The organism is Nonomuraea sp. NPDC048901 (assembly GCF_040649695.1).
Classification (GTDB): domain Bacteria; phylum Actinomycetota; class Actinomycetes; order Streptosporangiales; family Streptosporangiaceae; genus Nonomuraea.
In genome coordinates, this window is record NZ_JBEZFW010000017.1 from 1 (window position 1) to 225103 (window position 225103).

Annotated in this window: 222 protein-coding genes and 13 pseudogenes (1 of these 235 cut by a window edge); 126 read left to right on the forward strand and 109 right to left on the reverse strand. The window is 69.0% G+C overall.

Annotation, left to right across the window (positions count from 1 at the left end; translation table 11 throughout):
- Both AB0C30_RS43025 and AB0C30_RS43030 read left to right on the forward strand, forming a co-directional pair.
- The coding region (locus AB0C30_RS43025) for a TCP-1/cpn60 chaperonin family protein (protein ID WP_357955020.1) at positions 1–418 on the forward strand (418 nt) is incomplete at its 5' end.
- Between the two features lie 160 nt (positions 419–578).
- The gene (locus AB0C30_RS43030) at positions 579–1376 is read left to right on the forward strand and encodes an SDR family oxidoreductase (RefSeq protein ID WP_357955022.1); all 798 of its coding nucleotides are present in this window, start codon (positions 579–581) and stop codon (positions 1374–1376) included.
- A 15-nt stretch (positions 1377–1391) separates the two neighbouring features.
- On the opposite strand, the gene AB0C30_RS43035 is transcribed toward AB0C30_RS43030, so the two are convergent.
- Positions 1392–1991 (reverse strand): TetR/AcrR family transcriptional regulator, encoded by a 600-nt coding sequence (locus AB0C30_RS43035; RefSeq protein ID WP_357955024.1) that lies wholly within the window; start codon positions 1989–1991, stop codon positions 1392–1394.
- A gap of 277 nt (positions 1992–2268) precedes the next feature.
- On the opposite strand from AB0C30_RS43035, the gene AB0C30_RS43040 reads away from it, so the two are divergent.
- Positions 2269–2667, forward strand: coding sequence for a hypothetical protein (locus tag AB0C30_RS43040; protein WP_357955026.1), 399 nt, complete (start codon positions 2269–2271; stop codon positions 2665–2667).
- Between the two features lie 22 nt (positions 2668–2689).
- Positions 2690–3631, forward strand: a complete 942-nt coding sequence (locus AB0C30_RS43045; RefSeq protein ID WP_357955028.1) for an MBL fold metallo-hydrolase — start codon at positions 2690–2692, stop codon at positions 3629–3631.
- Here the strand turns inward: AB0C30_RS43045 and AB0C30_RS43050 are convergent.
- On the reverse strand, positions 3597–4169 hold the full coding sequence (locus tag AB0C30_RS43050) for a TetR/AcrR family transcriptional regulator (protein WP_357955030.1): 573 nt from the start codon (positions 4167–4169) through the stop codon (positions 3597–3599). The two genes, AB0C30_RS43045 and AB0C30_RS43050, sit on opposite strands and share 35 nt — an antisense overlap.
- Positions 4170–4261: 92 nt before the next feature.
- Here AB0C30_RS43050 and AB0C30_RS43055 point away from each other — a divergent pair, with 92 nt between their 5' ends.
- From AB0C30_RS43055 to AB0C30_RS43085, 7 genes are all read left to right on the forward strand, one after another.
- On the forward strand, positions 4262–4657 hold the full coding sequence (locus AB0C30_RS43055; RefSeq protein WP_357955032.1) for a hypothetical protein: 396 nt from the start codon (positions 4262–4264) through the stop codon (positions 4655–4657).
- A complete protein-coding gene (locus tag AB0C30_RS43060) occupies positions 4651–5127 on the forward strand; it encodes an alpha/beta fold hydrolase (RefSeq protein WP_357955034.1) in 477 nt (158 codons plus the stop codon). The genes AB0C30_RS43055 and AB0C30_RS43060 overlap by 7 nt, the downstream gene beginning before the upstream one ends.
- Before the next feature lie 27 nt (positions 5128–5154).
- Positions 5155–5727: a TIGR03086 family metal-binding protein gene (locus tag AB0C30_RS43065; protein ID WP_357955036.1), complete on the forward strand. Its 573-nt coding sequence runs from the start codon at positions 5155–5157 to the stop codon at positions 5725–5727.
- A 103-nt stretch (positions 5728–5830) separates the two neighbouring features.
- Positions 5831–6253 (forward strand): hypothetical protein, encoded by a 423-nt coding sequence (locus tag AB0C30_RS43070; RefSeq protein ID WP_357955038.1) that lies wholly within the window; start codon positions 5831–5833, stop codon positions 6251–6253.
- A gap of 359 nt (positions 6254–6612) precedes the next feature.
- The gene (locus tag AB0C30_RS43075) at positions 6613–8295 is read left to right on the forward strand and encodes an FAD-binding protein (RefSeq protein ID WP_357955041.1); all 1683 of its coding nucleotides are present in this window, start codon (positions 6613–6615) and stop codon (positions 8293–8295) included.
- Positions 8296–8547: 252 nt separating this feature from the next.
- Positions 8548–9834 carry a sensor histidine kinase gene (locus tag AB0C30_RS43080; protein WP_357955043.1) on the forward strand — a complete coding sequence of 429 codons (1287 nt, stop codon included), beginning with the start codon at positions 8548–8550 and terminating at the stop codon, positions 9832–9834.
- Complete coding sequence (locus AB0C30_RS43085; RefSeq protein WP_357955045.1) at positions 9831–10490, forward strand: response regulator transcription factor; 660 nt, start codon at positions 9831–9833, stop codon at positions 10488–10490. The genes AB0C30_RS43080 and AB0C30_RS43085 overlap by 4 nt, the downstream gene beginning before the upstream one ends.
- Positions 10491–10654: 164 nt before the next feature.
- Here AB0C30_RS43085 and AB0C30_RS43090 read toward each other — a convergent pair whose 3' ends face one another.
- From AB0C30_RS43090 to AB0C30_RS43100, 3 genes are read right to left on the reverse strand one after another with little or no spacing between them, the layout of a single operon-like run.
- Positions 10655–11005, reverse strand: coding sequence for a hypothetical protein (locus AB0C30_RS43090; RefSeq protein ID WP_357955047.1), 351 nt, complete (start codon positions 11003–11005; stop codon positions 10655–10657).
- Entirely contained in the window at positions 11005–14961 is a 3957-nt protein-coding gene (locus tag AB0C30_RS43095) for a hypothetical protein (protein ID WP_357955049.1), read from the reverse strand. The genes AB0C30_RS43090 and AB0C30_RS43095 overlap by 1 nt, the downstream gene beginning before the upstream one ends.
- Positions 14962–14998: 37 nt before the next feature.
- Positions 14999–15856 (reverse strand): FG-GAP-like repeat-containing protein, encoded by an 858-nt coding sequence (locus AB0C30_RS43100; RefSeq protein ID WP_357955051.1) that lies wholly within the window; start codon positions 15854–15856, stop codon positions 14999–15001.
- Between the two features lie 152 nt (positions 15857–16008).
- On the opposite strand from AB0C30_RS43100, the gene AB0C30_RS43105 reads away from it, so the two are divergent.
- Positions 16009–16620 (forward strand): helix-turn-helix domain-containing protein, encoded by a 612-nt coding sequence (locus AB0C30_RS43105; RefSeq protein WP_357955052.1) that lies wholly within the window; start codon positions 16009–16011, stop codon positions 16618–16620.
- A gap of 92 nt (positions 16621–16712) precedes the next feature.
- Here the strand turns inward: AB0C30_RS43105 and AB0C30_RS43110 are convergent, their stop codons facing one another.
- Entirely contained in the window at positions 16713–18128 is a 1416-nt protein-coding gene (locus AB0C30_RS43110; protein WP_357955054.1) for a PLP-dependent aminotransferase family protein, read from the reverse strand.
- Positions 18129–18202: 74 nt separating this feature from the next.
- Here AB0C30_RS43110 and AB0C30_RS43115 point away from each other — a divergent pair, with 74 nt between their 5' ends.
- Positions 18203–19492: an FAD-binding oxidoreductase gene (locus tag AB0C30_RS43115; protein WP_357955055.1), complete on the forward strand. Its 1290-nt coding sequence runs from the start codon at positions 18203–18205 to the stop codon at positions 19490–19492.
- A gap of 197 nt (positions 19493–19689) precedes the next feature.
- Positions 19690–20472 (forward strand): DUF4158 domain-containing protein, encoded by a 783-nt coding sequence (locus AB0C30_RS43120; RefSeq protein ID WP_357955057.1) that lies wholly within the window; start codon positions 19690–19692, stop codon positions 20470–20472.
- Position 20473: 1 nt separating this feature from the next.
- Here the strand turns inward: AB0C30_RS43120 and AB0C30_RS43125 are convergent.
- The 4 genes and pseudogenes from AB0C30_RS43125 to AB0C30_RS43140 form a co-directional block, all read right to left on the reverse strand.
- Positions 20474–20677, reverse strand: a pseudogene (locus tag AB0C30_RS43125) (SDR family NAD(P)-dependent oxidoreductase); the annotation flags it as partial.
- A gap of 36 nt (positions 20678–20713) precedes the next feature.
- The gene (locus tag AB0C30_RS43130) at positions 20714–21637 is read right to left on the reverse strand and encodes an alpha/beta hydrolase (RefSeq protein ID WP_357955059.1); all 924 of its coding nucleotides are present in this window, start codon (positions 21635–21637) and stop codon (positions 20714–20716) included.
- Positions 21638–21682: 45 nt separating this feature from the next.
- Positions 21683–22540 carry an SDR family NAD(P)-dependent oxidoreductase gene (locus tag AB0C30_RS43135; RefSeq protein ID WP_357955062.1) on the reverse strand — a complete coding sequence of 286 codons (858 nt, stop codon included), beginning with the start codon at positions 22538–22540 and terminating at the stop codon, positions 21683–21685.
- Positions 22537–23481 (reverse strand): helix-turn-helix transcriptional regulator, encoded by a 945-nt coding sequence (locus AB0C30_RS43140; RefSeq protein ID WP_357955064.1) that lies wholly within the window; start codon positions 23479–23481, stop codon positions 22537–22539. Before AB0C30_RS43140 ends, AB0C30_RS43135 begins: the two co-directional genes overlap by 4 nt.
- Positions 23482–23746: 265 nt before the next feature.
- On the opposite strand from AB0C30_RS43140, the gene AB0C30_RS43145 reads away from it, so the two are divergent.
- The 4 genes from AB0C30_RS43145 (at position 23747) to AB0C30_RS43160 (ending at position 26616) form a co-directional block, all read left to right on the forward strand.
- On the forward strand, positions 23747–24184 hold the full coding sequence (locus tag AB0C30_RS43145) for an SDR family NAD(P)-dependent oxidoreductase (protein WP_357955065.1): 438 nt from the start codon (positions 23747–23749) through the stop codon (positions 24182–24184).
- Positions 24177–25118, forward strand: coding sequence for a site-specific integrase (locus AB0C30_RS43150; protein ID WP_357955068.1), 942 nt, complete (start codon positions 24177–24179; stop codon positions 25116–25118). The genes AB0C30_RS43145 and AB0C30_RS43150 overlap by 8 nt, the downstream gene beginning before the upstream one ends.
- Before the next feature lie 560 nt (positions 25119–25678).
- Positions 25679–26170 carry a hypothetical protein gene (locus AB0C30_RS43155; RefSeq protein WP_357955071.1) on the forward strand — a complete coding sequence of 164 codons (492 nt, stop codon included), beginning with the start codon at positions 25679–25681 and terminating at the stop codon, positions 26168–26170.
- Positions 26171–26280: 110 nt separating this feature from the next.
- Entirely contained in the window at positions 26281–26616 is a 336-nt protein-coding gene (locus tag AB0C30_RS43160) for a hypothetical protein (protein WP_357955072.1), read from the forward strand.
- 74 nt (positions 26617–26690) lie between these two features.
- On the opposite strand, the gene AB0C30_RS43165 is transcribed toward AB0C30_RS43160, so the two are convergent.
- Positions 26691–27437 carry an NAD(P)-binding domain-containing protein gene (locus tag AB0C30_RS43165; RefSeq protein WP_357955074.1) on the reverse strand — a complete coding sequence of 249 codons (747 nt, stop codon included), beginning with the start codon at positions 27435–27437 and terminating at the stop codon, positions 26691–26693.
- 153 nt (positions 27438–27590) lie between these two features.
- On the opposite strand from AB0C30_RS43165, the gene AB0C30_RS43170 reads away from it, so the two are divergent.
- The 4 genes from AB0C30_RS43170 (at position 27591) to AB0C30_RS43185 (ending at position 30395) form a co-directional block, all read left to right on the forward strand.
- Positions 27591–28421 (forward strand): helix-turn-helix transcriptional regulator, encoded by an 831-nt coding sequence (locus AB0C30_RS43170; protein WP_357955076.1) that lies wholly within the window; start codon positions 27591–27593, stop codon positions 28419–28421.
- Positions 28422–28508: 87 nt separating this feature from the next.
- Positions 28509–28991: a MarR family transcriptional regulator gene (locus AB0C30_RS43175; RefSeq protein ID WP_357955078.1), complete on the forward strand. Its 483-nt coding sequence runs from the start codon at positions 28509–28511 to the stop codon at positions 28989–28991.
- A gap of 23 nt (positions 28992–29014) precedes the next feature.
- The gene (locus AB0C30_RS43180; protein WP_357955080.1) at positions 29015–29809 is read left to right on the forward strand and encodes a class I SAM-dependent methyltransferase; all 795 of its coding nucleotides are present in this window, start codon (positions 29015–29017) and stop codon (positions 29807–29809) included.
- Between the two features lie 43 nt (positions 29810–29852).
- The gene (locus AB0C30_RS43185) at positions 29853–30395 is read left to right on the forward strand and encodes an SMI1/KNR4 family protein (protein WP_357955082.1); all 543 of its coding nucleotides are present in this window, start codon (positions 29853–29855) and stop codon (positions 30393–30395) included.
- A gap of 29 nt (positions 30396–30424) precedes the next feature.
- On the opposite strand, the gene AB0C30_RS43190 is transcribed toward AB0C30_RS43185, so the two are convergent.
- Together AB0C30_RS43190 and AB0C30_RS43195 are read right to left on the reverse strand one after the other, a co-directional pair.
- Positions 30425–31738, reverse strand: coding sequence for an ABC transporter permease (locus AB0C30_RS43190; RefSeq protein WP_357955084.1), 1314 nt, complete (start codon positions 31736–31738; stop codon positions 30425–30427).
- A complete protein-coding gene (locus AB0C30_RS43195; protein WP_357955086.1) occupies positions 31735–32460 on the reverse strand; it encodes an ABC transporter ATP-binding protein in 726 nt (241 codons plus the stop codon). Before AB0C30_RS43195 ends, AB0C30_RS43190 begins: the two co-directional genes overlap by 4 nt.
- Before the next feature lie 290 nt (positions 32461–32750).
- Here AB0C30_RS43195 and AB0C30_RS43200 point away from each other — a divergent pair, with 290 nt between their 5' ends.
- From AB0C30_RS43200 to AB0C30_RS43210, 3 genes are all read left to right on the forward strand, one after another.
- Complete coding sequence (locus AB0C30_RS43200; RefSeq protein WP_357955088.1) at positions 32751–33149, forward strand: DUF4253 domain-containing protein; 399 nt, start codon at positions 32751–32753, stop codon at positions 33147–33149.
- A gap of 111 nt (positions 33150–33260) precedes the next feature.
- Positions 33261–33671, forward strand: coding sequence for a VOC family protein (locus AB0C30_RS43205; RefSeq protein ID WP_357955090.1), 411 nt, complete (start codon positions 33261–33263; stop codon positions 33669–33671).
- A gap of 134 nt (positions 33672–33805) precedes the next feature.
- Entirely contained in the window at positions 33806–35077 is a 1272-nt protein-coding gene (locus AB0C30_RS43210; RefSeq protein WP_357955092.1) for an MFS transporter, read from the forward strand.
- Between the two features lie 26 nt (positions 35078–35103).
- Here the strand turns inward: AB0C30_RS43210 and AB0C30_RS43215 are convergent, their stop codons facing one another.
- Positions 35104–36075 carry an SDR family NAD(P)-dependent oxidoreductase gene (locus tag AB0C30_RS43215; RefSeq protein ID WP_357955094.1) on the reverse strand — a complete coding sequence of 324 codons (972 nt, stop codon included), beginning with the start codon at positions 36073–36075 and terminating at the stop codon, positions 35104–35106.
- Positions 36076–36138: 63 nt separating this feature from the next.
- Here AB0C30_RS43215 and AB0C30_RS43220 point away from each other — a divergent pair, with 63 nt between their 5' ends.
- On the forward strand, positions 36139–36714 hold the full coding sequence (locus tag AB0C30_RS43220) for a TetR/AcrR family transcriptional regulator (RefSeq protein WP_357955096.1): 576 nt from the start codon (positions 36139–36141) through the stop codon (positions 36712–36714).
- Positions 36715–36849: 135 nt separating this feature from the next.
- Here the strand turns inward: AB0C30_RS43220 and sigJ are convergent, their stop codons facing one another.
- The 3 genes from sigJ to AB0C30_RS43235 form a co-directional block, all read right to left on the reverse strand.
- Entirely contained in the window at positions 36850–37740 is an 891-nt protein-coding gene (sigJ, locus tag AB0C30_RS43225) for an RNA polymerase sigma factor SigJ (protein ID WP_357955098.1), read from the reverse strand.
- Entirely contained in the window at positions 37737–38927 is a 1191-nt protein-coding gene (locus tag AB0C30_RS43230) for an FAD-dependent oxidoreductase (protein ID WP_357955100.1), read from the reverse strand. The genes sigJ and AB0C30_RS43230 overlap by 4 nt, the downstream gene beginning before the upstream one ends.
- A gap of 148 nt (positions 38928–39075) precedes the next feature.
- The gene (locus AB0C30_RS43235) at positions 39076–39615 is read right to left on the reverse strand and encodes a DUF1062 domain-containing protein (RefSeq protein ID WP_357955102.1); all 540 of its coding nucleotides are present in this window, start codon (positions 39613–39615) and stop codon (positions 39076–39078) included.
- Between the two features lie 522 nt (positions 39616–40137).
- Here AB0C30_RS43235 and AB0C30_RS43240 point away from each other — a divergent pair.
- Together AB0C30_RS43240 and AB0C30_RS43245 are read left to right on the forward strand one after the other, a co-directional pair.
- Positions 40138–41769 carry a phospholipase A2 gene (locus tag AB0C30_RS43240; protein ID WP_357955104.1) on the forward strand — a complete coding sequence of 544 codons (1632 nt, stop codon included), beginning with the start codon at positions 40138–40140 and terminating at the stop codon, positions 41767–41769.
- Positions 41770–41914: 145 nt separating this feature from the next.
- Entirely contained in the window at positions 41915–43996 is a 2082-nt protein-coding gene (locus tag AB0C30_RS43245) for a S8 family serine peptidase (protein WP_357955106.1), read from the forward strand.
- Positions 43997–44065: 69 nt separating this feature from the next.
- Here AB0C30_RS43245 and AB0C30_RS43250 read toward each other — a convergent pair whose 3' ends face one another.
- The 4 genes from AB0C30_RS43250 to AB0C30_RS43265 are packed head-to-tail and all read right to left on the reverse strand — an operon-like array spanning position 44066 to position 48427.
- Positions 44066–45331: an alpha-L-fucosidase gene (locus AB0C30_RS43250; RefSeq protein ID WP_357955109.1), complete on the reverse strand. Its 1266-nt coding sequence runs from the start codon at positions 45329–45331 to the stop codon at positions 44066–44068.
- 54 nt (positions 45332–45385) lie between these two features.
- Positions 45386–46225: a carbohydrate ABC transporter permease gene (locus AB0C30_RS43255; protein WP_357955111.1), complete on the reverse strand. Its 840-nt coding sequence runs from the start codon at positions 46223–46225 to the stop codon at positions 45386–45388.
- Positions 46218–47144, reverse strand: a complete 927-nt coding sequence (locus AB0C30_RS43260) for a sugar ABC transporter permease (RefSeq protein WP_357955114.1) — start codon at positions 47142–47144, stop codon at positions 46218–46220. The genes AB0C30_RS43255 and AB0C30_RS43260 overlap by 8 nt, the downstream gene beginning before the upstream one ends.
- A gap of 8 nt (positions 47145–47152) precedes the next feature.
- Complete coding sequence (locus AB0C30_RS43265) at positions 47153–48427, reverse strand: sugar ABC transporter substrate-binding protein (protein ID WP_357955116.1); 1275 nt, start codon at positions 48425–48427, stop codon at positions 47153–47155.
- A gap of 97 nt (positions 48428–48524) precedes the next feature.
- Between AB0C30_RS43265 and AB0C30_RS43270 the strand changes: the two genes are divergently transcribed.
- The 3 genes from AB0C30_RS43270 (at position 48525) to AB0C30_RS43280 (ending at position 50476) form a co-directional block, all read left to right on the forward strand.
- Complete coding sequence (locus AB0C30_RS43270; protein ID WP_357955118.1) at positions 48525–49670, forward strand: ROK family protein; 1146 nt, start codon at positions 48525–48527, stop codon at positions 49668–49670.
- A 75-nt stretch (positions 49671–49745) separates the two neighbouring features.
- The gene (locus tag AB0C30_RS43275) at positions 49746–50081 is read left to right on the forward strand and encodes a PadR family transcriptional regulator (protein ID WP_357955120.1); all 336 of its coding nucleotides are present in this window, start codon (positions 49746–49748) and stop codon (positions 50079–50081) included.
- Positions 50078–50476: a DUF1048 domain-containing protein gene (locus AB0C30_RS43280; protein ID WP_357955122.1), complete on the forward strand. Its 399-nt coding sequence runs from the start codon at positions 50078–50080 to the stop codon at positions 50474–50476. Before AB0C30_RS43275 ends, AB0C30_RS43280 begins: the two co-directional genes overlap by 4 nt.
- A gap of 21 nt (positions 50477–50497) precedes the next feature.
- Here the strand turns inward: AB0C30_RS43280 and AB0C30_RS43285 are convergent, their stop codons facing one another.
- Entirely contained in the window at positions 50498–51001 is a 504-nt protein-coding gene (locus tag AB0C30_RS43285) for an FBP domain-containing protein (protein ID WP_357955124.1), read from the reverse strand.
- A gap of 75 nt (positions 51002–51076) precedes the next feature.
- On the opposite strand from AB0C30_RS43285, the gene AB0C30_RS43290 reads away from it, so the two are divergent.
- The 7 genes from AB0C30_RS43290 to AB0C30_RS43320 all read left to right on the forward strand — a co-directional run bounded on the left by AB0C30_RS43290 (position 51077) and on the right by AB0C30_RS43320 (position 56072).
- Complete coding sequence (locus AB0C30_RS43290; RefSeq protein ID WP_357955126.1) at positions 51077–51646, forward strand: TetR-like C-terminal domain-containing protein; 570 nt, start codon at positions 51077–51079, stop codon at positions 51644–51646.
- 45 nt (positions 51647–51691) lie between these two features.
- Positions 51692–52390 (forward strand): class I SAM-dependent methyltransferase, encoded by a 699-nt coding sequence (locus AB0C30_RS43295; RefSeq protein WP_357955128.1) that lies wholly within the window; start codon positions 51692–51694, stop codon positions 52388–52390.
- A 285-nt stretch (positions 52391–52675) separates the two neighbouring features.
- A complete protein-coding gene (trpB, locus tag AB0C30_RS43300; RefSeq protein ID WP_357955457.1) occupies positions 52676–53872 on the forward strand; it encodes a tryptophan synthase subunit beta in 1197 nt (398 codons plus the stop codon).
- Positions 53869–54666 carry a tryptophan synthase subunit alpha gene (gene trpA, locus AB0C30_RS43305; protein ID WP_357955130.1) on the forward strand — a complete coding sequence of 266 codons (798 nt, stop codon included), beginning with the start codon at positions 53869–53871 and terminating at the stop codon, positions 54664–54666. The genes trpB and trpA overlap by 4 nt, the downstream gene beginning before the upstream one ends.
- Positions 54667–54675: 9 nt before the next feature.
- Positions 54676–55431: a GntR family transcriptional regulator gene (locus tag AB0C30_RS43310; RefSeq protein ID WP_357955132.1), complete on the forward strand. Its 756-nt coding sequence runs from the start codon at positions 54676–54678 to the stop codon at positions 55429–55431.
- 81 nt (positions 55432–55512) lie between these two features.
- Positions 55513–55764 (forward strand): hypothetical protein, encoded by a 252-nt coding sequence (locus AB0C30_RS43315; protein WP_357955134.1) that lies wholly within the window; start codon positions 55513–55515, stop codon positions 55762–55764.
- Positions 55761–56072, forward strand: coding sequence for a type II toxin-antitoxin system PemK/MazF family toxin (locus AB0C30_RS43320; RefSeq protein WP_357955136.1), 312 nt, complete (start codon positions 55761–55763; stop codon positions 56070–56072). The genes AB0C30_RS43315 and AB0C30_RS43320 overlap by 4 nt, the downstream gene beginning before the upstream one ends.
- Positions 56073–56117: 45 nt before the next feature.
- Here AB0C30_RS43320 and AB0C30_RS43325 read toward each other — a convergent pair whose 3' ends face one another.
- The 4 genes from AB0C30_RS43325 to AB0C30_RS43340 are packed head-to-tail and all read right to left on the reverse strand — an operon-like array spanning position 56118 to position 62288.
- Positions 56118–57320, reverse strand: a complete 1203-nt coding sequence (locus AB0C30_RS43325; RefSeq protein WP_357955138.1) for a sialidase family protein — start codon at positions 57318–57320, stop codon at positions 56118–56120.
- Between the two features lie 40 nt (positions 57321–57360).
- Complete coding sequence (locus AB0C30_RS43330) at positions 57361–58236, reverse strand: dihydrodipicolinate synthase family protein (RefSeq protein WP_357955140.1); 876 nt, start codon at positions 58234–58236, stop codon at positions 57361–57363.
- Positions 58237–58290: 54 nt separating this feature from the next.
- Complete coding sequence (locus tag AB0C30_RS43335; protein WP_357955142.1) at positions 58291–59544, reverse strand: extracellular solute-binding protein; 1254 nt, start codon at positions 59542–59544, stop codon at positions 58291–58293.
- A gap of 32 nt (positions 59545–59576) precedes the next feature.
- Positions 59577–62288 carry a family 78 glycoside hydrolase catalytic domain gene (locus AB0C30_RS43340; RefSeq protein WP_357955145.1) on the reverse strand — a complete coding sequence of 904 codons (2712 nt, stop codon included), beginning with the start codon at positions 62286–62288 and terminating at the stop codon, positions 59577–59579.
- A 260-nt stretch (positions 62289–62548) separates the two neighbouring features.
- Between AB0C30_RS43340 and AB0C30_RS43345 the strand changes: the two genes are divergently transcribed.
- On the forward strand, positions 62549–63520 hold the full coding sequence (locus AB0C30_RS43345; protein ID WP_357955148.1) for a DUF5937 family protein: 972 nt from the start codon (positions 62549–62551) through the stop codon (positions 63518–63520).
- A 56-nt stretch (positions 63521–63576) separates the two neighbouring features.
- On the forward strand, positions 63577–64761 hold the full coding sequence (locus AB0C30_RS43350; RefSeq protein WP_357955150.1) for an MFS transporter: 1185 nt from the start codon (positions 63577–63579) through the stop codon (positions 64759–64761).
- Between the two features lie 5 nt (positions 64762–64766).
- On the opposite strand, the gene AB0C30_RS43355 is transcribed toward AB0C30_RS43350, so the two are convergent.
- Together AB0C30_RS43355 and AB0C30_RS43360 are read right to left on the reverse strand one after the other, a co-directional pair.
- Positions 64767–65369, reverse strand: coding sequence for a class I SAM-dependent methyltransferase (locus tag AB0C30_RS43355; RefSeq protein ID WP_357955152.1), 603 nt, complete (start codon positions 65367–65369; stop codon positions 64767–64769).
- Positions 65370–65405: 36 nt separating this feature from the next.
- Entirely contained in the window at positions 65406–66299 is an 894-nt protein-coding gene (locus AB0C30_RS43360) for a helix-turn-helix transcriptional regulator (RefSeq protein WP_357955154.1), read from the reverse strand.
- A gap of 237 nt (positions 66300–66536) precedes the next feature.
- Between AB0C30_RS43360 and AB0C30_RS43365 the strand changes: the two genes are divergently transcribed.
- The 7 genes from AB0C30_RS43365 (at position 66537) to AB0C30_RS43395 (ending at position 72331) form a co-directional block, all read left to right on the forward strand.
- Positions 66537–67514: an aldo/keto reductase gene (locus tag AB0C30_RS43365; protein ID WP_357955156.1), complete on the forward strand. Its 978-nt coding sequence runs from the start codon at positions 66537–66539 to the stop codon at positions 67512–67514.
- Between the two features lie 55 nt (positions 67515–67569).
- Positions 67570–68604, forward strand: coding sequence for an alcohol dehydrogenase catalytic domain-containing protein (locus tag AB0C30_RS43370; RefSeq protein ID WP_357955158.1), 1035 nt, complete (start codon positions 67570–67572; stop codon positions 68602–68604).
- Positions 68605–68668: 64 nt separating this feature from the next.
- Positions 68669–69634, forward strand: coding sequence for an FAD:protein FMN transferase (locus AB0C30_RS43375; RefSeq protein ID WP_357955160.1), 966 nt, complete (start codon positions 68669–68671; stop codon positions 69632–69634).
- On the forward strand, positions 69631–70107 hold the full coding sequence (locus AB0C30_RS43380) for a hypothetical protein (protein WP_357955162.1): 477 nt from the start codon (positions 69631–69633) through the stop codon (positions 70105–70107). The genes AB0C30_RS43375 and AB0C30_RS43380 overlap by 4 nt, the downstream gene beginning before the upstream one ends.
- A gap of 251 nt (positions 70108–70358) precedes the next feature.
- A complete protein-coding gene (locus tag AB0C30_RS43385; protein WP_357955164.1) occupies positions 70359–70655 on the forward strand; it encodes a hypothetical protein in 297 nt (98 codons plus the stop codon).
- Between the two features lie 16 nt (positions 70656–70671).
- Complete coding sequence (locus tag AB0C30_RS43390) at positions 70672–71382, forward strand: hypothetical protein (RefSeq protein WP_357955166.1); 711 nt, start codon at positions 70672–70674, stop codon at positions 71380–71382.
- Positions 71383–71434: 52 nt separating this feature from the next.
- Entirely contained in the window at positions 71435–72331 is an 897-nt protein-coding gene (locus AB0C30_RS43395) for a helix-turn-helix domain-containing protein (RefSeq protein WP_357955168.1), read from the forward strand.
- Positions 72332–72444: 113 nt separating this feature from the next.
- Here the strand turns inward: AB0C30_RS43395 and AB0C30_RS43400 are convergent, their stop codons facing one another.
- Complete coding sequence (locus tag AB0C30_RS43400) at positions 72445–74868, reverse strand: M28 family peptidase (protein WP_357955170.1); 2424 nt, start codon at positions 74866–74868, stop codon at positions 72445–72447.
- 132 nt (positions 74869–75000) lie between these two features.
- Here AB0C30_RS43400 and AB0C30_RS43405 point away from each other — a divergent pair, with 132 nt between their 5' ends.
- On the forward strand, positions 75001–75753 hold the full coding sequence (locus AB0C30_RS43405) for an alpha/beta hydrolase (protein WP_357955172.1): 753 nt from the start codon (positions 75001–75003) through the stop codon (positions 75751–75753).
- Positions 75754–76034: 281 nt separating this feature from the next.
- Here AB0C30_RS43405 and AB0C30_RS43410 read toward each other — a convergent pair whose 3' ends face one another.
- Positions 76035–76481: a hypothetical protein gene (locus AB0C30_RS43410; protein ID WP_357955174.1), complete on the reverse strand. Its 447-nt coding sequence runs from the start codon at positions 76479–76481 to the stop codon at positions 76035–76037.
- Positions 76441–77217 (reverse strand): HAMP domain-containing sensor histidine kinase, encoded by a 777-nt coding sequence (locus AB0C30_RS43415; RefSeq protein WP_357955176.1) that lies wholly within the window; start codon positions 77215–77217, stop codon positions 76441–76443. Before AB0C30_RS43415 ends, AB0C30_RS43410 begins: the two co-directional genes overlap by 41 nt.
- Before the next feature lie 82 nt (positions 77218–77299).
- Between AB0C30_RS43415 and AB0C30_RS43420 the strand changes: the two genes are divergently transcribed.
- Positions 77300–77494 (forward strand): hypothetical protein, encoded by a 195-nt coding sequence (locus AB0C30_RS43420; protein WP_357955178.1) that lies wholly within the window; start codon positions 77300–77302, stop codon positions 77492–77494.
- A gap of 51 nt (positions 77495–77545) precedes the next feature.
- On the opposite strand, the gene AB0C30_RS43425 is transcribed toward AB0C30_RS43420, so the two are convergent.
- Positions 77546–78595 carry a zinc-binding dehydrogenase gene (locus AB0C30_RS43425; RefSeq protein ID WP_357955180.1) on the reverse strand — a complete coding sequence of 350 codons (1050 nt, stop codon included), beginning with the start codon at positions 78593–78595 and terminating at the stop codon, positions 77546–77548.
- A gap of 67 nt (positions 78596–78662) precedes the next feature.
- Complete coding sequence (locus tag AB0C30_RS43430; RefSeq protein ID WP_357955182.1) at positions 78663–81884, reverse strand: cytochrome P450; 3222 nt, start codon at positions 81882–81884, stop codon at positions 78663–78665.
- Between the two features lie 145 nt (positions 81885–82029).
- On the opposite strand from AB0C30_RS43430, the gene AB0C30_RS43435 reads away from it, so the two are divergent.
- On the forward strand, positions 82030–82680 hold the full coding sequence (locus tag AB0C30_RS43435; protein ID WP_357955185.1) for a TetR/AcrR family transcriptional regulator: 651 nt from the start codon (positions 82030–82032) through the stop codon (positions 82678–82680).
- A 128-nt stretch (positions 82681–82808) separates the two neighbouring features.
- On the opposite strand, the pseudogene AB0C30_RS43440 reads toward AB0C30_RS43435, so the two are convergent.
- Positions 82809–83396, reverse strand: a pseudogene (locus tag AB0C30_RS43440) (Tn3 family transposase); the annotation flags it as partial.
- Between AB0C30_RS43440 and AB0C30_RS43445 the strand changes: the two are divergent.
- Entirely contained in the window at positions 83322–83612 is a 291-nt protein-coding gene (locus AB0C30_RS43445; RefSeq protein WP_357955187.1) for a hypothetical protein, read from the forward strand. The pseudogene AB0C30_RS43440 and the gene AB0C30_RS43445 overlap by 75 nt on opposite strands.
- Here AB0C30_RS43445 and AB0C30_RS43450 read toward each other — a convergent pair.
- The 5 genes and pseudogenes from AB0C30_RS43450 to AB0C30_RS43470 form a co-directional block, all read right to left on the reverse strand.
- The gene (locus tag AB0C30_RS43450; protein ID WP_357955189.1) at positions 83594–83845 is read right to left on the reverse strand and encodes a hypothetical protein; all 252 of its coding nucleotides are present in this window, start codon (positions 83843–83845) and stop codon (positions 83594–83596) included. The genes AB0C30_RS43445 and AB0C30_RS43450 overlap by 19 nt on opposite strands.
- A 51-nt stretch (positions 83846–83896) precedes the next feature.
- Positions 83897–84733: pseudogene (locus AB0C30_RS43455) on the reverse strand (DUF4158 domain-containing protein); the annotation flags it as partial.
- A 27-nt stretch (positions 84734–84760) separates the two neighbouring features.
- Positions 84761–85288 carry an N-acetyltransferase family protein gene (locus AB0C30_RS43460; RefSeq protein ID WP_357955191.1) on the reverse strand — a complete coding sequence of 176 codons (528 nt, stop codon included), beginning with the start codon at positions 85286–85288 and terminating at the stop codon, positions 84761–84763.
- Between the two features lie 626 nt (positions 85289–85914).
- A complete protein-coding gene (locus AB0C30_RS43465) occupies positions 85915–86649 on the reverse strand; it encodes a hypothetical protein (RefSeq protein WP_357955193.1) in 735 nt (244 codons plus the stop codon).
- A gap of 218 nt (positions 86650–86867) precedes the next feature.
- Positions 86868–87458, reverse strand: coding sequence for a TetR/AcrR family transcriptional regulator (locus tag AB0C30_RS43470; RefSeq protein WP_357955197.1), 591 nt, complete (start codon positions 87456–87458; stop codon positions 86868–86870).
- A 102-nt stretch (positions 87459–87560) separates the two neighbouring features.
- Between AB0C30_RS43470 and AB0C30_RS43475 the strand changes: the two genes are divergently transcribed.
- Positions 87561–88640 (forward strand): Gfo/Idh/MocA family oxidoreductase, encoded by a 1080-nt coding sequence (locus tag AB0C30_RS43475; protein ID WP_357955199.1) that lies wholly within the window; start codon positions 87561–87563, stop codon positions 88638–88640.
- Positions 88641–89132: 492 nt separating this feature from the next.
- Here the strand turns inward: AB0C30_RS43475 and AB0C30_RS43480 are convergent, their stop codons facing one another.
- Positions 89133–89969, reverse strand: coding sequence for a class I SAM-dependent methyltransferase (locus AB0C30_RS43480; protein WP_357955201.1), 837 nt, complete (start codon positions 89967–89969; stop codon positions 89133–89135).
- A 71-nt stretch (positions 89970–90040) separates the two neighbouring features.
- On the opposite strand from AB0C30_RS43480, the gene AB0C30_RS43485 reads away from it, so the two are divergent.
- On the forward strand, positions 90041–90964 hold the full coding sequence (locus AB0C30_RS43485) for a LysR family transcriptional regulator (RefSeq protein WP_357955203.1): 924 nt from the start codon (positions 90041–90043) through the stop codon (positions 90962–90964).
- 404 nt (positions 90965–91368) lie between these two features.
- On the opposite strand, the gene AB0C30_RS43490 is transcribed toward AB0C30_RS43485, so the two are convergent.
- The 4 genes from AB0C30_RS43490 to AB0C30_RS43505 all read right to left on the reverse strand — a co-directional run bounded on the left by AB0C30_RS43490 (position 91369) and on the right by AB0C30_RS43505 (position 95469).
- Complete coding sequence (locus AB0C30_RS43490; RefSeq protein WP_357955205.1) at positions 91369–91773, reverse strand: hypothetical protein; 405 nt, start codon at positions 91771–91773, stop codon at positions 91369–91371.
- Positions 91774–92451: 678 nt separating this feature from the next.
- The gene (locus tag AB0C30_RS43495; RefSeq protein ID WP_357955207.1) at positions 92452–93357 is read right to left on the reverse strand and encodes an LLM class flavin-dependent oxidoreductase; all 906 of its coding nucleotides are present in this window, start codon (positions 93355–93357) and stop codon (positions 92452–92454) included.
- A gap of 116 nt (positions 93358–93473) precedes the next feature.
- Positions 93474–93938 carry a MarR family transcriptional regulator gene (locus AB0C30_RS43500; RefSeq protein WP_357955208.1) on the reverse strand — a complete coding sequence of 155 codons (465 nt, stop codon included), beginning with the start codon at positions 93936–93938 and terminating at the stop codon, positions 93474–93476.
- Positions 93939–93975: 37 nt separating this feature from the next.
- Positions 93976–95469 carry an MFS transporter gene (locus AB0C30_RS43505; protein ID WP_357955209.1) on the reverse strand — a complete coding sequence of 498 codons (1494 nt, stop codon included), beginning with the start codon at positions 95467–95469 and terminating at the stop codon, positions 93976–93978.
- Between the two features lie 199 nt (positions 95470–95668).
- Here AB0C30_RS43505 and AB0C30_RS43510 point away from each other — a divergent pair, with 199 nt between their 5' ends.
- The 11 genes and pseudogenes from AB0C30_RS43510 (at position 95669) to AB0C30_RS43560 (ending at position 104545) form a co-directional block, all read left to right on the forward strand.
- The gene (locus AB0C30_RS43510; protein ID WP_357955210.1) at positions 95669–96040 is read left to right on the forward strand and encodes a YciI family protein; all 372 of its coding nucleotides are present in this window, start codon (positions 95669–95671) and stop codon (positions 96038–96040) included.
- Complete coding sequence (locus tag AB0C30_RS43515) at positions 96037–97251, forward strand: DUF6596 domain-containing protein (protein WP_357955212.1); 1215 nt, start codon at positions 96037–96039, stop codon at positions 97249–97251. The genes AB0C30_RS43510 and AB0C30_RS43515 overlap by 4 nt, the downstream gene beginning before the upstream one ends.
- Positions 97252–97327: 76 nt before the next feature.
- Complete coding sequence (locus AB0C30_RS43520) at positions 97328–98239, forward strand: NAD(P)-dependent oxidoreductase (RefSeq protein ID WP_357955214.1); 912 nt, start codon at positions 97328–97330, stop codon at positions 98237–98239.
- Complete coding sequence (locus AB0C30_RS43525) at positions 98236–99159, forward strand: RNA polymerase sigma-70 factor (protein ID WP_357955216.1); 924 nt, start codon at positions 98236–98238, stop codon at positions 99157–99159. The genes AB0C30_RS43520 and AB0C30_RS43525 overlap by 4 nt, the downstream gene beginning before the upstream one ends.
- Positions 99160–99207: 48 nt before the next feature.
- Positions 99208–99309: pseudogene (locus tag AB0C30_RS43530) on the forward strand (NAD(P)-dependent oxidoreductase); the annotation flags it as partial.
- 320 nt (positions 99310–99629) lie between these two features.
- Positions 99630–100466 (forward strand): SDR family NAD(P)-dependent oxidoreductase, encoded by an 837-nt coding sequence (locus AB0C30_RS43535; protein WP_357955218.1) that lies wholly within the window; start codon positions 99630–99632, stop codon positions 100464–100466.
- Between the two features lie 141 nt (positions 100467–100607).
- A complete protein-coding gene (locus AB0C30_RS43540) occupies positions 100608–101936 on the forward strand; it encodes a DUF4158 domain-containing protein (protein WP_357955220.1) in 1329 nt (442 codons plus the stop codon).
- Between the two features lies 1 nt (position 101937).
- Positions 101938–102954: a Tn3 family transposase gene (locus AB0C30_RS43545; RefSeq protein ID WP_357955222.1), complete on the forward strand. Its 1017-nt coding sequence runs from the start codon at positions 101938–101940 to the stop codon at positions 102952–102954.
- A gap of 23 nt (positions 102955–102977) precedes the next feature.
- Positions 102978–103508: a Tn3 family transposase gene (locus AB0C30_RS43550; protein ID WP_357955224.1), complete on the forward strand. Its 531-nt coding sequence runs from the start codon at positions 102978–102980 to the stop codon at positions 103506–103508.
- A gap of 14 nt (positions 103509–103522) precedes the next feature.
- Positions 103523–103998 (forward strand): annotated as a pseudogene (locus AB0C30_RS43555) (DUF4158 domain-containing protein); the annotation flags it as partial.
- A 130-nt stretch (positions 103999–104128) separates the two neighbouring features.
- Complete coding sequence (locus AB0C30_RS43560; RefSeq protein ID WP_357955473.1) at positions 104129–104545, forward strand: hypothetical protein; 417 nt, start codon at positions 104129–104131, stop codon at positions 104543–104545.
- 151 nt (positions 104546–104696) lie between these two features.
- Here the strand turns inward: AB0C30_RS43560 and AB0C30_RS43565 are convergent, their stop codons facing one another.
- Complete coding sequence (locus tag AB0C30_RS43565; RefSeq protein ID WP_357955226.1) at positions 104697–106112, reverse strand: MFS transporter; 1416 nt, start codon at positions 106110–106112, stop codon at positions 104697–104699.
- A 395-nt stretch (positions 106113–106507) separates the two neighbouring features.
- Here AB0C30_RS43565 and AB0C30_RS43570 point away from each other — a divergent pair, with 395 nt between their 5' ends.
- The 5 genes and pseudogenes from AB0C30_RS43570 to AB0C30_RS43590 all read left to right on the forward strand — a co-directional run bounded on the left by AB0C30_RS43570 (position 106508) and on the right by AB0C30_RS43590 (position 111252).
- Positions 106508–107155: a bifunctional 2-keto-4-hydroxyglutarate aldolase/2-keto-3-deoxy-6-phosphogluconate aldolase gene (locus tag AB0C30_RS43570; protein ID WP_357955228.1), complete on the forward strand. Its 648-nt coding sequence runs from the start codon at positions 106508–106510 to the stop codon at positions 107153–107155.
- Positions 107152–107766 carry an AAA family ATPase gene (locus tag AB0C30_RS43575; protein ID WP_357955230.1) on the forward strand — a complete coding sequence of 205 codons (615 nt, stop codon included), beginning with the start codon at positions 107152–107154 and terminating at the stop codon, positions 107764–107766. The genes AB0C30_RS43570 and AB0C30_RS43575 overlap by 4 nt, the downstream gene beginning before the upstream one ends.
- Entirely contained in the window at positions 107763–108584 is an 822-nt protein-coding gene (locus AB0C30_RS43580) for a hypothetical protein (RefSeq protein WP_357955232.1), read from the forward strand. The genes AB0C30_RS43575 and AB0C30_RS43580 overlap by 4 nt, the downstream gene beginning before the upstream one ends.
- 88 nt (positions 108585–108672) lie before the next feature.
- The gene (locus AB0C30_RS43585; protein ID WP_357955234.1) at positions 108673–109416 is read left to right on the forward strand and encodes a DUF4158 domain-containing protein; all 744 of its coding nucleotides are present in this window, start codon (positions 108673–108675) and stop codon (positions 109414–109416) included.
- A gap of 670 nt (positions 109417–110086) precedes the next feature.
- Positions 110087–111252 (forward strand): annotated as a pseudogene (locus AB0C30_RS43590) (transposase).
- Positions 111253–111338: 86 nt separating this feature from the next.
- Here AB0C30_RS43590 and AB0C30_RS43595 read toward each other — a convergent pair.
- The 3 genes from AB0C30_RS43595 to AB0C30_RS43605 are packed head-to-tail and all read right to left on the reverse strand — an operon-like array spanning position 111339 to position 114018.
- A complete protein-coding gene (locus tag AB0C30_RS43595) occupies positions 111339–112622 on the reverse strand; it encodes an SGNH/GDSL hydrolase family protein (protein WP_357955236.1) in 1284 nt (427 codons plus the stop codon).
- Positions 112623–112643: 21 nt separating this feature from the next.
- Positions 112644–113006, reverse strand: coding sequence for a nuclear transport factor 2 family protein (locus tag AB0C30_RS43600; protein ID WP_357955238.1), 363 nt, complete (start codon positions 113004–113006; stop codon positions 112644–112646).
- 13 nt (positions 113007–113019) lie between these two features.
- A complete protein-coding gene (locus AB0C30_RS43605; RefSeq protein ID WP_357955239.1) occupies positions 113020–114018 on the reverse strand; it encodes a zinc-dependent alcohol dehydrogenase family protein in 999 nt (332 codons plus the stop codon).
- Positions 114019–114124: 106 nt separating this feature from the next.
- Between AB0C30_RS43605 and AB0C30_RS43610 the strand changes: the two genes are divergently transcribed.
- Positions 114125–114871 (forward strand): TetR/AcrR family transcriptional regulator, encoded by a 747-nt coding sequence (locus AB0C30_RS43610; protein ID WP_225302104.1) that lies wholly within the window; start codon positions 114125–114127, stop codon positions 114869–114871.
- Between the two features lie 143 nt (positions 114872–115014).
- The gene (locus tag AB0C30_RS43615; RefSeq protein ID WP_357955241.1) at positions 115015–115986 is read left to right on the forward strand and encodes a site-specific integrase; all 972 of its coding nucleotides are present in this window, start codon (positions 115015–115017) and stop codon (positions 115984–115986) included.
- Between the two features lie 125 nt (positions 115987–116111).
- Here the strand turns inward: AB0C30_RS43615 and AB0C30_RS43620 are convergent, their stop codons facing one another.
- Genes AB0C30_RS43620 through AB0C30_RS43640 form a run of 5 tightly spaced genes read right to left on the reverse strand, consistent with a single transcriptional unit; the run spans position 116112 to position 120504 of the window.
- A complete protein-coding gene (locus AB0C30_RS43620) occupies positions 116112–117101 on the reverse strand; it encodes a Gfo/Idh/MocA family oxidoreductase (RefSeq protein WP_357955243.1) in 990 nt (329 codons plus the stop codon).
- Complete coding sequence (locus AB0C30_RS43625) at positions 117098–117988, reverse strand: sugar phosphate isomerase/epimerase family protein (protein WP_357955245.1); 891 nt, start codon at positions 117986–117988, stop codon at positions 117098–117100. The genes AB0C30_RS43620 and AB0C30_RS43625 overlap by 4 nt, the downstream gene beginning before the upstream one ends.
- On the reverse strand, positions 117985–118503 hold the full coding sequence (locus AB0C30_RS43630) for a VOC family protein (protein WP_357955247.1): 519 nt from the start codon (positions 118501–118503) through the stop codon (positions 117985–117987). Before AB0C30_RS43630 ends, AB0C30_RS43625 begins: the two co-directional genes overlap by 4 nt.
- Before the next feature lie 29 nt (positions 118504–118532).
- On the reverse strand, positions 118533–119528 hold the full coding sequence (locus AB0C30_RS43635; protein ID WP_357955249.1) for a LacI family DNA-binding transcriptional regulator: 996 nt from the start codon (positions 119526–119528) through the stop codon (positions 118533–118535).
- The gene (locus tag AB0C30_RS43640; protein WP_357955251.1) at positions 119506–120504 is read right to left on the reverse strand and encodes a Gfo/Idh/MocA family oxidoreductase; all 999 of its coding nucleotides are present in this window, start codon (positions 120502–120504) and stop codon (positions 119506–119508) included. The genes AB0C30_RS43635 and AB0C30_RS43640 overlap by 23 nt, the downstream gene beginning before the upstream one ends.
- Positions 120505–121324: 820 nt before the next feature.
- Between AB0C30_RS43640 and AB0C30_RS43645 the strand changes: the two genes are divergently transcribed.
- Entirely contained in the window at positions 121325–122206 is an 882-nt protein-coding gene (locus tag AB0C30_RS43645; RefSeq protein WP_357955253.1) for a site-specific integrase, read from the forward strand.
- Positions 122207–122297: 91 nt separating this feature from the next.
- Here AB0C30_RS43645 and AB0C30_RS43650 read toward each other — a convergent pair whose 3' ends face one another.
- Entirely contained in the window at positions 122298–123860 is a 1563-nt protein-coding gene (locus AB0C30_RS43650) for a multicopper oxidase domain-containing protein (protein WP_357955255.1), read from the reverse strand.
- Positions 123853–124272, reverse strand: a complete 420-nt coding sequence (locus AB0C30_RS43655) for a hypothetical protein (RefSeq protein WP_357955257.1) — start codon at positions 124270–124272, stop codon at positions 123853–123855. Before AB0C30_RS43655 ends, AB0C30_RS43650 begins: the two co-directional genes overlap by 8 nt.
- Before the next feature lie 104 nt (positions 124273–124376).
- Here AB0C30_RS43655 and AB0C30_RS43660 point away from each other — a divergent pair, with 104 nt between their 5' ends.
- The gene (locus AB0C30_RS43660) at positions 124377–125303 is read left to right on the forward strand and encodes a LysR substrate-binding domain-containing protein (RefSeq protein WP_357955259.1); all 927 of its coding nucleotides are present in this window, start codon (positions 124377–124379) and stop codon (positions 125301–125303) included.
- A 117-nt stretch (positions 125304–125420) separates the two neighbouring features.
- Here the strand turns inward: AB0C30_RS43660 and AB0C30_RS43665 are convergent, their stop codons facing one another.
- The 7 genes from AB0C30_RS43665 to AB0C30_RS43695 form a co-directional block, all read right to left on the reverse strand.
- Entirely contained in the window at positions 125421–125987 is a 567-nt protein-coding gene (locus tag AB0C30_RS43665; protein WP_357955261.1) for a carboxymuconolactone decarboxylase family protein, read from the reverse strand.
- Positions 125984–126583, reverse strand: a complete 600-nt coding sequence (locus tag AB0C30_RS43670) for a helix-turn-helix domain-containing protein (protein ID WP_357955263.1) — start codon at positions 126581–126583, stop codon at positions 125984–125986. Before AB0C30_RS43670 ends, AB0C30_RS43665 begins: the two co-directional genes overlap by 4 nt.
- A 197-nt stretch (positions 126584–126780) precedes the next feature.
- Complete coding sequence (locus AB0C30_RS43675) at positions 126781–127593, reverse strand: class I SAM-dependent methyltransferase (protein ID WP_357955265.1); 813 nt, start codon at positions 127591–127593, stop codon at positions 126781–126783.
- Between the two features lie 9 nt (positions 127594–127602).
- Positions 127603–128058 carry a transcriptional regulator gene (locus AB0C30_RS43680; protein ID WP_357955267.1) on the reverse strand — a complete coding sequence of 152 codons (456 nt, stop codon included), beginning with the start codon at positions 128056–128058 and terminating at the stop codon, positions 127603–127605.
- A 36-nt stretch (positions 128059–128094) separates the two neighbouring features.
- The gene (locus AB0C30_RS43685) at positions 128095–129024 is read right to left on the reverse strand and encodes an alpha/beta fold hydrolase (protein ID WP_357955269.1); all 930 of its coding nucleotides are present in this window, start codon (positions 129022–129024) and stop codon (positions 128095–128097) included.
- Positions 129025–129147: 123 nt separating this feature from the next.
- Positions 129148–129501 (reverse strand): hypothetical protein, encoded by a 354-nt coding sequence (locus AB0C30_RS43690; protein ID WP_357955271.1) that lies wholly within the window; start codon positions 129499–129501, stop codon positions 129148–129150.
- A 400-nt stretch (positions 129502–129901) separates the two neighbouring features.
- Positions 129902–130630, reverse strand: a complete 729-nt coding sequence (locus AB0C30_RS43695) for a hypothetical protein (RefSeq protein WP_357955273.1) — start codon at positions 130628–130630, stop codon at positions 129902–129904.
- Between the two features lie 199 nt (positions 130631–130829).
- Here AB0C30_RS43695 and AB0C30_RS43700 point away from each other — a divergent pair, with 199 nt between their 5' ends.
- The 10 genes from AB0C30_RS43700 to AB0C30_RS43745 all read left to right on the forward strand — a co-directional run bounded on the left by AB0C30_RS43700 (position 130830) and on the right by AB0C30_RS43745 (position 140674).
- On the forward strand, positions 130830–132035 hold the full coding sequence (locus AB0C30_RS43700) for a histidine kinase (protein WP_357955275.1): 1206 nt from the start codon (positions 130830–130832) through the stop codon (positions 132033–132035).
- Positions 132032–132709, forward strand: a complete 678-nt coding sequence (locus AB0C30_RS43705; protein WP_357955277.1) for a response regulator transcription factor — start codon at positions 132032–132034, stop codon at positions 132707–132709. Before AB0C30_RS43700 ends, AB0C30_RS43705 begins: the two co-directional genes overlap by 4 nt.
- Before the next feature lie 284 nt (positions 132710–132993).
- Positions 132994–133137 carry an MbtH family NRPS accessory protein gene (locus AB0C30_RS43710; RefSeq protein ID WP_357955459.1) on the forward strand — a complete coding sequence of 48 codons (144 nt, stop codon included), beginning with the start codon at positions 132994–132996 and terminating at the stop codon, positions 133135–133137.
- Positions 133138–133162: 25 nt separating this feature from the next.
- Entirely contained in the window at positions 133163–133378 is a 216-nt protein-coding gene (locus AB0C30_RS43715) for a hypothetical protein (RefSeq protein WP_357955279.1), read from the forward strand.
- A gap of 94 nt (positions 133379–133472) precedes the next feature.
- Positions 133473–134561 carry a MoxR family ATPase gene (locus tag AB0C30_RS43720; protein ID WP_357955281.1) on the forward strand — a complete coding sequence of 363 codons (1089 nt, stop codon included), beginning with the start codon at positions 133473–133475 and terminating at the stop codon, positions 134559–134561.
- Positions 134558–135895, forward strand: a complete 1338-nt coding sequence (locus AB0C30_RS43725) for a VWA-like domain-containing protein (protein ID WP_357955283.1) — start codon at positions 134558–134560, stop codon at positions 135893–135895. Before AB0C30_RS43720 ends, AB0C30_RS43725 begins: the two co-directional genes overlap by 4 nt.
- Positions 135892–136638: a hypothetical protein gene (locus AB0C30_RS43730; RefSeq protein WP_357955285.1), complete on the forward strand. Its 747-nt coding sequence runs from the start codon at positions 135892–135894 to the stop codon at positions 136636–136638. Before AB0C30_RS43725 ends, AB0C30_RS43730 begins: the two co-directional genes overlap by 4 nt.
- A 1085-nt stretch (positions 136639–137723) precedes the next feature.
- Positions 137724–139490 (forward strand): DUF4158 domain-containing protein, encoded by a 1767-nt coding sequence (locus AB0C30_RS43735; RefSeq protein ID WP_357955287.1) that lies wholly within the window; start codon positions 137724–137726, stop codon positions 139488–139490.
- A 29-nt stretch (positions 139491–139519) separates the two neighbouring features.
- Positions 139520–140254: a Tn3 family transposase gene (locus tag AB0C30_RS43740; protein WP_357955289.1), complete on the forward strand. Its 735-nt coding sequence runs from the start codon at positions 139520–139522 to the stop codon at positions 140252–140254.
- A gap of 144 nt (positions 140255–140398) precedes the next feature.
- Positions 140399–140674, forward strand: coding sequence for a hypothetical protein (locus tag AB0C30_RS43745; protein ID WP_357955291.1), 276 nt, complete (start codon positions 140399–140401; stop codon positions 140672–140674).
- Positions 140675–140729: 55 nt separating this feature from the next.
- Here AB0C30_RS43745 and AB0C30_RS43750 read toward each other — a convergent pair whose 3' ends face one another.
- From AB0C30_RS43750 to AB0C30_RS43765, 4 genes are all read right to left on the reverse strand, one after another.
- Positions 140730–143024, reverse strand: coding sequence for a hypothetical protein (locus tag AB0C30_RS43750; protein ID WP_357955293.1), 2295 nt, complete (start codon positions 143022–143024; stop codon positions 140730–140732).
- Positions 142997–144232 carry a hypothetical protein gene (locus tag AB0C30_RS43755; RefSeq protein WP_357955294.1) on the reverse strand — a complete coding sequence of 412 codons (1236 nt, stop codon included), beginning with the start codon at positions 144230–144232 and terminating at the stop codon, positions 142997–142999. The genes AB0C30_RS43750 and AB0C30_RS43755 overlap by 28 nt, the downstream gene beginning before the upstream one ends.
- A gap of 105 nt (positions 144233–144337) precedes the next feature.
- Positions 144338–145999 (reverse strand): hypothetical protein, encoded by a 1662-nt coding sequence (locus tag AB0C30_RS43760; protein ID WP_357955296.1) that lies wholly within the window; start codon positions 145997–145999, stop codon positions 144338–144340.
- Between the two features lie 380 nt (positions 146000–146379).
- Positions 146380–146634, reverse strand: a complete 255-nt coding sequence (locus AB0C30_RS43765) for a hypothetical protein (protein ID WP_357955298.1) — start codon at positions 146632–146634, stop codon at positions 146380–146382.
- A 120-nt stretch (positions 146635–146754) separates the two neighbouring features.
- Between AB0C30_RS43765 and AB0C30_RS43770 the strand changes: the two genes are divergently transcribed.
- The 8 genes and pseudogenes from AB0C30_RS43770 (at position 146755) to AB0C30_RS43805 (ending at position 153931) form a co-directional block, all read left to right on the forward strand.
- Positions 146755–147714, forward strand: a complete 960-nt coding sequence (locus tag AB0C30_RS43770; protein ID WP_357955300.1) for a site-specific integrase — start codon at positions 146755–146757, stop codon at positions 147712–147714.
- A gap of 353 nt (positions 147715–148067) precedes the next feature.
- Positions 148068–148961 carry a DUF6192 family protein gene (locus AB0C30_RS43775; protein WP_357955302.1) on the forward strand — a complete coding sequence of 298 codons (894 nt, stop codon included), beginning with the start codon at positions 148068–148070 and terminating at the stop codon, positions 148959–148961.
- Between the two features lie 83 nt (positions 148962–149044).
- On the forward strand, positions 149045–149383 hold the full coding sequence (locus tag AB0C30_RS43780) for a hypothetical protein (RefSeq protein ID WP_357955304.1): 339 nt from the start codon (positions 149045–149047) through the stop codon (positions 149381–149383).
- A 52-nt stretch (positions 149384–149435) separates the two neighbouring features.
- Positions 149436–149579 (forward strand): annotated as a pseudogene (locus AB0C30_RS43785) (transposase); the annotation flags it as partial.
- 11 nt (positions 149580–149590) lie between these two features.
- Positions 149591–150199, forward strand: a complete 609-nt coding sequence (locus AB0C30_RS43790; protein WP_357955306.1) for a site-specific integrase — start codon at positions 149591–149593, stop codon at positions 150197–150199.
- Positions 150196–152532, forward strand: a complete 2337-nt coding sequence (locus AB0C30_RS43795) for a tyrosine-type recombinase/integrase (protein WP_357955308.1) — start codon at positions 150196–150198, stop codon at positions 152530–152532. Before AB0C30_RS43790 ends, AB0C30_RS43795 begins: the two co-directional genes overlap by 4 nt.
- 332 nt (positions 152533–152864) lie before the next feature.
- Positions 152865–153197: a hypothetical protein gene (locus AB0C30_RS43800; RefSeq protein WP_357955310.1), complete on the forward strand. Its 333-nt coding sequence runs from the start codon at positions 152865–152867 to the stop codon at positions 153195–153197.
- A gap of 47 nt (positions 153198–153244) precedes the next feature.
- Positions 153245–153931 carry an IS5 family transposase gene (locus AB0C30_RS43805; RefSeq protein ID WP_357955312.1) on the forward strand — a complete coding sequence of 229 codons (687 nt, stop codon included), beginning with the start codon at positions 153245–153247 and terminating at the stop codon, positions 153929–153931.
- A 78-nt stretch (positions 153932–154009) separates the two neighbouring features.
- Here AB0C30_RS43805 and AB0C30_RS43810 read toward each other — a convergent pair whose 3' ends face one another.
- On the reverse strand, positions 154010–154414 hold the full coding sequence (locus AB0C30_RS43810) for a helix-turn-helix domain-containing protein (protein ID WP_357955314.1): 405 nt from the start codon (positions 154412–154414) through the stop codon (positions 154010–154012).
- Positions 154415–154514: 100 nt separating this feature from the next.
- Between AB0C30_RS43810 and AB0C30_RS43815 the strand changes: the two genes are divergently transcribed.
- Complete coding sequence (locus tag AB0C30_RS43815; protein WP_357955316.1) at positions 154515–155339, forward strand: NAD(P)H-binding protein; 825 nt, start codon at positions 154515–154517, stop codon at positions 155337–155339.
- 141 nt (positions 155340–155480) lie between these two features.
- Here AB0C30_RS43815 and AB0C30_RS43820 read toward each other — a convergent pair.
- Positions 155481–157030, reverse strand: a pseudogene (locus AB0C30_RS43820) (transposase).
- A 124-nt stretch (positions 157031–157154) separates the two neighbouring features.
- Here AB0C30_RS43820 and AB0C30_RS43825 point away from each other — a divergent pair.
- Positions 157155–157595 (forward strand): hypothetical protein, encoded by a 441-nt coding sequence (locus AB0C30_RS43825; protein WP_357955318.1) that lies wholly within the window; start codon positions 157155–157157, stop codon positions 157593–157595.
- 96 nt (positions 157596–157691) lie between these two features.
- Here AB0C30_RS43825 and AB0C30_RS43830 read toward each other — a convergent pair whose 3' ends face one another.
- A complete protein-coding gene (locus AB0C30_RS43830) occupies positions 157692–158174 on the reverse strand; it encodes a hypothetical protein (protein WP_357955320.1) in 483 nt (160 codons plus the stop codon).
- Between the two features lie 227 nt (positions 158175–158401).
- On the opposite strand from AB0C30_RS43830, the gene AB0C30_RS43835 reads away from it, so the two are divergent.
- The 3 genes and pseudogenes from AB0C30_RS43835 to AB0C30_RS43845 all read left to right on the forward strand — a co-directional run bounded on the left by AB0C30_RS43835 (position 158402) and on the right by AB0C30_RS43845 (position 159728).
- Positions 158402–158785, forward strand: a complete 384-nt coding sequence (locus AB0C30_RS43835) for a pyridoxamine 5'-phosphate oxidase family protein (RefSeq protein ID WP_357955461.1) — start codon at positions 158402–158404, stop codon at positions 158783–158785.
- Positions 158786–159254: 469 nt separating this feature from the next.
- Positions 159255–159320, forward strand: a pseudogene (locus AB0C30_RS43840) (TetR family transcriptional regulator); the annotation flags it as partial.
- Positions 159321–159365: 45 nt separating this feature from the next.
- Positions 159366–159728, forward strand: coding sequence for a TetR/AcrR family transcriptional regulator C-terminal domain-containing protein (locus tag AB0C30_RS43845; protein WP_357955464.1), 363 nt, complete (start codon positions 159366–159368; stop codon positions 159726–159728).
- On the opposite strand, the gene AB0C30_RS43850 is transcribed toward AB0C30_RS43845, so the two are convergent.
- Entirely contained in the window at positions 159688–160491 is an 804-nt protein-coding gene (locus tag AB0C30_RS43850; RefSeq protein ID WP_357955322.1) for an SDR family oxidoreductase, read from the reverse strand. The two genes, AB0C30_RS43845 and AB0C30_RS43850, sit on opposite strands and share 41 nt — an antisense overlap.
- A gap of 73 nt (positions 160492–160564) precedes the next feature.
- Between AB0C30_RS43850 and AB0C30_RS43855 the strand changes: the two genes are divergently transcribed.
- On the forward strand, positions 160565–161155 hold the full coding sequence (locus AB0C30_RS43855; RefSeq protein ID WP_357955324.1) for a TetR family transcriptional regulator: 591 nt from the start codon (positions 160565–160567) through the stop codon (positions 161153–161155).
- A gap of 486 nt (positions 161156–161641) precedes the next feature.
- On the opposite strand, the gene AB0C30_RS43860 is transcribed toward AB0C30_RS43855, so the two are convergent.
- Together AB0C30_RS43860 and AB0C30_RS43865 are read right to left on the reverse strand one after the other, a co-directional pair.
- Complete coding sequence (locus AB0C30_RS43860) at positions 161642–161824, reverse strand: hypothetical protein (RefSeq protein WP_357955326.1); 183 nt, start codon at positions 161822–161824, stop codon at positions 161642–161644.
- Positions 161817–162800 carry a zinc-binding dehydrogenase gene (locus AB0C30_RS43865; protein WP_357955328.1) on the reverse strand — a complete coding sequence of 328 codons (984 nt, stop codon included), beginning with the start codon at positions 162798–162800 and terminating at the stop codon, positions 161817–161819. The genes AB0C30_RS43860 and AB0C30_RS43865 overlap by 8 nt, the downstream gene beginning before the upstream one ends.
- Positions 162801–162885: 85 nt before the next feature.
- Here AB0C30_RS43865 and AB0C30_RS43870 point away from each other — a divergent pair, with 85 nt between their 5' ends.
- The 4 genes from AB0C30_RS43870 (at position 162886) to AB0C30_RS43885 (ending at position 166285) form a co-directional block, all read left to right on the forward strand.
- Positions 162886–163569 carry a helix-turn-helix domain-containing protein gene (locus AB0C30_RS43870; protein WP_357955330.1) on the forward strand — a complete coding sequence of 228 codons (684 nt, stop codon included), beginning with the start codon at positions 162886–162888 and terminating at the stop codon, positions 163567–163569.
- Positions 163570–163662: 93 nt separating this feature from the next.
- Positions 163663–164076 (forward strand): hypothetical protein, encoded by a 414-nt coding sequence (locus AB0C30_RS43875; RefSeq protein WP_357955332.1) that lies wholly within the window; start codon positions 163663–163665, stop codon positions 164074–164076.
- Positions 164077–164361: 285 nt separating this feature from the next.
- Complete coding sequence (locus AB0C30_RS43880; RefSeq protein WP_357955334.1) at positions 164362–165384, forward strand: TerC family protein; 1023 nt, start codon at positions 164362–164364, stop codon at positions 165382–165384.
- A 274-nt stretch (positions 165385–165658) separates the two neighbouring features.
- Complete coding sequence (locus tag AB0C30_RS43885; protein ID WP_357955336.1) at positions 165659–166285, forward strand: ester cyclase; 627 nt, start codon at positions 165659–165661, stop codon at positions 166283–166285.
- A gap of 57 nt (positions 166286–166342) precedes the next feature.
- Here AB0C30_RS43885 and AB0C30_RS43890 read toward each other — a convergent pair whose 3' ends face one another.
- Positions 166343–166606: a hypothetical protein gene (locus tag AB0C30_RS43890; protein WP_357955338.1), complete on the reverse strand. Its 264-nt coding sequence runs from the start codon at positions 166604–166606 to the stop codon at positions 166343–166345.
- Between the two features lie 229 nt (positions 166607–166835).
- Between AB0C30_RS43890 and AB0C30_RS43895 the strand changes: the two genes are divergently transcribed.
- The 9 genes from AB0C30_RS43895 to AB0C30_RS43935 all read left to right on the forward strand — a co-directional run bounded on the left by AB0C30_RS43895 (position 166836) and on the right by AB0C30_RS43935 (position 173952).
- A complete protein-coding gene (locus tag AB0C30_RS43895; protein WP_357955340.1) occupies positions 166836–167069 on the forward strand; it encodes a winged helix-turn-helix domain-containing protein in 234 nt (77 codons plus the stop codon).
- Complete coding sequence (locus tag AB0C30_RS43900) at positions 167066–167545, forward strand: Clp protease N-terminal domain-containing protein (RefSeq protein ID WP_357955342.1); 480 nt, start codon at positions 167066–167068, stop codon at positions 167543–167545. Before AB0C30_RS43895 ends, AB0C30_RS43900 begins: the two co-directional genes overlap by 4 nt.
- 204 nt (positions 167546–167749) lie before the next feature.
- A complete protein-coding gene (locus tag AB0C30_RS43905) occupies positions 167750–168652 on the forward strand; it encodes an ABC transporter ATP-binding protein (protein WP_357955344.1) in 903 nt (300 codons plus the stop codon).
- Complete coding sequence (locus tag AB0C30_RS43910) at positions 168649–169494, forward strand: ABC transporter permease (protein WP_357955346.1); 846 nt, start codon at positions 168649–168651, stop codon at positions 169492–169494. Before AB0C30_RS43905 ends, AB0C30_RS43910 begins: the two co-directional genes overlap by 4 nt.
- A gap of 235 nt (positions 169495–169729) precedes the next feature.
- Positions 169730–170485: an SDR family oxidoreductase gene (locus AB0C30_RS43915; protein ID WP_357955348.1), complete on the forward strand. Its 756-nt coding sequence runs from the start codon at positions 169730–169732 to the stop codon at positions 170483–170485.
- Between the two features lie 74 nt (positions 170486–170559).
- Complete coding sequence (locus AB0C30_RS43920; RefSeq protein WP_357955350.1) at positions 170560–171429, forward strand: ABC transporter substrate-binding protein; 870 nt, start codon at positions 170560–170562, stop codon at positions 171427–171429.
- A 329-nt stretch (positions 171430–171758) separates the two neighbouring features.
- Positions 171759–172151: a GntR family transcriptional regulator gene (locus AB0C30_RS43925; RefSeq protein WP_357955352.1), complete on the forward strand. Its 393-nt coding sequence runs from the start codon at positions 171759–171761 to the stop codon at positions 172149–172151.
- Positions 172148–172993 carry an ABC transporter ATP-binding protein gene (locus AB0C30_RS43930; protein ID WP_357955354.1) on the forward strand — a complete coding sequence of 282 codons (846 nt, stop codon included), beginning with the start codon at positions 172148–172150 and terminating at the stop codon, positions 172991–172993. The genes AB0C30_RS43925 and AB0C30_RS43930 overlap by 4 nt, the downstream gene beginning before the upstream one ends.
- A complete protein-coding gene (locus tag AB0C30_RS43935) occupies positions 172990–173952 on the forward strand; it encodes a hypothetical protein (protein WP_357955356.1) in 963 nt (320 codons plus the stop codon). Before AB0C30_RS43930 ends, AB0C30_RS43935 begins: the two co-directional genes overlap by 4 nt.
- Positions 173953–173989: 37 nt before the next feature.
- On the opposite strand, the gene AB0C30_RS43940 is transcribed toward AB0C30_RS43935, so the two are convergent.
- The gene (locus tag AB0C30_RS43940; RefSeq protein WP_357955358.1) at positions 173990–175108 is read right to left on the reverse strand and encodes an NAD(P)/FAD-dependent oxidoreductase; all 1119 of its coding nucleotides are present in this window, start codon (positions 175106–175108) and stop codon (positions 173990–173992) included.
- A 53-nt stretch (positions 175109–175161) separates the two neighbouring features.
- On the opposite strand from AB0C30_RS43940, the gene AB0C30_RS43945 reads away from it, so the two are divergent.
- Positions 175162–175854, forward strand: a complete 693-nt coding sequence (locus AB0C30_RS43945) for a TetR/AcrR family transcriptional regulator C-terminal domain-containing protein (RefSeq protein ID WP_357955360.1) — start codon at positions 175162–175164, stop codon at positions 175852–175854.
- 66 nt (positions 175855–175920) lie between these two features.
- Positions 175921–176604 (forward strand): Tn3 family transposase, encoded by a 684-nt coding sequence (locus tag AB0C30_RS43950; RefSeq protein WP_357955362.1) that lies wholly within the window; start codon positions 175921–175923, stop codon positions 176602–176604.
- Positions 176605–176818: 214 nt separating this feature from the next.
- Here AB0C30_RS43950 and AB0C30_RS43955 read toward each other — a convergent pair whose 3' ends face one another.
- Together AB0C30_RS43955 and AB0C30_RS43960 are read right to left on the reverse strand one after the other, a co-directional pair.
- Positions 176819–177052 carry a sigma-70 family RNA polymerase sigma factor gene (locus AB0C30_RS43955; RefSeq protein ID WP_357955364.1) on the reverse strand — a complete coding sequence of 78 codons (234 nt, stop codon included), beginning with the start codon at positions 177050–177052 and terminating at the stop codon, positions 176819–176821.
- An 86-nt stretch (positions 177053–177138) separates the two neighbouring features.
- Positions 177139–177474: pseudogene (locus AB0C30_RS43960) on the reverse strand (sigma-70 family RNA polymerase sigma factor); the annotation flags it as partial.
- A 59-nt stretch (positions 177475–177533) separates the two neighbouring features.
- Here AB0C30_RS43960 and AB0C30_RS43965 point away from each other — a divergent pair.
- Entirely contained in the window at positions 177534–177854 is a 321-nt protein-coding gene (locus AB0C30_RS43965; protein WP_357955466.1) for a hypothetical protein, read from the forward strand.
- A 12-nt stretch (positions 177855–177866) separates the two neighbouring features.
- On the opposite strand, the gene AB0C30_RS43970 is transcribed toward AB0C30_RS43965, so the two are convergent.
- From AB0C30_RS43970 to AB0C30_RS44000, 7 genes are all read right to left on the reverse strand, one after another.
- A complete protein-coding gene (locus AB0C30_RS43970; protein WP_357955366.1) occupies positions 177867–178031 on the reverse strand; it encodes a hypothetical protein in 165 nt (54 codons plus the stop codon).
- Between the two features lie 69 nt (positions 178032–178100).
- A complete protein-coding gene (locus AB0C30_RS43975; RefSeq protein ID WP_357955368.1) occupies positions 178101–178508 on the reverse strand; it encodes a DUF5988 family protein in 408 nt (135 codons plus the stop codon).
- A gap of 117 nt (positions 178509–178625) precedes the next feature.
- Complete coding sequence (locus AB0C30_RS43980; protein WP_357955370.1) at positions 178626–179042, reverse strand: hypothetical protein; 417 nt, start codon at positions 179040–179042, stop codon at positions 178626–178628.
- A gap of 33 nt (positions 179043–179075) precedes the next feature.
- Positions 179076–180269 (reverse strand): acyl-CoA dehydrogenase family protein, encoded by a 1194-nt coding sequence (locus AB0C30_RS43985; protein WP_357955372.1) that lies wholly within the window; start codon positions 180267–180269, stop codon positions 179076–179078.
- Between the two features lie 30 nt (positions 180270–180299).
- Positions 180300–181649, reverse strand: a complete 1350-nt coding sequence (locus tag AB0C30_RS43990) for an aspartate aminotransferase family protein (RefSeq protein WP_357955374.1) — start codon at positions 181647–181649, stop codon at positions 180300–180302.
- The gene (locus AB0C30_RS43995; protein ID WP_357955376.1) at positions 181646–182707 is read right to left on the reverse strand and encodes a beta-ketoacyl-ACP synthase III; all 1062 of its coding nucleotides are present in this window, start codon (positions 182705–182707) and stop codon (positions 181646–181648) included. The genes AB0C30_RS43990 and AB0C30_RS43995 overlap by 4 nt, the downstream gene beginning before the upstream one ends.
- A gap of 34 nt (positions 182708–182741) precedes the next feature.
- Entirely contained in the window at positions 182742–183683 is a 942-nt protein-coding gene (locus AB0C30_RS44000) for a DMT family transporter (RefSeq protein WP_357955378.1), read from the reverse strand.
- 250 nt (positions 183684–183933) lie between these two features.
- Between AB0C30_RS44000 and AB0C30_RS44005 the strand changes: the two genes are divergently transcribed.
- Positions 183934–184593, forward strand: a complete 660-nt coding sequence (locus AB0C30_RS44005; protein WP_357955381.1) for a CGNR zinc finger domain-containing protein — start codon at positions 183934–183936, stop codon at positions 184591–184593.
- A gap of 398 nt (positions 184594–184991) precedes the next feature.
- Complete coding sequence (locus AB0C30_RS44010) at positions 184992–185867, forward strand: recombinase family protein (protein ID WP_357955382.1); 876 nt, start codon at positions 184992–184994, stop codon at positions 185865–185867.
- Between the two features lie 125 nt (positions 185868–185992).
- Here AB0C30_RS44010 and AB0C30_RS44015 read toward each other — a convergent pair whose 3' ends face one another.
- The 4 genes and pseudogenes from AB0C30_RS44015 to AB0C30_RS44030 form a co-directional block, all read right to left on the reverse strand.
- Positions 185993–187516 carry a hypothetical protein gene (locus tag AB0C30_RS44015; protein WP_357955384.1) on the reverse strand — a complete coding sequence of 508 codons (1524 nt, stop codon included), beginning with the start codon at positions 187514–187516 and terminating at the stop codon, positions 185993–185995.
- 122 nt (positions 187517–187638) lie between these two features.
- Positions 187639–188466: a TniQ family protein gene (locus AB0C30_RS44020; protein WP_357955385.1), complete on the reverse strand. Its 828-nt coding sequence runs from the start codon at positions 188464–188466 to the stop codon at positions 187639–187641.
- Positions 188463–189370: pseudogene (locus tag AB0C30_RS44025) on the reverse strand (TniB family NTP-binding protein). Before AB0C30_RS44025 ends, AB0C30_RS44020 begins: the two are co-directional and overlap by 4 nt.
- 50 nt (positions 189371–189420) lie before the next feature.
- Positions 189421–191088 carry a Mu transposase C-terminal domain-containing protein gene (locus tag AB0C30_RS44030; protein ID WP_357955386.1) on the reverse strand — a complete coding sequence of 556 codons (1668 nt, stop codon included), beginning with the start codon at positions 191086–191088 and terminating at the stop codon, positions 189421–189423.
- A 356-nt stretch (positions 191089–191444) separates the two neighbouring features.
- On the opposite strand from AB0C30_RS44030, the gene AB0C30_RS44035 reads away from it, so the two are divergent.
- Both AB0C30_RS44035 and AB0C30_RS44040 read left to right on the forward strand, forming a co-directional pair.
- Positions 191445–191861 (forward strand): hypothetical protein, encoded by a 417-nt coding sequence (locus AB0C30_RS44035; protein ID WP_357955387.1) that lies wholly within the window; start codon positions 191445–191447, stop codon positions 191859–191861.
- A complete protein-coding gene (locus AB0C30_RS44040) occupies positions 191858–194539 on the forward strand; it encodes a tetratricopeptide repeat protein (protein ID WP_357955389.1) in 2682 nt (893 codons plus the stop codon). Before AB0C30_RS44035 ends, AB0C30_RS44040 begins: the two co-directional genes overlap by 4 nt.
- Here the strand turns inward: AB0C30_RS44040 and AB0C30_RS44045 are convergent.
- On the reverse strand, positions 194536–195333 hold the full coding sequence (locus AB0C30_RS44045; RefSeq protein ID WP_357955468.1) for a hypothetical protein: 798 nt from the start codon (positions 195331–195333) through the stop codon (positions 194536–194538). The genes AB0C30_RS44040 and AB0C30_RS44045 overlap by 4 nt on opposite strands.
- Positions 195227–195964, reverse strand: a complete 738-nt coding sequence (locus tag AB0C30_RS44050) for a serine hydrolase domain-containing protein (protein ID WP_357955469.1) — start codon at positions 195962–195964, stop codon at positions 195227–195229. The genes AB0C30_RS44045 and AB0C30_RS44050 overlap by 107 nt, the downstream gene beginning before the upstream one ends.
- Before the next feature lie 127 nt (positions 195965–196091).
- Here AB0C30_RS44050 and AB0C30_RS44055 point away from each other — a divergent pair, with 127 nt between their 5' ends.
- Positions 196092–197840, forward strand: coding sequence for an NAD-dependent malic enzyme (locus AB0C30_RS44055; RefSeq protein ID WP_357955390.1), 1749 nt, complete (start codon positions 196092–196094; stop codon positions 197838–197840).
- Complete coding sequence (locus AB0C30_RS44060) at positions 197837–199297, forward strand: class II fumarate hydratase (protein ID WP_357955392.1); 1461 nt, start codon at positions 197837–197839, stop codon at positions 199295–199297. The genes AB0C30_RS44055 and AB0C30_RS44060 overlap by 4 nt, the downstream gene beginning before the upstream one ends.
- 59 nt (positions 199298–199356) lie before the next feature.
- Here the strand turns inward: AB0C30_RS44060 and AB0C30_RS44065 are convergent.
- From AB0C30_RS44065 to AB0C30_RS44075, 3 genes and pseudogenes are all read right to left on the reverse strand, one after another.
- A pseudogene (locus tag AB0C30_RS44065) lies at positions 199357–199470 on the reverse strand (hypothetical protein); the annotation flags it as partial.
- Positions 199471–199575: 105 nt separating this feature from the next.
- A complete protein-coding gene (locus tag AB0C30_RS44070; RefSeq protein ID WP_357955471.1) occupies positions 199576–200271 on the reverse strand; it encodes an LLM class F420-dependent oxidoreductase in 696 nt (231 codons plus the stop codon).
- A gap of 150 nt (positions 200272–200421) precedes the next feature.
- Positions 200422–200553, reverse strand: a complete 132-nt coding sequence (locus AB0C30_RS44075) for a zinc-binding dehydrogenase (protein WP_357955394.1) — start codon at positions 200551–200553, stop codon at positions 200422–200424.
- A gap of 21 nt (positions 200554–200574) precedes the next feature.
- Between AB0C30_RS44075 and AB0C30_RS44080 the strand changes: the two genes are divergently transcribed.
- Entirely contained in the window at positions 200575–200784 is a 210-nt protein-coding gene (locus AB0C30_RS44080) for a hypothetical protein (RefSeq protein WP_357955397.1), read from the forward strand.
- 242 nt (positions 200785–201026) lie between these two features.
- On the opposite strand, the gene AB0C30_RS44085 is transcribed toward AB0C30_RS44080, so the two are convergent.
- The gene (locus tag AB0C30_RS44085) at positions 201027–201911 is read right to left on the reverse strand and encodes an NmrA/HSCARG family protein (protein WP_357955399.1); all 885 of its coding nucleotides are present in this window, start codon (positions 201909–201911) and stop codon (positions 201027–201029) included.
- A gap of 35 nt (positions 201912–201946) precedes the next feature.
- A complete protein-coding gene (locus AB0C30_RS44090; protein WP_357955401.1) occupies positions 201947–202693 on the reverse strand; it encodes an enoyl-CoA hydratase/isomerase family protein in 747 nt (248 codons plus the stop codon).
- An 87-nt stretch (positions 202694–202780) separates the two neighbouring features.
- Between AB0C30_RS44090 and AB0C30_RS44095 the strand changes: the two genes are divergently transcribed.
- Both AB0C30_RS44095 and AB0C30_RS44100 read left to right on the forward strand, forming a co-directional pair.
- Positions 202781–203332: a TetR/AcrR family transcriptional regulator gene (locus AB0C30_RS44095; RefSeq protein WP_357955404.1), complete on the forward strand. Its 552-nt coding sequence runs from the start codon at positions 202781–202783 to the stop codon at positions 203330–203332.
- 199 nt (positions 203333–203531) lie between these two features.
- Positions 203532–204177 (forward strand): annotated as a pseudogene (locus AB0C30_RS44100) (DUF4158 domain-containing protein).
- A gap of 34 nt (positions 204178–204211) precedes the next feature.
- On the opposite strand, the gene AB0C30_RS44105 reads toward AB0C30_RS44100, so the two are convergent.
- Positions 204212–205447, reverse strand: coding sequence for a hypothetical protein (locus AB0C30_RS44105; RefSeq protein ID WP_357955406.1), 1236 nt, complete (start codon positions 205445–205447; stop codon positions 204212–204214).
- 162 nt (positions 205448–205609) lie between these two features.
- Complete coding sequence (locus AB0C30_RS44110; protein WP_357955407.1) at positions 205610–206275, reverse strand: amino acid transporter; 666 nt, start codon at positions 206273–206275, stop codon at positions 205610–205612.
- A 635-nt stretch (positions 206276–206910) separates the two neighbouring features.
- Between AB0C30_RS44110 and AB0C30_RS44115 the strand changes: the two genes are divergently transcribed.
- On the forward strand, positions 206911–209967 hold the full coding sequence (locus AB0C30_RS44115; RefSeq protein ID WP_357955409.1) for a Tn3 family transposase: 3057 nt from the start codon (positions 206911–206913) through the stop codon (positions 209965–209967).
- 54 nt (positions 209968–210021) lie between these two features.
- Here AB0C30_RS44115 and AB0C30_RS44120 read toward each other — a convergent pair whose 3' ends face one another.
- Positions 210022–211650, reverse strand: coding sequence for a carboxylesterase family protein (locus AB0C30_RS44120; RefSeq protein ID WP_357955411.1), 1629 nt, complete (start codon positions 211648–211650; stop codon positions 210022–210024).
- On the reverse strand, positions 211647–211880 hold the full coding sequence (locus AB0C30_RS44125) for a hypothetical protein (protein WP_225302423.1): 234 nt from the start codon (positions 211878–211880) through the stop codon (positions 211647–211649). The genes AB0C30_RS44120 and AB0C30_RS44125 overlap by 4 nt, the downstream gene beginning before the upstream one ends.
- Positions 211881–211971: 91 nt before the next feature.
- Between AB0C30_RS44125 and AB0C30_RS44130 the strand changes: the two genes are divergently transcribed.
- The 3 genes from AB0C30_RS44130 to AB0C30_RS44140 all read left to right on the forward strand — a co-directional run bounded on the left by AB0C30_RS44130 (position 211972) and on the right by AB0C30_RS44140 (position 214650).
- Positions 211972–212613 (forward strand): TetR/AcrR family transcriptional regulator, encoded by a 642-nt coding sequence (locus AB0C30_RS44130; protein ID WP_357955414.1) that lies wholly within the window; start codon positions 211972–211974, stop codon positions 212611–212613.
- A 326-nt stretch (positions 212614–212939) separates the two neighbouring features.
- Entirely contained in the window at positions 212940–213875 is a 936-nt protein-coding gene (locus AB0C30_RS44135) for a tyrosine-type recombinase/integrase (protein WP_357955416.1), read from the forward strand.
- Between the two features lie 643 nt (positions 213876–214518).
- Positions 214519–214650, forward strand: coding sequence for a hypothetical protein (locus AB0C30_RS44140; RefSeq protein WP_357955417.1), 132 nt, complete (start codon positions 214519–214521; stop codon positions 214648–214650).
- 381 nt (positions 214651–215031) lie between these two features.
- Here AB0C30_RS44140 and AB0C30_RS44145 read toward each other — a convergent pair whose 3' ends face one another.
- The 11 genes from AB0C30_RS44145 to AB0C30_RS44195 form a co-directional block, all read right to left on the reverse strand.
- Positions 215032–215199, reverse strand: a complete 168-nt coding sequence (locus tag AB0C30_RS44145; RefSeq protein ID WP_357955420.1) for a hypothetical protein — start codon at positions 215197–215199, stop codon at positions 215032–215034.
- A 605-nt stretch (positions 215200–215804) separates the two neighbouring features.
- On the reverse strand, positions 215805–216503 hold the full coding sequence (locus tag AB0C30_RS44150; protein WP_357955421.1) for a hypothetical protein: 699 nt from the start codon (positions 216501–216503) through the stop codon (positions 215805–215807).
- Between the two features lie 2 nt (positions 216504–216505).
- Positions 216506–217009 (reverse strand): SigE family RNA polymerase sigma factor, encoded by a 504-nt coding sequence (locus AB0C30_RS44155; RefSeq protein WP_357955423.1) that lies wholly within the window; start codon positions 217007–217009, stop codon positions 216506–216508.
- A gap of 394 nt (positions 217010–217403) precedes the next feature.
- Complete coding sequence (locus AB0C30_RS44160) at positions 217404–218045, reverse strand: GNAT family N-acetyltransferase (protein ID WP_357955425.1); 642 nt, start codon at positions 218043–218045, stop codon at positions 217404–217406.
- A gap of 55 nt (positions 218046–218100) precedes the next feature.
- Positions 218101–219237: a hypothetical protein gene (locus AB0C30_RS44165; RefSeq protein WP_357955427.1), complete on the reverse strand. Its 1137-nt coding sequence runs from the start codon at positions 219235–219237 to the stop codon at positions 218101–218103.
- 248 nt (positions 219238–219485) lie between these two features.
- Positions 219486–220136, reverse strand: coding sequence for a TniQ family protein (locus tag AB0C30_RS44170; protein WP_357955429.1), 651 nt, complete (start codon positions 220134–220136; stop codon positions 219486–219488).
- Entirely contained in the window at positions 220133–221245 is a 1113-nt protein-coding gene (locus tag AB0C30_RS44175) for an ATP-binding protein (protein ID WP_357955431.1), read from the reverse strand. The genes AB0C30_RS44170 and AB0C30_RS44175 overlap by 4 nt, the downstream gene beginning before the upstream one ends.
- Positions 221242–223413: a hypothetical protein gene (locus tag AB0C30_RS44180; RefSeq protein WP_357955433.1), complete on the reverse strand. Its 2172-nt coding sequence runs from the start codon at positions 223411–223413 to the stop codon at positions 221242–221244. Before AB0C30_RS44180 ends, AB0C30_RS44175 begins: the two co-directional genes overlap by 4 nt.
- Positions 223410–223784: a hypothetical protein gene (locus tag AB0C30_RS44185; RefSeq protein WP_357955435.1), complete on the reverse strand. Its 375-nt coding sequence runs from the start codon at positions 223782–223784 to the stop codon at positions 223410–223412. The genes AB0C30_RS44180 and AB0C30_RS44185 overlap by 4 nt, the downstream gene beginning before the upstream one ends.
- A complete protein-coding gene (locus tag AB0C30_RS44190; protein WP_357955436.1) occupies positions 223774–224139 on the reverse strand; it encodes a hypothetical protein in 366 nt (121 codons plus the stop codon). The genes AB0C30_RS44185 and AB0C30_RS44190 overlap by 11 nt, the downstream gene beginning before the upstream one ends.
- 198 nt (positions 224140–224337) lie before the next feature.
- Positions 224338–225103: the 3' portion of a transposase gene (locus AB0C30_RS44195; RefSeq protein ID WP_357955438.1), read on the reverse strand. Its footprint extends 641 nt past the window's final position; the window shows 766 of its 1407 coding nt (coding positions 642–1407); its start codon lies off the right edge, out of view — the gene reads right to left on this strand; the stop codon is at positions 224338–224340.

Sequence of the window (225103 nt, forward strand, 5' to 3'; positions counted from 1 at the left end):
CAACGCGAAGGCGGCCGTCGAGGAGGGCATCGTCCCCGGCGGTGGCGTGGCGCTGCTGCAGGCGGGCGCCAAGGCGTTCGACAAGCTCGAGCTCACCGGCGACGAGGCCACCGGTGCCGCGATCGTGAAGAAGGCGCTCGAGGAGCCGCTGAAGCAGATCGCCGTCAACGCCGGCCTCGAGGGCGGCGTCGTGGTGGAGAAGGTCCGCAACCTGACCCCGGGTGAGGGCCTCAACGCCGCTACGGGCGAATACGTCAACATGTTCGAGGCGGGCATCATCGACCCGGCCAAGGTGACGCGCTCGGCGCTGCAGAACGCCGCTTCCATCGCGGCGCTCTTCCTCACCACCGAGGCGGTCATCGCCGAGAAGCCCGAGAAGACCCCTGCCGCCCCCGTCGGCGGAGACATAGAGTTCTAGGCCGGATCGTCGGGTGGGACCGCTCAGCATTACCTGGTCCCACCCAATCCGGAGCGCTGCTCACCCGGTGAGCCGTCGGTGAGCGTGCGGTGAGCCACTGCCGCCACTGTTGAGCCATCGCCGGATCCGCCGAGGGCCGGCCGCTGAACGAGGAGCAGAGATGAACAGTCTGACCGGCAAGACCGCGCTGGTGACCGGAGGATCCCGGGGAATCGGCCGGGCGGTCGCGCTGCGACTGGCCGCCGAGGGCGCCCTGGTCGCCGTCCACTACGGCGACAACGACGACGCGGCCAAGCAGACAGTGGCGCGGATCGAGCAGGCAGGCGGCCGGGCGTTCGCCGTGCAGGCCCGGTTCGGCGACGATGGCGCGGTGGACCGCCTGTTCGAGAGCCTGGCCGAGGGGCTGGCTAGCAGCGGTCTGGCCGAGGGACCGGCGGGCGGCGGCCTGGACATCCTGGTCAACAACGCGGGCATCGGCTCGGTCAACCCGATCGCGCAGGTCACACCGGAGGAGTTCGGCAGGCTGCTCACGATCAACGTCAGCACACCGTTCTTCGTGATCCAGCGCGCGCTGCCGCTGCTGAACGACGGCGGCCGCATCATCAACATGGGCTCGGTGGCCAGCCGCTTCGCGGTCTCCACGCAGATCGCCTACAACCTCAGCAAGGCGGCACTGGAGTCGATGGCCCCGTCCCTGGCCAATGAGCTCGGCAGGCGCGGCATCACGGTGAACACGGTCGCGCCCGGCGCGGTGCGTACCGACATGACCGCGGGCTACAACACCATCCCCGAGGCGGTCGCCGCGATCGAAGCGATCACCGCGCTCGGCCGGCTCGGCGAGCCCGAGGACGTCGCGGACGTCGTCGGCTTCCTGGCGGGCCCGCAGGGCCGATGGGTGACCGGCCAGACCATCGACGTCTCGGGCGGCACCTACCTCGGCCCGATCGCCACGGCATGACGCATTCCCCGGGGATCAGCTAACCGCCCGCGGAACGCGGCCGTCGCGAAGCAGTCCGTCCATGAGGACCGCCAGCATTTGCCCGATACCGGCCCGGTCGGCGGGCGCCTGCTCGTGGGCCCAGGCGACACCGGCAGCGAGGCGCAGGATCGTCGAGGCGTCGATGTCATCCCGGACAGCGCCGTCGCGCTGGGCCGTTGCCACGAGTTCGTATGCCGCGGCGCGCATGGCATGGCAGGCCGAGTCCGATGGCGGCGTCTCGTTGTGGAGCGCCGTGGTGACGGTTGCCGCCAGCCCTCGATACGTCATGAGGTGGTCGACGAAGAGCTTCAACCAGGCCGCGAGCGCTTCGTGCGGCGAGCGCTCGGCCTGTAGCTCGGTGGCCGCGGCGGCGAGGGCCTGGTAGCGGTTGTCGAGGACGGCCTCCACCAGCGCCTCGCGGGTGGGGAAGTGGCGGTAAAGAGTGCCCGAACCCACGTCGGCGTCGCGGGCGATGTCATCGAGCGAGGCCTCCACGCCCGCGCGAGCGAACGCCGCGCTCGCCGCGGCGAGCAACCGAGCCCGATTGCGCTGCGCGTCTGCCCGCATCGCACGCGGTGCCCTCGTGTCGCTCATAGCTCCCCTTTCGGCCGAAGCGATTGTACCGGGGACTATCTCCGGATAGCATCACGCTTACCGGAGACAGTCCCCGGATATCAGTCGTCGGGTGCGCGGAGGTTTCGGTGGTGATCACAGAAGTGAAGGCGAAGCTGGGACGCGTGGGAGTGTGGCTTGGCGGGCCCCACGTGCACGGCACTCCGGTCGAGAGCTGGCGCAACGCCGTGAGGCGCATTGAACTTCGGCCCCGGTCGAACACACCGCACTTGTCCGTGAGGCTCTGGGGAGCGATAAGTTGCTCATCCCCGAGCAGGCGTTCATCATCGAACCCGATCCCGAGCAAGCCCGTGCCATCGCTCGACGGTATCGAGGCAAGACCGGCCCCGATTCGCCGTACACGCGCAACTGGTTACGTCTCGGCTACAGCCGGCAGGACATCGCCGACGGGGGAAGCGATCGGCTGGTCGACGCGCTGGTCGCTTGGGGCACCCCGGAGGCCGTCGCCGCGCGCGTTCAAGCGCAACTCGACGCCGGCGCCGATCATGTGCTCGTCCATCCCATCGCCGATGACCTGACCACGGCCATTAGGCAACTCGAACAACTCGCGTCCGCCTTGCCACGTGGATTCGTATTCGCGAACAGTTGGACCTCGGGCCCTACCAGGGCCCGAGACCCCGCTCCGGCGCTTCCCTGACGAATATGGGGAAGTAACGAACATGCGGTCACCATCTACCGGCACGCCCGGCGCGATCTCCTGGACCGTGGGCGACATCACGATCCACCGGGTGGACGAGATCGCCTTGCCTCCCCAGACCGGCGCCTGGCTGCTGCCCGGCGCCACCGCGGACGTCGTCGCGCGGCACGCCTGGCTGCGGCCCGACTTCGCCGACCGGGACGGCGTCCTGCGCCTGGTCAGCCAGAGCTTCGCGATCTCGGCCGACGGGCTGCGCATCCTGGTGGACACCGGGATCGGCAACGGCAAGACGCGGGCGAACCCGGCGTGGCACGACCTCCGGACCGGCTACCTCGATCGCCTCGTGGCCGCGGGCTTCCCGCCCGAGTCCGTCGACATGGTGATCCTGACCCACCTGCACACCGATCATGTCGGTTGGAACACCCGGGCGGAGGGTGGCGAATGGGTGCCGACCTTCCCCCGCGCCCGTTACCTGACCTCTCGCGCGGAGAGGGACTTCTGGGCCGGATGCGACATGGACGAGGCACGGCGGCAGATGTTCCGCGACTCCGTGCATCCGATCGAAGAGGCGGGGCTGCTCGACCTGGTACCCGTCCCGGCCGAGGTCGCCCTCGGCGTGCACCTGGTTTCCACGCCGGGTCACACCCCGGGTCACGTCGCGGTCCGGCTGACCAGCGGCGGCGAGAGCGCGCTGATCACCGGCGACTGCGTGCACCACCCCGTCCAACTGCTGTACCCCGACATCGGCAGCTGTGTCGACATCGACCCCGAGCAGGCCACGGCCACCCGCCGCGCCCTGCTCGCCTCGCTCGCCGGCACCGGCGCCCTCGTGCTGGGCACCCACTTTCCCCCGCCGACCGCGGGCCGCCTGATCGCCGACGGCCCGGCCTACCGGCTGGTGCCCGTCCCGCCAGCAGGGGAGCGTTCACCTAGTCGGCCAGAAGGCGGTCGACCAGGGCGTTGACGTAGTCGGGGGTGAGTGGGCCCGTGCCGAACAGGACGCGGACGTACATCGGGGCCAAGAGGTGGTCGAGGATGTCCAGGCCCTCGGGTGGACGTTCGCCGCGGTCTCGGGCGCGGTCCAGCATGCCCTGCAGTTGGCGTCCGCGTTCGGCCACGAACGCGTCTCTTGCCTGTACGCCGGCCTCTCCCCCGGTGGACAAGGCGATGACCAGGCGCAGCACCGCCAGCCCGTCGGGCCCGGTCACGTCGCGCGCGACGCCGGCCGCGTACGCGCGCAGGTCGCCTTCCAAACTGCCGGTATCCGGTATGGGCGAGGTGGTGGTGAGCCAGGTGATCGCCACGTCCGTGAGCAGGGCCTCCAGGGTGCCCCAGCGGCGATAGACGCTGGTGTCGGCCACTCCGGCGCGGGTGGCGACGTCACCGACGGTGAAGTTGCCGTGGCCGCGTTCGGCGATCAGATCGGTGACCGCGTGGTGCACTGCGGCTCGTACGCGGGCGCTGCGCCCGCCGGGCCGGCGTGTCGGCTGCTGTTCCACCATGCCCGCAGCTTAACGCAGTCACGACTTGCGTTTGCGAGTGATGGCGCCCTAAAGTCCCCCTAACGCAGTCGCTTGCTGCTTTAGGAGTGGCCATGCCCCCGCTGTTCTTTCCCGACAACCCTCAGTTCTGGTACGAGACCCTGCGCACCTTCGGGCACATCGCCTACGGCGGCGCCGACTTCGGCGAGGACGTGATCACCTGTCAGCGGATCACCGCCGGTGACTACGACAGCTGGCACGACGAGTGGCCGGCCACCGCCGACCGGGCGGCCACCGAAGGGCGCCAGGCGGCGGCGCTGTTCGCCCCGGTCATCCAGCCGGTGGAGATCCCGTACGAGGGCACCGTCCTGCCCGGCTACCTGTACCGTGCCGACGACTCCGCCACGGCCAGGCCGACCGTGGTCATGCACAACGGGTTCGACGGCACGGTGGAGGAGATGCACTTCTTCGGCGCGGCCACGGCCGTCGACGCGGCTACACCGTGCTGACCTTCGACGGCCCCGGTCAGCCGGGCACCCGCCACCATCAGGGCCTGATGTTCCGTCCCGACTGGGAGAACGTGGTCGGCCCCGTACTGGACCACGCCCTGACCCGCCCCGAAGTCGACGGCACCCGCGTCGCGCTGCTCGGCTGCAGCATGGGCGGCCTGCTCGCGCCCCGAGCCGCTGCCTTCGACCAGCGCGTCGCCGCGCTCATCGCCTTGGACGGGGTCTATGACCTGGGCGACATCTCCACCGCGCCCCTCCCCTTTGCCCGCGCCGAGGCCGAGCGCCGTCTGCGTGCCGAGCACGATCCGGAGCTGGACGCCATCATGACGGCGTCCATGGCCGCCGCGCCCATGCTGCGCTGGGCCGTCGAGCACGGCATGTACGCCATGGGTAGCGAAACCCCGCGCGCGTTCGGCGCCGCCTACCTGGACTACCACCTGCGCGACGGCATCGCCGAGAAGATCGCCTGATCCCCCGCTCCCTTCCTGGAGAACGACATGACCATCGCCATGATCGACCGCGCTCTCGACATGACCGCCGCCATCGTCAAAGGCATCACCGACAGCCGGCTCCACGCTCCCACCCCCTGCGCCGGCTGGGACGTGCGTACAGAGCTCAACCACATGGTCGGCGGCATGCGCGTCTTCGCCGCCGAGCTCACCGCGACCGACGCGGGCGGCGAGCACGAGGATGACTGGCTCGGCACCGACCCGCGGGCCGCCTTCGCCACCGCGGCCGACCTCGACCGCGCCGCCTGGCATCGCCCGGCCGCCCTCGACACCACCGTACGTTTGGGGTTCGGGGCCGTACCGGGGCCGATGGCCGCCCTCATCCACCTCACCGAAGTCCTCGTCCACGGCGTCGACCTGGCGCTCGCCACCGATCAGGAGCATCTCGTCGACGAACGGTCGTGCGGCGAGCTGCTCACGATCATGCACGGCATGGACTTCGACGCCTTCCGCCGCCCTGGCATGTTCGGCCCCTCGGTCCCCGCCCCCGCCGACGCCCCCGCACACCGGCAACTACTGGCCTTCCTCGGCCGCGACGTCCCAGCCCGCCGCCGGCGATGAGTTCGCGGCACGCGTCCGGTCTACCCTTCCGACCACACGTCAACGGGAGGTAGCCGTGACAGCAGCGCGACACACAGCCAACCTGCGGTTGCAGAGCCTGGAAGTGCTCGTCGGGGAGTGGGACATGGCGGCATCGATCGACGGGCAGCCGATGGGCCGGTGCACGGCGATGTTCACCTGGCACGACAGCCGGGGATTCCTCATCATGCGCGTCGATCCCCCTCAGGCGATCGCCCCGGAATGGCAGGAGAGCTCGCCGTTTCCGATCGATGCCGCCATCGGTCTCGACGACCACAGTGGGGCCTTCGCCATGCTGTACGCCGATGCGCGGGGAGTCTGCAGGATCTACCAGATGAGCTTCGAGGACGGTCGCTGGGAGATGCGGGGACAGGCAGGGCCGGGCTTTCACCAGCGCTTCGAGGCAACGATCCGTGGCGACGGCCGCCTTGTCACCGGACGATGGGACGCCTCCAGCGACGGCGAAACCTGGAAGCCTGACTTCGAGGTCACCTACGTGAAGAGGTGAGGCGGGTTCGCAGGCCGGATCGCCCAGCGGTATCGGCAGGCCACGACCGACCTCTGGGAGGGCGCCGAGTTCTGGGAGGGCGCCGAGCTCTCTCGCCCGACCTCATGACCACAGTCGGCGCCCACCCACGGCCGCGCGCCCGACCTCCTGTCCGAAGGGCGCCCCACCCCGTGGCCGCGCGCGTCCGACCTCGTGGTCACAGGGACTGAAGCAATCCGCTGCCGGTCAGCCGATGGGTGGGGCGGATCAGCCGTTCGGAGGGGCGGAGAGTTGAGCCGCTGATTCATGCCACGGGTTGATGTGTGCCGTGCCGCCTGCTTGAGAGGCTGACGACCTCCAATCGGAAAGGGGCGAGTCACATGTCAGAAGTGGGCGACGGGCGTACGAGCCTGCCGGGCGCCGCAGCGGTGAGTCGTCGTGGACTGCTTGCCGGTGCGGGTGCCGCGGCGATCACCGCGGCGGGCACGTGGGGTGCCGAGGCGGCGTTGGCGCAATCGGGCGCGGCGGGGCCTGCTGCGGCGGAAGCGGAAGCGGCGATATTCGGGCCGGTGACAGTACGTCCGGGGGACTTTCGCTACGACAACCTGTTGCGTGGCAACAACTTCCGGTTCGTCGGCCGGCCGGAGGAGATCCGCGTGGTCGGGTCGACCGATCAGGTGGTGCGCGCGGTGTCGGAGGCGGTGCGGTCCGGCCGACGGGTCGCGGTGCGCAGCGGCGGGCACTGCTTCGAGAACTTCACCGCCGATCCGGCGGTCCGGGTGCTGCTGGACCTCTCGCCGATGGACGCGGTCGGCTATGACGCCGACCGTCGGGCGTTCGCCGTGCAACCCGGAGCCAACCTCGGTCAGGTGTACCGGACGCTGCTCAAAGGCTGGGGCGTGACGATCCCTGGGGGCAGTTGCCCGGAGGTGGGTGCCGGTGGGCACTTCGCGGGCGGCGGATACGGACCGCTGTCCAGGCGCTACGGCTCGGTGGTGGATCACCTGTACGGCGTGGAGGTCGTGGTGGTCGACCGCGACGGCACCGCCCGCGCGGTGGTCGCCACCCGCGAGCCGGACGACCCGCGCCGCGACCTGTGGTGGGCGCACACCGGTGGTGGCGGCGGCAACTTCGGCGTGGTCACCCGCTACTGGCTGCGCTCCCCCGGCGTCGCCGGCACCGACCCGTCCCAGCTGCTGCCGGCGGCGCCGCAGCGGATGCTGCAGCACGTGGTCATCTGGTCCTGGGAGCATATGACCGAAAAGGCACTTACCGGGCTGCTGCGTAACTTCGGGACCTGGCATGAGCGCAACAGCGCGCCCGGCTCTCCGCACGCCGGGCTGTACGGGATCCTCCAGCTGTCGCACCGCGCCGGCGGAACCGTCATGCTGGTCGCGCAGATCGACGCGGACCTCCCCAACGCCGACAGCATGGTGACCGGCTTCGCGTCCGCGGTGACCGCTGGCATCGACCTCACACCGGCGCTCGACATCCGGCGGACGATGCCCTGGTTACACCGGATGACCTGGCCGGGCAGCGGCGAGCCGGGTGACGTGATCATCCGGCGATACAAGATCAAGGCCGGCTACCTGCGACGATCATTCACCGAGACCCAACTCGCGGCCGTCCATCGCAACCTGACCAACTCCACCGGCGGCTCCAACGCCGGCATGCTGCTCATCGGCTACGGCGGCCAGGTCCGCGCGATAGCCCCAGGGGCCACCGCGATCGCCCAGCGAGACGTGGTCATGAAGGCGGTCTACCAGACGATCTGGGAAGACGAAAAGGACGACAAGGCCAACCTCGCCTGGGTCCGCGGCTTCTACCACGACGTGTACGCCGAGACCGGCGGTGTGCCCGTGCCCGGCGAGGTCAACGACGGTTCCTACATCAACTACCCGGACGCCGACCTGGCCGACCCGGCGTGGAACACCTCAGGTGTGCCCGCGCACACGCTCTACTACAAGGACAACTACCCACGCCTCCAACGGGTGAAGGCCCGGTGGGACCCGCGCAACGTCTTCCGGCACGCCCTGGCCATCGAGCCTCCTCAGGCGGGCTGAGCCGCGTAGGGACGTGCCGATGTGAAGGCCAGATTGCCCGTTGGAGGTCGGCACCGGATGAGCGATTCAGCGGCATCGAGCCTCCCCAGGCGGGCTGAGCCGCGTAGGGACGTGCCGATGTGGAGGTTAGATTCCCCGCTCGGGGGCCAGCGACGGATGTGGAGGCCGCGGATGTGCGATCCAGCGACACGGTGGCCCGTACCGGTGACCGTCGGCCCGTATGCCTTGCTGACGCTTCTGGCTGGTGTCACCGTGGCCATCAAGCGGTCGGCGGGCGCGTCCCCGCTCGTCGACCTAGTGCTGTGCGCGTTGCTGGCGGCGTGGATGCTAGGGGTCTTCACACTCCGTCCCGCCTGGCGCGAGCGTGTGCCGGTGATGGCCGTGTTCTTCACCGTGCTGATCCTGCTCACGGCGATTCTGGTGGTCAGGGACCCGTGGTTCGGGTTTTTCACCCCTGTCGGATACATCTACGCCTTCCGGGTGCTGCGCTGGCCGTGGCAACCGGCCGGCGTCGCGGCGGTGGCGATGGTGGCGGGCACGGCGCAGGCGTACGACGTGGACAAGACCACACCCGTGGGGCTGATCACGTATGTGGCTGTCATGGCTGCGAATGTGATCCCTATGTGTGGCTTCGCCTGGTTCGCTCGGCGTAGTGCCCAGCAGAACGACGAGCGCAAGCGGGCGCTGGAAGAGGCGCGCGAAGCGAACCGCAGGCTGGAGACGACGCTGACAGAGAACGCGGCCCTGCACGAGCAGTTACTGGCGCAGGCCAGGCAGGCCGGCGTGCACGACGAGCGGCGGCGGATGGCGCGGGAGATTCACGACACGCTGGCGCAGGGTCTCACCGGCATCATCACCCAACTGCACGCGGCCGAGCACGCCGGCGACGACCCGGCGGAATGGCGCCGGCACATCGAAGCCGCGACCAGGCTGGCCGGGGAGAGCCTGTCCGAGGCGCGGCGATCGGTGGACGCGCTGCGTCCTGAGCCGCTGCGGACCGCGCGGCTGGGCGAGGCGCTGGCGAGCGTGGCCAGACGCTGGTCGGCACTGCACGAGATCCCGGTCCAGGTCACGACGACCGGCACGGCGCGGCCGATGCGCCCGGAGGCCGAGGTCGCGCTGCTCAGAACCGCGCAGGAGGCGCTGACGAACGTGGCCAAGCACGCGCGGGCGACCCGGGCGGGGGTGACACTGTCGTACATGGAACACGAGGTCGCTCTGGACGTGCGCGACGACGGTGTCGGCTTCGATCCGGCCCACCTCAGGGACAGCGACGGCGGCGGCTCCGGACCAGCCCGGCCCGGAGATGGCGGTGGAGGCTTCGACGCGGGCCGCCTGAGGGACAGCGGTGGCGGGTTCGGTCCGGCGCGGCTCAGGGATGGCGGTGGCGATGGTCCGCGTACGGCTCACCTTGGGTTTGGGCTGATCGCGATGCGGCAGCGGATCGAGGGCCTGTCAGGCACGCTGCAGGTGGAGTCGGAGCCAGGTGCCGGCACGGGGATCTCGGCCCGCGTCCCCGCCGAGTGGGCCGAGTCATGAGCCGCCCGGATAGCGTGATCAGACTGCTGGTCGTCGACGATCATCCGGTGGTCCGAGATGGCTTGAGCAGCATGTTCGCCCGCGATCCGGACTTCGAGGTGGTCGGGGAGGCCGCCGATGGAGCCGAGGCGGTCCGGCTCGCCGAGACGCTACGGCCGGATGTGGTCCTCATGGATCTGCGGATGCCTGGCATGGACGGCGTGAGCGCGACAAGAGCGCTGGCCGGGGGCGGGACTGGGGTGCGCGTGCTGGTGCTCACCACATATGACACCGACAGCCACGTGCTGCCCGCGATCGAGGCGGGTGCCACCGGCTACCTGCTCAAGGACGCTCCCCGTGACGAGCTCCTGCGGGCGGTCCGGGCGACGGCTCGGGGTGAGGCGGTTCTCGCGCCGTCGGCGGCGGCTCTGCTCATGAGCCGGGTACGCTCCTCCGCCTCGGGGCCGCTCAGCCAGCGGGAGCTCGAAGTGCTCCAGCTGGTGGCGGCCGGTGGCACGAACCGGGAGGCGGCGGCGCAGCTGTTCATTACGGAGGCCACAGTCAAATCCCACCTGCTGAACATCTACGGCAAGCTTGGCGTCGGCGACCGCGCCGCCGCCGTCACCGAGGCGTTCAACCGAGGACTGCTCGTCCCCCGAGCACCGGAACAACCCTGACGCGGTAGCGGTGTGGCACAGCTGCCAGGAGGGCACGCCGGTGCGCGCTCCAGCGCACACCGGCGCGGCCCAGACGAGGCGGACCTGTCCGGGTGGCCCGGAAGGTTCACCTGCCCATGTGGGTGGCCGCCGGTCTCAGTTCATCCGCCCGGAGGCGGCAGAGCTCAGGTCGTTCCCTTCCTGTCGGTGGATTTCGCCACATCTTCGGCCATGAGAGCCAGGACTTTGACGTGGCCGATGAGGAAACGCCGGGCGGGCTCAGGCAGCGTGAGCCCCAGGCCCGACTCGGCCGCGGGGGCCAGTCGCTCGCGCAGGGCTCGCATGATCTGCGCGCGCCCGGCCTCCGGCAGCCTTCGCAGGTCGACGGCGCCAAGGGGGGCGCTGAGGACCAGTTCGAGCTGTTCCTTGGTGGCCGCGTCCTCGATGGATTCCAGCAGGAACGCGACCACCCATTCGAACGGCCCGGACGACGCGGTCCACGCGTACTCGTCGGAGACGAAGATGTCGCTCGCCATCAGGGACCACCCACGATGAAGACGTTGCGGCCCAGCGGTTCAATGAAGGCCTTCACCGTTTCGATCTGGGCGGGCGTGAACAGAGAGACGTCGACTGGCACGAATTGCGCCTTCCCCACGTGCGACTGAATCTGGGCCTGCAGGCCCGGCCATTGCTCCGCGAAGCGCTCTGCGGTAAGTCCGCTGCCCACCGCATCATAGGACCGCCCGTACTGGTCGAACCAGTCCTCGCTCGCGCCGCTCGACCGGGAGAGCCGCACCCCGCGCGCTTGCTCGATGCGGAGTGCAGTTTGCATCTCGGGTTTCCTGAATCTCTGTTGCGCCATGTCCCACCCCAGCGACCTGCGGCGCACCAACTCCACCAGCTGGGCTCTGAGGCTGTCGAGCGTGACCTTTGCGCCCTCGAGTGCCTCGAGATCGGCCACCGCCTGCGCTTCGAGCCCGCGCACCGTCCCCTGTTCGAGGCCCGTCTCGGCCTCCAGGCCCGCCACCGCCTCCTCGACACCGACTCCCGTGCGCACGGAGTTCCGGAAGGCGACCACGCTCTTGGCGATCTTGCCGATGACCAGCGGGCCCAGGATTTCGCCGGCGACCCAGGCGCAGCCTGAGGCCTTGAAGTTGGCGCAATCGATGACGTCGCCGAGCACGATGTGCACCAGGTTGTTGAACGACTCCTGGATCACCTTCCGCACGTCCATGTGCAGCGTGCGGTGCTCGATGAAGTCGACGTCCTTGGCGACCAGGTTGTCGCGGACGCAGTCCGCGTCGGACGCACTCGTCATCTGGCACGTGATGACGCTGTAGTACACCGTCCCGTGGATGTGCAGCGGGATGTCGATGTCGCAGGTCCCGTCACCGCCCCAGCCGGTGGTGCACGACCCGCTCCAGGAGTCGACGGTCAGGTCGGTCGCCACCTCCGTCAGCGCGAAGCCGCCCTCCCAGGTGGCGATCCGCTGCCTTTCCTTGGTCTGCTTGCGCGCCTCTGCCTCGGCCCTGATCGCCGCGGCTTGCGCCTCCTCAGCGCTCTGCCGCGCGTTCTTGGCGGCTTCCTCCGCGGCTGTCGCGTCGGCTTCCGCCTTGGAGGCGACGTCGCGGGCGGTGGCGGCGTCGCTCTCCGCCGCGCTGGCGGCAGCGCGGGCCGAGGCGGCGTCCAGTTCGGCCGCGTCGGCCGAGTCGCGGGCGTCGCTGGCGTACCCTTCGGCTGCGGTGGCCGCCGAGGCGGCGGCCGCGGCGTCGGCGGTGGCGCTGCGGTCGTACTCGACGGTGTTGGCCTCGGCCTTCACCGCTGCCTTGGCCGCGGCCGCCGCCTCCGCCGCCGAGGCCTGCGCCTGGGCGAGCGAGGCCACGGCCTTGGCCGCGGACTGCGCGGCTTCGGATGCCGCGACAGCGGCGGCCTTGGCGTCGGCGTCGGCCTGCTCGGCCAGGAGCGCGGCCTCCTTGGCGGCCTTGTTCGCCTGGGTGGACTTGGCCTGGGCGACGGCGGCCTGCTGGGCGGCGAGCGTCTTGGACGCCTGGGCGGTCAGTACGGCCAGGCCGGCCGAGGCGTCGGTCTCCTTGTATGGGGAGCCGAGCTCGATGGCGTCGTTGGCCGGCTTGATGACCTGGGCGGCCGAGTCGCGGGTGGCCACGGCCGCCTGGGCGGTGGCGTAGGCGAACCCCGCGGTGCGGACCGCGCTGACGTGCGCGGCGTCGGCCTCCTTGCGGGCGGCGAGGGCGTCGGTCCTGGCCTTGACCGCGTTCGCCACGGCGGTGTCGGCGTAGGCCTTGGCCTCGCGGGCGTTGATTCCCGCGGCCCACGAGGCCGCGATGGCGTCGGCCGCCGCGGCGTGGGCCTTCTTGACGGCCTCGTTGGTGATCGCCACGTCGCGCTGGGCCGCGTCGGAGGCGGACCGGGCGCGGGCGGCGGAGGCCTCGGCGCGCGTGGCCGCCTCGCGGGCGGCGGCCGCGGCCGCGGTGGCCTGGTCGGCGGCGGCGCGGGCGTTGGTCGCGGCGGTGGTCGCCCGGTCGGCCGCGGAACGCGCCTGCGTAGCGGCGGTTCTGGCGCCGTCAGCGGCATCGGTGCCCTCGGCGGCGGCGGCGTACGCCTCGCGGGCGGAGGCCTTGGCCTGCAGGGTGTCCCGGGTGCTCTCGGCCTCCAGGGCGGTGGTACGGGCCGCGGCCGCCGTGCGCTCGGCCTGCTCCGCCCTTTCCCTCTTCTCGGCGGCCGTGTTACCGGCACCTTGGGCGGCGCTGAGCGCGTTGGCGGCGTTGGTGCGTTCGGTTTGGGCTCTGGCCTCGGCGTTGGCGGCGTTGGTCCGCTGCTGGGCGGCGATGTTCTTCTGCCGCTCGGCGTTGTCGCGCTCGGTCTCGGCGATCTCCCGCTTGGCTTTGGCGTCGGCGGCGGCGTTCTTGGCCGTCTGCTCGGCGTCCTCGGCCCTGGCCTGGGCGTTCTTGGCCTTGGTCGCGTTCTCGGCCGCGAGTGCGGCCTGCGTGGCGGCGCCTTCGGCGGCGGCCTTGGCCTGCGCGGCGGCCTCCTGGGCGGCCATCCGCCGGAACTCCGCCCGTGAGGCGTGCGCCTGCGTCTCGGCCAGCGCCATCAGCGTCTTGCTGTCGGCGGCCGAGGCGCGGGTGGCGTTGGCGGCGGTCTCGGTGGCCTTGGCCACGGCCTGCGTGGCGGCGGCCGAAGCCCTGGTCACCTGGACGGCCTGCTGGCCGTAGAGCAGGCCGCGGCCTCGGGGCAGGCTGGCGGCGTCGGCGATGGCGTACGCGGCCTGCTGGGCGGCCACGGCCGCGGCGGCGTGCCGCTGCGCCGACTGCGCGGCCCGCGAGGCGACGAACACCCGGCCCAGCGCCATCGCCTGGGCCTTGACGATGTCGTTCTTGACCTTGGCGAACACCGCCGCGCTCGGATAGGACGGGGTTCCGGAGGGTTGCTTGAGCCAGTAGGCCTGCCAGTCGGCCAGCCGGACACCGATGATCGACTGGCCCAGCGCCTCGCCCAGGGCATGGGCGGCGACCTGGAGGTCGGCGGCGGCCTGGGCCTCCTCGGCAAGGATGCTGTCACGCTGGGCGCGCTGGCCGTCGACCTCCTGCTGCCACTCCGCCGAGGCCTTGGCGAACTCAGCGGTCAGCACCTCGTGCGGGTCCGGCGGGTTGTCGGTGGCGCAGGAGGCGTAGCGGGCCTTGAGGTTCTCGACGTCGACCCGGAACTCCATGCTGTCCGGATCGGGCGCGCTGGTCGGGAAGCCGCCGCGCTCCAGGAAAGCCCGCGCGTCGTCGGCGTACATGGGGTGCAGGAAGGACATGTCCTTCCACGCGTCCCGCCCCTTGTCGTCCTCGCCGTCTGCGGGGTAACGCTCCTTGGCGATCGCGTTGACCGCGTCCACGGACTCCTTGGCGGCCAGCGGGGTCTGGTCGGCGTAGAAGTCCTCCTCTTCCGTCCAGTACTGGCCGTCGACCCAAGAGGTCAGGCCTACCTTGCTGAACGGGTTGTCCTTCTGCTCGATCCACTGGAACGCGGCGTCCGTGTAGCCCTTCGGGGGCGGGACGTTGAGCGACTCCTCCCAGACGGTGTGCCGGTCCTGAAGCTCGTTCAGTTTGACCGAGGCCCGCTCTTCGTCCTGCTCGTAGGCGGTGTGCAGCGGGGTCGACGGGGTGGTCTCGTAGTCGGGGGCGGCGTTGCGCAGCAGGACGTCGTCCGTGCCGCCCAGCCCGGCGCGGGCGACGGCCTTCAGGTCCTGGCCGCCCTTGCGCTGTACGGCGGTGAGCAGGCACTGGGCCGCGCGGACCGACGCGGCGTGCGCGAGGTCGTACTCGGCGGCGTCGGCGAAGGCGAGCGCCGGGCCGGCGCCGGGCAGCGGCGCGAACTGCACGCCGGCGATGACGACGCCGACGGAGGTGAGGGCCGCGGCGGTGGCGCGCAGCCGTCCTAAAAGAGGGCGCCGGGTACGGCGCGATGAAGCAGTGGTGGTGTGCATGGTCAGCTTTCAGCCGCTGGTACGGGGATGGAGGTGCTCAGAAGAAGGCGTTGAAGGCGTTCCAGCCCGCGTTGCCGATCTTTTCTTTGGCGGCGAAGGGAGCCGAGGAGACGCCGGTGCCCTTGAAGAGCCACAGTGCGCCGGCGGAGTCGCGGGCGATCAGGTCGGCTTTGCCGTCCCCGTTGTTGTCGCCGGTGGAGACCAGGGCGGTGTAGGCGTCCCAGCCGGTGCCCGCGCTGATGCGGGCGCCCAGGATCTGGTCGGCGGTGATGCCGCCGGTCCCCGGATAGATGTAGAGGGTGCCGGCGGTGGTCCTGGCCAGCAGGTCGTTCTTGCCGTCGCCGGTGTAGTCGCCGTAGCCCGCCAGGGCGTCCATGCCGTTCCAGCCGGCGGTCCCGGCCTGGACGCGGGCCGCGAGACCGCCGTCGGTGCGGCCCGGGTAGAGCCACAGGGCGCCGGCCGTGTCCCGTGCGATGATCTCGGGCGCGGCGCTGCTACCCATGTTGCCCGGGGTCATGATCAGGTTGTAGCCGTCCATGTTCGAGGCGACGGGCATGGTGGAGGTGCCGCGCTCGGCGGTGTAGTAGAGCTCGCCGCCCAGACGGAAGAACAGGTCGTTCCTGGTGCCGTTCTCAGAGGTGTTGGCGCGCAGGATCGCGGTCGCCGCGGAGAAGCCGCCGCCGAGATCGACGGCGGTCTCGAGGCCGCCGGTGCTCTTGGGCTCATAGGCGAGCAGGTGGCCGTCGCTCGCCCTGCGTACGAACAGGGGCAGCATGGGCGCACCCGCCGCGGCGGACGCGGCGGGCGCGGTGAGCAACGAGCCCAGCACGGTGAACAGGACCAGCGCTGCCAGGGTTCTGGCACGGGCTAACGCCCGGTTTACGGGTTTGGACATTCGATGTGACCTCGTATGGCTAGGAGGGGTCGACCTCGCGGGTGGCGTACTCGCTCTGCCCGCGAGAATGTCTCCAAGATACACAGTTGCAGAGCACGTGCTCTGTTATTCTGGTTAGCGTGCCTCGCCCTCGGGTTCATGACCTGGATCACTTGCTGGATGTCGCCGAGCGACTGGTGGTCGACGGCGGTCCGGAGGCCTTGACGGTGCGCGGGCTGGCGGCGGCCTCCGGGGTGTCGAACGGGGCGATCTACCACGCGTTCGGGTCGCTGCCGGTGCTGCTCGGGCGGCTGTGGCTGAGGGCGGCGGAAGAACTTCTGAATCTGCAGATCGAGCTCGTCGACGCGGCGCGGGGCGACGGCCAGGAGGCGGCGGTCGAGGCGGTGGTGGCGGCGGCGAGCGCGCCCGCGGTGTTCGCCGACCGGCGGCCCATATCGGCGCGGCTGCTGATGACGACGCGACGTGACCAGCTGCTCGGTCCCCAGGTTCCGCAGGAACTGGCCGAGGCGATGTTCGCCCTGGACAAGCGGCTGATGATGTTGCTGTCCGGGCTGGCGCGGGCGCTGTGGGACCGGGCCGACAGGGCGGGCGTCGAGGTGATGACGCTGTGTGTGGTCGATATGCCGACGGCGATGTTCCGCCGGACGTTGACCGCGCCGTCCGCGGACGGCCTGCCCGAGATCGGCGCCGACAGCCGGGAACGACTGAAGGCCGCGGTCCGCGCCGCCCTAACCCTTCCGCCACCGCCCCCGCACGTCGGCTAGCACGTTCCCACGGGGACGAACTGACCACGCCGCCCGGGTCCGCGCGCTCTCCCGCGCCCCAGCACCCCCACGGCCGAGGGGAAGGCGCCCGGCTACTGACGGCGGAGGGAGCCGATGGCATCGGCGAGCAGGTCGATGCCCTCGACGACGGCCGGTTCGGTCAGGTTGCCGTACCCGAAGACCAGACCTTCCGGTCCCGCCTTCTCCACCCAGTAGGGGGCCAGGCCGTAGACCCCGAGGCCGCGTTCCAGCGCCGCATTCGTCACAGCCGCCTCGGTCAGATCGGGTGGCAGCCACGTCATCACATGGAGGCCCGCGGAGACTCCGATCGGCACGAGGTCCGGCACCCGCTCGGCCAGCCGGCCGACGAGCGTGTCCCGCAACTGCCGGTACCGCGGCCGCATCCGGCGCAGGTGCCGATCGAACTCACCCCGCGCTACGAAGTCCGCGAAGGTCAGCTGGTCGAACACCGGCGAGCCGCGATCGTCGGCCACCTTGGCCGTCGACATCGGCTCGACCAGACGGCTCGGCAGGATCAGCCAGCCGAGCCGGAGCCCTGGCGCCAGCGTCTTGCTCGCCGTACCGGCGTAGACCACGGACTCCGGCGCCAGGCCCTGGATGGCGCCGATCGGCTCGCGGTCGTACCGGTACTCCGCGTCGTAGTCGTCCTCGATGACCAGAACATCGTGCTTCGTGGCCCACGCGACCAACCCGGCCCGCGTCTGCGCCGAAGCCACCGCACCGGTCGGGAACTGGTGGGCAGCGGTCACCAGGACGACGTCGGCTCGCGACCGCTCGAGCGCCTCCACCTCCAGCCCGGTCTCCAGCACCGGTACGCCGACCGTCTCCAGCCCCGCCTTCGTCGCGACGTCGCGAACCTCATTGTCGGACGGGTCCTCGACCGCCAGCCGGCGATACCCGGCAGCCGCCAGCACCTGCAGGAGCAGCCGCGAACCTTGGGCGAAGCCGTTGCAGATCAGCATGTTCTCCGGCCGCGCCGACGTACCGCGAACCCGGTTCAGGTAGTCGGCCAGAGCCTCACGGAGTTCGGTGGTGCCGCGCCCGTCCAGGTAGGCCAGGCTCCTGTTCGGCGTCTCGTTGAGCACCTTGCGGATCGACCGCAACCAGGCAGCGCGAGGGAACTGGGAGACGTCCGGCTTGCTGTACTTGAAATCGATCCGGGGCGGCTCACCGGTTGCCGCGGCGCTCTTCTGCTCCACCTGGATCCCGGCCGCCGCCGGCGCCACCTGCGTGTAACCGCCGGTCCGGCTGACCAGATACCCCTCGGCCACCAACTGCTGGTAGGCCTCGACGACCACTCCCCTGGACAGCCCGAGATCCGTCGCGAGGGCGCGCGTCGCCGGCATCACCGCGCCGGCCCGGAGCAGCCCCTGCCGGATCCGGTCCCGGATGCCGCTTTCCAACTGCTGGTGCAGCGGCACGGACGAGTCGCGCCGGAGCTCGACGAGCAGCTCACCGGTGCCCAAATTGGTCCTGGATCGGCTCACAGAACTGGACCTTATCGAAGTACCGCTTCGCTGTCAGGGTGGTGAGCACCACCACTTGCGACAGGAGTACGACGATGACCACCACCGCTCTCACCCTTGAACTGCTGCACCCGGGAGAGGCCGGGTACGACGAGGCGCGAACGGTCTGGAACGCGATGATCGACCGGCACCCGGCCGTGATCGCCCGCTGTCACGCCACCGCGGACGTCGCGGCGGCGGTCCGCTTCGCCCAGGCCGGGGACCTGGAGATCGGGGTCCGCTGCGGCGGCCACAACATCGCCGGACTCGCTGTACCCGAGGGCGGGATGATGATCGACCTGACGCCGATGAACAAGGTCCGCGTCGACCCCGAGCGGCGGCTCGCCTGGATCCAGGGCGGCGCCCTGCTCGGCGAACTGGATCGCGCCGCGCAGGAGTACGGCCTGGCTACCACGGCCGGCAATGTGTCGCACACCGGCGTCGGCGGCCTCACCCTCGGCGGCGGGATGGGCTGGCTCGCCCGGCAGTTCGGGCTCGCCTGCGACAATGTGGCCTCGTACGAAGTCGTGACCGCCACCGGCGACATCGTGACAGCGAGTGCGACCGAGAACCCCGAGCTGTTCTGGGGACTGCGCGGTGGCGGCGGCAACTTCGGCATCGTCACCTCGTTCGAGTTCCGCTTGCACCAGGTCGGCACCCGCACCCTCGTCGCCGAGTTCACCTACGCCTGGGAAGAGGCCTTCGCCGTACTGCGAGGTTGGCGCGACCTGAACGCTACCGCACCCCGCCAGGCCACCTTCACCGCGAGTATCAGCGGCCAGGAACTGACCATCGGCTTCGTCTGGGTCGGCGACCCGGACGAGGGTGCCGAGCTGATCGCGGCCTTCCGCGAGCTCGGCACGATAGTTGCCGAGAGCGTCGAGGAGCTGTCCTACCTGACCCTGCAGAGCCGCGAAGACAGCGTGCAAGGACATCGGTTCCGCCGCTACTGGAAAGGCCACTACTTCAAGTCTCTGCCCGACGAGGCGATCCGCGCCCTGCTCCGCAACCCCGGCATCGGCGCCAGCCTGCAGGCGTACGGCGGCGCGATCGCCGAGGTCGCGGACGACGACGCCGCCTTCAGCCACCGCGACACCCAGTTCGAGTTCGTCACCGCCACCCGCTGGGAGGATCCCGCCGACGACGCCGAACGGATCGCCACGATCCGCGCGTACGCCGCCACCCTCGACCCGTACGCCGGCGGCGCCTACGTCAACACCCTCAACGGCGAAAGCGTCAACCGCGCCTTCCCCCCGGCCAAGCTGGCCCGGCTGACCGCGCTGAAGAACAGCTACGACCCGGCCAACGTCTTCCACCTCAACCAGAACATCCGGCCGACCGTCTAGCGCCTCTTGTCCAACTGCTCCAGGCCCCAACCGGGCCAGTCCTGCGACGACATCCACCCGCCGAACTCGAAGCCGCCCACTACCGTCAAGGCTTTCGAGGAGGCTGAGTGCAGGAATTGGCGCTAGGAACTTGATCTTCGTTTCGGTTCGATGACGAGGACTGTTTGCCCTGATGAATGGTCCTACGGTCCTGGCTCATGCCATTCGAATTTCTCTCCGATGAGCAGGTAGCCCGCTACGGCCGCTTCCCCGAGGAACCGTCGGCGTCCGAGCTGGAGCAGTTCTTCCGACTGGACCGGGCGGCGCTGGACGCGCTGGCTGACAAACGCCGCCCGGCCACCCGGCTGGGGTGGGCCGTGCAGCGGGCAACCGTGCGGATGCTCGGGGTCTTCCTGACCGAGGACCCGCTCGCGGTCCCGTCCGGGGCGGTCGCCTTCGTAGCCGAGCAGCTGGATCTGGATCCGGCCTGCTTCGCCGACTACGGGCAGCGGCCCAAGACCGCCTACGAGCACGCGTGGCAGATCCGCGAACTGCTCGGCTACCGCGACTTCGGTGCGTGCGAGCAGGAGGTGCGCCAGTACGTGGCGGCGCGGGTGTGGGCGTCGGTGGAGGGACCACGGGCGTTGTTCGACCGGGCGCGGGTGCACCTGCTCAAGGAGCGGATACTGCTGCCGGGCATCACGGTCCTGGTGCGGCTGGTCGGTGAGGTTCGGCGGGCGGAGAACGAGCGGCTGCACGCGCTGTTGTCGGGCCGGTTATCGCAGGAAATGCGTGCCGCGTTGGTGGGGCTGCTGGCGGTGCCGGACGGCAAGCGTCGTTCAGAGCTGGAGCGGCTGCGTACGCCGCCGAGGAGGGCCTCGGGCCGGGTGATGGCCGAGGAACTGCGCCGGGTGAGCGAGATCGCCCGGCTCGGCGCCAGGGTGGGCCGAATTCCTGGGCGGCGAACTCCACCAGGCCCTCGACGTCGTCGGGCCGGGTGACGTCGGTGACGCGGGCGGTGGCGGTGCCGCCGGCGTCCCGGATGCTGGTGACGAGGTCGTTGAGTTTGTCGGCGTTGCGGGCGGCCAGGACGACGCGGGCGCCGCAGGCGGCCAGGGCGTGGGCGCTGGCTGCGCCGATGCCGGAGGAGGCGCCGGTGATGACGCTTACGCGGTCCTGCAGGTGGTCGGTGCGGCTGTTGGGCATGGTGGGGCTCCCCCTCGTTTTCTGCCTAAGTTCCGGTCAGTGGGTGCGGGCGCCCTCGTCGAACTCCAGGAACATGGTGGTGAAGTAGCCGGGGTTCTCCTCGGCGACCCAGTGCCCACAATCGGGGACGAGGCGGCCGGTGACGTTCTCGGCGATCTGGCGGCACATCGGCTCGTATTCCTTGGACAGGATCTGCGTGCCGCCGCCGGAGGCCAGAACCGGGATGGCGAGCTTGCCGTGGCGGGAAAGGTCGGCGCGGTTGAGGTCGGCGTCATGGTCGAGTTCGCGGTAGATCTCGCACAGGGCGCGCATCGCGCCCGGCGCTTCGAACGCGCGGGCGTAGAGGTCCAGATCGTCGTTGCCGATGGCGTCGGGCTGGTAGGCCAGGTCGTCGAAGAACCGGTTGATGTACCAGCGTTCACGCCCATGGGTGAGGTAGACGGCGATGTCGGGGTTGGCGGGGAAGTCGAAATGCCAGGCGCTCTTGGCGACCTTGCGCTGCTCGTAGTAGTCGGTGCCGGGCAGCGGAGCCTCCATGAACGTCGCGCTGACCACGTCGGACCGGTAGCGCAGCGCGTAGCTGAGCGCGAGCATCGACCCCAGGTCGTGGCCAACCAGCGACACCGGCCCCGTCACCGCCAGGACGTCGTGGACCAGGCTGTGCAGGTCGCCGGCCATGGTCCATTTGTCGTAGCCGTCGCGCGGCTTGGTGGAGGCGCCCGCCCCGCGGTAGTCGGGAGCGATCACCCGGTAGCCGGCCTCGGCCAGCGGGCCGATGACCTTGCGCCAGGCGTAGCGGGTCTGCGGGGCGCCGTGCACCAGCAGCACCGTCTTGTCGGGTTCGCGGTCGACCGGCACGGCGAGGGTGTAGCCCAGGCGCACGTTGCCGTCCTGGTCGACCCACGCTTTGCCATGCCTGACGTGGACACTCTCTTCGGCCGCGTCGAAGCGCTGGTGCATGGCGCGGTGATCCTTTCCTGACATGCGAGGTCGCGTGCGGGCCGGTCAGCGGCCGGGCGCGGCGGGCTCCCGGCGCGGCGCCGCGGGGCGGCCGGTGTCACGCGGGCGGGTGATGCGGGCCTGGCGGGCGGCCTTGAGCGGTTCGGGCAGAATCCGGTTGACCAGAGCGGTGAGCTTGGTGGCCAGGTCCCCGCCGACGACATGATGCTTGCCCGCCATGAGCGCGCGGAAGCCCTGTGCGGCGACCTCGACGCGGCTGTTCTTCTTGGCGCCGGGGCCCAAAGCGGTGTTGCTCATCCCGGCGTTGGCGTGGAAGTCGCTGTCGGTCGCGCCGGGCAGCAGCGCGGTCACGGTGACGCCGGGGGCGCGCTCCTTGAGCTCCTGGCGCAGCGACTCGGCGAAGGAGTAGGTGAAGGCCCGGGTCGGCCCGTACACGGTCTCGTACGGGGTCGGGGTGAGCGCCGAGATGGAGGAGGTGATGAGGATCCGGCCTCTGCCGTGCTCGGCCATGTGCCGCACCACGGGCTTGGCCAGCGACACCACCGAGGTGGTGTTCAGGGCGATGAGGTCGAGCTCGTCGTCCAGGTCGGTGTCGAGGAACGCGCCGCCGATGCTGCGTCCGGCGTTCAGGACCGCCGCCCGCAACGGCCGTCCGGTGTCCTGCACCGCCTGCCAGACCGCGCGCACGCCCTCGCGATCGGCCAGATCGGCTTGGACGGGAAAGACGCGGGCGCCATGCCGTTCGAAGTCGGCGGCGATGCGGTGGATCTTGTCGCTGCGGCCGGTGGCCACCAGGTCGTAGCCGTCACGGGCGAACAGCAGGGCCAGCTGGTAGCCGATCCCGCCCGACGCGCCGGTGACCAGCGCCAGCGGACGTTCGGAGGTGTGGTGGGTGGTGCTCATGAGGTGCTCCTATCGGTGTGTGCGGTGTCCGTGGCGGCGTCTGCGGTGTCGGTGGCGGACCGGGCCGCCGAGCCTGACGCCTTCTGCCTGCCGGTGGCGGGGTCGGCGGCCCAGCTGGCCAGCAGCCGCCAGGCGTCCTGGTCGGCCTGGTCGTCTGCGGGCAGGTACAGGAAGAGGGTCTGGTCTTCCTCGCCTGGTATGGCGAGGGCCTGGTAGTCGATGGTGAGCGGCCCGACGATCGGGTGCCGGAACCGCTTGCGGCCGAAGGTGCGGGTGAGCACCTTGTGGTCGGCCCACCAGCGGCGGAAGTGCTCGCTCTTCATCGCCAGCTCCCCGACCAGCTCCGCGGTGCGGGTGTCGTCGGGGTGGCGTCCGGCGTCCAGTCGCAGGATCGCCGTCATCTCCGCGGCGATCCGCTCCCAGTCCAGGTAAAGGTCGCGGGCGGCCGGGTCCAGGATGATCCAGCGGGTGAGGTTGCGCTCCCGATACGGCATGGCGTCGAAGTCGGCCAGCAGGGCCCGGCACAGGTGGTTGCTGGCCAGGATGTCCCCACGCCGGCCCAGGATGAACCCGGCCTGGTCGGTGAACGACTCCAGGAACCGGTGCAGCCCCGGCCGGACCCGCTGCACCATCGGCACGCCGGACGGTTTCCCCCCGCCCGTGTGCGCCCGCATCAGGTCCGACAGGTGAGCGCGCTCAGCCTCGTCCAGGCGCAGCGCCGCGGCGATCGCCTCCAGCACGCCCGGCGACGGGCTGATCGGACGGCCCTGCTCCAGCCGCGTGTAGTAGTCGGTGCTCACCCCGGCCAACTGGGCAACCTCCTCCCGGCGCAGGCCGGGCACCCGCCGGTAGGCGCCGCGCTCAGGCAGTCCGACCGATTCCGGACTCACCCGGGCACGGCACCGGCGCAGAAACTCACTCAACTCCACATTTCTGGCCATATCTCCATGCTGCCCCCGCCCGAGAGGCCTGACCCGCCCGCAACGTAGGACGCTGCGTCCTATGTATCCGCTGACCAGGAACAACAGGGACACTCATCGCGCCCCACCACCCCGCGACCGGGTCGTGTACTGGACATCGGGCCCGCCCGGAACACCGGCCGGACCCGCCTGCCCCGGCCGCGCCAGGCCCAGGGCACGCACCCCCGTCGCGGGCGTGGCGTCCGCGCAAAGGGGGGAACCTTCGTCAACATTCGGGAGATCACACGTGAAGACCTGGCTCATCACCGGCTGCTCGACCGGGTTCGGCCGCGCCCTGGCGCTCGCCGTCCTCGACCACGGCGATCAGGCCGTCGTCACCGCCCGCCGCCCCGAACAGATCCGCGACATCATCGAACGCGGCGGCGACCGGGCCCTGGGCCTGCCGCTGGATGTCACCGACCCCGCGCAGGTGCGGGCCGCGGTCGCCGCGGCCGAGGACCGGTTCGGCGGCATCGACGTGCTGGTCAACAACGCCGGTATCGGCTACTTCGCGGCCGTGGAGGAGAGCACCGACGAGGAGATCCGCCGGATCTTCGAGATCAACGTCTTCGGGCTCTCCGACGTCATCCGCGCCGTCCTGCCGGGCATGCGCAAGCGCGGCACGTTATCCGGTACATCATCCGGGCCAGTGCGACAAGCGCCGCCGGGCGGCCGGCATGAGTAGCGCGCCGAAGGTCACCGCCCTGCGCGGCGAGCACGTCACCCTCGCCGCGGCCGCCGACGCCTTCCTCGCCACCCCGCGCACGGCCAACCCCAACACCCACCGCGCCTACGCCTCGGCCATCGACCGCGTCATCGCCCTGCTCAACCGGGACCGCCCGCTGGCAGAGGTGACCGACTCCGAGATCGGCCAGGCGCTCGCCGAGCTGTGGGGAGCGAGCGCGCCGGCGACCTGGAACCGCAACCGCGCCGCCGTCACCTCCTGGCTGACCTGGTGCCAGACCAAAAAGCACTGGACCGCCCCGTCGATCCCGGCCGACGCCGAACGCCGCAAGGAAACCGCCGACGAAACCCGCGCCATCGCCAAGACCACCATCCACCGGCTGCTGTCGCGCCGCGACATCCCCCTGCGCGAGCGGGCGCTGTGGCGGATGCTCTATGAAACGGCGGCCAGAGCTGCCGAGATCCTCGCGCTCAACGTCGAGGACCTCGACCTCGAGCACCGGCGCGCCCCCGTCCGGTCCAAGGGCGGCGCCGTCGAATGGGTGTACTGGGAAAGCGGCACCGCCCACCTGCTGCCCCGCCTGCTGCGGCTCCCCGACAGCAGCGCACGCACCCGCGGCCCGCTGTTCCTATCCGAACGGCGCCCCGTCCCGGCCCGTCGCCCGGCGGCCGCCGATATCTGCCCGCACACCGGCCGTGCCCGGCTCGGCTATGACCGCGCCCGCGTCCTGCTGGAGAAGCACGCCGGGCTCGACCTGCACCAGCTGCGCCATTCGGCGGCCACCCACCTCGGCGACGCCGAGATCCCGCTGCAGCTCATCATGGGCAAGACCCGGCACAAAAACCCCCGCACCGCCATGCGCTACGTCAAACCCGGTGCCGAGGCCATCGCCAAGGTCACCGAGGCCCTGGCGCCTCTCCGCCGTACCCACTGATCAACCGAGTGGCGGCCGGCCGTAGCTACAGGAATCCCGGGCCATCACAGACCACTAACAGGACCAAGAAGTCACAGGTCGCTACCGCCAATTCCTGCACTCAGCCTCCTCGAAGGCCTCAACAAGCCGCCCTCACCCAGGCTGGTCACGCACACCCATAGGTCTCCGGCCCAGCGGCACGGTTGCTCGCGGCGACCGGTACCGACACCCGGCCGCTGGTGGACGGCCGGCTCGCCCTGAGTTCGTCCACGATGCGGACCTGCTCGCGGCGGCCGACCGCCACGCAGCGTGTGTGCGCCGACTGCGGTGCCCAGTGTCAGCAGGGCCTCGCCGTACGCGGGCAGAGGCCGCGGTGCGTGGCCTGCAACCACATCGCCCTCCTGGTCGCCGAACAGATCAAGCTCCGCGAACGTCGCGCGGTGCTGACCACCTGGGGCGCGCGGCCTCCTGGACGCCCACGCCACGGCGGTGGTCTGGGCCCGGGTGCGGCCCCTCGACACTACAGCCGCCGCCGGGCGAAGATCAGAAGAGTTCGGTTTGCCTTTCTGCGGGAGGAAGAAGTGAGCGAGTACCCCCAGGATCGCCTGTACGCCGGTGAGCTGCACATGTGGGGCAACGGGGAGTGGTTCAAGCGCAACAGGAAGCTGGACACGCCTGGCGACCGGGTGAGGGTCGGCTTCACCACCTTCTTCATAGGTCAGATCCCCGACAGAGGGCTGCAGGTGCGGTTGCCTGAGGTAGGTAGCTACGTCGAGCTGGGTGACTACTTCGGTCGGGTCAGCTGGAGTCAGGAGGGGAATGCTGATTCTGACGAGGAGTGGGAGGACGGGGATGCTGCTCCTGACGAGGACTGGAGCGATTTCTGCGCACCAGTCGAGGCGAAAGTCGTCGCCGTCAACACCGAGCTCGCCAACACTCCGGAGCTACTCATCAGGGACCCCTACGGCGAGGGCTGGCTGTTTGAGATGGAGATCCATGACCACAATCCCAAGTCCGATTTCAATTGGGACGCGGACGGTTACGCCGAGTTCATCGCTCAGGACATCGACTAGACCGGCAATCTCCGGGAGTACCTCACGTATATGAGCCTCCATGAGGTGGCGCCTGTCCCGTGATCGCGTTCGCGCTCTCGCTGCGATAGCGCGCCGTCGCCCCGGCCTGCGTGACCGCCGCCACTGCCGCCAACAAAGGCCTGCTCGCCGGCCCGCTCCAATACGTCAGGGCGGCCGTGGTGGTCGCCGCGCTCGTCGTGCTCGGCCTGCGCCCGCGTCCCAGCGTCCCCATGGCCGAGGGGAAGGCGCCCAGCCCCTGGGCGGTGTTCGCCACGGTCGGCGCGCTGGTGGCCCGCTGGTCGCATCGCTCCGGCTGGTCGGACGCGCACCGGCTGGCGCTCGCGGCGGGGGCCATGCTCACGTACGCGTGGCACTCGTTCCCATGGGAGCCGGTCACGACCGAGCCCGTGAGCCAGGCGGTCGACCTGACCAGCAACGCATCTTGACGGTCGGCGCGATCGTCCTGCTGGTGATCGCGGCTCGCCGGGTCTCCACGTGACCAGCCGGAAGGACGGCTGACTCAGTCGTCGCTCGGGAGCCTGGCCGCCCCGGCCGGTTGGCGAATCGCGATCTCGACGAGCTTGCCGACCTGCGCTGCGGGAACGGCGACGCCGGGTGTCTGGACGGTCCAGCGGAGGAAGGCCTCAACGTTCATGGCGGGCGTCTCGCCGAGATAGGGGTGGATATATACCGGCGTGTTCGGTTCGCTGCGCCAGCTGTCGGCAAGCGGGCCGATGTCCACCCCGTCATAGCCGAGGACGTCCAGCAGCCGGATGGTCTCTGCCTTGGCCGCCGCGTCGTCGCCGGCGATGGGCAGGGCGCTGCGGTCCGGCGCTCCCGTCGGCCGGGCGAGGGAGAACAACTGGTGCGGGGTGATGGTGTTGAACACCTTGACCACCTGGGAGTCCGCGAGGTGGCGCTGGATCAGCGCGCTTGAGGTCAGTTCACCCGCGTCCAGCTCGGCCAGGTGGCCGTCCCGCTCGGGGTAGTAGTTCGCCGTGTCCAGCACCGTCTTGCCGGCCAGCGCTTCGGCGGGGAGCCGCTCGTAGGCGTTCAGCGGGATGGCCGCCACCACCAGGTCCGCGGCGCGTGCCGCTTCTGCCGGTGTGGCCGCACGTGCACCCCCGCCCAGCTCGGCGACGAGATCGGCGAGGGTCTCGGGCTCTCGCGAATTGCTGAGGACAACCTCGAGGCCGGCCGCGATGGCCAGGCGGGCAACGGAAGAACCGATCATTCCGCTGCCGATGAGTCCGAGCGTTTTGGACATGACTTGTCTCCATTCATTCGGGTGGATGCCGGGACAGGAGCTCGTGGGTGGCTCGCCTGACAGCGTGGAGCCGCCGCGATCGTCCGGCCAGGCCCGTGTCCTGCGTACTCACGGCGTGATCACCCGCCGCACGCCCAGACGTAGGGTTGTCGCGTGGACGACCGGATCGAGCTGAGCGAGTTCCTCAAGTCGCGCCGTGCCCGCCTGCGCCCGGAGGACGTCGGGCTGCGCGACTACGGCCGAGCGCGCCGGGTCGCGGGCCTGAGGCGTGAGGAGCTGGCCCGGCTGGCGGGCGTGAGCATCGCCCACTACACGCGTCTGGAACAGGGCAAAGGCGACAGCGTCTCGGACGAGATCTTGGGCGCCGTCGGCGCGGCGCTGCGCCTGGACACCGACGAACTGACGTACCTGCACCGGGTAGCACGGCGTCCCCAGCCGTGCGCGGGTGCCGGAGACCCGTCGGAGGTGCCTCTTGGCTTTCGTCACCTGTTGGCGTCGTTCGTGACGACGCCGGCGCTGGTGATCGGCCGGCACACCCAGATCGTCGGCTGGAACCAACTCGCCGTGGTGGTGTTCGGGGACTTCCCCGCGTTGGCCGAGAACCGCCGCACGCTCTCGCACCTGCTGTTCACCGAGCCCTCCGCGCGTCTGCTGCACCGCACCGGTTGGGAGCGGGCGGCGCGCGAGCACGTGGGGCATCTACGCGTTCTGCTCGGGCGCCATCGCGGGGACGCCGGACTCGCGGCGCACATCGGCGACATGCGGGAACTGAGCGCGGACTTCGCGCGGATATGGGCCGAGCATCCCGTCGCGCGCCTGCGGTCCCGGACGTACGTGCTGCACCACCCGGTCGTGGGCGAACTGACCCTGCACCGCGAGCTCATCACGCTGCCCGACGAACCGTCGTGCTGCGGGCTGGACCTGTACGCCGCCGAGCCGGGCTCGGCAACTGAGCAGGCACTGAAAGAACTCGGGAGCTTGTAGGCCGCGTGCCTGTTCTCTCCGGCGCCAAGCGCGTATAGTTCGTTAAGATTCTTCTTAACGATCGATGCTATATAGGCGGTAGATGCGGTGACCGAGATCTCCCCGGACGAGGCCGAGTTCGTTGACCGGCTCGGGCTGTTCTTCGAGATGGTGGGCGGTCCCCGCACGATGGGACGGATCTACGGCTGGCTGATGATCTGTGATCCGCCGCAGCAGTCGCTGACCGAACTGGCGGCCGCGCTCGGGGTGAGCAAGCCGTCGATCAGCACCGTCATCCGGCCCATGCAGGAAGGCGGCCTGGTGGAGCGGCTGCCCTCCTCGACCCGCGAGCACCGTTACCGGCTCACACCCGGCGGTTTCACCCGCGTGCTGCAGGTCCAGCTGGATCGCATGGGAGCCGGTGCGGAGGCGGCCGAGTTCGGGCTGTCGGTGATCGGGGAGGGCCGCCCGGAGCAACGGGACCATCTCGAAGAGCTCCGCGACTTCTGCGAGTTCTCCGCCACCGAGGTCCACGACGAATTCATGCGGCGGTGGGAGGACTACCGCGCGACAAAAAGGAGAGGGCGATGAGAGAGAAGGTAGACTTCACCGGCGTGGAGCGGACGATGCTCGCCACCCTGTATCTCCGGGCCTGGGAAAGTCGTTCGAAGGATTCGATTCTCCGGGATCACGTCGCGGCCGGGGTCGTGGATCGTATCGACTACGACTTCGGCAAATTGATGCTACGCGGCGGGGCGGGCAACCGGTTCATGCTGGCATTGCGCGCCAGGCAACTCGACGATTGGACCGCCGATTTCCTCCGCCGGCATCCGGACGCCGTCGTGCTGCACCTGGGCTGCGGGCTGGACAGCCGGGCGTTCCGGCTCGACCTGCCGGTCGGTGTCCGCTGGTTCGACGTCGACCTTCCCGATGTCATCGACCTGCGCCGCAAGCTCTATCCGGAGCTGGACGGGTACCGCACCATCGGCTCCTCGGTCACCGAAACGAGGTGGCTGGACGAGATTCCCACGGAGTATCCGGTGCTGGTCATCGCCGAAGGGCTGCTGATGTACCTCACCGAAAACGAGAACAAGCGGCTGCTCCAACAATTAACCGACCGTTTCGGCAGCGGAGAATTACTGTTCGATGGATTCGCCCCATGGGTCGTTCGCCTGACACAGCGGATGTCGAAGAGGCTGGCCCGCAAGGGATATCCGTCCTACTCGTCGGCGATTCGGGACCGCCGGGAGATCGAGCGGTGGAATCCGCGATTCAGGTATCTCGAGGACGTCCCCTTCGCCTCGCTGTACGCGAAGATTCCCGTGCGCGTTTACCGCGTCACGTACCGCCTCATGAACATGATCCCCGCGTCCAGAGACTTCTACCGGATGTTCCGCTTCGGTTTCTGACCGCGCCGGGCACCAGACCCGATTGATCGTTTAATCTTTCCGGGTGACGGACACACCTGAAGGTCTCGCGTTGCCCACTGCCCTGGCCGAGGTGGCTGAGGTCGGCTTCGAGTGGGAGTGGGACGAGGAGACCGACGAGACCCGCGGCTGCGACTTCGAGCCATACGATCACTTCGAGGAGCCTGACCGGACGGCGTGGTGGTTCCGCCTGTGGACCGGCAACCAAGAGGTCGACGGCGGCGAGTTCCGCTTCTTCGGCACGACCGGGTCGGGCGACTACACCGGCTTCTGGCTGGTACGGCCCGATGCCGCGATCACCGAGCAGCCCGTTGTCTACATCGGGTCGGAGGGTGAGTCAGGTGTGATCGCCCGGGATCTCGGCGATCTCCTCTGGCTGTTCGCCGCCGGGCTGGGCCCCGCCGAGGCCTTCACGGACCCCGGCTCCCCCACCGAGCCGAATGAGGCCTTCCAAACGATCGCCGAGCGACACGCACCCGCCCGCCGCCGTACCCCCAGGCAGATCGTCGCTGCCGCCCGAGCCGAGTTCCCGCAGTTCACGGATCTCATCGACGCGATGTGTCGCTGAGTGAGACTCACTTGGCCTTAGCTCGCCGGTCAAAGGGTCAGCAGCGACCCGTGCCGTGCTCTCCGTGTGGCGGCCAGTCCTCCGGCCAGGCCGCTCACAGCGCAGACCAGCACCAGCCCGGCGTACTGCGGCAGGGAGTAGGCGAACCACGCCTCGCCGGTCGCGGCCTTGCCGAGCGCGGTGAGCGAGGCGGCGGCGATGCCCGTTCCGAGCAGCGTCCCGGCGCACGTCACGATCAGCGTCTCCCAGCACACCGCCCTGACCAGCTGCCGAGGCTTGGTCCCCACGCTGCGCAGCAGCCGGATCTCTTCGGTCCGCTCGGCCATCGACATGGCCGTCGCGTTGAGCACCGAGATCACGGTGTAGACCACCGCCGACCCCACCAGCATCGGAGCCGCCCACGCCGACGCACCGGTACGGGTGACACCCGCCGCCGCGTCGGAGGTCGCCACGGCGAACAGGAAGGTGCACGCCAGCGCCACGGTCAACATCACCGGAGACGCCGCCGACATCGCCCGGCGCGGCTGAGCGACCAGTGAGGACCTGGCCAGCATCCCGGCACCCGGATCGAGCCGGGCCGCCACGGCTCCGAGCAGCCACCCCATCCCACGCAGCGCGACGGGGCCCAGCGCGGATGCGGCCACGCACAGCACCATCGTCGCCCCCAGCGCGGTCGGCGCCGCGTCCTTCGGCCTGACGTGCGGTACGAGCCACAACAGCACGGTGCCGCCGGCCAACGCCGCCGCTCCGATGACGGCCCTGGTCCAGGGCAGCAGCCGCCGCTGCGCCGCACTGTCCCGTAGCACCTCCAGCGGGCCCACACCTGCAGCCTTGCGCGCCGCGATGCGGGCCGCCAGCAGCGTCACCGCCAGCCCGACCACCAGCGCCACGATGAACGGCCCCGCCGTCACTTTCACCGGTACGCCTCCGGGCGCCAGTCCGGTCATCCGCATGAACGCCGCCATCATCACGGCGTACGGCACGGCCAGCGCGCAGCCCGCCGCACTCGCCAGCACGGCCACCACCAGCGCCTCCGCCGTGACCAGCCGGCTCACCTGCCGCGGCGTCATGCCGACCGAGCGCAGCAGTGCCAAGGTCCTGCGCTGCCTCAGCACGTGCAGACTCAGCATGCCCGCGACCACGAAGACCGACACGAACCCCGACACCACGGCCGACAACACCAGCAACCCCATGACGCCGTTCGACTCGTCATGTGTGGACGCGCCGGCGACCACTAGGCCGCTACCGCCCACCAGCATCACGGCCAAGGCCACCGCCGTGAACGAAGCGGCGAAGCCCATCCGATTGGTTCGTACGTTGTTCCAGGCCAGCACGAGTGTCACCGGCGACCACTCAACCGCATGCCGATCTGGTCCGCCGAGGGCCGGTCCAGGACGTCGACGATCATCCCGTCGGTCAGGAACAGCACGCGGTCCGCCCGGGCCGCCGCCTCCGGATCATGGGTGACCATCACCACCGTCTGGCCGAATTCGTCGACCGCCTCCCGCAGCAGTGCCAGCACCTCGTGCCCGGTGCGGCGGTCCAGCGCTCCCGTCGGCTCGTCGGCGAACAGCACCTCCGGCCTGCCTAGCAGGGCGCGGGCGATCGCCACCCGCTGCTGCTGGCCACCGGACAGCTGCGCCGGGCGATGCCCCTCCCGCCCGGCCAGGCCGACCCGGTGCAGCAACTCGCGCACGCGTGACGGGTCGGGCCGCTGCCTGGCCAGGCGGCGGGGCAGGATGACGTTCTGCCAGGCAGTCAGCGAGGGCACCAGGTTGAACGCCTGGAAAATGACGCCGATCCGGTCGCGGCGGAGCACCGCCAGCTCCTTCTCCCCCAGGCGGGTGATGTCCTGCCCGGCGATCAGGACCGCGCCCGAGTCCGGCCGGTCCAGCCCGGCCGCGCACTGCAGCAGCGTGCTCTTCCCTGACCCCGACGGGCCCATCACCGCGGTGAAACTGCCGCGCGGGAACCCGACACTGATCTGCCGCAGCGCGGCCACCTCGGCAGCACCTTTTCCATATGTCCTGGTCACTCCCTCAAGGTGAACCGCGTGATCGCTCATGATCGGCAAGCGTGCCGCAGCGCGTCGATCATCGCCCATCAGGTATCTCCCTGATCGGTCCCTGAGGCTCGCCGCACGCCTCCTGAGGGTGCGTCGTTCGTCGCGACAAGACCGGCCTTTACCCGCTGCTGCTGGACGAGCTCCGAGACGGCTCCGGATGGCCGTGGCACGACGGTGAACTCAATGCCGGGCCGATCGGTGCCATCGACGCGCTGACCGCCGAGAACGTACTGGTCGGGTTCTGGACCGATGGCTCGCTCGGCCCTTGGCCCGGACTGGCGCCGCCGGGCGTGCCGGGCCGGGATCCTGACACGGCTGCCGCGCTGCTCGCCGAGTCCCTCGGCGCGGCCCGCCCCCGGCTGCTCGGCCTGGTCCCAGCCACACGCGGCGCGGACACGCTGACGCTGTGCGCATGGACCGGGCCGCTCAACCACACCAACGAAACGGAGGAGATCTCGGCCGGGGTCCGTTCGTGGGAAGAGCGGTTCGGGGCTCGTGTGGTGACCGTGGGTTACAGCACGCTTGAGCTGTCCGTGGCCGCACCACCGACCACGCTCGAGCACGCCCGCCAGGTGGCGGCCGAGCATGAGGCGTTCGCCCCGGACACCATCTGGCAGGGCTGCGAAGACTTCGAGGACTATGCCGAAGCACTGGTCGGCTCCGGCGATTGGTCCTTCTGGTGGGACTGATGTCTTGGCCAGCGACCTCAAGCTCCAGAGGCGAGCGACGGCGAAACAGGTGAACGGACCGGTCAGGAATCGAGAAGCGCGGGTAACCGAGCCGCGCCTAGCCTGACCGCTATGGGTATCACCATTCACGCGAGCTTCCTGCCGCACGACGACCCCGATCTCTCCCTGGCCTTCTACCGCGACATCCTCGGCTTCGAGGTGCGCGATGACGTCGGATACGACGGGAAGCGCTGGATCACGGTCGGCCCCGCCGACCAGCCCGGCACGTCCATCGTCCTGGAGCCTCCGGTCGTGGACCCCGGCGTCACCGACGACGAGCGCCGCACCATCGTCGAGATGATGGCCAAGGGCACCTATGCCGGAATCCTTCTGGCCACCGCCGACCTGGACGGTGCCTTCGAGCGGGCGCAGGCCGGCGGCGCCGAGGTCGTCCAGGAGCCGACCGAGCAGCCGTACGGCGTCCGCGACTGCGCCTTCCGCGATCCCGCGGGCAACCTCATCCGCATCCAGGAGTCGCGCTGAGCCTCGACCGGGCCGGGCTGGCTGACGACCGGCGACGGCAGTTCGCTGAGCCGACCGGAACGGTGAGATCATCGACCCGGCACTGACCGGACGTTCGAGACGACTCTCAGACTCTGAGGAGGAGACCAGCCCACATGCCCACCGGAGCGACCCCTGTGGCCAACCGGTCCTACCGCGCGGTGCTGCGCGACCGCCAGATGGCCGGGCTCCTGCTGGGCGACCTCCTGGCCAACGCCGGTACGGGCATGATCATCGTGGCCATGCCCGTACAGACGCTGTCCATCCACGGCAGTGTGCCGAAGGCGATCGCCATCGGGCTGGTGGAGGCGGCGCCGTTCGTCCTGTCCACCATCCTCGCCCTGGCCATCGGACTGGGGCGGGTGAGGGTGCCGCCGCGAACCCTCCTGCTCGCCGACTGTGTCTTACGGTCGCTGACCTTCGCCATCCTCGGCGTCTTGGCCGTCACCGAGCGACTTTCACTGCCCGTGCTGATCGTTGGTCTCCTGTTCGGCGCGACGTTCCGGATGGCCGGCTCAAGCAGCCGGCGTCTGCTGGCGACGTCCATCGCGGGTGAGAGCGGGCGGTTCGCGGTCAACGGCTTACTCGGGTTGAATTCCACGTTCGCGCTCTACATCGTCGGCCCGGTGCTGGGCGGAGTGATCGTGGCGTCCACCGGCGCGGGCGTCGCGCTCTTCTTCGACGCGTGTGGTGCGCTGATCCTGCTGGCCGCCGTCCTGATTTCCGTTCCCCGGGCCACCAAAGATCGTGACGCGCCTGCTCGCGCGGGAGTCCGCGAATCGGGCTGGCGGATCCTGCGTCGCCGACCGGTCGCCGCGCGGCTGCTGGTGGTCGAGTTCTTCTTCAACTTCTTCTACATGCCGATCGAGGTGGCGCTTCCCCTGTACGTACGCGGGACGCTGAACGCCGACGCGTCCGCTCTGGGTCTCATGTGGGGCGCGCTAGGCATGGGCGCATTCGTCGGCGCCGCTCTCGTCAATCAATTGCGCAACCTTCCACAGCGTCATGTGCTGATCGCCATCATCGGCCTGTGGGCGATGTGCCCGGTCGCTCTGGCGTTCGTCGGCGATCTCACTCTCGCGCTGATCGTCTTTGGCCTGGGCGGCCTGGTGTGGGCGCCGTTCACGCCTGTCGCGTACAGCTTCCTGCAATCGGGGCTCGAGCCCGACGAGCAACAGCAGGTCGTCACGCTGTGGACGACCGGCTCCACGGTGGCCGCCCCGCTCGGCCTGATCGTCGGCGGACCACTGATCGAGCTGGCCGGGAGCACCGGAGGGCTGGTGTTGTCCGGTGGGCTGACACTGCTGCTGCTCCCGATCGCGGCATTGGCTGTGCTCAGGCGCGCACCCGGGTCGATCGCACATTCCACGCGCGATCGGGTGCGGTAAACGGACCTGTCACCAGTGTCGAGAGGTCAGACGCGGAGCAGATCGGTCGAGACCGTCCAGAGGCGCTTGGCGGTGGTGGGATCGAGCGCCCATTCCTTGACACCGTGGGGGTGCTGTGCGAGGTCGGCGTCGTCCGGCACGGTGTAGGCCTCCTGCGCGTCGTCGAGGTAGTGGCCTCCGGAGTGAGCGAACTCCGGGGTGACGGCCGCGACGATGCTGGTGGCGGCTCCCTGCTCGACCGTTTTGTAGGTGAAGACTCCGGCGGCCTCGGCCGCATCTAGCGACGCCTTCTGCCGCGCGGTGAAGTTCCGCTGCAGTCCCGTCGCGACACCGCCGGGGTTCACCGTATTGGTGATGATGCCGTCGGATGCCCAACGGCGGGTCGCCTCGACAGCGAAGAGAGAGTTCGCCGTCTTCGATTGGGCGTAGGCGATCTGCGGGTCGTAGTTGCGACGCTCGAAGTGGAGGTCGTCGAAGTCGATGCCGGAACGCATGTGCGCTGTCGAACTGACCGAGACGATCCGTGCTCCGTCGCGGTCGGTCGCTCCCATGGCCAGGGCGTCGTGAAGGCCGGAAGCCAGGGCGAAGTGGCCTAGATGGTTCGTCGCGAATTGCAGTTCCCAGCCCTCGGGCGTCCGTTCGAGACCACCGGTGACCACGCCCGCGTTGTTGATCAGCAAGTGAAGCGGGCCGTTCCACGCGTCGACGAATCGCGTGATGGTGGTCCTATCGGCGAGGTCGAGCCGGACGACTCGGGGCCGGATCCCGCCGGTCGACTTCGCGATCGTCTCGGCGACGGCGTCACCTGCGGTCGTGTTTCGGACAGCGAGCGTCACTTCCGCTCCGGCAGAGGTCAACGCACGAGCCGTCTCGGTCCCGATTCCAGAGGAACCTCCGGTCACGATCGCGCGGACGCCGGTGAGATCGACGCCCCGTAGCACCTCGGCGGCGGTGCTGGAAGAGGTGAAGGGCGTGGAAACGAGTTTGAGAGTGGCCATGGCGGCGACTATACAGACTAGACAATATTTGTATAGTTAGCCTCTCGCTCGTATGCTCGCTTCATGAGCAGTCCCGAGGTTGGTCACCCGCCGCCGTCGACAGTCGCCGATACCGACCGTCGGTCCATGGTTCTGGACTCCGCCATGGTCACGTTCGCGCGATTCGGTTACCGGAAGACCTCGATGGAGGAGGTGGCGCGGGCGGCGCATATCTCCCGGCCTGGGCTCTATTTCCTCTTTTCCGCGAAGGAGACTCTGTTCCGTGCCGCAGTTGCCCAGGCATTGGATCGCGACATCACAGCGGTCGAACGCGTCCTGGCCGACACCGGCCGACCCCTTCTGGAGCGTCTCGTCGAAGCGTTCGATCAGTGGGCGGGCCGCTACATCGGCCCGCTGACGAGCGATGTCGCGGTGGTCATCGAGGACAATCCCGACCTCCTCGGAGAGATCATCGAGACCCCGCGGCGCCGTTTCGAGGAACTGATCACAGACGCGATCGCCATAAAGTCGGGACGAGAGGCGGCTTCCCCGGTCGCGCAGACGATGATCAGCGCATCGATCGGCATCAAGCATCAGATCGCATCACGGGAGGCCTACCTCGAACGACTGGAGGTAGCCATCGATCTCCTGCTGCGCTGAAGACGCTTGCCGAAGCCGCGCGAAGGGCCACCCGATTCCCGTCACCGCCTGCCATACGACGGTGGAAGTGCGAGACCTCAAGCCGCCGAACGTGATCCAATCCGGCGGGCTTGAGCTGGTGAAATACCTGTCCGTCTACCGGCTGATCTGACGCGGAACCGCCACCGCGAGAAGCTTGTCTGGGTTGCGGATGGCGTAGAAGTTGGTGATCTTCCCGTCGGCGATCTCGATCAGGAAGACGCCTTCCAGGCGCTCACCGCTGAGTACCAGTGCGGCCGTGTGGTTGCAGTTGACCATCTCGATCCGCAGGTCCCCCAGCCGCTCCTGGCGGAACAGGCTCATCAGGACCGCGGCCACCTTCTCCGCGCCCACCACCGGCCGACGCGCCGCGGTGGCCTTGCCGCCGCTGTCGGCGGTCCAGATGACGTCCGGCGCGAGCAGCCAGAGCAGCCCTTCCAGGTCACCGGTGGCCGCCGCGGTCATGAACTGCTCGGTGACCCGCGCGCTGGTCGCGGCGTCGACGGGCTCGAAGCGCTGACGGCGTGCCTGTACGTGCTCGCGGGCGCGGTGCGCCACCTGCCGCACCGCCGCCACGGACTTGCCCACCGCCGTGGCGATGTCGTGGTAGTCGAAGCCGAACACCTCGCGCAGCACGAACACCGCGCGCTCATCGGGACCGAGTGTTTCGAGCAGTACGAGCATCGCCATCGACACCGACTCGGCGAGCACCACATCGGTCGAGGCGTCGTTCTCGTCGAGCAGCAGTGGCTCGGGCAGCCACGGGCCGATGTAGTCCTCGCGACGGCGCGCGCTCGCTCGCAAGGCGTTGAGCGCCTGACGGGTCACCAACTGGGCCAGATACGACTTGGTGTCGCGCACTGTCGAGAGGTCCACGGTGGCCCAGCGCAGATAGCTGTCCTGCAGCACGTCGTCGGATTCGGTCGCCGAGCCGAGGATCTCGTAGACGATCGTGAACAGCAGCGGCCGCAACAGGGTGAACCGCTCGGCATGCTCATCGGTGCTCACGGGGAGGTGACCACCCGCGCGGCGGAGGCCGGTTGCTCGGGACGCGGGCCGCCCTTGGGCCAGCCCATGGAACCCGGCTTGCGGGCCTCGCCGCGTATCCGCTTCGACACCACGAACTTGCAGGTCACCTCCTTGATCGCCGCACCCATGCGGCCGCCGATGTAGACGTTGATCGCGGTGTCGTCCTTGCGGGTGAGCTGCCGTATGCCGGCGCGCCGGCCGAGGCTGACGCACGCCCCGGTGAAGGCCAGGTCGATCACCGCCGGTGCGGTCCCCGCGATGCGGCTCAGCACGGTGTCGGCGGCCCGCGCCCCGAGCGGCCCGGCGGCGTAGCCGCTCATCCGCAGCGGCCGGCCCGACGGTGCGGCGGCGTCGCCGGCCGCGACAAGGCGGTCGTCGTCGAGGCTGGTCAGCGTCTCGTCAGTGAGCAGCCGGCCGAGCGCGTCGGTGCGAAGCCCACTGGCCGCCGCCAGCTCCGGCACGCCGAAGCCAGCCGTCCAGACGGTCAGCGCGCTCGTACGCACCCCACCGTCGGCGACGACGACCGCATCCGGCCGCACCTCGCTCACCATGGCGCCCTCGAGTACCACGACACCATGCCGCGACAGCCATTTGGCGATGTATCGGCGACCAGACGCGCTGAATGTCGGTGCCAGGGTCCGGCCGCACACCAGTGTGACCCTGCGTCCTTGCTCGGCCAGCTCGGCGGCCGTCTCGATGCCGGTCAACCCGCCGCCGACCACGGTGATCGGAGCATCGACGGGTAACTCCTCCAGCCGGGCGCGCAGCCGCTGCGCGTACTCGAACTCCGCGATGTCGAACGCGAATTCGGCCGCGCCAGGCACCCCTGACGGTATGGCCCTGGTGCTGCCGACCGCGTAGATGACGTAGTCGTAGTCCAGGGTACGGCCCGACGCCAGCCGTACGGCGCGGGTGGCGGCGTCGATGCGCGTGACGCTGTCGACGACCAGGCGAACGCCCTCGCCGAGCAGCGTGCGGTAGTCGATCGTGGCGTCGCCGGTACGGGCCACGAACTGGTGCAGCCGGATGCGTTCGACGAACTCCGGGCGTGGATTGACCAGGGTGATGTCGACGTCGTCGCGCGTCCGCAGACGGTTGGCCGCGAGCGTACCGGCGTAACCACCGCCGATGACCACGACCTTGTGGCGTGTGTTGTATTCGGTCATGCCCTCAGGACACCGCCGGCCACTGGGACGTGACAGCACGCGACGTGACGCGCGTCACTCCGTTCGCCAAGAACGTCGATCCGGCCAAGGCAGAACACGGCACAGCCATGTTCTGCCTTGGCGGAGAGCATCGCACCGACGCCTGGACCTACTGGACCGGCCACACCAGGACGAAGGAGAAATCCCGTTTCGTCCTGCGGTTCAGCGGGATATCGATCTTGACCCGGCGAGCGATCTCATTGCGGCTGATGCCCAGTCCATGAGCGATGAGCCGTCCGGGACGGACCGGCACGGGATCGTCGAAGGTGACCGTGATCTGAACGGGCCACGGATCCTCGGGAACGGGAGATGCGTGGAGTTCCCAGCACCCGTCCCAATCGAGCCCGAACCGGTTGCGCCGGGCGATCAACGGATCGAGAAGGGTATCGGCGACCAGGGACGGCGAGTTGTCCGAGTAACCGGCCAGAAGGCCGGCGGGCAGTGAGCGGACCGGGACGCGATCGTGGACGGTGAGCTTGCTGGTCCGGTCACAGGAAACGCAGTTGACCAGGAGCCAGACGTCGAGAAGTTTGCCGTTGGCGTTGACGCGAAACCTGCCGTCGCCGACGGTGGCGCGGCCGGAAGGGCAGGCCACGCACCGGAGGGCGAGCAGAGGCAGGCGGGTACGTCGTACGGCCCAGGGCAGCACGATATGAGGATGTGAAGACATGATCTCTCTGAAGACCTGACGAAGAGCATGGAAAACAGAGCCGACGGCGTCCGTCGGCGACCGATGCGCAGGGAAGTGTCAGGTCTAAAGAGCAGGCGGCGTCATACGCGCGAAGTCCTCACGTAGGGGTGAGAGCCCAGCCTAGGCGACCACCATCTACAAGATCCACCCGTTTTCGCGACCCCGTCAGCAGACAGCTCTTCTGTCAGGCGGCACTCGCTTTACTGCTGTTCCGCACTCGCGAATGGCTGAATACGCCGCCAGGCCTTGCCGCAGAGTCATTATTATCCGGAGGCCCCACACGATCGCCATAAATTCGCCATAATTTCGCTATACAACCCCACCACCTGCGTGAACGCATAAATAAGACGCAGCTGAGGCATGGCTTCAATGGCGATTTAACACCGGCCTGTGAAATTGTCAATCTCTTGTCAAAGTGATTTATCCATGCTTATCCTCCAGGTGATCAAATCTCTTTCTCGGTTTTCCTGGAGGCACCACTTGCGCCGATTAGCGCTCCCCGTCGCCGTCACGGCGATGCTTATCCCCTTCCTCGCCCCCGAGGTCTCCGCCGCCACGCAGACCTCGACGGCCTCCGCCGCCCTGCTCGCCGACCCGCCGCCGGCCGACGTTCAGGAGATCGGCCCCGGCCAGTACTCCGCCGACAACCAGACCTTCAAGCTCACCGAGCTGGACGTGTCCGCGGGCGCGATCAGCCGTAAGCACGGTGTGGCGCTGGCCGGTGGCGATCTGGCCCGGCCGCAGTCGGCCCCGGCGACCCGCCCTGAGCTGGGCGTCTTCGGGCCGAGCTGGCAGGCCGAGTTCGCCGGTGGTCAGATCAACCGGAAGCTCGAGAACCAGAACGGCACCCTGGTCGTCACGGAACTCGACGACGGGACGTCGACCAGCTACCCGCTGAAGAGCAGCGTCTCCACCCCCGACGGCGGCGGCATCCAGATCTACCAGGCCGCCAACGGATCCAAGATCACCGAAACCACCAAGTGGGACGCGGTCGTCGGTGCGATGCGCACCACGACGATCGAGACGCTCGTGTCGGACGTGGGCGCCCAGGAGGCGGGCGACGACGGCTTCACCAACGCCGACGGCACCCCCGTCAGCGCCACCGACCTCCAGCCCACCTACACCTGGGCCCGGCCGGCCGGCGCGCCGAGCGCCGACCCCTGGCGGGTGACCGACGTGGGCAACACCGCTTTCGGCAAGTCCACGATCACCTACGACACCCAGGGCCGCGTCAGCACCGTCAAGGAGCCGGCCGGCGTGTCAGACCCCGCGTCCGTCACCAAGTTCACCTACGCCACGGCTACCACGGCCACCAGCACCTCCAACGGCGACTTCGCGGGCCGGCTCAAGGAGGTCTCGGTCACCTACGGGACCGAGACACCGCAGACCGAGGCGAGCTACGCCTACGACCCGAACGGTCTGCTGCGCACCGTGACCGACCCCAGCGTCGGCGCAGTACAGGGGACCTACTCCTACGACCCGGTGGGACGCCTGTCGTCGATCGACTCCGTCACCAACGGCGGTTGGCAGCTGTCCTTCCCGGCGGGCGTCGCGGCTCCCCAGGTGACCGCCACCGGCACCGACACGCCGGCCAACGGCGGGACGACCACGGGCGCGGCCGGGCTCGACGACCCCAACGCCACCGAGCCGCCGGCCGGCGACTTCCTGCCGGAGGGCGTGGACCCCCCGCAGTCCTACCCGGCGAAGTGCAGCACGGCCGCGACCTGGATGTGGTACACCAAGTCGGGCTGCTCGGCCTGGGCCTGGCACGGCGGCAAGTGGCGCAAGCCCGACTGGAAGCGCACCGCCAGCGGCTTCAAGGTCAGGGGCATCTACTACGACCACTGCACAAGCTCTCCGGACAAGCCTCACAACTTCGACTTCCGGCCGGCCTGTGACTCCCACGACTACGGGTACGGCCTGATAGCCAACAAGAGGAAGCATTACCGCTACTACCTCTCCAACGCCCATTCAAAGGCTGACGTGGACAACCGGTTCTACATCACCATGCGCGACAAGGTGTGCGGTGGCTACTTCATCCTGGTGCGGCCCGACTGCCGGGCATGGGCCTGGGTCTACTACAAGTTCGTCAAGAGGTACGGCAATCCCTGATAACCGCCCGAGCTCAACGTGACACCTGAGCTCTGACCTTTCCGGGGGACCTTCCTCCGCCGGACGGCGGCCTCGGCCGCCGTCCGGCCACCCCTCACGCCGGCGTCGTCTCCCTGCACCTCCTTCATGTAAGGCGCGGTACGTCATGAAATTGCGAGTCTTATCCTGTGTCATCGCGGCGCTGGCGACCACGGCGCTCGCGACCGGGCCGGCCAACGCGGCAGAGGCCCCGCCCACGACTCCCGCAGCGTCCGCTACGGCCACACAGCAGACCACTTCGACCGCTCAGCAGGGCACTTCGGCGGCCCCCTATGTCGAACCCCAGCTCAGCGCGCGGGTGGCGGCCGCGGGCAAGATCCGAGTGAACGTCGTCAGCAAGACCCGCGCCGACCTGCCGGACGCGGCCTCCAGCGGTCAGGTCGTCCAGCAACTGACCCGCTTCCCCGTGGTCACCCTGCACGTCGACCAGGCCGGGCTGGACCGGCTGACCAAGCTGCCCAGTGTGGTGAGCGTGACCGAGGACAAGCCGGTGCGACCGGTGCTGGCCGAGAGCGTCCCGCTGATCGGCGCCGACAAGACCAGGGCCGCGGGCAAGACGGGCGCCGGCAGCGTGGTGGCCGTGCTGGACACCGGCGTCGCGGTCAACCACCCCTTCCTCAAAGACCGGGTGCTGGAAGAGGCCTGCTTCTCCCCCATCGACGCCGACTACTCCTCCACCAGCCTGTGCCCCGACGGCACCGCCGAGCAGGAAGGGCCCGGCGCCGCCGACGCCGACCAGGGCCCCTGCGCCGACGTGGCGCTGGACTGCGACCACGGCACCCACGTGGCCGGCATCGCGGTCGGCAACGGCACGGGCGTGACCGGCGCTCCGCCGGCCGGCGTCGCGCCCGGCGCCGAGCTCGTCGCGATCCAGGTGTTCAGCAAGTTCTCCTCCGAAGACCTGTGCGGCGCGGGCGCCGCCCCGTGTGTGCTCAGTTTCACCAGCGCTCAGCTCGCCGGCCTGGAGAAAGTGCTGGAACTGAAGGACGAGGGAGTGCCGCTGGTGGCCGCCAACCTCAGCCTGGGCGGCGGCCAGTACACCGCCGCCTGCGACGGCGACCCGCGCAAGGCGATCATCGACAGCCTGCGCACCGCCGGCGTGGCCACCGTGGTCGCGGCCGGCAACGACGGCTTCGGCACCGCCGTGGCCGCCCCGGCCTGCGTGTCCTCGGCCATCACCGTCGGCGCCACCACCGACCAGGACGGCGTGGCCGCCTTCAGCAACCGCGGCGCGCTGCTGGACCTGTTCGCCCCCGGTGTGTCGATCATCTCCTCGGTGCCCGGCAACAAGTGGGCCTCCTTGAACGGCACCTCGATGGCCGCCCCGCACGTCACCGGCGCCCTGGCCGTGCTGCGCCAGGCCATGCCCGACGCCCCGCTGGCCCAGCTCGAAACCGCCTTGAAGACCACCGGCAAGGCCATCGCCTACAACGGCGTGACCACCCCACGCATCCAGGTCGACGCCGCCGTGCTCGGAAAGGCCCCTGACACCGGAGCCTGGCCCGTCCCGTACTACGAGAACATGAAGGACACCGCGATCCCCGACCACGGCACCGTGACGTCCTCCATCGCGGTCGCCGGCCTGCTCGGCAGCGCGCCCGCCACCACCGAGGTGTACGTCGACATCCACCACACCTGGCGTGGCGAGCTGAAGATCGACCTGCTCGCACCGGACGGCAAGGTCTACCCGCTGCAGGCCAACGACCCCAACGACAGCGCCGACATCCTGCACGAGACCTACCAGGTCAACGCCAGCGCGTCGCCGGCCAGCGGCACCTGGAAACTGCGCGTGCAGGACGTCGAATATCTCGACACCGGCTTCATCGACGGCTGGTCGATCCGGCTGCCCTGCTTCGGCAACTGGGACGACACCGCCATCCCCGATCCCGGTGTCGCCGAGTCCAGCATCGTCCTGGCCTGGATCAACGGCAACGCCCCCACCCGCTCCCGGGTCCACGTCGAGATCGACCACACCTGGCGCGGTGACCTGAAGCTCGACCTGGTCGCGCCGGACGGCAAGGTGTACCCATTGCGTGCCGCCGATGCCAAGGACGGCACCGACAACATCAACGAGAGTTACTGGGTGAACGCCAGCGCCTCAGCGGCCAACGGCACCTGGAAACTCCGGGCGGAGGACTTAGCCAAGGGTGACAAGGGCTTCATCAACGGATGGACCCTGACCCTGTAGAGGCACTCGCGGAACGGGGTTCGGCCAGGAACGCGGACGCGCTCCTGGCCGGACTCGACTCTGCCGCGGCTAGTCGTTGAGGAACAGCTCGATGACCGGTACGACGACGTCGGGGCGCTGGACCGGCAGGTCGAGGGTCAGGGTGTCGGGGGTCAGGGCGCCGATGGCCGTGTTCTGGGCCGTCTGGCTGGGGTCGATCACGCGCGAACGGATCTCCGAGGCGTCGTGCAGGAACTGGGCGTACTTCACGCGCCCGCCCAGCCCTGGGAGGTGCAGGTGGCGGAACGGCCAGCCGAACACGTGCAGATAGAGCCGGTTACCGCACTGGGTGTAGCGGCAGTCGGGAGGCGCGGTGAAGCCGCTGGGGCCGGCGCCGTAGATGGAGCGGGAGTTCAGCCGCATCCATTCGCCGATGTCGGCGAGGCTCTGGCGGGCGCGCGGATCGATCTGGCCGCGCCCGTCCGGGCCGACGTTGAGCAGCAGGTTGCCGCCCTTGGCGACGCTGTCGATCAGCATGCGTACGAGCAGGTCAGGGGTCTTGTAGTCAAGGTTGTCCCGGTCGTATCCCCAGCTGCCGTTGAGAGTCTGGCAGGCCTCCCACGGCACCTCCTGGCCGTCGACGGTCATCGGGGCGGCGGGCTGGTACTGCTCGGGGGTGACGAAGTCACCGGGGATGCCGAGCCGGTCGTTGACGATGATCCCCGGCTGGAGCTCGCGCACCATGTCCATCAACTCGGGTGAGCGCCAGTCGTCGGCGCCCTTGCCGCCCCAGTAGCCCGTTCTGCCGGCGTAGGAGAAGTCGAAGAACAGGTAGTCGATCTGGCCGTAGTCGGTGAGCAGCTCGCGTACCTGGGCGTGCAGGTAGTCGGCGTACTTGGAGATGTCGCGGCCCTTGGCGGCGGCCTTGAACTCCTCATCCTCGCGCTGCGGGTGGAGGGAGTCGACGGGGAACTCGGGGTGGTGCCAGTCGATCAGCGAGTGGTAGAAGCCGACCTTCAGCCCTTCGGCGCGTAGGGCCTCCACATACGGCGCGATCAGGTCCTTGCCCCAGGGGGTGCGCGTCACCTTGTAGTCGGTCTGCGCGGAGTCCCACAGGCAGAAGCCGTCGTGGTGCTTGGTGGTGAGGACGACGTAGCGCATGCCGGCTTCCTTGGCCAGCCGTGCCCACTCCGCGGGGTCGTACAGGTCGGGGTCGAAGTGGTCGAAGTAGCGCTGGTAGTGCTCGTCGGTCATCTGCTCGCGGTTCTTCACCCACTCGTGGCGGGCGGCCAGGGAGTACAGCCCCCAGTGCACGAACATGCCGAAGCGGGATTCGGAGAACCAGGCGTGGTCCACTACGTTCCTTTCGAAAAGAGATTTCGCGAAATGAGATTTCACGAAAAAGAGATTTCATCGGCCGCCGAGACCGCTCGTGGCGATCCCGCGAATGAGATGTTTCTGCAGGAGGATCAGGAGCGCCGCGGTCGGCGCCATGGAGATCACCGAGGCCGCCATGATCAGGTTCCACTGGGTGCCCTGCTGGCCGACGAAGAGCGACAGGCCCAGCGGGACGGTGGCCTTCTCGTCCACCGTGTTGATGATGATCAGCGGCCACATGAAGCTGTTCCAGTAATTGATGAACGTGAAGACCGCCAGCACCGCGAGCGCGGGCCTGATCAGCGGCAGCATGATGCTGGAGAAGATCCGCACCGATCCCGCGCCGTCGATGCGGGCGCTCTCGGAGATCTCTTCGGGGATGGTCAGGAAGAACTGGCGCAGCATGAACGTCCCGAAGGCGGTGAAGGCCCAGGGGAAGATCAGCGCCTGGAAGGAGTCCACCCAGCCGAACCATTTCATCAGCATGAACATCGGCACGACCAGCACTTCCTGGGGGATCATCAGCGTGGCCAGGAAGACCAGGAAGAAGCCGTCGCGACCGCGCCAGCGCAGCCGCGAGAAGGCGTACGCCGACATGGCCGACGCCACGAGCACCACGACCGTGCCGCAGATGGCGACGGCGAGTCCGTTGACGACGAACTTCCCGAACGGCAGGAACTCGAACGTCTCTTTGTAGTTCTCCCACCGGATCAGCGATCCGAACAGGCTCGGTGGCGACTGGAACACCTCGTCGGCGGGCTTGAGCGAGGTGGCCAGCATGTACACCAGCGGCGCCAGGAACGCGGCGGCCACCAGGTAGAGCGCGACGTGTGAGATGACCAGCCGGACGCGGCGGATGGCGTGATCAGACATCGTAGGTCACCCATCTGCGCTGGCCGGCGAACTGCACCGCGGTCACGCCCAGGATCAACACGAACAGGATCCAGGCTCCGGCGGACGCGAGTCCGTACTGGTAGATCGAGAACCCCTTGTCGAAGACGAACATCATGAGGGTCTCGGTGTCCATGCCCGGCCCTCCGCCGGTCATCAGGAACGGCTGGGTGAAGACCTGGAACGAGGTGATGAGCGTCATGGTCGAGGCGAAGAACAGCGCCGGGGAGATCATCGGCAGCATGATGCGGAAGAACTGCCGCCACGGTCCCGCCCCGTCGATCTGCGCCGCCTCCAGCAGGTGCCGCGGGATGGCGTCCAGCGCGGCCGAGAAGACCAGCATGTTGTAGCCGAACCCCTGCCACACGCTCATCGCGACGACGGCGAACATGGCCCAGCCCGGCTCACCGAGGAAGTTCGGCGCGTGCGTGCCGGTGGCGGCGTACAGCGAGCCGTCGATCAGCCCGTTCGGCTGGTAGATCATCCGCCAGACGATCGCGTTGGCCACCATCGGCGTGACCACGGGCAGGAAGAACACCACCCGCAGCGCCTTGCGGCCCTTGATGCGCGGGCCCATCCACACCGCCAGCCCCACCGACACGATGAGGTTGAGCGGCAAATAGAGCACCACGAACAGCAGCGTGTTCAACAGCGCCCGCCGGAAGACGGGGTCGGTGAACAGCGTGGTGAAGTTCTCCAGTCCGGTGAAGGTTCGCTCGCCCACCGCGGGCCACTGGAAGAAGGCCATCACCAGAGACAGCACGATCGGGAAGAGGGTGAACACCGTCAACCCGATCATGCTGGGCGCCGCGAAGAAGGCCGCGGCCCTTCCGTCGCGGCGCAGACGGGGGCGCCGTCTGCCCGCTACCGCCGCGGGGCGGGCTATGGCGTCGTCGGACACTTCGCTCCTTAGGCCGGTGACTGCTGCTGCACCTGGTCGAGTGCGTCCGCCGCCGTGGTCTGGCCGTTGAAGGCCTGGATGCCGTACTGGGCCAGCAGCTTCTCCACCGGGTCCCAGTTCTTGGTCGTCCGGAACGGCTTCGCGGAGGCGTTGGCGGCGTCGAGGACCGGCTTGGAGCCCTCGAAAGCGTTCTCGTACCACTTGTTCTGTACGGACTTGCGCGCCGGGTAGGCGCGCCCGACCGAGCCGAGTTGCCCGAGCACCTCGGCGCTGGTCATCGTGCTGACCGCCTTGAACGCCTCATCCGGGTACGGGCAGGACTGGGAGATGCCGAAGCCGGACCCGGCCGTGTAGCTCTTGGTCCCGTCAGGACCGGCGGGGATGGTGGCCAGGCCGACACCGAACTTGGCCTTGGCCTTGAGCTCCAGAACGGACCAGGGGCCGTTCACCGACATCGCCGCGTTGCCGTTGAGGAACTGGGTCTCGGTGAAGTTGTTGTCCACGCCGGGAATCTTGGGCGAGACTCCCTGCTTGGCGGTCAGGTCCGCGTACCACTGGAAGCCGCTCTTCATCTGCTCAGTGGTGAGGGTGAGCTTGCCGGACTCGTCCATCGGCTCCGCGTTGCCCGTCTTGGCCAGGATCATCGAGAACATCCCCAGGGCCGAGGGGTAGCCCACGAAGCCGTACTTGCCGCCGGTGGTCAGCTTCTTGGCCGCCGCCTCGAAGTCGGCCACGCTCCAGCCGACCTTCGGTTCCGGCACGCCGGCCGCCTTGAACATGTCCTTGTTATAGGTGATGATCAGCGAGCCGACGTCGTACGGCAGCGCGTACTGCTTGCCGCCGGAGGCCAGCCCGGCCATGATCGACGTGTCGAAGTCGGCGGTGTCCAGGCCGTTCTTCTTGATCAGGTCGTCCAAGGGACGCATGCCGCTGACGTAGCCGCCCGTGCGCAGGCTCTGCATCGAGACGACGCACGGAGCGCTGCCACCGGCGAGGCGGGTGCCGAGCTTGGTGAAGTAGTCCTTGAAGGGCGAGGTCTCGAGCGTGATCTTGATGTTCGGGTACTTCTGGGTGACCTGGTCGGCCACTTTCTGCCAGGCGTTTCGGTCCTCGGTTCCGGACGCCCACATCCCCCAGGTGAGCGTGACCGCGCCGTTGCTCGCCTTGTTGCCTCCCGCCGATTCCTGGCCGCCGCCTCCGCATCCGGCCGTTAGTCCCCCCGCGATGACCACCGCTGTTGCGACCGCCAGCGATCTCCGACCGCTATACATCTGCCTGCCCATCGCAGCTCCACTCAATAAGCTCGGGGCCGAGTTAATTGATCCGAAACTAGGGCGTAGCAATCCGTAATGTCAATGAGCTCGTGATAGGAAATATCCGATGACTGCTCGCCGAACAGCCGGTCGTGGCGATCTGACCCGCGTCGAGATCCTGGCGCTTCTCGGCACCGCGGGAGCCCTGGATCGCCGTCAGATCGCGGCCCGGCTCAAGCTCGGCGACGCGACCGTTCACGAACACACGCGACGCCTTCTGGCCTGCGGTTATCTGCGGACTCTGAGTCCACAGGCCGGGGTGGTCGGCCGGCCGCGCATCCCCCTGCAGGTCGTGCCGGAGGCCGCCGCGACCATCGGCGTACGCGTCGCGACCGACCACCTCGTCACGGTGGTCGCGGGGCTAGATGGACGACTGCTCACATCCGATGTATCGTCCTTCGACTGTCACGCAGACCCGCTCCCCCAGCTACTCACCGTCATCGACCGGCGATTGGCTGACCCTGTCATGGGCCCCAGGCTCAAGGCCGTGGGCGTGGCCGTGCCGGCTTCCGTTGATGCGGGCTATATCCGGTTCTGTCCCCGCTTTGGGTGGAGCAACCTTCCCCTCGGTGAACGACTGCGCGCCGAGCTGCCGATCCCGGTGCTCGTCGACAACGACCTCACGGCCAGCACCACCGCCGAGCTCCTGTACCGGGCGGGACTTGAGCACGACGACTTCCTGGTGCTCGGCATCGGCGACGGGGTGGGGGTCGGCGCGGTCCTGCGTCGGCGGGTGCACCGCAGCCCGGGCGGGCTGTCCGGCGAGTTCGGCCACACGCCGGTCGCCGCCACCGGCCCGCGCTGCGCCTGTGGCGCGCGGGGCTGCCTGGAGACCTTCACCAGCGACGACGGGATCCTGCGCGCCGCTCGTCGCGAGGGCCTGGCCGAGGCGTCCACCACCATCGAGGAGCTCCGCTCACGGTGGGTCGCCGGTGAGCGGTCGCTGGCCCGGGTGCTCGCCAAGGTCGGCGCCATGCTCGGGCGGGCCGTCGCCGGCGTCGTCAACCTGCTCGGCACGCCCACCATCGCGATCATCGGCGAGAACCATGTGCTCTGGCCGGGCCTGGAGCCCGGGTTCTCCGTCGTGATGCGGACCAGTCAGGTCACCGCGGCCTACCGCGTCCAAGTGATCGTCCGTCCGTGGAGCGACGCCCAGCACGCGCTCGGCGCCGCCGGTCTGGCGCTCGCCGCTCCGGAGACGCTCTTCATCTGACGAGTTTGCGCCCTAGCTATTCAGCGTTACTATATACTAGTAGTCAGCATTGCTGAGTAGTTGAAGAGGTGTTCCATGGGCAAGCAGGCGACGGAGATGCTCAAGGGGACGCTGGAGGGCATCGTCCTGGCGATCCTGTCCAGCCGGTCCGCGTACGGCTACGAGATCACGGCGTGGCTGCGGGAGCAGGGCTTCTCCGACATCGCCGAGGGCACCATCTACGCGCTGCTGGTCAGGATCGAGCAGCGCGGCCTCGTCGACGTGGAGAAGGTCCCGTCCGAGAAGGGTCCGCCGCGCAAGGTGTACTCCCTCAACGGCCAGGGACGGGCCTACCTCGAAGAGTTCTGGAGGACCTGGAGCTTCCTCACGGAACGGCTCGAACAGCTCCGCGAAGGAGGAAAGCAGACATGACCACAGAGCCGAACGAGCCGAAGCGGCGCTACCTGCGCTACCTGGAGATGGTCACCGGACCGATCGAGGACAAGAAGCGCTACTGGCAGTACAAGGCGCGCGCGGAGCGGCTTCCCGCGAACTATCGCACGGCGATCGACGCGCTGCAGCGGTACATGGAGCACTTCGGGCCGGGCAAGGCGGACAGCCTGCTGGCGATGCTGGACGATCTCGTCGATCTGTTCGAGCAGAGCGCGGCGGACGGAACCCCGCTCCGCGAAGTCGTCGGCGAAGACCCGGTGGAGTTCGCCGAGACGTTCCTTCGCAACTACCCGGAGGGTCAGTGGATCAGCCGGGAGCGGGAACGGCTGACCAACGCCATCGATCGCGCTACCGGCGAAGACGCCGCCGTCTGATGTCGACTGAACATCAGGCCGCTATCCCTGGCCGACCACCTTGTCCAGGAAGGAGTACAGGTTCGCCCGGGTGCGCGCGACCTTCTCCCCCAGGCTGAGGGACTCATCGATGGTCCCGCCCCCTGCCGCCTCCTTCTTCCCGCGCGTGTAGAGGGAGCAGGCCAGGTCGGTGCACAGGTAGTGCCCGACCGAGTTGCCCTGGCGGCCGGCTTCGCCGGTTCGGCGCGCGGTCATCAGCGCTACGCCGCCGTTGGTGTGCGTGGTCAGGCACAGCGAGCACATGCTGCGCGAGGTGAAGCCGCGCGACGCGCCGGATGTCACCCGCAGCGCGATGCCAACGAGGGGGCCGTCGCGTTCGGCGACCAGGTAGGCGCGTTCGGGCGCACCCGGATCTCGCCACCCGAGGAAGTCGAGGTCTTCCCAGGGATGGTCCGCGAGGTCTTTGGGGACGCTCAGCCGCTTGGTCTCTCCTTTGGAACAGTTCACGAACGATGTACGGATGTCGCGCTCGGTTATTGCTCTCATGGGCGGGGAGGCTAGCTTCCTTACAGGTATTATGCAAATACTTAAAGACTGTAAGTTAGCGGAGAAGGGCGGCACATGGCACGCGCGGGATTGACCGCCGAACGCCTGACCCGGGCGGCGGCGGACCTGGCCGACGAGATCGGCTTTCAGAACGTGACCGTCTCGGCCCTCGCGCGCGGTTTCGACGTCAAGCCCGCGGCCCTGTACTCGCACGTCAAGGACGTGCAGGATCTCAGGGCCAGGGTGGCGTTGCTGGCCCTGGCGGAGCTCGCCGACAGGGCCGGCGCCGCCCTGGCCGGCCGCGCGGGCAAGGACGCGCTGGTGGCCTTCGCGAACGCCTACAGGGGCTACGCGAAAGAGCATCCGGGCAGGTACGCCGCGATGCAGATCGAGCTCGACTCGGACAGAGTGGATACCAGCGCGGGGCGTCCGCACGCCGACATGACTCGCGCGATACTGCGCGGATACGCGCTGTCGGAGCCCGACCAGACGGACGCGGTACGCATGCTGCACAGCACGTTCCACGGCTATGTGAGCCTGGAGACGGCGGGCGGGTTCCGCCGCCACCCTCGTGACGTGGACGCTTCGTGGTACAGAGCGCTGGACGCCCTCGACGCCGTTCTCCGCAACTGGCCGCCGGCCTGAGCTTTTTCGCTGGCTGCTTCAGGACGCGGGTGCGATCATGGAGCGATGGCGACGACCTGGGACGAAGCGTTCGCAAAGCGGTACCAGGAATGGTCGGGTCACATGACGGCCAACGTGGACTTTTACCTCGATCTCGCACGCGAGGCGGACGGGCCGGTGGTCGAGCTGGCGATCGGGGACGGGCGGGTCGCGATCCCGGTGGCGCGGGAGACCGGCCGGCGGGTCGTCGGGATCGACGTCTCACCGGCGATGCTCGCGCAAGCCCGTACCCGTGCGGCCGAGGCCGGTGTGGAACTCGACCTGCGCGAGTGCGACATGCGCGACTTCGTCCTGGACGAGCCCGCAGCGCTGATCTACTGCCCGTTCCGATCACTCCAGCACCTGCCGACCTGGGCCGACCGTCGCCGTACCTTTGAGCGGGTCGCCGCCTCGCTCCGGCCGGAGGGGCGCTTCGCCTGGAACGCCATCGCCTTCGACCATCGGATCGCGGTCCAGCTCGACGGCGCGCGGCAGGAGAAGCCCGTACCGCACACCGTCCGTTACGCGGTTGGAGACAACCGCGTCGACCTTGTCCTCGACGACGGTGCGAAGAGCTCCTTCTGGTGGGCGACGAAGAACGAGTGGCTCGGGCTTCTGGATGTCGCCGGACTTGAGGTGGAAGCGCTCTACGGCGGGTTCGCCCGCGAGCCGTTCACCGAGGACAGCCGGGAGTATGTGTTCGTCGGCCGCCGCCGGCCCTCCTAGGGCTCTTGTAGTCGTGGAGACCGGCGCGCGAGCATCGTGCCCATCGCGAAAGCGCTGAGCACGCAACCGATCTGCGCGACCGCGAGCACGGGCAGGGGTCACGCCATTCCCCCTCCTCACGATCCTCAGCGATCAGGCCCTCTTCCTGCAGGCGGTCGAAGGCGGCGTAGAGGGTTCCGCGCGCAACCGGACCCGGCCCTTGGAGATCCGCGCCGTCCATGCCACACTCACTGTTATAGAACTCTATGAAGAGTTATAGAACGAGGTGAGCGTGAGATGCGAGAGATGTCGCCATGGCGGGAGCCCGTCCCGGTGGGCGGGACGATGGGCGAGCCCCAGGCGCGGGGCCGGTTCGGCGAGTACGGCGGGCGGTACGCGCCGGAGTCCCTGGTGGAGGCGTGCCGCGAGGTGGACGAGGCGTTCCGGGAGGCGCGGGCGGATCCGGGCTTCCGCGGCGACTTGGCGGAACTGCTCGCCTTGCACGCCGGACGGCCGACCCCGCTCACACCGGCCCGGCGCCTGTCGCAGGAGCTGGGCGTGCGGCTCTACCTCAAGCGCGAGGACCTCACCCACACCGGGTCACACAAGATCAACAATGTGCTGGGCCAGGCCCTGCTCGCCACCCGGATGGGACGGCGCAGGCTGATCGCCGAGACGGGAGCGGGTCAGCACGGGGTGGCCGCCGCGACCGCCGCCGCGCTGCTCGGGCTCGAGGCCACGATCTTCATGGGCGAGCGCGACATCGAGCGGCAGGCGTTGAACGTCTTCCGGATGCGCATGCTGGGCGCCGAGGTGATCCCGGTCACCACGGGCAGCCGTACGCTCAAGGACGCGACCAGCGAGGCCATGCGGCACTGGGTGGGCGTCACCGGCGACTCCCACTACTGCGTCGGCTCGGTCATCGGGCCGGATCCGTACCCGTGGATGGTCAGGGAGTTCCAGCGGGTCATCGGCGACGAGGCCCGCGCGCAGTGCGCCGCCGAACTGCGGACCGGCGTACCGGACCACGTGGTCGCGTGCGTCGGCGGCGGCTCCAACGCGGCCGGTACGTTCGCCGGCTTCGCCGACACCTCGGCGCGCTTCGTCGGTGTCGAGGCGGAGGGCGGCGCCGGTGCGGCCCGCGGCAGGCTCGGCGTCCTGCACGGCTGCCGGTCGCTGTTCCTGCAGGACGACGACGGGCAGATCGTCGAGGCGCACTCCATCGCCCCCGGCCTCGACTACCCGGGGGTCGGCCCGGAGCACGCCCACCTGCGCGAGCTGGGCCGGGCCCGGTACCTCACGGTGACCGACGAGGAGGCGGTCGGCGCGGCGCTACGGCTGGCGCGCACCGAGGGCATCGTCCCGGCGCTCGAATCGGCGCACGCCCTCGCCTGGGTGATCCGCGCGGCGGGCGACGGCGAACTGGCCGCCGGATCGACGGTCCTGATGACGCTGTCCGGCCGGGGCGACAAGGACATCTCTACCCTGAAGGAGCTGCTGTGACGGACATCCTGGCCCCGGGCGAGGTCGAACGCCACCTGCGTGCCCGCCGGGACACCGGTCGCGGTCTGCTCATGCCGTACATCACCGGGGGCGTCACCCCCGGCTGGACGCGATACCTGAAAGCGTTCGCCGCGGCCGGCGCGGACGCGATCGAGGTCGGCCTGCCGTTCTCCGATCCCACGCTCGACGGCGTCACCATCCAGCAGGCGAGCAACGTGGCGCTGACCCGGGGAGCGAGCACCCGCCGGATCCTCGCCGACCTGGCTGAGGTCCAGAGCGTGGGCGTGCCGCTGGTCGCCAGCACCTACTACAACCTGGTGCTGCATGACGGGCCCGAGGCGTTCTGCGTCGCGCTGCGCCGGGCCGGCGTCGGCGGCCTGATCGTGCCCGACCTGCCGGTGCACGAGGCGGACGAGCTGACGGACGTGGCCGCCGCCGCCGGGATCGAGCTGGCCCTGCTGGCATCGCCGTCGACGCCGCAACCCAGGCTGGCGGAGATCTCGCGCCGCAGTCGCGGATTCGTCTACGCGGTGTCGGTGATGGGCACCACCGGCGAGCGGGCCGACCTCGCCGCCTCGGCGGCCGAGCTCACCGCGCGGATCAAACGCGGCACCGACCGGCCGGTCTTGCTAGGATTTGGCATTTCCACGCCTGACCAGGCGCGGGAGGCAGGCCGGTACGCCGACGGCGTGGTGGTCGGCGCCGCGGTCATGCGGCGGGTGCTCGACGGGGCGGGGCCGGACGACCTGACGGCCTTCCTCGCGACCCTGCGCCGGGCCCTCGACCAGGAGTGACGCACCAGGATGACCCCCGACGCCGGGCATGAGGCGAGATACCGCGCCATCGCCGCCGACCTCGCCGCGAAGATCCGGTCGGGACACTACGCCCCCGGTGAGGCCCTGCCCCCGCAACGGGAGCTGAGCACCTCCTACGGGGTGACCCTCATGACGCTGCGCCAGGCGCTGCGGGAGCTCAGCGACGAGAGGCTGATCGTGCAGCGGCCCGGCAAAGGCACGTTCGTGGCCCCGGCCCATCTGGCGTACCAGCTCGGCTCGCTCCGCAGCCTGGCCGACGATCTGCGGGAACAGGGCCACGACGTACGCACTGTGGTGGCCGGGCGGGCGATGCGCCGGGCCCCCGCCCGGATCGCCGCGGAGCTGCGGCTGCCTCCCGGCGAGACCGCCCTGCGGCTGGAGCGGGTCCGTGAGTTCGCCGGCCGTCCCGCCGTACACCAGGTGTCCTGGGTACGCCGGCCGGCGGCCGACCAGATCCGCGACCGCGACTTCACCGCCGTCTCCCTCTATACGGCGCTCGCCGAGGCGGGAGTGGCGGTGGCCCGGGCGTCCGAGGTGGTCCGGCCCGGCCTGCTCGACCCCGCCGCCGCGCGCCGCCTGCACGAGCCCGAGGGCAGTGCCGTGCTCGTCAGCACCCGGATCGCCTATACGCCCGACGCCGTGCCCGTCGTGTCCGATCATGCCACCATCCTGGGCACCATGATGGAGATCCGCACCGAACGCGCCGCGACCGGCCTCTCCCTCACCTGGCGCGCCACCAGCTAGGCGGTGGCGCGACGGCGAGAGTATGAGCCCGAGTATTACGACGGGTAGCACTCTCAGCGCATCGGCCATAGCATACGGATCATGGCCAAGGAGAGAACGTCCGTCAGCATCGCCCCGTGGATCCTGGAGGCGGTACGCAAGCACGCCGAGGCGAACGGGCTCAGCGTTTCCACCGTTTTGGAGCGCGGAGCCCTTCGCGAGATCGCCGCCACCCACAGCGCGGCCGCCCGCGCCAAGGTCTACGGCGAAAGCGCCCACCAGGAAGCCGACGAGCGGATCGTCGCCGACGACACCGCGCGGGCCGCCGACGAGCACCGCGGCGAGGCCGCGTGAGCCACCGATTCGGCGAGCTGTGGACCGTCCAGCTCGGCGACCGTGAGGAAGTCCGGCTCGTCGTGACCGGCGACTTCTACCACACGCTCTACAACGACAACGTGCTCACCGCGCACGTCGAGGCCGCCGACCTGGCGCACGCCCTGACCGCCTTCGTCGTCGACGTCGGCGACGACCGAGCCGCCATGATCGACCGCATCAGCACCGTGGCGGCCACCCGGCTCAAGAGCAAGGTGGGCGACCTGCCCGAGGCCCAGCTCGCCGCCGCGCGCAGCATGCTGGGCACGATCTTCTCCGTCACGGGATGACCCGCCGACGCCGCCAGCGCGTCGCGGACCGCGGCGGAGGCCGGCCTACCTCACCCGCCGCCCGAGGTCGGCGACAGGGACCCGGCTGAGCTGCACATCCTCCTTGTTCGTGCCGTACGCCGCGTACAGAGAGCCCTTCCACACGATGCTCTTCGGGTAGCTGTACCCGGCGTTCTTGTACAGGCCCTCGTAGCGGCGCGGTTGCAGGTCCTCGGCGGTGCGCAGGTTGTACGCCTTGTCGAAGGTCACCCCGTCGGCGCTGGTCAGCACCGTCAGCGGGTACCTGTTGCGGGTGCCGGTCGGGTTGCCCACCAGGTAGGCGGTGCCGTCCGGCAGGTTCCCCGCGCTCTGCTTGGTGCGCGAGTCGGGCACGTTGGTCTCCCCCGACGCCGACCAGGTCTCGCCGTCGTCGGTGCTCACCGCGGCGAGCTTGCGGAGGGTTCCGCCGCCCTGGTCGCGGAAGACCATCACGATCGAGCCGTCCGGGCGCCGGTACCAGCTCGGCTCCAGCTCGCGGCTCATCTCCGGGGTGTTCGGCTGGTTGGTGAAGTCGCCCTGCTTCCAGCCGGAGACGCCGAGCGGGTCGTCGGTGTAGTACGGCTTGACGAACAGGCCGGGCTGCATGTGGAACGCGGTCAGCACCCGCCCGCCCGGCAGCGCCTTCACGTCCTGCTCGATGATGCCGTTCACCGGCTGCCCGTCGGCGCCGGTCACCCGGCGGGGGCTGCTCCAGTGCCGGCCGTCCCTGCTGGTCACGTACTCGGTGTAGCCGCCGCGTGGGGTCAGGGCGCGTGGCCAGACGTTGAGGTAGGCGACGAGGGTCCGCCCGTTGGTCCACCAGCCGCCGCTGGAGGTGTAGCCGTCGGTGCGTGGCGCGGTGAGCGGGATCGGCTTCGACCACCTCTTCCCGTCTTTGCTGGTGGCGTAGGTGACGATCGTGTCGGGCGCGTCCTCGTCCACGGCGGAGCTCTGCCACTGCGCGTACAGCCGTCCCTTGAACGGCATGAGCACGACGCCGTGGTTGTATTTCCGGTCTTCGGCGCCGGGCGCGAAGACCGTGATGGTCTCGGCGCGCGCGGCGCGGTCCAGGCCGAGTGTGGCGGTGTTGGAGGTGTCGATGAGCCCGTCGGGCACCTTCAGCGGCGGGCCGTCCACGGTGGCGTGCGCCGGGGCGGCGGACAGGGCGAGGAGGGCCGCCAGGGCGAGGGCGGCGGTGCGGACAGGGGGGTGTGAACGCGTACGCGTCATGGCATTCTCCCTTTGGCTGGATGCGAAGCGATCAAGGTGGTCAGTGGTGGAGCGGGAGGTCGCGGGCGAGCCGCCGCAGGGCCTCCTGGTCGGGTTCCGGGATTGGCATGCGGGAGCGGCCGACCGGCCGTCCGGCGAGGCGGTGCACGGCGAGCATCCGCGTCGGCTCGCCGCGGATCGCGTCCACCACCTCGTCCACGTCGCCCTGCAGGCGCGCCACCGCGCCGGCGTCCGCGCGCTCCAGCGCGGCCCGCATCGCGACGAACGGCTTGGCGAACGCCGACGCCACCCCGGACACGATCCCGTCGGCGCCCGCCGCGGCCGCCCCCGCGTAGTCGGCGTCGCTGCCGGTGTAGATGAGGAACCCTTCGGGCAGGCGGGCCCGGTACCCGGCGATCGTGTCGAGCGATTCCCCGCTGACCTTCACCCCCACGACGTTCGGCAGGCCCGCGAGCCGCACCAGCAGTTCCTCGTCCACCGCCACGCCGGTGCGCGCCTCGAAGAGGTAGACGAACACGTCCAGCCCGCCGGCCTCCGCGCAAACCTCCCGGAAGAACGCGTAGACCTCTTCTGGTGGCGTCGGCAGATAGAACGGGGTGAGCACGGCGATCTCGCGGGCGCCGGCCGCCCGCGCGCCCGCGATGAGTCGCGACACCTCGTACCGGCTGGCGGCCCCGACGTGCACGATCACGCGGATGCCGGGCAGCACCTCCACGGCGAGCGCCGCGACGGCGTTGCGCTCCTCTATCGACAGGGCCGGGAACTCGCCGGTCGTGCCGAGCACGAGCGCCCCCTGGACCCCGGAGCCCGCGACGTACGCGAGGATCTCACGGGTCCCGGCCAGGTCGAGTGCGCCGTCCTCGGCGAACGACACGGGTACGGCGGCGATGATGTCATGGGACGAGGTATCAGTCATGGATCTTTCGCGGGAGATGGGGAGATTGAGGGATTCCGGGGGCAGATGAGCGGATCACCCGGCGCCGTACGCCTCGTCCATCGAGGCCAGCACCTGCTTGGCGTCCGCCTGTCCGGAGAAGAGCTGCTGGATCCCGGCGAAGTGAGCGGCCTGCACCTGCGCGTTGGGCCAGCCGGAGTCCGGGAAGGGCGCGGTGTGACCGGCGGCGATGATGTCGATCGCCGCCCGCACGGCCGGTGCCGCCTCGACCTCGGCCCCCTGGATCGCGGGGATGCCGGGCGCGGTGTCGAACCAGACCTTGATGGCCTCCGGCGTGGCCAGCCAGTCGACGAAGCCGAGGCCGTTCACCCTGTTCTTGGCCTCGTCGTTGACCGCGAAGCTCACGCCGATGCCCCGCGGGACCGGATTGGTGCCGCTGTCACCGCCGGGCAGCGGGAAGAACCCGAACTCCGCGTCCTTCGGGGCGGTCGAGGTGATCTGCGAGTAGGAAGCGAGCACCTGCACCACGCCGACAGCCTTACCGGTGTTGACCAGGTTGTAGGAGGCGGTCACGTCGGTGCCGAGCGGATCGGTGTTGAAGCAGCCCGCCTTGTTCATCTCCAGGTACTTGGTGAAGGCGGCCTCCCAGCCGGAGCCGGCGAAACGCGCCTGCTGCTTCGTCATCTTGTCGTTGAACGACGGGTCGGCGGCGTAGACGGTCGAGGCGACCAGCGCGTACGGGATGAGCTGCGTCACCCAGTCGGTCTGGATCCCCAGCGCGAAGGCGACCTTGCCCTTGGCCTGGACGTCCGCACAGAACTTGAGCAGCTCGGTGTAGGTCTCCGGCGTCTTCAACCCGATCTCCTTCAACGTGGCGACGTTGTAGATCGCGCCGATCGCGTCGAGCTTGGACGGCAGACCGTAAGTCTTGCCGCCGATCCGCATCGTCTCGGCGGTGCCGGGCTCGATCTTGGCGGCCCACGGCCGGTCCGACAGGTCGGCCAGGTAACCGGCCTTCTGCAGGATGGAGATGGCGCCGGGATTGCCGCTGCCCGGCCACACCGTGAACACGTCGGGCGCCGTCCCCGACGACAGCTGGGTACGCAGCGTCGTCTGGTACTGCGCGGTGTCGGCCACGGTCACGTTGATGTCGAGGCCGGTCTTCTTCTTGTACGCCTCGACCACCGCCTGCATCGGCGCCTGATTGTTCGACGTCGTGGCGATGGTGAGCGCGTTGGTCTTGTCGTTGCCCGGCGCCTGCGGCTGCGACCCGCAGGCGGTCAGGGCCAGCGCCGCCGCGGCGAGAGCGGCGATCTTCCGGTTGAACATGCTGGTGGTACTCCAAGGGGGTCGAAGGGAAATCAGTGGGTCGGCGTCGCGGCTCCGGCCGGGAAGCGGAAGGTGTAGCTTCCCGACGCCAGTCGCAGCTGGGTGCACCCCGGCCGCTCCGCCTGGAGGGTGACCCCTTCCGATCGGGTGACGGCCTCGCCGCCTTCCGTGATCGTCGCCGCCGAGGGCACCGGGAGCACGGCTACGGCAGCCGCTCCCGGCGGTATCAGGACCGACCATTCGCACCACCCCGCCTCGTCGCGGTGCCAGGAGCTGGCGACGCGCCCGCGAGGGGTGTCGATCGCGCCGCGCGCCCAGTCGAGGGAGGTGTGCGGCTGCGGCGCGAGCCGGATGTCGGCGTACCCGGCCGAGCCGGGCGCCTGCCCGATGCCGAGCACCCCGGTGAACAGCCACTCGCCGACCGCGCCGAGGGAGTAGTGGTTGAAGCTGTTCATCCGCGGCGACTGGAAACCGCCATCCGGCGTCCGGCCGTCCCAGCGCTCCCAGATCGTCGTCGCCCCGTTGCGCACGGAGAACAGCCACGACGGGTACCGGTCGTCGTTGATCAGCGCGTACGCCAGATCCGAGCGGCCGATCGCGGTCAGCACCGGGCACAGCAGCCCGACCGTGATGAAACCCGAGGTGAGGGAGACGCCGCGGCGTTCGATCGCCGCCACGAGCCGCCCGGCGACGGCATCGCGCTGCTCCGCCGCGCACAGGTCGAAGGCGAGGGTGAGCAGGTAGGCGCCCTGGGTGTCGCCGTGCACCCGGCCGTCGAGGCCGATGAACTCCGCCCGGTAGGCCGCGCGGACGCGCTCGGCGAGGCCGGCCAGTTCCCGCACCTCGGCGTCCCGCCCGAGCACGGCGAGGCTGCGCGCGGTCAGCTCGGCGCTGTGCGCGAAGTAGGCGGTGGCCAGCACGTCCTTCGGGGTCTCCGCGCCGACCTGCAGCCAGTCCCCGTAGTTGTTGCCGACGCGCTCGCGCCAGATCAGTCCGGGATTGTGCCGTTCGATGTGCCGTACCCAGGCGACCATCGCGTCCACGGACTCCCGCAGCACGTCGGCGTCGCCGCTCGCGCGATAGAGGTGCCAGGGGATCGTCACCCCGCCGTCGCCCCAGGCCGGCGCGCCTTCCCGCAGGTGGATGAGGCGGGGCGAGAGGTCGGGGAACGCGCCGTCCGCGGACTGGCCGAGGCGCACGTCCCGCAGCCAGCGGCGCAGCAGCGGGGCGACGTCGGCCAGCAGCAGCGCGGTCGGCGTGAACACCTGCGCGTCGGCCAGCCAGCCGAGCCGCTCGTCGCGCTGCGGGCAGTCGGTCGGGATCGACACGAAGTTGCCCCGCAGGCTCCAGGTGATGTTCGAGGCCAGCGCGTTCAGGTCCGCGCTGGAGGTCTCGAACGCGCCGGTCAGCGCGAAGCCGTTGTGCAGCACGACCGCATCGACCTGCTCGGGGCCGAGGTCCCCGGTCAGGCCGGAGACCTCGGCGTAGCGGAAGCCGTGCAGGGTGAAGCGGGGCTCGAACACCTGCGCCGGCGAGCCGTCGGTCCAGAAGACGTCCACGGGTTCGGCGGTGCGCAGGTTCGCCGTGTAGAGGTCGCCGTGCCCGTCGAGCACCTCGGCGTGGGTGAGCTGGACCCGGGTGCCGGCGGGCTGGCCCGTCAGGGTGAGGGCGACGCGGCCGACCACGTTCTGCCCGAAGTCGACCACGAACCGCCCGTCGCCCCGCGGCGTCACCGCGACCGCGGGCACCCGGCCCGTCACCCGCACCGCCGGGTCGGCCTCCGGGACCAGCGTGGAGGTGTCGCGGGAGGTCACCACCGCCGCCGACCAAGTCGAGGTGTCGTGTCCCGGCAGCTCCCAGCCCGGTTCGGCGCGGCGCGAGTCCTCGTACTGGCCCATCAGCAGGTCGGCGTAGAGGATGTCGCTCGGCGACTCCTTCCACCCCTCGCCGCTGACGATCGACCGGCGCGACCCGTCCGCCCCGTCCACGTCGAGCTGCACCAGCAGCGCGGGCTCGGTGCCGTAGTGCTGCGCTTGGTGGCGCCGGTCGGTGCCGATGAAGCCCACGTACCAGCCGTCGCCCAGCAGCGCCGCGACCGTGTTGCGGCCGGGCCGCAGCAGGGCGGTCACGTCCCAGGTCTGGTACGTGATCCGCTCCCGGTACTCGGTCCAGCCCGGCACCAGCTCGTCCCGCCCGACCCGGCGGCCGTTGACGTAGAGCCGGTACACGCCCTTCGCCGACGCGTGCACCCGGGCCGACGCCGGCACTTCGGTCAGGTCGAAGCCGTGGACGAAGCGGCGCACCGGCTGCAGCTTGTTCACCGTGTAGCTGATGTCGGTGTCCTGTGGCGGCGAGGCCGCCTGGCGGTAGATCGGGTTGCGGCCGATCCACGCGGCCCGCCACTCCCCCGCGTGCACCACCCCGGTGCCGAACCGGGCCCGCGCCATCGCCCGCGCGCCCGTCTCGTCCTCGACCTCGACCTCCCATTCGTAGGCCGACGACGTCACCAGCGGCCCGCCGCCGTAGCGGGCGCCGACAGTGCTGTCCGACTGCACCACGCCGGAGTCCCACACCAGCACCGCGCCGCCGGTCGCCGGCAGGTGCCGCACCCGGACGCGGTAGGAGCGCTGGCGCGCGCCACGCCGGTCCGACTCCAGCCGCCAGGAGAACGAGGGCGCGGCGACGACGCCCAGCGGCTCGTGCTGCCCGCCGGTCCGCAGCTCGTAAGGTCGCAACCCGGTCATCCCTGAGCCCTCCCGCGAAACCGCTGATGATCCTGCGTTGCAGCAGGAAGTAGACGACCAGCACCGGCAGGATGCTGATCACCAGGCCGGCGAACACGACTCCGTTCTGCAGCACCGTGATCGCGAGCGCGAAGAAACCTTCCGTTCACCGTTAACGGTGGTCAGTTAACCGTTAACAAAGAGCGCGCGTCAAGACCGGGAGCCCCGGGCCGGACTCCTGCGATACCTTCGGCCGTAGCCGAATCCAAGGGGTCTCTGGCATGCTCACGGTGGCGTTCTCCGCCTACGACCTGACCTCCATCAGGTTCGCGTACTCCCCGCTCAGGGAGGTCTCCGCCGGTATCCAAGCGCTGCGCACCCCCGCCGGGCGGCCCCTGCATCTGCCGTGGTTCAAGCAGGTAGGCCCCCTGATCGGCGGCGATCTGGCCCCGCTGCTCGACCTCATCACCGGCGCCGGCTATATCCCCGACTTCCTGTGTCCCGTCCCCACCAGCCCGACCCCGGACCTGGCCGGCGAGCTGGCGGTCCTGCGCGCCACCCCGCACGAGATCATCCGCACGGACCTCGACCGCATGGCCGCCGAGATCCCCGGCTCGCTGACCGGCTGCGCCATGGAGCTGTACCAGGATCCGGGCCCAGGCCTCGAACGGCTGGCGCACGTCATCGAGGCCTTCTGGCGACTCGCCATGGCAGCGCACTGGCCGCGCATGCGCAATCTCCTCGAAGGCGACCTGCTCTACCGCGCCCGGCAGTACGCCGAACGCGGCCCCGCCGGCGTGTTCGCGGACATGCACGCGGCCATCCGCTGGGAAGACCGCACCCTCTACCTGGACGACCGCCCGAAAGAGCTGTCCCGGACGCTGAACGGCGAGGGCCTGCTGCTGGCCCCGTCCGTCTTCGTCTGGCCCAGACTGCTCTACCGCACCGACTCCCCCGGCCAGGCGGTCATCACCTACCCCGTACGCGCCGTCGCCACGCTGTGGGAACGCGGCACCGCGCCCGCCCCCGACGCCCTTGCCGCCGTCATCGGCCGCTCCCGCGCGCTGCTGCTGGCCGAGCTCGACACCCCCGCCTCCACCACGGACCTGTCCCGGCGCACCGGCCTGTCCCCCGCCAACGTCTCCGAGCAGCTCGCCCTGCTGCTGTCCGCGGGCCTGGTCACCAAGCACCGCGTCGGCCGGGCCATGCTCTACGTACGAACCCCGCGCGCCCAGGCCCTGCTGGACGACTGATTCGGCGCACGCCGAATGTGTCGCCCCGCCCCGAGGGCCGCCCGCACCATGCACTCATGACGATCACGGCTCCCGCCCCCAACCCTGTGTTCCAGGGGCTGCCCAAGGTGTTCTGGCTGCTGTTCTCCGGCCAGCTGGTCAACAGGTTCGGCGGGGTCGTGCTGCCGTTCCTCGTGTTCTACCTGACCGGGCGGGGGTATGCGGCCGCGCAGATCGCCGCCGTCATCTCCGCGTACGGGCTGGGCGGCCTGGGCGGGCAGCCGCTGGGCGGCTACCTGGCCGACCGGTTCGGCCGCCGCGTCACCCTCATCGGCGGACTGCTCGCCACCGCGGCCTGCCTGATCCTCATCGCGGCCGCCGGCAGCCTGGCCTGGCTGATGACCGCGGCCCTGGCCATGGGGCTGGCGGGCGACGTCTACCGGCCGGCCGCCTCGGCGCTGGTCGCCGAGACCACACCACCGCACCTCCGCGCGAAGGCTTTCGGGCTCATGCACTGGGCGGTCAACGTGGGCACCGCCGCGGCAGGCGCCGTCGCCGGACTCCTGCTCGCCCACGGCTTCTGGCTCCTGGTCATCCTGGACGTGACCACCAGCGTCGCCTTCGCCGTGATCGTGGCCATCGGCATCCCCCGTGGCCACGACAAGGCCGCCGCCAGACCCGCGCGCAACGGCTACGCGATCGCGGCCCGCGACCGGGTGCTGCTGGCCGCGCTGGCCTTCCTGCTGCTCGGGCTGATCCTGTACGCGCAGGCCTCGTACGCGCTGCCCCTGGCCCTGGCCGCCGACGGGCTCCCGGCGTCGCTGTACGGGCTGCTCATCACCGTCAACGGCGCGATCGTCGTGATCTTCCAGCCGCTGTTCATCTCCTGGCTGTCGCGCCTGCCCCGGCTGCCGGTCCTCGGCGTCTCCATGACCGTGGTGGGCCTCGGCCTGGCCTTGACCGGCCTGGCCAGCCAGCCGTGGCACTACGTGGTCACGGTGGTGCTGTGGTCGATCGGCGAGATCGGCATGGCGGGCTTCGAGGCGGCGCTGATCGCCGACCTCACCCCGGACGGCGCCCACGGCACCTACCAGGCCCTGTACGGCTGGACCACCGCCATCGCCCGCTTCGCCGGACCGGCCGTCGGCGCCGTACTGTTCCAGGCGGGAATGCTGTGGTGGGCCTGCGCCGCGACGGGCGTCGTGTGCGTGGTGTTCGCCTTCACCCTGATGCCCGCGGTCGCACGGCGGGAAAGGCCGTAGGGGGCTCAGACCTGCGGCTTGCGCCAAACGATGCTGTAGCGCAACAGCAGGTGGCGGCGGTACAGGGAACCGGGCAGGATCTCCGCGGCCAACGCGCGCATCTGCGGATATGTCACCGGCGGCGGCCACACGGTAGGGGACGAATGCTTCCAGAGGCCCTTCCTGGCACGGTGGAAGGTGCCGACCGCGACGCCGGCCAGGTCGCGCGGCAGGTCCCCGGGCATGGTGCTGCGGGCGAGGCCGACGATGGCCAGGACGCCACCGGGACGCAGCAGATCGCGCATCCGGGCCAGCCCGCTGGCGGCGTCCAGGTGATGCAGGGTGGCCACCGACGCGACGACATCGAACGAGGCGGGCTCGAACGGATGAGTGAGGAAGTCGCCGAGGACATACTCGACGTCGTCCGATTGCTCACGGGCCTGGTCGATGCTGGGCGCGTCGAGATCGATACCGATGACCTCCGGCACGGCCCGCCGCAGTTCACGGGCGAGCATGCCTTCGCCGCAGCCGACGTCGAGAGCCCGCCGGGCGCCATCGGGGACGGCGTGGAGGATGCGGGGGTGGTAATGAATGTTGTGATTCCATCGCTTGCGGCCCTTATCTGGCATGTGATCATTTTGCCAGAATGACGCACGCCTGATGGGTCAGCGTTGGCGCTCTTCGGCCGTCTGCGGAGCGTGGTGGGGGGTGGCCAGGTCCAGCAGGACCATGGCGTCGTAGTCGGGGGTGCCGGGCTCGGCGACGTACACGGTCAGGCGCTGGCCGGGAGTGCCTTCCAGGTGCATGCTCTGGACGTCGAGGGTGATCGTCCCGACGTGGGGGTGGCGGAAGGTCTTGCGGGCGTTCTTTCGGCCGGTGACCTCGTAGCGTTCCCAGAGCTTGGCGAAGTCGGGGCTCTTGAGCAGGAGTTCGCCGACGAGGTTGGTGAGGTCGGGGGCGTCGGGGTCGGTGCCGGCCTGGGCGCGCAGCCGGGCGACGCAGCCGCGGATCTGGTTCTCCCAGTCGGGGAACAGCCCGCGGGCTGTGGGGTGGAGGAACAGGTAGCGGGCCAGGTTGCGTTGCTTGGCCGGCCAGTCGTCCATCCCGGCGTACAGGGCGAGCCCGCCGGGGTTGCAGGCGAGCAGGTCCATGCTGCGGCTGACGATGTAGGCCGGGTTCGGGCGCATGGTCTGCAGCAGGAGCTTCAGGTGCGGGCGGACCGTACGGCTGGGCGGGGGCGGCGGTTCGGGCGCGTAGCGGGCGGCTCGGGCGGCGAGGCTGCGCAGGTGCTCGTGTTCGTCCTCGTCCAGGCGCAGGGCGCGGCCGAGGGCGTCGATGACGGCGGGGCTGGGCCGGGTCTCCTTGCCGCGCTCCAGCCTGGTGTAGTAGTCGATGCTGACGCCGGCCAGGGTGGCGAGTTCCTCCCGGCGCAGGCCCGGGGTGCGGCGCAGGCCGGGGCCGGCGGTCAGGCCGACCTCGGCGGGGGTGATCTGGGTGCGACGGGCGCGCAGAAAGCGGCCCAGCTCGCTGCCTCCGGCGTCGTTGTGCTGCTCAGCCATGCTTTCAGTGTTACAGCCGCCGGCCGCGAACCGCGCGGCCGAGGGGGGCCCTGTCACACCCCTGAACACGGCTCCCCGGCACAGCACGGTCTGCCATCGGGCGAATGCGCAGAGCACGATGGCTGTTGGTGACGATGCCGCGCCGCCCGCGATTGAACGCGGCATGACGCCTAGTCAGGGCCCTTGTGTCCCTTCGGTACCCGCCATCAACGTATCGATCCATCGGAGATAGCAACGATGAAGCACATCAAACTGCGTGACCTGGACGTTTCCCGCATCGGGCTGGGCGCGATGGGCATGTCCCACGGCTACACCGGCTCCGGCACCGACGAGGCCGAATCCATCCGTACCATCCACCGGGCCCTGGAACTGGGCGTCACCTTCATCGACACGGCCGAGATCTACGGCCCGTACACCAACGAGGAACTCCTCGGCCGGGCCCTGAAGGGCCGCCGCGAGGAAGTGGTGCTGGCGACGAAGTTCGGCCTGATCGCGCACGCCGGCGCGGGCCCGTGGAACCTCGACAGCAGCCCGGCCAACATCCGCACCTCGGTCGAGGGATCGCTGAAGCGGCTGGGCACCGACTACATCGACCTGTACTACCAGCACCGGGTCGACCCGAACACGCCGATCGAGGAGACCGTGGGCGCGCTGGCCGAGCTGGTGGAGCAGGGCAAGATCCGCCACATCGGCCTGTCGGAGGCCGGGCCGGACACCATCCGCCGCGCGCACGCCGTGCACCCGGTCACCGCCGTGCAGTCGGAGTACTCCCTGTTCACCCGGGGCCTGGAAGAGCGGGTGCTGCCGCTGCTGCGCGAGCTGCGCATCGGCCTGGTGCCCTTCTCGCCACTGGGGCGCGGCTTCTTGACCGGGAAGATCCGTTCCACCGACGGCTTCGCCGAAGGCGACTTCCGGCACGGCAACCCGCGCTTCACCGGTGAGAACTTCCAGCACAACCTGCGCCTGGTCGACGAGGTCCAAGCCATCGCCGCCGAGGCCGGCGCCACCCCGGCGCAGGTCGCGCTGGCCTGGCTGCTGGCCCAGGGCGACGACATCGCTCCCATCCCCGGCACCAAGCGCGTGAGCCGGGTCGAGGAGAACACCGCCGCCGACGGCATCCAGTTGTCGGATGAGCAGCTCGCGGCGCTCTCCAGCCTGCCCCCGGCCGCCGGCGACACCCACACCGAGGCCGGCCTGCGGATGCTGGAGCGCTGACCCGCTCACCTTCAGCTGTGTCCACCACCCTTCCCGAAATCCAAAGGAGCACATCATGCGTGCAGCCGTGATGTACGGTGCCGGCGACGTCCGCGTCGAGAACCGGCCCGACCCGAAGATCCAGCAACCCACCGACGCGATCGTCCGCGTGGTCCTGTCCTGCGTGTGCGGCAGCGACCTGTGGCCGTACAAGTCCATGCCCGCCACCGGCACCGGACGCCTGATGGGGCACGAGTTCCTCGGCGTGATCGAGGACACCGGCTCCCAGGTGAGCGCCCTGAAGACCGGCGACCTGGTCGTCGCACCGTTCACCTACTGCGACAACACCTGCGATTTCTGCCGCAAGGGCCTGCAGCCCTTCTGCCGCCACGGCGGCCGCTACGGCCTGGACGGCGTGGACGGCGGCCAGGGCGAGGCAGCGCGGGTCCCCCAGGCCGACGGCACCCTGGTCAAGCTCCCCGTGGAAGAGAGCAGCCCGCTGCTGCCGTCCCTGCTGACGCTCTCGGACGTGCTGGGCACCGGCCACCACGGCGCCGTCACCGCCGGCGTGACCCGCGGCGACCGCGTCCTGGTCATCGGCGACGGCGCGGTCGGCCTGTCCGCCGTGCTCGCCGCCAAGCGCCTGGGCGCCGAACAGATCATCCTCATGGGCAGGCACACCGACCGCACCGACCTGGGCCGCGACTTCGGCGCCACCGACGTCGTGGCCGAACGCGGCGACGAAGGCGCGACCCGGGTGCGCGAGCTGACCGGGGGCGACGGCGTCGACCGCGTCGTGGAGGCCGTCGGCGCCCTGGAGGCCCTGCGGACCGCGTTCGCCGCAGTCATCGACGGAGGCACGATCAGCCGCCTGGGCATTCCGCAGTACGAGGACGGCCCCATCGGCCCCGCCATGATCATGCGGAACATCACCCTGACCGGCGGCGTCTCACCGGCCCGCGCCTACATCGAGGAACTCATGCCCGACATCCTGAACGGCGTCATCGACCCGGGCCGCGTCTTCGACCGCACCATCGGCCTGGAAGAGGTCCCCGACGCCTACCGCGCCATGGCCGACCGCGAAGCCCTCAAGGTCCTCATCCGCCCCTGATCTTCGACAGAGCGCCGGGCAAAAGCAGCCGCGCCGTCCTTCCCGGCATCCCACATATGGAGGCATGACCATGCCCACGAAGTACCCCGCTCCGGCGACCGGTACGGCGCAGGGCGGCGGGCCGGCCAAGGCGATCTGGGCGTTCGACGCCATCGGCACGCGCTGGGAGATCGAGACCCGCCGACTGCTGGACGGGCGGGTGCGGGCTGAGATCCAGGACCGGATCGAGCGGTTCGATCTGGCCTACTCGCGCTTCCGGCCGGACTCGCTGGTCTCCCGGATCGCCGCCGCGCAGCAGGGTGGCCGGTTCGTCTTTCCCGAGGACGCCGCCGCCCTGTTCGACCTGTACGACCGGCTGGCCGCTGTCACCGGCGGCGCCATCGACCCGCTGCTGGTGGGCCGCGAGCTGGAACTGCTCGGCTACGACGCGGCCTACACCCTGCGGCCCGTCGCGCCCGCGGCCTGGCCTGCCGGGCCGCGGCCGGTCTGGGGACGCGACACGGTGCGGGAGGGGACGGTGCTCACCACTGGCCGCCCGGTCGTCGTGGACGTCGGGGCCGCAGGCAAGGGGTACCTGGTCGACCTTGTCGCCGCTCTGCTCACCGAATCCGGGATCGGCGCATTCGTGGTGGCCGCGGGCGGGGACCTGCGCCATGCCGGGCCGCAACCGATCCGGATCGGGCTGGAGTACCCCGCCGACCCGTCCCAGGTGATCGGCGTCGCCAACCTGCGTGATCGGGCGCTGTGCGCCTCGGCCGTCAACCGGCGCGCCTGGGGGGACGGCCTGCACCACATCCTGGACGCCCGCACCGGGATCCCGGCCGCGGAGGTGGTGGCCACCTGGGTCGTCGCGGACGACGCCGCCCACGCCGACGCCCTGGCCACGGCCCTGTTCGTCACCGACCCGCGCACGCTGGGCCGCTCGTTCGCCTTCGACTATGTCCGGCTGCTAGACGACGGACGCGCTGAGATCTCATCCCGATTCCCCGGCGCCCTGTTCGGCCCCGAAGCACAGGAGGACCGCTCATGACCGCCCAGAACCGCACCGCCACGGCGCTGCCCACGATCGCCGCCTCGACCTTCGCGTTGACCGGCGCAGGCTGCTCGGCCGGCACCGAACCCGAGGCCGGTACCGCACCCCCAAGGCCACCCTCGTCGGCCCCCTCGTCACCATCACCGCCACCGGCGTCCGCGTCGGCGCGAGGAGATTCCCAGTACCGCGACGGCGCCTACACCGCCACCGGCACCTACGGCGGCGGGCCCTCCCACATCACCGTGACGCTCACGCTCGACGACGACGTGATCACCCGAGTGGCCGTCGCACCGCACGCTACCAATCCGACCTCCCGCGACTACCAGGAACGGTTCGCCACCGCCGTACCCCAGATGGTCGTCGGCAAGAACCTCGATGACGTCCGTCTGTCCCGCACGGCCGGCTCCAGCGGCACTCCGGTCGGTTTCAACGACGCCTTGGACCAGATAAAGCAGCAAGCGGCGAACTGACCCGCTCGGGCGCCGGCGGAGCGGCCTTTGCCGAACCAGGAGCCAGGGCGATCCGGCGCAGCCAGGCGCCAGGAAGATAACGCCGCCAATGCCGCAGCCGGCCCAACCAACAACGCTGCCGGCGTTCTTCTCTCACTGCGGAGAGAACCCCGATAACAGCGGTCGTCGCACGCTCGCCGTCGGGAACTCGGTGTCCGTATCGTGAGCATCGGGCGCGTCCGGCGGTCCGTTTCTCATATGGAGGGGTAGCGATGTTGCGTGCGGTGTTCGTACGAACCTTGAAGGCGGGTGTGACGTATGAGCAGTTCAAGGAAGCTTGGGTTCCGGAGGATACGGACGGCTATCCCGCGAAGGTCAGCGTCTCGCGCAATGTCGCCGACGACCGGCAGGTGATCACGGTCCTTGAGCTGGACATGTTCCTGGCCGAGTTTGAGGACAAGCGTGCGGCGCTGACCCGTCCGGACGCACTGGAGCGGCTCGCCGAGATCGTGGAGACGACCGAGTTGGCGGGCCTGTATGAGGGTGTACTCGATGAGAAGGATCTGTGACGATCGGGGGTGAGTGATGTCGTTCAAGGCCGAGCAGGTCGCGCGGCTGGCCGAGTCCGGGTGGTCGTGCTGCGAATCCGTGGCCGAAGCGGTGGCGCGGGCGGGGCTACCGGCGGTGACGCCTGACTACCTGGCGGCCGCGTTCTCCGACGATCTGTGGGAGGCCGCCGGGCGCGCGGTGCTGGCGCTTCGGAACCACTTCGCCTCGGCTCGCTTCGCGGAGGAGACGACGTACGGGATCCTGCTGATACCCGACCCCGACCGGCTGGACACCCGGCGCCCGATGACCGCGGCCATGCGAGCGGATCAGCTCGGCACGCCGACCGAGGACGAGTTCGACGCGCGGCTGCCGGCAGGCGTCCTCGGCGTCCGGCCCGGCAGGCCGTGGACCATGGTCGCCACGGTCACCGGGGTCTATGGGCCGTCTCTGGGTAGTCACCACCAGATCGTGGACGGGCCGGCGGCGTCGTTCACGGTGGCGGGCACGGACACCAGGGCGCTGATGATCCGTCAGCTCTGGGGCGCGCGAGTCCTGCAAAGCGGGCGTGACCTGCCCGACTGCGAATCGAACGCGAGATGGACGTTCACGCTGTTCCCCGGCGAGGGCCTCACCGAAGGCCAAGCCGAATCCGGCACCGTACTCAAGGGCAAGGTGCGTTTCCGGCTCGGCAAGCCCGACCGCGGCATCGGATCGGCGCGCGTGGCTCCCGCCATCGCCGTCACCTAAGGCGCCGGCGGCCCATAGTGACGCATCACCATATAAGCGTCAAACTAGACATATGGGACGTGAGTCGCGGAGTCGCCATGACGCGGTGCCCGACGTCGAGAGTGGGCTCGGATCGTATCTGCGAGCCAGGCGAGCCCAGGTCGCACCCCAGGACGCCGGACTCAGCTCCTGCGGCCCGCGCCGGACTCCCGGTCTGCGCCGTGAGGAGCTGGCCGCGCTCGCCGGCGTCAGCATCGACTACTACGCGCGTCTCGAACGCGGCAAGGAGACCCATCCCAGCACCGCGATCCTCGACGCCCTCGCCGGAGCCCTGCGCCTCGACGCGTACGGGCACCAGCACCTGTACGATCTGGCCGCACGAGCCACCCGCGGCACGTCGGAGGCGCCGCCCACCCCCACGTCGCGCGAGGTTCGCCGAGGCGTCCTGGTGCTCCTCGAGGAACTGCGCCCCAACCCGGTCTTCGTGTTCAGCCGCACGCTGGACGTGCTCACCTGCACCCCGAGCGGGCTCCGGCTCTTCGCCGGGCTGGACGCGCAGCCGCCGCAAACACGGAACATCGCCCGGTACGTGTTCCTCCATCCCCAGGCCCCCCACGTGCTGGACGACTGGGACGAGCAGGCCCGCGCCTGCGTGGGCCGACTGCGGGTGCTGGCCAGCACGGATCTCACCGCCCCCGGCCTGACCGGCTTGGTCGAAGAACTTCTGGTGAAGAGCCGGGAATTCGCCGACCTATGGAGCCGCTACGACGTCAAACCGCACGCCCAGGGTGTCAAGACCTTCCACCACCCCGACGTCGGTGACCTTCGCCTCGGTTACGAATCGATGCCGCTGGACGGCACCCTGGCCCAGCGTTTCGTCATGTTCTACGCCGAGCCGGGGACAACCGATCACGACAAGATGGTTCTGCTCGACATGGACAGGTCCGAACCCGTGACGGCCGACCCGTAATCAGCGCGCGCCCTTGCCCGAGCCGGCCGACCCGTGATCAGCGCGCGCCCTTGCCCGAGCCGGCCGACCCGTGATCAGCGCGCCCCCTTGCCCGAGTCGGACGGCAGGTGGGTCTAAGCGTCGCCGGCCAAGGTGTAACCGCGGGTGACCGCGATGAGGCCGCCGTCCTCTCTGGTGGCCGCGACCAGGTGCGGTGGCCTGGGGATGAAGCCAGGCACCGCGGTCAGCCCGTCGGTCTCGCCGATGACGGTGAGGCGAATCCGGTCCGCTTCCTGTATGCGCAGGGTGATCTGGACTCCCTGGGCGGGGATGCCACGGAAGCGGATCTCTGAGGGCCAGGTTCCGGCTCGCGTACCGGTCACGGGCACGCTCGCCGACCCGAACCGGCCGGCTGAGGCGGTGGCCCGGATGATCGGCTGGTCGAGCCTAAGCGTCACCGAGCGCGCGCCCTTCCCCGCTGTCACCTGCAGCTTGAGCGTGCCCTCGCGGCGGGCCAAAACGGTGGCTCGCGGGCCGTCGGCGGCGATCGCGGGTGCGGGGCCGGTCCACAGCGTGCCTCGCGCGTACCCGACGGGCAGCCCGGAGGTGTCGTGGCCGGACACATACTGCTTGGTCCACTGTGGCGGGTCCGTGTCGGCGCTGACCCAGTGAGCGGTGCGGGTGTCGGCGTCCATGACGTAGGCCAGGTGCGTGCGCTGCGGCTGGCCGGCGTCGAAGTCGTCCGCCGCGAGCCCGGTGGCGACCAGTCCCGTCGTCAGGAGAAGGGCCACCAGAGACACGGGGAGGAGGACGGCGCGTTTCGGCCGGATGGCGAGATCGGGCAGGAGCCGGGCCGCGGGGTCGGGCAGGAGCCGGGCGGCGGGATCCGGCAGGCGCTGGGTGGCGGGGTCGGGCAGGCGGCGGGTGGCGGGATCGGGCAGGAACAGTTCCGCGATCGGCACCACGGTCAGTCCGAACAGTGCCAGTATCAGCGCGCTCACCCCGCCGAGTGCCAGCCCCATCCCGTCGAAGACGTCCCCGGCCAGTGACGGCAGCAGCATCGCGGCCGTGACCGGGCCCAGCATCGCCGCGGCCGCCCGCGCCCAGGCAGGTCCGCGCGACAAGGCGGCGGCCAGGCAGCCGAGCGAGCCCAGCAGCGCCGGCAGGGCGAACAGGAAGGACGCGCCGGGAGCGACCTGAGCGCACAGCACGCCCAGCCCGGCGAGCCAGGTCAGCGCCCCGACGGTCAGCGCCGCCGGACCGAGCCTGCGCCGCAGCACCAGATACCAGCCGAGAACCGCCAGCGCGCACAGGACCGCGATCGCCGCCTGGTACGGCCGCGGGCGGTGCAGCAGCCCGCCCATCAGGTCGTAGGCGGGCCGCCAGGCCACCAGCAGTTCCCACAATCCCTGCGCCAGGGCGGCCGACAGCACCAGGGGCACCACGGCCGAGACCGCGGCCATGATCAGCCGGGGCAGGCTCAGCAGCCGCCTGAGGCGGCCCAGCAGCGCCAGGCCCGCCACCGCGAGGAGGGCCAGCACCGCCAGCGGCCAGACGAGCCGGGCCGGGTAGGTGATCATGGTGCCGAGCGCGCGGAAGTAGGTGACGTCCTGATCGGAGGTCAGCGTCCGCAGGTCCGCGTTGCCGAGGGCGCGCGTCAGCGCCAGCATGTTGGTGCCGTGGTGTTGCAGGCTGCCCCGGTTGAGGTTGGCGATGGAGTCGCCCGCGGTGTGATACAGCGAGGAACGCTGGATGTAGGCGAAGTTCATGCCGGTGAAGCCGGCCTTGGTCAGCGGGGTGAAGTCGGTGTTGTTGGACAGCAGCCGGTACACCTCCACCATGGCGGAGTGACCACGCGGCGCGGGGACGGCGTGGACGAAGGTCTCGACCAGGCGGGAGTTGCCGGCGGTGGTCTCGAACATCAACGAGGGGCCGCTGACTCCGCGGGCCTCCCAGTTCAGCAGCACACCGCCGGCTTTGCCCAGGGGGTGGTCGCGGACGAAGGCCTCGGCGCCGAGCACGCCGTCCTCCTCGCCGTCCGACATGAGCAGCACGATGTCGTTACGCATGCCGGGACCGGTGCGCAGCGCCCGGACGGTCTCGATCATCGCGGCCACCGCGGCGCCGTCGTCGGAGGCGCCCGGTCCCATGGCCGCGGAGTCGTAGTGCGCGGCGATGAGCACGGTGCCGGTCGAGCCCGTCCCCCGCAGCCGGCCCACGATGTTGTCGACCTGGCCGAACGTCGCCAGCCCCGCGGCGGACCGGCCGCCGACCGAACGCTGGATCTCGACCTGAAGCCCCGCCGCGCGCAACTGCCCAGCCACGTAGTCCCTGGCCCGGCCGCTCGCCGGGCTGCCGATGGGCCGCGGTTCGGCGGCGAACTCTTTCAGATGCGCCAGCGCGCGTTCGGCACTGAACTGCGCGCTCGGGGCGGTGGCCGGCAGGGGTTGCATGGTGCTGTCGGCCATGGCGGACAGCATGATCACCGCCATCAGGGTGAGCAGGGCCGCCAGCCCGGCCGGCAGCCGCCGTGGGACGTCGAACAACTTTCCGATCATGGCCAGGAAGGCTAAGCCCGGCCACTTGCCCCGCGGAATGAGGCGCTCACCCGCCCGTACCTGCGGTTTTCCGCAGCCCCCGGTCGAGCAGGGCAAAGCCACACCGGTGACCTGGAGATCGAGGACCGCATCGTGCCCGCCGATCCGGACGTGCCGGTGCGGATCTACCGCCCGCACCACCCGCAGGGCGCAATCGTCTGGTTGCACGGCGGTGGATTCGTCATGGGTGACCTGAACACCGAACACCCCTGGGCCGCCCGGCTCGCGAACGTCTCCGGCGCGGTGGTGGTCTCGGTGGGTTACCGGCTGGCCCCCGAGCATCGGTTTCCGGCCGCCCTGGACGACGTCTACGCCGCGCTGACCTGGACGGCCGAGAACGCCGCCGAGCTCGGCGTCGACCCCGAGCGGATCGCGGTCGGCGGCCACAGCGCCGGCGGCGGACTCGCCACCGCGGTGGCGCTGCGAGCGCGTGACGAGCAAGGGCCGCCGATCCGCTTCCAGCTGCTCAACCAGCCTGGACTCGACGACCGGCAGGAGACGTGGTCGGCGCGGCACTTCACCGACACCCCGTGGATGAATCGCGACAAAGTCACCGCAATATGGGGGCACTACCTGGGCTCCGCACCCGCCACGCCGTACGCCGCCCCGGCGCGAGCCTACGACCTGTCCGGCCTGCCACCCGCCTACATCGCCACCGCGGAATTCTGCCCGAACCGCGACGAAGACATCACGTACGCGCTACGGCTGCTGCAGTCGGGCGTGTCGGCCGAGCTGCACCAGTGGCCCGGCACCTTCCACGGATCACAGGCGATCCTGTCCGCCGAGGTGTCGCAGCGGCAGATCGCCGAACTCGGCGCGGCCCTGCGCCGCGCCCTGGCCGAGTGAGGCGACCCGCTCGGGTGGCCGATCGCGGACGGGAGAGGCATCGCTCCGTCAGAGTGACCTGCTCGCCTTGACGTTCTCGATTCCGAGGACATTCAGCAGAGCCAGGGCTTCGGCGCCGGGGGATCCCGGCGGCGCGCTGTAGAGGCCCGTCCGTAGTTTCCAGACCAAAACAACGCTAGGCAGTTGATCTAGGGCCGTACCTGGGATGACTGCCCTCAAGATGGCGGGTTGCCGGGAAGCACTTCGCCGTTTTCCGTGGTCCTGGCAGGTGGGATGCGAGATCAGCGCCGGTGCCGGCGGTGGTGCTCGTCGTTCTCGGCGGTGATGCGGGCGGCGGTCTCCTCGCCGAGCCGGACGTAGAGGCCGAGGGTGGCCAGGTGCCGGTGGCGGGAGTTGGCCTGTAGGTCGGCGGTGCCGCGGCCCTTGACGGCCAGGTGGGTCAGCCCGGAGTGGCACAGCTGGTGCAGGGTGTATCCGGTGCTGTGCGGGTGGTGGAGCTTGGATGCCTGTTTGAACAGGTACTCGGCGCGTGGGTAGGACAATCGGCCTCGGCCGGTGTCCGGGCAGATGTCGCCCAGGGCCGGCGCGCGGCGTCCGGCGGCGGGAGCGCGCCGGCCGGCAAGGAAGAGCGGGCCGCGGGTCCGTCCCTTGAGCAGGCGGGGCAGCAGTTGGGCGGTGCCGGGCCGGTCATGTCCGAGCGGGATCACGTCGGCGGCGATCAGGGTCACGCGTCCGCCCCGCCTCTGCCGCAGTAAATCCGGTATTTACCGCGGTCGCGATGGGGGCCGTTGCACTGAGGGGAAGTCGCAGCACGAAGCAAGCCCCGCCGCTTGGGGACTTCCTGGCGTGGAGGGTGCCCATGTGCGCCTGGGCGATGTCGCGGGCGATCGCCAGACCGAGGCCCGTGCCCTTGCGATCCAGGCGGCGTGCGGCGCCGAGGCGGGTGAAGCGTTGGAAGATTCGTTCCCGCTCGCACTCCGCGATGCCTCCTCCGTCGTCGGCCACCGTCATCTCGGCGTTGTCGCCCGCGCGGCTCACCCGGACCTCGACGATCCGCTTGGCGTGCCGTTGAGCGTTGTCGAGCAGGTTGGTGAGCAGCCGGGAGATCCGGATCGGGACGGCCTGGACGGTCACGCCCCGTTGCAGGCGGAGCTGGACCGGGAGGCGATCGACTCGTCGACAGACCTCGTCCCGGACCAGTTCTGCGAGGTCGACCTGCTGTGGCTCCACGGCCGGACCCGCCTCCATTTCGCCGAGCACTCGCAGATCGGTGAGGATCGCGTCCAACCGGTCGACGCCTCTCAGCGCCCTGGCGAGAAGGTCGTGGAGATCGGTCTGCTCGGGATACAGGTGGGCCGCCTCCAGCTCCACGCGCAGTCCCGCGAAGGCCGCGCGCAGCTCGTGTGAGGCGTCGGAGGCGAACTGCCGGTTCTTCTGAAGCTCCTGCTCCAGCTCTCTCAGCATGTCGGGAACGATCGGGATTGTCGTAGTTCGGCGCGCACAGAGCGAGTGTGGATCCTCGCAGCCATGCCGAGATGTTGGACACGTGATGGCGGTCGATCCTTTGTCTCGATCAGGATCGGCGAAATCGGGGCTGTTGGCGGGCATATTCACCGGCAAGCTGCTGCCGCACACCGCGCATCGTCCAGGTGCAGTACCGCTTTCATATATGTCCGGGGCGGTTGAGGAATCGGGGTTGGTCATGTCGCTGTCGTTTCTCTTCGGGCGCTCGGAAAAGTGACAAAGGACGAGGCCCGCCCCCACACGTGTGCGGGCCGGTCGTCCTCTGCCGTCAGGGAACGAGGATGAGTCGGATCGGGTCGCCGATCTTGTGCTCCAGCCGGTGGATCGCCTCGGCGGCGTCAGCGAGCGGGATGTTGTCGGAGATGGAGGGAGCCAGGTCGAGCCGGCCGTTGGAGGCCAGCCGCACCAGCTCGGAGACGGACTCGGGGGTGCCGCCGTAGTGGCCGCGTATCTGCTTGCCCATGTAGTTGAAGGTCAGGCCTTCGCTGAGGGTGAGCGGCTTGGGGGTGATGCCGACCAGGATGAGGGCTCCGTTGAGGCCGAGCACCGCGGCGGCCTGCTCGCGGACGGCGGCCACGCCGGCGCAGTCGAAGGCGAAGTCCAGGCCGCGGCCGGCGGTGGCCGCACGTACCTGGTCGGCGAAGTCCTCGGTGGCCGGGTCGAGCGCGATGTCGGCTCCGAAGCCCAGAGCGCGTTCCCGGGCGCCGGGCAGGGGGTCGACGGCGATGATCGGGGCGGCTCCGACCAGGCGGGCGACGCGGAGGCTGTGCGCGCCCACTCCGCCCACGCCCCACACGCCCACGGCCTGCGCGGGGCGCACCCCGGCGGTGGCCACGACGGCGGCGTAGGAGGTGGAGACCGCGTCAGGGATGATCGCGGCCTGGTCGAACGGCAGCTTGTCGGGGATGGGGACGAGGGTGTCCTCGCGGGCGATGGCGTACTGGGCCCAGCCACCGTCGTAGTCGATGCCCCGGGTGTGGACCTGGGTGCAGGGGCGGCGGCGCGCGCAGTCCGCGCACTGCTCGCAGCTCTGTCCGGCCTCCAGGATGACGCGGGTGCCTACGGTCAGGCCACGCCGGAGGCCGGGGCCGAGGGCGTGGATGACACCGGAGACCTCGTGGCCGATGGTGACGGCGTCGCGGGCATTGGGGTACAGGGGGACGAGGGTTCCGTCGAGCAGGTGGAGGTCCGACAGGCACACGCCGGCGGCCTTGACCTCGATGAGTACCTCGCCCGGGCCGGGCACGGGGACGGCGGCCTCCTCAACGAGGAACTTCCCGTTGTCCAGGTGGAAGCGTCCGGCGAGCATGGTGTCCATGGTGATCTCACTTTCTTGAGCGTTCGATGACAGGGGCCCGAGACCCTCTGGCCGGGCTGGACGGGGATCAGGCGAAGACGTCCTGCTGGTAGCGGCCGTCTGTCTCGAGCTGGTCGAGCCACTGCCGGGCGGTTTCGTCGTCGCCGCCGGTGCGGCTGCGGTGGATGGCGGCGAGTGCTTCTCGTACGGCGGGCGCCATGCGCCGGCCATCGCCGCAGACGTAGACGTAGGCGCCGTCCTGCAGGGCCTGCCACACCGTGCCGGAGGCCGCGACGACGGCGTCCTGGACGTACCGGGCGGGGTGGCCGGCCACGGCGGAGAAGGCGGTGTGCACCTTGGCGATCCCGGCCTGCTCCCAGGCCTCCATCTCCTGCCGGTAGAACCAGTCGTGCTCCGGGTGGCGGCAGCCGACGAAGGCCTGGGCCAGGCCCACCTTCGTGCCGTGCTCCTGCTGGCAGGCACGCTCCTCCAGGAAGCCGCGCAACGGTGCGATGCCGGTGCCGGGCCCGATGAGGATGAGCGGTGTGGCGGGGTCGGCGGGCGGCGCGAAGGCAGGCGAGGGCACCCGCACGTAACCGTAGAAGACGTCTCCCGGCTCGAGTCGTCCCAGGTACTGCGAGCACAGGCCGCGGTAGGCGCCGCCGTTGCCCGACAGCGCGGGGCCTTCGACGAGGCCGACGGTCAGCCGGACCTGGCGCGGGTTGGCCATCGGGGAGGAGGAGATGGAGTAGAAGCGGGGGCGGATGGGCCCCGTCATCTCCAGGAACACCGCCAGGGGCAGATCGACGGCCGGGAAGCGCTCCAGCAGGTCGAGGACCGAGACCCGCTTGGCGAGAATCTCCTGGTAGGGCTCGTCGGACTCCTCGGTGTCGGTGGTGTAGGCCTCCAGCTGCGGCTTGGTCCAGGGGCACCGGGTGTGCTCGGCCAGGACGCGCACCTGGGTGCGGGTGGCCACGTCCTGCAGTTCCAGGAACTCGGTGAGCAGCAGGCCCGCGGCGACGGGCGTGCCCACCGGCAGGTGCGTCCTGCGGCCGCCGGGCTGGTCGAGCTGGAACACCTGGTCGCGGTCGACACCGAGCCGCGCCAGCGCGCGCTCGACCAGCGCCGGCTCGTTCTTGGCGAAGACGGCCAGGTGGTTGCCGGTCTCGTAGTTGACATCCTCGGGCAGCTCGACGGTGAGGGACTTCGCCGGGGGACGCGGCGGCTCGACGCTGAAGTCCCACAGCCCGGTCGCATCGCTGACGAGCTCCTCGTTGGCGACCACGGTCAAGGGGTAGGCCTGCTCGGAGACGATGGCGGGACGCACGTCCGCCTCGGTCAGCAGCCGCACCTGGTAGCGTGGCGCGCCGCCGTCGGAGGTGTCTGCCGCGTACTCTTCGGCCAGGGTGGCCCAGAGGGTGTCCATCCAGCGGGTGGCCATGCCGTCGAAGTCACCGGCGGCGTCCGCCGCGCCGCGCTCGACCGCCGGCGTCGCGCCGGCGGCCAGCAGGGCGGCCTCGATCCGCTTGGGGAATGACTGGTAGGTGGCCACCCACTGGGTGTTGCCGGCGCCCAGCAACGCGAAGCGCACGCCCGACAGCGAGCCCGCGGGAAGCCCGTCTGCGATCAGGTCGTCGAAGCGCTGGGCGTTGTCGGGTGCCTTGCCGTTGTAGCTGGCGGCCACGACCACGAGCAGGCCCTCGGTGGGCAGGTTGTCGCCCAGGTCGTCGAGGCTGAGCAGCGTGGTGGCGAACCCGGAGCGCTCACCGCGGTCGGCGATGGTGCGCGCCAGGTCCTCGCAGCTGCCCAGGCTGGAGCCGTAGGCGACGGCGAGGTTCACCCCGACGCCGCTGACCGCGGCTGCCTGCTGCGCCTGGCCGCCCTGCGGGTCCGGGAGGCCGAACACGGTGCGCTCGCGTTCGCGCCGGGGACGGACGACGACCTCGAAGTCGCCGGGCTTGCGCGTCAGCGCCTCCCGTACGTCCATCTGGTAGTCGTTGACGTCGGAGAACTTGAACTTCCGCAGCACCAGCGCGAGCGCCAGGCGGGCCTCGGTGAGCGCGAACTGCCGGCCGATGCAGGCACGCCGGCCGTTGCCGAACGGCTTGTAGGCGTGCGGATGGTGCTGGGCGCGGTTCTCCGGCAGCCACCGGTCGATGTCGAACTCCAGCGGCCGCTCCCACGCCTTGGTGTGGGTGTGCAGCGGGAACATCAGCAGGTTGGTCTTCGTGCCCTGCTTCAGCTGGTAGTGGCCGCCGATGACGGTGTCCTCCAGCGGCGCCTTCATGATCTGCGGGATGGGAGCCCACAGGCGCAGGGTTTCCTCCAGGATGCGCGGGATGACATCCAGCTTCATGATCGTGTCGTAGTCAGGGACTGTGTCGCCCGGCAGCATCCGGTCCACCTCGGCGTAGGCCTGGGCCAGCGCCTGCGGGTTGCGCAGCAACGAGTAGGTGGCGAACGACAGCAGACCGCTGGTGGTCTCATGACCGGCGATCAGGAACGTCAGCACCTGGTCCCGGACGTTGTCGTCGTCCAGCAGCCTGCCGGTCTCCGGGTCGACGGCCTGCAGCATCAGGCTCAGCAGGTCGTCCTCGCCGCTGATCCTCTCCTGACGGCGCTCCTTGATCACGGTCTCGACCAGCTCGCGCATCAGCTGGATGTTTTCGCGGTACGTCTTGTCGCCGGTTTTGCGGAGCTTGGTCATCACCGGAAGCTCCTGCGAGCGCCGCATCGACTCCACCAGCGCGTGCAGCAGCGCCGTGAGAAAGGGGTGCAGTTCCTCGTCGCGGAAGGAGTCGAACCGGTAGCCGAACCCCGACAGGGCGATGGTGTCCAGCGTCAGCCGGGTGTAGTCGTCGGTCACCTTGACCAGCCGTCCCTGCCTGCGCTCCCACTTGCCCACCAGGTTCTGGGCGATCTCCAGCATCTGCCCGAAGTAGCTCTTCATGGCCCGCTGGCTGAAGGCCGGCATGAGGATCCGGTGCGCCATGCCCCAGACCTCCTCATCGTCATGGGCGGTGAACAGGCCCGCGCCGGCGTAGTCCCGGACGTGGCTCAGCGGCGGGAGGATCGGCTTGCCGAAGCGGGTCTCGTCGCAGACCTCCGCCACCAGGTCAGGGTCGTAGACGAAGACGTTGTTCTGGCCGGCGATGTCCATGCTGAAGAGGCCCTCGGGGAACTGCTTGGACAGCTCGCCGAAGTAGGCGACTGGATTGGTGCCGGGAATCTGGGGCGTGTGGCCGAGGATCGGGATCCCGCGCGGGGACCGAACGGGACGGAGCCCGGGCGCGGGCTGAGCGATAGGCAAGGACTTCTCCTTTCTGACGATTTCGTCATTTATGGACACTACCGTCAGTTATATAATGACTTGTCAAAACAGAAGTGAGGAATCCGTCACTGTTGACGGTCTCTACTACAGTGGAACGCGCACCACCGCCCAAGGAGACATACAGATGGCCGACCCCGCACCGAGCCGCCTGGACCGGCGCAAGGCGCGCACCCGCGCTGCGCTCATCCGCGCGGCCCAGACCTTCATCGCCGACGGCAGAACCAACACGGCGATCCTCGACCTCACCCAGGCCGCCGACGTCGGCATGGGCTCCTTCTACAACCACTTCTCCAGCAAGGACGAACTCTTCCGAGCCGCCGTCGAAGACGCCCTCGGCCGACACGGCGCCGCGCTGGACGAACTGACCCGCGATATGGACGACCCCGCCGAAGTCTTCGCCTTCAGCTTTCGGCTCACCGGCCGCCTGCACCGCCGCCAGCCCCAGCTCAGCAAGGTCCTCCTCAACACCGGCCTGGCCATCGCCACCTCAGAACACGGCATCGCCCCACGCGTGCGACGCGACATCCAGGCTGGCGTCCAAGCCGGCCGCTTCACCGTCGGCGACCCCGAACTCGCCTTCACCATCGCCGCGGGCACCGCCTTGTGCCTCGGCCAACTCCTGCACACCCAGCCGGACCGCGACGACGCCCAGGCCACCGACCAGATCACCGAAGACCTCCTGCGCACCTTCGGCATCCCCGCCGACGAGGCGCACGAGATCTCCCGGCGTCCCCTGTCCGACCTGGACCGGCTCCTTCCCAGCGTCGTCGCGTAACCGAACCCGTCCGCGGCATGTGCGCCGCCGTTCGGCCGTCGTGCCTGCTGTCCCATATCGGGCGGCATGCACCGCAGGACCTGCTCGGCCTCCGCCGTCCCGAGCCGGAGAGCAGTGGCGTACTTGACCATCTGGTCGTACTGCTGCTCGATCAGGTCCCAGCGGATCGGGCGGGTCAGTGAGGAGCCGAGGGCCGGCCAGCCGGGCGGGGTGTCGTCAAGGCGGTACAAGCGGATGCTGCCGATGTTCTTCAACCGGGGCAGCAGCCGGAATTCGAGCAGCTCGGTGAAGGCGAACCCAACCACGCTCGCGCCGTGCGTGTCGACGTAGTTCGACTCGATCTCGGCGTCCGTGCAGCGCCGCAGCAGGCCCTCGATCATCGCCGCGACCTCGGACGACGAACAGCTCTTGAGCTGGGAGTAGATGCAGACCTTCTTGCGCTCGACGTCCCAGTAGATCATCACGCCGTTGCCGCCGTAGCGAGCGTGGTATTCGGTCATGAAGTTCGAGGACCAGGACCCGAACTTCTTCGAGTCCGACGCGCACGCGGTGCCGCGACCCCACCATGCGGTGGCGCGGGCGGCGAAGGTGGCGTTCACCAGCCTGGTGACGGCGGCCCTCAGGTTGTCGACAGTGATGAAGTGCCGACGCACATGCCGCCATGCGGCCTCGCCCTCGCCGTGCTCGCCGGTCGCCACAATCGCCCGGATGCCCATGTTCGTGCCCAGGGCGAAGAAGGCCAGCAGCAGGCGGCGCTGGAGGACGTCACGCTCGATGGTGATCCACGCTCGCCCTTGCGACTAGTGACCTTCACGCCGCCCGCCGAGCCGTCCGCGAGCGCGCCGGACAGCTGGTCCAGGCCCGCGGTCATGCGCTTCTTCAGATCTGCGATAAACGCCTTCGGGTTCAGCGGCTACCGGATCGCGGCGTAGTGCACGACTCGGGTGGCCTCGAAGTCACCGGGCAGGTCGTCCTCCGCGACGACCGCCTCGCGCCAGTCCTTGCGCACCACGCCGTCCATGGGCGCTTCGTCACCGGCGTCGTAGAAACGGGTCTTGCCGTCGACATCGGCGTACTTCTTCAGCAGCCTCATCGCGTCCATCACCGGCCGATACGCGGTGTTGTTGCACTTGAAGCCCAGCGTGTTCAGCAGCGGCGGCAGCATCTGCCGGTAGTACGAGCTGTAGGAGGAGCGCAGGGTGGTGCGGACCTTGGCCTAGAAGACCTTCTCGTTCGCCTTCGCCTCGGCCACCAGCTCGCGCAGCGTCTTCTCCCCGGCCACCGGGAACAGCGCCCGGCGTACGACCTCGTCGGGCTTGTCGACGGCGGCCGTCACCAGCTTGAAGAGGATGCCCTCCTTGCCGCGGACCTTCTTCAACTCGGCAGTGAGCTGCTTCTCCACCCGACGCTCGGCACGGGCGTTGATCTTGTGGACCAGGGCGTCGGTGATCTCCGCCTGCCGGGACGAGCACAGCGCCGCGAGCAGGGTGATCCGTACGTCCTCGCTCGTGTCGCGGAAGTCCGAGGGGTACATCTTGATCGCCCGTGCCCGCCAGGCGGCCACCAGCTTCTCCGAACAGTCCGTGAACAGCCCGTCGGGCAGCCCGAGCTTGCGCGCGTCGTTGAGCTTGGTGATCTCCGTCAGCAGGGAGTCCAGACCGACCGCGCCCGGGTCGCGCTTGAGCGCGGCCAGCAGCGCGGTACCCGCCTCGTTGTCCTCGGCCACCAGGGACAGCAGCCGAGCCGTGCCCGCCTCGCCGAGGCGGCCGATCGTGCGGGCGCAGAACGTCCTCTCCCACTTGCCGCGCGCCGCGACAAGTACCTTCTCGACCCGGGTCCGGCCCGGCGGCTCGATCTTCCGGGCCCGGCACTCGACCAGCAGGGCATCGCGCTGCCGGTCCTCCACCAGCTCGACCGGACAGACCTCCACGGCCAGCCACTCAGCCAGCACCTTCTCATCCGCGACCGTCGACGGCCTAAATCCCAGGGCCTCACGGATCTGCTTGCGGTGGTACTCGGCAGTCCGGCCGACCAGCGTGTACTTCGCGAAGTCATCCTTTGAGACGCGGGCAGTCGACGGTCAGCGGAGTCGCTGCATCCACAGCGAACTGATGTACTGGCCGTTCTTGGTGGCGTACTCGCGGAAAGTACCGACTTCTGTGAAGCCGAACTTGCGATGGAGGGCGACCGACGCGTCGTTTGGCATGGCGATTCCCACGACGATGGCGTGGATCGGCTCGTCGGCGATGCTTTCGAATAGGGCTCGATACAGCGACGTTCCCACGCCCCGGCTTCGGCAACCAGCGTCGAGAGAAACGCTGAGCTCAACAGTGTCCCGGAACGCCTCGTGATTCCGGTAGGGCTGACTGCAGGCGTAGCCGACTATCCGACCGTGACGCCGAGCGACCAGCAGCCGGTAGGGGCCTGTCGAGGAGAACTGCTCGAACCAGGCGCGCCGCTCGGCCACGCTGGTCGGTCGGGTATCGAAGGTTGCGATCGAGCTTGCCGCCACGTCGTTCAAGATGTCGACGATCCCGGAGAGATCGGTCTCATCCGCAATGACGATCTCAACGGGCTCTTGATCCGCAATCATGCGCACAGTGGTCATTTGTCACATCATGTCTGACTAGCCACCGCCCCGCTACCGCTGAAGCAGAAGCGCAAACCGATCGCCGCGCTCCCCGCATCGTCCGGCTATGCCCGAGCGGCCGCGACCTGGCGGGAGCACGGTTCCGCTCACCCCGTACCAGGACGACCACGGCCCGCAGACCCCGCAGTCCCGCAGCCGCATCCTGCAGATCCTCATCGGCGATCGGGGAGATGGCCGCGTCGTCGGTCCGATGATCGGAGTCAGCCGCGGGTTCGGCGTCGATGACGGCCACGTGCTCGATGAGTACCTGGGCGCTGGTCTCGGCGACGGCACAGATCGAGCCCAACGCCATCATCGTGGTCTCGTGCCGGCAGGAGGCGACCACACGCCGGCGGGCCTTGTCGTCACGATGTCCGCCGGCACCTTCGACCATGCCAGCCGCCAGGTTGCACAGGTCGACCGCGCAAGCCCGCTCGCGTGGCTCCCCGCTCGGGTCGGAGCGACCAGCCCTCAAGTAACTTTGGGTAACGTCTCAGAATCGCCACGTAGCGGTAAGTCGGGCTTTCGTGTCAGACCGCGTGGGATGGCCCCCGCGGCGGTCGCGGGGGCCGGTTTTCGGTGGGGCGACGGTCTCGCCACGGCCGCTACGGGCAGCTGATGGGGCTGCCGCTCGTGGGGGCGAGCGGCGAGCCCTCCAGGGTGGTGCAGGTGTCGGTGCCGTTCCCGCCGTCGCCCCCGTCGCCGCCGGTCGATGGGTTGGCCTCGCCGCGCAGCGTGTCCCTGCCGCCGTTGCCGTACAGGGTGTCGGAGCCGTTGCCGCCGAGCAGGGTGTCGGAGCCGTCCCCGGCCGCGCCGCTGCCGCTGCTGGTCTCGTCGCCATAGAGGGTGTCCGCGTTGTCGTCGCCGTGCAGCTTGTCGTCGCCTGTGCCTCCGATGAGGGTGTCGCCGCCGTCGTCGCCGCAGATGATGTCGTCGCCGGCGGCGCCGTAGAGGGTGTCGGCGAGCGCGGTGCCGTAGATCCAGTCGTCGCCGCTCGTGCCGTTCACCACCGACTGCCCCTCGTAGACGGTGTAGCCGGCCGCGGAGGCGGCGGCTGCCGTCATCCCGCCGCACGTGGGCGCGGGTGGGACGGTGGCGTGGGCGGTCTCGGCGCCCAGGAGGGCTCCGGCTCCAGTCAGGGCCAGGCGGCGGTAGATGTCCAGGCTGGTGCGGGAGTCGTGGCCGCTGTAGGGCTGGATGAGGGCGTCGATGCCTTGGGTCTTGAGCCAGGCGAACAGGAAGTGCCCCAGCCGGTGCGGCGGCATGGTGAGGGTCAGTCCGGCGCTCTGGGCGTAGCGGGTGAGCATCGCGCGTACGCCGCGGGTGGAGTAAGGGGTCAACCAGCATCGAAACGAAAAGTCACGGTAGGCGGTCGCCTGCATTGACGCTGGCGTGACTTTCGTTCCGATGCGTCCGGGGGTTCCCGCGTTTCGAGGCTGATGTGGCAGCCGAACGAATGTCCCGCTCAAGGCGCCGGGTGGTCCGCCTTGCGGGACTGATCGTTCTACGTGCCCGGTAAGGGTCCTTGGGGCGCGATACGGCGGTGGTCTGAGGGCTTTCAGTCCAGCAGGGTGCGCAGCGCCAAGTCACCGATCTGCCGCAGCTCGTTGTGGCTGCGGCCGGCTGCCGCCTGGACGGCGATGCCGTCGGAGATCGTGTGAATGAGTGCGGCCAGGGCGGCTGGTTCGTAGCGGGAGGGCAGATCGGTGGCCTGCTCCAGCCGCCTGCGCAGCGCCGCCTCACCGGCTTTGCGCACCGCGATGGCGTCCTGGCGTACGGTGTGCGCGTCGGGTCCGCAGGCGTGCACGCTGTTGACGCACAGGCAGCCGTGGGGCGTGTTCTCGCCCGCGGTCAGGTCCACCGCTCCGTGGATCAGCCGCTCGACGACCTCGCGGCCTGTGGGCGCGTCCAGCGCGTCGGCGGTGTAGCCGCCGGGGCCGTCGAGGTAGCGGGCCAGGACCTTGCCGAACAGTTCCTCCTTGTTGCCGAAGGCGGCATAGAGGCTGGGCTTGTTGATGCCCATCGCGGCGGTCAGGTCGGACAGCGAGGTGCCCTCGTAGCCGTGCCGCCAGAACACCTCCAGCGCGCGGTCGAGTGCGGCGTCTGCATCGAACGAGCGTGGGCGTCCGCCGGGCATGCCGTCCTCCATGCTCTCTCCCGAATTTTATACCTCTCGGTACGTTACCTCTTGCCGGAGAGCGTCACGCTGCCCTAGTTTCATACCGAAAGGTACACAACTAAGGAGTGACGCATGATCCGAGTCGGAGTTGTCGGGGCCAGCGGTTGGGCGGACGGCTCGCACCTACCCGCGCTGGCCGCGCTTGAGGAGTTCGAGGTGACCGCGGTCGCGACCACCAACCAGGCCAGCGCGGACCGGGCGGCCGCCGCCCATGGCGTGCGGCACGCCTTCGCCGACGCGGGCGAGCTCGCCGCGCACCCCGATGTCGACCTGGTCGTCGTCTCGGTGAAGGCCTCCGGGCATGCCGCCGTGATCAGGGCCGCGCTCAAGGCCGGCAAGCACGTCGTGTCCGAGTGGCCGTTGGGTGTCGACGCCGACGAAGCGACCGAGCTGACCCACGCCGCCACCGCCGCAGGCGTCGTCCACGCGGTCGTCCTCCAAGGGCACCACTCGCCGAGCGCCCGCTTCGCCGCCGACCTGCTGGCCGCTGGCCGGATCGGCACGCTCGAATCGGTCGCGCTGGTGGCGGAGGGCGCCCCCTGGGGCGGCAGTCGAATCTGGCCGAACCTGGTGTTCGGCCTCGACCCCTCAGAGGGAACCAACATCCTGACCATCATGGCCGGCCACTTCCTGGCCACCCTCGAACGGGTCGCGGGCCCGCTGGCCGAGGTCTCCGCACGACTGCCCCGCACGCACGACCGCGTGCTGGTCGACGGGACGGAGCGGACCGTGCCCAACGCCACACCCAGCCACGTGCTGCTACACGGACTGCTGACCAGCGGCGCCACCGCATCCGTCGCCGTGCACGGTGGCAACGGACCCATCCAGGACGCGTTCCTGCTCAAGCTCGTCGGCAGCGACGGAACATTGACCGCCACCCCGGCCCAGCGCGGGACGTTCATCCACTGGGGCGACTGGGACATCAGAATCGGAGACGACGTCCTAGCCATGCCCGACACCTACCGCACCGTCCCCGCCAGCGTCCGGTCCGGCCCGCCGGCCAACATCGCGGCCCTCTACCGGGAGGTCGCCCAGGCCATCGCCGAAGACCGGCAGCCACACCCCAGTTTCGAGACCGCCCTGCGCCACCACCGGCTCCTTGCCGCCATCGAACGGTCCGCAGCCGATGGAATCGCCCGGGAAATCTCGTAACTCGCTCGGCTCGGCGCACACCGGCAGCGGCGAGGGCGACGGCAGCTGGGCGCAGATGCTCAACCCTGGACGGCATCGAGTTCTTCGTGCAGGACCCGGTAGCGGGCCTGATGTTCGGTGGCATGTGTTTCATAAGCGTTCACCTACGAAACAGCGGCCCGGCGTCCGACCGTCCAGGGCGTTCCCGCCCCGATCCTGTTCCATGAGGTGTCGATTTCCGAAGTCGACTGCACGGATTTCCGGAGTCTTCTGCACAAGCACTCGCATGGTCGGACCAACCCGCCGGAAACGGAACACCGGCCAGGACCGAGCCCGGCCAGTCCCGTCACCGTGCCGGACCGGCTCAACCCACTCGCGCCGCCTGGCCGACCCCTGATGGGCTTCGTCGCGCGCCGAACCAGCATTCCCGGCGGCCTCGAACCTTGCCCCGGACAGAAAGCCGCCGCCCGATCCGCTGCAGCCCGGACCGGGCGAACGTTGCCCGACGCGGCATTAGCGTTCGTCGATGATCTCGGCGGTCTCAGCGGTGGCGTCCGTGGTGACGGCGAACGCCGCCCCGGCCTCCGGCCAGCTCGGGGCGATGGCCATGACATTTTCCAGGTCCTGGATGCTCGACCAGTGCCAGATGTCCTGGTAGGTCCCGTCTTGGAGCCGGGTCAGCCGGGTTTCGGTGAGCTCGGGGTGGTCGGCCCGGATTCGGTCGATCAGCGCGGCGCGCCGGGTGAGCAGTTCGGCGAGGGCGACGGTGGCGGTGTAGCGGGTGGTCCTGATGACCGGCATGACTGACTCCTTGCTGGTGGCGATGAGCTGGAAGCCGAGCACCGACTCGCTGTCATAGAGCGCGTTGTTCTCCAGGTAGCGGTGGAGGTAGGGGACCCGGCTGAGGGTGTCGACGGTGAAGCGGCGCGTGATGGCGTCGATCATCGTTGCGCCCGTGTGGAGGTCGCGGTGGTGCTCGCGCCAGCGGGCCAGCGACCCCGCAACGCCGAAGTAGGTGTCGGCGATGGCCGCGTCGGCGCGCTCGTAGGCGAACTCGTCCACCAGAAGCGTTCCCCCGGGCTTGAGCAGAGCGGCGGCCCGGTCCAGGGCCATCTCCAGAGAGTGGACGTGGTGGAGGGAGAGCGAGAAGACGACCACGTCGAAGGGGTCGTCCTGGTAGGTGCAGATGTCGGCGACGCAAATCGACGGCCCCTCCAGGGCCGGATCGATGTCGATCGCGGTGACGTGATGGCCTGCGCGCCTCAGGCGGTCGGCGAGTTCGCCGTTGCCGCAGCCGGCGTCCAGGATCCGAGCTGGAGCGGGTGGAAGGTTGTCGTCGATGAACTCCATGCGCTCTACGGTCGACCACGAAAGCCATAAGGACAACTGCAGGCTTTGCAGATCTGGTATACGTTCAGTGCATGCCTGAAGCGTGGTCATTGCGAGTGCTGGTGCAGGTCGCGGAGCAAGGCTCGTTCTCGGGCGCCGCACAGGAGCTGGTCATGACGCAACCCGCCGTGTCCCGGCAGATCGCCTCGTTGGAGCGAGAGCTGGGCGTCGATCTGTTCCGGCGGGTCCCGCGCGGGGTCACGGCGACGGCCGCCGGGGACGCGGCGATCGAGGAGGCGCGGGAGATCCTCGACCGGCTGGACGGGTTGAAGGCCCGGATGAGCGCTTTCACCGCACTGCAGACCGGCCGCGTCCGGATGTCGGCGTTCCCGTCCGCCAACACCGCGTTCGTCCCGGAGGCGATCCGCAGGTTCCGGGCGGCGTACCCGGGCATCGAGGTCAGCTTGATCCAGGCCGGCGCCGAGGCGATCCGGACCGGCGATCTCGACCTGGCGCTGGTCACCGACTGGGACGAGATCGGCGACGAGATCGACCTGGTCCCCCTGCTCGAGGAGGAGCACCGAGTGGCTCTGCCGTCGCGGCATCCGCTGGCCCGCCGGTCCACCGTGCCCCTCCGGGAACTGCGGGACGAGACCTGGATCGAAGGCGCGCACCCCGACTGCCTCGGGCCGCTGCACCCCCTCGCCGAGGCCCTCGGAGGCCCACCGCGCATCGGCTTCACCTGCGACGACTGGACCGGCAAGCAGGCCCTGGTCGCCGCCGGGCTGGGCATCACCATCATGTCCACCCTCGCCGCGGCCGCGGTCCGCCCCGACCTGACGCTACGCGCCACCGACCCGGAACTGCCCCGGCGCCACGTCCTGGCAGCGGCGGACCCGCCGCGACTGCGCACCCCGGCCACCGCCGCCATGCTGACCCTGCTCACCACACTCGCGGCCAGGCGACCGCGTTCCGAGCAGGCCCTACCGCCAGAAACCGATGAAGTCGGCCGGTAAGGCTCCCCACACCTCCACCCCAGCCGCGGCCCCAGCCCCTGGCGAACCGGGGCGATAGACAGACCGCACAACCGGCCCACCGCCGTCAACCGCTGGACTGATCAGTGGGCCGCCGCTGATGATGCCTACTTTGACTGCAAGATGATCTTTGGGTTGACCTCTGTATCAACAGGCGGACGGGCACGCCTGAAGACCGCCACAGCGACGGGGACGCCTGGAAGCTGGCTGAGGCGCTGGCAGGGGCGGGCCGCATCGAGGAGCTGCAGGCGCGCGCCTACCGCAGCGACCAGCTCGCCAAATACGGGACGGTCGGTCTACCAGTTCCATGTCATGCGAGACACATCCGGCCGTGGGCTCATCCTTCACCCCCGGTTGCCCTTGGTATCGGTTGGCGTTGGTGCTTGTCAGCGTCCGACCGGCTCATCGCCGTTGTCAGTGGCGGCGAGGTAGCGGTGAAGAGAGGTCTTGGGGATGCCGGTCTTGGTGGCGATGATGCCGAGGGAGTCACCCTGGGCCTTCAGTAGCCGCGCGTATTCGATCTTGTCTTCCGGGTGGGCCACCGGCCGGCCAATCTGACGGCCGCTGGCCTCGGCCACGGCACAGGCGTGAGCCGCGCGTTCGGCGGTGAAGGTGCGTTCCATCTCGGCGAACAGGGCTAGCAGCAGGAAGGCGCGTAGTCGGCTCAAGCCATCGCGGTCGATGGTGGTGCCAGTCTTCTTGTCCATGTAGATCCGCTCGACAGGGATCCCCGCCGAGGCGAGCGCGTCGAGTTGCCGTTCGAGGGATTGCTTGCCGACGATGCGAAGCAACGGCCGTAGTCCCTGGCCGGTACCCGAGCCGCGAACTGTCCTTGGCCATGATCCAAAACCGTGATCATACCGAGACGCCAGTCGGCGGCTCCTGCGTTATCGCGGGTCAGACGCAACTTCGTGGAAAATTTCTGCATTGCTACCGGGACCCCTGAGGGCGCCACGACGGCACCGCCGGAGCCCAGTCAGGTTGCCGCACCTCGATGGGGAGGTGTCAGGTCCGCACAGCATGGCGTTGTGCCGGAAAGGCGGCAGGTCTTGCGGTGCCGAGGCGGGGATCAGCGCTCCAAGTGAGATGTGGGCTTCGATCGGCTCGTGGAACCGTTTCGGGTCGCGGTTGCCAAAAGCGAGCTTGAGTACCAGGGACGCGCCTTCGGGGAGAGGCTGAGGCTAGTCGGTGGCCCGCGCTCGCCACGTCCAAGATTTGATCAGCGGAACGGACTCCCCGACCGAGCGCGTCGCAGTCAACGGTGATCTCCCCGACGACGGCCTTGGTGCCGGAACTCCGTGGCGTCGGAAAGCGGCCGTCTGCGGCAGCCGCTCGAGGAGCGGGAGGATGCTCGGGCGGACGTCGCGCCGGTGCATTCCGGAACGGCTCGGCGCGATTCCCGCGAGGACGTGGAGGTGGTCGGACTCGGCGTACGTGAACCCGGCGAGCGGTATGCGGCCGATGTCGCGCTACTTCGCGATCGCCTCGCGGACGGCCGGGACGATCTCCTGTGCCCAGCGGGCCAGGACGGTGAGGTCAACGGCGCCGTGGCCGTCGGAGAAGAGCGTGAAGCCCGACGCGCCGTGCTCCAGCACGGCTCCGGTCAGCTCCTCGACCCACTGGCCGACGGAGCCGCCGAGCCAGCGGCCGTCGCGGTCGCGGGTGGCGGGCAGCGGCCGGTCGGTGATGCGTCCGGGGAAGTTGAAGACCGTACGGATCTCGCTCGGATCGCGGCCCACGGATGCCGCCGCCTCGTCGATGATCGGCCGGGAGGTTCGGTAGCGTTCGCTGAGCCAGTCGGCCGCGTGGCCGGGGATCCAGCCGTCGGCCACCCGGCCGGTGGCGGCCAGGGACTTCGCGCCGACCGAGCCGGTCCACACGGGCGGCGCGGCGACGGGAGCGGGCTCGATCTGGTGCACCTGGTAGTGGTTGCCCTCGTAGGTGACCGGCGGGCCGCCGCCCGACAGCAGCTTGACCAGGACGATCGCCTCCTCGAAGGCGTCCACGGCCGCGCCGGGCGTCAGCCGCGGCACTCCCATGTCGGCGATGCGGTCCCACAGCCCGCCCGCGCCCATGCCGAGCACGATCCGGCCGTCCGACAGTGCCGACAGCGACGTCACCGTCCTGGCCAGCATGGCGGGCGGGCGGGTCGGCAGGTTGGTGACGTTGGCGAAGCCGGCGATGTGCCGCGTACGCCCGAGGATGAAGCCGAGCGCGGCATAGGCGTCCAGACGCTCGCCTATGTAGGGATGGTCGGACAAGGTGAAGATGTCCAGCCCGTCCTGGTCGGCCTGCTGGACCATGCGCAACAGCTCAGGCATGTCGTCAATGCTGGAATGCGCGCCAAAACCGAAGACGACGTTATGTGCGGACAACGTTCCGCCTTTCTCTGCGAATGATCGTCAGCGCGCCCTGATGGGCCGCGGCGAGTTGAGTTCGTACTACGAACCATATTAGTTCGTAGTACGAACTGCAACTCCCCCGCAGGGGTTCAGCGCGGGCGATCCGGTTCCACGAAGACGGTGGGCACCTTGTTGTCCGCCACGATCCGGCCGAGCAGCGCGGCGAGCGTGTCGCGTTCGGCCGGGGCGAACCCCGAGGTCAGCTCCTCGACGCGGCGGCAGGTCTCGGCGTAGAACTCATCGACCAGCTTGGCGCCCCGTGGGGTGAGCGCCACCCGTACCGCGCGGGAGTCCTGCGGGTCGGGCCGGCGTTGGACCAGGCCGTTGCGTTCGCTGCGGTCCACCAGGCCGGTCAGGCTCGACTTGGCCAGGCCGAGCATCGCGCCCAGTTCGCTCATGCCGTACGGCTGCGGCATCAAGACGCACAACAACTGGCCCTGCTGCTGGGTGAGGCCATACTCGCGGGCGGAATTCGCGTACACGGCATTCACCAGAAAGGTAGACCGTACGAGTGCGGCCACCGTCCCGATCTGGCCGTCGACATCTTTACTCACCGGCCCAGGCTAACAAACTTCGTGGGACGAACTACCGCTACGGGCGAGCCGCCTGGTAATCGGGAAGTGCGGCCGGGGTGGTCCGGGGCGCCGGGCGCATGGTCAGCATCAGTACGGCCAGCCCGGCGAAGATGACCGCGGCGATGACGCCGGTGACGTGCACGCAGGTAGTGAACGCCTCCCGCGCGGCGTGCAGTAGTTCCGCGCCCTGGCCGGCGGGCAGGTGCCGGCTGGCGGCGACCGCGCCCGCCAGCGAGTCGGACGTGCCGTCCATCCGGCCGCGGTAGACCGCCGCGGCCACCACGCCGAGCAGCGCGAAGCCGAGCGAACCGCCGAAGTAGTTACTGGTCTCCGACATCGACGCCGCCGATCCGGCGCGCTCCGGCGGTACGGCCCCGACGACCAGCCCCGTGCCCAGCGCGAACAGCGGACCGGTGCCCAGCGCCAGCACGGTGATGCCGATCATCACCAGCGGCAGGGCGCTCGCCCCGCCGACGCCGACCAGCAGCAGGCTGCCCAGCGCTGACACCACCAGCCCGCCGGCGATGGCGGTCGGCTGCTTCATCCGCCGGGCCAGCGCGGGCGCGGCCATGGTGCCGACCGCCGTGCCCAGGCCCATGGGCGCGAACAGCAGCGCCGACGCGACCGGCGAGAAGCCCAGCACGCTCTGCAGGTACTGGGTCACCAGCAGGCCCGTACCGGCCATGGCGATGCCGGCGAAGACCAGCGCGATGAGTACGGCCGTGAACGGGCGGTTGCGGAGCAGCCGCAGGTCCAGCAGCGGCGTCTCCAGCCGCAGCTGCCGGCGGACGAACAGCACTCCGATGGCCGCGCCGACGACGAGGGCCACCGCCGGGACGACCGGCATGCTCTCGACCGGCAGCTGCTTGATCCCGTACACCATCAACAGCACCGCCACGAGCGAGAGCCCCACGCTGGTCAGGTCCAGCCGGCCGGCCCGGTCGGTACGGAACTCTGGCAGCAGGACCGGCCCGGCGAGCAGCAGCAACGCCATCGCCGGCACGGCGACCAGGAACACCGATCCCCACCAGAAGTGCTGAAGCAGGAATCCGGCGAGCACGGGCCCGAGCGCGCCGCCGGTGAACTGGCAGGTCGCCCAGATCGCGATGGCCTGCCCGCGCTGCCGTTGATCGTGGAACATGTTGGTGATCAAGGCGAGTGTGGACGGCATCAGGGTCGCGCCGGCGACACCCAGCAGCGCACGCGCGACGATCAGCATCAGCGGGCTGACCGAGAAGGCGGCGACGACCGACAGCACCGCGAACGCCGCTCCCCCGATCATCAGCAGCCGGCGGCGGCCGATCCGGTCGCCGAGCGTTCCCATCGTGATGACCAGGCCGGCCACCATGAATCCATAGCTGTCACTGATCCACAGTTGCTGGACGTTGGTGGCGCCCAGTCCGGCGCTCAGCTGTGGGAGCGCGAGGAGCAGCGCCGTCATGTCCATCGCGACGAGCAAGGTCGGCAGCACCAGGACGATCAATCCCAGCCACGCCCGGTTGACTCGCATATCCGAAACTCCCTGATTGTTCGGTCGACGTTTCGCCGGGTGGTCGGAGCGGTCGCGAGCTTCTTGACATCGCCGCGGTCGCGCGCCAGTGAAAAACTCGCGGGTAAGTTTTGGCGGGGGGATGTCAAGACGACGGCGGCGGCTCCGACCAACCGGTCGAAGGGCCCCGGCCGGGGCTCGCGACCACAAGGAGTACGAGATGAAGTTCCTGATCAGCATGCACATCAACCCGGCCGTGCTGGACGCGCTGACCGACGCGGAGAAGGCGGCGATCGGCGACGGCCACGGCGCGTTCATCGAGGCGCTGAAGAAGTCCGGCGAGCTGATCACCACCCAGGCGCTGGTCGACCCGTCGCAGGCTGCCGTGGTGTCCGTACGCAACGGCCAGCCGGTCGTGACCGACGGCCCTTTCCTGGAGGCGAAGGAGTATCTGGGCGGCTTCTACCTGATCGACTGCGAGAACAAGGAGCGGGCGATCGAGCTGGCGACGCAGATCCCGGACACCGCGATCGAGGGTCTGGGGGTAGAGGTGCGGCAGGTGATGTTCGCTGACGGACAATTGGAGGCATGACGACATCGGCCATCGAGGACCTGCTGCGTGAGCTCACGCCGCAGGTCCTCGGCATGTTGGTACGGCGGAACGGGCAGTTCGAGGCGTGCGAGGACGCCCTGCAGGAGGCCGTCCTCGCCGCCACCGTGCAGTGGCCGGCCGAAGGGCTGCCGGAAAACCCGCGCGGCTGGCTGATGACCGTCGCGTCCCGGCGGCTCATCGACCAGATGCGCAGCGACCACGCGCGCCGCGAACGGGAGTCGGCGACAGCCACCGAGGTGGTGCCCGAGGACGTGCCGGACACCGACGACACGCTCGTCCTGCTGTTCCTGTGCTGCCATCCGACGCTGACCGCGGCCTCCCAGACCGCCCTGACGCTGCGTGCGGTCGGCGGCCTGACGACCGCTGAGATCGCCCGTGCGTTCCTGGTGCCGGAGGCCACGATGGCGGCCAGGATCAGCCGGGCCAAACAGCGCATCAAGGCGGCCGGCAGCTCGTTCAGCCTGCCGGAAGGCGCGGAGCGCGAGGAGCGGCTGCGGGTCGTCCTGCACGTGCTCTACCTGATCTTCAACGAAGGTTACACCGCCTCCTCGGGCAGCGAGTTGCACCGCACCGACCTCGCGCACGAGGCGATCCGGCTGGCCAGGATGGTGCACGCGCAGCTGCCCGAGGACGACGAGGTGACCGGGCTGCTCGCCCTGATGCTGCTGACCGACGCCCGCCGGGAGGCACGTACGACGGCGACCGGCGACCTGGTGCCGCTGGACGAGCAGGACCGTACGAAGTGGGACCGCGCGCTGATCGACGAGGGCACCGAGCTGGTCAAGGCGTCACTGGCCGGCCCGGCGCTGGGGCCCTACCAGTTGCAGGCCGCCATCGCCGCCACGCACGACGACGCGGACACGGCCGCGGCGACCGACTGGGCTCAGGTGCACGCGCTGTATCTGGTCCTGGAACGGATCGCGCCCAACCCGATGGTCACCCTCAACCGGGCCATCGCGCTCGCCGAGACCGAGGGCCCGCAGGCCGGGCTGGCCCTGCTGGCCACATTGGACAGTGACGAGCGGATGGCCGGGCATCACCGGTTGCTGTCCGTACGGGCGCATCTGCTGGAGAAGGCGGGCGACACGGCGGGGGCGTACGAGCACTTCCGGCTCGCCGCGAAGTCCACGGCCAGCATCGCCGAGCAGCGCTACCTGGAGTCCCGGGCCGGCCGGTTGCGCACGTCCTAGGCGGCATGTCACAGATGGGCGGGCTGTCTCGTCTCGGGTTCCGAAGACAAGCTCTGGGATCCGGAAGGTGATGGTCATGCGGGTGTTCGTGGCGGGCGGGGCCGGGGTGTTGGGGCGGCGGCTGGTGCCGCAGCTGGTGGCGCGTGGCCACGAGGTGACGGCGACGACGACGAGCACGGCCAAGCGGGGCCTGCTGGAGCGGCTGGGCGCCGAGGCGGTCGTAATGGCCGGGCTGGATGCGATGTCGGTCGGTGAGGCGGTGGCCCAGGCCCGGCCGGACGTGATCGTGCACCAGATGACCGCCATCTCCGGCAAGCCGGATATCAAACACTTCGACCGCTGGTTCGCCACCACCAACCGGCTGCGCACCGAGGGGACGGACCACCTGCTGGCCGCCGCCGAAGCGACCGGCGTGTCCCACTTCGTCGCGCAGAGCTATGGCTCCTGGAACGGCATCCGCGAGGGCGGATGGGTGAAGACCGAGGAGGAGCCGCTGGACCCGACGAGCACGGGCAAGGGGGCGGCGGCGATCCGCCACCTTGAGGACGTGGTCGTCAAGGCCGGCGGCGCGGTCCTGCGCTACGGCGCGTTCTACGGGCCGGGCGCCACCGATGATCAGGTCGAGCTCGTGCGCAAGCGGCAGTACCCGGTCGTCGGGAACGGCGCCGGCCACAGCTCATGGGTGCATCTCGACGACGCGGCGAGCGCCACGCTCCTGGCCGTGGAGCGCAAGGTGAAGGGCGTGTTCAACATCGTCGACGACGAGCCGGCCCCGGCCCGCGAGTGGCTGCCCTACCTGGCGGCGTGCGCGGGGGCGAAGCCGCCGATGCGGGTCCCGGTGTGGCTCGCGCGGCCACTGGCCGGGAGTACGGCGGTGGCGATGATGACCCAGGGGCGCGGCTTCTCCAACGCCAAGGCCAAGCGGGAGCTGGGCTGGCGGCTGCGCTATCCCTCCTGGCGGCAGGGCTTCAAGGAGGAGCTGGCGTGACGCGCGCGGAGGAGTTCGTGGAGCTGCGGCCGCTGCTGTTCTCCATCGCCTACCGGATTCTGGGCAGCGTGAGCGAGGCCGAGGACGCGGTCCAGGAGACCTGGCTGCGCTACGAGGCATCCCCGACGCGACCCGCCTCGACCAAGGCGTTCCTGTCGGCCACGGTGTCCCGGATCGCGATCGACGTGCTGCGCTCGGCCCGCGTCCGGCGGGAGGAGTACGCCGGGCAGTGGTTCCCCGAGCCGCTGCTCGCCGACCCGTACGAGGATCCGGAGCGGTCGGCGGAGCTGGCCGACTCCGTATCGATGGCGGCCCTGTTGCTGCTGGAGCGGCTCAGCCCGCTCGAACGGGCGGTCTTCGTGCTGCGGGAGGTGTTCGGGTTCGGCTTCGGGGAGGTCGCCTCGGCGGTGGGCAGGTCGGAGGCGGCCTGCCGCCAGCTCGCCGTGCGGGCGCGCCGCCACATGGACGCGGGCCGCGCCCGGTTCGCGGCCGATCGACGGGAGCGGGCGGCGCTCGCCGAGCGATTCTTCGACGCTTTCCGGGAAGGGGACGTCGACGGCCTGCGGAAGCTGCTCGCCGCCGACGTACAGATGATCGGCGACAGCGGAGGCAAGGCCCCGCTGTGGGGCAAGGGCGTCTTCGGCGCCGCGAACGTGGCCCGGACGCTGGCCGCGATCGTCGCGCCGTTCGCCCGGATCGGCGGCGTCGTGGAGCCGCACGAGGTGAACGGCCGGCCGGGCGCCATCTTCCGCGACCGGGACGGCAACGTCGTCAACATCCTGGCGCTCGACACCCTCGACGGGCAGATCCAGACGATCCGCGCGGTGCTCAACCCCGACAAGCTGCGGCACCTGGGTCCGGTGGCGGACGCCTGGGCGGTGGTTCGCGAGGCGAACCAGGCCCGCCGGCCCACGAACTGACCATACGCGCCGACCTGATGCTGTCGTAACCAAGGAAGGACAGCCGTCATGTTCATCACAGTCTTCGGAGCCAACGGTCCGACCGGCCGCCTGCTCACCGGCCAGGCACTCGCGGCCGGGCATCGGGTCACCGCGGTCACCCGGCAGCCGGGCTCCTTTCCGCTGCGCCGGCGCCGCGGGGACCCGGCCGCCGGGCAGCGCGTGGCGCGGGACGGCCACCTCCGTGCTGGTCGCCGCCTCGCCCCTGCTCGACGGGGTCAGCGGCCGGTACTTCGAGGACTGCGAGGAGGCCGAGCCCCGCCACCCGGACGACCCGCACGGAGGCGTCGCGGACTACGCGCTGGATGCCGACCAGGCCGCCGGCCGGCGGGAGGTCTCCGTCACGTCGCCGGATTCCCGGAAGAATGGCCCTGACCTGCGGGGGAAGTGGGTTCCTAAGGCTGTACCGCGAACGCCCGAAGGAGTACATCGTGAGCGCCACCACGCCCCGCTCGTCCGGCCGACCGCTGGCGCTGGTGACCGGCGCGTCGGCCGGGATCGGCTACGAACTGGCTCGGTTGTTCGCCCGCGACGGCTACGACCTGGTGGCCACCGGCCGCAGCGACAAGATCCACCAGGCCGCGGCCGCCTTCGAAGAGGAGGGCGCCCAGGTCGTCCCGATACAAGCAGACCTAGCCCAATACGACGGCGTCGAGGCCGTCTGGCAGGCCACGCAGGCTACCGGCCGCCCGGTGGAGGCGGCCGTACTCAATGCCGGCCGCAGCATCGGCGCCTTCCCCGACACCGACCTGGACGACGAACTGGACCTGATCTCCCTGAACATCGCCTCGGTCGTCCACCTGGCCAAGCACGTGGCCCGGCACATGGCCGCCAACCGCAACGGAAGGATCCTGATCACCTCATCCCTGTCGGCGACCCTGCCCACGCCGTACGAGACCGTCTACGGGCCCTCCCGCGCCTTCACCTACATGTTCGCCGAAGGCCTGCGTGAGGAACTGAAGGAGCACGGCGTGAGCGTGACCGCCCTGCTGCCCGGAGCCACCGACAGCGACTTCCACGCCCGTGCCGGTATGGCCAACACCGCCTTCGGGACGGGGGCGAAGAAGAACAGCCGCATCGACGTGGCCCATCAGGGCTTCGATGCCCTGATGGCGGGCAAGGACCATGTCGTGGCCGGCGACGGAGCCACCAAACGCACCGCCCTCATGCACCGGTTCTTGCCCGAGACGTTCAAAGCCGCCCGCCACGCCCACAAGGGGGGCAGACCAAGTACGGGAGAAAGGGACAGTGGGCTGCTGAACTGCTAGTCAGAGGGGTGTTTCTCGGATGATGTGACCCTCCGCTTGAGTTTGATTGCGTTTCGGTGAACAAGGCCGATCGGCGGGGTTGATCGCCGCTACGGTTTCGGCGTCTTGGATGCCGGGATCGAGGCGAGGGACGGCCCTGGGATGACGTGGATCGAGCGGACCGCCTATCCGCAGTTCAAGCGGCTGACGTCGGCGCGTGTGCTGCATGTGTTCTTCACGCCGTCGCCGGAGGAGGTGGTCTGCGCCGAACAGCGCACCGGCAGCCCCGAGTCGTGCTTCGCGTTGGTGCTGGCGTTGAAGTGCTTTCAGAAGATGGCGCGTTTCCCGTCCCCGGACGAGATCCCCGACGTGGTGATCGACCACGTCCGGCGCTGCCTGGAGTTGGCCGAGGACATCTGGCCGGACCACGGGTCCTCCCCGAGCGCGAAGGCGCATCGCAAGCTGGTGCGCCAGCGTCAGGGCGTGAAGTACGACGCGGGCCGGGCCCGGGCGATCGCCGCGGTGGCGATCCGGAAGGCGGCCCAGGCCAAGAACAACCCGGCGGACCTGATCAACGTGGCGATCGAGGAGTTGCTCCGGCTCCGGCTGGAGCTGCTCGGGTACACGACGCTGGAGGACTTGGCCACGAGCATCCGCGCCGAGGTGAACGCCGCCATCTTCGCCACGATCCTGCGGCGGATGGGCGAGGCCGGCCGGACCCGGATGGAGAGTCTGCTCGTCGTCGGGCCGGACGGCAAATCGACGTTCAACCGGCTCAAGAAGCCCGCCCAGCGGGCCACCTGGTCGCGATTCCGCGAGCAGGTGAAATGGCTGGATCAGGTGGACGCGCTCGGCGACACCGACGCCTGGCTGGACGGCATCGCACCGTCGAAGATCGCCGACTTCGCCGGTGAGGCCGACGCCCAGGACGCCAACACCTTGTCGCGCTACGACCCAGTCAAGCAGGTGGCGTTGCTGGCCTGTCTGACGCACACCGCCCGGATGCGGGCCCGCGACGACCTGGCCGAGATGTTGTGCAAGCGGATGGCCTCCCACGTCAAGCGGGCCAAGGCGGAGCTTGAGGAGATTCGCGCCCGCCAGCGCGCGACCAGCGAGCGGCTGATCGGCACCTACCGTCAGGTGCTGGAACGTCTCGACCCCGGCAGCGAGACCTCGGCCGCCGGAGTCGAGGCGGTGGCGCGGGCCATGGAGGCGGTGACCTCGTGCGCCGGTAACGCCGGGCAGGTCCAGGCGCTGGGCGAGATGCTGTCGGCGCTCGTGGTGCAGACCCACAGCGTGCAGGCGGTGCGGGCGGCGGTGGAGCAGGCCGGCGGGTTCGCCGCGCAGCTGGCCGACATCGAGGAGGTGGCCGCCTTCCACGGCGAGGCGCACGAGCTGCTGGTGTACCGGTTCTTCAAGAAGGACCGGCCGGCGCTGTTCGAGCTGGCGGGCAAGCTGCGGCTACCTGGCAGAGGAACCGCGTACCGGTGACGTGGCCGTGCTCGGCTCGAACGAGTACGCCGACTGGGGTGCCCACCTGCTGCCCTGGGAAGAATGCCAGCCGAAGCTGGCCGCCTTCTGCGAGAAGGTCGGCCTGCCCGACACCCCCGCCGGCTTCGTCGCCCACCTCAAGGACGCCCACCTGAGCGCGGCCGCGCACCTGGACGCCGGCTACCTCGACAACGCCGACCTGGTCATCGACGAGGGTGGTGTGCCCACCCTGAAGCGCCGCCGCGGTAAGGGCAGCGATGCGGAGGCCGAACGGCTGGCGGCCGCGATCGAACGGCGGATGCCCGAACGCTCGCTGCTGTCCATCGTCGCGCGCACCGCCCACTGGCTCACCTGGTATCGCCACTTCGGCCCCGCCTCCGGCTCCGACCCCAAGATCAAGGACAAGCTGGGGCGGTACTCACTGGCAGTGTTCACCGGCGGCATCAACATCGGCCCGTACGAGGCGGCCAAGCACATCGCCGGCGTCACCGCCCGCGAGCTGTCCATGGTCCGCAACCGGCACATCACCCTGAAGAAACTGAACGCCGCGATCGCCGATGTGGTCAACGCCTTCGCCGAGCTGGACGTGGTCAAGGCCTGGGGGGACGGCAGCACGGTGGCCGCCGACGGCACCCAGGTGGACACCTACATCGACAACCTGCTGGCCGAGACCAGCATCCGGTACGGAGGATTCGGCGGCATCGCCTACCACTACATCTCCGACACCTACGTGGCGCTGTTCTCCCGGTTCATCCCGTGCGGGGTGTGGGAGGCGGTGCACCTCATCGAAGGGCTGCTGGCCAACACCTCCGACATCCAGCCCTCCACCGTGCACGCCGACACCCAAGGCCAGAACTTCCCGGTCTTCGCCCTGGCGACCTTGTTCGGGTTCGACCTGATGCCGCGCATCCGCAACTTCAAGGACCTGATCTTCTTCCGCGCCTCTGAGAAGATCGTCTACCCGCACATCGACCAGCTGTTCGGGGAGAGCGGCCGCAACGTGATCGACGGAAGCTGATCGACAAGCACTGGATCGACCTGATGCAGGTGGCGATCTCCATCAGCGAGGGCCGCCTGTCCTCGGCCACGCTGATGCGGCGCCTGCGGTCCAACTCCCGCAAGAACCGCATCTACAAGGCCTTCCGCGAGGTCGGCCGCAGCGTGCGCACCGTCGCCTTGTTGCGGTATCTGGCCGATCCGGCGCTGCGGGCGCGGGTCACCGCGGCGACCAACAAGGTCGAGTCCTACAACGGATTCTCCAAGTGGCTCGGGTTCGGCGGGGTGCTGGCCGACAACGACCCCGAAGAGCAGGAGAAACTGATCAAGTTCAACACCCTGCTGGCCAACCTGGTCGTCTTCCACAACGCGCTGGACATCTCCGACATCGTGCGGCAGCTGGTGGCCGAGGGCTGGAGTATCACCGCCGATCAGCTCGGCCAGATCGCTCCCTACCTGCGGGCCCACATCAGCCGCTTCGGCGCGTACGCCACCGACGAGCTCCGTCAGCAGCCGGATCCGTTCGACCCCCTGCTGAAGGAGGTCGACTTCACCGACGTCGAACTGGCCGCTTGATCACTGAGGTGTTGGTGTCGGTTGGCGAACTGTCTCTGTGTGGTGAAGACAGGGCGGGCGGTCTTGTCGTCCCGATCGCCGCCCCGGCCCGATCTCCTTGGCAGGGCTACTTGGAGCGCTTGTTCTTCTTCCTGGATGCGGCCGCGTTGGAGACCGCGCGTCAGAAGCGTCGGCGGCACAATCGGCTGGGCTTCGCGGTGCAGTGGCGGACGGTGCGGATACTCGGCACGTTCCTGGAGGACCCGGTGGACGTGCCGCGTGTGGTGGCCGAGTACGCGGCGAGCAACTGGGTGTCGATGATCCGTCGTGCTTGAAGGAGTACAGGGAGCGGCTGCAGACCCACTATGAGCACGCGTGGGAGATCTGGGACCTGCTGGGATTTCGGGACTTCGCCGATGCCGAGGCGCAGGTCACGGCGTTCGTCGCCTGGCGGGTGGCCGCGACGCGGGACTCGCGACGGGAGCTGTTCGATCGGGCGGTGCTGTGGTTGATCGAGGAGCGGGTTCTGTTGCCGGGGATCTCGACGCTGGCGCGGCTGGTGCGGGAGGTCCAGCAGTCCGGCCTGGAGAACATCAACGCCGCGGTGGTGGCTCCGGGTCCCGGCGCACATGCGGCGGGAGTTGATCGGCACGCTGGAGGTGCCGGACGGCAAGCGGGTCTCGACGCTGGAATGGATGCGCACGCCGGTGACCGAGCTGTCGGGGACAGGGATGAGCGACGCGCTCGATCGCACCTCCTACGTGCTGGGGCTGGGCGCCGGGGTGGTGGATCTGTCGGCGGTGGCGCCGGTGAAGCTGGCCGAGCTGGCCTCTTATGGACTGCATGCCAAGGCCGCGAAGATCAAGCAGTTGCAGGGTGAGCGGCGGGTGGCCACGCTGGTGGCCACCGTGCGGGAGCTGGAGAGCTCGTCGGTGGACGATGCGTGGGGCTGCACGGCGGCCGGTTCGCCGATCCTGGCGGCGCTTGCGCGCGCTGCCGAAGCTGATGGCCGCGCGCAAGCCCGGCACCGAGCACATCAAGGGCTTGCAGGTTGGTGACCACCTCCGGGCGATGGGAGGTGACACGCATCCCATCGCCCGGAGGCCCTCGTCAGGTCAAGCACTCAGCGGAGTGTCACCAACCTCCGGCCTCGATGCGAAGCGGCCCTCGACGATGAAGAGCGCCTTGCACACGGAGAGCAGGCGGCGCCTACGGCAGGGAACGCTTCGTCTGGGTGCGCGAAGTGGCCTCCTCCAGCTCACCTTCCACCACCTCCAGGTCCTTCAGCGCAACCGTCGCTCGCAGCGTCTTGCTGCCCGTCTCCGGGAGCGTGAAGTAGACGGCGAGGCAGACAGCGACGACCACGATCATGTAGAGAGCGACGTACTTGGGTTGCCCGGCGCCGACGAACGCGGCAGCAATCAGGGGGGCGGTGCCGCCGAAGATAGCGATCACCAGCTGGTGGGAGAAGCCGATGCCGGCCACCCGGACCGACGCGGGGAACAGCTCCGCCTGGATGGTCGGGTACACCGCCTGCCAGATGCCCAGGACGAGCCATCCTGATGCGGCCACCACGACGTAGACCCAGAAGCCCGGCCGGTCGAGGAGGAGGAGCAGAGGGTAGAAGAGCACGATCATGCCGGCCGCACCCACGATGGGGAAGATCTTGCGCCGACCGAGCCGGTCCGACAGCGCGCCGCAGATCGGCACGACGATGACCAGAAGGGTGAGCCCGATGACGCTGCCGACCAGGGTGGAGCTCTTGTCCCGTCCGCTGGTGAGCTCGGCGTAGGTGGGCAGGAACGTCGCCCAGGTGTAGTAGGCCACGGCCGGCGCGGACAGCGCCGCTGTCTGCAGCAGGGCCTTCGGATGCTCACGGAGCAGAGCCAGCATCCGTGCCGGTGCCGACTTCTTGTCGACGAGGGAGCTGGCCTCGAACTCGGAGGTCTCGTCGGCGCGGGCCCGCAGGACGAGACCGACCACCCCCAGGAGGCCGCCCACGAGGAAGGGGATGCGCCAGCCCCAGGCCTCGAGCTCGTCCGGAGCGAGGGCTGTGGCGAGGATCGCGGCGGCACCGGTCGCGGCGAGGGTCGCCAGGCCGCTCGCCATGTTCGAGATGGACCCGAACAGACCTCTCCTGTTCGGCGGGGCGTGCTCGACCATGAACGAGATGGCGCTCTGCTGCTCGCTGCCGGCCGATATACCCTGCAGGATCCGGGCCACCACGAAGAGGATGGGCGCCGCGTAGCCGATCGTGCCGTACCCGGGGGTGAGCGCAATGATCAGGGAGCCGAGCGCCATCCCGGACACGGACAGGGTCAGGATGGCCCGCCGGCCGTAGCGATCGGCTAGCGGCGAGACGATGACCCCGCTGAAGGGGCGGATCACGAACCCGATTCCGTATGTGAGCAGCGCCGCCATGAGCGAGGCGAACGGGGAGTGGCTCGGAAAGATCTGCGGGGCGAACACCGCACTCAGCAACCCGTAGAGGTACCAGTCGTACCACTCGACGAAGTGGCCGATCGTGCCCGCCACCATGTTGACCGGGCGGCGAGGGCGATCCAGAACTTCAGAGGGCCCCGGAGGGCTTGAAGGCCCGGAGCCGTCTGGTGAGTTCGTCGTCATTGAGAGCTCCTTGGAGGGTGTGATGCCGTGCTGGGCATCGTCAGGACTTGTTCGTCGAGGACATCGCCGTTCCCGTCAGCAGGCCCCTGTCGAGGGGGGCGAAAGTCAGCGGTTGGGCAGCGCCTTGGTGTTCCTGGACCGGTCGAGCTCGTCGAGCCTGGCTCCGGCCGTACGAGTCGTCATCGGCACCCGTCCAGGTCAGCACAGGCCGCCTGGCACCGATCTGCCACGAGACCCGTGCCGGGGGTGCGGAACCCGGCGAGGCGGATCTCAGGGGCCGAAGGTTCTGCGAGCTCCATGAGCGTCTCCGATGAGATCGGTTGCTGAGATCGGTTGCAGAGACAGTAAGGAGCATGCGACCATTTGTCAATCACACTCTCGGCCAAGGGAAACAGGTGTTCACCAAGCTTGCGACACTGCGCACGATCGACGAGTCAGGCGCTGTGCTCATCGTTCGGCTACCCGACGCGGACAGCGCGGAGCGCGTTGCGCACGCCGCGATCGAGGGCGGATTCCGCGCCCTGGAGATCACGCTCTCCATCCCAGGGGCCGTCGAGCTCATCCGACGGTTGGCCACCCGGTACGCACCGGACGGTGTCGCCGTGGGAGCGGGAACCGTCCTCGACGGCCACGCCGCGTACGAGTGCATCCGAGCCGGTGCTGCCTTCTTGGTCAGCCCGCAGCTCAACTCGGAGATGATCCGGGTCGCCAACCGCTACCAGGTGCCGACGATCAGCGGGGCCTTCACCCCGACCGAGATCCTCGAGACCGCTGAGGCGGGTGCGGACATCGTCAAGATGTTCCCGACCGAGAACGCGGGTATCCCGTACGCCAAGGCCGTGCTCGCGCCGCTGGCGCACCTGCCGATCATGCCCGCCGGTGGTGTAACTGTCGAGAACGTCAAGGAGTGGTTCGCCGCCGGTGTGGCGGGCGTCGGTGTGGGCAGCGCCGTAACCAAGGCGTGGCAGCCTGACGGCGACTTCACCCGGGTGACCGCCGCCGCCCGCGACCTCCTGGCAGCGGTGCGGGAAGCGCGCGGATGAACGCGCCGATCCTGCGCATCGTCATCGGCACGGCGGGCTCAGGCAAGTCGACGATCGCCCAGCGCCTCGCCCAGCAACACGGCGCCGCCTACCTCGACAAGGACACGATGAGCGCACGGTTCGTCGAGTCCGCCCTGGTGTCGGCCGGGTACGACCCCGGCGACCGCGAGGCCAACCAGTTCTACCGCGACAACATCCTGCCCCTCGAGTACGACTCGCTGCTCGACGTCGCCGGGGCCAACCTTCGCCTCGGTTGCCCCGTGGTGATCGACGCACCCTTCAGCCCCTACCTGTCCGACCCCACCTTCATCACCGCGGCCGCGGAGCGCTTCGACTGGCCGCCGGTCGACGTGGAGGTGGTACGGGTCCGCGTCTCCCCGAGGACGCTGCAGGACCGACTGCGCAAGCGTGGCCTCAAACGCGACCAGGTCAAGCTCGCCCATTGGGACGAGTACTGGGCCGTGCACGGCGGGCTGCGGTGCGCGTGGACCGGCGTACGGCTGTCAGAGCTCTCCAACGACGCGCTGGAGGCAGGGACCGCCTCGGACGTGACGGCCCCCTCGGTTGACTTCGAGCACGGAGGACGCGGCACGGACGGAGGCACCCGATGATCAGCGGAACTACCACACTCATCGCGCACCTGGGCTACCCCACGCACACGTTCAAGTCGTCGCTGATCTGCAACCCCTGGTTCGAGAAGAACGGCATCGACGCCGTCGTCGTCCCGATGGGGATCAAGGCCGAGGACTACCCGGACTTCTTCCGATCGATCTTCACCCTCAGCAACATCCGCGGTGCGCTGGTCACCATGCCGCATAAGGTCACCACCATGGAACTGGTGGACGAGATCAGCCCGGCCGCCGCAATCGCCGGCGCGACGAACGCCGTCCTGCGACGGGAGGACGGGTCGCTCATCGCCGACCAGTTCGACGGCGCCGGCTTCGTCCGCGGCATGCTGCGCAAGGGGTTCAATCCGAGTGGGAAACGCGCGCTGATCGTCGGCAACGGCGGGGTCGGTTCTTCGATCGCTGCGTCGCTGGCCAGCCTCAGCGTGGCCGAGATCGGCTTGTTCGATCCCTACGCAGCCGCCTCTGAAGCGCTCTCTCAGCGCATCGGCCTGCACTACTCGGACGTGAAGGTCGTGGTGGGGTCGAGGGATCCCGAGGGCTACGACCTGATCGTGAACGCCACCCCCATCGGAATGGAGGACGGCGATCCTCTGCCGGTCGACGTCGACCGCGTCGCCCCCGGTTCGTACGTCGGAGATGTGGTGCTCAAGACCGACATCACGCCGTTCCTGCAGGCAGCCAAGAACAAGGGCTGCACGATCCAGGTCGGCAGCGACATGTTGTTCGAGCTGATTCCCGCCTATCTGGAGTTCTTCGGCTTCGACGACGCCGCACCGGACGACCTGCGCAGCCAACGGTGACGACCACGGCTTATGGAAGGTGCGCGTTGCCAAGGAAATAGGGGTGTAACCAAGGTAAGCCCAAAAGCCACAATCGTCGTATCAGCGGATGGGCTGCTTTCCCAAGCTGGCCGATGTCCCGGAGATGGTGGCGGAGTTCGTCCGGCGCGTGGTGGAACTGCCGGAGGGAACCATACCGGTGCATGCTCGCCGCGCACCAGCGAACAGCACCGGGTTGATCCGCCAGCGAGTCGGTCTCACCTACGATCAGGCTCAGGCCCGCAAGGTCGCCGACGAGGTGATACGGACCGAGGCCGCGGCGAAGAACGACCCGGCCGACCTGATCAACACCGCGTTGGAGAAGCTGGTCGAGACCGGGCTGGAGCTGCCCGCGTTCTCGACGCTGGATGCGATGGCGTCGGCGCTGCGCGCCGAGGTGAACAAGGTGATCTGCGGGATAATCTACGAGCGTTTGAGCGAGGCGCATCGCGAGCGGCTGCTGAAGCTGCTGACTGAGCGTGGCCTGGACGGCAAGACGCTGTTCAACCGGCTCAAGCAGAGCGCCGAACGGGCCAGTTGGTCGCATTTCAAGGACCTTGCCAAGCATTTGGCCTGGGTCGATGGCCTGGGCGACAGCACGGTGTGGTTGCAAGAGATGGCCGCGGGCAAGGTCGCCGACTTCGCCGAGGAGGCAGCCGCGGCCGATGCCGGAGTGCTGGGCGATTACGCGGTGATGAAGCGGGCGGCGGTGCTGGCTTGCCTGGTGCACAAGGCGCGGATGCGAGCCAGGGACGAGCTGGCCACGATGTTCGTCAAGCGGGTGGCGGCGAAGGTCAAGCGGGCCAAGACATGAGCAGATCGAGAAGGTCTCAGCCCATCATGAGGACAACTGGGAGGTGCTGCTGTACGGGCAGCTGCGCAAGGACCGGGCGGTGATGTACGAGCTGACCGAGCTGCTAGAGCTGCGAGCCACCAGCGCCGATGACCGGGTGCTGCGGGCGCTGGAGCACGCGCGGCGGCATCGCACTGCCCGCGACTACCTGCCCGAAGTGGACGCCGACGGCCAGATGATCGACGTCTCCTTCGCCGCCCAGAACTGGCAGAAGGCGGTGCGGGACCGGCACCGGCCCGGGATGCTGGTGCGCCGCCATTTCGAGGCGATGGTGTTTTGCTACCTGGCCGAGGAACTGCGCACCGGGGATGTGGCGGTGATCGGGTCGGAGGAGTACGCCGACTGGAGCCGGCAACTGCTGAGCTGGGAGGCGATAGAGGCCAAGCTGCCGCAGTACCTGGTGGACGTGGGCCTGCGCGAGGCCGGCGATGCGCGGCCGTTCGACGCCGCCGCCTTCACCGCCGAATTACGCGAAAAGCTGACCGCGGCGTCGGCCGCGGGCGACGGTGGCTATCCCGATAACGAAGACCTGTTCATCGACCCCAAGACCGGCGTGCCCACGCTGGCCGCCCACCGAGCCGACGAGCAGCGGCCCTCGGCCCGCAAGCTGGAGCAGGCGATCAAGGCGCGGATGCCGGAACGCTCGCTGCTGGGCATCGTGGCCCGCACCGCGTACTGGATCGAATGGTGGCACCGCTTCGGCCCGGCCTCGGGCAGCGATCCCAAGCTGACCGACCCGTTCGGCCGGTACGTGATCACCATGTTCGTCAAGGGCACCAACATGGGCCTGTACGAGGCCGCACGGCACATCCCCGGGGTCAGCGGGCACGAGCTGTCCATGGCCGCCAACCGGCCGAGACCAGCGTCCGGTACGGAAAGCCCGGCGGGATCGCCTACCACCACGTCGCCGACACCTACATCGCCTTGTTCACTCGATTTATCCCCTGTGGGGTGTGGGAGGCGGTCTACATCATCGACGGGCTGTTGCAGAACGCCTCGGAGGTCAAGCCGACCACGATCCATGCCGATACCCAAGGCCAGAGCTTCCCGGTCTTTACTCTGGCGCACCTGCTCGGGTTTGAGCTGATGCCGCGCATCCGCAACTGGAAGGACCTGACCTTCTACCGGCCCGGCCGCGCCACCCGGTACCGGCACATCGACGCGTTGTTCGGCGAGCCGGGCAAGAACGTCATCGATTGGACGCTGATGACCCATTTCCGGGACCTGCTGCGGGTGGCGGTCTCCATCCGGGAGAACGCCATCTCCTCAACGCTGCTGCTGCGCCGGCTGCGCTCCGGCTCGCGCAAGAACGCCCACTACGCCGCCTTCCGCGAGGTGGGGCGGGTGATCAGGACGGTGCAGTTGTTGCGGTACTTGTCGGACGCCCCGTTGCGCCGGCGGGTGACCGCGGCGACCAACAAGGTGGAGGCCTACAACGGCTTCGCCGAGTGGCTGCATTTCGGCCAGCGCGGGGTGATTGCCGACAACGACCCCATTGAGCAGGAGAAGGCGATGAAGTTCAACTCGCTGCTCACTAATTACGTGATCTTCCACAACACGCTCGACATCGCCGACGTGGTGCGGCAGTTGCAGGCCGAGGGGTGGAAGGTCGAGCCCGAGGACCTGGCCGAGGTCTCGCCCTATCTGACCGAGCACATCATGCGGTTCGGCGAGTACTCCACGCATGAGCTCGCCATCACCCCGGAGGCGTACGAGCCCCGCCTGGACATTGACTTCACCAGGTTGCATGACGTGGCTCAACCCGTCGGGCGCCAGGCCGCGCACAGCCCTGGTTGATCCCACGGCCTCCACGATCGCCTCCACAAGTGCGGTGCCAGGGCGCGGCAGGTGGAGGCGATCGGCAACGGGCGGGGTTCGGACGTTCAGCCGAGGTCGGCCGGGTGGATGGCGCCCGCGATGGCTCGATACCCGGCGTCGTTGAGGTGGAGGTGATCGCCTGAGTCGTAGGCGGGGTTGAGCCGGTCGCGGTCGGCGGGTGAGGCGGTGACGCGGTCGAGATCCACCACCGCGTCGAACGGGGCAGAGGTGCGGATCCAGGCGTTGATGGCCTCGCGCTTGGCCTCACTGCGGGCGGTGTAGTAGGCCGATCCCTTGACCGGCATCACCGTCGCGCCGATCACGCGCAGGTGCTTAACGTGGGCCAGCTGGATCAGTTCGCGAAGTCCCGCGATGACCTGGCCGGCGGAGACGTCGGGGTAGGGGGCGAAGATCGGGGAGGGAGGCGCCGCCGCCAGTTCGCCGATGCCGATGTCGTTGATGCCGGCCAGGATGATGACGGTGCGCGCGCCTGGCTGGCCGAGGACGTCTCGGCGAAAGCGGGCGGTGGCCTTGTCGCCGAACCATGCCGAGTCGACGGTAACGCGGTTGCCGGCGATGCCTTGGTTCAGCACGGCGCGGGGCGTGCCGGCGGCGGCCAGGCGTTCGGCAAGTTCATCGGGGTAGCGGTTGTTGGCGTCGGTGCTGCTGCCGGCTCCGTCGGTGAGGGAGTCGCCGAAGGTGACCACGCCGCCGCGACGCGCCGTGGGGATCATGTCCACGCCGGTGAGGTAGTACCAGGACTGCGAGGTGTCGGTGAAGGCGGCGGCGCCGACGTCGGCGGCGTGATCGCCGGCGGCCCGGTAGGTGGTGGCGAGGGCTTGGGCGTGATATGTGGCCGGGCCGGTCGGCTGGGCCGCGAAGAACGTGATGGTGACCGAGTCCAGGGCGGCCAGGTGCAGTGGCGCCGGGTCGGTGACGAGGTCGGTCCCGGCCGGGACGGTGAAGGTGCGCTTGCCGCGGACGGTCAGGTGACGCAGCGATCCCGGCTCGATGGCGGCTCCGCGGTCGGTGCGGGCGATGGTGGCTTGGTCGACGGTGAGCGGGGTGGTGCCGTAGCGGTTGGACAGCCGGATCCGGGCGGCTTTACCGCCGGCGCTGATCCGGACGATCTGGCGCACTGTCTGTCGGGTGAAGCCCTGCTGTGACCAATTGGGGGCGAAGCTGGTGTTGGGGCGCTGTGGCGCGGCGGTCCAGGTCGCGCTCCAGCCGGGTCCGGTGGCGGCTGAGGGCTGCCGGGCGGTGTCCGGAAAGGCGGCAGCGGCGCCGGTCAGCAGGGCGCAGACGGTGATGGCCGTGACGGTCAACAGCCGTCGGGTGGCGGAGGACATGGTTCTTCCCGGGTGGTGGGGTCAGCTGTTGGTGGCGTCGAAGAAGGCGTACAGGTGGCGGATGCGCCCGTCGGCGAAGACGGCGACGTCGGAGCCGGTCGCGGCGGTGGTGCCGGCTTCGGGATTGCCGAACCGCCAGAAGAAACGGGCCTGACGATGGTGCACGTCGACCGGGGCACTCAGGCCGAAGCGGAAACCAGGCGGGATCCGCTGCTGCAGGTCGACGAACGCCGAATCCAGCGCATCGTGTCCTTCAACGGCGATCTCCGGGTCGGTGTAGGTGCAGTCGGGGGTGAGGATCTCCTCGATGGTGGCGCGCCGGGAGGCGGCGTCGGTGTCGTTGATGGCCTCGATGAACCGGTGGATGAGCTCGGTGTAGTTCATGGGTTTCTCCTGGTCAGTGCCGGACGGTCACGACGATCTTGCCGACCTGGGTGTTGGACTCCATGTAGCGGTGGGCCTCGACGATGTCGGTCAGGTCGAAGGTGCGGTCGATGACCGGGGCGAGCGCTCCGGCGCGCAGGCCATCGGTGATGAAGGTCTCGGCCCGGAGGACCCGCTCCTCATCGGCGAACAGGTGGAAGATGGCGTAGCCGTAGACGTTGATCGGCCACCACATCGGCAGAGGGGTGGGCCGCCCGTCCAGGGAGCCGTAGACGATCAGCATGCCGTCGGGGGCCACGGCCTGCGCCAGGTCGGGCAGGTCGGGCCCGGCGACGCCGTCGAAGATCAGCCGCGCGCCGCGCTCGCCGGTGAGGGCGTGCACCTGCTTGACCACGTTGCCGTCGTCGGCGGCGATCACGTGCTTGGCGCCTGCGGCCAGAAGCCGGTCGGTTTTGGCGCCGGTCCTGGTCACCGCGATGGGCGTGGCGCCCAGGTGGGCGACGATCTGGACGGCGGCCAGGCCGACGCTGCTGGAGGCGGCCGTGACGACCACATCATCGCCGGGCTGCAGTCTGCCGACCTCGACCAGTGCGCCGTAGGAGGTGAACGCGGGCACCCAGATGGCCGCGCCGGTCACCGCGTCCATGTGTTCCGGACGGCGGATCAGCCGCTCGGCCGCCACGATGGCCCGGTCGGCGTAGATGCCGTGGACGGACATTCCCTCGTCGTTCGGCTTGGCCACGATGCTGACCGCTTCTCCGGCGGCGTAGCCGGTCACGCCGGGTCCGACGGCCTCCACCACGCCGGCGGCCTCGGTTCCCAGACGCGAGCCGGGCAGCACCGCGTCGTAGTAGTAGCGGCCGGTGCGCAGGAACACCTCGCCCCGGTTGAGTCCGAAGGCGTCGATGCGCACCCGCACTTGGCCGGGGCCGGGTTCACCGATTTCCACGTCGGCGAGGTAGAGCACCTCGGGACCGCCGAGCTCGTCGAACAGGACTGTCCTGGCTTTCATCACGAAACTCTTCTCTCAGTTACACGTATCCTGTCGCCGTTCAAAGTCAGAACGGCGTTCAAACTTGATGCGCCGTACTCTAACGTAGCGGTGTAAGCTGTCAAGCGTGCAAGAGCAGACAGTGGGCCGGCGGGCACGGTTGCGGGCGCAGACCACCGCGGAGATCAAAGCCATCGCGCTCAAGCACCTCAGCGAGGGCGGCCCCGACGCGGTCTCGCTTCGGGCGATCGGCCGCGAGATGGGGATGAGCGGCAGCGCCATCTACAGCTACTTCGACACCCGCGACGCGTTGATCACCACGCTGATCAACGACATCTACACCTCGCTGCTGGACCAGGTGGAAACTGCACGCGACGCCGTCGCCCCCGACGACATCGCCGGCCGGATCCTGGCCTGGGGGCAGGCCCTACGCGTCTGGTCGCTGGCCAACCCCGAAGGCTTCCGGCTCATCTACGGCGATCCGGTCGCCGGCTACCACGCGCCGACCGGAGGACCGGCCCCCGAGGCCGCCAAACGTGCCTGCTTGGGACTCACCGAACTGGCCGCCGCCGCCTGGCCGTACGCGAAAGCCACCCAGGCATCCACCGACCACCAGTGGTCGGACTTCTCACCCGGCCTGGCCGACACCATCCGCGAACACTTCCCCGACCTGCCCCCGGCTGCCGTTGCCCTCGCCCTGCGCATGTGGGGCCGCATGCACGGCCTGATCTCCCTGGAGGTCTACGGCCATCTCGGCACGCAGACCGGCGACCCCGCCAAGCTCTACCACGCCGAACTGCTCGACCTGCTCAGATCCCTAGGGCTCGACGTGGAGCATGCGCGCCGCGCGAGGACGCCGCACTCCTCGGCCTGAACCTTTGGACGATGTGCCGCACAACGAGATGTAGCACGCCACAGATAACACTCTATTATCTGTGGCACCGCTGATCACGACCTGCGGTAACGAAAGCGGCTGCTGCGTGAAGCGGCCCTGTTATCTGCGGCAAGGAGGACGCCGTGCCCGCCGTGACGCCGCTGCCAGCCGCCCAGCGCCTGACGGTCCGCGCCGCGGCCGACGTCTTCCTCGACACCGTGCCCAACCCCAACACCGTGCGCGCTTACGCCGCCGGCGTCGGCAAGATCGCGCAACGGCTCGGCGAGCACCGCCCCCTCGCGGCGGTGGCCGACGACGAGATCGGCGAGGCCCTGGAAGCGCTGTGGGGCGGTGCGGCCGTCAACACGTGGAACGCCCGCCGCGCCGCCGTACTGTCCTGGCTGGCCTGGTGCCGCGAGCACGGCCACACCGCACCAGCCGTACCCGCCTGGGCCAAGCGGCTGACCGCACCCGACAGCCAGACCCCCGCCCGCTCCAAGACCGCGATCGACCGGCTGATCATCCGCCGCGACGTCGGCGTCCGGGAGAAAACCCTCTACAGGCTCCTGTATGAGACGGCCGCCCGGGCCGAGGAAATCCTCACCCTCAACATCGAGGACCTGGACCTGACGGCCCGCCAGGCACGGGTCAAGGCCAAGGGCGCCCACGCCAAGACCCGCCGCCGCGGTCAGGCCCGCGAGGACTTCGTGCTGGAGACCGTCTACTGGGACGCCGGCGCCGCTCGGCTGCTCCCTCGCCTGCTCAAAGGCCGCACCCGCGGCCCGGTCTTCGTCACCCACCGCCGCCCCGGCCCCGGCAAGGTTGTCAGCCCCCGCGACGTCTGTCCCGATACCAGCCTGGCTCGCCTGTCCTACGGCCAGGCCCGCGCCCTGCTGGACGAGCACACCGCGCTGAACGGCCCCGGCACGGGGTGGGACCTGCACGAATTCCGCCACTCGGCGCTGACCCACCTGGGCGAGGCGGGCACCAGCCTGCTGATGCTGATGGCCAAATCCCGGCACAAGAAACCGGAGAACCTGCGGCGCTACTTCAAGCCCTCACCGGACGCCATCGCCGAGATCACCAGCCTGCTCGCCCCTCGGACCAGCGGCTGACCCGCTCGACTTGCTCAAGCAAGATCGCGATTGTGGGTTTTGGGCTTACCTTGGCTACACCCCAAATAAACACGCAGAAGGCTGAACGACCTGATCAAGCCGGTAACGACGTCAGGTCGTCGCCGTCACTTCTTGGCGTGGCTGCTCCAGGCCCGTCCGGGTTGCTCTTCGGTGGGGAGCCCGGCGGCGGCGAGGATGCGATCGAGGAGGAGCTGGGTCTTCACCGCGTCAGCCCCAGACGTCAAGGGCTCACCGCGGTCCCGTACACGGTCCAGGAAGTGGTGAACCGCTCCGGCGAAGCCGAACGTCTGCGTTGCCGTCGCCCAGCCGAAGGCCTCGGGCGACATCTCGCGCACGGTCGTCCCGTCGGGTCGGCTGATCGAGATCCGGTCGGGCGCGGTGACGTTCGCGCTCGCCCCGTCTCCGTAGGCGTCGAGCTTCTCGCTCCAGCCGCCAGCGTCGCGGGCCCCCACGAGTACGCCGGAGTGACCGTTGTCGAACCGGACGAGCGCGGCCACGCCGTCCTCCTGCCAGCGATCCTCACCGGCCGCGTGCGCGCTGACGTCGACGGGCTCGCCCCCGCAGTACCAGCGCAGCAGGTCGACCATGTGGATCGCGTTCTCGAAGGTGGCGCGGTACTCGGAGCCTGCCCGGTTCTTCTGGGCGACGCAGAAGCTCGCGCCGCTCTCCCCGAAAGCCGCGCGACCGGCCTCGTACACCGGAGCGAAGCGGCGGTTGAACCCGACCATGAGCACCCGTTCTCGTACGGCGGCCAGCTCGGCGAGGGACTGCACGTCGGACGCGCTCGTCGCCAGCGGCTTCTCGCAGAAGACGTCGACGCCGGCCTCCAGCGCGAGTCGCGTCGCGTGGACGTGCTCCGACCGGGGCGTGAGGACGAACAACGCGTCCAGTTCCTCCGCCTCGAGCAACGTCTCGACCGTCGGATAGGCACGGCGGAAGCCCCAGCGCCGCATCAGGGGCTGCGGGTCATCCTTGCGGGTGACCAGGCCCCGCAGCTCCACGTCGTCGCGAGTGACGAGGGTCGGGAGCTGAGCGATGCTCGCGATGTTGCCAGCGCCCGCCACACCGATGCGCAGCACGTCTCCACTCGTCACGCGGGCACCACCGTGGCGAGCATCTTGCGGAGCGCGAGCGCGGAGTCCTTGAAGCCGATCGCGGGGTCGGGCAGGTCCTGAGGATGCCACCGGTACTCGTACTCGAGTGAGAGCACGTCGTCGTAACCGCGGCGCACGAGCTCCTCGAGGATGTCGGGCCACGGCACGACGCCCGTACCGACGACCCGGGACCTGACAGCGCGTTCCTCAGCCTTGACCCGGGCGGTGTCCGAGGCCCGGAAGGGCGCCTCCGGGTCTTTGAAGACCAGGTCCTTCACGTGCACGTGGCCGACGAGCTCGCCCTGGACGGCAAAGGCCTCCTGCCAGGTCTCGTCATGGGTGAAGGTCAGGTTGGCCTGGTCGTACAGGACGCGGACGGAGGGGAAGCCGACTTCGCTGACGAGACGGGCGGTATCGGCCGCGGTCTGCGCCATGGTGCCGAAGTGGTTCTCGACGCAGAGCACGACGCCCGCGTCCGCGGCCTCGGGCGCGAGAACGGTCAGCGCGCTCCGCAGCTGCTCCCAGTGCCGGGCGTAATCGGTGTCCCCCGGGTGCCAGGCGCCGGCGTACACCCGGACGCGGGTCGCACCGACGGTGTGCGCGGCCTGGAGGCATGCGCGGAATTCGTCGATCCCCTGCTGCCAGCTCGCCGCGTCGACGCTGTTGATGGAGGTCGTGTACGGGGTGAGCGCGACGATCGGGACACCTTCGGCGTCGGCGATCGCGGCGGCCTGCTGCGCAGACCGCGGGTCCGACGGGCTGATGGCCGCCGGGTAGTCGTCCTGGTAGATGACTTCGGCGGCGTCGAGACCTGCCGTGCCGAAGAGGCGCAGCGCATCGGCGAGGTCACGGCCCGGGGTTCCCAGCGTGTGTCCGGCGATGATCATGAGAGAGGGGTGCTCCTTCTTGGCGGGCGGTTCCAGTCCGCCGGGCCGACGAGGTTCGGGGGGTTCTGTACTCGGGACCGGTCCACGAGCTCCATCAGCAGGCCCCAGGGGGTGACGAAGTACGTCCACCGGTTGCCGGCCACGAGGGGGCTGTCGGGACCGACTTCCTTGCGGCCGCCGAGGACCCGAACGTTCGGGATCGTGCCGAGGTGCGCGATCGCCGCGTCGACGTCGTCGACGACGAAGCACAGGTGATGACCGCCCCGGTCGCTGTGTCGAGGGTGCTGGGTCCGCTGGTCCACGGACTGCCACTCGAACAGCTCGACGTTCAGGTTCGGCGGGAGCCGCAGCATTGCGAGCTCGAGGACAGCGTCCGACGGGACGTCGAAGTGCGCCGGCATGAACGACGGGTCGGGACCGCGCTGGGAGCGGTAGAGTTCCTCCGCCCCGAGGACCTCGACGAAGAAGCGCACCGCCTCGTCCAGGTCGGGGACCGTGTACGCAGCATGGTCCACGTGACGGAGCCCGGGCAGCAGCCGGCCAGTCACCGGACCGGCCTGGTCGAGGAGCGGACGAGTAGCTGCGGCTGGAGCACCACGTGCTCGACCGGGCCGCCGTTCGCCGCTTGCTCGGCGAGACGGATCGCGATGCGGCCCATCTCGGCGATGGGTTGCTGCACCGAGGTCAGCGGCGGGTTGCTGCGGGCGCCGAGCGCCAGACCGTCGAAGCCCACCACCGAGACGTCGCCGGGGACCGACATCCCCCGCGAGCCGAGCGAGCTGATGAGTCCGAAGGCGACCAGGTCGTTGCCCGCGATGACAGCCGTCGGCCGCTCACGCAGGCTCACGAGCTCTTCTGCGGCACGTTCGCCGGCGCCGACGCCGATCCCGCTGCTGTCGAGCTCGATCGGCGTCATCCCGTGCTTCTCCGCCAGCGTCCGGTAAGCCTGGCGTCGATCTGCGGCGGTGTGCGTCCCCGCGATCCCCGAGACGTAGGCGATGGAGGTGTGCCCGAGCTCGAACAAGTGGTCCAACGCGAGCGCGATCCCTGTCGCGCTGTCGATGGTCACCGTGGATGCCTGGTCGCCGGACTCGACCCGGTCGATGACGACCAGCCGCTTTCCGAAGCCCCGGGACTCGAACTCGGCGGGAAAGACCCGGGTGTAGGGCGCGATCACCGCGAAAGGCGCGTACATCGCCTGCATGGCGTCGAGGTACCGGGCCGTGGCGTCCGCGTCATTCTCCGTCACGCACAGCACCAGCTGGTAGCCACGCTCCCCCGCGGCGGCCGTCATGGCCTTCGCGAGCTCGGCGAAGTACGGGTTGGTAATGTCGGGGACGACCAGAGGCACGAGGGTGCTGACCTTGGTGCGGAGCGCCTGGGCGAGCGGGCTCATCCTGTAGCCCATGGAGGCCGCCACCTGGCGGACGTGGTCCAGGGTCTCCCGCTTGACGGCCTCGGGGCGGGAGAACGCCCGCGAGACCGTCGACCTGTGGACCCCGGCTGCCGCCGCTACCTCATCGATGCTGGGTGTGGACACCGGTTCTCTCCTGTCGGCTGTGCGCGTATGCGTCCCAGATGACGGCCATCGTGGTCTCGAGATCGCTGATCCGCGGGAGCTCCACGAAATCACGTCTCAGCTGCTCGGCCACCTGGTCGACGAACAATCCGTACAACGGGTCGCTGTCCACGTCGATGAGTGCGGTCTCCGTGACGCCGTCGACGGAGGTGAACGACGCGTTCCCGTCAGACCAGATGGTCGCGGTCCCCGCGGCGCCGATCCGCATGAAGGAGCAGTGCCGCTTGAGCGGCGACCCGGGGAACGCATATCCCACCTCGATGGTGGCGATCCGTCCGTCGGCCGTGGTCAGCGTCATCGAGGCGTAGTCCTCGACGCTGCGGCGGTGCAGCTTCGACGACAAGGCTGCCGTCACCGCTACTTCCTCCGCACCGGCCGAGCGGAGGAAGAGATCCACGAAGTGCGGGGCGAGGTTGACCATGCACCCGCCGCCGGCGCGCTCGACGTCGACCATCCACGGACTGCCGTTGACGAGGTAGCGGTCGGGCGGGCCCGCGATGAACTGCACGCTCTCGTACACCGAGCGGCCGGCTCTCGCCAGCCAGCGGTCGGTCGGGCCTCCCCGCTGCACGAGAGGCACTGCAATCGGTATCCCGGCAGCGTCCGCGGCCGCCCGGACGTCGACCAGCTCCTGCAACGACACCCCGGCCGGCTTCTCCACGACGAGCGGGATGCGCCGAGCGACGAGAGCGAGGCAGACCTCGCGCATCACGTCGTGCGGGACGAAGACGTACGCCAGCTCGGCGTCCCCGTGGGCCGCAAGCACTTCCTCCCAGGACTGGTAGAGAGGCGCGTCCCAGAGACGCGCAAGGTGCTCCGTACGCGACGTGTCGGGGTCGCTGACCCCCACGACGTCGTGCTGCTCGGCGACCCGGTCTGCGCACAGGTGCACATGCCAGTGCGACGCGCCGAGGATGATCGTCTTGGCTTTTTTCATGTCTGCGGACCACTGCGGCCGAGTATCCCCTCGGCGAGCTCGCCGGCCCGCAGGGCCTGGCGGCGCCCGACCAACGCACGATCACCGGGGCCATCGACGACACCAAGAGCCCGGTCATCAGCGTCTCCGTGCGACGGCCGGAGCAGCGCGTCGCACCGTACGCTGCAGACATGCAGAGCGCTGGGGTCAGCGGTCATGAACTCCCCACTGAGATCGGTTGCTGAGATCGGTTGCAGAAAAGTTAGTGGAGGACCACCCAGGTGTCAACCACGGATCGATCCAACGCGGCGTGTCAGCTCTCGGACCAACTCTGGACCAGCTGACCCGCATCGGCCGGCGTTCAGCAGCAAATGTGGTCAGTCCTGCAGGTCGCTGAGAATGCGGGCGAGGCTGTCACGGTCGCCTCGATACAGCACTTCCTTGCCGTCGCGGCGGGAGGCGACTGCGCTGGTGGGCGGCCTGTTCCCGGCACCGCGCCTTCCCGTCCCGGAGTAAGGGGGCCCACGCCGTGCTGGAGGAGTATTACCAGTTGCCCGACACCGCCGACCAAAGCCCCGACGAGATGGAGAAGCGCCTGCCGCCAAGGGCCTGCACTTCCACACCGAACCGGGCGGCGACGTGCACCGCATCGTCCACGATCCCGCCTGACCACGGACCCTCGATCAGGTCGGCGGCCTCGCTTGCCCGACAGGCCGGGCCGTCGGCCGGTTCGGCGCAGGATGGAGATCCGCCCGCCCGCCGAACCCAGGATCCCGCCTTCCCGGCCTTACGCGCCGCCCTCCAGATGTACCTGATAAAGGAATCACGTACATGAGCGATCATGACGGCGCGGCGACCAGCAGAACCCCTCGACCGGGCCGTGCGCGACTCCGGCACGTTATCCGGTACATCACGCCGGGCGGCGCACGGCGGTCAGCGTGAGCGCCGCACCGAAGTCGCCGACGCCGAGATCGGCACCGCGCTCACCGAGCTGTGGGGCAAGTCCGCGCCGGCGACCTGGAACCGCAACCGCGCCGCCATCACCTCCTGGCTGACCTGGTGCCAGACCAAGAAGCACTGGGCCGCCCCCTCGATCCCGGCCGAGGCTGAGCACCGCAAGGAATCCGCCGACGAGACCCGCGCCGTGGCCAAGACCACCCTCCACCGGCTGCTCTCGCGCCGCAACATCCCCCTTCGCGAGCGGACGCTGTGGCGGATGCTCTACGAAACCGCGGCCAGAGCCGCGGAGATCCTGGCTCTGAACGTCGAGGACCTCGATCTGGAGCACCGCCGCGCGCCCGTCCGCTCCAAGGGCGGCGCCATCGAATGGGTCTACTGGGACAGCGGCACCGCCCACCTGCTGCCCCGCCTGCTCCGGCTCCCCGACGGCAGCACCCGCACGCACGGTCCCCTGTTCCTGTCCGAACGACGCCCCGTCCCGGCCCGCCGCCCTGCGGCCGCCGACATCTGCCCGCACACCGGCCGCGCCCGCCTCGGCTACGACCGCGCCCGCGTCCTGCTGGAGAAGTACGCCGGACTCGACCTGCACCAGCTGCGCCACAGCGCCGCCACCCACCTCGGCGACGCCGAAGTCCCGCTGCAGCTCATCATGGGCAAGACCCGCCACAAGAACCCCCGCACCGCCATGCGCTACGTCAAACCCGGTGCTGAGGCCATCGCCAAGGTCACCGAGGTCCTGGCACCCCGCCGCCGTACCCACTGACCAGCAGTTTCGTCAGCGCGGAATGGGCCACTGTCCCTTTCTCCCGTACTTGGTCTGCGCCCGACAAGGCCAAACCTCGCGCGTAGGAAAGTCAGACGACCTCAAGGTTGGCCATCATGCCCATGTCCTCGTGTTCGGCGTTGTGGCAGTGAAAGAGGTAACGGCCGCGGTAGCCGTCGAAACGGGTGATGATCTCCACCGATTCGCCCGGCCGAAGTGAGACGGTGTCCTTGAGTCCCGCGTCGTGCGGCAACGGCGACCGGCCGCCGCGCGAGAGCACCCGGAAGCCGACCAGGTGCAGGTGGACGGGGTGATGGACGTCGGCGACCAGCCGCCACACCTCGACCTCGCCGAGACCGACGGTGACATCGGAGCGGGCGGGGTCGAACGGCAGCCCGCCGATCAGCCAGCCGTGGTTGCCGCCCATTCGCCCGGTGCGGAAGGAGAACTCGCGCGTCCTGACGGCCTGCGAGCGGTGCCAGTCCGGCAGGTCCGTGGAAAGGATGCCGGGGATGCGGCTGTCGTCGGTGGCCTTGCGCGCGACGCGGAAGGCCATCACGTCGCGGGTACGCCCGGTGCCCAGCCGGTTGACGATTCTCACCCGGCTGCCGACCGGCAGGCCCGTGAAGTCGATGATCACGTCGTAGCGTTCGGCGGGCGCGATCGGCAGGAACCGGTGGGTGACCGGCGCCGCGAGCAGTCCCTGGTCGGCGCCGATCTGGACGAGGTCGAGCGGGCGCCCGTCGTCGCTGACCGCTTCGAGCTCGTAGTGGCGGGCGTTGGAGGCGTTGAGGACGCGCAGCCGGTAGCGGGCCGCGTCGACCTCGTGCACGGGCCAGGGCGCGCCGTTGACCAGGATCACGTCACCGAGGACCCCGGCGAGATACGGCTCCTGTACTCCCGGCCGCCCGCGCAGGGCGGGGTAGGCGAGGCCGCCGTCGGCGGCGAACGCCCGGTCGGCGATCATGAGGGGCAGTTCGCGCCGCCCCGAGGGCAGGCCGAGGGCGTCCTCGGCGTCGTCGCGGACGATCTGCAGCCCGGCCAGGCCGCGCCAGATCGCGGGGGCGGTGAAGTCCATCCGGTGGTCGTGGTACCACAGCAGCGTGGGCCGCTGGTCCAGCGGGAAGGTGTAGTCGCGCGTCAGCTCGGTCACTGCCGCCCGCGGATCGCGGCCGTGCCCCATGTGCGAGGCTGCCTGCGGCCGGCCGTTGGGCAGGACGAGGTCGGTCGGGTACCCGTCGGAAGCCGCAGGGGTCCGTCCGCCGTGCAGGTGTACGACGGTCGGCACAGGTAGCTCGTTGTGGTGCGTCACGGTGATCGGCCGGCCGCGGCGCGCCTCGATCGTCGGCCCGGGGAAGGTGCCCTCGTACGTCCATAGCGGTGTCCTGACCCCGGGCAGGATCTCCGCGCTCGCTTCACGCTGGGTGATCTCGTACCGGTCGGCTCCGCCCGAGGTGCCGACCGGCGCCAGCACGGCGGGAATCGGCAGCGGCACGTGGAACGGCGGCGGCAGCGGTACGGCACTGCGCAACTCGGCACCGGTGATCGACGGCCGGCGGGCCAGCGCGGCCGAGGCCGACAGCCCGGTGGCCGCCATCAGCCCGAGCGCCCCGCCGATGCCCAGAACCCGGCGCCGGGTCACACCCTCACGCATGGTGGACCTCCCGCCGCGGCGCTTTGTCGTCACGTACGTAACCGCCGCCCAGCCAGACGGCGATGAACAGTACGACGAGCGCGGCGACGGTCATCACACCCAACGGGATGTGCAACCACAGCGCGCCGTCCAACCCGGCGAAGTACTGCACGGTCTCGGCCGTCACCACCGCCATCGTGGCCAGGAACGGCCAGACCCGGCGCAGCCGAATCCACACCACGATCGCCACGGCCACCTGTAGGTAGCCGATGGAGGTGACCACGTCGGCGCCGACCGCGTGCCAGCGCAGACTGTCGAAGTCACCGGTCAGGTACGCCCCGGCGAACACCGGCTGGCCGACGACCGCCACCACATGCGCGCTGACGACGGCCCGCAGTGTCCACCCCGTCGGTGTCGTCCGACGCGCGGGCATGGTGAGCATGGGATGTCCCCCTTTCGTTGTTCGGCATCGACGCTATGGCTCGTGGGTTATCTTGTCTAAGATCAATATCGCTATGCTGTTATGTATTGAGGGGCATGATGGAGCTGAACACGCTCAGGCAGTTCCTGGTGGTGGCACGGCTCGAACACCTCAGCCGCGCGGCCGACGAGCTGCGCGTCGCCCAGCCATCGCTGAGCCGTACCATCGCCCGCTTGGAGAGCGAACTGGGCACACCGCTGTTCGATCGCAGCGGCCGGCTCCGGCTGAACGACACGGGCAAGCTCTTCCGCGACTACGTCGAACGCTCTGTCGGCGAGCTCGACGCGGGCCGGCGAGCCGTCGCCGAGGCCACCAGCGAGGGCGTGGGCACGGTGCGGCTGGCGTCGGAGACGTTCCTCACCCTCACTGGGCCGCTGGCGGCCTACAAGCGAGCTCATCCCACCATCGAGGTCGAACTCCGCTGGGCGGCGGCCGAGGACATGGCCCGCCACCTGCGGGCCCAAGAGGTCGATCTGTGTGTCGCCTCGCAGCCGATTCACGCCGAGGGCTTGGAGGCGGTTCAGCTGCTCGATGAGGAGGTGTGGGTGGCCACGTCACTCGACCATCCCTTGGCGGCCCGTACCTCGGTGAGCATCGACGAACTCGCCGACCAGCCCTTCGTCGCCGCCCGCAAGGGGCACTGGCAGCGTCGGCTCCTCGACCGGCTCTTCGCCGCCAGAGGCCGCACACCGAAGATCGTCTGTGAGGTCGACGAGCCCAGCGCCATCGCCGACCTGATCGGGGCGGGGCTCGGCATCGGCCTCGTCCCCTCCTTCGCCCGGCACACCTCGGTCCGCGTTCCCCTCGCCGCGATCACCGTCGACAGCCCTGACTGCCGTCGCGCGATCACGCTGTACTGGGGCGCCGACAGCCACCTGTCGACCGCCGCCCGCCTGATGCGCACCACGATCACCAGCTGGAACTGGGTCACCGGCGAACCGCGGGGCGGCCACACCACGCGCGAGATGCCAGGCCCCGGATAGCGCGGCATCCGGGCCTTGCCGCGTCACCCCCGCGGCGCCTGCCACCGGGTGTCTAGCAGGCGATCAAGCAGCCTACGGGGGGCTGATGACGGTGAGCATGGCGGAGCAGGCAACGGGTCAGGCCGTCGCCTGCTCCCGCCTCCACTGCTGATCGGCCCAGGCCGGATCCAGCGGAGTGTGGGCGATGTGGTTGGTGTAGTTCGACAGCGTCTTCATGCCGACGCCGAGCACGACGTCCAGCACGTGGCGGCGGGTGTGCCCGGCGGCCAGGAACGTCTCGATCTCGGCCTCGGCCACCCAGCCCCGCTGCGCCACGACCGCTTGGGTGAGGCGGCGCACCGCCTCCAACGCCTGGTCAGCGATCGGCTGGCCGGCGCGCAGGGCCTGAACCACCTCGGCAGGCACCCGGGCACGCAGCGCGAGCGTGGAGTGGGCGGCCACGCAGTACTCGCAGCCGTTCTCCACGCTGGCGGTGATCAGCACCACCTGCTTGGCCGCCAGGGATAGTGACGACTTGCCGAACTGCTCGGCCAGCGCGTTGTAGCCGGCCAGCAGTTCCGGCGACTCGGCCATCACCCCGTTCAGCGTGGTCACAAACCCCATCCGCTTCTTGGCCGCCTCCAACATGGGACGGGCGGCCTCGGGGGCGTCGGTTTCGTCATAGGTGCGAAAACCGCTCATCATCTCTCCTCGGTAGTGGTGAAACCGTCAATTACGGCGTGCACGCCCGCCAGCAGGACGGCCGGCTCGGCGCCGGCTCGCGAACGCAGGTTGACCGCGTAGGCCTGCAGAGTCAGCGCTTCGGCGGCCGCCTCCACATTCAGGTCGGCCCGGAGTCGGCCGTCGGCGCGCGCGGTCTCCAGCGCGGCGTGCATCGCCGCCCGGAGTGCGTCGTGGTGGCGATCCAGAACCTCGCGGATCTCCGGCAGGCCACCGCTCGCCGTAGCGTGGCTGTTGGTGACCAGGCATCCCCAGCGGGCGTGCTCCCCCGCACACCGCGCCGCTACCAGCCGCTCGAAGAACGTGACGATGGCCGGCACGCCCCGGGTGTCGGCGGCCAGAGCCTCGAACACCGGCCGCGACTGCCGCTCCAGATAGCGGTCCAGCGCGGCGGCCTGCAGCTGCGCTTTGCCGCCGAAGGTCGCATACAGGCTGGAGCGGCTGAGCCCGGTCGCCTGGACGACATCGGCGATGCCGGTGCTGTCGGTCCCACGTTGCCAGAACAGATTCACCACCTGGTCCAGAGTCGCGTCGGGATCGAAGTGTTTGATGTCGGGCATCTGACCACCTCCTATCTTGGAACGACTATTCCAAGATAGGAGGTGGTGGCGTCCCGGCGCAACTTATGACCTCCGAGATTGCGCAATCTGGGTCGCTGAGGTCGACATCCACCCCACGCTCCGCGTCGAACCGCGGTGGTCGGAGGTCAGCCGGCCCGCACCACTTGCAGGGCGTTGTTTCCGCCGCCCGCACGGGCTCAGAACCGGTAGCGGAGAATGCGGGCCCCTTGCCGCGACAAGGCCGTGCTGCGGGCGGTGAGACGGGTCAGCGCGCGTAGGGGTTGCGGGAACCGGGCTATTTCCGGTGCGCGGGTGAGGATCTGCTCCTCGATCAGTTCGAGGCCGGCGTCCCAGGACTCTGGTTCGTGTTGGTCGTCGAAGCCCTGGGCGGCTTTGATGCCGAGCGCCTTGATGGTCGGGTGGTACTTCATGGCCCAGGCGGCGAAGCGGGTGTAGCCGTTGAGCGCGAGCTCGCCTGAAGGGAAATGGCCGGCCAGCGCGCGGGTCATCGCCTGGAAGGAGTCGCCGGGCATGAAGGGCAGCAGCCCTTCGGCGACGATCATCGCCGGCCGGTCACCGGGGATGGCTGTGAGCCAGTCGGAGCTGGTGAGGTCGGCTCCGACCAGGTGGGAACGGCCGGGCAGACATTCGGCCCGCAGGTGCACCACTTCCGGGAAGTCGATGTCGTACCAGTCGACGCCGGGCGGAGGATCACAGCGGAACACCCTTGTGTCCAGGCCGCAGCCCAGGTCGAGCACCACGCATCCGGGATGAGCGGCGGTGTAGGCGCGTACGACGTCGTCGAGCTTCTTGGCGCGCAGTGCCGTGGTGAGGACGAGGTTGGGCTTGACCTTCAGCTTGCCGAAGTCGTAATCGATGTCGCCGGCCAGGTCGGCGGAGAGCGTGTCGCCGAGGATCGGGCTGGGCTGCCCGGCGTCCAGGGCTCTGGCATAGAGGGTGAGCAGCAGCGTTTCCTGGATCAGCCCGAGCTTGGGTTGCCAGCGGTGCATGGGGATTCCTTAACGGCGTAGCGGATGACGGGCCGCGAGGTTCTGCAGCCACGTCAGGGAGTCGTGGGCGGCCTTGATGCGCTCGGTGCGGTGCCCCTCGCCGCCCGCGATGTCGAGCCCTTCGTCGGCGATCTCGCCGAACGCGCTCAGGCTTTCGAGCTTGCGCTGGATGACTTTCTGCCAGGCGTCGTCTTCGATGCGGTAGTAGGAGACGCGATCGCCGGGCCTTCTCACCTTCTTGACCAGGCCGATGGCGGTGAGAAACCGCATGTTCGAGGTGAGCGAGGCCCGGCTGGCCTGGATGACCTCCGCGATCTGCCCGGCGGACTGCTCGGCCGGATCGCAGATCATGAGCCAGCCGAGGATGCGTCCGGTGATGGGCGGCAGCCCCCACTCCTCGACGCAAAAGGCGGCCACCCGCTCCACCCAGCGGAGCAGCCGGTCCTGCTGTTCCTCGCCGCTCATCGTCGGATCCTCCTCCGTTGTTGATCGTGTGCCGGTTCACTGTGTCATGGCGGCCACCGACTCGTAGGTGGGTGTCGGGGTGATGTCCGCGAGCCGGGTCCTGCGCAGGTAGAGGTCGAACCAGTCGATCGCGAGGGCCATCGCCTCCTCCAGGCCCGGGCCGGTGTAGAGGCCGAGCACGTCGTAGGGCAGCACCGCGAGCCGCTTGGGCTCGCCCGCCTTGGAGAAGGCGCTTTGCGCCTCCTCGAGCATGTGGTACGGGTCCCAGCCGCCGTTGGCGATCATCAGCAGCGGCGTCGGCGCGAGCCGGTGGATGAGGTTGTCCGGTGCGAAGGTGAGCAGGTGCTCGGCCGAGTCGAGGGTCTTCTCGTTGCGGTAGGCGGGAAACAGGCGGGTCGACATGTCCGGGGTGTCCTTCACGCTGTCGCCCTCCAGCGTCAGGTGCGGCACGCGAGCGCTCTGCCCGCCTTCGTAGCGCCGCTGCCAGTCCTGCTGCAGTTGGTCGCGCAGCGCGTGGACACCGGTACGGCCCAGGAGGCGTTCCAGGTAGCGCCATCCGTTCCACACGCTGGGGCTCTGCACGACGACGCACTTGATGCGCCGATCGAGCACGGCGGCCTGGGCCGCCACCGAGCCGCCGATGCTCACCCCCCACACCCCGATCCGCTCCGGCTGCACTTCGGGGCGGGTCTGCAGGTAGGACACGGCGCTGCGGAAGTCCTCGGCCTGCCGTTCCGGGTAGTCCAGGCCGCGCGGCTCGCCTTCGCTGGAGCCGACCGTGCGGTAGTCGATGGCCAGCACCGCGAAGCCGGCCTTGACGAAGTAGGGCGCGAAGAACGCCAGCGCCTCTTTGACCATCACCCCGCTGTGCCCGAGCACCAGCCCGGGGACCGGGTCGCTCGTCTCGGGCAGGTAGAGATCGCCCGCGCAGCGGGTGCCGAGGCTGTTGAAGGTCACGTGTTCCATGGCTGGCTCCATACTTGCTGCTAGTTATTTCAAACATGACTGAAATATCTAGCAATGTCAATCTGGAAGGCGGTACGGGGAGAAGGTTGCGCACCGCCGCTCGCTCCGGCGCATCGGCGGCATCTACGAGTGACAGGGAATTTCCAGCACCGGCAGCCCGTACTCGGCGGTCCAGCCGGTGATCTGGGCCCGCAAGGTGTCCTTCTCCGCGGCCAGGTATAGCGCCACCGGCTGGTGTTCCATCCGGTCGCGCCGGTACAGCTCGGGCACGTCGGCGAGGATCTCACCGGGGTCGGTGTAGGCGAGCGGGGCGTGGATCGCGCGCACCGCGTCGATCAGGTCCGGGAAAGCGCCGCGCCGACGCGCCTCGGCCAGGCGGTAGAAGCACTGCCGCAGCGTCACCCCGCCCTCATAGGCGGCGATCACCACTCGGGCCTGCTCAACGACCTCGGCCCACCGGATCCGGCCCGGGTACATATGTACCCGTTCTTCCCCGCATCGGGGCCGTACGCCGCGGCCCGGCGCCCTTTCCCGTACAGGCGCGCGAGCGGACACCGACGATGAACGCGGACGTTACCTGTGTCGGCAGCAGCACGCGCCCGGGTCGCTGACACCCGTGGGAGCCGGTTCCGGGGTCAGGTCGCCGACGGGTTGATACCTGCTACCCGCCTGTTCAGCGGGGGCGTCGCGCTGCTAGCGGCCCTGCTTCCGGAAGCAGGGCCGGTCACTGCGCGACGGTCAAACTGCTGCCCGGGGTGGGGCATACGCCGATCGTGGAGGATCCGCCGCGAACCGCCGCACTCCTTCTGTCCTTCACCGCGCTCGCGGCAGGACCACGGCGCCCGTAACGGCGGCGAGGGCCGCCACAGTGACGGGATCAGATCGTGCCGGCGCGATAGCGTCCGACGAGGCGCAGGCCGATGAGAGCCAGCGGCGAGAAACCCACCAGCACCGCGGCTGCGGTGGCCAGAGGGAGGTCGGCCGGGATCATGATGAGGCCGGCGACGCCGGCGACATACAGCGGCACCGTCCACCACTGCACGACACCGGCGCGGAGGAGCCCGACGAGGACCAGGACCGGGCCCAGCAGGTTGAACGGAGTGGTGCCGTCCCACAGCGCCAGCAACGACGACTGCTGGAATCCCTGGAACACGGTTGCGGCCTGGTCCGGAGTGAGGTGCGTAGCGGCCGAGAGGTTCCACCAGTCGCTGAGCAGCATGCCGGAAAGGTTGGCGAAGCCGATGGCGGCGAGCACGGATCCGGTGAGTACCGGCCAGAAGCCCCGGCGGCTGCGCACGAGTGCCGGACCGGCGAGGATGCCCAGCCCGAACAGCAGGTTCGCGTAGTGCAGGAACAGCGCGGAGACCTGGGTCTGGGTGGCGTCGCGCCCCAGAGAGGCGATGTACACGACGCCGTCGAGGTTCTCGGCCGCCGGTGTGGTCGCCATGCCGGCGGCGAACAGGACGGGGCCTGCGATGAGAGCGGTCCCGGCGAGGAGATGCAGAGCCCCTCGCCGGCGGGTGCTGAGGGGTGGTTCGGCGGTTTCGATGGCGGCGGTGGACTTCCTGCCGTGGTCCATTCCGGGAACGAACGGGCTGGTGGTCATGGTTTACATCCTTTCGAGGATCGCCCCGTGGCCGTTGGCGGGCCGGTCGGTGATGTGATCGATCGTCACTCACCTCGTTCTCAACGCGCCTCCGCAGTCAGGTGCCTGATCCGCCTCCGCCGGGAGGGGGAAGACGGTGGCCGGTCCCTCCGTCGCAGGGGGGAACCACCAGCGCCCCGTCACGCTTAGCATTTGCAGCATGCGAGGACGGCGACCGGGTGACCTGCGGCTTCTGGCGTGGCTGCTGCCGCCGACGATGGGGGTGCTCGCGGTCGTCGAAGCGCTGTCGAACGAGCGTTTCGACCCGACGCCGGTTCACCTGAGCGTGGTCGCCGCCTGGGTTCCGATGGGCCTGGTGCTGGCCCGATGGCGGCCGGCCATCGGTGCCGTCGTCGTCGCCGCCTTCTACCCCGTTGTGATCCTGTTGGACATCCCCGGGCCCGGCGGGGTCGGACTCATCTCCACGCTGCTCGCCGTCGGCTGGGCCGGCTTCGGGGAGCCTGTCCGCCGGTCGCGCTGGGCTCTCATCGCCGCCATGCTGATATACGCGGCCTCCGACACGATGCGTGCCGGGTTCTCCTGGGTGAACGTCTTCTTCCCACTGATCTTCGTTGTGGGCTGGTGGAGCGGCGTCCTGGTGCAGCGCGAGCAGGGACGCAGCCGTGCCTTCGCCGAGATGGCGGCAACCCTGGATGCCCAGCGGGAGGCGGTGGCGCACGCCGCTGTCATAGAGGAACGGACCCGCATAGCCCGGGAGATCCACGATGCGGTCGCCCACTCGGTGAGCATCATGACGCTGCAGATCGGCGGCCTGCGGAGCCAGCTGGAGGACGTACTGGAACACCGGCCGGCCGAGCGTGAGGTGATGCTCGGGCTTGAGCGGCTGGGACGCCAGTCCGTCGAGGAACTGCGGTCACTCGTCGGCATCATGCGCAAATCAGGTTCGGAGTCCCCTACAGCGCCGACGCCGTCACTCGCCCTGGCCGAGCAGTTGATCGCCGATGTACGTGCGGCGGGTCTGCCCGCCCAACTGCGGGTGGAAGGCGTGCCGACGCCTCTGCACCAGGCGCTGGACGTCTCGGCATACCGGGTGCTCCAGGAGGCGTTGACCAACGTCCTGCGGCACGCGCCCGGCGGCCACGCCGAGGTGGCCATCCGGTACGCGGCGGACACCGTGACGATCGAGGTGCGCGATGACGGGGCAGGCGAGGCGACAGGCGAGGGGGCGGCGCTCCCCGGAAGCCGGGCCGACCACCCGCCCGGTGCGGACCGCACCGGCGGGCACGGTTTGATCGGTATGCGCGAACGTACCGCGATATTCGGCGGAACCCTTCAGGCGGCCCCCCGCCCCGAGGGCGGGTTCGCGGTGACCGCGTGCTTCCCGATCCGACGGAGGTGGCCATGAGCATCCGGGTCGTGCTCGTCGACGACCAGGCGATGGTCCGCGTTGGTCTGCGGATGATTCTCACCGCCCAACGCGACATCGATGTCGTGGGTGAGGCGGAAGACGGAGCGTCCGCCGTCGAAGTCGTCCAACGGACGCGTCCGGACGTCGTTCTCATGGACATCCGGATGCCGGACGTCGATGGCATCGAAGGCACACGGCGTGTTCTCGCCGCGCACCGGGAGGTCAAGGTAGTGATCTTGACCACCTTTGACGAGGACGGCTACATCGAGGGAGCGCTACGGGCCGGTGCGAGCGGGTTTCTCCTCAAGGTCTCGCCTCCGGAACAACTGGTCGAGGCGGTGCGCACCGTGGCGTCCGGCGGCGGCCTCCTCGACCCCTCCGTCACGCTGCGGGTCATCGAGTCGTTCGCCGCGGCTACGCCCACGCGTACGCCCCGCGCCGAAATACTGTCCACGCTGACGGAGCGCGAGCGAGACGTTCTGAGCCTGATGGCTCGTGGCATGTCGAACGCCGAGATCGCCGGCCGGCTGTACCTGGGCGAGGCCACGATCAAAACACATGTGTCCAATGTGCTCGCCAAGCTGGGCGTACGAGACAGGGTGCAGGCGGTCGTCGCTGCCTATGAGACCGGCCACGTACGACCCGGTGAAGACCCTCACCCTCCGAGGTGATCGTCGAGCACAGCTGTGACGAAGTCGGGTCGCCCCTGGCCGCAGACGGAGGCTCGACGACAGGCGGAGGGGGCGCCGCAACAGCCTCGGGGCTTGAGCAGCAACCGAACCGTCAGTGGCGTTCGCGAGCCGCCGAGGGCTGGCTGGTTCGACGCGGGGTCGGCCTGCAGGAACTGGTCCGCCCCTTGCGGAACGGATGCGGCGGTCCTGGGGCGAACCCAGCCGGAAAGGAAGAAACGCGATGACCAACCCCTTCGAGGACCCGGGCGGTCCGCTACCTGGCGCTGGCGAATGACGAGGGCCAGCGCTCGCCCTGGCCGGTGTTCATCGACGTGCCAGACGGCTGGACCGTGGTGCACCCGGAGGGACCTGATCTCTGTCGGCCGTCATCTTTGGTTGACGCGCGCCCGGTCGTCAACCTAGGATGACGGTACGGAGCCCGACCGCATCACAGTGCTCGCCCAGGCGGTGAACGCCGGCAACCCGATCGACTCGCTCGCGACCATCGCCGAGTTCCGCCGTGAGATGGCGCGCCTGGAGGCGGTGACGGTCCGCCGAGCCCGTGCCCAGGGCAACAGCTGGACGGAGATCGCCGCCACTTTGGGCATCAGCAAGCAGGCGGTGCACAAGAAGTACGGCGGCCGGGGCCTGTTCCGCAACCAGGAATAGCCGACAGACACCACACCGAACGTCAGCGTCACGGCTCGACGTTCCGATACATGCTGCCCGGAAACGGTTTGGGCGGCCGACGAGGAGGACGACAATGGCGGCACCATCAGTGACACGAGAAGCTCTCGCGGTCGCGGTGACGGCCAATCTGCCGGTCATCGTATGGGGTGCGCCGGGTACCGGCAAGACGTCCGTGGTGACCGCGCTCGGCTCGACCGTCGGCCTGCCGGTCGAGGTGGTGGTCGGCTCGATCCGCGAGCCCAGCGACTTCTCCGGGCTGCCGGTGCTGCGTGACGGCAGCACCTGGTTCGCGCCGCCGCGATGGGCCGAACGGCTCGCCGCCGAGGACGGCGGGCTGCTGTTCCTCGACGAGCTGACCACCGCGCCGCCGGCCGTGCAGGCCGCCATGCTGCGGGTGGTGCTGGAGCGCACGGTCGGTGACCTGGTGCTGCCGGACGAGGTGCGGATCGTGGCCGCCGCCAACCCGCCGGAACAGGCCGCCGACGGCTGGGACCTGTCCGCGCCGCTGGCCAACCGGCTCATCCACTTGAACTGGACGGTCTCGGCCGAGGACATCGCCGAGGGCTTCGTCGGCGGGTTCCCCGTGCCGGAGTTCGACGTGAAGGACACAGCCGGGCCCGCCGAGGTCGCCGGCGCACGGGCGCTGGTCGGGGCGTTCCTGCGGGTACGGCCGGAACTCGTGCTGGCGGTGCCCGACAGTCCCGACCGGGCGGGCCGCGGCTGGCCCAGCCCGCGTAGCTGGGAGATGGCCGCACGGGCGGTCGCCGCGTGCGAGCACATGGGCGCCGACGAGCTGGTCCTGGCCGAGCTGGTGCTCGGCGCGGTCGGTGAGGCGGCCGGGTTCGAGCTGCTTTCCTGGCGCCGCAACCTTGACCTGCCCGACCCGAAGACCCTGCTGAACGACCCCCAGGCCCGCCTGCCCGAACGCCTCGATCGGCTGCATGCCCTGCTAGCCGCGGTGGTGGCATACGTGCAATCGGACGGCACGGCCGACACGTGGGAGCGGGCGTGGGCGGTGATGGCCCGGGTCGCGCGCACGGCGCCGGACGTGGCGGCGGCCGCGGCCCGGCCGCTGGCCCGCTCCCGGCCCGAGGGCGCGGCCCTGCCCAAGACGATGCTCGAACTCGCGCCGGTACTGCGCTCGGCGGGGCTCATGCCATGAGCGCCGACGGCCCCCGCGCTCCCGCCTACGAAGAGGCGGTGCGCGCCAGCATCGCCGCCGCGCGGCTGTGGGCGGCGCACCAGGCGCCTTACCTCGCCTCGGCCGTCTTCGCCCTCAAACCGGTCATCCTGGAATCGGCCCTGGACGAGGACGCCGGCGTGCCCGTCGCCGACCCTGACTTCCGCGCCTTTCCCGCCGACACCCGGTGGAACCTGTACGTGGAACCGGGCACCGCGCTGGCCACCCCGGTCGAGGAGGTCGGCTGGTGGATGCTGCACCAGGTGGGCCATCTGGTGCGCGGCCACGCGGCCCGCTCGCCGGTGCGGCCGGAAGCGGACCACGAGGTGAGCCACGCCGCCGGGGCGGTCCGCGACGAGGAGGCCCACCGCTGGAACCAAGCCGCCGACGCCGAGATCAACGACGACCTGGAGGCCGAGGACCTGTGCGGCCCGGCGGGCGTGGTGTCGCCCACCGAGCTGGGCCTTCCGACCAACTGCACCGCTGAGGAGTACGTGCCGATGCTCGACGTGCTGGCCCAGGCGATGGGCCGCGGCGGGCGGGCACTGGCCGAGGCGATCGACTGCGGCAGCGCCGTGGACGGGCAGGAGCGCACGTACGAGGACAGCGGATCCGGCGACGGGCTCACCCAGCTCGACCGGGAACTGCTCGAACGCTCCATCGCGGCCGGCATCCAGGACAGGATCAGCGCGCGCAGCGAGGTGCCGTCGGGGTGGCGCCGCTGGGCCGAGGAGCGCCTGCGCCCCTCGGTGAACTGGCGGACCCGCCTGGGCGCGATGATCCGGCGCGGGGTGAGCACGGTGGCCGGGCAGGTCGACTTCAGCTATCGCCGCCCGTCGCGCCGCGTCGGCGCGTACACCGACATCGTGCTCCCCTCGATGGTGCGCGCGGTCCCGGACACCGTACTGGTGATCGACACCTCCGGCAGCGTCACCAACGACGTGCTGAACCGGCTGCTCGCCGAGGTGACCGGGATCATCGAGGGCGTGACCGGGCCGAACCGGCGGCTGCGGGCGTTCTGCTGTGACGTCCACCCCCACCCCGTCCAGGTGGTGCGCCGGGCGAGCGACATCGAACTGGCCGGTGGCGGCGGCACCGACATGCGGGCCGGCATCGCCGCGGCGATGGCCCTGCGGCCCCGTCCCGACCTGGTCATCGTGCTGACCGACGGCGAGACGCCGTGGCCCGAGCAGCGCCCTGCGACACATGTGCTGGTCTGCCTGATCGGCGACGGTGGGCACGCGCCCGACTGGGCGTCCGTGGCCCGCCTCCCGGCGGACCTGCCGCGGCGGACGTCGGCGAAAGGAGAGTCATGACAACCGGCTACGCCGACGAGCCGAGCCCCGAGCCGCTGCACGAGTGGCGGCAACACGGTTTCACCGTCGCCGAGGCCCGGCAGTGGATCGAGCACGGCTTCTCGATCAACGACGCGAAGCGGTGGCGCAAGTCCGGCGTCTACACCGCCGCTGACGCGCGGCCGTGGCGCACCGCCGGAGCCACCCCGTACACCGTGGATCTGTGGCTACGGGCCGGCATGACCCCGCGGGAGGCGGTGCAGTGGCGCGAGCTGGGCTACTCCCCCCAGGAGGCGGCCGACCGGCACCTCGCCGGGGAACGCCCGCACCCACGCGGCTGGCTGTGGCGGCTGCTGCGCTGGGGCGAGAAGCCGGGCGATGCGTTCGCCGACGAGGAACGCTCCGGCAGCATGCGTCAGCTGCTGCGGGCCGGCGTCCCGGCCGGCCGGGCCCGCGCTTACGTTGAGGCAGGCTGGACCGGCGCCGCGGTGGAGTGGGCGAAACGCGGCATCGAGGCGGGACAGGCACGGGTCTTCGACGCGCTCGGCCTGTCCGCCCGTGAGGCCGAACGGGTGCTCGTCTCGGGGCAGGACGCTATTTCCCTGATGACTGAGTTCTGGCGCGCCGGGGTGCCGATCGACGAGGTGGCGGCCTGGCGTTCGGCGGGTTTCACCGCCCAGGAGGCGGCCCGGATGCGGGCCGAGGGCACCGACGTCGAGCAGGCCAAGGTGCTGCGGGCCTTGACCGAGGGCGACGATTCCTGACCGAGAGGGGCGAGAAGTATGAGCTGATCCAAAGCCGCGATCCTCGCCGAGGGGCTACGCAAGGGCTATCGCGGGGTGACCGCGCTGGACGGCCTGGATCTCGCGGTGCCGACAGGCACCGTGCAGGCAGCCCGGCGGCAATGCAGAAATTTCCAACGGATACGGGGGTCGAGCAGCGATGGAACGGTCGTGGCGTTAGCGAGGCGTCGGGGCGCGGCTTACCGTCACTCGCCGTTCCGATCCGGGCGGTTGCCGGGGGCCCGGTGCCGGTAGGCCTCCCCCGGGGTGGCCGACCTGCCAGCGGACGATGCGACTGCAAGCTATTCATCAGCTTAGGCGAGTGCGCCGTTCGCTGCGCGCGACAAGGGGGGTTGTGGAGCCCCGAGGACCGCTCACGCCCAAAGCGGCGGCCTTGTGGTCCCGGTTATCGGGCGTTGCCAAGAGATGTCAAGCGCTGCCAAGCGTTTGTTGTCGCCGGACATAGGTCACCTCGAAAAAGCGCCCACCAAGGTGACGGGAACCTAACCCGGCACGATGGCGGTCGCGGCCGCTCCGGTCATCGCACGCTCGGCGATGAGGGATTACCTACTGCAATCGGTCCCGAGCGGTTCGCCCCGACGCGGGTAGCGCTGGTAATAGGCCCTCCGCTCGCCAACCGAAGATGTCCCCAGCCGCCAGGTAGCGGGTGGGAGATCACGATTGCGGTTCGTGATCGTTTCGGATGGGTGAATGCGGCTGCTTGGTGTGGTTCGGGGCTTGAGCAGCAGTGGAACGGCCCAGCGACGCTAAGGGGATCAAGTACGCCCGATCTCCGCAATGAGGCCGCTGGTGTGAGCCGTCGCCCCGGACGTCGGTGCTTGGCCGAAGTGCTTGACCTCAAACGTGGTTGAAGTCGCAGACTGATGCCATGATCTTCACTGACGGGGAGCGCGCCTACCTGGGGTTTTGGGACTATCCGGCCGGAATTGAACGATAAGCCTCCGCCGCAGGTCAGGGGGTTGCGGGTTGAGGCGTCGCGGTCGGGCTGATCTCGGTTTGGGCGTACCGGGTGGTAGACGGTCATTGATCTCATACCGTCGCGGTTTATGTCGTTTCAGTACTTGTCCGAGGAGCAGAGGGCCCGCTATCGGCGGTTCTTGACTGATCCGTCGCCGGAGGATCTGGAGCGGTTCTTCTATCTGGACGCGGACGCGTTGGTGGAGGTGGCGAAGAAGCGCGGTCCGCACAACCGGCTCGGCTGGGGTCTGAAGTGGGGGACGGTGCGGATGCTCGGCACGTTTCTGGCCGATCCTGGCGATGTCCCGCATGTGGCGGTCGACTACGTCGCCGAGCAGCTCGGGGTGGCGGATCCTTCGTGTATCAAGCACTACGCGGAGCGGCTTCCGACCCAGCATGAGCACGCGCGGGAGATCCGCGAGCTGTTGGAGTTGCGGGAGTTCGCGGAGGCGGAGGCGGAGCTGCGAGTGTTCGTAGCGTCGCGGGCGGAGCAGACGCGGGATTCTCGGCGTGAGCTGTTCGACCGGGCGGTGGTGTGGTTGATCGAGAACCGGGTGTTGCTGCCGGGGATCACGACGCTGGCGGCGCTGGTCACGAGTGTGCGGGCGGAGCGGCTGGCTGCGGTCAACGAGCATCTGGTGGAGCAGACGCCGGTGGAGATGCGGCGGGAACTGCTGGAGACCCTGGTCGTGCCGACAGGGAAGAAGATGTCGCCGCTGGAGTGGATGCGGACGGCGGTGTCGGTGGTGTCCGGGGCGGGGATGAAGGAGGCGTTGAACCGGTCGGTGGCGGTGTGGGCGTTCGGTGCGGGCGCGGTGGATGCGGGCGGGGTCGCTCCGGTGAAGCTGACGGAGCTGGCCGCCTACGGGATGTCGGCGAAGGCGCCGAAGATCGGGCAGTTGAAGGGGAGCCGGCGGGTCGCGACGTTGCTGGCGACGATGCGGAATCTGGAGGGCGTGTCGGTCGATGACGCGTTACTGCTGTTCGATCTGCTGATGTCGACGAAACTGCTGGCGAGGGCGAGCCGGGATGAGAAGAACGCGAAGCTGAAGTCGCTGCCCAAGTTGCGCAAGGCCGCGCTGCAGGCCGAGTCGGCGCTGCGGGCCGTGCTGGACACCCCGATGACCCAGCAGGAACAGCCTCCGCAGCCCGATGACCAGGCTGAGGAGAGCGCCGAGTCGGGGCCGGTGGTGCGGGAGACGACCGCGTCGGAGATGATCGCACGGATCGCGTCGGTGGTACCGATCGAGCAGTTGGAAGCGGCGCTCGCGGTGATCAAGGAGTTGGTGCCTCCGGCCGGTGAGGATGAGGATCTGGCGTGGCGGGCGGAGCTGACGAACCGGTTCGCCTCGGTGCGCGGGTTCGTCGAGCTGCTGGCCGACACGATCCCCTGGGGCGGCACCGACGCCGGTGCCGGTGTGGTCGCGGCGTTGCGGGGTCTGCCTCGTGTGCTCGCGTACGGCAAGCACGCCGGGGTGCAGCACATCGCGGCGCATAAGGATCTGGTGGCGGGGTCGTGGCGGCGGCTGGTGTATGACAATCCCGAGCTCGGCGAGCGGCTGATCGACCGGCACGCTTACACCTTCTGCGTCCTGGAGGCGCTGTGGTCTGCGCTGCGCAGCAAGGACGTGTACGCCGTCGGCGCGGACAAGTCGGGCGACCCGCGGGCCAAGCTGATCCCGGACGCCTTGTGGAGCGTGCACGCGCCGAGCATCCTGACCGCGCTCGGCCTTCCCGCCGACTCGGCCGAGCATCTGCGGAAACTGTCCGGCGACCTGGACGGGATCTATCGCGAGCTGGCCGACAGCCTGGAGGCCAACCCGGCCATCACGATCAAGGATGGCCGGTTGTCCTGACGACGGATACGGCGTCATATTCCAACATTGTGTTCGGTTTGTTCGCGATCTGCGGCTACCAGTTCGCGCCCCGGATCGCCGACATCGGCGATGCTCAGCAGTGGTGGATCGATCCTGCCGACGTCGGAGCGGCCGACAAGCGCACCACCCCGGCGGCCGCCGGGTACGGACGGTTGACCGAGCTGAACCTGCGCCGTGTCAACATCGCTTTGATCAAGCAGCACTGGCCGCAGATGCTCCAGGTCGCCGGCTCGTTGGTCACCAACAAGGTCCGCGCCTACGACCTGATCAAGATGATGACGGCCAACGGCCGCACCACTGGCCTCGGCCACGCGTTCGCGCACTACGGCCGGATTTTCAAGTCGATGCACCTGCTGCACGTCGCTCACCTGGAGGACTACCGCAGGATGATGGGTGCCCAGTTGAACGTCGGGGAGGGCCGCAACGGACTGGCGCGGGCGGTGTTCTTCGCCCATCACGGCCAGTTGCGCAGGGGTTATGAACGCGGTATGGAGGACCAGCTTGGCGCGCTCGGCCTCGGTTTGAACGCGATCATTTTCTGGAATTCGCTGTATATCGACGCCGCGGTGAAGAAACTCGCCGCCGGCGGCATGAAGATCGGCCCGGAGATCAGGGCTCACTTGTCACCGCTGCAGTGGGAACACATCAACTTTCATGGGACGTACCCGTTCGACCGGCCGGAACTGCCCGGCCGGTTGCGGGACCTGCGCGACCCCACCGCCGACGACGACCCGGAGCTGTGACGATCAGCGCGCCCTGGTAACCGTCGACGTGGAGGCGGAGCTGACCAAACTGGACGGTGGCGGCTGGAGACCGCTGCGCCGGGCGACTGCGGCGGTGATGTGACCCGCCAGGACCAGGAGGAGGCAACTTCCGGGGCGGGAGGCGTGCGGTCATGGCGCAGCTCGTCCATCGCGGTGGCCAGGTCGTGCTCGCCGCGGGCCAGGCGCATGTCGATGGAGCCGCCCTCGGAGACCGGCTTGATGATGACCGGCAGCTCGATAGCGTCGGCCAGGTCCTTGGCGACCACCTCGGCAGGAGCTCTCGTCGTCGATGACGTGGCCGGGCAGGACGAGGACGCTGACGCCGTGCGCGGCGACTATCGTCTTGGCGGCGGTCTTGTGCATCGCCGGGCGTTGGCAAGCACGCCGGACCCGGTGTAGGGGATGGCGAGGTGTTCCAGCAGGCCCTGCAGCTTGCCGGCTGGCTGCCCGTGGTTCAGGACTTGAACGTCAGGGCGCTGGCCGAGCAGGACATCGAGCCGTAGGCGAGGTTGAGCACTGTCGCGATGCCGACCGCGATGCCCCAGGAGGCGGGGTCGCTGTCGTCCGCCAGCACCGGCGACATCATGCCGTTGAGGTTGAAGCAGGTGCCGCCCCAGACGTTCAATTCGTCGACCTTGTCTGCCTCCGAATATGCGAACGCGCCGAGGGTCGGCACGAACCACACGAAGTTCGCGCCGAAGTCCAGGAAGGGAGAGACCGGGCTCCATGCCTTGTCCGCGGCCGATTCTTGCGCGGTCAGCCCGACGCCCATGTCTACGACTGCCTTCACGGTCATGAAATCCGCGATGACCTGGTTGGTGATGGCCCACCACTGCGGGTTCTGCAGGTCGGGGATCTGGCCCATGATGTCGGGAGACACGTAGAGCGGGTACGACAGGCCGTTGAGGATCGGGAAGACCTTGCTCTGCCGGTACTTCTTGGCCAGCGGTTGGAACACGCTCAGCGACACCGCTCCGACCACGGAGCTGACACCACCGGTGAGCACCAGGATGTCGTTGACTGAGGTCTGGATCTGCTCGGCCGCCGCCGGCCTGGCGGATGGGGCGGGCGTGGAGTTGCAGATCCGCCGGATGGTCGCGAAGTCCGGTGCGTCGATCAGCGCGGTCGTGGTGGCGTTGTCGGGGAATGGCGCAGCGTCGGCGATGAGCTTGTAGCCGATCGTGACCGGGATGGCGGCCACCAGGCAGGCCGCGTCGAGCAGGCTCAGGTCGTTGCCGGAGATCTTCTTGTACAGCCACGACAGGACGGGGATCTCGATGGTCGCGTTCAGGATCTCCAGGATGCCCTCGACGAGTTCGGCCAGCACGTTGATCGCCGCGATCAGGACGTTCTCGATGCTCTGCAATAGCGCGTCGGTGATGATCGCGATCGCTTGTTCGACGAGCTGGGTGAACGAGAGCTGGTCGATCTTGTCGATGACGTCGGTCTTGAAGCTGTGGAAGGCGAGCTCGAGGATGTCCTTTTCCCTGCCCAGGGCGTCCGCCAGCGGCTGGAGCGTGGCTGTCACGTCACCCGTGACCCCCTGGTTGGGCTGGGCGGTCGTGGTGCTGTTGGTCGCGTTGCTCTTCAGCTGGTGCAGCCCCCAGTTGCTCTGTGGGCTGTCCTGGCCGGGCACCGGTGTGGCGGCCGCCATGGCGCTGCTGCGGGTGGTGCCGCCCAGGCTCGCCGGAATGTCGTTCGGCAGGTCGGCCCACGTGTTGACGTAGCCCTGCAGCTGGATGAACGTGTTCTGCACCTGGGTCTCGGCGTCGCCGAGCCCGTCGATGCACTTCGCCAGATACCGCGTGAAGATGTTCTTCAGCACGTTGTGCGTGCGCACGATGTCGGACCAGGCGAACAGGAAGCCCAGCCACTTGATCAGGTCCTCGAAGAACACCTTGATCTTGTTGAAGATGAACTCCACGGCGTGCGCCACCGCGGCGACGCAGTCGAGCAACACGTCATAGACCTCGCCGGCGATCGTCGCGACGAAGTGGTATATGCCCTCGACCTCCTGCACGAGGAAGCTTTCGACATCCTCGAAGCAGTGCTTCAGCCATGAGAAGAAGTCACCCATCGCCACCGAGATGTCCGAACCAATGCCGAGAGGGGCCTCCCCGAACGCCCGCGGGGCGAGGTGCGCGACGGCGTCGGCCCCCTCGTGATAGGTGAGCCCGCCGCCGGCGAACGAGATGCCCCACACCTGCGGTATGGCGCCGGCCCTGGCCGTGGGGATGGCGAAGTCGCCGGAGCCCTGCGGGGAGCCGTCCTGCGGCAGTCCGGCATTGATGTTCATCAACTGCACGACGGCCTTGGCCGCCGCGTCGCTGTCCGCTGTGGCGACGCTGGACGGCACGAGCGGCTGCTGCGTTCCGTCCGCGTTCGTGACCACGACGGCTCGCAGGTCGTCACCGGTCTGTACGGCGTCCAGCGTCGCGGTCGCCTTGCTCATGGGGTTGACCTCGGCCACGACGTCCGGCGTCTCGGTCAGGACGATGTGGAAGCAGACGGCGGCCAGGGACTGGGTCTCCTGGACGACGGTCAGCACCCCGGTCGCGTCGGTGGTCGTGTTCACCGGCACGGTCGTCGAGAGCAGGTGGTACACGTCGTTCAGGTAGACGCTCACCGGGCTGGTCGCCGTCACCGCCACCGCGGTGTTCGGCGCCGCGAGACCGCTGTCGTCGGTGACGGTGACGTGAGTGGTGAAGCTGTTGAAGGCGATCACGTCGTCCGGGTCGGTGGCGGGCAACAGGATGGAGCGCTGGAGCCAGTCGGTGGTGACGGGTCCTGGGTGAGCTGGATGAGGTCCTGGCCGTCCACGTCGGCGAACAGGACGTTGTTGCCGGCGCCGAGGTTCAGGAAGAACGCGAACTGCGCCGCAGTGGGCAGCAACGGCACCGGTGTCGACCACGCGGCCGGGTCCGCCTCGCTGCCCGCGGGGCAGCTCACGTAGCACAGGGTGCCCTGCGGGCCGAGACCCCAGACCGCGGTGCGGTTGGCGTCGGTCACCGCGGCGAGGGTGTTGGCGCCTGCGATGAGATCGTCGGTCACGATCTGGACCGGCGTCGCCCGGTCGTGCTGGTTGTCCGGCGTGAAGAGGTACAGGCCGTCCGCGGCGGCCACGAACAGGTTGGTCACGCCGGAGCCATTGAGCGCGGATGCGATCGCGCTGGTTCCCGGCGGCGGCGTCAGCCGGGCGGGGGTGGGCGCATTGCCGGGCCGTTCGTAGTTGTACTGCGGCGTGAAGAGCAGTTGCGGCTCGCCGCTGATCGTGCCGAAGGTGTAGATGCCGGGAATGTGAAAGTCAGGACGGGGGTCGTTCGGCCGCTGCCCGAGGCAGTTCACGATGCTGCCGGCGGCGAGGTCGGCGGTGAGCTTGTGCAGGTTCCAGTGGGGCGACGTGCCCGGGGTGATGTAGTAGCGATCGAGCAGCCGCAACGGGTCATTCGGCCAACGCAGGATGTCGACCATGATGTTCTCGGCGGCACCGGAGTCGCCGGGCGTGGGGATGTTCATGATGTTCACGTCGGCGATGACGAGGGGGTCCGGTGCGGTGCCCGCGTCGAACGGGACGGCCGTCCAGGTGACCCCGTCCGCCCAGGCCGCGTCCGTGTTCGCGTTGCCGAGGGAGAGGTACAGGGCGTCCGCGCCGCCAACGGTCACCGCGAGCGCGATGTCGATGGCGAGGGTCTGGGCGTTCTGAGTGACGGCGAACGCCTTGGCCGTCACCGCCGCGCCGCCGTGGTTCGCCGACAGTGCGCTGCTGAGGTCGATCCTGTTCCAGCCCGTCGGGGTCTCGGTCACCTCGCGGGTGAGATAGCAGACGTTGTCGGTTCCGATCGAGAAGAAGAGCGCGTCGCCGTCCTGCGACTGGAGCACCTCGAAAGCCTGGTCGGGGGCCATGACCACGGCGGCCTTGTGGTTCTCCATCAGCTCGGACTCGAAAGAGATCTTCATGGGAATGTCAGCGCTTTCGGCCATGGCGGGCGGCGGCACGCGCCGCCCGCTCGAGGATTGTCCGGAACTACCTCGGAAATCGGGATCAGAAATCCGAGAAAGAAGTCACAGTGTCGGGTCGGCGTACGTGATGTGACCGACGAGGTCCTGGTTGTCCGAGAAAACGGCGTCGTTGAACACGAACGACGATCCGCCCGGGAAGACGAAGTTCTGCAGGAACGAGACCGGGACATCCGCGAAACTTGTCGCCGTGCATCCTCGCACGGCGTCGGTCGCCCAATCGAGGAGATCATTGATGTTCGTGAACCAGTTCAGGAAGCCGTTCACTCCGGGCGTCTTTGAATTGTCGACCGGAGTCGAACTTTGCAGGGCAGTCACGATCTGGCCCGTGTCGTCGACCCCTATCGTGTAGACGTCTGTGATGCTTTTGTCGACGACATTGCCACCATCGCTGCTCCCCTGATATGTGATGTAGGTGTAGCCGACGAGATGTTGGGTGATCGTCATCGTGTTGCCCTGGACGCTCACCGCCATGTCGTAGGTGATGGTGATCTGTATGGACCCGCCGAGGAGGGGGCCTCCACACTTGTCAGAAATGGCGCTCTTGTAGTTGCAGGAGAGGATGACCGGGCCGGACGGGGGACAGGTTATCGTCGGGTCACCGGGGAAGAAATACATATAGAAATATTCAGCCTCCTGACCGCTGCATTGGACGGTCGCCTCAGGCCTCTGGCAATTCCCTTGGATGTATGCGGCCAGTGATTGTCCATTGTTGTCGGTATTGAGGAGATAGTTGGCGAACGCGTTCCGATTCAGAGCGGCCACGCCGTCGTACTGGGATGTCTCGCCGGGCTCGATCCAGTTCCAGCCGAACCCGGCGTGCGTGGTATCCGGCAGCTGGTCGTTGTTGACGGCACACAGGTAGTTCAGCGTGAGCGGTGCGTTGTCCGAGCCGACGGCGTCCGGTGTGAAGAAGTTCAGGTCCGTCACCGCGAGCGAGGTCGGTTGTGTCTGCGCCACCTGCGTCGCGGCGTAGCCGAGCACCTCTTCGCCACCGAGCGCCTTCCAGTAGGTGTTGATGAAGTCGGCTGTCATGAACGCGTTGAGGGCGCTGTTCGTCGGGACGTTGTTGAACTGGAAGCCCTGCTCCAGGTCGGAGCTGTTCAGGTCGTAGTAGAGCTGCTGGACGCTGAACATGTCGGGGTCGCCGATGTCCTTGAGCCGCTTCTGCGCGTCCGAGGGAAGGCTGGTGAAGGAGGTGTCCTGGAAGTCCAGGTCGACGGCGCCGGAGAAAGTCCAGCTCGTGCCGGACGGTTGCGACTGGTTGAACCAGGCCATCGGCCCATGCGGACCGTAGGTGATCTCCGTCGCGACGAACTCGCCGAACATCAGCGTGTACGTCACATTGGACTGCCCCGCCTTCAGGACGACGATCGGCGGCAGCGACGCGGGATCGACACCGGGCGGAATGCCCAGCTTTGCCTTGATCGCGAACGCGAAATTGGCGTTGCTGAGATTCTGCACCCTCGCGTCGGATGGCGCCGTGCCGTCGGGCACGCTGAAAGGATCCGTGTTGCCGGCACCGGCCACAAATGTGGCGAAATCGATCGGAGTCGGCTGGAAACTATTATCGTAGATGTAGCACAGGATGACCTCGGGCGGACTGCTGTAGAGGTATTCCTCCAAGGTGGCGTTGATGCTGTCCTGCGTCACTGCGACGACATAGTCGAATCCGGTCGACGAGAGATTGGAATCCTGAGCACTCATGAAACGCCTTCTCTATAGGACAAGGTGGCCGCGGGAGAAGAGCACTACTTCGATTGGATCGGGTCCACACAAAGCAGCGGACATCGTTGCGTGTCACTTGATCAGCGCCCCCTGGACAAGAAGCCTCGCCAGGCCCCAGTGGCAAAGACGCCAGATCGCTGATTAACTCTCCGATTCGACTTTATGACGCTGCTGGTTGTCGTTTCCGAAGGTCTGTAAAGGTTAACCCGAAATATGCAAATAAATTGCCAGATCACAGCGCCGGTGCTGGCCGCCTACCCGCAGACCGACGTGCTGGCCGACAACGCCGGCGGCCTATTCGGCCACGAGGTCGCCAAGGACGGGTTCGACAGGACCTTCTAGCCTCGTTTTAATGAGGGTCAGCGGGTCGCCGTTGGGCAGACTCGGAACCGGTAGCCACCGGCCGCCGCCTCGTAGGCGACCTCGACCTTGTCGCAGTGTTCGACCAGCCGGTAGCCGGAGGAGTCCTCGCTACCGCGGGGCTCGCCCTCCTCGTCCTGGCCCTTGAATCCGGCCGCGTCCAGGACACACCACACACTTGTCGCGAGGGCCTTGCCGGTGGGGGTGGAGAAGCCCATACCGATCACGGCAGCCGGACGCGATGCATGTGACACAGAATTCGTATTATCTGTCACACCTGCCGCTGGCGAGCCGCGTCCGCCCAGCTCGGCATCCGCCGCCGCGCACGCGACTCGGCTACATTATGTGTCACATCGCCTGCCAGGAGGACGCCCGTGTCCGTCGTGGCCTTCCCCGGCCCACCCACCCCGCCCACGGGTCCCGCCACCGGCTCGACGGCCGCCGTCGAGCGCTTCCTGGAGTCCATCACCGCAGCCACCACCCGCGCCGGCTACGCCCAGACCCTCGCCCGCCTGACCACCGTGGCCGGGCCAGAGCATCCGGTCGTCGACCTGACGCCCGAGCAGTACGCCGCAGTGATGGACCGCTGGACCACCGCGGCCGCCGCCACCTGGAACCGACACCTGTCCGCGCTGGTCTCCTTCACCACCTGGGCCCAGCGCCAGGACCTGCTGGCCACCAACCCCGCCCGGCGGCTGGAACGGCGCAAGCCCGCCCGCCGCGGCGACCGCGCCATCCCCGCCACCCGGCTGGACAAGCTGTTCACCGACCCCGCGCACGCCCTGCGGGAACGGGTGCTGTGGAGACTCCTGTACGACACGGCCGCCCGCGCCGAGGAGATCCTCACCCTGAACGTTGAGGACCTGGACCTGGAGTTCCGCCGTGCCCGGGTCGTCTCCAAGGGCGGCGCCATCGAGTACGTGCACTGGGCGACCGCCACCGCCCGGCTGCTGCCCCGCCTACTGACCGGCCGCACCACCGGGCCGGTGTTCCTGGCCGACCGGCGCGCCCCCACCTCCGGAGCCCGCACGCCTGCCGCCGGCGACATCTGCCCCCTCACCCGGCGCGGTCGGCTGTCCTACCCGCGGGCGGAATACCTGTTCAAGACCGCCACCGCGAAGCTCGACCCGCACCGGCAGGGGTGGACCCTGCATCAGCTTCGCCATTCGGCGCTCCAGCATCTCGCGCAGGCCGGACGCACCGCACCCGAGCTACAGGCCAAGAGCCGCCACCAGCACCTGGCCAGCCTCGGCCGCTACGTCCGCCTGGGCGAGGAGACCTCTGCCCGCATCACCGCCGAAGCCGACCCCACCCAACGCTGCCATCCCCGCTGACCTCCACACCGCCCTGACGGCCACCGCTGGCAAGGCGGCTCACCCCAGCCAGCCCTGACACCGGCAGAGGCCGCGATTGCAGATGTCATGGCGTGGGCGGCCAGTCTCGGACGAACTGGCGCAGCCGCGGGATGTCGGCAGGTGAGACTGTGGCATCTGGCTGACCTTGGCGGGGTCGCCGAGGTGGGTCTCGAAGTTAGAAGGTGTCTCTAATCCCGTTAATGATCGTTTATGGAGATATAAAGACCTTGTTTGCCAGGGATTGTCACCAAACGTGATCAATAGGATGCTTGGTGTTGGTGGTCCGCATCCCGCCGTTGTCCCGTACGTCGCGTGCGAGGGGAGAGCGGACCATGCCGACCATGATCGGTCACGTCAGCCAGGAGCGGTACGAACAAATCATCACTCGTGGCCGGGAGCTGGTTGAACTCCAGACCCGTTCCCAGTTCGAGCTCGGTGACCTGGCGCTAGAAATCGAGCCGATGCAGCCGCACGGCGGCGCGCACCCGGACCGAGGCGAGGCGCTGTTCGGCGTCTTGGAGTCGCTGCAGCTGTTCGCCGACGATCTTTCTATCCCGGTGAAGACACTGGAAACCTACCGCTGGGTGGCCTCCCGCTGGCCGGCCCAGCACCGCCAGCACAGGGTGCCGTACTACATTCACAAGACGCTGTCCTCGCTCCGCGATGATGAGGAGCGATGGGAGCGCATCACCAAGCCGCCGCTGGACAAACACAAAAAGACGCACCGGTGGACCGACACGGCCGCCAAGCAAGCCGTCGATCAGAAATTCGCCGACACGACCTCGGTGCAGCAAAAGGTGGAGCGCATCCACGACCTGGCCCGTGACGAGCAGGTCGCCGCGGCCGTGGCGACCGATCTGCTGCGCCGCCCGGAGGTCGCCTTCAAGGCGATGACCGACACCACCGCCCGGCACCTGGTCAACCGTGCGCAGGTCGACCAGGCCCGGCAGGCTGGCGAGGCGGTCCGGGAGCGCACCCCGGCGCTGCCCCGGATCGAACGCAGCCGCGACTTCATCGAACTGGTCGGCGCGTGCTCGGTGTTCGTGGCCGCGGTGGGCCGGGTGCTGCCGACGCTGCGCGGGCACGCCTTCACCGCCGAGGAGAAGGCCACCGTGGCGCGCAATCTCGGCCGGGTACGCGCGACCGCTGACTGGCTGGAGGCGGCCGTCGAGTCCGGCGACGTGAGCCTGGACGAGGGCCTGGCCCGGCTGCTGCGCGGCGAGTAGCGCCCATGCCCTCCAGAGGCCTGGCCGCCAACGTCTGTGGCGACTAGGTTCGTCTCGCGCTGCTGGAGGCCCGCCCGGCCGGATTGACCGCCCGGCAACTGGTCGGCGCCACCAAACTAAGCCTCTACCAGGTTCGCAAGGGCGTCCTCTATATCCGGGAGGTCTCGGCGATGGCCCACTTGACCCCGCTGATCTGGACGCCGGACGACGGCTATCGCTTCTCCGCCCAACCCGATGACTGGATCGCCTACGAGCGCTCGCGCATGCGCACCGAGCTGACCCGGATCAGTCGCCTGCTGTCGGCGACGGTCGCACCACACGCAGCCGCCCGGCCCGAGGAAGAGTGGGTCAACCTGGTGCTGGGCCAGCTCAACGTGGTGCAGACGGCGCTGAGCCTGCTCAACAAGGCCGGGCGAGCGTGAGCCGATGCGCCCGCGCCGTTATCCGTCCGACACCAGCGATGAGGAGTAAGCGCTGATCGAGCCTCTCCTGCCGGTGCCCGCCTGCCAGACGCGCACAGGCGGGCGGCCGGAGAAGCACCACCGCCGCGACATCATCGACGCGATCAGATACGTGACCGACAACGCCTGCAAGTGGAGGGCCCTGCCAGCGGACTTTCTGTCAGTTACTTGGAATCAGACCTGCCGAACGGTGAGCTTCGGTACGAGCCGATCCGCAATCGGGTGATGCTCGCGCTCGCCTACGACGCGGCCCTGCGCCGGGAGGAGTTGTGCTCGCTCCGCACCGAGGACCTTGACCCGGGCCGGCGCACGTTACGGGTCCAGGCGGAGCACACCAAGAATCGTCTGGAGCGGGTGGTTCCCTACTCGGCCGCCACCGGGGTGTTGTTATCGAACTACCTCACCCATCGTTCCCGGATCAGCCGAGCGCGTGGCCCGCTGTTCCTGTCGGAGTCACGCCGCAATCATGGCCAGCCGATTTCGTTGTGGACGTGGTCGAAGGTCGTCCGCAGGATCGCCGACGCGGCCGGCGTCCCGCGGTTCTCCACGCACACCACTCGGCACCTATGCCTGACCGACCTGGCCCGGATGGGCTGGGAGCTGCACGCGATCTCCACCTTCGCTGGCCATCGGTCCACCGAGTCGACACTTCGGTACATCCATCTGTCCGGCCGGGACCTGTCGGCCAAGCTCAACCAGTCGATGGAGCACATTCACGCCTGGCGCGTCGACATGCTGACGCGGCTGAACAACTCGGCGACGGTGGTCACGCCGTGACCGCGTTGGAACCGGCCGCCGCTCACAGGACGGCCGCGGCTGAGGCCTGGCCGTGGCCTATCGACCCCGCTCGCTACGACCGGCGAAGTCGTCTCACCGAGCTCGAGCTGGACGGCATCCGGGAGCTGGGCTCGGAGCTGCTGCACCGCACGCGAGGAGGAGCAAACAATCTGGACTCGGTCCGCCACGCATCGCTCCGACGGCTGCTGCGACCGCTGGACGACGCACAGGCGGCGCTGCACTGGGTGCCAGGCCGACGTGCCAGACAGCGGTTCGCGCGGGATGCGGCCGCGCTCGTCCTGATCCGCTGCGGTGATCTGGGACGCTCGTTCTGGGACTGGTCTGAACAGGACTGGATCGACCTCATCGATCCTGACGGGGAGAACTTCCGGCGAACGTGGCCTGGGCAGATCGGCGCGAACGTCCGCCCGTTCCTCATCGCGTTCGCCTATCTCCTTGGCGAGTTCACTGCGTTCGACCGCATCGGGCGCTTTCACCGGCCGTCCCTGGCCTGGCGGATCTTCGGGCGGGAGCCGGTCGATGGCGCGATCGGGCAGATCCGCGAGGTGTTGACCGGCTGGGGCTACACCGTTCGAGAGGGGTATCTGGCCGCATCGGTCTGCCAGATGCTGCTGCTCAACCGCAGCCCACGGCCGCAGGATCTGTCCACCAGCATGCTGCTGCGGCTGCGGGTCGATCCCGCGATGGGCGGCCAGCAGGACGTGCTGCACGGAGTACATCGGGCCTTGGCCGCTCTCGGCTTCGTCGACCCGGCGCCCGCGCCCGTTCACAGCCCCGGCCCGTTCGCGATCGAAGGGACCTCGCCCGCCTGGGCGGAGTGGGTCGAGCGCTGGTATGCGACCTCAACCCTGACGCCCAAGGTCCGCGCCTCCTACCGCGCCGTGCTCTCCAAGATCGGGCGGTGGCTCGTCGCCGAGCACCCCGACGTCACCGAACCCGCGCAGTGGACTCGGGAGATCTGCGCGTCCTGGGTTGCGGCCGTGGACCGGATGGCGGTTGGAGACCACGTTCAGTGGATCGACGGGATGCGGGCTCGCGCAGGCGAACCGATCAAGGCCGAGACGAAGTCAGGCTATCTGGGCAAGACCCGCACCTTCTTCCGCGACCTGCAGGAATGGGAGTGGATCCCGCGCCGCTTCGATGTCACCACCGCGCTCAAGACCCCGAGAAGCGTCAAGGCGCTGATCGGTCCCGACCCGCGCGTCATCGCCGACGACATCTGGGCCAAGCTGCTTTGGGCAGGGCTCAATCTCGCCGAGGACGACAGGCCCACTGGCGACACCCGCGCCCACCCCATGGAGCTGATCAGAGCGATTACGCTCACCTGGCTGTTCGCCGGCCAGCGCAGCGACGAAATCGCCCGGCTCCGTCTCGGCTGCATCCGGTGGCAGCACGATGGGATGCCGATCCCCGGCGACTCAGACGAGGTCCTCGCCCGCGATGCCGTCTGCCTCCTTGACGTTCCCACCCACAAGACCGGCACCGCGTTCACCAAACCCGTCGACCCGCTGCTTGGCCAGGCCATCGAGGCCTGGCAAGCTGCCCGGCCCATCCAGCCGAAGCTCCTGGATCGCAAGACCGGCGAGCAGGTCGACTTCCTGTTCGCCTTCCGCGCCCGCCGCGTCTCCAAGCACTACATCAACGACAGCATCATCCCCATGCTCTGCGCCAAGGCCGGGGTTCCCGCAGTGGATGTCCGCGGCAACATCACCAGTCACCGAGCTCGCTCCACCATCGCCTCGCAGCTCTACAACGCAAAGGAGCCGATGACCCTGTTCGAGCTGCAAGCCTGGCTCGGACACCGCGACCTCAAATCCACCCAGCACTACGCGAAGATCACTCCAAACACTCTGTCCAAGGCATACCGAGACGCTGGCTACTTCGAACGCAACGTCCGCACCATCGAGATACTCATCGACCGCGACGCCGTCACCTCCGGTGCCGCCGCCACCGGAGAGCCCTGGCAGTACTACGACCTCGGCCACGGCTTCTGCACCTACACCTTCTTCGAGCAGTGCCCCCACCGCAGGGCCTGCGCCAAGTGCGACTTCTACACCCCTAAGGACAGCTCGAAGGCCCAACTCCTTGAGGCTAAGGACAATCTTCAGCGCATGCTTGCCGCCATCCCCCTCACCGACGACGAACGCGCCGCTGTCGACGACGGGCAGGCCGCGCTCGATCAACTCCTGAGCCGACTGTCCGATGTCCCCACCCCGGCAGGCCCCACACCACACCAACTCGGCATCCCGGTCACGGCCACGCTGCTGCCCATCGTCGACGTCCGCCAAGGCCCGCCCCGGAGTGCCGACTGATGAGATAACGTCCTCGCGTGAGTCTCTACCTGGCCGATCCTCCCGAGGAACTCACGCGTCGAGCTCGATACTTCGTGGGTGCGCACGCCTTGCGAGCAGCCCCATTCGATGTTGATCAGTACCGAGAGCATTGGCTCGGACTCGGTATCCCAACTACAGAGATCGACCGAGTGGCTGCCTACGCAAGACGCTGGGGCGGGCTTGCGCTTCCCCCTGCTCCGCATTATGACGGCGGACCAAGGATCTTGAATCCCGATACCCCAGAAGGGTCGCCGGAGAAAGGATGGTGGTTCGAAGCAGGAGCGCAGCGAACCGCCGTTCCCTACAGCTTCATGATCGGCCCCCATGGAGAGTTCGGCGTCCACGGCGACAGGTGGATGCCCCTGCACTCGACCGTCGACGGCTGGGTGGAGTCTGTGGCGCTGGCCCATCACGCGTCGACCTGGGCAAAGACGATCACCAAGGTCACGGGCCAGGACGTCGATACCCTCCAACTGGACGCCTACGAGGCGGTCGCCGAGGTCGCCGGGCTGGCGGACACCTGGTGGCGCGGCGCCGACTCTCTCGTGGCCATCTACACGGGAGAGGCAGAGTGCATGGCCGCGCCACAGTGCAAGACGGCCTACATCTACTCCGGCTTGGACACGTGGGGTCTGCACGGCTAACGAAGGGGCCTGATACCGCCCGTCTTCGAGGCCTGGTCAGATACGGCTTGACCGCCGAGCTCAAATTCCACATAACGCCTTACCAGACCGCGTTCGGCTTCTTCAGCCGCTGGACCAGGGCCGGGGTCTTCAACCGGATCCGGGATGAGCTTCGCCGCGCCATCCGGTTGCGCGCCGGGCGCTGCCCCAACCCGGTCGCCGGCATCATCGACTCCCAATCGGTGCGCGCCGCAGCCACCGTCACCGGCCGCTCCCGGTCCTACGACGCAGGTAAAAAGGTGCCAGGGAGAAAGCGCCACCTGGTCGTGGACACCTTCGGCCTGCTCATGATGGTCATGGTCACGGCCGCTGGGCAACCCGACCGCGACGCCGCCCGCGAATTACTGGCCCGGCTGCGGATGCTGCACCCGCAACTCACCCTCATCTGGGGCGACAGCGCCTCCGCCGGGACGCTGGTCGAGTGGGCCCGCCGCTTCCTGCACCTCACCTTGAAAATCGTGACTAAACGGCCTGGTCAGATCGGGTTCAAGGTGCTCGCGAGAAGGTGGATCGTCGAGAGGTCTCTCTCTTGGCTGATGAACGCCCGCCGCAATGTGATCGATTTTGAGCGCAAGCCTTCGCATAGCGAAGCTCACCTGACCGTCGCGTCGATCACGCTCATGACCAGGCGTTTGACCAGGAAAAAGCCGCAGGCGTGGATCCGCAGGCCGACACATGCGCCACGCGCCGCCTGAGAACGCCTTCCCGGGTCAGGAGGCCCCGCTAGCCCGAAGAAGCGAAAGAACGCTGCCTCCTGGTCGATGAACTTTCGGTCAGGTTCGACGGCTGCGAGCTGGTTCCCTGCCGTCGTAGTCCAGCCGGGCCTGCTCGACCTCACCCAGGTTGACCGACCAGTCGGCGAGTGCCGCGAACAGCGGCGCCAGGCTGCGTCCCAGTTCGCTGATCTCGTACTCCACCCGCGGCGGAACCTCGGGGTGGTAGGTGCGCAGCACGAGCCCGTCGCGTTCCAACTGCCGCAGCCGTTCGGTCAGCACCTTAGGCGTGATGGTGGTGATACGGCGTTGCAACTCCACGAACCGGTGCCGCCCATATTCATTGAGCACCCACAGGATCGGCGTGGTCCAGCGGCTGAAGACGATGTCGACCACCGGGGCGATCGGGCACGCCTGCTCCGGGGGGACGTCGACGGGGGCCGCCCAAAGTGTGTCATCGGTCACAATAAGCCTTCCTGCCAATACTTTCGTCTAGGTACCTACTATCCCAGCACTAGTAGCTTCCATCGAGTCCGCAAAGGGACATCGACAACTGGGAGCGAACATGATTGTGGTGACTGGAGCCACGGGCAACGTCGGACAGTCGCTCGTGCAGGCGCTTGTCGCGGCCGGCGAGCAGGTGACGGCGGTGTCACGAAGGATCTCAGAACTGGACGTGCCGGTGGGGGTGCGGCATCAGCGGGCCGACCTGGCCGAGCCGGAGAGCCTCAAGCCCGCCCTCCACGGAGCCGAAGCGCTGTTCCTGTTGACCTCCCCCGACTTCATGGCCAACGGCAATCTCAATGACGTCGTGAACATCGTGCGGGCGGTCGGCGTTCGGCGGGTCGTGTTGCTGTCCTCCCACGGCGTGGGCACGCAACGCCACCCCTCGCATCTGGAAGACGCCGTCAAGCAGTCGAACCTGGAATGGACGATGCTGCGGCCGGGCAACTTCGACTCCAACACGCTCCAATGGGCCGATTCGGTCCGCACACAACGGGTGGTCGCGGCGCCATTCGGCGACGTCGCGGTGCCGGCCATCGACCCGGCCGACATCGCCGAGGTCGCCGCCGTCGCACTGCGCGAGCCGGGCCACGAGGGCAACATCTACACGCTGACCGGACCGGTGCCGATCTCACCCCGGCAGCAGGCCTCGGCGATCGGGGACGCCCTGGGCGAGTCGGTGCAGTTCGTTGAGCTCAGCCGCGCGGAGGCTCGGAACCAGATGCTGGGATACATGCCCGAGCCGGTCGTGGAGGCCACCCTCGGCGCCCTCGGCGCACCGTCCGCCGCCGAGCAGCGCGTCAGCCCCGACGTCGAGCGGCTCCTCGGCCGCCCGCCGCGCACCTTCGCAGAGTGGGCGGAGCGCAACATCGCGGCCTTCAAATAGTCCGCCCGAAGAAGAAGCGGCACCGCTACCGGGCCTCGGCCATGGCCTGCCTGACCGAGGCCTACCTTCTTCGCCTCGAAGAGATCCTTTTGCCTGTTCAGAGACACCCTCTTAGCTTGTCGTTTAACCTTGGATCTTCGCCTATGGGGCGAAGCTCTCATTGCAGGCGGTTGCGGAGTGTGATTTCTCAGGCTCGGCGGCGGGGTTTGGTGCCCTCCTTGTGGTGGGCTGGGCGTGCGTAGGCTTCGCCGGTGGTGAGGGTGAGGCCGACCTCGTGGCGTGACGCTGGGTGCTTGTTCTTGGAGCCTTGGGGTCGTCCGCGGCCGGGTTTGGAGGGTTTCGGTGCGCGGGCTGGCATGGGGGTCTTCGCGCGGAGGTTCCGGAACCCTCGGCGAACGCGGGCGGGGGTGAGTCGGCCGGGTTCGGCAGGTTTCTCCCAGGGGCGTCGCAGGTCGGTGACGAGGTCGCGGGCCAACCGGAGCTGGGTGTGAGCGGCGATGATGAGCCAGGTCCACCGATCGGCGGCCGCGGGATCGCGGAGCTTAGGACGGTCCAGCCGAGGGTCTGTTTCAGCATCCGGAAGGTGTGCTCAAGGTCGAATCGGCGCAGAAACGCCTGCCAGAGCCGGTCGACGTCGGTCTCTGTGGCGCCGGTGCCAGACCACCACAGCCAGATCGGTTTGGGATCTCCGCCGCTCGGCAGGTGGTCGACCTGCAGGCGCAGGACGGTCCCCTCAATGATCGGAAGCTCGTCGGGGAAGCCGAGCCAAGCAGCCCGGCGGGTCAGACGGGGGTGCAGCCGATCCCAGGCCTGAGCGGTTGCGGTGCCGTAGCGGGTGGTCTCGGTGATGGTCGCGGCGTGGGGCTCAGCCCAGGTGGCCGGATCGCCGAAAACGAACTCGGTGCCATGCTTGGGCGGCCGGCCGCCGTAGGGGTCATAGACGCGCGGCGGGGTCGGCCGGCGCATGACCCGGTCGCTGCGCAGCCGTCCGAGAATCTCGATCGGCAGGTCGGCGAGGAGGAACGCCAGCCGGGTGACGTCGTAGCCGGCGTCGACGACGAGCAAGATGTCAGGGTCTCCGGGCTCGTGCTGACCGGCCGCGATCAGCCGTTCAACCACATCCCGCAACTGCTTGGCGGTGAGCGCCGCGACGTCGACGCCGGCGGGGAGGCGGACGGCGTCCAGCAGCGCGGTCCAGGAGGTCCGGCCGGTCTCCAAGGCCGCAACGATCGAGTAGGGCCAGCCGGGGATCATGTGGTGCTGATCCTTGCCGCGGCCGTAGGTGTGGCAGAACGCCCGGTCGGGGCTGGTCTCGGCGTCCGGCCGCAGCCACGGGGAGACGTCGGCGGCCAGCACGATCCGGCCGTCCGCAGCGCGGGCAGTGGCCTCGCGGCCAGCGCGAACCGCAGCCGGGCAACGTCCAGGCGGCCGTGGTTCAGCCCGTCATAGAGCGAGCCGTGGCCGCGCCGGTGCTCAGGCGCCAACGCCAGGTCGACCAGCGTCCGGACGGGCCCGTCCGTGCAGAGCATCGCCTCGACCAGCTCGAACAGCTCATCAGCTCGTGCGGTCAGGCAGCCGTAGAGCTCGTGCCGGAACGCCGCGAGCACAGCCAGAGCGTCCCGGGCCAGACCGGAAGCGTTCGTTTCCGTTCGCGTAGCCGTCACACCTGCCAGGGTGGGCATCGCGGCCATCGCCTCCTTCCTCGGTCCTTCGACAGTCCGAAGATGAGACGGTGGCCGCCCCACGCCGCGCAGACACACCGTGACGAATAAGCCACAATCTGCTTACACGGCCATGTGTTGAATACTTCTGAGCATGACGGTCGAGACGCGCAAGATCCTGGAGATCAAGCCAGGGCAGACTTGGCTGGTCATCGCCGATGGGCAATGGGCCTACGATGCGCCGCCCAACCACTCCGCGGTGCCGCTCGACCAGGCTTCCATCTGGCTGCTTCCCCTGGTCGAACGCCCACGCCACGAGGTCGAATCCGAGGCCCTCGCACGACTCGGACCCAACGACCCGGACCTGGCCGACCCCGTGCAGTCCGTCATCAACACCGGGTTGAGCGCATGGTCCGACCACTGGATCTCACACACTCTCCGCTGGCTGACGGCCGATGAGGCCGAGCTGTTCTCCAACCAACTCCACAAGATCGCCACAGCTCAGACCGCCGCCGCCCAACAAACCCAGCACGCAGCGAAGAAACTCCTGAAACAGCAGGGACTCTGGAGACCACTGCCACACGAGTCGAGCTAAGCCCGCTCCGCCCGGAAGCATCCACCGAGCGAAGATCAGAGCTTAAACGACAAGCTTAGACAGTGCGCTCCTCGCCCACTCACCGTGAGAGCTGGGTTAGTTCAGATCTTCGGTGATCGTCCAACGGCGGCTATCGCCGATCTTGGCGAGCTGCCGGCGCAGCACCGTAATCCGTTCGCGCGCGTCCGGCCCAGCGATCCCGATCGTGATGCGCTCATCGGTCGCGTGATAGCTGGTCCGCCGATCGCCCGCCGCGACCCGGCACGCCGCGTTGATGGCGGCTCGCAGCCGGGCCACTTTCCGTGGATCACCTTGCTCGCCGAACCCTTCGATCGTCACGGACGAGAACAGCGGTGCGAGACGCAGGCCGTCCTGCCGCTTGACAGCGTCCAGCTCTTCCTGATCGGCACTCAGATCCTTCAGGATCCTGTCCCGGTCGACCGAGCTGATCGGCCTACGGCCGAGCCAGTCAGGCCAGCCATCAGGCCGAGTTGGCACGACCCGCACCGGCTCGAACGGAGGCGGCGCAGCTGCCTCACCGGCCTTGTCCTCAGCATCGGCGGTCGCGCTGTCGCTCAAACAAGTCTCCTCGTGCCACGCCCGCGTGACAGCTCGTGATCTTCTCCCGATCGTAGCGGTCGTTTCCAGGCCGATGACCTACAGAGAGGACAGGCGTGTCCGCATCGTGGGCGCCCTCCTCCACCCACGCCCATTCGCAATCTGCCTGACCTGCGGCGGAGGCTTATCGTTCAATTCCGGCCGGATAGTCCCAAGACCCCTACCTGCCGGACCAAGGACTCGGCCGCCTGGCGACCCTCGCCCCAGACGGGTCTCCCCACGTTCAGCCGGTCGCGATCTGGTTCGACCCCGAGACCGAGGCCGTCCGGATCGGCGGTCCGGAGCTGACCAAGAGCCGCAAGTACAAGAACGTCCTGGCCGACCCCCGGGTCTCCCTCGTCATCGACGACCAGTCGCCGACGCCCAACACCCTCGGCCAGACCGGCCGCGGCATCGAACTGCGCGGCCACGCCGAGATCCTTTTCCTGGACCCGCCGCTCCACCCGGCCTTCGACCACGAGACCCTGCGCATCCGGCCGCACCGCGTGATCGCTTGGAACCTCGAGCCGATCAGCAGTCCGTCCTTCGGAAGCGGCTTCCACCTTCAGGGCTACAACTCCCGCGACGTCTGACCGCCTCCCCGGTAGGCGATCTGCACCGGAGGTCTTCTGCTGCCGGAAGCAGCAGAGACGAGTCGTCGTCTCAGTCTTGGGGTTATGACGTAGCCGACCATGAGCAGGGGTGCTCTTTCGATCTTCACTTACCTGCGTCCAGGCGTGTTTTGCCTGGTTAGCGTGGTTGCGGTCATGTAAGCGAGGGCGAATACGTCGTTTTGAAGGGTTCCGTGTGGAGCCGGCGGGCTAACCGGGCTCACCCTTCCAGGCCAGACACCTCAGGGTGCTTGACCGGCGATCCGGGCCGGCGACCCACGCAGACGGCAGCCGTCACTGCGGAGAGACACGCCATGGCGAACAGGGTCGGAAACATCACCGTCCCGGCCGGCCGCCGCAGGCCACGCTCGCGGCGCGGATGCGCCACCTCATCTCGGTCGCCGGCGACGAGTTCGTCGCGCGGGGGTTCTCCTAGGCCGGCGTCTCGCGCCTCGCCCGGGACGCCGGGATGTCGAAGAAGACGATCTACGCACGCTTCCTGAACAAGGACGCTCTGCTCGTCGCCGTGGTCGAGGACCTCGTGGGGGGAGCGCGCGAGGCCGTGCTGAACGGCATGACCGCCATGGCGGATCCGCCCGCGCAGGTGCTGACCCGATTCGGGATGCAGATAGCCCGGGACTGGACCGCACCACGCGTGGTGGCCATCTACCGGCTGATCGTCAGCGAGGTCGGTCGCTTTCCTCGGCTCGCGGAAATCTTCACGACGACGATGGAGATGATGCGCTCGACGCTCACGACGTACCTGCGCGAACAGGCCGACGCCGGCACACTGGCGATCATCGACCCCGATGCTGGTGGCGCTGTTCCTCGACGGCTATGCGGTCGGCGCACCCCGACAATGCTGACCGCGGAATGGTCAAGCGCTAGGCGTGGCTCATGGCGCGGCGCTGCGTTGAACCCATGAACCGGACGACGACGCGCCGCGGCAGGAACTTGCCGGCCAGCGCCAGCGGACGACCGTTGGTGATCACCGACGGCGGGGCGGAGCGGCGGTCGACCGTGTCGAGGGCGATCCTCACGACGTCCTCGGGGGTCGCCCGCTCCGCGCCGTAATCGGCCGACTGGCTGCCGGCGGCGTCGAAGAACTCGGTCTGCATCGCACCCGGGCACACGGCCAGGACGCGCAGACCGGTGCCGCGGGTCTCCTCCCACAGCGATTCGGTGAAGCTGAGGACGAACGCCTTGGTGGCGCCGTAGACGCTCAGGTACGGGGTCGGCTGGAAGCCCAGCAGGCTCGCCACGTTGATCAGGACGCCGGAGCCGGCGGAGGTCAGCGGACCGATGTAGGCGCGGCTGAGGTCGACCAGCGCGCCGACATTCAACGCGATCATGCTCTGCAGACGTTCCGGGTCCTCCTCGGTGAAGACGTTGTGGGTGCCGAAGCCCGCGTTGTTGACGAGCCCGGTGGCGTAGATGCCGCGCGATTCGAGCTCGGCACGCAACGTGCGGCCGGCGTCGGGCAGACCGAGGTCGCGGGCGATAGTGGTCACCGTGACGCCGTGGGCGCGGGTCAGTTCGCCGGCCAGGCTCTCGAGCCGGTCCGCCCGGCGGGCGACGAGCACGAGATTCGAGCCGCGGCGGGCCAATTGGCGGGCGAATTCCGCACCGAGACCGGAGCTGGCCCCGGTGACGATCGTGGTCTGGTTCGAGTAGTCAATCTTCGTCATGCACAACACTGTATGCACGACTCTGCACGCAGTGCAAGTTGCTATATCACGTGAACCACTGTACCTTCGGTGCATGTCCCAGAAGCCGGTACCCCTTCGTGAGCAGACCCGCTCGGTGGTGCGTTCGCTGCTCGCCCGCACCGCTGTCGAGCTGTTCACCGTCAAGGGGTTCGATGACACGACGGTCGAGGAGGTCGCCGCCGCGGCGGGTGTCTCCCGGCGGACGCTGTTCAACTACTTCCGTAACAAGGAAGACCTCGCGCTCAGCGGCTTGGACGAACAGGGCGAGCTGATCGCCGCGCGTCTGGCCGAGCGGCCGGCCGACGAGGATGCCTGGGCGTCGCTGCGGGCGGCGTTCCAGGTCCTCGAAGAGATCCAGATGACGGCGGAGCGGCGACTCGAGCTGATCACGTTCCTGTTCGGCAACGACTCGCTACGCGCCGGCCACGCCGAGAAGCAGGCCCGGTGGCAGGACCTGCTCGCACCGCTGATCGAGCCACGACTGCCGACCTCCGACCGCCGCACCCTCGAGGCCCGCGCCATCGCAGCCGCGGCGATCACCTGCCTGCAGGCTGCCAACGAGGAATGGGTGCGCCTCGGCGGGCAGGTGGACCTGTTCGACCTCTACGACACGGCCGTGCGGGCCATCCGCCGCAACGCCTGAAACCCGACCGCACCCGCCCATAGGGCGCACCGCGCGAAACTTCTACACGCCCGCCGGGCTCCGCACGGTCGGCGCGCTCGTCTTCGACCACCACACGCACCTGCGCCACGACATGGCCCCAGCACTCGGCCGGCCCCTGCCGCCCACCGAGGCCGATCGGATGCGGGCGGTCCTGACGTGGATGATCGCCGTGGATGGCGAGATCCTTGATGCCGAACACGATCGTCAAAGGAGTCAGCAGCGACAGGACCACACTGACCGCGTCCAGCCGCCCGGAAGCCGAAGCGCGAGATTCAGGGATCAGGAAAGGGCCGGTGACCAGCAGCAGGGCCATGGCCGGAAAGGCGAGCAGGAACACCGCCCCCACCAGAAGTACTGCAACAGCACACCGCCGACCAGCAGGATCCGGCGGTGCCCGAGACGGTCGCCGAGCGTACCCATCGTGACCAGCGATCCGGCGACCATGAAACCGTAGATGTCGGTGATCTACAGCAGCTGGGGACCGTCGAGCTCCAGCTCGGCGCTCAGGCTTGGCAGCGCCAGATAGAGCACCGACATGTTCATCATGACCAACACGGCGGGAATGCCCAGAACCGCCAGGGCGATCCACCCCCGGACTCCGGCTCTGGCAGAGGGCTTGCGAGATATGTGGGTTCCGATCTCAGCCACGCGCATCGCCGGCGGGAATGAGCAAGGTCTTGCCGGTGGTGGTCCGCGACTCGATCGCTCGATGCGCGGCGGCTGCCGACTCGAGCGGGAAGGTCTGGCCGATGACCGGCCGCAATCTCCCGTCGGCCGCGAGGTTCAGCGCGTCGACGATGAGCGCGCGCGTCTGGGCCGGGCTCGGCGCGGCGGTGCGGCCGATGACGCCGATGGAGCGTGCCCGGAGCCGGCCTTCGTCGAGTTCGGCGTCGGCGCCGCTGGCCATTCCGTAGATGCTCACGCGTCCGCCTTCACGTAGCGCCCCGATCGCCTCGGTGCCGATCCGGCCGCCGACCCCGTCGAAGACGAGATCGAGTCCGACGCCGCCGGTCGCCTCCATCACCCGATCCAGCCAGTCAGGCCGGGAGTAGTCGACATAGGAGGCCGCGCCCAGCGAGGTGACCAGCTCGGCCTTGCCGGCGCCGCGGGCGGCGCCGATCACGTGGGCATCCGCCGCGGCGGCGAGTTGCACCAGCAGGCTGCCGACACCTCCTCCCGCGGCCTCCACGAGGATCCGATCGGCTGGCTTGATCTCCGCCTGTCGGTGCAGCAGCAGCGCCGTACGCCCATCGGCCAGCAGCGCGACCGCATCTTTCAGCTCCAGACCCGCGGGAACCGGAACCGCATCCTGTGCCCGAGCCAGCGCCAGCTCGGCGTAACCGCCCTCGCCGCCGGTGGTGGTGACCACGACCGTCCCCCTCAGGGCCGGGTCCACGTCCGGTCCGGTAGCGACGATGCGACCGCCCACGCCATTGCCGGGGATGCGGGGTAGCGCGGGCCTGCCGAACGGCCCGTCGCCCGAGCGCACCTGCGTCTCGACGAACGTGATACTCGCGTACGCCACCGCGACGAGCACCTGCCCCGGCCCTGGCAGGGGATCTTCGACCTGCCGGATCCGCAAGACCTCCGGCCCTCCGAACTCTTCCATCACCACAGCTCGCATGACACTCCTTCAAACGGATAAATTCGCTTCGTTTGGGAACGCTATAACGGAGTGAATCGCTCCGCAAGGCGACTACAGTGAGCGCATGGCCCGCAAAGCTCCCCGGCACGCAGAAGCGGAACGCAACGACCACGCCCTTCTGGAGGCCGCCAAGAAGGTCCTGGCCCTGGACGGAGCGCATGCGTCGGTGGCGACGATCGCCGCACGCGCCGGAGTAGGCATCGCCAGCCTCTATCGCCGCTACCGTTCCAAGGACGAGCTCTTCCAGCACCTGTGCGCGTTGTCACTCGACCAGTGGATTTCGGCCGCCGAACGCGGCCTGCAGCATGACGACCCCTGGGCGGGGCTCGCTCACTACATCGGCGCCTGCGTGGAGTTCAGCGGCGGCTCTCTCGGGCCGCTGGCCGGCACGATCGCCGTCACCGACGAGATGGCCGCCAAGTTCACCAGGTCCGATGAGCTGATGCGAGACCTGGTGGCCCGCGCGCACGCTGCTGGAGTGCTCAGACCGGACGCCACGGCCATGGACATCTCGCTACTGATCGAACAACTCGGCAAGTCCCCCCTGATCGAACAGCTCGACCGGCAGGGCCGCGCCGACCTGCTCGAGGCAGCCCACAACGCCCGAAAGCGTACGATCGCCATCGCTCTCGACGGCCTGCGCCCCCGCCACCCCCAACTGCCCGGGATCGCGCCCTCGCCCGCCCTCCTCACCGAACGCTGGGAGCACACCCCCACAGACTCGACGAGGTCGCCAGAACGGTCATAGATCAAGAGGGCCGGTCGACACAAACGCTCGTTTGCGAGAACTGTGTCCCTGGCTTCAAGGGGACTCGGGGTCGGACTCGGTTGAGTTTGGCTAGTGAACGAACTGCTGGGTGAGGTCGTGGTGGCCAAGGACGCGCACGCCAGTCGTGTCCAGCTGGAAGTTGACCTGCCAGATTTCGACTCCCTGGCGCAGGGCCTCTGCGACGTGGGCTGCTACCTGGTCGTGCCGTTTGCTCTTGAGGACGTCGCGGTCACCGAGGCGGCCGACCCCGCGCGGTCACATCTGGCCTGGGCGCATGAGGAGCTTCAGCGCCGTCCCATCACGCCGGTGACCAGACGCGAGCTGCACCAGTTCGGGCTCATGCTGCGGGGAAAGCCGCCGACGAAATTCTTCCACCGGTCACCGACCGGCAACTCATTGACTTCATTGGACCGTCCTGCTGTCCTTCACCACGCTGTCAACGGAATGCCGCACGTCGCTCAACGTCACACTCGGCACTGCTCTTGAAATCACCGCCAAAGGCGCTCTAGGCCGAGGGGGATCATGGAGCCCTCCCCGCGAACGAGTGACGACAGGTCCATCCTCGGCCAAAGAGACCGAGAACGCAGCACCGCACCTTCTGCATTCGTATGTATGATCGCAGGCGAAGTGGAGGGGAGTACTCCTTCGCGGCCACGTCGTCATCACGGACCCGCCTCGGGGCCCGGCGCGGTCGGTCCGCGACGCCGCGGGCGGAGAAGACCTCCGACGGACGTGTCAACGCCAAGTCGGAGGAGCGCTATGCCCCCACCTATGTCCGTGCCCGCTTGGCTGTGGGCGGCCACCATCGCCGCCCTGCTCGGGCTTATCCTTCTCGACCTGATCATCGCCAACAGGAGACCCCACCAGGTCACGCTCGCCGAGTCGGCCCGGTGGATCGCCTTCTACATCGGCTGTGCCGTCGCTTTCGGCGCAGCCGTGTGGATCTTCGGCGGCGATGACCACGCGGCCTCCTACATCACCGGCTACATCACCGAGTACACGCTGAGCGTCGACAACCTGTTCATCTTCATGCTCATCATGGCGAACTTCGCCGTGCCCGCGATCCACCAGCACCGCGTGCTGCTCATCGGGATCATGATGGCGCTGGTCATGCGCGGGATCTTCATCAGCGTGGGCGCGCAGGCCGTACAGCACTTCAGCTGGGTGTTCTGGCTCTTCGGCGGCATCCTCATCTACACCGCGTGGAAATTCGCCTTCGACAGCAATGACGACGAGGAGTACGACCCCAACGGCGGCGTCGTACGGCTGGTGCGCAGGCTGTTCCCGGTCACCGACGACTACCACGGCTCACGGCTGACCATCAAACAGGACGGCCGCCGCCTGCTGACCCCGATGTTCATCGTCGTCATCGCCATCGGCGGCGCGGATCTGGTCTTCGCGGTCGACTCGATCCCCGCGATCTTCGGCATCACCCAGGACGCCTACCTGGTCTTCGCGGCCAACGTGTTCGCACTGATGGGGCTGAGACAGTTGTACTTCCTGCTCGGCGGGCTGGTGGAGAAACTCGTCTACCTCACCTACGGCCTGGCGGTCATCCTCGGCTTCATCGGCGTGAAACTCATCCTGCACGCCCTGCACGAGAACGAGCTGCCGTTCATCAACGGCGGCGAGCACGTCACCTGGGTCCCTGAGATCAACAACTGGATCTCGCTGGCCGTCATCGTCACCGTGCTCGCCGTCACGACGGCGGCCAGCCTGCTCAAGTCCAGGCGCGACACACTACAGGCCGCCGAGCCGTCCACGTCCGAGCCCGCCGACCAGGCGCGCGACTAACCCCGAGGCAGGCTCGCCGACCGGCGGTGAAGCATGAGCCAGCCGAGGGTGCGCTCAGCCGCCCAGCGGCGCGGCAGCGGGGTGCGGCCTCTGGTGGCCTGCACGAAGGACAAACGACGGGCCTACGAGCTCGGCTTGACCCCGCACTCATCGGCGACGGGTGTCATCTGAGGTCTTGTGACCGTTGGGGTCGAGCGCCGTCCGTGCCCGGACCGCGTGCCTGAGCACGTGGTCCGGCCTGTGTGGCGTCGCGTCAGGCGGAAGCGTTGTCGGATTGGCCTCCCTGGTCCAGCAGCGCGTTGATCATCTCCTGAACAGTCAGGAGGCGGATCATCACTCACGTGCCGCGCCGCTGGCCGGCGTTGGCGTCACAATCCGAGGAGCTATCTCGTCGGTAGCTACCGAGGCGCCGATTTCATCGCCAGGCGTCCATGACCGCATCATCTCGATCCAAGGAGAAGGCGACATGTCGACAGCTCAGGAAGCACGCAACAAGGAGACGTACCACCGGTTCCACGAGGCCATCAACAGTGGCGATCTGGAGGTTATCTCGAAGGCGGTCGACGAGCTCATTCACCCGGACGGGCAGTTCCACACGGCGGAGCGGACTGACGCGAACGCGGTGCAGGCGCAAAAGCGCATATGGGAGATCCTCCTGCGCGCGTATCCCGACATCCGCATAACGCTCGAGGACCTGATCGCCGAGGAAGACAAGATCGTCGCTCGGCAGACGGTCACCGGGACCAACTCCGGTGAATACCGGGGCATGCCCCCGACCGGCAAGTCCGTCACCTACCACGAGATCTTCATCATCCGCTTCGCCGACGGCCAGATCACCGACATCTGGGGAGTCGTCGACCTCTATTCACAGCTGCGGCAACTCGGCCATATCCCGGCATAGTGCGCCCACCGCTAGAAAGCCCGGTGACAGCCGCCGAGCCGAGAGCCCGGACCGTCCTCAGCTCATGAAGACGACCTGAATGAGTACGGCGACCGCCGCCCCGGCCCCCGTGACGCTGCCCACGACTGCGAAGGGGAATTCTTCGGTTCGCCGGTTCCTGACGTACCCGGACAAGCCACTGGCGAACTGCGCGGCGAACGCGCAGGCGGCGGCCCCCAGAACCCCGAGAACGCTCGTACCGCCCAGTTTGTCGGCGAAGACGGTGTAGTACAGGAGCTCGAAGGTGATCACCACGCCGGCCGCGGGCAGCCCCCAGGTCAACCAGAGGTTGTCGGGGGTCTGGATCCGAGGTCGGCGCGGTGCGTTGGCCGGGTGCGGGGCTCTGCTGTCGCGTCGGCGATCCCGTTTCCGCTGGCGTCTTTTACTGGCATTGCTCCCCACTCCCCATCAACGAACCCGATGATCGCGAGGTTCCACGAACTGCCCGCCGCCTGAGATTCTAAGCAACCGGCGTTGACTATCGGACGATTAGTCAACTACGGTTGCTTATATGCCGGTCGAAGACGTACCCGTTCCCAAGGATCCCGCCGACTCGCTGGCGGCCGTCGTGGCGCTGCGGCTCTTGGCCGATCGGCTGGAGGACGCCGCCGTGGAGCAGGCCATGCGCGCGGGCTGGAGCTGGCCGGATGTCGCCGAGGCCCTCGGCGTCACCCGTCAGGCGGTTCACAAGAAGCACGTCAAGCGGCTCATCGCCGCCGGAGTCGCGCTGAGGAGACGACAGTGAGTGCGATCGATCACTACATCAACGCGATCATCGAGCAGGGGGCGGCGGAGGCGCAAGAGGATGGGTCCTCGGCGATCGAGGCGCACCATCTTCTGCTGGCGATCGCGGCCGGCGAAGGCACCGCCGCCCACCGCGTCCTGACCGCTGCCGGGCTCGGGCGGCAGGCGATCCGGGACGCGCTCGACCGGGAGTTCGAGCACAGCCTGAGCGCGGTCGGCGTGAGCGTCGCCTCCTTCGACCTCCCCAAGCCCGCCGCCGCCCCCGAGCCTCCGAAGCTCGGCGCTTCGGCGCGGCTCGCGATCGAACGCGGCTTCACCGCCGCCACCGGCAAGAAGGACCTGCGTCCGGCGCATCTGCTGCTCGGCATCCTGGACACCGAGATCGGCACGGTCCCCCGCGCGCTCGCCTTGGCCGGTCTGGACCGGGTGGATCTGATGGCACGCGCTCGGGAGGCGCTCGCCGGAAACAGCTGGTAGGCCCACCGCCTCGCCTGCCCGTCTGAACCGTCCCGTTCTGCACCGTCCCGGTCTGGCGTTCCTCGACGCCACCTGATTCTCATTGTCCGGCCTGGGCCGCAGCCGCCCGCGCAGCGACGCGGGCCCCTCGGCTCAGGCCGTGATCTGGCATGCCCTCGCAACGCCTCACGCAAGGGCCCTCAATCCACGAAGAAAGGTCATCTCATGACGACGAGCGACAAGGTCGTGCTCGACGTCGGCGGGCTGCGCATGCGCTACGGCTCGGTCGACGTCCTGCACGACGTCACCTTCCACGCCCGCCACGGCGAGGTGCTGGCCCTGCTGGGCCCGAACGGTGCCGGCAAGACCACCACGATCGAGATCCTGGAGGGCTTCCGCACCCGCTCACAGGGCCAGGTCAAGGTGCTCGGCACCGACCCCGCGCACGGCGACGAGCGGTGGCGGGCCCGGCTCGGGGTCGTGCTGCAGTCCTGGCGCGATCACGGCAAATGGCGCGTACGCGAGTTCTTGACCCACCTCGGCACCCACTACGCCCCGTACACCACCCCGCGGATAAAGCGGCCCTGGCACCCCGACGAGCTGATCGAGGCGGTCGGCCTGACCGAGCACGCCGGCAAGAAGCTCAGGACGCTGTCCGGCGGACAGCGGCGCAGACTGGACGTAGCGATCGGCCTGGTGGGCCGTCCCGAGCTGCTGTTCCTCGACGAGCCCACCGCCTCGTTCGACCCGCAGGCCAGACACGAGTTCCACGATCTGGTACGACGCGTCGTCGGCACCGGCGAGACCACCGTCCTGCTCACCACCCACGATCTGGACGAGGCCGAGAAGCTGGCCGACCGCATCCTCGTACTCAACGGCGGCCGGATCATCGCCGACGGCACGGCCGGCGAACTCGCGCAGCGGATCACCGGCGAGGACGAGGTGCGCTGGCTGCGCGGCGGGCAGCGCTTCACGGAGCGGACCACGGACTCGACCAAGCTCGCCCGCGAGCTGTTCGCCCGATACGGCGACGACATCCACGAGCTCGAAGTCCACCGTGCCTCGCTGGAGCAGACCTATCTCTCCCTGGTCCGCCAGGCCGAATCTCCCCAGGAGGCCACTCGATGAACCCGGCCACGACCGTACTGCGCACCGGCTGGACCCGCGGCCGCATCGAGCTGCGGCAGTCGTTCACCAACGGCGCCGACCTGTTCTCCCACTTCCTCTGGCCCGGACTGATGGTGGCCACCATGTTCTTCATCCGGGACCTGCCCTTCGGATCCAGCGGGCTCCTGCTGGGCACGCTGGCGCTGCCGAGCATCCTGGGCATGAACGCCGCGACCGGCATGATCAGCATGAGCCAGCAACTCACCGCCGACCGCGAGGACGGCACCCTGCTGCGCGCCAAGGCGACCCCGCACGGGATGCCCGCCTATCTCATCGGCAAGGTGATCTCGGTCTCCGGCGGTCTCTTAGCCGATCTGGTCATCTTCCTGGTGCCTGCCATGCTCCTCGTCGAGGGCCTGCGGATCGGCCCCGGCTCCTGGCCCACTCTGGCCTGGACGCTGGCGCTCGGCCTGGTCGCGACCCTGCCGCTCGGCGCGGTCCTGGGCTCGGTGTTCACCAGCGCACGCGCCCAGGGGCTCGTCCAGCTACCGTTCCTGGCCATGATCGGCATCTCCGGCATCTTCTACCCGATCACCGCGCTGCCCGAGTGGCTGCAACGGATCGCCCAGGCCTTCCCGATCTACTGGATGGGCCTGGGCACGCGGTCAGCCCTGCTGCCGGACTCCGCGGCGGCCATCGAGATCGGGCAATCCTGGCGACACCTGGAGACCGTCGGCGTACTCGGCGCCTGGGCGGTGCTCGGCCTGCTCCTGGCGCCGGTGGTGCTGCGCCGGATGGCGCGCGGCGAGTCCGGCTCAACCATGACGGCACGCCGCGAGCGCGCCCTGCAGCGGGTCGGATGACGCCATAACCGGCAACCGACCGAAGCGATAGAACCCCATGTGACCGGGTATGCGGAGCTCATGGGGGAGCACAGCGAAATCGAGTCATTAGGCGACCACGGATAGCCCGCGCGCATCCGCCTCTTTGGAGCGATCCCCTTTAACAGACCCCCACCATCAACGATGTACGACTCCGGGCTGTCATACCGACGCCCGCGATGACGAGCATCCCGCGAAAAGAGCAGGGGGTGGGCCCGTGACTGGGGTGACCAGCAGGGTGGCATTGGTGACCGGGTCCAGCAGCGGAATCGGCGCGGCCACCGCGCGCCTTCTGGCCGCGCGAGGGATGCGCGTGGTGGTCAACTACCTCCGCAGCGGCGCGGCGGCCGAGGAGATCGTGTCCGGCATCGAGGCCGCGGGCGGCCAGGCCATGGCCGTGCAGGCCGACGTACGCGAGGTGGCGGCGGTCGAGAGCCTGACCGAGCGGGTCAGGGTGGCATGGGGCGGCATCGACGTGCTCGTGCACAACGCGCTCACCCCGTACGCGATCAAGCCGTTCCAGGACATGACGTGGGAAGAACTGGGCGGCAAGCTCGACGACGAGATGCGTGCGGCGTACGTGATCACCAAAGCCGTCCTGCCCTCCATGACCGAACAGGGCTGGGGACGCATCGTCTACATCAGTACGGGCCTCAGCCACCGGCCCCGGAAGAACATGATCGCACTGGGCACGGCCAAGGCCGCACTGGTGCAGTTCGCCCGGTACCTCGCCCAGGAGCTGGGCCCGCAGGGCATCACGGTCAACGTCGTCGAGCCCGGCCCGGTGGAGGACACCCGCATTGCGGCGAAGGCGCTCGACGAAGAGCAGAAGAGGCAGCAGGTGGCCGCCACTCCCCTGGGCCGCCTGGCACAGACGGGCGACGTCGCCCAAGTGGTCGCCTTCTACGCCAGCGAGGACAACGGCTTCATGACCGGCACGACGGCCGCGGTCGACGGCGGGATGTCCATGTAGTGAGGCCGTCAGTCTGGCCGGCATCCGGTACACCGTCACGGCACGCGCGGCGACATGATCAAGGAAAGACGTCCATGGACACGATCGATCTCACCTTCGTCGGGCGTGGCCTGCACGAGGAACTGGCCGCCTACATCGCCGACCAGCAGGACTATTACGCCGACGAGGGCGTCCACGTCGCGCTGCGCGACGGCTGCGCCTGGGACAACGAGCGGGTGCGCCACGGCGCCACCATCGGGCTCGGCCGGGCACTGCTGACCCGGCTGGCCGATGGCATCCCCTGGGTCGCACTCAATGTCAACACCCATCGCCCGCTGTTCTGGTTCCTCGCCCGCTCCGGCCTGACCTCACTGGCCGACCTGGCCGGCCGGCGGCTGGCGATCCACGCCCCCCACACCGCACCCGGCTGCTTCGCTCGGATCGTCCTGCGCCAGGCCGGCCTCGACCCGGACCGCGACATCCAGACCATCGTCCGCCCGCCCGGCGACTACGGCATGGACCTGCGCCGGCTGCGCGACGGAAAGATCGACGCCGCCTTGGTCGGCAGCACCATGGCACCGGAAGCGGTGGCCGCCGAGAACGGCTGGCAGGTGCTTGCCTGGATCGGCGACCACTTCCAGATCCCCACCGTAGGCGTGGCCGTCGATCCCACCTACGTCCAGCCGGACGACCCCGCGGTCCAGGCGGTCGTACGAGCCCACCGGCGCGCCCTGGAGACGATCCGCAACGAACCCGACATCACGCTGCGACACATGCAGACGTTCATCGGCCGACACACCGCGGACGAAGTCCGGGCCCACTACGAGACGTTCATCGCACCGTATTTCCACACCGACGGCCAGGCCGACCTCGACGTCGGTGCCGCCGCGATCACCGCGGTCGCCGCCGAACTCGGCATCCCCGCCACCGTCACCGCGGCCGAGTTCTACCGCACCGCACCCTAGGCAAGACCGCCACCCGGCGCTGACCCGCCTGGCCGAAGCCCGCGCGGCCGCGTGGTGGGAATGGTCCGTCCTATAGTTCATGACCGCCGACTCTGCTCAGGCCATCCGCCGTCGCGTCGAATCCGACGAAGAACAACTCGCCGTTGACCCGATCCCGTTCTTCGAGCACGGCGGCCAGGAGCGCTTCCTTCGTCGGAAAGTGATGCGCCAGGCCATCCGTGACACCCCGCAGTCCGCGGCGATCCGCACCATGCTCGCGTCCCAGGTTGACAACGGACGGTCGAATCCAACACCCTTTCACTATTCGAATAGTGAAAGGGTGCTTTCGGTTGATCGAGTTCAACCTGGACCGCGGCTCGGGGGTTTCGACGTACCTGCAGCTCGTTCACCAGGTCAAACAGGCGCTCCGGCTCGGTACGCTGCGGCCCGGCGACCAGTTGCCGACCGCTCGCGAGGTGGTCGAGACCTTGGCCATCAACCCCAACACCGTGCTCAAGGCGTACCGGGAGCTGGAGCGCGAAGGGCTGGTCGAGGGGCGGCCGGGGATGGGGACGTTCGTCCGGCAGGGCATCGCGGGTGCGACGCTCGCCGAGCACACGCGGTTGCGGCGCGGCCTGGAGGCGTGGGTGCGCGAGGCCCGCGGGGCCGGGCTTGATCAGGAGGATCTGCGGGCGCTGTTCAATGTGGTCCTGGCCGACGTCGCGAAGGAGGGCGTGGCATGAGTCCCAGACTGGAGGCCACCGGGCTGGGAGTCCGCTATCGCCGTACGTGGGCGTTGCGCGACTGCTCACTGTCCGTGCCCACGGGACGTGTGGCGGCGCTCGTCGGGCCCAACGGCGCGGGCAAGACCACGCTCATGCACGCGGCCGTCGGCCTGCTGCGACCCGCGCGGGGAAGCGTCCGCGTGGCCGGCGAGGCGGCGTTCGTGGCGCAGGACAAGCCGCTGTACGACAGCTTCACCGTCGCCGAGATGCTCACCTTCGGCCGCCGCATGAACACCCGCTGGGACGACGCCGCCGCGGCCGGCCGGCTCGCCGGGCTGGGCATCCCGTTGGAGCGGAAGGTGAGCGGACTGTCGGGCGGACAGCAGGCGCAGGTGGCGGTCACGCTGGCGCTGGCCTGCCGGCCCGACCTGCTGGTGCTGGACGAACCGCTGGCCAACCTCGACCCTCTCGCCCGCCACGAGGTGATGCGCTCGATCATGGCGGAGGTGGCCGAACGGGAGCTGACCGTACTGCTGTCCTCGCACGTCGTCTCCGACCTGGAGGAGACGTGCGACTGGCTGATCGTGCTGAACGGAGGCCGGCTGCAGGTCAGCGGTGACATCGAGGACCTGCTCGACGGGCATCTCGTGCTCACCGGGCCGGAGGAGGCGTCGGCGGCGGGGACACGGGTGGTGGGCGCGAGCCGTACCGGCAGGCAGGTCAGCATGCTGATCAGGGGCGCGCCCCCGCTCGATCCGCGCTGGCAGGCGCGGCGCCCCGGACTGGAAGAACTCGTCATGGGCTACCTGCGCAGCCCCGAGTCGGCGGCACTGCCGGGCCTGACGGGGGTGGGCGCGTGATCTGGGTGACGTGGCGCCAGCACCGGGCACAGCTCCTCGTGACGGCGGGCTTCCTGGTGCTGCTGGGAGTGCTGCTGCTGGGTTCGGCGCTGGAGGCGAGCCGGTACGTGGCCGAGCACGCCCCGCCCGGCTGCCCGGGGCCCGCCGTGGCGTGCGGAGACCTGGCGGTGGCGCTCGGGCAGCGTTACGACGCGGCCTACTCGGTGTTCGGCTGGATGCCGCTGGTGGCGCCGGCGCTGATCGGGGCGTTCTGGGGCGCGCCGCTGCTCGGCCGCGAGTACGAGCGCGGCACCCACCGCCTGGCCTGGACCCAGTCCGTGCCCGTGTGGCGGTGGCTGGCGGTCAAGCTGTCGATCCTGGGCGGGGCGGTCGTGGCGGGCGGGCTGCTGCTGTCGCTCATGGTCAGCCTGTGGCGGCCGGTGTTCAGGGCGGGCGTCGACTCCACGTTCGGCAACATCGGTGTGTTCAACATGGTCGGGGTGGAGCCGGCGGCGTGGTGGCTGTACGCGTTCGCGCTCGGCACCGCGGCCGGCACCCTGTTCCGGCGTACGCTGCCCGCGATGGCACTGGTCGTGGCCGTGGTGGCGGTCACGATGGTCACGCTGTTCAAGCTGAGCGACTTCTACGCCGAGCCGGCGCGTACCGAGCTGTCCGGCACCGTGCTGCTGGACGATCCCGACGCCCGGCTGGTGAGCGCCGCCTGGGTGGAGCCGTCCGGGAGAGAGGTCGCCGAGCCGGCTGGCAGTGGCTGCCCGCGGCGGGTGGATGCGGGGCAGAGCAACAAGAACGCCGAGGCGTGGCAGGCGTGCCTGTTCGGCAAGGGTTACCGGTACGCCGTCTACTACCATCCGTCGTCCAGATTCTGGCGCTTCCAGTGGACCGAGGCGGCGATCCTGACGCTCGCGTCGGCGGCCTTCGGCGGCCTGGCCGTACGCCGCACCCTCCGCCGCCCCGGCTGACAGGCCTCCTCCGTCAGCGGGGGCGATCCAGCGGCAGTCAGGACGGCTGGACTTGGTCGAAGACAGCGAGGGCTTCGGCGGGGTCCGGGCTCACGAGGCGTTCCAGACCGGCCGTCGTGATCTTCGCCCACTTGCCGGCCCGTACCCACATCTGTTCCTCGAAGGCGCGGACGACCTCGTCCAGGTCGCCGGGGGCGGCGGCGATGGACTCGGCGAGTTCGGCGCCTTCCAGCATCGCGAGGTTCGCACCCGCCCCCAAGGGGGGCATCAGGTGGGCGGCGTCGCCCAGCAACGTCACCCCGGGGACGTGATCCCAGGTGTGGGAGACGGGCAGGACGTAGAAGGGGCGGTGGACGAAAGCGGTGCCGTGGCGGAGGAGGTCGAGGACGGGAGCGGCCCAGCCGTCGAACAGAGCCAGCAGGCTCGATCGCATGGCCTCGACGTCGGCCGGGTCCAGGCCCGCATGCCAGTCCAGCGGCGCGCGGAACTTGGTGTAGACCTTGACGTGGCCGCCGCTGTTGCGCTGGGCGACGAGGGAGCGGTTCACGCCGTACACGGCCACGGAACCGTCGCCGATCAACCGTGCGAGGTCGGGGTAGCGGGTGTCGACATCGTCCAGGGAGGTCTCGACCGAGCTGACGCCGGTGTAGTGCGGCGTCACCGGCGAGAGCGCCGGGCGGACCCGGGACCAGGCGCCGTCCGCGCCGACCACGAGGTCGAACGCCTCCTGTCGCCCGTCCGCGAAATGGACCAGCACGCCATCCGGGGTCCCCGGCACCACCTCCGTCACACCCCGCCCCCACTGAACGTCGAGGGGGCCGAGCAGCAGGTCACGGAGCTGCCCGCGGTCGATCTCGGGATTGGCCCGCTCATCCGGACCGGGTCGCCAGTCGCGCAGGACGGTCCCGTCCATGTCCAGGATGCGCATGGCCTGCCCCTCGGGACGGGACAGCGCCTGGTACTCCCCCAGCAGCCCCGCCTTGTCCAGCGCGAGCTGGCCCAGCCCTTCGTGCAGGTCCAACGTGCCGCCCGGGGGACGGGCGTCGGGCGCGGGATCGCGTTCGAAGACGGTGACGGGGTGATCGCGGCGGTGCAGGACACGGGCGAAGGTAAGGCCGGCGGGGCCTCCCCCAATCACGGCGATACGATGTCTCATGTCGATACACTGTATTTAACAACTACAGTGTATCGCAACAGTACGATGTACCCATGACTGTGTGGGACCGGCCGGAGCCGCCGACACGACCTGTGCCGCTCGACCGGGAGCGAATCGTCGCCGCCGCCATCGCGCTGGCCGACGAGGGCGGGCTGGAGGCGGTGTCGTTGCGCAAGGTCGCCGCCCGGCTGGACGCCGGCCCGATGCGGCTGTACGGATACATCTCCACCAAGGAGGAGCTGTTCGACCTCATGGTGGACGAGGTCCACGCCGAGATCCTCCCCGAGGAGCAACCCGGTGACTGGCGGGAGGCGCTGCGCGTCCGCGCCCACCGCACCAGGCAGGCCACCCGCCGTCACGAATGGCTGGCCGACCTGCTCGGCGGCCGTCCGACCCTGGGCCCGAACGCCCTCGCCGTGACCGAGGCCACGCTGGCCGCCCTCGACGGCCTCGCCGACGTCGACACCGTCAGGCGCGCTGTGGAGACCGTCAGCGCCTACTTCACCGGCGCGATCAGGCGCGAGATCGCGGACGTACGGGCCGAGCGCGCCACGGGCCTGTCCAAGCGCGACTGGCAGCGCGCCTCCGGCCCGCATGTGCGCAGGATGCTGGCCACGGGCCGCTTCCCAACGCTGGCCAAGGCCGTGCGCGACGGCGCCGAGGTGGATGCCGAGGAGTCCTTCGCGACCGGCCTGGAGTGGGTCCTCGACGCCGTGGCCGCCAAACTCGCCCGGCCGCCGGCGTGACGCTCAGGTGCCATCCGTGGCGCCCGCATCGGTGGTCAGTTCGGGGTTCCGTTGCCCTTGCAACCCGTGTCGATCCGGCCCGTCTCGAAGTACTTCACCGCGCTGGCCGATCTGCCGGACCAGAAGCTGTGGCGGGTCCAGGCCGACGCCGACTACGGGGCGCTGAACGCGCTGGCGCGCGGGCGGCTAGACCTGAGCAAGGTCACCCGGTGGTGGCCGGACGTCCTGCGCCTGGTCGGCTCCATCTACGCCAGCGCGGTCAATCCCTACGACGTGGTGCGGATGCTGCAGCGCGACGGCCGGCCGACCGCGATGGGCGAGGCGATCAACACCTACGGCCGGATTTTTAAGAGTCTGCATGTGCTGGCGCTGATCGATGACGAGGGCATGCGGCGCGGCATCAAGGGCATCCGCAACCTTCAGGAAGGCCGCCACGATCTGGCGCAGAAAGTCTTCCACGGCCGCAAAAGCCAGGTGTTCCAGCGGTACTACGAGGGAATGGAGGACCAATTAGGAGCGCTGGGCATTGTTTTGAACTGCCTGGTGCTGTGGAACACCGTCTACATTGACGATGCTTTGCGTCAGCTGCGGGCGCAGGGCTATCCGGTGCTGGATGACGACGTGACCCGGCTCAGTCCCTTTATCAGGCGACACATCAATGTGCACGGCCGCTATTCCTTTCAACGTCCGCAGCTGGGCGGCGGGCGGCGGCGGGCCTTGCGTGATCCTGACGCCGACGACGAGGATTGATGGGGATAGCCCCCTACGCCAGGGGCCCCGGTGACCTTCCTCCTCGATTCCCCGTGGTCTGGAAGGCCGGTCGGCGAGGTTTCCGACACCGCAGGCCACGAACCCGGCCCGGGCCAGCCATTCCAGCCAGCGGCTTGAGGCCGCCCGGCGGCCCGCGGACCTGGCCCCGCTCTTCACCGTCATCACAGCCCTCCAGATGCGGTCGGTCGGTTGGTTAGTCGGTCAGTGCTTTTCGTAGCTGGCTCAGGACGTTGCGCAGGATGCGGGAGATATGCATCTGGGAGGGTCCGAGTTCGGCAGCGATTTCTGCCTGGGTGTGGTTGCCGTGGAAGCGCAGCAGCAGGATGTGTTTCTCGCGGGTGGGCAGGGCGTCGATGAGCGGCTTGACAGACTGCGTGCCGATGAAGGTGTCCAGTGCGTCGTCGTAGCAGGGCAGAACGTCGGCCAAGCTGATGGAGGTGCTTTCGGTGTTGTCGAGGGGGCATCCAGCGACAGGGCGCTGTAGGCGGCCGAGGAGTCCATCGTCAGCAGGACGTCCTCCTGCGACAGGCCCAGTTCGGCCGCCAGTTCGGCGACGGTCGGCGAGTGGCCCAGGGCCTGGCTGAGGTCGGCGGACAGCCGGATCAGCCGCGAGCGGCGTTCCTGGTGGATGCGGGGAACCCGGATGGCCCACGCGCGGTGCCGGAAGTGCCGTTTGACCTCGCCCGCCATGGTGACGGTCGCGTAGCGGCGAAAGTCGTAGCCGAGGCCGGCGTCGAACCCGTTGATGGCCTTGACCATGCCGACGTAGGCGGCCTGCAGAAGGTCTTCCATGGGTTCGCCCCGGTTGCGGTAGCGGCGCGCGAGGGACTTGGCCATCCAGGCGTGCATCTCCACCAGCCGCTCACGCAGCCGTACCTGGTGCGCTGGACGGCCCCGCCACCATCAGGATCATCGACTGGGGCATGTCCCAGCTGCACCAGGCGGGCAAGAGCATCTCCACCGTGTCCCCCGGCGGCACCAAATGGTTCGCCAGCCCCGAGCAACTCGGCGTCACCGACGCAGCCCCCAGCACGCTGTCCGACTTGTACGGCGTCGGCGCCCTGGCCTACTGGCTGCTGACCGGCCTGGCGCCGCTGCGACGCGGGCTCGAAACCGCCGTCGGCACCGACGCCGACCTGCTGCAGGTCCGCCACCTGATGCAAGCCGGCACCCGCCCGAACGCGCCGATCGCCTCACCTCGGACGTGCCCGAACACCTGGGCCGGCTGATCGATCAATGGCTCACCATACCCCTGCCGACCGCATCCCGCCCGGGACGGATCCCGCCGCCGCGCTCGGCTGGGCGCGCACCCGGCTGGGGGGTGAGGGCGTGACCTCCAGCGGATCGGCGACCGTGACCCACCTGTGTCCGACCTGCCGGGCCACCGGCCCGGTGACCGACGACACGGTGGGCACCCTGTGGATCGAGAACGGGATGACGCGGGCGAGCTCGACCAGCTCAATGGGAGGTTTCCCTCATTCGGCGATCTTCGTGGTGCCGGTCCATCGGAACACCGCCACGTGATATCCGTTCAGCTTCTGGTAGGTGTGGGTGGGAGCGAAGTGCTCGTACCCATTTCCGTGGGGCACTTTCACGTCGTGTATGGCCTGTGATACGTACCGGAGGCGTTCATGGTGCGGAAGGCCGGCCGGACCGCCTTGGAGGATCACGTTCATCTCCTCGGACGCCGTGACGTCCGTTTCGTCGCGGGCCGGGGTCGCCTCTCCGAGGATCTGGTGACCGATCAGGCTGGAGATCCTCGTGACGCGGCCGGCGAGGTCACGGGTCTCGTAGCTCCAAGCCTGCCGCTCTGGCATGTAGCTGGATGAGATGAGGTGGCACAGTGCTCCCTTGCGATCTTCGAGAATGAGCTCGGGGTTCATCAGGATGCGGATGTCGGGCGGATCCATGACGCTGAAGTCTGACGGCATGAGCTGCTCCTTGAAGGCTCTGGTGGTGCCCCCGGGATTCGAGGGGCGGGACGCCCGGCCGGCTCCGGGTTATGGGGTGCTCCGGCGATCGGCGGCCGCCCCTGAAAGGCGGGCACGGAAGGTCGTCTCGTCGACGACCGCCCGTTGGTGGGTGCCGTCGCTCAGCAGCCGGCCGTTCGCGTCGGTGACCTGGAACGACACGGTGATGTTGCGGGTGAGCCGGTCGGTGGTGACCCGGAAGGTGACGTTCTCGCCCAGATTTGTCGGAGCGAGGTGGCGCATCTGTACCCCCGTTCCGACTGTCATGTCGCCGGGGCTCAGGCGTGCGGCGAGGGTGTCGACGCACAGTCGTTCCATGTGCCCGAGAATCGCCGGAGTGGACAGGACGTCCAGCCCGTCGTTCCCCCATTGGGAGGCGCAGTCAGGAGCGGTGACGGTGATGGTGCGGCTGCCGTGGACGGGGAGTTGTGTCGGTGCGGTTTTCACGGGGAGGTCATCCTTTCGTTGGCTTGAGCGGCTTCACGCCTGGCTGGCGGCGGGCACAGCGGGCTTGGCCGGTACCGCGAGCGGGGCGGAGTCCTTCAAGGACTTGAATACGTTCTTCTTCTGCATCTCGGTCGTGCCGCCGGCGATGCGCACGGCGACGGCGTCGCGCAGGTAGCGCTCAATGACGCCGGCGCGGTCGTAGCCAGCGTGGCCGAAGATCTGGATGAGTTCTGTGGCGGCCCGTACCAGCCCTTCCGACGCGGTGAGCTTGGTGCATGAGGCACGGACGCTGAAGCCGGGATCGTGATCGATGAGTGCGGCGGCCGTGGAGTAGGCGAGCCATCGGCTGCTCTCCATGGTCACTTTCATGTCCACGAGCTTGTCCTGTATCAGCTGGTGTTCGCCGATGGGGACGCCGAAGGCCCACCGTGTCTGCACGCGGTGCATAGCGTGCGCGATCATCGCTTCGAGCTGGGTGGCCGCGACGATGCCGTACATGAGCCGGTCGAACGCCAGGAAGGAGTACAGGGTGGTCAGGCCGTCGCCGACGGCTCCGATCACTCGATCGGCTGACACGGTGACGTGGTCCAGGCTGATCGACCCGGTGGGGCTGGTTCGCTGGCCGAGCAGATCCTCGGGCTGTCCCGTGGTCACGCCGTCATCCGCCGCGTCGACGATGAACAGGGTGATGTCGCGCCTACCGAGCTCGGGGACCCGGCCCACGATGAGGATGATGTCGGCGACCGGCGCGTTGGTGATGTGCGCCTTGTGACCGGACAGCAGATAGCCGTCACCGGCCGCGACGGCGCTGGTGGCGATCGCGGCAACATGGGAGCCACCCGCCGGCTCGGTCGCGGCGGTGGCCCCTATCTGGCCGTTCATAAGGCCCGGCAGCAGATCGCCTCGCTGGTCAGGGGTCCCGTGGTCGAGCAGTACCTGGATGAGGCCCGCGTGGGCGACGGCGGACAGAACGAACCCGCAGTCGTCCGCGCCGAGGGCGAGGCCCTCGAACCCGGCGAGGAAGTCCCACATGTCTCCTCCCTCTCCGCCGTAGCGCCGGGGGATGTGACCGGTCCAGAAGTTATCCGCAGCCAGTTCCTTCCAGATCTGGCGGTCGAAGGTGCCCTCGCGGTCGCGGGTCGCGCTGTCGGGGGCGATGGTGGCGGCGGCGAAACGCCGGAAGTGTTCTCGTCGCCGTTCCTGGTGTGGGTTCCATCCGAGTCGCATGGCGTTCCTTCCTGGTTTGTTCGGGTGTGCTTAGATCTGGGCGAGTACGGAGGCGGCGGCGTCGACGAAGTCGTGAATGTCCTGGTCGCGGGTGGCGGTGGAGACGCAGCCCATACCGCGAGGGGCGATGATGAAGCCCTGGTTGAGAAGGCCCAGGAAGAACGCCTGCTGCATCTTGGGGTCGACACGGCGAGTGTCGCGGAAGGTGGTCACGACACCTGCGCCGATGTGGATGTTGAACAGGGACGCGTACCCCGTGACGTGGGCGGGAAGGCCGTCACGGTCGATCCGGCGGGTGAGTTCGTTGCGCAGTCGCGCACCTTTCGCGGCGAGGCCGAGATGGGCGAGCGGCGACAGCCGGCGCATCGTCACCAGGCCGGCGGCCAGGCTGCAGGCGTTGCCGGTGAAGGTTCCTCCCTGATACAGGCGGGGGCCCCCGGCGCGAGCGTCGTAGACGTCGGTGCCGCCTTGGGGTTCAAGCTGCCGCATCAGGTCGTCGCGTCCGCCGTAGGCGCCGATGGGGAGCCCGCCGCCGATCACCTTGCCCATGACGGTCAGGTCGGGGGTGACCTCGTAGTTGGCCTGCGCGCCTCCGGATGCGACGCGCAGCGTGATGACCTCGTCGAAGATCAGCACGATCCCTAGAGCCGTGCATGCCTCCCGCAGCGCCTGCAGGTATTCCTTCGTGGCGGGGATGACGCCGCCGACGCCGAGGATGGGCTCCACGATAACGGCCGCTACGCGCGGGTTGTGGGCTCGCAGCAGTGCGACGGCCGCGTCCCCGTCGTTGAATGGCAGCACCAGGACGCGTTGGTCGCATCCGGCGGGGAGACCGGCCATGTCCGGCATTGCGGTCGGGGCGGTCGACGGCCCCCATGACTCGGGGTGGGGGCGGACGCTGACGAGCGCGTCGTCGTGGGTTCCGTGATAGCCGCCTTCGACCTTGGCGATGAGGTTGCGTCCGGTGTGGGCGCGGGCCAGGCGCATCGCGAACATCGCAGCTTCGGTTCCAGAGCCGGTGAAGCGGAGCCGTTGTAACGAGGGGACCCGCGCCCGCAGGAGCTCCGCCAGCTCGCTCTCCTGCGGTGTGGCGAAGGAGAAGCTGGTCCCGCCCCTGGCCGCACGGCAGACGGCGTCGACGACCTCGGGGTCGGCGTGCCCCAGGACAAGAGCGGTGTAGTTGTTCAGCATGTCGACATACACTCGGCCGTCGACATCGGTCACCTGTGTGCCGCTGCCCCGGACGAGGTACACCGGGTGCGGCGACCAGGAGTTGAGGCTGCGGGTCGCACCGGCGGGGATGGAGGTGACGGCTCGTTCATACTGCCGTCGCGATTTCGGCGTTTGCTCGGCGTAGGAGATGTCGAGGGGGGAGGTCATGACGTGATTCCTTTCGGAACGGGCTGAAACTGGTCGCGGGGGGCCCAGGTCATCAGGGCACTACCCCAGGTCATGCCGCCGCCGAAGGCGAGCAGCAGGACGCTGTCGCCGCCCTGGACACGTCCCGAGCGGACGGCGGCGTCGAGGGTGACGGGGACGGAGGCCGCACCGGTGTTCCCGTAGCGGTCACCGCTGATGGCGAGCTGGTCGGGCAGCAGGCCTGCCTTCTTCGCGCAGTCGTGGAGGAGCCGGACGTTCGCCTGATGGGGTACGACAAGGGCCAGCTCGCTCATGGTCAGCTGAGACCGCTCCAGCACGTTGTTGAGCATCCGCTTGAAGATGGCCTCGACGAAGGTGCGTACGGCTCGGCCGTCCATTTTGAAGAAGTGGTCACCGTCACGCAGGGTCTCGGCGGACGCGGGCCGGCGGCTTCCTCCTGCCGGAATGCGTACGTAGTGGGCCTTGGCGCCGTCGGCGCCCAGTTCGATATCGGTGATGCCCAGCCCGGCCGGAGCCCGTGACAGGACGACCGCGCCCGCCCCGTCGCCGAACAGGCTCGCGGTGCGCGAGTCGGTGTAGTCGAGGATGCGCGAGTAGATGTCCGCCCCGATGACCAGCGCGTGGCGAAGCCGCGGGTTGGTCATCATCATCGAGCGGGCGACCGCCAGGGCGTACACGAACCCCGTGCAGACGGCGTCGACGTCGAATGCCGCACAACCGCCGATACGGAGATTGGCCTGCACGATGCAGGCGGTGGCCGGCATCGGCTTGTCCGGTGTGGAGGTCGCGACGATGATCAGGTCGATGTCGTCCGCCTGTAGCCGTGCGGCGAGCATGGCTCGCCGCGCGGCGGCTGTGGCAAGGTCCGATGTCGCTTCGCTGTCGGCGGCGACGCGCCGTTCACGGACTCCGGTACGCTCCTCGATCCACTCGGGGGCGACATGCATGCGATCCGAGAGCTCGGCGTTGGGCACGACGCTCGCCGGCAGGCAGGCGCCGGTTCCGGCAATGGCGACGCGGTGGTTCGCGGGCGCGGCACGTTCACGATTTCGGTTCATGTTTCTCCCTAGGGATGCCGCCGGCGTTGCGGCGTCACACGCCGATGTGCTTGGGCGGGTCCTCGGCGACAGGGGCCGGGGGGTTCGCGGGTGTGGCGCGTCGCCCGCTGCTCGCGGCCGCCCCGATGACAGAGGCGCAGACGAGCGCGGCACCGATGATCTGCAGCGGCGACAAGTCTTCCGCGAAGACCAGGAACGCCAGCACGCTGGTGACGACCGGCTCGGCGCTGGAGACAGCCGCCGAAGGGGCGGCGCCCAGCAGCCGAAGACCGGCGAAGAACGCGATGATGGCGATGAGCGTTGAGACGATGGCGGTCGCCACGGCCGCGGACCAACCGGCGAGATCGCCGGGGAAGGACGGAGCGTGGGCCAGGCACGCGCCGGCGTAGACCCCGGTCGCGGCCAGGCAGACGGTGGTGGTCGAGGCGAGCGGGCCGGCCGCGCCCGACAAGTGGCTGCCCGCCAGGATGTAGCCCGTGTAGATGACCGCCGCGGCGACCGCGAGTGCGATGCCGAGAAGATCGCCCTCCAGCGTCGGGCTGGCGACCAGCGCGACACCCAGAGTCGCCATGCCGGTGGCCGCGAGTGTGAGCAAGGCAGGCACGCGGCGGGCCAGGACGGCGCCGCAGATGGCCACCAGCACCGGGTAGGTGTAGAAGAGGACCGCTACCAGACCTGCTGGTATCCGCGTCAACGCGGTGAAATAGGTCAATGACTGCCCGACGTAGCCGACCGCGCCCATCAGCACCAGGAGGCGCAGGTCCCGCCTGCGCGGCCATGGGGTCGATGTGATCGCCATCAGCGCCGTGAGGGCGATCGCCGCGACGCTGAAGCGGATCAGCAGCACACCGTGAACGTCGGCGCCGCTGTCATAGGCGATCCTCGCGAAGATCGCCATGGCGCCGAAGGACACGGCGGAGCCGAGGATGAGAAGCACTCCGGTCGCGGTACGCCGGGGCAGGACCGGGGCGGTCATCGCGCTTCCCCGCCCGGCTGCGCCATCCGGCGTGATGAGCAGGCGCCTCGCGCCGCCTCAGGCCACGTGCTTCAAGGATCGATACGGCCGTCGGGGCGGCTCTGATTGCGCTGGGTCTTGCGCTCTTCGGCTCTGATGCCGGTGGGGCTGAGCTTCATGGTGGAACCACATCCCGTCTCCTTGATCTTCCCTCACATCGGAGTAACCTGTCAAGTAGTGAGAACGGTGACGGTGTAGATGGGGTGTCCTAATGACGAGCGAGCAGAGGGGCAAGCCCGACGTGGCTCCGGACGGCTTGGAGACGCTCCGGCTCTTTCTCAATACGCGAGATCTGGAAGCCGGCCTCGACGAGTTCGACGAGGCCGGCTCTCTGACGCGGTGGCTCCGCGAACACGAACTTCTCGGCCAGGACGAGACGGTGGCTCATGACGACGTCCGGCGGGCCCGCGAGCTGCGTGAGGCGATCCGCTCCCTGCTGAGCGAGCGCTCCGAGCCTAGCCGCGCCTCCCGCGCCGCGCAGTCCTTCAACGCGGCCGCCCAGTCGACCGCCCCGCTGCAGGTCGAGATCTCACCGGACGCGACCGTCACGTTGGTTGCGACCCGCTCCGGGGCGCCTCGCGCGCTGGGCCGCATCGTCGCCGCCGTTGCCGGGCACGCGGGAACCCCTGCCTGGGAACGCCTCAAGATCTGTGGCAACCGTGCCTGCCAATGGGCGTTCTACGATCACGCCAGAAACAAGACCGGCCGCTGGTGCGACATGGCCACCTGCGGAAACAAGGCCAAGGCGAGGAGCTATCGGCGGCGGCGATCCGACACGGTGACGGTCGGCGTCGCCTTCGATCCGGGTGTCCGCCCGGTTCAGCCCAGACCGGCTGACCGGCCTGCCGGTGACCGGCAGGAGCCGAGGTAGTGTCCGCCGGGTATGACCGAGGAGCATCCGTCTCCCAAACAAGCCTGTTGTGGGCGCTGGCCCCACGCCCGCGACTGGAACGAGGCCGAAACGGTCCTCCTGTGCGATGTGCCGCCCCGCCGGGGCCAGGCGGTCTCAGCACGTGCCGAACGCCTGCTCATGATTGCCGCCCGCCTCCTGGATGACGCTCGCGGGCGGCCAAGCCTGCGCCAGGCCGCCCGCGAGCTCACCATCAGTCCACGAGCGGTCACGACCGCGGGCCGAGGACGCGGAAGGTGTTTCATAAGCGGCCACCTATGAAACACCGCCCGCGACCGACCACGTCCAGGGCGGATTCTGTTTCATAGGTCGGTGCAAATGAGTAGCCGTGTGAAACGCTCCTATGAAACACTTCCGGGGTGCGCGACGACGACTACCTCCGCGTGGAGGCCCACGCCTGCCCGATGACCTCTTGCGCCGCCCCAGCCGGCTCGCCCTGCCGGACCGGCAAGGGCAAGGTGGCCGTCCAGTACCACACCGCCCGCTTCCGACTCGTGCCCTCGCTCGCCAAGGCGCTCACCGTGGCCACCCCGCCCGTTCGCAAACCGGGCACGCTGTGGATCGAGCTGCCCCGCCCCGCCGCGGCCGATACCGAACCGGCGGGGCATGTGCGCATCGGCTACGCCCGCGCCTCCACCGTCTGCCAGTCCCTCAACACCCAGCTCGACGCGCTCCAGGCCGCCGGCGTCACGCGTGTCTTCTCTGAGAAGATCTCCACCCGCGCCACCACCCGCCCCGAACTCGACAAGGCCGTCACCCTGGCCCGCGAACTCCGCTCGGCGGGGGTGGCGGTCACGCTCGTGGTGCACGAGCACAAGCGGCTCGGCCGCGGCCTCGACCTGGCCGCACTGGCTGAGCAGTTGCGCGTCGCCAGCATCGGCCTGGAATTCCTCACCGGCGAACTGCAGGGCTCCCACGACCCGTCCGGCGTCGTGTTCACCGTGCTCGCCGCCCTCTCAGGCATGGAACGCGAATACATCCGCGATCGCACCCTGGAAGGCCACGAATCCGCCCGCAGCCGCGGCAAGACCATCGGCGGTGCCGCCGTCACCGACGACGCCATGCTGTCCATGGCCCTGCACCTGCGCGGCCAGGACCTCAGCCTGCGCGACATCGCCGCCCGGCTCGTCATCACCAAGGGCAAGAAGAAGGGCCGGCACCCGTCCGCGGCCACCGTCCTGCGCATGCTCCGCGAACACGACGCCGCCGCAGACCTGGTATCCGCCACGGATTGACGGCTCGCGCGGGCCGTCGCCTCCTGCGCTACACGCCGGTGGATGTTCCTCGTCAGCGATAGAGCCAGGAGTCCTCGTGCCGCGCCTCCAGTCAGATCTGAGTCTGGTGAGGACGACCGGCCGGCTCAGGGCGCTGTGAAAGGGTGCTTGGCGAGCAGGGCTTCAAAGAAGTCCTGGAGCATCGCGGTGACCGCGGCCTCGTTCCTGGTCAGCTCGTGGCCGCCAAACCGGTACACCTCATACCCCTTGAGCCGCAGCGCTCGGTCTTCGGCGGCCATCTTGGAGTACCGGTGGGGGGAGGCGGCTGCGCCTACGTGCAGGCCGTTGGCGTAGTGCTGCTGGCCGTCGACTTCCAGGACGACACGAGTACTGTGCGGCAGGAGCAGCAAGAAGTCCATGCGCTCGCGTCCCAGCACGCTGTCGTGGCCGCCTCGCTGCCTGCGGGTCTGCGGGTCGTAGTGCAAGTACACCTGCGGGATGAGGGCGGGGCAGTGCATGGTGTCCTTGCGCAGGAGATAGGCCTGGGCGTAGGTGTGGAAAAGGACCCGCTCGGGCTCGCTGGCCAGTGACCTCCACAGCCGACTGCACAGAGCTCGTCCGGCATCAAGATCGGACAGCTCGGTGGGGAGGGACTGGCGGTCGCGCCACCAGGACAACAGGTCGGCCCAGGTGAGCCCCTCGGGGTTCAGGGGCCTGTCGTAGACCAGGCAGTTCTCGGCATTGCGCACGATCCTGATGTCGTTGTTCACAGCGTCCCCGAGCACGATCTCGGGTTTGGGCCCATCCGCGGCGAAGATGATGTTCTTGATCGTCCCGGAGACACCACCACCGATCCTGCGGCCGGCGAAGATCGGCGCCCCGCTGATCTGGGCGACTTGAACGAGCTCGTACCCGTCATGGGCAAGGACGGAGTTGTAGAAGGCGTGCAGATGCCGGACCTCGACCTGCTCAGGACGTACCACGGGGTGGAGGGTCTCGGCCAGGAACCGTAAGAGCCGCCCATCCTGCGCGCCGATGCCGAACCGCTCGTCCCGGTAGATCCAGTCGGCGGGGAAGTCGTTGTTGTTGATGCAGTGCTGGATGAGGTCCAAGCGGGCGGTGGCGTAGCGGGGGTCGCGGCTCGGCATCTGGTCCAGGTTGTACAAGCGGTCGAGAAAGGCGACCTCGTCGAGCGTGCCCCACCAGAACAGATCCGGGCGATCGACCGGGGCGCCCGTCTCCGCCAGCTCATTCATGATCTTCATACGCACCGCGTCGAGACCGTCGATGAGCCTGCGGCGGGTGACCTCCGTGATTTGCTCGGCAGCGTCATCGCGGTCGGCTTGCTGCCCGGTTTGTAGGTCTTCGATGGTTTCCAGCTGTGCGAGCACCGGCTCGAACAGGTCGGTGAGATAGGCCCGCCGCTTCGCCCAGCCTCCCGCATCCGACATTCCCCGGCTCTTCCAGTACTGATGGAAACCGGACTGGTCGCGAAACGGCGGGTCGAACACGATCCGAAGACGTCCCAGGACAGCACGCAGAGCCCTCAACGCGACGGCGATCTCGGCGTTGTCCAGCCGGAGGTTCTTCTGCTCGGTGCCGTAGTCCAGCAGCTCATCCCAGGTCAGCCGAGCCAGCGCTGACGCGGCATCCACGTCAGCGAGGTCCACTAATCGCCCCTTGCGCAGATGCTCCACCCGCGCCGAATCAAAGCTCGTCCCGTTCGGCGTCTGGCTAAAACCCTTCAGGAAGGGATTACCGGGAAGCATTGCCTCAGTATCCTCTGGCCACTTCACCACTTGCGAGCGCTCTCGAGCGGAATGTCACGCGAGCCATCCACGTGCGGAGCTGGTCGCAGTACCGAGCCGAGCGTACCCCCGGGAGTGATCGTCCCGTCTGCGGCCAGTTGCACCGCGGTGGCCGCCGCGTGCAGCATCGCTTCCTGACGCGGCGGACTGAGCCGCTCGTACGGCCGCCAGAAGGCCAGCCCCGCCCTGAACGGCAGGCCGGCGGTGTCCCAGATCTGGTGCAGGACGGCGGCCGCGCTGGGGCCGGCCCGGGAGTCGACCATGCTGACCTCGTCCAGCAGCGTGCGCAGCAGCCGCAGCCACTCTCCGACGTGCACGGTCTGCGCGGGCAGGGTGACGGTCGTGGTGGTGATGCCTTCGAAGGTGAGCCGGTCCAGCGCGGCGACGGCGTCCGGAACCGGGCGCGGGGGCCGCCAGCGATTGATCACGTGGTATCCGGCCTGGCCCGGTGGCAGCAGCACCGACTCCTTCCGGACGTAGGCGGCGAAGGCCTGCGGGCCCTCGGCGGGGTTCAGGGTGTCGGCCAGCCACGGCACGCACCCGGCGATTGTCATTCGGCGCACCTGGTCCACCTCGACGCCGGTTCGTGCGGCGAGCGCGTGCACGATGATCGTGGGCACCTGGTAGTCCAGGTCCGCGCCGCAGTCGAACTCGGCCGACGCCGCGCCGAGGTTGTGCGTCAACAACTGCTCGACCGACAGCCGGTACAGCCCGGCGAGACGGCCGAGCCAGGAGGTGAGCGCCTCGCCGGGGCCGGGCTCGGGGTGGACGGGCCAGCGGCGCAGACCCTCCGGCAGGTCCCCGTCAGTCATATCAGCTCGCGTTCGAACTTGCGGCGCCGCTCGGTCGGGCCCGTGTAGGCGGCCAGCAGCAGGGTGCGCTGGGTGATGGCCTCCTCGCCGGACTCGATCGCCGCGACGGCGGCCTCGGTGAGCAGCGCGGCCAACTCCCCGATGGTGCCCTCGCTGCGGGTCAGCAGGTACGCGGTCATCTCCGGGGTGGCCAGCTGGGAGGGGCGGCGCAGTGGGAAGGCGGCGGCGAAGCTGGCCAGCAGCGTGCTCGCCTCCCGGCCAGGCTCCCAACGCGGCAGCACGAACGGGGCGAAGCGGTTCTCCAGCTGGTCATCAGAGCGGATCACCAGGTAGGCGTCCCGGGTACCGACGCCGACCAGCGGAATCTTCAGCTCGTTGCCCAGGAAGCGCAGCAGGTTGAGGAATTCGCGGCGCGCCCCGTCGCGCCCGGCCAGCACGTTGTGCAGTTCGTCGATCACCAGCATCCGCACGCCGGCCTGCCGCAGCAGCCGCACCGCGAGCTGCTCCAGCTCGGCCAGCCGCTGCCGGGGACGCAGCGGCGCGCCGAGCGCGCTCAGCAGCGCGGTGTAGAAACAGCCACGTGCGGATCGGAGGGCATCTGCACGACCAGCACCGGGATCTCCTCGCGATCCGGGCGCGAGATCGGCGGATGCAGGCGCCGGAACTTCTCCACGATCATCGACTTGCCGTTGTTGGTCGGCCCGATCACCAGCAGGTTCGGCATCCGCTGCTTGGCCGGCCAGTCCAGCAGCGTATGTAACTGATCCAGCGCCTGCCCGGCGCGGGTGTAGCCGATCCACCGATCCGCCCGGACCCGGGCCAGCCGCTCGGCGGCGGGCAGCCGGGCCACCGGCCGGGCGCTTTCATGCAGGTGCGACAGATCCTCCACCGGCCCCGGCTCCAGCTCGATCTCGAACTCCGGCGCCATGCCCGGCTTGGCGTCCGGCTCGTGGCTCACCACTGCTCGATCACCTCGAACGGCCGCACCGGCTCCTCGTCCGCGCACCCCTCGGCCGGCGGCGAAGGCGGTGGCCCTGCCGCCTGCGGCGCGGGGGTCGCCGAGCGGCGCTCCATCTCCCGGCGGGCCCGGCGGGTCTTGGCCGCCGCGTCCTCGGTAACCTGCCGCATCTGCTCCACCATGGCGAACAGGGCGTTCTCATCGACCTGGGCGCGGCCCTGCTCGCGCAGCCGGGCGATCGCGGCGCGCTGCTCCCACACGCTGATCGGCGGGCGCGACAGCGTCCGGTACGGCACCGGCAGGTAGGCATGCCCGTCGGGGTCCAGCACCCAGATCCGCGAGATGTCGCGCGGGTCGCGGCGCAGCACGAACTTCTCCAACCCGTCGCGGCGGGCGATCCACGGCTTGAGTGCGTCGTTGTAGTACTGCACGTGGTCGATGGTGAAGCCGGTCCGCCTCAGCGTCCGCCGGATCACCGGCAGGAAGTCGATCAGGAACGCCGTCTCGCTGGTCACCGTCGCGGGGCGGCCTCCGGCCGCGACGCCCTCGGCCCACCGGGCGGCCGGCGTCTGACCCAGCGTGGCGTGCACCTGGCCGTGGTAGGCGGCCACCGCCAGGGCCAGCCACCGGTTCAACTCGGCGACGGTCAGCACCGCGCTGGCCTGGCTGTCGTAGCTGCCGCGCTCGGCCGGATTGGAGAAGGTGGTGCCGGGTAGTTCGTGCACCATCTGCATCATCGTGCCGATCAGCCGCTCGATGACGCCGCCGAAGTGCGGCATGCCCTTCGGCCGGTACGCCAGCGTGATCCCGTGCTGCGCGCAGCCCCGGCGCAGCGCCTCGCTGCGGAACTCGGCGGCGTTGTCCACGTAGATCTCGCGCGGCTTGCCACTCATCGGCCAGGCCACCCTCTCCAGCCCGAGCCGTTCCAGCCACGGCCGCTTGTCGCACACCGTGTGCGCCAGGCACAGCCCGGCCGACAGCGCCGAGGGCGCCTCCAGCGTGACCACCAGGCCGACCACGCAGCGGCTGGCCACATCGATCGCCGCAGTGACGTAGGGGCGGCCGATCGGCAGCCGATGCCGCTCATCGACCACCTCCAGATCGACCGGCGTGTGGTCGATCTGGACCTGCTGCAGCAGACCCTCGATCTTCGGCGGTTCGCCGCCCGCCGCCCGCAGGCGGCGCGCCCCGTCCACACCCTCCCGCGCGGCAGCGGCTGCCGCAGGATCCAGCGCCGCGATCCGCTGCGCCAGCGTGTTGCGGACAGGGACCGGCAGCCCGGCGGCGCGGCACCGGCGCACGACCTCCCGGTAGACCGCCGCCACCGAGCGCCGCTGCCGGGTCAGATACCGCGAACAGATCACCTCGGTCATCACCGTCTCGACCGCCGCCGGCAAGCGACGTCGTCCCCGGCCGCCGCTGGAGCGCTGGGGAAGCAAGTCTGAGACCACGCCTTCGCCCGCGCGCCATCGGGCCAGCAGCACGTACACCTGCCGCCGTGAGATCCCCAGCTCGTCTGCCGCCGCGTCCGCGGCCGCCAATCCCACCCGCGGGCTGGCGGCCAGCGGGCCGATCACCTCCGCCTGGCGTACCGCCACGTCCCATGCTTCATCCGGGGCGGTCAGCACGCCCCGTTCGATGATCTGCGCCTGGCCGCCGTCCATGCCGGGACCTCACCGTCGCGCACGCGAGTACGGAACAAACGCACCGTAGCGCAGAGGGCTGCTGACAATCCGGTGCTTCACAGTCCTCTGCACGGAGCCGCGAATGCCCAGGCTGTCCGTGCACGCCACTTCAGAAAGTGACAACGGGTTTCGGGACGATCGTTCCTGCGGAAACGCGATCACGGCGTGGCCTACGGCGGCCGTCCCGTAAACGACCGGTTCGGGGCGGCGAGACGACAGGTAACGCGTTCGTCGCTTTACGTCCGCTCACGCCGGTACGGGAGCACTCTGGAGGCATGTCGAAAACGGCAGCAGGATCAGGATGCGCCCCACGGGGGCGGGGCCGACGTTGGCCGGTGATCATCGCACTCGTGGCGATGACAGCGTTCCTGGCCGTGGGGTTGATCGGGTTCTTCGCCGACCCACTGCACCTGCCAGCCGAGGTGCTCGGGGTACTGGATCAGCGGGCCAGCGTGATCAGCATGTTCATCGGCGCGGCCGGGCTGGTGATCGCCGTGGCGGCGTTGCTCTTGCAACTGCGCGCGGAGCGCCCCCGGTCAGACGCCGTTCCTGCGCCCGGCCCGAGCAGTACCAAGCCGCAGACGCCGCTGCAAGTGTCAGCCTCTGGCGAGCGGTCGATCGCCATCGGCAGCGACAATACCGGCATCGTCTCCACAGGCGACGGCACGCGGAACGTGCAGATGCGGGCGCAGGCCTCAGACCAGGGCCGGGTGTATCAGGCTGGCGGCGACCAGACCATCAACGAACGATGACCCCCACCCCGTCGGCTGATTCACCAGCCTCGCTCCCGAACGGGATGGACGGCGTCGCTCGTGAACAGGGCCGGTTGTACCAGGCGGCTCGCGATCAGACCATCAACCAGGTCACCCACCAGGCCCCGCGGCGGCCACTGCCCGAATCCGGTACTGTGCAGGTCCCCGCCGGGCTGGCCGGCCTGCCACGCCGTCCGGCCGCGACCTTCGTCGGCCGCGATGCGGCCCTGACCGCCATACGCCAGGCACTGCAGGACGGGACAGGGCCCGGAGTGATCAGTCAGGCCGTACTCGGGTTGGGCGGCGTCGGCAAGAGCGAACTGGCCCTGCAATACGCCCACCGCCACCGCGGCCAGTACCGGCTGGTGTGGTGGATCGACGCCGACGGCCCGGACCTGATCCGCGCCGGGCTGGCCGCTTTCGCCCGCGCGCTGGCCTGCGGCATCGACTCGGTGGCCGCCGAGCAGGCCACCGTGGAAGAAGCCGCCGCCTGGGCGCTGAGCTGGCTGGCCGCCCATCCGGACTGGCTGGTCATCTTCGACAACATCGAGGAAGCCGCCGACATCGAGCCGTACCTAGCCGGTCTAGCCCACGGCCACGTACTCATCACCACTCGTCGCGACATCGGCTGGCACTACCTGGGTATCACCCCCGTCCCTTTGGAGCTGCTGCCGCGCTCGGCCTCCGTCGCCCTGTTGGCCGGCCTGGTCGGCCCCTCGGACTCCGCCAACGTCTCCAAGTTGGAGGAACTAGCCGAACAGTTGGGGGATCTGCCCTTGGCCCTGACTCAGGCTGGCGCCTACATCAACCGCACACCGCGCACGACCGTGGCCAAGTACCTGCGGTTGCTGAAGGAGGCTCCCGGGCGGATGCACGCGGCCACGCCGGTCGGCGGGGACAGCGAGCGCGTGGTGGCCAAGGTTCTGGCGCTCAGTCACGACCGTATCCAGTCCGTCAACCCTCTGGCCATCCAGGTCTTGAACCTGCTGGCCTGCATGGGGCCCGACAACATGCCCTGCAGCATCCTGAACGCGATCCCCGGCGCCGACGAGCCGGCGGTGGACGAGGCGCTGGCGCTGCTGGCCTCCTACAGTCTCATTACTTCGACCACCAAACCTGGCGACGGAATCCTCGGCAGCGAGGAAGACTTGGTCAGCGTCCACCGGCTGATCCAGGCGGTCACTTTGGCTCGGCTCGAGCCCGAGCGCCGCGACAGCATCAGCGCCGGGGCCGCCGCCCTCATATCGGCCGCATTGCCGGAGGACCCACGACGACCAGAGGCCTGGCCCGTCTGCCGCGCCCTGCTTCCACACGCCCGCGCAGTTCTTGCACCCACCTCACCTACGCTCTGGGCCATAGCTCTATCCCTTGGTCACAGTGGGGACTACCGCACTGCTAGAGACCTGTTCCTAGAGATCCACAATCGGGTCAACAGCAGCCTGGGCGCCGACCACCCGGATACTCTGGCCACCCGACATGAACACGCCCTCTGGATGGGGGAGGCTGGGGACCCGGCGGCCGCCCGCGACCAACTCGCCGACCTGCTCCCCATCCGCGAACGGATCCTCGGCGCCGACCACCCCGACACCCTGGACACCCGGCACAACCTTGCCCGCTGGACAGGAAGGGCGGGGGACGCGGCCGCCGCCCGCGACCAGTTCACCGATCTGCTCCCCATCCGCGAACGGGTCCTGGGCATCGACCACCCCGACACCCTGGACACCCGGCACGACGTCGCCCGCTGGACAGGGGAGGCGGGAGACGCGGCGGCCGCCCGCGACCAACTCGCCAACCTGATCCCCCAGTACGTGCGCGTCCTGGGCGCCGACCACCAGGAGACTCTGATCACCCGGCACAACCTTGCCTACTGGACAGGGGAGGCGGGAGACGCGGCGGCCGCCCGCGACCAGCTCGCCGACCTGCTCCCCCTCATCGATCGCGTCCTGGGCGCCGACCACCCGGAGACTCTCAGCACCCGGCATGAGCTTGCCAGTTGGACGGGCGAGGCGGGAGACGCGGCGGCCGCCCGTGACCAACTCGCCGACCTACTCCCCATCCGCGAACGGATCCTCGGCACCGACCACCCCTACACCCTGCTCACCCGGCACAACCTTGCCTACTGGACAGGGGAGGCGGGAGACGCGGCGGCCGCCCGCGACCAACTCGCCGACCTACTCCCCATCCGCGAACGGATCCTCGGCACCGACCACCACTACACCCTGAGCACGCGGCACGACGCCGCCCGCTGGACAGGGGAGGCAGGGGATCCGGCGGCCGCCCGCGACCAGCTCGATGTCCTAATCCCCCTGTACGCGCGCGTCCTGGGCGCCGACCACCCCGACACCCTGACCACCCGGCACAACCTCGCCTACTGGACGGGGGAGGCCGGGGACGCGGCCGCCGCCCGCGACCAGTACGCCGCGCTGCTCCCCATCTGCGAACGTGTTCTGGGCGCCGACCACCCAGACCCCCTGGCCGTCCGGTACAACTTGGCCGACTGGACGGGGGAGGCAGGGGACCCAGCAGCCGCCCGCGACCTGCTCGCCGCGCTGCTCCCCATCTGCGAACGTGTTCTGGGCGCCGACCACCCCGACACCCTAATCACCCGAGACAGCCTCACCTACTGGACGGAGGAAGCGGGAGGGCAGAGCCGAGCGGTGGGTGATGGCTTCATTTAACGATCGTTTTTTGAAGATCTTGAAGCGGCCGCTCCAGAGCCCCGAATTCCCTTCAAAAACTCCTTCAACAACCCCGGCGGTTCAACAACCTCAGAACACCGTTTGTTGAGAAGGTGACGGGCGTGACCGACGCCCTGCAACCACCCGCCGACCCGCTGGCTGCCTTCCCCGCCCACCGCAGCGAGATCGGCGCTGTGGGGCTGCCGCCAGCGGCGGGCGGGCGGGTCCTGGTAGCGCAGGTGCGCGGTGAGGATGCGCTGGGCGGTCAGGCGGACCTGGCGCTCCTCGTGCGGATCTCGGCCCGCCGGCGCGGAGACGCCGCCGTCGGCGGATCTCGGCCCGGCGGATCTCGGCCCGGCCGGTCTCGTCCGGGGCGGGGTGTACGGCATCCTCAGATACGCGCAGATCACGTCCACGATGGTCTGCCGGAACTCTGGGGCGGGGTTGTCCTGGGCGAGCTGTTCGAGGGCGTGCAGGCCGCCCAGGCGGATCGGGGCTTGGGCGCTGCCGAGCTGTTCGACGGCCTTGCCGTAGCGGTCGGTCACATGGCCGCGCTCGCCGAGCCGGAAGGTGCGCCGGGCGGTGTCGGCGTTGCGCGCGGTGTAGTAGACCGCGACCAGCGCGGCCAACCCGGTCGCCACGGCCAGCACCCGGCCGCGGACCGCGTCCAGGGCCGCCGCCAGATCCTTACCGCCCAGACCTGCCGGCCCGCCGATCGCCACCCCGTCCATGTGCTCCAGCACCCAGCGCGCCCCCGGGCCCAGCACCCAGACGATCCCCGCCACGAACACCACGCCGACCGCAGCCACCACCATCGAGACAGGCTTCACGTCCTCCACCGTGAGCCGAATCGGGGTCTGCAGCTAGAGCCAGCGGTACACCCCGCTGCCCCTTCCAGGCGTACTTGGTCTGCGGGCACAGCAGGTCCGCAGGCAGCAGCTTGCCCTGGTTGAGCGCGCGGTAGTAGGCGCTGACGTCGTGCGCGGTGGAGATCGCACCCTCGGCGCCGATGGTGGCGTTGAGCCGGTCGACGTCGCGTGGCCTGCCCTTGGCGTCGGGGTGGTAGCCGGGTCCGTGCGGGCTCTTGATCTGGTCGGAGACCTTGGTGGCCAGATAGGTGTGCTTCATGCCGAGCGGGGCGAACAGGCGCCGCTTGAACTCGCCGGCCCGGTCGTGGCCGGTCGGCTTCTCGATGATCATGCCGAGGAGGACGTAGTTGGTGGTGGAGTAGAGGTCTGTCCCGGCTTGCCCTTGCGGGGCACGGTCCGTGCGGCTTTGACCAGGTCGATCAGTTTGTAGGGGGTGGTGAAGTCGAAGACGTCGAACTTCCCGCTTTCCATGAAGTCGGGAATGCCCGAGGTGTGGCGGACCAGCTGCTCGCGGCGTGGGTGACGACGTCCATGTGGCGGAGTGTGCCCACGTCAGGCACCTATCCGATCAGGTCGCATTCTTCGCGTAAATCTATTTTGCCCGATATAAGGGACGATTCTGGGCTGTCGCGGGGAAGGGCGTGACAGGGGCACTCGGGGTGCCTCGCTGGAAGGGGATCCTGATGTCACCTGGCAAGAGGAAGCCGGATATAGCAGGTCCGATGTTCGCCGAGCAGGCCGATGGAAGCTATGTCTCGTCGCTGCGCGGCCTCGCGGTGCTGCGCGAGCCGCTGCTGAACAAGGGCACGGCCTTCTCGCCGCAGGAGCGGGCCGACCTGGGCCTGGAGGGTCTGCTGCCGCCGGTGGTCGAGACATTGGACGAGCAGGTGAGCCGGTCGTACGCGCAGTGTCGTGCGCAACCGACCGACCTGCTCAAGAACGTCTTCCTGGAGGGCCTCCGCGACCGGAACGAGGTGCTGTACTACCGGCTGCTGGGCGACCACCTGCGCGAGATGCTGCCCATCGTGTACGACCCCACCGTCGCCGAGGCGATCCGTACCTACAGCCATGAGTACCGGCGCCCGCGGGGAGTGTATCTGTCCGTCGATGACCCGGATGGGATCGATCGGGCGTTCCAAAACCTGCAGCTGGGGCCGGACGACGTCGATCTGATCGTGGCCTCCGACGCCGAGGAGATCCTGGGCATCGGCGACTGGGGCGTGGGCGGTGGGGCCGGCATCGCGGCCGGCAAGCTGGCCGTCTACACCGCCGCCGCGGGGATCGACCCCGGCCGGGTCGTACCCGTCGCCCTGGACGTGGGCACCGACAACGAGGCGCTGCTGAACGACCCGGGCTATGTCGGCAACCGGCACGCCCGGGTGCGGGGCAAGCGCTACGACGACTTCATCGACGCCTACGTGAAGACGGCGTCGCGGATGTTCCCCGGCGCGATGCTGCACTGGGAGGACTTCGGCCCGTCGAACGCCCGCCGCATCCTGGAGAGGTACACCGATCGCCTCTCGACCTTCAACGACGACATGCAGGGCACCGGAGCGATCGTGCTGGCCGCCATGCTCAACGCCGTCCGGGCCTCCGCGACCCCCATGGACGAGCAGCGGATCGTCGTCTTCGGCGCCGGCACCGCCGGCATCGGCATCGCCGACCAACTGCGTGACGCGATGGTCCGCGCCGGTCTGGACGAGGAGAGCGCGACCCGGCGGATCTGGCCGGTCGACAAGCAGGGCCTGCTCATCGACGGCATGAAGGACCTGCGTGACTTCCAGCGGCCCTATGCCCGCTCACGGGCCGAGGTGCGCGGCTGGTCCAAGGACGCCGCAGGCATCTCGCTGGCCGAGGTCGTCAAGCGGGTCAAGCCGACCATGCTGCTCGGCACCTCCACCGTGCATGGCGCGTTCACTGAGCAGATCGTGCGCACGATGGCCGCGGGGGTCGAGCGGCCGATCATCTTCCCGATCTCCAACCCGACCGAGCGGATCGAGGCGATGCCCGCCGATCTGATCCGCTGGAGCGACGGCCGGGCGCTGATCGCCACCGGCATCCCGGTCGAGCCGATCACCTACAACGGCGTCACCTACGTCATCGCCCAGGCCAACAACGCCATGCTCTATCCCGGGCTTGGGCTGGGCGTCGTCGTCGCCCGGGCCCGCCGGGTCAGTCCCGGCATGTTGCAGGCCGCCGCCGAGGCGGTGGGCGGCATGGTGGACATCTCGTCCCCCGGCGCGTCGCTGCTGCCGCAGGTGGACAACCTGCGCGAGGTCTCCGCCTCGGTCGCCGTGGCCGTCGCCGACAAGGCGGCCGAGGAGCACCTGGCCCGCACCGACCTGCGCAACACGATCCAGCAGGTCCAGGACACCATGTGGCAGCCCACCTACCGGCCGGTCCACGCGAACGGGAATGGGCACGGGCGGTGAGCGCGCCCCGCGTCCAGGACGTGCCGATCGGACTCGCGGACACCGGCACCCGGACGGAGAGCGACTCTCTCGGTGAGGTGGAGGTGCCGGCCGAGCACTACTGGGGCGCCCAGACCCAGCGATCCCTGATCCACTTCGACATCGGCGACGATCGCATGCCCAAGGCCGTCTACCACGCCTACGGCTACATCAAGAAGGCGGCGGCGATCGTCAACGCCCGCGCGGGCCGCCTGCCCCACTGGCAGGCCGACCTCATCAGCCGGGTCGCCGACGAGGTCATCCGCGGCGAGCTGGACGGCGAGTTCCCGCTATACGTCTGGCAGACCGGCTCGGGCACCCAGTCCAACATGAACGTCAACGAGGTGATGTCCAACCGGGCGATCCAGCTCGTCAGCGGCCGACTCGGCAGCAAGGATCCGATCCATCCCAACGACCACGTGAACATGGGCCAGTCGTCCAACGACACCTTCGTCACCGCCATGCACCTCGCCGCCGCCGAGGCCATCGACGAACATGTGCTCCCCGCCGCCGACCGGCTGCGTGACAGCGCCGAGGCCAAGAGCCGCGAGTGGGAGCACATCGTCAAGATCGGGCGTACCCACCTGGAGGACGCCACCCCGCTGACTGTCGGCCAGGAGTGGTCCGGCTACGCCGCCCAGCTCGGCGCGGCCATCGACCACCTCGAACGCACCCGTACCGGGCTGTACCGGCTGGCGATCGGCGGCACCGCAGTCGGAACCGGGCTGAATGCGCCGCCGGGTTTCGGCGAGGAGATGGCCCGGCAGATCGCCGAGCTCACCGGGCGGCCCTTCACCGGCGCGCCGAACAAGTTCGCCGCCCAGGCCTCGTGCGACGATCTCGTCCGGGTCTCGGCGGCGCTGCGCGCCCTGGCCGTGCCGCTGTTCAAGTTCGCGAACGACCTACGCTGGCTCGCCTCCGGGCCGCGTACGGGGCTGCGTGAGCTGATCCTGCCGGCCAACGAACCGGGTTCGTCGATCATGCCGGGCAAGGTCAACCCGACACAGGCCGAGGCCATGCTGATGGTCGCCATTCAGGTGACCGGCAACGACACCGCCGTCTCCATGGCGGGCGCCGAGGGCAACTTCGAGCTGAACGCCTTCCGCCCGGTCATCATCAAGAACGTCCTGCATTCGGCGCGCATCCTGGCCGACATGATGGATCACTTCCGCACGTATCTGGTCGAAGGAGCCCGGCTGAACACCGAGACCCTGCGCCACAACATCGACCGCTCGATCATGATGGTGACCGCCCTCAGCCCCGTCGTCGGGTACGACCAGGCCGCCCGCATCGCGCACCACGCCCTCGACAAGGGGCTGGCGCTCAAGGACGCCGCACTCGAATGCGGCGTCGCGGAGGACCTGTACGACAAGATCGTCGACCCCGAACGCCTCACCAGACCAGGGGTGCCCAGCCCGAACGGCGGCAACCGACGCTGAAACAAGGCCCACAACCCTCGACCCGGTGGCGGGCGGGCGGCGAGGCTGTAGCGGCCCAGGCAGTTGAGGTTGGCGTGTTTGAGCGGGGAGAGCCGGGTCACATCCTCCTCCAGGACGTCGTGCTCCCGCAGGTGCTCGCCGGCGGCGTCCAGGTAGCGGGTCGTCCAGAACACGGCGGCTGAATAGATCGCGATGCGCGGTCACCCTTCGGCGAAGGTCTACGCGGGACCGCTGAGGGTCTTCTCCACCTGATCCCGCGCAGGATGGCCCTTCTCGGGTCAGTTCTTCGGTGCGGCCGGACGTGGTTGTGCAGGCGCCTGCAGATTCAGCGCCGCTGCGAGTTCGCGCAGATATGGCCGCAGGTCGGTCACATCTGTGTCTCCCAGGATCTGCACCACGACATGATCTGCACCGGCGTACAGGTGCGCCGTGACCGCTGCGGCCGCGTCCTCGGCAGAACCCATGCCGACCAGCGCGCGCACCAGCCGGTCCGAGCCGCCGGGCACGAAGTCGGTCTCATCGAAGCCTTGCCGCAGCCATGAGTTGCGGTAGTTGGGCGCCTGCAGATACATGCCGATGTGGGCATGCGCGCGCCGTAGTTGATCTTCACGGTCCTCGCCGATCGCCACCGCCTGCTCGCTCACGATCCATGGATCGGCGCCGCTGCCGGACAGCTCGATCATCTTCGGGCCCACCGCGGCCAGCAGGCGGGCCGGCCTGGCGGCGCCTGGCTCTATCGCCGGCGAGACGGCGTCCATACGCTCCAGGTAGCTGCGCATCATGCTCAGCTGCTTCACATAGGTTCCGCCGGTCGCGTGCTTCATGAATCCGGCGTGGCTGATACCCAGGCCGAGCACGGACCGTCCTGGATGGAGCGCGCTGAGGATTCGGCCTCCGGTCTCGGCCGCCGAGGGGATCCGCGCGTGGATGTTGGCGATCCCAGTGGCGACCACCAGTCGCTCGGTCGCGGCCAGAACAGTGGGATGGCGCGCATAAGGTTGCGGCCGATCGTCTGTAGGCCGGTTGGTCGTCCTCGCGCCAGACGGTGTCGCGAGTCACGCCCTCCTTGCTGACGGGCCGACCGGCGGAAGGCCGGCCGGACAGGCGTCGGTGCCAGTGGCTGCTCAGTGGCTGATGACGACCTTGCCGAAGTGAGCACAGCTGGCCAGGTAGGACGCGGCGTTGAGCGCCTGTTCGAAGGGGAAGACGCGGTCGATCAGCGGCCGCAGCTTGTGCGCCGCGATCACCCTGTTCATGTCTTCCAGGTCGCTCTGGCGGTGGCGGCGGGCATCGACGTGGTGACCGCCAACTCGCGCGGCCCGCAGAGCCTGGCAGGTTTCGTCCTGGCCCAGCAGCTGCTCGCCGCCCTGCTGGTCAAGGCCTTCAACAACATCCTGGCCCACCACATCCCCTTGCTCGCCCGGCCCGCAGCGTCCTGCCCATCGCCGGCGATGACGCCAACGCCAAGGCCCGGGCCGCCGAGCTGATCGACCGGCCCGGGTTCGACACCGTCCACGCCGGAACTCTGACCGAGAGCCGGCGCTTCGAGCCCGAGTCCGGCGCCTACCCCCAGATTTACCTCGCCGACCCCGACGTACCGGTCGAGCGCATACTCCAAGCCCCCGCCGCGCCGCTACCGGCCGACAAGCTGCGCGCCGCCTTGCAGGCGAGCCAGCAAGTCAAGGTCGCCGAGCGCACCTTCTAACGCTCGCACCGAGGCCTGCGGCCGTCAGGCGCGGGCCGTGGCGAAGGCGGCGGCGCCATCGCGGTCGAGCCAGGTGGCGAAGTCCATCAGGCCCGGGTGCTCCTTACGTAGCGCGTCGATGTCGGCGTGCCAGCCGCCGCCGTGGTTGGCGAAGTCGTAGCCGGCCACGGCGTCGGCGCCGCGATCGGCCAGTGCCTCGCGCGGGATGTTCCGGTAGGTGATGGGCTGCCGCAGCGCCCGCTCCATGGCTCGGGCGATCTGCGGCATGGTCAGCTCGTCACCGGCCAGTTCGATCGTCCGGCCGGTGTATTCGGCCGGACGGGTGAAGGCTAGCGTGGCGAACGCGCCGATGTCGGTGGCCGCGATGAGCTGGACCGGCACGTCCGGCAGGACGACGTCGGCCAGGACGCCATCGCGCACGCCCATCTGCGGGTGGACCTGGTTGTCCATGAAACGGACCGGCCGCAGCGCGGTCAGGGGCAGACCCAGGTCGCGGGCGTACCGCTCCAGGGTGTCCTTGGTCTGCCAGCGCGCGATGCCGTGCGAGGCGTCGGCTGCGCCGACGGAGGCGTACACGAAGCTGCGGATGCCGGCCGCCGCAGCGGCGTCGGCGACGTTGCGGCCGTAGCGGAGCTCGTCGTCGATGGTGAAGCCGGGCGGCGTGCCAGGGTAGCCGAGGGTGGGCTGGACGCTGAAGACGCCGTCGACGCCGCGGGTGGCCGCGTCGAGCGAGACGCGGTCGCCCATGTCGCCGCGGACCAGCTCGGCGCCGGCGGCGGCCAGCGCCCGCGCGGCGGGAGTGCCGGGGTCGCGGACGAGAGCGCGGACCCGCTGCCCGGCGGCCAGCAGGCCGCGGGCCGTGGCGCCGCCCTGGGTGCCGGTGGCGCCGGTCACGAGAACGGTGATCATGTTTCCTCCTGATGGCGGGGTGTTCGAGAACGGGGTCAGGTGTTGAGCAGATGGTGAGTACGGCCGAAGGCCAGGTCGTCGACCAGGCGGCGCTGCCATGGGCGCTGGACAATGGCGTGGGTGAGCCGGCGGGTGGCGCGCGGCGCGGCCATGATCTCGGCGGCCAGCTCCCAGGCGCGCGGCAGCAGCCGCTCGTCCGGCACGACCTCGTTGACCAAGCCCAGCTCCAGCGCCTCGGCGGCGCCGACGCCGGCCCCGGTGTAGAGCATCCGCGCGGCCCGCTTGAGGCCGAGCAGCTCCTGGTAGACCAGGTGCTGACCATCGCCGGGTACGGCGCCGGAGCGGAAGTGGGTGTCGTCGAAGACGGTGCCGGGGGTGCACAGCGTCAGGTCGCAGGCCAGGGCCAGCTCCTGGTGGTAGCCGGGCCCGTTGAGCGCGCCGATCGTCGGCACGTCCACGGAGAAGACGAGGCTACGTAGCAGCGCGATGCCATCGCGGTAGAGGTCGTAGCGGTCCTCGCCCCGCTGCGCCGGCGGCCGGTCGAGCAGGGCGGGGTCGAGCCCGCCGGTCCACGCTTCGCCGGTGCCGGTGAGGATCAGCACCTCGTTGTCCAGGTCTGCGCCCGCTTCCCGCAGCACCTCGCCCCAGGCGTGGTGCAGCGCGAGTGACATGACGGCTGGGCCGCCGCCGGTGTGCATGCGCAGCAGGAGCACTCCGTCGCGGCGCTCCATCGCGAAATGCTCGGCGTGCCGGGCGGCGTACTTCGGTGGCTGGGAGCTCATGGCACCTCCTAACCGGGGACTCTCCCCGGTTTCTGTTCGAGTACGATACGGGGATAGTCCCCGCTTAGGCAAACCCGGGAGGCGACGATGCGGGCCGACGCCCGGCGCAACTACGACCGACTGGTGGCCTGTGCGCGGGCGGCCTTTGCCGAACTAGGGGCCGATGCGCCGCTGGACGACATTGCACAGCGCGCGGGAGTCGGCAACGCCACGCTCTACCGCCACTTCCCCACCCGGCAGGCACTGCTGGAGGCGGTTTTCCGCGACCACATCGACGCCCTGTGCCGCCGGGCCGAGGAGCTGATGTCCGCGCCGTCGCCGGGCGCGGCGCTGAGGGAGTGGCTGGGCGCGGTGATCGCGCAGGGCAGCACGGAGCGCGGGCTAGCCGCGTCGCTGCTGGTGGCGCTGGGCGAGGATGGCTCGTCGTGTCGCGCGGCGGTGTTCGGGGCGGCGCAGGGGCTGCTGGCGCGGGCACAGGAGGCGGGCGAGGTCCGGACGGGCATACCGGTCGAGCAGCTGTTCAGGTTGGTGAACGCCATTGCGCTGGTCACCGAGACGGAACCGGATGCGGCCGGGCATGCGGCCTCCCTGCTCGACCTGATCTTCCACGGCCTGACTCCATCATGGGCATCATGTTGATGTCGTCGGCCCGGACCAACACGATGTCAGCCTCCTTGCCCGGTGATCATGACTGGCGTGAGAATGACGCAATTCCGTACGTAATCGGGCACGTTGATCATCTGGCCTGACCGCTGCTGATATCCGAGGGCGCCCCCGCCGTGGTGTGCGAGGCGGGGGCGCCTTCTTCCACCTGGATGCCGACGACCGGCGCCAGACGATGGCCGCCAACGGCGCCCGCAACCAGCTCGGCTGGGCCCTGCAACTCGGCACCACACGGCTCTTGAACTGCTTCCTGGACAGTTCCCGCCGCGGTGGTCGACTACGTCGCCGAGCAGCTCGGCCTGCAGGCCGCCGACCTGAAGGGGCATGGCGAGAAGGAGGCCCGCTGGGATCATCAGGAGCAGATCCGCAGCAGCTATGGCTACACCGCCTTCGCCGGCGAACAGTGGTTCGCGCTGGCCTGCTGGCTCTACAAACGGGCCTGGACCACCGGCGAGCGCCCGATCGTGCTGTTCGACCTGGCCACCCACCGCCCGGTGGAGGCCAACATCCTGCTGCCCGGCGTCACCACCCTGGAGCGGCTGATCGCCGCGCTGCGCGAGCGCGTCGCCTCCCGCCAGTACGCGCTGCTGGCCGCCGCCCCCAGCCCCAACCAGGCCGCCGTGCTGGAAGAGCTGGTCAAGGTCGAATCCGGGCGGCGGGTCTCCCGGCTGGACTGGCTGCGCAAAAGCCCCACCGACGTCAGCAGCACCGGCCTGGTCAAGGCCCTGGATCGGCACATGGAACTGCGCGACCTGGGTGCCGCCGGCGCCGTTCGTGGCGATCAGGTCGAGTGCCGGCCGTCGAGAAGGGCCCGTTCCTGATCGGATGGTGCAGCTCCGGGACGCCGGCCAGACATCAGCCTGCGCGTAGCTCCGCCGCGACCGCCCGCTCCCGCAATTGGGTGGCCTCCGCCCGAGCCGCCTCCAGCTGAGCACGGGCGTCCTCCAGCCGAGCCCGCTCCAGCTGTAGCTCCCCCCGCAACCGATCCCGCTCCTCCACCGCACCCTCCGCCGTCGCGCGCGCCTGGGCGATCTCCGCGGCGGCCAGTTCCCGAGCCTTCGCCGCATCGTTCAGGGCGACGGCGCGGTCCCGTTGCGCCTCGGCCGCGGCACGTTCGGCGGTCTCCGCCCGGGCGACGGCCCGTTCCCGCTCCTGTCCGGCCGCCTCCGCCCTGGCCTCGGCCGCGGCCAGGTCCCGCTCTGCCAGCTGCCTGGCCCGCTTGGCTTCCGCCGCCTCCTCACGGGCGCGATCACTCTCCGCCCGCGCCGCCACCGCCTCTTTCCGGGCCTGTTCGGCTCGCGCCTCCCCATCCTTTTCCGCCCGTACGGCGCGGGCTTCGGCCTCCTTCCGCACCTGTACGACCTGCGCCTGCGCCTCCTTCTCGGCGCGTACCACCCGAGCTTCCGCCGCTGTCTCAGCCCGTACGGCCTGCGCCTCCGCCTCAGCGGCCCGCCCATCGGCGGCCTCGACCCGCTCCGCCAGCTCCTGGAGCGCCTGATCTCTGGCCCGCTCGGTCAGCTCCGCCCGCCGTACCGCCTCATCGGCCTGCCGCTCGGCCAGATCGGCCCGGCGCCCGGCCTCCTCGGCGGACTGCAGGGCCTGCCGCTCGGTGCTGGCCGCCTCCCGCAACGCGGCCAGCGCCTGCTCGCGAGCCCGCTCACCATCAGCCTGCGCCGTATCCCGCTCGGCCTCGGCCTCCTCCACACGCAGCCGCATCACGCCGGCCTCCCTGCGCGCGTGCTCGGCTGCCTCCCGCGACAGCCGTACCTGCTCGAATGCCTGCTCCCGCTCGGCACGCGCGATGGCGACCCGCGTGTGCGCCTCAGCCTGTACGGCGCTCAGCTTCGCCTCGACCCCGGCCGGACTCAGTTCCTGGGCCAGCGCCCTGGCCAGTGGCTCGATGGCGGCGGCCAGCCCGTTCTCCATCCGGTCGTACAGCTGCTCGGCCCGCGCCAGCGCCCCCTCCAGCCCGGGCGTCGCGCGCCGCATCTCCCGCTCACGCTTGGCGGCGGCCTGGCAGTCGCCTTCCGGGCAGTACGCCTTGGGCCGCCCCCTCCCCCGCCGCTGCTCGATCGGGGCACCACAGTGCAAACACGGCGTAACCACTGTGGCTTCTGTGCTGATCTGTCGAGCGCTGCCCTGCGGCTCGCCCTGTGTATCCGGGATGGTCACTGGTCTTGCCTTCTCAGGTGAAGTGGCGGATTTCGCGGAACGGGACGCCGGCTGCGGCCTTGCGCGCAGGATCCCGCGCTTTCACGACGCGCCGCCGGAATGCCGCACGTCATCTGGCCCATGGGGCGCGTCTGGCGCGCCTGGCGCAAGGCGCTCGCGCCAGGGATGTGTGGTGTGCTCGGTCTCCAGCGCCTCGTGCAGCCACCGCCGCTCCCCCTCGCTCAACAGCGGCAGGACCGCCTCGAAGTCGACCTCGTCCTTCGGCCGCAGACCCTTGGACTTGTAGAGCAACTGCACCTCCGGGACAATCCTCCGGAAACCATCCTGCTCGACGGTCAACCCGGCCAGCGGGCGGCGGATCCGAGGGTCACGCCGGTAGATCCACTCCTCGTCGTCGGCCTCGTCCAGCATGAGCTGGAACCGCCAGGGGCCGTCCGGATGCTCGCGTACCCAGATGTCGTGCGCCTGCTCGGGCAGGACCTCGCCAACCGCCCATGGCCGTAGCGTCTGGGGCACGACCGCGGCGTGTACATCCCAGCCGTCCAGCAGCCGCCGCGCCGCGAGTTGGTCCCGGCGCAGCAGCGCGATATCGACGTCCCCGTGCTCGCGGTACGCACGGCCCACGGCCAGCTCGATGGCGTAGCCGCCGGCCACCCACCACGGCGCCGCCAGCCCGCGCATCAGCGCAACGACTTCACCAAGCGGCGCGGCCTCCCAGGGACCCCACGGTGTCTCGATCCTCATCATCGGCAAATCATGCGCTATCACAGCCTCCGTCGTCAGCGCTCGTGGCGCAGCGCCACGCCAGGCTCCACTCGGCGTGCGCGGCTTCCAGAGAGACCGGACATCACGCGGTCATCGTCTCCACTTCGGATGCGAGCCCCTGCAAAGTCGCTACGTCCGCCCATCTCAGCCGTCACGCTCAGACTCTAGCATTTTCGATTTTCTAGAAAATCAAATTCAATAATTAAGATCCGTTGCGTCGCGACGGGTCTCGACAACTTGCGAGAAGGCAGATTTCCCGCAAGTTTCGGCTGAGCTGGATCTCCCCGGGGTGACCATGCGCGTGTCCTGGCTCAGCTTGGGACCAGCCACGTGTGACTTGTCATCGGACTGTCCTGCGGGTTCGTCATTGCCTGTCGCAGCGTTGGTCACCTCTTGTCGCTCTCGCCGCGCCTTTGACGGCCAGTTCCTCCACTTTTGACGCATTCGACCTAATTTCGCTACGGCGACTTTCCGGTTCTTGATCGGGGGCGAGGAGCCGGCTGACAGCCGTTGGCGCTGAGAACGATCAAGACGCACTCACGGGTGAAACATCCTCACTTGTAACGCGTCGATCACTATGAGTTGATCCCCGCCGATATGGTCCTACCGTGCGGGCTATGCCTGCGGAATTTCTGTCTGCCGAGCACAGGGCTGCCTATGTCTCGTTCATCGAGGTGCCGTCGCTGTCAGACCTGGAGAAGTTCTTCTTCCTGGACAGCTTCGACCGGAATGTGATCGCGCAGTCGAGAGCCGATTCTCACCGGCTGGGCGTCGCCGTCCAGATCGGGACCGTCCGGTACAAGGGGCTGTTCCTGGAGGATCCGCTCGCGGTGCCCTGGCCGGTGGTGGACTACCTGGCCGAGCAGCTGGGAATCGGCGACGCGTCGCAGGTCAAGAAGTACGCCGAGCGGCCCAAGACGACGTACGAGCACGCGTGGATGATCCGGGACGCCTACGGTTACCACACCTTCGATGACACCAACAGCTGGAGCGAGCGGCAGCTGACGCGCCAGTTCCGGACTTTCCTGCACGGCAGGGCGTGGACGCACGCCGAGGGGCCGGTGGCGTTGTTCGAGCAGTCGGTGGCGTGGCTGCGGCGGCATCGGGTGTTGCTGCCCGGGGTGACCGTGCTGGAGCGGCTGGTTGGCAGCGTGCGGGAACGGGCCGATGTCCGCATGTACACGGTGGTGACCAAGCAGGTCCGCCGTGCCGATCCGCACCTGCCGACCGCGTTGTCGGATCTGCTGGTAGTGCCCGAGGGATCGCGCATCTCGGAGCTGGAGAAGCTGCGGCAGGCGCCCAAGCGCACGTCAGGGACGGAGATGGTGCGGGCGCTGCAGCGGGTGGACAACCTGGCCGCCTTCGGGTTGAGCCGGGTCGCGGTGTCGAAGGTTCCGGTGCGGCGGATGAAGACCCTGGCCAAGTACGGGGCGGGCAGCAAGGCGCCGGCGCTGGACCGGCTGGTCGAGCCGCGCCGAACGGCGACGCTGCTGGCGGTCACGCGAAGTCTAGAGGCCGAGGCGATCGACGACGCTTTGGATCTGTTCGCGCTGTTGATGGCGACCCGGTTGATCAGCCCGGCCCGCCGCAAGTCCGCCGACGAACGGCTGCGGATGCTGCCCCGGCTGGAGCGGGCCTTCAAGCTGGTGGCCAAGGCCGGCCGCGTGCTGGTCGACCAGCTCGACTTGGTCGACCAGGAGGGTGCCGACCTCGATGTGGCGGCGATGCGGGCCGCGCTGGTGGAGAAGTACCACACGGTGCGCCCGTTCCTGCGGCTGCTGGGCGAGTTGAAGGCACTGTCGGCGGCGCAGGGCGGGCGGCGCGTGCTGGCCGCGGTGCGCCGCTTGCCGGAGCTGTCGCGTCGGCAGGTGAGCAAGAAGCCGCTGTTGCCCAGGGAGATCGACGCCGCGCTGGTGACCGCGTCGTGGAAGCGGGCGGTGTATGCCAACCCGGACCTGCCGCAGGGCGCGGTCGATCGTGACGCGTACGTGGTGTGCGTGCTGGAGCACCTGCTACGGGCCCTGACGATCAGGGACGTGTTCGCCACGCCGTCGCTGCGCTGGGCCGACCCGCGCGCGCACCTGCTGGCCGGGGCGCGGTGGGAGTCGATCGCCGAGGATGTGCTGGCATCCTTGTCGCTCACCGACCCAGTCCAGGAGCACCTGAACGGCAAAGTCCTGGCCCTGGACGCGGCCTGGAAGCAGATGGACGCCCGGCTGGAGGAGGCGGGCGAGGACGCGCTGGTCTCGGTGGTAACCCCGGCCGGGGGCGGGCGGGCCCGGCTGTCGGTGGAGAAACTCGGCGCGCTCGGCGAGAGCGAGTCCCTGGCGTGGCTGAGGGCCGCCTGCCAGGCCATGCTGCCCCGCATCGACCTGCCAGAACTGCTGCTGGAGGTGCACGCCTGGACCGGGTTTCTGGACGCCTACGTGCACCTGGCCGACATCTCCACCCGCATGAACCACCTGCCGACATCGCTGGTGGCGCTGCTGATCAGCGAGGCCTGCAACGTCGGACTGACCCCTGTGATCAAGGCGGGGGAAGAGGCGCTGACCCGTGGCCGGCTGTCCCACGTGGATCAGAATTACGTGCGCGCCGAGACGCACGCCGCGGCCAACGCGATCCTGATCGCACACCAGGGCAAGGTGCCGATCGTCGCCTCGTGGGGCGGCGGCTTGCTGGCCTCGGTAGACGGGCTGCGGTTCGTCGTCCCGGTCAAGACGATCAACGCCGGACCTTCACCCAAGTACTACGGCTACAAGCGCGGTATCACCTGGCTCAACGCAGTAAATGATCAGGTGGCGGGGATCGGGCAGATGGTGGTGCCGGGCACTCCCCGCGATTCGCTCTACATCCTGGACTGCCTGATCAACCTGGACGCCGGGCCGAAACCCGAGCTGGTCACGACGGACCAGGCCAGCGACAGCGACATGGTGTTCGGGATCTTCTCCATGCTCGGCTACCGGTTCGCGCCCCGCTTCGCCGACCTGGGCGACCAGCGGTTCTGGCGCGCCGAGCTGCCCGACGGCACCACCAGCGCATACGGGGTGCTGGAGGCGATCGCCCGGAACAAGCTGAACACCAAGAAGGTGATCGCCCAGTGGCCGGACATGCTCCGCGTCGCCGGATCGCTGGTGACCAACCAGGTGCGCGCCTACGATCTGCTGCGCATGTTCGCCCGCCAGGGTTCTCCGACGCCGCTGGGGCAGGCGTTCGCCGAGTACGGCCGTATCGACAAGACGATGCACCTGCTGAGCATGCTGGACCCGATGGATTCCAGCTACCGTCGGAGCCTGGGTAAGCAGTTGTCGGTCCAGGAGTCCCGGCACCGCCTGGCCCGCAAGATCTGCCACGGCAACTCGGGCCGGATCCGACAGGCATATCGGGAAGGCCAGGAGGATCAACTCGCGGCTCTTGGACTTGTCATCAATGCCGTCGTGTTGTGGAACTCACGGTATCTGTCGGCGATCGTGGACCAGTTGCGCGCCCAGGGTGTGCCGGTCAAGGACGAGTTCGTGGCACGGTTGTCCCCGCTGGGCCACGCCCACCTCAACTGCCTGGGCCGCTACGCGATTGCTTCCTCGGCCCCGGACAAGGGCCTGCGGCCGCTCGGCGCGGCGGCGCTGCCCGAGGTCGGTGCCGCCAGTGCCGCTGTCGTGGACGATGACGGTGTCTGAACCGCTGACCGATGGCCGTCTGAATGACGGCTCAGCTCATGGGCTGGAGCTGTTTCACTTGCGTGTGTCCCAAAAGCGGCAGTGGTGTTCGGTGGAGCCGTCGCCATTGCTTCGGGCCGAGGAAAGGGAGCGGACGCGGTTCGCGCTCTTGCTGGTCAGGGGCTTCCATCGGGGCAGGCTCGGGTCGTTGGGATTGCCGGTGGCGGCGAAGCGGGTCCAGTAGGCGATCATCTGGTCGGCCAGCCGGCGTTGGCTTGTCGAGAGGGGCTGGGCGGTGGCGGCGCCGGGGCCGTCGAAGAGGTAGGGCAGTTCTCCGCCGTGGTAGGCGCCCAGAGGGAAGGCGGCGGGGATGGGAAACCCGGATGGTCTGGGGGCGGGATCGTCGGCGAATTCGTATTGGTAGACGGGGGTCTTGCGGGCGAGCAGGCGGTTGCCCGCCTGGGTGGGGCAGGTCCAGCCGCGGTCGGTGGCGATGGCGGCCCATGCCAGGGAGGGGGAGCCGTGTGCGCTGAGGGGATACCTGGCCGCGACCCGCCGGGCGTCGGTGCCGAAGGCGGTGCGCAGGAACTGCTGATAGGTCTGCCGGGTCAGAGGCTGGCCGGGACCGTCGAAGTACATGGCCACGAAGTATCGGGCCTCGTGCGCGGTGGTGCCGGCCATGAGCGGCACCGGGTGGAGGCGTCCCTCGGCCACCGCCCGGCGCGGGTCGAGCGGCAGCGTGTCGCTTCCGTACGAGGGCGCCCAGGTGGCGGGCATCTTCTGCTGCGCGGCGAGCAGGGCCGGGACCGGGGCCTGGCGCAGGCAGGCCATCGTCTGGGCGGCGTCGGTGCATCCGATCTGTTCGGCGGCGGCTGCGGCGATCTGTTCGCCGGACTGCCGTGATGGCCACACGGTGTCGCCGCCGGCGGGGTCGATGCCCATCTGGCGCATCGAGCATGTGCCGCTTTGGATGATCGCCTTGTCGAACAGCCCCGCCGCCGTGGGGGATGTCAGCTGGGCGCAGGTGCTGAACGCGCCCGCGGACTCGCCGAGCAGGGTGATGTTGCGCGGGTCGCCGCCGAAGGCCGCCGCGTTGTGCCGTATCCAGCGCAGCGCGGCCTGCTGGTCGAGCAGGCCGAATGCGCCCGAGCCGGGCAGGGCGGGGTGGCCGAGGAAGCCGAAGATGCCCAGCCGGTAGTTGACGGTCACGACGACCACGCCCGCCTTCGCCAGCCGCTGGGTGTCGTAGTCGCCGCCGGCGCCCTGGGTGAAGCCGCCGCCGTGCAGCCAGACCATCACAGGCAGCCGTTGTCCGGCGGGCACGGTCCGGGGGGCGGTGACGTTCAGGTACAGGCAGTCCTCGGTGGTGCTGGCCGGGTTGGAGTCGGCGGGATTGGCGTTCTGCGGGCAGCGCGGGGCCGTGCGGGTGCCGTCCTTGACGCCTTTCCACGCTTGGACGGGCTGGGGCGGCTGCCAGCGCAGCGTTCCGGTCGGTGGCGCGGCATAGGGGATGGCGTTGAACCGCTGCACGTCCCGGCCGATGTGAGCGCCGGTGACGGCGCCGGACGAGGTGTGCGCGACAGACTGGCGCGAGCTCGATGCGGGGCCGGTGGCGCTCGCGCAGGCCGCGACGACGGACAGACCGGCCACCGCCGTGACCAGCCGCACGCGCGCCGTCCTGCGCGCCGTTCCTCGGGGTCTCATCGGCGCACCGCCCGATACGTCGCGATGAGCAGGAACGCGGCTCCGAGGGTGCCCAGGGCGAGATCGGCCCAGCCGGGGACGCCGACGGCGCGCAGGATGCCGGCGATTCCGAAGCTGGTGTCCCACTGCGCCTCGGTGATCGCCGAGCCGAACCCCTGCACGGTGAACAGAGCTCCGGCCAGCCACAGCGCCTTATCGGCTGTGCGGTTGCGTGTTTGCGAACGACTCATGGCGTCCTCCCTGTTCCGATGCGTACGCATCAAATAAACCGGAAAAGTTGATACGATGCAACCGCATCGAAATGCTGTCGGAAGGAACCCCATGCCCAAGCAGGTCGACTACGAGACGCGACGCCGCCACATCGCCGAAGCGGTCTGCGACCTGATCGACCGGCACGGCCCCGAAGGCGCGACCCTCCGGGACGTGGCGCAGCAGGCTGGGGTGTCCATGGGAGCAGTGCAGCGATGCTTCGCCACCAAGGACGAGATGCTCGCCTTCGCACTGCACCACATCACCGAACGCATCACCGCGCAGGGCCAGGAGGAGATCGACGCCTCCGCCGCCAAGGAGTCGGCGGTGACCCTGCTCACCGCCACCCTGCGTACGCTCACCCTGATCGAGCCGCACCAGCGACGCGACGCCAGGATCCTGGCGGCCTTCACCGCCCACGCCACGGCCATCCCGTCCCTGGCGGAAATCCTGCGCCAGGCCCACGCCAAAACGCGCGACCTGCTGGTCTGGCTGATCCGCTATGGCCAGCGAACCGGCGAGTTCCGCGACGACCTCGACGCCGACCTGGAGGCCGAGACCCTCCTGCCACTCGTCGAAGGGCTGACCTCACTCGCCCTGCTCGGACACCGCCCCACCGTGCCCGCCCACGACACGCTGACTCGTCGTATCGACGGCCTGCTCATGCAGCCATCCCGGCCAAGCCGACCGGCCTCATCGACCGCAATCACCTGAGGGTGCCTTGCGAGCGCGGCACCAGCGCTGCGTCCGTCACACCACGTACGCCAAGACGCCTTCCAGAGGCGCCAGACGTTCACCGTCACGCTTGGCGTGTGATGTTCTTCACCGCCGGCGTCCGCAGCGACCCTCAGCCGGTTGCTCTATGCGAGCGGGCCTTGCGGTGCGAATCAGCAGGATGGAGACCAATGATTGCGGGATAACCTTTGTTATCTGGCAAGATAGCGATCACAGACCAGGCGCGAGCTGGGCGGAGCGCTTCCGGCACTCAGGCTTCGTTTCCCGGTTATCTGGCAACTACACAGGCGATGGAGGACGACGGCGTGAACGAGGTGATCGCCGAGCAGCTCGGCCGCGGCCATCCACTCGCCACGCACCTGGACGACTTCCTCACCGACAAGCGCAACGCCGGCGCCTCCGGCCAGACGATCCGCGCCTACCGCGGCGACCTCCTGCAGTTCACCGCCTACTGCGATGGCGAGCTCGGCGAGCTGAGCGCCGCGCCCATCCGGGCCTTCCTCGCCGACCTCGGCCAGTTGTCGGCCGCCACCCGCAAGCGCAAGCGGGCCGCGATCGCCTCCTTCTGCCGCTGGGCCGTCAGGCACGACCTGCTCGACGCCAACCCCATGGACCGCATCGACACCATCAAGGTGCCCAAGACGCTGCCCCGCCCGGCCGCGGCCGCCGACGTCGCCAAGGTCCTGGCCGCGATCTGCTCGCGGCGGCCGCGCAAGGACCTGCCACTGGACCGGCTGCGCGACCGGGCGCTGTTCGAGACCGCCTACGTCTGCGGCGCCCGCGCCGCCGAAGTGTGCGGCCTGTACGTCGAAGACCTCGACCTGCGTATGGACGACGAACACGTCCGCATCCACGGCAAAGGCGGCAGCGTGCGCACCGTCCTGTTGGACGACCGCGGCTACGTCGCCCTGCTCAAGTTCTACCTAGCCCGCGCCGACTACACCGCCGGGCCGCTGTTTCGCGCCTCCATCAACGGCTACGGCGGGCCCCTGTCCTACGACGCCGCCCACCACCGCTGGCAGGGCTACTGCACCGCCGCACGCGTCGAGATCGACATCCACCAGCTGCGCCACGCCCACGCCACCGAACTCATCAACGCCGGGGTGTCCATCGAGGCCGTCCGCCGCCGCCTCGGCCACGCCTCCACCGAAACCACCCAGCTGTACGCGTTGCTCGACGATAAGGTCGCCGACGCCGAGATCCGCGCCGCCCGCCGACGCCGCGACCGGGCAACGCGCTGAAGAACCTTCACGACCAAGAGCGACCTCACTCGCTGCGACCAAGATCCTTCTCAGCGCCAACGGCTGTCCGCCGGTTCCTCACCCCCGTTGATGGCAGCCCAAGAACCTGTAGGACCTGCAGATGGTTCCCTCTCTGTTGCATTCCGGCCGCTCGCGACTTGGGAGCGGTATTAGCGTTTTCCTCTTTCCCTCCACTTATCTCCCTCCCGTAGGGCCCCTTGCCCGACTGCTCCTCGAAGTTGGTGTCTTCGGTTGAGGGTCGCAGCGATAGCCACTCTGGCCTGCGAGTATGTGGAACCGCCTCCCCGCGGCGAGATAGTGTCGGTGGCGCTCGCCCGGGGCGCCTGGCGCACCCTTCATCAAACTGCCGGATCGTGCGCTGACGCCGTGCCGATCACCCGTAGACGTACCGCAGATCACGGGGCGGCCGACAATGCGACGACACCCTGATGACTAATCTCGCGACAGCTTGGTGACCAATGAGCGGCTGACCTGCACGTTGGTCATGACCTGTCGCTGTTGCTGGTCACCATGGGAGGCGCAGGCTGCCGTGGCTGTTAGCGTGGACGGCATGAGCCCCGGGATCGCCTCTGGCTTCACGCGTCCCGGGGCACCGCTGTTCTGGTCCGCTACGGTTGACCTGGTGACCGATCGTGTGGAGCCTGAGGGCGGCAAGCAGGACTTCCTGGGGGACGGCTCGATCGTGCACGCCTGGCGCACCGCCTCGGCCGGGTCCGGAGGAGTTCCTGGCCGTGTCCGGGCTGTCGGATCGTGAACAGCAACTGCTACGCGGGCGCTATCGCTGGGGCGACGACCAGGTCGGGCGTGCGGTGGCCTGATGGCTGTGGCGAAACGGGAGCTCCGCCGGGGCGTGGCGCAGGTGGAGCCGCATGACCGTCAGGTGACACGGGCGGCTTTCGTCACGGCTCTCATCCAGTTGTGCCCCGATCTATTGCGGGCAAGGCGGTCGTATCACGGGGCGTTTGCCGTCCGGCTGGGGCCTCTGCCGTTGGGCGGCTCGCCGGGCGAGCGCCTCCTCCAGCGGGACGCCGGGGACGTCCTCGCGGTTGTCGATCTGGCGTCGGATGTCGTCGGTCGTGTCCCAGAGTCGCTGCCGGTCCGCGGGGTTCTGCCTGCCGGCGTAGGCGATGATCCGCTACAGATGGGTGAATTCCTCAACCTCGCGCCAGTCGCCCGCGGCTCGGGCCTTCTCCACGACCACCGGCAGCCCCGCGTCGAACCTCTCCCGGTCGCGTGGATGAGACAGCGCCTGGCGGATCGCCGACAGTGACTTGTCCGGCCGCGGTTCCGGGGTGATGATCACTGCTGGCGTCTCCTCGCGTGTCGGTTCAGGGCAGCCTAACGCCCGGTCAGCTGACTTCCCGGTGGTCGCCTCGGCCGCGCGGGCATGCGACAGGGGGTGCGTCCACCGGTGGGTGGCAGACGAGGGTGACAGGGGCTTGCGCGCCTGCCGCTCTTCGCGTTTTTGCTGTGTAAGATCTCACGGCTCGCTACATGTTGATCTTCTGTGGCCGGCGGGACGCCGAGCTGTCTCACCTGTGTGGCGGGACTGTTGTCTCACGATCATGGCGGTTTCCTAGCCATTGCGGGCTGACTAAGTGGCCTGATGCTCGGGCCGGCGTCACCCGGGGCAAGGCAGAAGGTCGCCATGGGTGTGACCACCCTCCACGTGGGCCCCGCCTGGCCGGGTTGAGCACCGCCGTTTTCCTCGTCATCGACCTGCCGTCGTCCTGTTGACCGGCTGTGCCACCGTCTTCTTCGACGTCGGCCCCCAGAGCGTGCTGCCGCAGGTGGTCGGCTTCCCCGGTCGCCTCACGCTGCTCGCCTGGCACCCTAGGCTGGTCAAGAAGATGTGGACCTACCCCGCTAGGCAGGGCCGGCCCCCGCTTCCGAACAGAGCGGGCAACATCATCTCGCGATCGCGGGGTCGACCAGGCCCACCACCCAGTCGGCCGGGTAGAGCGCGGTCTGCGACAGAGCCTCCTGAGCCGTCTCCGGCTCAATCGAGCCCGCGGTCAGAGAGGAAATGGGCACCAGGACGGCGACGACCTTGTTGGCTCCGTCTCCCGGCTGGATCACCGGCGACTCTCCGACCCAGCCCGGAGGCTTCCTGAGGCCGGCCCCGCAGCGCTCGCTGACCACGAGCTTGTCGTTGAGCCAGATGAACACGTGGTTGCCAGCCGGGCAGTCCACCGCGAAAGCCACCGACTTGATGGGAGACTCGAACGTGAAACTCACCGCCTCGCCCCCCTGCCTGAAGTGGTTGTAGGAGAACATCTGAGGATACTTTCGGGTCGAAGTCGAGCTGGTGCCGTCCTTGCTCGGCGTGGGCGGGACCTGCGCCGACGGGCGACCGGTCGGCGGCGGGACGGTAGGCTCGGCCAAGGTGCCGGTCCAGACGTCGCCCGGTGCCGGAGCCGCCGTAATGCGCGGCAAGCCGACCACCGCCACTACGGCGATTGCCAACGCGGCGAGCGAGCCCGCCACCCGGCTGCGCCGCCTGCGGATGCCCCGGGCCCTGGTCTCTATGTCTTCGATCGTCACGCCCATGAAGGGGCCGTCGGCACTGTCGTGTTCGAGCAGCTCGCGCAATTCCTGGTCGTTCATGGTCAGCTCCCGGTCTCTGTGGCGGCGGCCTTGGTCGTGGGCTCGAGGCGTAGCTTGGCCAGCGCGCGGCTGGCCTGGCTACGTACGGTGGACACTGAGCAGCCGACGATCGCGGCGATCTCCTCGTCGGTCAGGTCCTCGAAGTACCGCAGCACGATCACCGTCCGCTGTTTGGCGGGCAGCGTGGCCAGCGCGACTCTGAGCGCGTCCCGGGTGCCGATCTTCGCTGACGCATCCGGCGTATGGGCAGTGTCCGGCAGGTCACCCGTGGCGACCTCACCCCGCCAGCGCCGCCGCCACCAGGAGGCGTGGGTGTTGGCCAGGATGCGGTAGACGTACGGGTCGGGGGCGTGGCCCACCCGACGCCATGCCAGCCAGGCCTTGGCCAGCGCCGTCTGCAGCAGATCCTCTGCGGTGGCCCAGTCGCGGCACAGCAGGTACGCCGTCCTGAGCAGCCGCACCGAGCGCTGCTCGACGTAACGTTCGAAGTCGGCTCGATCCCGCATCGAAGGTCCTCACTGTCCGGTGATGGTCACCGATGATTACGTCCTGGACCCAGTGAGATGTTGCATCGACGCCTGAAATGTTTGCCGACACCCTGTAGGGCGCCGACCCTATAGGTATGGCCTGAGCGGGGCATCTTCGCTGGTGGGTGAGTGTCCCCGTCAAAGGTGCGCCATCGATTCCCACTCGAATCTCATGCACACGGCGGATCCGCCAATGGGCCGCCAAGATCAGAGAGAATCCGCCATGAAAACTGAGACCCTACATGCTTGTAGGATCTCAGCCTTCGTGACATCTTGATCTTGTGTGACCTGCAGGTTTTCAGAATGTCTCATGCTCCTGGCGCGAGATCTGTCTCACCGGCATGGCGGTTTCCTCGCCTGCGGGGACTGCTGGTCAAGCCGGGATCAGGGACTGCTCGTCGCCTCGGATGCGGGCGTGTAGGTGCATGTCGTGCCGGCCGTCGGAGTGGACGGCGTCGCTGCGCTTGGTGCCTTCCACAAGGAAACCGCATTTGACGGCGACCCGGCAGGAGGCGTGGTTGCGGGTCGAGTGGTCCAGATGCAGACGGTGGAAACCAGCCTCGCCCAGTGCCCAGACGCTCAAGGCCGTCAGTGCGCGGGAGGCCACCCCTGCTCGGCGGGCGTGCGGGAGCACCCAATACGCGCACCCCGCGACACCGTCATCGAGATTCACTGAGCCCATGGCGATGCGCCCCAGCACCTCATCGTCGCCACGGGTCACCGCCCAGCTCGCGCCCGTCTCCTGCGTCCAGGCCTGGCGATACTGCTCGAACCACTCGCGGACCTGATCTTCAGCGGCAGGTTGACGAGTGTGCCAATGCCGGATCTCGGGGTCCTGGTAAGCGGCGAGGAAGACGGCTGCGTCAGAAGGCTCCCAGGGTCGCAAGAGCAGGCCGCCTGGGGCGGAAAGCGTCGGCTGCGGGCTGGCGGCAAGGGTTCCGGCGGGGATGGCAGGCGGCGTCGAAAGAGTTGATCTCACGCCGTATCCTCTTCCGGCCGCGAGGACCTGTGTCAAGTTGCCGCCACCTCCGCATCGGTAGCCCGTGCATGTCAACCTCAACGCCTGCTCGTCATGATCGATGTACTCGTCCGCCCCGGGAACTGATGGTCAGGATTGGTCTGTCGATGGGGTGCTCGTCCAGGATGTAGCGGATGTGTTCGCTCGTGGTTCCGCAGGCTGTGGCGATTTGCTTGGCGCTTGGATACTTGTCCTGGAGGAATGCCTGGTGGACGGTGGCGATGTCGATATCGTCGGGATCTCGTCCGGGTAGCGCGGCCAGTTGGTCTGGGGAGAATCGGAAGGTGGGCTGCCAAGTCAGTGGCTCGTCAATGCCGTTGATGTGGAGCAAGTCGGCGCCGGCTTCCTGCAGCAGCTTGGTCTCGGAGGGCAGCAGCCGCATGCGGAAGGTGCTGTAGGCGGTGCGGCTGCGGAAGTCGTTGGCGGCGATCTGGCTGGGAGCGATTTCGGCGGGGTTGCCGGTCAGCGCCTCATAGAGCCATCGCTGTGCGTGAATGTGCGCCTGGGCGAGGTCGCTTTGTCGCCGCGTTCGTAGTGATGACCAGTGGTGAAGGGTGATGAACTCTTCCTGGTTGGCGAACACTGCCCGGCGGCGGGCGTAGTCGATCGGCGATGGGTGCTGGTTGAGGTGTTCGGCGAGTTCGGACAAGGCATCCAGGATGGCAATGCAGGCCGGGTGAGTGTTGATCTTTGCGTGGGTGTAGAAGAGTGCGCCGCGGTGGTGAGCGGGGAAACCAAGAAGGTCGACAGCTCGTTGGCAAGTCGTCTGGCCTCCGGTGAGCAGGAGGCATGCCGGCAGGGCCAGGCGCCACCGGCGAGCGCCGCGGTCAGGTTCGGGAATCAACGGGATGGATAGCCGGGGCCAGAGCAGTGCGGGCAGGCGTGCCGCGCGCTCGTCCGGAGTGGTGAGCGAGCGATCCGCTCGGCGTTTGTAGAGGGTGCTGGTGGTGTACTTCAACCGACGAGCAACCGAAAAGTGTGATTTCCGGGCGCGAAGCACTGCGGCTGCGAGAGGTGCGGACAGACGGGAGGTCAGGAGTGGAGCCCGCAGAGCCAGCGGCCGGAAAGCGCTCAGCCGGTCGACGATCCACCCAAGCCGACTTGCAGCCGTGACGAGGTCGGGAGCAGAGACGATGTCGAGAGCTGTGGTGAGCACCTGGGCGGTGACGGCGGCGTCAACGGGGACCATATGCAGGGGTCGAGTGAGAGGGCGGATGTGTCCGGAGCTGCCGTGGGGGATGTTGCGTTGAACTTCTGCCCTGTGACGAGCTAATAGCTGGTCCGGTGCCCAATGTTCCAGGTCGTCCACTGGCAGCCGGAGGATCAGGCTGGCGACGATGCGGAGGTCATGGAGGACCTCGGCGGGCTGGGTCGGAGAGTGACGATAGATACCGTCCCGGAAGGACGGTCCCCCGCAACTGTCGATGAGGGCGCTGATCAGTTGCTGGCTGGTGAGAAACGGCTGGACATCGATGTCGCTGGGGTTCTCGTCGCAGCCGGCCAGCGGGAAACCGCAGGGCGTGCGGTGGCTCGCTTAGCGACATCAAGGCGTGGAAGGGAGCATCTGCCGGGAACGGGAACGGAACTTAGGGCATGACCGAGTTCGCGGGGCATGCGACCACAGTCGCCGCAACGCGCCTGGAGCAGGACGCCATGGTCCAAGCAGGCGAAGTGCCAGGTCAATCGCCAGGTAAGTTGCCAGCGGCCGCCGGTTTCGGCCAGGCAGAGCGGACAGTAGCGCGACCCTCGCGCCCGGGTCCATGACGAGCGGACATTCACGGTTCTGGCGGTGGGGTCCAGGGTGAGGAAATGGCCGGCCCATCGCGACAAGGTCATGCCGCGCAGGGTCTGGGGACTGACTCCGGTCGCAGCGCCGAGGTGTGCGGCCTCGTGCTGGGTGAGATGAATGGTCCAGTTGGGCGGTGGGCCGGCGCGGGATGCTCGGTCGTGCCGACTGAGGCCGAGCGCGTCAAGCATGTGCGTGAGTGGCGTGTCCAGGCGGGTGGCCAGCGCTTCCAGCCAGCTGTCCAGGGCTTCGCCCGGCATCGGCGGCACCCTGATGGGCAGCGTGCGGACCGGGACGTTCACGAGATAGTGGTCAACCGGCCCCGAGACAGGGCGAGTTCCAGTTCGTGGCGAGCGGCTTCAGCCGCCGCGTCGTTCTTCACCTGGTCGAGCAGGTCGGTGGTGAGCGTCTCGACGCCGATGCGGACAGCACGCTGGCAGCCCCGGTTGATGATCGTCATGAGGGAGCCGATGTGTCCGGTACTGCGCGCGAACAGGTAGTCCGACAGGTCGTCGGCGAGGAATCCGGGGTGTTTGGCCGCCAGGACCAGGCGTTGTTCCAGGGCCAGCAGCATGGTCCGCCACTCCTGCCGACCTTGTGGTGCCTCGATGGTGAAGGGGCGCATGCCCAGGCGGGTGGTGCGCCGGGCGGTCTGGGCGAGTACGGCGTCGCTGTAGGAGGTGCCCTCGGAGAACAGCCCGCGGGCTTCCAGGCCGACGCCGATGAACAGCAGGGTGACGGGGAACTCGTTGGCGATGTACTTGAAGTGGTTGCTGATTTCGATGCCGCTCTTGGCCTGCCAGCGGAGAAAGTGCAGCTCGTCGACGATGAGCAGCCGGGTGGAGCAGGACAGCACGCAGTCCAGGGCGCGGTGGGCGAATTGGGCGGCGGTGCCCTTGCTGGTGGCCGGGTGGCCGTAGAACTCCAGCATGGCTCGGTTGAAGTCCTTCATCCCGGTGTTGCCCGTCATCCCGATCCGGCAGACCGGCCACCTCTCGTGGCCATCGCCGGTGAAGGCACCCTTCTCGACGATTTCCCGCTGGTGAAACAGGCGGGCGAACGCCAGCGCCGCGGTGGTCTTGCCCAGCCCGGGAAAGGCGTCGATCGCGATCGCGCCCTTGACCTTGTCGCCGTCCTGCTCGTTGCTGTCGACGATGTCCCACAGGTCCTCGTGCAGCTCTGCCAGCTGAGGGGTCTTGATCGGCCCGAGGTTGGCGTGCCAGATACGGCGTTGCCGGTCGTAACCAGCCTTCGCTTCAGGACCGAGCCGCCGAAGCTGGGCGACGGTGAGCGGTTCGGGCTGGAGACGGCGGGGCGCGTCGACGTAGTGCTGCCAGCCTTCCTTGCGGGCCAGCGTGAGATTGTCCAGGTTGGCGTGCGTCGCGACCGGCGGGCTGTCAGTGACGGTCACACGTCCTCCAGCGCCTCGGCGTAGAAGTCGAGCTCGTCCTCGTCGTCGTCATCGCCCTGCGGCAGGTCAGGCTCCTGCGCTGGAACCTCGTCATCGACGGGAGAGTCGACCGCCGGGACTGACTTCTCCAGGGCATGACGCACGGACGGCAGCCGGGAGATGGCATCCGCAGCAGTGGCGGGCAGTTCGATCGCGGCCTGCTCGCGGGAGATGCGCAGCGCCATGCGCCGTTCGGCGACCGACGTCCCCAGCCCGATCTTCCAGCGTTCCAGCAGGTCGGCGACCGCGAGCCGGTCGTCGGGGTAGGTGTATTTGGCCGCGGCCAGCTTGCGGGCGAACTGCGGGGCCTCCTCGCTCAGCGGCATGTCCAGGGCCGGGGCATGTTCCCAGTCCAGGACGTGCCACCGCCGCTCGGCAGGCCCGCGAGGGGTGTCGGGGTCGCGGAAGTAGACCTTGGTGATGTCATCGGGATCGACGTAGATGGGCCACTTGCCAGTGTTCGGACCGGCATAGGTGCTGGTCTGGCCTCGGAAGGGATTCAACCCTGGGCCGTTGTAGCGGCGCCCGACCTCCACGCCGTAGTGCTGGATGGTGCGCCACTTCACCTGCAGAAACTCAAAGGCCAGATCCGGATCGCGAGGCACCTCGATGTAGCCGGCGCGGTAGATGCCATGCTCGAACATCTGCGCCGGCGACATGCGCAGTCCCGGGACATGCGGGTCGACCAGGCTGTCATGCGGCCGCAAGTGGTAATCCACCGCGACCCACTCCCGGATGATCGCCTCCAGCTCGTCGAGGAAGTAGAACGCATCGCCTTCCGGATTCACGCCCCGGGAGTGCAGGTCAGGGCCCTTGTAGCCGGGCAGCGCCTGCAGCAGATCCTCGCGCAGCGTGCGGAAGAAGCGCTCCACGGGCCCCTTGTCGCGGCCGGTCCGCAGCCGGGCGGGCTGGATAGAGATGCCCAGCCGCTGGCAGACACTGGTCAGATGCTCCGAGACGTAGATCTTCCCGTGATCGACGACGATCGTCTCGGGCACCAGCGACGGACCCGCAGCACCCCGCCCACCAGTGGACACCTCGGCCAGCGGGCCCTCGACCGCCTCGACGTCCAGCAGCACCGAGCGGGGAATCCCATGCTCGGGCCAGACCGCGTGCGCCGGCCAGTTCTTGCCCGGCGGCCGTGGCCGATAGACCTGGTAGAGGACCGAGCCGGCGTCGATGGACTTCGTGGAGACCGGCGTCACCCGGACGCCGACGATGCACCGGGTGTACCAGTCCATCGCGACCGTGAGCTCGGCTTGCAGCCACCGCAGCGTCACCGGATCCAAGGCGAAGACGTCCAGCCGCGTGGTGTCCATCAGCACGTACTCGCCCGGCCGAGTTGGCCGCAACCTGCCGTAGACGCCGTCCGGACGTTCAGCGATGTCCCGGTTCCGCTTGGTGCTCAACCGGAACGTCGGCTGGCGCTTCTCCAGTTCCTGTAGCACCCGGAAAGCGGTCGCCTTGCTGGGCAGTTTCACCCCTCCCTGCCCGAAGCGTGCCAGCAATCGAGCCTCGGTGCGGCGGATCACCATGGAGCGTGACGGCTTTGACTTCTCGACATGCTCGGCCATGATTTCCAACGCTGTCTCCACCCAGCGCTCGTCGACTCTCCCGTACCCGTTGGTGGCGCTCGCTTTCGGAGCCAATCCAGCCTCACCGTGAGCGTGGAAGTCTGCGACCCAGCGCTTGATGGTGCGCATCGTGACCTCCAACTCTGCGGCCTTCGCCGCGTAGCGGCTGGTCAACGGTAGGTCTGGACGAAATTGGGGCCGAGGTTCCTCCTCGCCTGCCAGTTCGGGGCTGCCGGATCGGAAACCAGTGAGGACCTCACGGACGTGTGCTGCGCGTTCGCGAACCTGTTGCCGCTGGGCGTCGTCGAGTTGCCCCAGAATCACCGCCGCATGCTGAGTCGCGTCGCGATCGGAAGAACTTGTTTCGTTGGGAATCACGCGAGCGCGAGGCGACGCCAGGAGTTCACGCAGGGCAACGCGCGAGACCTGTCCGCGGCCGTTCCTCAGAAGCACCTCGTTGCCCGCGCTGGTCGGCAGCATCTGGACGATCTCAACAATCTCGCCGTCGTAGTGGAAACGAGTCCCCACTCCGACCCTCGTGCTCCCCTTGGTCATGTCGGCGTCCAGAGAAGGTGGCCCCGGCTAAGGGGGTGATCCAGATCGGTTACGAAACGTTGCTGCCAGAGCAGGTGCAGCACAGTCGCTTTCACCGTCTCCCCTGGCCATCCAGGCTGGCTGGAGATCACGTCCGTCAGGCTCACACCGTTGAACGGTTCGCTCATCAGCGCGTTCATCAGGTGCTGGTCGAATAGCCAGGGGCGCCGATACCCAGCGAGCAAGCGGATGTTCTCCAACCGGCTGGTCGGAGGCTCGCTCCAGACCTCGTAGCGCCAGCCGCGGGATTCGACCACGTGCCGAGTCCAGGCGAAGGTGACGGCTACTTTTGGCGCCGTCACGCGGTGGGCGGGCTTGACATCAACGATCACTGGACCAGTCATGGTCAGCAGCAGGAAGTCGGGAACATGCCTGCGGGGCCATGCCGTCGAGCGTCACCGTAAGGAGGAAGGGCTGGGCGATGATGCCCAAGACGGAGGTATCGAAGTCGGCGAACAGAAGTCGGGCCAGCTCAAGGCGAGATTCGTAGATCACATGGTCGCGTTGGGTGGCCGACCAGTATGTGCCCGAGTAATGCTTCTGCCCCTTACTCCAGCGGAACGTGCGCCAGGGTACGGCGGCCCGCAGTACGTCAAGGGGGACTTCCAGCCACTCGGCATCTTTGACCAAAATGCCCTCACGAGGGCGAAAGGACAGGGTCGCCGTGAGAACACTGGCTGCCCTCATACAGAATCCCCCACATCTCGGATCCCCGCAGGCAGAGCATCACGTACCTACAGTTGGTAAGGAGTGCATCTCAGGATGTGAAGGCTAAGTCCAAAGTTCTTGGTGCCGCTGGCGAATTCTCAATCTCATGTCATTTGTGCGATTCGAGTGTCATTGCGAATGAGAAAGTGACACGGAATTTGAGAACCTACAGGTACGTTAAAGTCCGACGTTGCGCATGGCGTTGTCCCGCCAGCGGTCGACGGCGCGGATGTACCTCAGCACCACCGGTGAGGCGGGCGCCCAGCGGCCGTGTTTGGCGATGACGGCGACCGGGACGCCGGCGGCGTAGGCGACGGTGGCGCCGCCGGCGCGCAGGCTGTGCGCGGTGACGGTCTCGGCGTACGGGACGCGGGCGCGCACGGCCAGGTCGCGGACAACGACGTTGACCGCGTCCGCGCCGAGCGAGGGTCCGATGGTGGCGTGCCGGTTGATGCGACGCAGCAGCCGCCCGTCGGTGTGTCCGGCCTGGTCGAGGACGTGGAGCCAGTCGCGCCAGGCGGCGACCGGGTCGGTGAGCGGGTGGCTGCCGCGCGGGATGGCGATGGTCTCGCCGCGCGAGTCCTTGTCGGTCTTGGAGGTGCGGATGGTCACCTCCAGGCCGTCGGCGACCTCGCGCACGTCGTCCCTGGTCAGGGCGACGAGTTCGCTGCGCCGGCCCATCAGCGCCAGGCCGAGCACCAGCAGCAGCCGGTCGCGACGTCCGATCGCCGTGGTCAGGTCGCAGGCGGCGACCATGGCGCGCAGCGCGTCGATGGTGATGGGCGGGGCCTCGCGCTGGCCGCGGCCGCCGTCCTCGGCGCGCCGGCGCTTGTAGGCGCGCAGCGCGAGGCGGGCGGCCTCGGTGGCCGGACAGCCGGTGTGGCCGGACAGCCGGTGCATGGTGCGCACGGCGGCGATGGCCTGCTCGATGCTGGCCGGCGCC

Coding starts and splice junctions, on each gene's coding strand:
- AB0C30_RS43350 (WP_357955150.1), top strand. CDS start 63,577: ATGACGATCACGGCTCCCGCCCCCAACCCTGTGTTCCAGGGGCTGCCC.
- AB0C30_RS44120 (WP_357955411.1), bottom strand. CDS start 211,650: ATGAGACCCCGAGGAACGGCGCGCAGGACGGCGCGCGTGCGGCTGGTC.
- AB0C30_RS43315 (WP_357955134.1), top strand. CDS start 55,513: ATGGCCAAGGAGAGAACGTCCGTCAGCATCGCCCCGTGGATCCTGGAG.
- AB0C30_RS43655 (WP_357955257.1), bottom strand. CDS start 124,272: ATGCCCGCGCGTCGGACGACACCGACGGGGTGGACACTGCGGGCCGTC.
- AB0C30_RS43400 (WP_357955170.1), bottom strand. CDS start 74,868: ATGATCGGAAAGTTGTTCGACGTCCCACGGCGGCTGCCGGCCGGGCTG.
- AB0C30_RS43100 (WP_357955051.1), bottom strand. CDS start 15,856: ATGTCCAAACCCGTAAACCGGGCGTTAGCCCGTGCCAGAACCCTGGCA.
- AB0C30_RS43700 (WP_357955275.1), top strand. CDS start 130,830: ATGCGAGGACGGCGACCGGGTGACCTGCGGCTTCTGGCGTGGCTGCTG.
- AB0C30_RS43380 (WP_357955162.1), top strand. CDS start 69,631: ATGACCGCCCAGAACCGCACCGCCACGGCGCTGCCCACGATCGCCGCC.
- AB0C30_RS43720 (WP_357955281.1), top strand. CDS start 133,473: ATGGCGGCACCATCAGTGACACGAGAAGCTCTCGCGGTCGCGGTGACG.
- AB0C30_RS43290 (WP_357955126.1), top strand. CDS start 51,077: ATGGCACGCGCGGGATTGACCGCCGAACGCCTGACCCGGGCGGCGGCG.
- AB0C30_RS44030 (WP_357955386.1), bottom strand. CDS start 191,088: ATGGACGGCGGCCAGGCGCAGATCATCGAACGGGGCGTGCTGACCGCC.
- AB0C30_RS43550 (WP_357955224.1), top strand. CDS start 102,978: ATGCAGGTGGCGATCTCCATCAGCGAGGGCCGCCTGTCCTCGGCCACG.
- AB0C30_RS43030 (WP_357955022.1), top strand. CDS start 579: ATGAACAGTCTGACCGGCAAGACCGCGCTGGTGACCGGAGGATCCCGG.
- AB0C30_RS43050 (WP_357955030.1), bottom strand. CDS start 4,169: ATGGTGGAACAGCAGCCGACACGCCGGCCCGGCGGGCGCAGCGCCCGC.
- AB0C30_RS43930 (WP_357955354.1), top strand. CDS start 172,148: ATGAGTCCCAGACTGGAGGCCACCGGGCTGGGAGTCCGCTATCGCCGT.
- AB0C30_RS43760 (WP_357955296.1), bottom strand. CDS start 145,999: ATGAGTGCTCAGGATTCCAATCTCTCGTCGACCGGATTCGACTATGTC.
- AB0C30_RS43825 (WP_357955318.1), top strand. CDS start 157,155: ATGACGGTCGAGACGCGCAAGATCCTGGAGATCAAGCCAGGGCAGACT.
- AB0C30_RS43695 (WP_357955273.1), bottom strand. CDS start 130,630: ATGACCACCAGCCCGTTCGTTCCCGGAATGGACCACGGCAGGAAGTCC.
- AB0C30_RS43665 (WP_357955261.1), bottom strand. CDS start 125,987: ATGATGAGCGGTTTTCGCACCTATGACGAAACCGACGCCCCCGAGGCC.
- AB0C30_RS44115 (WP_357955409.1), top strand. CDS start 206,911: ATGCCTGCGGAATTTCTGTCTGCCGAGCACAGGGCTGCCTATGTCTCG.
- AB0C30_RS43725 (WP_357955283.1), top strand. CDS start 134,558: ATGAGCGCCGACGGCCCCCGCGCTCCCGCCTACGAAGAGGCGGTGCGC.
- AB0C30_RS43905 (WP_357955344.1), top strand. CDS start 167,750: ATGACGACGAGCGACAAGGTCGTGCTCGACGTCGGCGGGCTGCGCATG.
- AB0C30_RS44040 (WP_357955389.1), top strand. CDS start 191,858: ATGACCCCCACCCCGTCGGCTGATTCACCAGCCTCGCTCCCGAACGGG.
- AB0C30_RS43510 (WP_357955210.1), top strand. CDS start 95,669: ATGAAGTTCCTGATCAGCATGCACATCAACCCGGCCGTGCTGGACGCG.
- AB0C30_RS43880 (WP_357955334.1), top strand. CDS start 164,362: ATGTCCGTGCCCGCTTGGCTGTGGGCGGCCACCATCGCCGCCCTGCTC.
- AB0C30_RS43585 (WP_357955234.1), top strand. CDS start 108,673: ATGGGCTGCTTTCCCAAGCTGGCCGATGTCCCGGAGATGGTGGCGGAG.
- AB0C30_RS43865 (WP_357955328.1), bottom strand. CDS start 162,800: ATGCGAGCTGTGGTGATGGAAGAGTTCGGAGGGCCGGAGGTCTTGCGG.
- AB0C30_RS43675 (WP_357955265.1), bottom strand. CDS start 127,593: ATGCACCGCTGGCAACCCAAGCTCGGGCTGATCCAGGAAACGCTGCTG.
- AB0C30_RS44055 (WP_357955390.1), top strand. CDS start 196,092: ATGTCACCTGGCAAGAGGAAGCCGGATATAGCAGGTCCGATGTTCGCC.
- AB0C30_RS43660 (WP_357955259.1), top strand. CDS start 124,377: ATGATGGAGCTGAACACGCTCAGGCAGTTCCTGGTGGTGGCACGGCTC.
- AB0C30_RS43275 (WP_357955120.1), top strand. CDS start 49,746: ATGGGCAAGCAGGCGACGGAGATGCTCAAGGGGACGCTGGAGGGCATC.
- AB0C30_RS43520 (WP_357955214.1), top strand. CDS start 97,328: ATGCGGGTGTTCGTGGCGGGCGGGGCCGGGGTGTTGGGGCGGCGGCTG.
- AB0C30_RS43075 (WP_357955041.1), top strand. CDS start 6,613: ATGTCAGAAGTGGGCGACGGGCGTACGAGCCTGCCGGGCGCCGCAGCG.
- AB0C30_RS43065 (WP_357955036.1), top strand. CDS start 5,155: ATGACCATCGCCATGATCGACCGCGCTCTCGACATGACCGCCGCCATC.
- AB0C30_RS43975 (WP_357955368.1), bottom strand. CDS start 178,508: ATGAACCCCGAGCTCATTCTCGAAGATCGCAAGGGAGCACTGTGCCAC.
- AB0C30_RS44130 (WP_357955414.1), top strand. CDS start 211,972: ATGCCCAAGCAGGTCGACTACGAGACGCGACGCCGCCACATCGCCGAA.
- AB0C30_RS43670 (WP_357955263.1), bottom strand. CDS start 126,583: ATGCCCGACATCAAACACTTCGATCCCGACGCGACTCTGGACCAGGTG.
- trpB (WP_357955457.1), top strand. CDS start 52,676: ATGTCGCCATGGCGGGAGCCCGTCCCGGTGGGCGGGACGATGGGCGAG.
- AB0C30_RS44020 (WP_357955385.1), bottom strand. CDS start 188,466: ATGACTGACGGGGACCTGCCGGAGGGTCTGCGCCGCTGGCCCGTCCAC.
- AB0C30_RS44150 (WP_357955421.1), bottom strand. CDS start 216,503: ATGAACGACCAGGAATTGCGCGAGCTGCTCGAACACGACAGTGCCGAC.
- AB0C30_RS43940 (WP_357955358.1), bottom strand. CDS start 175,108: ATGAGACATCGTATCGCCGTGATTGGGGGAGGCCCCGCCGGCCTTACC.
- AB0C30_RS43515 (WP_357955212.1), top strand. CDS start 96,037: ATGACGACATCGGCCATCGAGGACCTGCTGCGTGAGCTCACGCCGCAG.
- AB0C30_RS44180 (WP_357955433.1), bottom strand. CDS start 223,413: ATGACCAAGGGGAGCACGAGGGTCGGAGTGGGGACTCGTTTCCACTAC.
- AB0C30_RS43735 (WP_357955287.1), top strand. CDS start 137,724: ATGTCGTTTCAGTACTTGTCCGAGGAGCAGAGGGCCCGCTATCGGCGG.
- AB0C30_RS43645 (WP_357955253.1), top strand. CDS start 121,325: ATGACGGCGCGGCGACCAGCAGAACCCCTCGACCGGGCCGTGCGCGAC.
- AB0C30_RS43395 (WP_357955168.1), top strand. CDS start 71,435: ATGGGACGTGAGTCGCGGAGTCGCCATGACGCGGTGCCCGACGTCGAG.
- AB0C30_RS43230 (WP_357955100.1), bottom strand. CDS start 38,927: ATGACCGAATACAACACACGCCACAAGGTCGTGGTCATCGGCGGTGGT.
- AB0C30_RS43460 (WP_357955191.1), bottom strand. CDS start 85,288: ATGACCACTGTGCGCATGATTGCGGATCAAGAGCCCGTTGAGATCGTC.
- AB0C30_RS44110 (WP_357955407.1), bottom strand. CDS start 206,275: ATGATGAGGATCGAGACACCGTGGGGTCCCTGGGAGGCCGCGCCGCTT.
- AB0C30_RS43870 (WP_357955330.1), top strand. CDS start 162,886: ATGGCCCGCAAAGCTCCCCGGCACGCAGAAGCGGAACGCAACGACCAC.
- AB0C30_RS43150 (WP_357955068.1), top strand. CDS start 24,177: ATGAGTAGCGCGCCGAAGGTCACCGCCCTGCGCGGCGAGCACGTCACC.
- AB0C30_RS44085 (WP_357955399.1), bottom strand. CDS start 201,911: ATGATCACCGTTCTCGTGACCGGCGCCACCGGCACCCAGGGCGGCGCC.
- AB0C30_RS43650 (WP_357955255.1), bottom strand. CDS start 123,860: ATGCGTGAGGGTGTGACCCGGCGCCGGGTTCTGGGCATCGGCGGGGCG.
- AB0C30_RS43095 (WP_357955049.1), bottom strand. CDS start 14,961: ATGCACACCACCACTGCTTCATCGCGCCGTACCCGGCGCCCTCTTTTA.
- AB0C30_RS43920 (WP_357955350.1), top strand. CDS start 170,560: ATGGACACGATCGATCTCACCTTCGTCGGGCGTGGCCTGCACGAGGAA.
- AB0C30_RS43330 (WP_357955140.1), bottom strand. CDS start 58,236: ATGACTGATACCTCGTCCCATGACATCATCGCCGCCGTACCCGTGTCG.
- AB0C30_RS43475 (WP_357955199.1), top strand. CDS start 87,561: ATGATCCGAGTCGGAGTTGTCGGGGCCAGCGGTTGGGCGGACGGCTCG.
- AB0C30_RS43470 (WP_357955197.1), bottom strand. CDS start 87,458: ATGGAGGACGGCATGCCCGGCGGACGCCCACGCTCGTTCGATGCAGAC.
- AB0C30_RS43775 (WP_357955302.1), top strand. CDS start 148,068: ATGCCGACCATGATCGGTCACGTCAGCCAGGAGCGGTACGAACAAATC.
- AB0C30_RS43640 (WP_357955251.1), bottom strand. CDS start 120,504: ATGAAAAAAGCCAAGACGATCATCCTCGGCGCGTCGCACTGGCATGTG.
- AB0C30_RS43195 (WP_357955086.1), bottom strand. CDS start 32,460: ATGAGCGATCACGCGGTTCACCTTGAGGGAGTGACCAGGACATATGGA.
- AB0C30_RS43485 (WP_357955203.1), top strand. CDS start 90,041: ATGCCTGAAGCGTGGTCATTGCGAGTGCTGGTGCAGGTCGCGGAGCAA.
- AB0C30_RS43685 (WP_357955269.1), bottom strand. CDS start 129,024: ATGGAACACGTGACCTTCAACAGCCTCGGCACCCGCTGCGCGGGCGAT.
- AB0C30_RS43140 (WP_357955064.1), bottom strand. CDS start 23,481: ATGGCCAGAAATGTGGAGTTGAGTGAGTTTCTGCGCCGGTGCCGTGCC.
- AB0C30_RS44075 (WP_357955394.1), bottom strand. CDS start 200,553: ATGAACAGGGTGATCGCGGCGCACAAGCTGCGGCCGCTGATCGACCGC.
- AB0C30_RS43450 (WP_357955189.1), bottom strand. CDS start 83,845: ATGCTGCCGCCGCTGCTGAACACGCTGGGCTTCAAGTGCAACAACACC.
- AB0C30_RS43280 (WP_357955122.1), top strand. CDS start 50,078: ATGACCACAGAGCCGAACGAGCCGAAGCGGCGCTACCTGCGCTACCTG.
- AB0C30_RS43295 (WP_357955128.1), top strand. CDS start 51,692: ATGGCGACGACCTGGGACGAAGCGTTCGCAAAGCGGTACCAGGAATGG.
- AB0C30_RS44090 (WP_357955401.1), bottom strand. CDS start 202,693: ATGAGCTCCCAGCCACCGAAGTACGCCGCCCGGCACGCCGAGCATTTC.
- AB0C30_RS43575 (WP_357955230.1), top strand. CDS start 107,152: ATGAACGCGCCGATCCTGCGCATCGTCATCGGCACGGCGGGCTCAGGC.
- AB0C30_RS44155 (WP_357955423.1), bottom strand. CDS start 217,009: ATGCGGGATCGAGCCGACTTCGAACGTTACGTCGAGCAGCGCTCGGTG.
- AB0C30_RS43415 (WP_357955176.1), bottom strand. CDS start 77,217: ATGCTGAGAGAGCTGGAGCAGGAGCTTCAGAAGAACCGGCAGTTCGCC.
- AB0C30_RS44005 (WP_357955381.1), top strand. CDS start 183,934: ATGACGAGCGAGCAGAGGGGCAAGCCCGACGTGGCTCCGGACGGCTTG.
- AB0C30_RS43335 (WP_357955142.1), bottom strand. CDS start 59,544: ATGTTCAACCGGAAGATCGCCGCTCTCGCCGCGGCGGCGCTGGCCCTG.
- AB0C30_RS43425 (WP_357955180.1), bottom strand. CDS start 78,595: ATGGACACCATGCTCGCCGGACGCTTCCACCTGGACAACGGGAAGTTC.
- AB0C30_RS43345 (WP_357955148.1), top strand. CDS start 62,549: ATGCTCACGGTGGCGTTCTCCGCCTACGACCTGACCTCCATCAGGTTC.
- AB0C30_RS43730 (WP_357955285.1), top strand. CDS start 135,892: ATGACAACCGGCTACGCCGACGAGCCGAGCCCCGAGCCGCTGCACGAG.
- AB0C30_RS43135 (WP_357955062.1), bottom strand. CDS start 22,540: ATGAGCACCACCCACCACACCTCCGAACGTCCGCTGGCGCTGGTCACC.
- AB0C30_RS44190 (WP_357955436.1), bottom strand. CDS start 224,139: ATGAGGGCAGCCAGTGTTCTCACGGCGACCCTGTCCTTTCGCCCTCGT.
- AB0C30_RS43090 (WP_357955047.1), bottom strand. CDS start 11,005: ATGGCGAGCGACATCTTCGTCTCCGACGAGTACGCGTGGACCGCGTCG.
- AB0C30_RS43505 (WP_357955209.1), bottom strand. CDS start 95,469: ATGCGAGTCAACCGGGCGTGGCTGGGATTGATCGTCCTGGTGCTGCCG.
- AB0C30_RS43340 (WP_357955145.1), bottom strand. CDS start 62,288: ATGACCGGGTTGCGACCTTACGAGCTGCGGACCGGCGGGCAGCACGAG.
- AB0C30_RS43850 (WP_357955322.1), bottom strand. CDS start 160,491: ATGACGAAGATTGACTACTCGAACCAGACCACGATCGTCACCGGGGCC.
- AB0C30_RS43565 (WP_357955226.1), bottom strand. CDS start 106,112: ATGACGACGAACTCACCAGACGGCTCCGGGCCTTCAAGCCCTCCGGGG.
- AB0C30_RS43995 (WP_357955376.1), bottom strand. CDS start 182,707: ATGAACCGAAATCGTGAACGTGCCGCGCCCGCGAACCACCGCGTCGCC.
- AB0C30_RS43690 (WP_357955271.1), bottom strand. CDS start 129,501: ATGTACCCGGGCCGGATCCGGTGGGCCGAGGTCGTTGAGCAGGCCCGA.
- AB0C30_RS43205 (WP_357955090.1), top strand. CDS start 33,261: ATGGGTATCACCATTCACGCGAGCTTCCTGCCGCACGACGACCCCGAT.
- AB0C30_RS43375 (WP_357955160.1), top strand. CDS start 68,669: ATGACCATGCCCACGAAGTACCCCGCTCCGGCGACCGGTACGGCGCAG.
- AB0C30_RS43990 (WP_357955374.1), bottom strand. CDS start 181,649: ATGACCTCCCCCCTCGACATCTCCTACGCCGAGCAAACGCCGAAATCG.
- AB0C30_RS43705 (WP_357955277.1), top strand. CDS start 132,032: ATGAGCATCCGGGTCGTGCTCGTCGACGACCAGGCGATGGTCCGCGTT.
- AB0C30_RS43480 (WP_357955201.1), bottom strand. CDS start 89,969: ATGGAGTTCATCGACGACAACCTTCCACCCGCTCCAGCTCGGATCCTG.
- AB0C30_RS43115 (WP_357955055.1), top strand. CDS start 18,203: ATGACCACCACCGCTCTCACCCTTGAACTGCTGCACCCGGGAGAGGCC.
- AB0C30_RS43600 (WP_357955238.1), bottom strand. CDS start 113,006: ATGAACTACACCGAGCTCATCCACCGGTTCATCGAGGCCATCAACGAC.
- AB0C30_RS43800 (WP_357955310.1), top strand. CDS start 152,865: ATGATCGGCCCCCATGGAGAGTTCGGCGTCCACGGCGACAGGTGGATG.
- AB0C30_RS43360 (WP_357955154.1), bottom strand. CDS start 66,299: ATGGCTGAGCAGCACAACGACGCCGGAGGCAGCGAGCTGGGCCGCTTT.
- AB0C30_RS43120 (WP_357955057.1), top strand. CDS start 19,690: ATGCCATTCGAATTTCTCTCCGATGAGCAGGTAGCCCGCTACGGCCGC.
- AB0C30_RS43815 (WP_357955316.1), top strand. CDS start 154,515: ATGATTGTGGTGACTGGAGCCACGGGCAACGTCGGACAGTCGCTCGTG.
- AB0C30_RS43595 (WP_357955236.1), bottom strand. CDS start 112,622: ATGTCCTCCGCCACCCGACGGCTGTTGACCGTCACGGCCATCACCGTC.
- AB0C30_RS44165 (WP_357955427.1), bottom strand. CDS start 219,237: ATGGTCCCCGTTGACGCCGCCGTCACCGCCCAGGTGCTCACCACAGCT.
- AB0C30_RS43945 (WP_357955360.1), top strand. CDS start 175,162: ATGACTGTGTGGGACCGGCCGGAGCCGCCGACACGACCTGTGCCGCTC.
- AB0C30_RS43255 (WP_357955111.1), bottom strand. CDS start 46,225: ATGTCTGATCACGCCATCCGCCGCGTCCGGCTGGTCATCTCACACGTC.
- AB0C30_RS43370 (WP_357955158.1), top strand. CDS start 67,570: ATGCGTGCAGCCGTGATGTACGGTGCCGGCGACGTCCGCGTCGAGAAC.
- AB0C30_RS43895 (WP_357955340.1), top strand. CDS start 166,836: ATGCCGGTCGAAGACGTACCCGTTCCCAAGGATCCCGCCGACTCGCTG.
- AB0C30_RS43220 (WP_357955096.1), top strand. CDS start 36,139: ATGAGCAGTCCCGAGGTTGGTCACCCGCCGCCGTCGACAGTCGCCGAT.
- AB0C30_RS43605 (WP_357955239.1), bottom strand. CDS start 114,018: ATGAAAGCCAGGACAGTCCTGTTCGACGAGCTCGGCGGTCCCGAGGTG.
- AB0C30_RS43265 (WP_357955116.1), bottom strand. CDS start 48,427: ATGGGCAGGCAGATGTATAGCGGTCGGAGATCGCTGGCGGTCGCAACA.
- AB0C30_RS43355 (WP_357955152.1), bottom strand. CDS start 65,369: ATGCCAGATAAGGGCCGCAAGCGATGGAATCACAACATTCATTACCAC.
- AB0C30_RS43755 (WP_357955294.1), bottom strand. CDS start 144,232: ATGAAGATCTCTTTCGAGTCCGAGCTGATGGAGAACCACAAGGCCGCC.
- AB0C30_RS43540 (WP_357955220.1), top strand. CDS start 100,608: ATGACGTGGATCGAGCGGACCGCCTATCCGCAGTTCAAGCGGCTGACG.
- AB0C30_RS43130 (WP_357955059.1), bottom strand. CDS start 21,637: ATGCACCAGCGCTTCGACGCGGCCGAAGAGAGTGTCCACGTCAGGCAT.
- AB0C30_RS43085 (WP_357955045.1), top strand. CDS start 9,831: ATGAGCCGCCCGGATAGCGTGATCAGACTGCTGGTCGTCGACGATCAT.
- AB0C30_RS43910 (WP_357955346.1), top strand. CDS start 168,649: ATGAACCCGGCCACGACCGTACTGCGCACCGGCTGGACCCGCGGCCGC.
- AB0C30_RS43985 (WP_357955372.1), bottom strand. CDS start 180,269: ATGCGACTCGGATGGAACCCACACCAGGAACGGCGACGAGAACACTTC.
- AB0C30_RS43435 (WP_357955185.1), top strand. CDS start 82,030: ATGGCCGACCCCGCACCGAGCCGCCTGGACCGGCGCAAGGCGCGCACC.
- AB0C30_RS43680 (WP_357955267.1), bottom strand. CDS start 128,058: ATGAGCGGCGAGGAACAGCAGGACCGGCTGCTCCGCTGGGTGGAGCGG.
- AB0C30_RS43165 (WP_357955074.1), bottom strand. CDS start 27,437: ATGTCCAAAACGCTCGGACTCATCGGCAGCGGAATGATCGGTTCTTCC.
- AB0C30_RS44125 (WP_225302423.1), bottom strand. CDS start 211,880: ATGAGTCGTTCGCAAACACGCAACCGCACAGCCGATAAGGCGCTGTGG.
- AB0C30_RS43055 (WP_357955032.1), top strand. CDS start 4,262: ATGCCCCCGCTGTTCTTTCCCGACAACCCTCAGTTCTGGTACGAGACC.
- AB0C30_RS43365 (WP_357955156.1), top strand. CDS start 66,537: ATGAAGCACATCAAACTGCGTGACCTGGACGTTTCCCGCATCGGGCTG.
- AB0C30_RS43390 (WP_357955166.1), top strand. CDS start 70,672: ATGTCGTTCAAGGCCGAGCAGGTCGCGCGGCTGGCCGAGTCCGGGTGG.
- AB0C30_RS43210 (WP_357955092.1), top strand. CDS start 33,806: ATGCCCACCGGAGCGACCCCTGTGGCCAACCGGTCCTACCGCGCGGTG.
- AB0C30_RS43385 (WP_357955164.1), top strand. CDS start 70,359: ATGTTGCGTGCGGTGTTCGTACGAACCTTGAAGGCGGGTGTGACGTAT.
- AB0C30_RS43310 (WP_357955132.1), top strand. CDS start 54,676: ATGACCCCCGACGCCGGGCATGAGGCGAGATACCGCGCCATCGCCGCC.
- AB0C30_RS43625 (WP_357955245.1), bottom strand. CDS start 117,988: ATGATCATCGCCGGACACACGCTGGGAACCCCGGGCCGTGACCTCGCC.
- AB0C30_RS43045 (WP_357955028.1), top strand. CDS start 2,690: ATGCGGTCACCATCTACCGGCACGCCCGGCGCGATCTCCTGGACCGTG.
- AB0C30_RS43325 (WP_357955138.1), bottom strand. CDS start 57,320: ATGACGCGTACGCGTTCACACCCCCCTGTCCGCACCGCCGCCCTCGCC.
- AB0C30_RS44000 (WP_357955378.1), bottom strand. CDS start 183,683: ATGACCGCCCCGGTCCTGCCCCGGCGTACCGCGACCGGAGTGCTTCTC.
- AB0C30_RS43215 (WP_357955094.1), bottom strand. CDS start 36,075: ATGGCCACTCTCAAACTCGTTTCCACGCCCTTCACCTCTTCCAGCACC.
- AB0C30_RS43035 (WP_357955024.1), bottom strand. CDS start 1,991: ATGAGCGACACGAGGGCACCGCGTGCGATGCGGGCAGACGCGCAGCGC.
- AB0C30_RS43245 (WP_357955106.1), top strand. CDS start 41,915: ATGAAATTGCGAGTCTTATCCTGTGTCATCGCGGCGCTGGCGACCACG.
- AB0C30_RS43580 (WP_357955232.1), top strand. CDS start 107,763: ATGATCAGCGGAACTACCACACTCATCGCGCACCTGGGCTACCCCACG.
- AB0C30_RS43270 (WP_357955118.1), top strand. CDS start 48,525: ATGACTGCTCGCCGAACAGCCGGTCGTGGCGATCTGACCCGCGTCGAG.
- AB0C30_RS44095 (WP_357955404.1), top strand. CDS start 202,781: ATGCGGGCCGACGCCCGGCGCAACTACGACCGACTGGTGGCCTGTGCG.
- AB0C30_RS43855 (WP_357955324.1), top strand. CDS start 160,565: ATGTCCCAGAAGCCGGTACCCCTTCGTGAGCAGACCCGCTCGGTGGTG.
- AB0C30_RS43285 (WP_357955124.1), bottom strand. CDS start 51,001: ATGAGAGCAATAACCGAGCGCGACATCCGTACATCGTTCGTGAACTGT.